General features: G+C 65.1%; 220 protein-coding genes, 6 tRNA genes and 3 pseudogenes (1 of these 229 only partly in view). 146 read left to right on the forward strand and 83 right to left on the reverse strand.

The annotated features are described in order from the left end of the window. Positions 1–125: 125 nt before the first annotated feature. Positions 126–425 carry a DUF2293 domain-containing protein gene (locus tag N5C88_RS06005; protein WP_001183923.1) on the reverse strand — a complete coding sequence of 100 codons (300 nt, stop codon included), beginning with the start codon at positions 423–425 and terminating at the stop codon, positions 126–128. A gap of 616 nt (positions 426–1,041) precedes the next feature. Between N5C88_RS06005 and N5C88_RS06010 the strand changes: the two are divergent. The 45 genes and pseudogenes from N5C88_RS06010 to N5C88_RS06230 all read left to right on the forward strand — a co-directional run. Continuing rightward, positions 1,042–1,593: pseudogene (locus tag N5C88_RS06010) on the forward strand (DNA cytosine methyltransferase); the annotation flags it as partial. Between the two features lie 243 nt (positions 1,594–1,836). After that, a complete protein-coding gene (locus N5C88_RS06015; protein WP_021264245.1) occupies positions 1,837–2,394 on the forward strand; it encodes a hypothetical protein in 558 nt (185 codons plus the stop codon). Between the two features lie 333 nt (positions 2,395–2,727). Beyond that, a complete protein-coding gene (locus N5C88_RS06020) occupies positions 2,728–2,952 on the forward strand; it encodes a hypothetical protein (RefSeq protein ID WP_021264244.1) in 225 nt (74 codons plus the stop codon). Positions 2,953–2,973: 21 nt separating this feature from the next. Further along, on the forward strand, positions 2,974–3,366 hold the full coding sequence (locus N5C88_RS06025) for a hypothetical protein (RefSeq protein ID WP_021264243.1): 393 nt from the start codon (positions 2,974–2,976) through the stop codon (positions 3,364–3,366). Positions 3,367–3,576: 210 nt separating this feature from the next. Continuing rightward, the gene (locus tag N5C88_RS06030; RefSeq protein ID WP_021264242.1) at positions 3,577–4,314 is read left to right on the forward strand and encodes a hypothetical protein; all 738 of its coding nucleotides are present in this window, start codon (positions 3,577–3,579) and stop codon (positions 4,312–4,314) included. Between the two features lie 93 nt (positions 4,315–4,407). After that, positions 4,408–4,686, forward strand: a complete 279-nt coding sequence (locus N5C88_RS06035) for a hypothetical protein (protein WP_021264241.1) — start codon at positions 4,408–4,410, stop codon at positions 4,684–4,686. A gap of 282 nt (positions 4,687–4,968) precedes the next feature. After that, positions 4,969–5,781, forward strand: a complete 813-nt coding sequence (locus N5C88_RS06040; protein WP_021264240.1) for a hypothetical protein — start codon at positions 4,969–4,971, stop codon at positions 5,779–5,781. Next, positions 5,778–5,996, forward strand: coding sequence for a hypothetical protein (locus N5C88_RS06045; RefSeq protein ID WP_021264239.1), 219 nt, complete (start codon positions 5,778–5,780; stop codon positions 5,994–5,996). The genes N5C88_RS06040 and N5C88_RS06045 overlap by 4 nt, the downstream gene beginning before the upstream one ends. A gap of 79 nt (positions 5,997–6,075) precedes the next feature. Further along, positions 6,076–6,429: a DUF3085 domain-containing protein gene (locus N5C88_RS06050; protein WP_021264238.1), complete on the forward strand. Its 354-nt coding sequence runs from the start codon at positions 6,076–6,078 to the stop codon at positions 6,427–6,429. Between the two features lie 147 nt (positions 6,430–6,576). After that, complete coding sequence (locus N5C88_RS06055; RefSeq protein ID WP_280014977.1) at positions 6,577–7,419, forward strand: phosphoadenosine phosphosulfate reductase family protein; 843 nt, start codon at positions 6,577–6,579, stop codon at positions 7,417–7,419. Next, positions 7,419–7,928: pseudogene (locus N5C88_RS06060) on the forward strand (XF1762 family protein). Before N5C88_RS06055 ends, N5C88_RS06060 begins: the two are co-directional and overlap by 1 nt. A 262-nt stretch (positions 7,929–8,190) precedes the next feature. After that, a complete protein-coding gene (locus N5C88_RS06065) occupies positions 8,191–9,108 on the forward strand; it encodes a DUF3577 domain-containing protein (protein WP_022580324.1) in 918 nt (305 codons plus the stop codon). Between the two features lie 56 nt (positions 9,109–9,164). Continuing rightward, positions 9,165–9,854 carry a DUF3275 family protein gene (locus tag N5C88_RS06070; protein ID WP_280014979.1) on the forward strand — a complete coding sequence of 230 codons (690 nt, stop codon included), beginning with the start codon at positions 9,165–9,167 and terminating at the stop codon, positions 9,852–9,854. Positions 9,855–9,948: 94 nt separating this feature from the next. Further along, on the forward strand, positions 9,949–10,272 hold the full coding sequence (locus N5C88_RS06075; RefSeq protein ID WP_021264234.1) for a hypothetical protein: 324 nt from the start codon (positions 9,949–9,951) through the stop codon (positions 10,270–10,272). Between the two features lie 99 nt (positions 10,273–10,371). Continuing rightward, positions 10,372–10,779, forward strand: coding sequence for a hypothetical protein (locus tag N5C88_RS06080; protein ID WP_021264233.1), 408 nt, complete (start codon positions 10,372–10,374; stop codon positions 10,777–10,779). Positions 10,780–10,855: 76 nt separating this feature from the next. Further along, a complete protein-coding gene (locus N5C88_RS06085; protein ID WP_021264232.1) occupies positions 10,856–11,197 on the forward strand; it encodes a hypothetical protein in 342 nt (113 codons plus the stop codon). A gap of 111 nt (positions 11,198–11,308) precedes the next feature. Next, entirely contained in the window at positions 11,309–11,959 is a 651-nt protein-coding gene (locus N5C88_RS06090; protein WP_021264231.1) for a hypothetical protein, read from the forward strand. 64 nt (positions 11,960–12,023) lie between these two features. Continuing rightward, positions 12,024–13,133: a DUF6094 domain-containing protein gene (locus N5C88_RS06095; protein ID WP_021264230.1), complete on the forward strand. Its 1,110-nt coding sequence runs from the start codon at positions 12,024–12,026 to the stop codon at positions 13,131–13,133. Positions 13,134–13,184: 51 nt separating this feature from the next. After that, positions 13,185–13,502, forward strand: coding sequence for a hypothetical protein (locus N5C88_RS06100; RefSeq protein ID WP_021264229.1), 318 nt, complete (start codon positions 13,185–13,187; stop codon positions 13,500–13,502). A gap of 99 nt (positions 13,503–13,601) precedes the next feature. Next, a complete protein-coding gene (locus tag N5C88_RS06105; RefSeq protein WP_021264228.1) occupies positions 13,602–13,901 on the forward strand; it encodes a hypothetical protein in 300 nt (99 codons plus the stop codon). A 116-nt stretch (positions 13,902–14,017) separates the two neighbouring features. Beyond that, on the forward strand, positions 14,018–16,300 hold the full coding sequence (locus N5C88_RS06110; RefSeq protein ID WP_021264227.1) for a helicase-related protein: 2,283 nt from the start codon (positions 14,018–14,020) through the stop codon (positions 16,298–16,300). Positions 16,301–16,413: 113 nt separating this feature from the next. Beyond that, positions 16,414–17,283: a hypothetical protein gene (locus N5C88_RS06115; RefSeq protein WP_021264226.1), complete on the forward strand. Its 870-nt coding sequence runs from the start codon at positions 16,414–16,416 to the stop codon at positions 17,281–17,283. A gap of 158 nt (positions 17,284–17,441) precedes the next feature. Next, a complete protein-coding gene (locus N5C88_RS06120) occupies positions 17,442–18,038 on the forward strand; it encodes a PilL N-terminal domain-containing protein (protein WP_021264225.1) in 597 nt (198 codons plus the stop codon). Continuing rightward, a complete protein-coding gene (locus tag N5C88_RS06125) occupies positions 18,035–18,676 on the forward strand; it encodes a hypothetical protein (protein WP_022580325.1) in 642 nt (213 codons plus the stop codon). Before N5C88_RS06120 ends, N5C88_RS06125 begins: the two co-directional genes overlap by 4 nt. Positions 18,677–18,690: 14 nt before the next feature. Then, positions 18,691–19,416, forward strand: a complete 726-nt coding sequence (locus tag N5C88_RS06130; RefSeq protein WP_022580326.1) for a TIGR03759 family integrating conjugative element protein — start codon at positions 18,691–18,693, stop codon at positions 19,414–19,416. After that, positions 19,398–19,988: a transglycosylase SLT domain-containing protein gene (locus N5C88_RS06135; protein ID WP_022580327.1), complete on the forward strand. Its 591-nt coding sequence runs from the start codon at positions 19,398–19,400 to the stop codon at positions 19,986–19,988. The genes N5C88_RS06130 and N5C88_RS06135 overlap by 19 nt, the downstream gene beginning before the upstream one ends. Continuing rightward, a complete protein-coding gene (locus N5C88_RS06140) occupies positions 19,985–20,524 on the forward strand; it encodes an integrating conjugative element protein (RefSeq protein ID WP_022580328.1) in 540 nt (179 codons plus the stop codon). The genes N5C88_RS06135 and N5C88_RS06140 overlap by 4 nt, the downstream gene beginning before the upstream one ends. A gap of 4 nt (positions 20,525–20,528) precedes the next feature. Further along, positions 20,529–22,721: a type IV conjugative transfer system coupling protein TraD gene (gene traD, locus N5C88_RS06145; RefSeq protein ID WP_023435213.1), complete on the forward strand. Its 2,193-nt coding sequence runs from the start codon at positions 20,529–20,531 to the stop codon at positions 22,719–22,721. Next, the gene (locus tag N5C88_RS06150; RefSeq protein WP_021264221.1) at positions 22,718–23,467 is read left to right on the forward strand and encodes a TIGR03747 family integrating conjugative element membrane protein; all 750 of its coding nucleotides are present in this window, start codon (positions 22,718–22,720) and stop codon (positions 23,465–23,467) included. Before traD ends, N5C88_RS06150 begins: the two co-directional genes overlap by 4 nt. Positions 23,468–23,565: 98 nt before the next feature. Continuing rightward, positions 23,566–23,946, forward strand: a complete 381-nt coding sequence (locus tag N5C88_RS06155) for an RAQPRD family integrative conjugative element protein (RefSeq protein ID WP_022580329.1) — start codon at positions 23,566–23,568, stop codon at positions 23,944–23,946. Then, a complete protein-coding gene (locus tag N5C88_RS06160; protein ID WP_021264220.1) occupies positions 23,943–24,176 on the forward strand; it encodes a TIGR03758 family integrating conjugative element protein in 234 nt (77 codons plus the stop codon). The genes N5C88_RS06155 and N5C88_RS06160 overlap by 4 nt, the downstream gene beginning before the upstream one ends. A gap of 16 nt (positions 24,177–24,192) precedes the next feature. Continuing rightward, positions 24,193–24,552, forward strand: a complete 360-nt coding sequence (locus N5C88_RS06165; protein ID WP_021264219.1) for a TIGR03745 family integrating conjugative element membrane protein — start codon at positions 24,193–24,195, stop codon at positions 24,550–24,552. A 12-nt stretch (positions 24,553–24,564) separates the two neighbouring features. Further along, positions 24,565–24,975 carry a TIGR03750 family conjugal transfer protein gene (locus N5C88_RS06170; RefSeq protein WP_021264218.1) on the forward strand — a complete coding sequence of 137 codons (411 nt, stop codon included), beginning with the start codon at positions 24,565–24,567 and terminating at the stop codon, positions 24,973–24,975. Further along, positions 24,972–25,664, forward strand: a complete 693-nt coding sequence (locus tag N5C88_RS06175; protein ID WP_021264217.1) for a PFL_4703 family integrating conjugative element protein — start codon at positions 24,972–24,974, stop codon at positions 25,662–25,664. Before N5C88_RS06170 ends, N5C88_RS06175 begins: the two co-directional genes overlap by 4 nt. Further along, positions 25,661–26,584: a TIGR03749 family integrating conjugative element protein gene (locus N5C88_RS06180; RefSeq protein WP_022580330.1), complete on the forward strand. Its 924-nt coding sequence runs from the start codon at positions 25,661–25,663 to the stop codon at positions 26,582–26,584. Before N5C88_RS06175 ends, N5C88_RS06180 begins: the two co-directional genes overlap by 4 nt. Further along, positions 26,574–27,992, forward strand: coding sequence for a TIGR03752 family integrating conjugative element protein (locus N5C88_RS06185; RefSeq protein ID WP_022580331.1), 1,419 nt, complete (start codon positions 26,574–26,576; stop codon positions 27,990–27,992). Before N5C88_RS06180 ends, N5C88_RS06185 begins: the two co-directional genes overlap by 11 nt. Continuing rightward, positions 27,973–28,413 (forward strand): TIGR03751 family conjugal transfer lipoprotein, encoded by a 441-nt coding sequence (locus N5C88_RS06190; protein WP_023435212.1) that lies wholly within the window; start codon positions 27,973–27,975, stop codon positions 28,411–28,413. Before N5C88_RS06185 ends, N5C88_RS06190 begins: the two co-directional genes overlap by 20 nt. Next, entirely contained in the window at positions 28,413–31,313 is a 2,901-nt protein-coding gene (locus N5C88_RS06195) for a conjugative transfer ATPase (protein WP_023435211.1), read from the forward strand. The genes N5C88_RS06190 and N5C88_RS06195 overlap by 1 nt, the downstream gene beginning before the upstream one ends. A gap of 13 nt (positions 31,314–31,326) precedes the next feature. Beyond that, positions 31,327–32,112 carry a DsbA family protein gene (locus tag N5C88_RS06200; RefSeq protein WP_022580333.1) on the forward strand — a complete coding sequence of 262 codons (786 nt, stop codon included), beginning with the start codon at positions 31,327–31,329 and terminating at the stop codon, positions 32,110–32,112. A 182-nt stretch (positions 32,113–32,294) separates the two neighbouring features. Beyond that, positions 32,295–32,789: a JAB domain-containing protein gene (locus N5C88_RS06205; RefSeq protein ID WP_023435210.1), complete on the forward strand. Its 495-nt coding sequence runs from the start codon at positions 32,295–32,297 to the stop codon at positions 32,787–32,789. 162 nt (positions 32,790–32,951) lie between these two features. Beyond that, the gene (locus N5C88_RS06210; protein ID WP_280014982.1) at positions 32,952–33,398 is read left to right on the forward strand and encodes a TIGR03757 family integrating conjugative element protein; all 447 of its coding nucleotides are present in this window, start codon (positions 32,952–32,954) and stop codon (positions 33,396–33,398) included. Continuing rightward, positions 33,395–34,342, forward strand: coding sequence for a TIGR03756 family integrating conjugative element protein (locus tag N5C88_RS06215; RefSeq protein ID WP_022581020.1), 948 nt, complete (start codon positions 33,395–33,397; stop codon positions 34,340–34,342). The genes N5C88_RS06210 and N5C88_RS06215 overlap by 4 nt, the downstream gene beginning before the upstream one ends. Positions 34,343–34,352: 10 nt before the next feature. Next, the gene (locus tag N5C88_RS06220) at positions 34,353–35,747 is read left to right on the forward strand and encodes an integrating conjugative element protein (RefSeq protein WP_022581021.1); all 1,395 of its coding nucleotides are present in this window, start codon (positions 34,353–34,355) and stop codon (positions 35,745–35,747) included. Next, complete coding sequence (locus N5C88_RS06225) at positions 35,744–36,115, forward strand: hypothetical protein (RefSeq protein WP_022581022.1); 372 nt, start codon at positions 35,744–35,746, stop codon at positions 36,113–36,115. The genes N5C88_RS06220 and N5C88_RS06225 overlap by 4 nt, the downstream gene beginning before the upstream one ends. 15 nt (positions 36,116–36,130) lie before the next feature. Beyond that, the gene (locus N5C88_RS06230; RefSeq protein ID WP_022581023.1) at positions 36,131–37,651 is read left to right on the forward strand and encodes a conjugal transfer protein TraG N-terminal domain-containing protein; all 1,521 of its coding nucleotides are present in this window, start codon (positions 36,131–36,133) and stop codon (positions 37,649–37,651) included. A gap of 17 nt (positions 37,652–37,668) precedes the next feature. Here N5C88_RS06230 and N5C88_RS06235 read toward each other — a convergent pair whose 3' ends face one another. From N5C88_RS06235 to N5C88_RS06245, 3 genes are all read right to left on the reverse strand, one after another. Beyond that, positions 37,669–38,040 carry a DUF3742 family protein gene (locus N5C88_RS06235; RefSeq protein WP_022581024.1) on the reverse strand — a complete coding sequence of 124 codons (372 nt, stop codon included), beginning with the start codon at positions 38,038–38,040 and terminating at the stop codon, positions 37,669–37,671. Between the two features lie 84 nt (positions 38,041–38,124). Next, on the reverse strand, positions 38,125–38,757 hold the full coding sequence (locus tag N5C88_RS06240; protein ID WP_022581025.1) for an RES family NAD+ phosphorylase: 633 nt from the start codon (positions 38,755–38,757) through the stop codon (positions 38,125–38,127). A 12-nt stretch (positions 38,758–38,769) separates the two neighbouring features. After that, positions 38,770–39,396, reverse strand: a complete 627-nt coding sequence (locus N5C88_RS06245) for an integrase (protein ID WP_022581026.1) — start codon at positions 39,394–39,396, stop codon at positions 38,770–38,772. A gap of 315 nt (positions 39,397–39,711) precedes the next feature. On the opposite strand from N5C88_RS06245, the gene mobH reads away from it, so the two are divergent. The 11 genes from mobH (at position 39,712) to N5C88_RS06300 (ending at position 49,988) form a co-directional block, all read left to right on the forward strand. Continuing rightward, entirely contained in the window at positions 39,712–41,571 is a 1,860-nt protein-coding gene (gene mobH / locus N5C88_RS06250; RefSeq protein WP_023912032.1) for a MobH family relaxase, read from the forward strand. Positions 41,572–41,784: 213 nt separating this feature from the next. Further along, complete coding sequence (locus tag N5C88_RS06255) at positions 41,785–42,126, forward strand: helix-turn-helix domain-containing protein (RefSeq protein WP_031275834.1); 342 nt, start codon at positions 41,785–41,787, stop codon at positions 42,124–42,126. A gap of 4 nt (positions 42,127–42,130) precedes the next feature. Beyond that, a complete protein-coding gene (locus tag N5C88_RS06260) occupies positions 42,131–42,625 on the forward strand; it encodes an arsenate reductase ArsC (protein ID WP_022580391.1) in 495 nt (164 codons plus the stop codon). A gap of 157 nt (positions 42,626–42,782) precedes the next feature. Further along, positions 42,783–43,880 carry an IS5-like element ISPa100 family transposase gene (locus tag N5C88_RS06265; protein WP_280014983.1) on the forward strand — a complete coding sequence of 366 codons (1,098 nt, stop codon included), beginning with the start codon at positions 42,783–42,785 and terminating at the stop codon, positions 43,878–43,880. A gap of 113 nt (positions 43,881–43,993) precedes the next feature. Then, on the forward strand, positions 43,994–44,311 hold the full coding sequence (arsD, locus tag N5C88_RS06270; protein ID WP_050597112.1) for an arsenite efflux transporter metallochaperone ArsD: 318 nt from the start codon (positions 43,994–43,996) through the stop codon (positions 44,309–44,311). A gap of 13 nt (positions 44,312–44,324) precedes the next feature. After that, positions 44,325–46,091, forward strand: a complete 1,767-nt coding sequence (gene arsA / locus N5C88_RS06275) for an arsenical pump-driving ATPase (RefSeq protein ID WP_023912030.1) — start codon at positions 44,325–44,327, stop codon at positions 46,089–46,091. Beyond that, the gene (gene arsB / locus N5C88_RS06280; RefSeq protein WP_023912029.1) at positions 46,088–47,200 is read left to right on the forward strand and encodes an ACR3 family arsenite efflux transporter; all 1,113 of its coding nucleotides are present in this window, start codon (positions 46,088–46,090) and stop codon (positions 47,198–47,200) included. The genes arsA and arsB overlap by 4 nt, the downstream gene beginning before the upstream one ends. 14 nt (positions 47,201–47,214) lie before the next feature. Continuing rightward, complete coding sequence (gene arsC / locus N5C88_RS06285) at positions 47,215–47,637, forward strand: arsenate reductase (glutaredoxin) (protein ID WP_022580387.1); 423 nt, start codon at positions 47,215–47,217, stop codon at positions 47,635–47,637. Continuing rightward, complete coding sequence (gene arsH, locus N5C88_RS06290) at positions 47,630–48,352, forward strand: arsenical resistance protein ArsH (protein WP_031275831.1); 723 nt, start codon at positions 47,630–47,632, stop codon at positions 48,350–48,352. The genes arsC and arsH overlap by 8 nt, the downstream gene beginning before the upstream one ends. Positions 48,353–48,462: 110 nt before the next feature. Beyond that, positions 48,463–49,044 (forward strand): sigma-70 family RNA polymerase sigma factor, encoded by a 582-nt coding sequence (locus tag N5C88_RS06295; protein WP_023912027.1) that lies wholly within the window; start codon positions 48,463–48,465, stop codon positions 49,042–49,044. Positions 49,045–49,127: 83 nt separating this feature from the next. Then, positions 49,128–49,988 carry a permease gene (locus N5C88_RS06300; RefSeq protein ID WP_023912026.1) on the forward strand — a complete coding sequence of 287 codons (861 nt, stop codon included), beginning with the start codon at positions 49,128–49,130 and terminating at the stop codon, positions 49,986–49,988. Between the two features lie 135 nt (positions 49,989–50,123). On the opposite strand, the gene N5C88_RS06305 is transcribed toward N5C88_RS06300, so the two are convergent. Further along, positions 50,124–51,095 (reverse strand): IS5 family transposase, encoded by a 972-nt coding sequence (locus N5C88_RS06305; RefSeq protein ID WP_022580383.1) that lies wholly within the window; start codon positions 51,093–51,095, stop codon positions 50,124–50,126. Here N5C88_RS06305 and N5C88_RS06310 point away from each other — a divergent pair. The 11 genes and pseudogenes from N5C88_RS06310 to N5C88_RS06360 all read left to right on the forward strand — a co-directional run bounded on the left by N5C88_RS06310 (position 51,054) and on the right by N5C88_RS06360 (position 57,184). Next, on the forward strand, positions 51,054–51,443 hold the full coding sequence (locus N5C88_RS06310) for a permease (RefSeq protein ID WP_071557724.1): 390 nt from the start codon (positions 51,054–51,056) through the stop codon (positions 51,441–51,443). The genes N5C88_RS06305 and N5C88_RS06310 overlap by 42 nt on opposite strands. Before the next feature lie 62 nt (positions 51,444–51,505). Continuing rightward, positions 51,506–51,739 (forward strand): thioredoxin family protein, encoded by a 234-nt coding sequence (locus tag N5C88_RS06315; protein WP_022580381.1) that lies wholly within the window; start codon positions 51,506–51,508, stop codon positions 51,737–51,739. Between the two features lie 180 nt (positions 51,740–51,919). After that, positions 51,920–52,244 (forward strand): annotated as a pseudogene (locus N5C88_RS06320) (Na+/H+ antiporter NhaA); the annotation flags it as partial. Between the two features lie 184 nt (positions 52,245–52,428). Beyond that, entirely contained in the window at positions 52,429–52,896 is a 468-nt protein-coding gene (locus tag N5C88_RS06325) for a DUF6789 family protein (RefSeq protein WP_022580379.1), read from the forward strand. Between the two features lie 32 nt (positions 52,897–52,928). Then, a complete protein-coding gene (locus tag N5C88_RS06330) occupies positions 52,929–53,057 on the forward strand; it encodes a hypothetical protein (RefSeq protein WP_022580378.1) in 129 nt (42 codons plus the stop codon). A 144-nt stretch (positions 53,058–53,201) separates the two neighbouring features. After that, a complete protein-coding gene (locus tag N5C88_RS06335) occupies positions 53,202–53,759 on the forward strand; it encodes an RNA polymerase sigma factor (RefSeq protein WP_022580377.1) in 558 nt (185 codons plus the stop codon). Between the two features lie 461 nt (positions 53,760–54,220). Then, positions 54,221–54,451: a DUF2282 domain-containing protein gene (locus N5C88_RS06340; protein WP_223865769.1), complete on the forward strand. Its 231-nt coding sequence runs from the start codon at positions 54,221–54,223 to the stop codon at positions 54,449–54,451. 69 nt (positions 54,452–54,520) lie between these two features. Further along, complete coding sequence (locus tag N5C88_RS06345) at positions 54,521–55,414, forward strand: DUF692 domain-containing protein (protein WP_022580375.1); 894 nt, start codon at positions 54,521–54,523, stop codon at positions 55,412–55,414. Next, positions 55,398–56,186: a DNA-binding domain-containing protein gene (locus N5C88_RS06350; protein ID WP_023912023.1), complete on the forward strand. Its 789-nt coding sequence runs from the start codon at positions 55,398–55,400 to the stop codon at positions 56,184–56,186. Before N5C88_RS06345 ends, N5C88_RS06350 begins: the two co-directional genes overlap by 17 nt. Beyond that, on the forward strand, positions 56,179–56,688 hold the full coding sequence (locus N5C88_RS06355) for a DoxX family protein (protein ID WP_022580372.1): 510 nt from the start codon (positions 56,179–56,181) through the stop codon (positions 56,686–56,688). The genes N5C88_RS06350 and N5C88_RS06355 overlap by 8 nt, the downstream gene beginning before the upstream one ends. Positions 56,689–56,701: 13 nt before the next feature. After that, on the forward strand, positions 56,702–57,184 hold the full coding sequence (locus N5C88_RS06360; RefSeq protein WP_280014984.1) for a DUF302 domain-containing protein: 483 nt from the start codon (positions 56,702–56,704) through the stop codon (positions 57,182–57,184). A 414-nt stretch (positions 57,185–57,598) separates the two neighbouring features. On the opposite strand, the gene N5C88_RS06365 is transcribed toward N5C88_RS06360, so the two are convergent. The 5 genes from N5C88_RS06365 to N5C88_RS06385 form a co-directional block, all read right to left on the reverse strand. Beyond that, positions 57,599–57,820 carry a GDCCVxC domain-containing (seleno)protein gene (locus N5C88_RS06365; RefSeq protein ID WP_071557723.1) on the reverse strand — a complete coding sequence of 74 codons (222 nt, stop codon included), beginning with the start codon at positions 57,818–57,820 and terminating at the stop codon, positions 57,599–57,601. Further along, complete coding sequence (locus N5C88_RS06370) at positions 57,817–58,272, reverse strand: carboxymuconolactone decarboxylase family protein (RefSeq protein ID WP_022580370.1); 456 nt, start codon at positions 58,270–58,272, stop codon at positions 57,817–57,819. Before N5C88_RS06370 ends, N5C88_RS06365 begins: the two co-directional genes overlap by 4 nt. A gap of 112 nt (positions 58,273–58,384) precedes the next feature. After that, the gene (locus N5C88_RS06375) at positions 58,385–59,149 is read right to left on the reverse strand and encodes a YiiX/YebB-like N1pC/P60 family cysteine hydrolase (protein ID WP_049928066.1); all 765 of its coding nucleotides are present in this window, start codon (positions 59,147–59,149) and stop codon (positions 58,385–58,387) included. Between the two features lie 46 nt (positions 59,150–59,195). Further along, a complete protein-coding gene (locus N5C88_RS06380; protein ID WP_023912021.1) occupies positions 59,196–59,924 on the reverse strand; it encodes a cytochrome c biogenesis CcdA family protein in 729 nt (242 codons plus the stop codon). After that, positions 59,924–60,310 carry a thioredoxin family protein gene (locus N5C88_RS06385; RefSeq protein WP_022580559.1) on the reverse strand — a complete coding sequence of 129 codons (387 nt, stop codon included), beginning with the start codon at positions 60,308–60,310 and terminating at the stop codon, positions 59,924–59,926. Before N5C88_RS06385 ends, N5C88_RS06380 begins: the two co-directional genes overlap by 1 nt. Positions 60,311–61,006: 696 nt before the next feature. On the opposite strand from N5C88_RS06385, the gene nhaA reads away from it, so the two are divergent. The 4 genes from nhaA to N5C88_RS06405 all read left to right on the forward strand — a co-directional run bounded on the left by nhaA (position 61,007) and on the right by N5C88_RS06405 (position 66,190). Further along, positions 61,007–62,338, forward strand: a complete 1,332-nt coding sequence (gene nhaA / locus N5C88_RS06390) for a Na+/H+ antiporter NhaA (RefSeq protein WP_280014985.1) — start codon at positions 61,007–61,009, stop codon at positions 62,336–62,338. 313 nt (positions 62,339–62,651) lie between these two features. Further along, complete coding sequence (locus N5C88_RS06395) at positions 62,652–64,130, forward strand: SulP family inorganic anion transporter (protein ID WP_022580561.1); 1,479 nt, start codon at positions 62,652–62,654, stop codon at positions 64,128–64,130. A gap of 14 nt (positions 64,131–64,144) precedes the next feature. After that, a complete protein-coding gene (locus tag N5C88_RS06400; protein ID WP_022580562.1) occupies positions 64,145–65,011 on the forward strand; it encodes a universal stress protein in 867 nt (288 codons plus the stop codon). A 288-nt stretch (positions 65,012–65,299) separates the two neighbouring features. Beyond that, complete coding sequence (locus tag N5C88_RS06405; protein ID WP_022580563.1) at positions 65,300–66,190, forward strand: LysR family transcriptional regulator; 891 nt, start codon at positions 65,300–65,302, stop codon at positions 66,188–66,190. A gap of 20 nt (positions 66,191–66,210) precedes the next feature. Here N5C88_RS06405 and N5C88_RS06410 read toward each other — a convergent pair whose 3' ends face one another. Continuing rightward, positions 66,211–66,501, reverse strand: a complete 291-nt coding sequence (locus N5C88_RS06410) for a helix-turn-helix transcriptional regulator (RefSeq protein ID WP_023912020.1) — start codon at positions 66,499–66,501, stop codon at positions 66,211–66,213. Between the two features lie 104 nt (positions 66,502–66,605). Here N5C88_RS06410 and N5C88_RS06415 point away from each other — a divergent pair, with 104 nt between their 5' ends. Further along, positions 66,606–67,247 carry a substrate-binding domain-containing protein gene (locus tag N5C88_RS06415; RefSeq protein ID WP_024008255.1) on the forward strand — a complete coding sequence of 214 codons (642 nt, stop codon included), beginning with the start codon at positions 66,606–66,608 and terminating at the stop codon, positions 67,245–67,247. Positions 67,248–67,297: 50 nt separating this feature from the next. Here N5C88_RS06415 and N5C88_RS06420 read toward each other — a convergent pair whose 3' ends face one another. The 14 genes from N5C88_RS06420 to N5C88_RS06485 all read right to left on the reverse strand — a co-directional run bounded on the left by N5C88_RS06420 (position 67,298) and on the right by N5C88_RS06485 (position 84,516). Continuing rightward, complete coding sequence (locus N5C88_RS06420; RefSeq protein ID WP_022580566.1) at positions 67,298–69,241, reverse strand: integrase arm-type DNA-binding domain-containing protein; 1,944 nt, start codon at positions 69,239–69,241, stop codon at positions 67,298–67,300. Positions 69,242–69,466: 225 nt separating this feature from the next. Then, positions 69,467–69,542: transfer RNA gene (locus N5C88_RS06425), tRNA-Gly, on the reverse strand. 151 nt (positions 69,543–69,693) lie between these two features. After that, the gene (locus N5C88_RS06430) at positions 69,694–70,332 is read right to left on the reverse strand and encodes a ProQ/FINO family protein (protein WP_280014986.1); all 639 of its coding nucleotides are present in this window, start codon (positions 70,330–70,332) and stop codon (positions 69,694–69,696) included. Between the two features lie 135 nt (positions 70,333–70,467). Further along, positions 70,468–71,121, reverse strand: coding sequence for a hypothetical protein (locus N5C88_RS06435; RefSeq protein WP_059373839.1), 654 nt, complete (start codon positions 71,119–71,121; stop codon positions 70,468–70,470). A 35-nt stretch (positions 71,122–71,156) separates the two neighbouring features. Next, positions 71,157–71,708: a hypothetical protein gene (locus N5C88_RS06440; RefSeq protein WP_280014987.1), complete on the reverse strand. Its 552-nt coding sequence runs from the start codon at positions 71,706–71,708 to the stop codon at positions 71,157–71,159. Between the two features lie 19 nt (positions 71,709–71,727). Further along, positions 71,728–72,228, reverse strand: coding sequence for a hypothetical protein (locus N5C88_RS06445; RefSeq protein ID WP_059373750.1), 501 nt, complete (start codon positions 72,226–72,228; stop codon positions 71,728–71,730). 8 nt (positions 72,229–72,236) lie between these two features. Then, positions 72,237–73,271 carry a hypothetical protein gene (locus tag N5C88_RS06450; RefSeq protein ID WP_280014988.1) on the reverse strand — a complete coding sequence of 345 codons (1,035 nt, stop codon included), beginning with the start codon at positions 73,269–73,271 and terminating at the stop codon, positions 72,237–72,239. A gap of 28 nt (positions 73,272–73,299) precedes the next feature. Next, positions 73,300–73,983 (reverse strand): hypothetical protein, encoded by a 684-nt coding sequence (locus N5C88_RS06455; protein WP_059373752.1) that lies wholly within the window; start codon positions 73,981–73,983, stop codon positions 73,300–73,302. Positions 73,984–74,007: 24 nt separating this feature from the next. Continuing rightward, complete coding sequence (locus N5C88_RS06460; RefSeq protein ID WP_280015037.1) at positions 74,008–76,140, reverse strand: TcfC E-set like domain-containing protein; 2,133 nt, start codon at positions 76,138–76,140, stop codon at positions 74,008–74,010. A 198-nt stretch (positions 76,141–76,338) separates the two neighbouring features. Further along, on the reverse strand, positions 76,339–76,860 hold the full coding sequence (locus N5C88_RS06465; protein ID WP_059373753.1) for a fimbrial assembly protein: 522 nt from the start codon (positions 76,858–76,860) through the stop codon (positions 76,339–76,341). Between the two features lie 172 nt (positions 76,861–77,032). After that, the gene (locus N5C88_RS06470) at positions 77,033–77,725 is read right to left on the reverse strand and encodes a hypothetical protein (protein ID WP_280014989.1); all 693 of its coding nucleotides are present in this window, start codon (positions 77,723–77,725) and stop codon (positions 77,033–77,035) included. Positions 77,726–78,036: 311 nt separating this feature from the next. Then, entirely contained in the window at positions 78,037–80,472 is a 2,436-nt protein-coding gene (locus N5C88_RS06475) for a hybrid sensor histidine kinase/response regulator (RefSeq protein ID WP_280014990.1), read from the reverse strand. A 29-nt stretch (positions 80,473–80,501) separates the two neighbouring features. Beyond that, the gene (locus N5C88_RS06480) at positions 80,502–81,734 is read right to left on the reverse strand and encodes an EAL domain-containing response regulator (protein ID WP_280014991.1); all 1,233 of its coding nucleotides are present in this window, start codon (positions 81,732–81,734) and stop codon (positions 80,502–80,504) included. A 7-nt stretch (positions 81,735–81,741) separates the two neighbouring features. Then, positions 81,742–84,516 carry an ATP-binding protein gene (locus N5C88_RS06485; protein WP_280014992.1) on the reverse strand — a complete coding sequence of 925 codons (2,775 nt, stop codon included), beginning with the start codon at positions 84,514–84,516 and terminating at the stop codon, positions 81,742–81,744. A gap of 514 nt (positions 84,517–85,030) precedes the next feature. Between N5C88_RS06485 and N5C88_RS06490 the strand changes: the two genes are divergently transcribed. Beyond that, positions 85,031–87,928 (forward strand): autotransporter outer membrane beta-barrel domain-containing protein, encoded by a 2,898-nt coding sequence (locus tag N5C88_RS06490; protein WP_280014993.1) that lies wholly within the window; start codon positions 85,031–85,033, stop codon positions 87,926–87,928. Positions 87,929–88,100: 172 nt separating this feature from the next. Here the strand turns inward: N5C88_RS06490 and N5C88_RS06495 are convergent, their stop codons facing one another. After that, positions 88,101–88,715 carry a hypothetical protein gene (locus N5C88_RS06495; protein WP_280014994.1) on the reverse strand — a complete coding sequence of 205 codons (615 nt, stop codon included), beginning with the start codon at positions 88,713–88,715 and terminating at the stop codon, positions 88,101–88,103. A gap of 111 nt (positions 88,716–88,826) precedes the next feature. Further along, a tRNA-Gly gene (locus tag N5C88_RS06500) sits at positions 88,827–88,902 on the reverse strand. 323 nt (positions 88,903–89,225) lie between these two features. Here N5C88_RS06500 and N5C88_RS06505 point away from each other — a divergent pair. From N5C88_RS06505 to N5C88_RS06550, 10 genes are all read left to right on the forward strand, one after another. After that, positions 89,226–89,960, forward strand: a complete 735-nt coding sequence (locus N5C88_RS06505; protein WP_059373760.1) for a 2Fe-2S iron-sulfur cluster-binding protein — start codon at positions 89,226–89,228, stop codon at positions 89,958–89,960. A 1-nt stretch (position 89,961) separates the two neighbouring features. After that, positions 89,962–90,297, forward strand: a complete 336-nt coding sequence (locus N5C88_RS06510) for a succinate dehydrogenase (protein ID WP_280014995.1) — start codon at positions 89,962–89,964, stop codon at positions 90,295–90,297. After that, the gene (locus N5C88_RS06515) at positions 90,294–90,638 is read left to right on the forward strand and encodes a succinate dehydrogenase (protein ID WP_251877703.1); all 345 of its coding nucleotides are present in this window, start codon (positions 90,294–90,296) and stop codon (positions 90,636–90,638) included. The genes N5C88_RS06510 and N5C88_RS06515 overlap by 4 nt, the downstream gene beginning before the upstream one ends. A 1-nt stretch (position 90,639) precedes the next feature. Then, positions 90,640–92,379, forward strand: coding sequence for an FAD-binding protein (locus tag N5C88_RS06520; protein ID WP_059373763.1), 1,740 nt, complete (start codon positions 90,640–90,642; stop codon positions 92,377–92,379). A gap of 12 nt (positions 92,380–92,391) precedes the next feature. Then, complete coding sequence (locus tag N5C88_RS06525) at positions 92,392–93,327, forward strand: fumarate hydratase (RefSeq protein ID WP_059373764.1); 936 nt, start codon at positions 92,392–92,394, stop codon at positions 93,325–93,327. Continuing rightward, a complete protein-coding gene (locus tag N5C88_RS06530) occupies positions 93,321–94,001 on the forward strand; it encodes a fumarate hydratase C-terminal domain-containing protein (RefSeq protein ID WP_280014996.1) in 681 nt (226 codons plus the stop codon). The genes N5C88_RS06525 and N5C88_RS06530 overlap by 7 nt, the downstream gene beginning before the upstream one ends. Before the next feature lie 49 nt (positions 94,002–94,050). Continuing rightward, positions 94,051–94,884 (forward strand): amidohydrolase family protein, encoded by an 834-nt coding sequence (locus tag N5C88_RS06535; protein WP_280014997.1) that lies wholly within the window; start codon positions 94,051–94,053, stop codon positions 94,882–94,884. 53 nt (positions 94,885–94,937) lie between these two features. Further along, positions 94,938–95,810, forward strand: coding sequence for a LysR substrate-binding domain-containing protein (locus tag N5C88_RS06540; protein ID WP_054450007.1), 873 nt, complete (start codon positions 94,938–94,940; stop codon positions 95,808–95,810). A gap of 169 nt (positions 95,811–95,979) precedes the next feature. Then, positions 95,980–96,981 (forward strand): tripartite tricarboxylate transporter substrate binding protein, encoded by a 1,002-nt coding sequence (locus N5C88_RS06545; protein ID WP_059373768.1) that lies wholly within the window; start codon positions 95,980–95,982, stop codon positions 96,979–96,981. Positions 96,982–96,987: 6 nt separating this feature from the next. Then, positions 96,988–97,740 carry a sulfite exporter TauE/SafE family protein gene (locus N5C88_RS06550; protein WP_347881384.1) on the forward strand — a complete coding sequence of 251 codons (753 nt, stop codon included), beginning with the start codon at positions 96,988–96,990 and terminating at the stop codon, positions 97,738–97,740. A gap of 12 nt (positions 97,741–97,752) precedes the next feature. Here the strand turns inward: N5C88_RS06550 and N5C88_RS06555 are convergent, their stop codons facing one another. Then, positions 97,753–99,282: a CoA-acylating methylmalonate-semialdehyde dehydrogenase gene (locus N5C88_RS06555; protein WP_118932873.1), complete on the reverse strand. Its 1,530-nt coding sequence runs from the start codon at positions 99,280–99,282 to the stop codon at positions 97,753–97,755. 119 nt (positions 99,283–99,401) lie between these two features. Between N5C88_RS06555 and N5C88_RS06560 the strand changes: the two genes are divergently transcribed. Then, complete coding sequence (locus tag N5C88_RS06560; RefSeq protein ID WP_280014998.1) at positions 99,402–100,367, forward strand: LysR family transcriptional regulator; 966 nt, start codon at positions 99,402–99,404, stop codon at positions 100,365–100,367. Here N5C88_RS06560 and N5C88_RS06565 read toward each other — a convergent pair. The 6 genes from N5C88_RS06565 to N5C88_RS06590 form a co-directional block, all read right to left on the reverse strand. Continuing rightward, a complete protein-coding gene (locus tag N5C88_RS06565; RefSeq protein ID WP_280014999.1) occupies positions 100,364–101,365 on the reverse strand; it encodes a tripartite tricarboxylate transporter substrate binding protein in 1,002 nt (333 codons plus the stop codon). The two genes, N5C88_RS06560 and N5C88_RS06565, sit on opposite strands and share 4 nt — an antisense overlap. Positions 101,366–101,426: 61 nt before the next feature. Continuing rightward, on the reverse strand, positions 101,427–103,058 hold the full coding sequence (locus N5C88_RS06570; protein WP_280015000.1) for a thiamine pyrophosphate-binding protein: 1,632 nt from the start codon (positions 103,056–103,058) through the stop codon (positions 101,427–101,429). A gap of 113 nt (positions 103,059–103,171) precedes the next feature. Beyond that, positions 103,172–104,629: a catalase gene (locus N5C88_RS06575; RefSeq protein ID WP_059373772.1), complete on the reverse strand. Its 1,458-nt coding sequence runs from the start codon at positions 104,627–104,629 to the stop codon at positions 103,172–103,174. An 84-nt stretch (positions 104,630–104,713) separates the two neighbouring features. After that, positions 104,714–104,947, reverse strand: coding sequence for a hypothetical protein (locus N5C88_RS06580; RefSeq protein ID WP_059373773.1), 234 nt, complete (start codon positions 104,945–104,947; stop codon positions 104,714–104,716). Positions 104,948–105,025: 78 nt separating this feature from the next. Further along, positions 105,026–105,099 (reverse strand) — tRNA-Cys (locus N5C88_RS06585). 285 nt (positions 105,100–105,384) lie between these two features. Further along, a tRNA-Gly gene (locus N5C88_RS06590) sits at positions 105,385–105,460 on the reverse strand. Between the two features lie 228 nt (positions 105,461–105,688). Here N5C88_RS06590 and murB point away from each other — a divergent pair. Continuing rightward, positions 105,689–106,735 (forward strand): UDP-N-acetylmuramate dehydrogenase, encoded by a 1,047-nt coding sequence (gene murB, locus N5C88_RS06595; RefSeq protein WP_059373774.1) that lies wholly within the window; start codon positions 105,689–105,691, stop codon positions 106,733–106,735. 62 nt (positions 106,736–106,797) lie between these two features. Here murB and dapB read toward each other — a convergent pair whose 3' ends face one another. Together dapB and N5C88_RS06605 are read right to left on the reverse strand one after the other, a co-directional pair. Beyond that, positions 106,798–107,589, reverse strand: a complete 792-nt coding sequence (dapB, locus tag N5C88_RS06600; protein ID WP_118932867.1) for a 4-hydroxy-tetrahydrodipicolinate reductase — start codon at positions 107,587–107,589, stop codon at positions 106,798–106,800. 15 nt (positions 107,590–107,604) lie between these two features. Continuing rightward, positions 107,605–108,141 (reverse strand): outer membrane protein assembly factor BamE, encoded by a 537-nt coding sequence (locus tag N5C88_RS06605; RefSeq protein ID WP_059373776.1) that lies wholly within the window; start codon positions 108,139–108,141, stop codon positions 107,605–107,607. 152 nt (positions 108,142–108,293) lie between these two features. Here N5C88_RS06605 and fur point away from each other — a divergent pair, with 152 nt between their 5' ends. Then, positions 108,294–108,713 carry a ferric iron uptake transcriptional regulator gene (gene fur, locus N5C88_RS06610; protein WP_013391855.1) on the forward strand — a complete coding sequence of 140 codons (420 nt, stop codon included), beginning with the start codon at positions 108,294–108,296 and terminating at the stop codon, positions 108,711–108,713. Positions 108,714–108,852: 139 nt separating this feature from the next. Here the strand turns inward: fur and recN are convergent, their stop codons facing one another. Together recN and N5C88_RS06620 are read right to left on the reverse strand one after the other, a co-directional pair. After that, positions 108,853–110,508, reverse strand: a complete 1,656-nt coding sequence (gene recN / locus N5C88_RS06615; protein ID WP_280015001.1) for a DNA repair protein RecN — start codon at positions 110,506–110,508, stop codon at positions 108,853–108,855. A 13-nt stretch (positions 110,509–110,521) separates the two neighbouring features. Further along, positions 110,522–111,421: an NAD kinase gene (locus N5C88_RS06620; protein WP_059373778.1), complete on the reverse strand. Its 900-nt coding sequence runs from the start codon at positions 111,419–111,421 to the stop codon at positions 110,522–110,524. A 141-nt stretch (positions 111,422–111,562) separates the two neighbouring features. On the opposite strand from N5C88_RS06620, the gene hrcA reads away from it, so the two are divergent. The 7 genes from hrcA to dnaJ all read left to right on the forward strand — a co-directional run bounded on the left by hrcA (position 111,563) and on the right by dnaJ (position 118,399). Beyond that, complete coding sequence (gene hrcA / locus N5C88_RS06625; protein ID WP_054450033.1) at positions 111,563–112,567, forward strand: heat-inducible transcriptional repressor HrcA; 1,005 nt, start codon at positions 111,563–111,565, stop codon at positions 112,565–112,567. A 45-nt stretch (positions 112,568–112,612) separates the two neighbouring features. Then, on the forward strand, positions 112,613–113,728 hold the full coding sequence (gene hemH, locus N5C88_RS06630; RefSeq protein ID WP_059373843.1) for a ferrochelatase: 1,116 nt from the start codon (positions 112,613–112,615) through the stop codon (positions 113,726–113,728). Then, on the forward strand, positions 113,718–113,951 hold the full coding sequence (locus N5C88_RS06635) for a hypothetical protein (protein ID WP_118932865.1): 234 nt from the start codon (positions 113,718–113,720) through the stop codon (positions 113,949–113,951). Before hemH ends, N5C88_RS06635 begins: the two co-directional genes overlap by 11 nt. Positions 113,952–114,179: 228 nt before the next feature. After that, complete coding sequence (gene grpE, locus N5C88_RS06640) at positions 114,180–114,737, forward strand: nucleotide exchange factor GrpE (RefSeq protein ID WP_059373780.1); 558 nt, start codon at positions 114,180–114,182, stop codon at positions 114,735–114,737. A gap of 14 nt (positions 114,738–114,751) precedes the next feature. Continuing rightward, positions 114,752–115,156, forward strand: coding sequence for a thioredoxin family protein (locus N5C88_RS06645; RefSeq protein WP_054450037.1), 405 nt, complete (start codon positions 114,752–114,754; stop codon positions 115,154–115,156). 80 nt (positions 115,157–115,236) lie between these two features. Next, entirely contained in the window at positions 115,237–117,162 is a 1,926-nt protein-coding gene (gene dnaK / locus N5C88_RS06650; RefSeq protein ID WP_054450039.1) for a molecular chaperone DnaK, read from the forward strand. 109 nt (positions 117,163–117,271) lie between these two features. Then, positions 117,272–118,399 (forward strand): molecular chaperone DnaJ, encoded by a 1,128-nt coding sequence (gene dnaJ / locus N5C88_RS06655; RefSeq protein WP_059373782.1) that lies wholly within the window; start codon positions 117,272–117,274, stop codon positions 118,397–118,399. Between the two features lie 291 nt (positions 118,400–118,690). Here dnaJ and N5C88_RS06660 read toward each other — a convergent pair whose 3' ends face one another. Further along, on the reverse strand, positions 118,691–119,080 hold the full coding sequence (locus N5C88_RS06660) for a DUF4148 domain-containing protein (protein WP_251877685.1): 390 nt from the start codon (positions 119,078–119,080) through the stop codon (positions 118,691–118,693). Positions 119,081–119,366: 286 nt separating this feature from the next. Then, complete coding sequence (locus N5C88_RS06665; protein WP_280015039.1) at positions 119,367–122,123, reverse strand: pitrilysin family protein; 2,757 nt, start codon at positions 122,121–122,123, stop codon at positions 119,367–119,369. Positions 122,124–122,244: 121 nt separating this feature from the next. Between N5C88_RS06665 and N5C88_RS06670 the strand changes: the two genes are divergently transcribed. The 3 genes from N5C88_RS06670 to N5C88_RS06680 all read left to right on the forward strand — a co-directional run bounded on the left by N5C88_RS06670 (position 122,245) and on the right by N5C88_RS06680 (position 124,144). Further along, complete coding sequence (locus N5C88_RS06670) at positions 122,245–122,844, forward strand: GNAT family N-acetyltransferase (RefSeq protein WP_280015002.1); 600 nt, start codon at positions 122,245–122,247, stop codon at positions 122,842–122,844. 249 nt (positions 122,845–123,093) lie between these two features. Then, positions 123,094–123,471: a hypothetical protein gene (locus N5C88_RS06675; RefSeq protein WP_054450052.1), complete on the forward strand. Its 378-nt coding sequence runs from the start codon at positions 123,094–123,096 to the stop codon at positions 123,469–123,471. 115 nt (positions 123,472–123,586) lie between these two features. Further along, positions 123,587–124,144, forward strand: coding sequence for a GNAT family N-acetyltransferase (locus N5C88_RS06680; RefSeq protein WP_118932862.1), 558 nt, complete (start codon positions 123,587–123,589; stop codon positions 124,142–124,144). A 110-nt stretch (positions 124,145–124,254) separates the two neighbouring features. Here the strand turns inward: N5C88_RS06680 and N5C88_RS06685 are convergent, their stop codons facing one another. Both N5C88_RS06685 and N5C88_RS06690 read right to left on the reverse strand, forming a co-directional pair. After that, a complete protein-coding gene (locus N5C88_RS06685; protein WP_059373788.1) occupies positions 124,255–125,427 on the reverse strand; it encodes a VWA domain-containing protein in 1,173 nt (390 codons plus the stop codon). A gap of 42 nt (positions 125,428–125,469) precedes the next feature. Continuing rightward, positions 125,470–126,351, reverse strand: a complete 882-nt coding sequence (locus N5C88_RS06690; protein ID WP_059373789.1) for a MoxR family ATPase — start codon at positions 126,349–126,351, stop codon at positions 125,470–125,472. Positions 126,352–126,527: 176 nt separating this feature from the next. Here N5C88_RS06690 and N5C88_RS06695 point away from each other — a divergent pair, with 176 nt between their 5' ends. Further along, positions 126,528–126,881 (forward strand): cytochrome c, encoded by a 354-nt coding sequence (locus N5C88_RS06695; RefSeq protein WP_013391872.1) that lies wholly within the window; start codon positions 126,528–126,530, stop codon positions 126,879–126,881. 12 nt (positions 126,882–126,893) lie between these two features. Further along, the gene (locus N5C88_RS06700; protein ID WP_054450058.1) at positions 126,894–127,256 is read left to right on the forward strand and encodes a cytochrome c; all 363 of its coding nucleotides are present in this window, start codon (positions 126,894–126,896) and stop codon (positions 127,254–127,256) included. 228 nt (positions 127,257–127,484) lie between these two features. Here N5C88_RS06700 and N5C88_RS06705 read toward each other — a convergent pair whose 3' ends face one another. Further along, positions 127,485–127,910, reverse strand: a complete 426-nt coding sequence (locus N5C88_RS06705) for a DUF1841 family protein (RefSeq protein ID WP_280015003.1) — start codon at positions 127,908–127,910, stop codon at positions 127,485–127,487. Positions 127,911–128,113: 203 nt separating this feature from the next. On the opposite strand from N5C88_RS06705, the gene icd reads away from it, so the two are divergent. Continuing rightward, complete coding sequence (gene icd, locus N5C88_RS06710) at positions 128,114–129,370, forward strand: NADP-dependent isocitrate dehydrogenase (protein WP_054450062.1); 1,257 nt, start codon at positions 128,114–128,116, stop codon at positions 129,368–129,370. 211 nt (positions 129,371–129,581) lie between these two features. Next, a complete protein-coding gene (locus N5C88_RS06715; RefSeq protein WP_280015004.1) occupies positions 129,582–131,123 on the forward strand; it encodes a methyl-accepting chemotaxis protein in 1,542 nt (513 codons plus the stop codon). Here the strand turns inward: N5C88_RS06715 and N5C88_RS06720 are convergent. The 9 genes from N5C88_RS06720 to kdpF form a co-directional block, all read right to left on the reverse strand. Next, positions 131,101–132,000: a 4-hydroxy-tetrahydrodipicolinate synthase gene (locus tag N5C88_RS06720; RefSeq protein ID WP_059373791.1), complete on the reverse strand. Its 900-nt coding sequence runs from the start codon at positions 131,998–132,000 to the stop codon at positions 131,101–131,103. The genes N5C88_RS06715 and N5C88_RS06720 overlap by 23 nt on opposite strands. A gap of 3 nt (positions 132,001–132,003) precedes the next feature. Then, complete coding sequence (locus tag N5C88_RS06725; protein ID WP_280015005.1) at positions 132,004–132,327, reverse strand: hypothetical protein; 324 nt, start codon at positions 132,325–132,327, stop codon at positions 132,004–132,006. Between the two features lie 145 nt (positions 132,328–132,472). After that, positions 132,473–133,249, reverse strand: coding sequence for a TorF family putative porin (locus tag N5C88_RS06730; protein ID WP_118932858.1), 777 nt, complete (start codon positions 133,247–133,249; stop codon positions 132,473–132,475). A gap of 116 nt (positions 133,250–133,365) precedes the next feature. Next, positions 133,366–134,058, reverse strand: a complete 693-nt coding sequence (gene kdpE / locus N5C88_RS06735) for a two-component system response regulator KdpE (protein ID WP_059373794.1) — start codon at positions 134,056–134,058, stop codon at positions 133,366–133,368. Positions 134,059–134,070: 12 nt separating this feature from the next. Further along, positions 134,071–136,857: a sensor histidine kinase KdpD gene (locus tag N5C88_RS06740; RefSeq protein WP_059373795.1), complete on the reverse strand. Its 2,787-nt coding sequence runs from the start codon at positions 136,855–136,857 to the stop codon at positions 134,071–134,073. 51 nt (positions 136,858–136,908) lie between these two features. Beyond that, a complete protein-coding gene (gene kdpC, locus N5C88_RS06745; protein ID WP_059373796.1) occupies positions 136,909–137,517 on the reverse strand; it encodes a potassium-transporting ATPase subunit KdpC in 609 nt (202 codons plus the stop codon). Positions 137,518–137,541: 24 nt separating this feature from the next. After that, positions 137,542–139,701, reverse strand: a complete 2,160-nt coding sequence (gene kdpB, locus N5C88_RS06750; protein ID WP_059373797.1) for a potassium-transporting ATPase subunit KdpB — start codon at positions 139,699–139,701, stop codon at positions 137,542–137,544. A gap of 8 nt (positions 139,702–139,709) precedes the next feature. Beyond that, positions 139,710–141,512, reverse strand: a complete 1,803-nt coding sequence (gene kdpA, locus N5C88_RS06755; protein ID WP_280015006.1) for a potassium-transporting ATPase subunit KdpA — start codon at positions 141,510–141,512, stop codon at positions 139,710–139,712. After that, positions 141,512–141,601 carry a K(+)-transporting ATPase subunit F gene (gene kdpF / locus N5C88_RS06760; protein ID WP_013391886.1) on the reverse strand — a complete coding sequence of 30 codons (90 nt, stop codon included), beginning with the start codon at positions 141,599–141,601 and terminating at the stop codon, positions 141,512–141,514. Before kdpF ends, kdpA begins: the two co-directional genes overlap by 1 nt. Positions 141,602–142,332: 731 nt before the next feature. On the opposite strand from kdpF, the gene N5C88_RS06765 reads away from it, so the two are divergent. Together N5C88_RS06765 and N5C88_RS06770 are read left to right on the forward strand one after the other, a co-directional pair. Continuing rightward, positions 142,333–142,611 carry a DUF4212 domain-containing protein gene (locus tag N5C88_RS06765; protein ID WP_059373799.1) on the forward strand — a complete coding sequence of 93 codons (279 nt, stop codon included), beginning with the start codon at positions 142,333–142,335 and terminating at the stop codon, positions 142,609–142,611. Then, on the forward strand, positions 142,611–144,701 hold the full coding sequence (locus N5C88_RS06770; protein WP_059373800.1) for a sodium:solute symporter family protein: 2,091 nt from the start codon (positions 142,611–142,613) through the stop codon (positions 144,699–144,701). Before N5C88_RS06765 ends, N5C88_RS06770 begins: the two co-directional genes overlap by 1 nt. Here N5C88_RS06770 and N5C88_RS06775 read toward each other — a convergent pair. From N5C88_RS06775 to trxB, 5 genes are read right to left on the reverse strand one after another with little or no spacing between them, the layout of a single operon-like run. Then, positions 144,698–145,840: a hypothetical protein gene (locus N5C88_RS06775; RefSeq protein WP_280015007.1), complete on the reverse strand. Its 1,143-nt coding sequence runs from the start codon at positions 145,838–145,840 to the stop codon at positions 144,698–144,700. The genes N5C88_RS06770 and N5C88_RS06775 overlap by 4 nt on opposite strands. Continuing rightward, entirely contained in the window at positions 145,827–146,474 is a 648-nt protein-coding gene (locus N5C88_RS06780) for a hypothetical protein (RefSeq protein WP_280015008.1), read from the reverse strand. Before N5C88_RS06780 ends, N5C88_RS06775 begins: the two co-directional genes overlap by 14 nt. Then, complete coding sequence (locus N5C88_RS06785) at positions 146,471–146,800, reverse strand: multidrug efflux SMR transporter (RefSeq protein ID WP_054450090.1); 330 nt, start codon at positions 146,798–146,800, stop codon at positions 146,471–146,473. Before N5C88_RS06785 ends, N5C88_RS06780 begins: the two co-directional genes overlap by 4 nt. Next, entirely contained in the window at positions 146,797–147,465 is a 669-nt protein-coding gene (locus N5C88_RS06790; protein WP_280015009.1) for a Smr/MutS family protein, read from the reverse strand. Before N5C88_RS06790 ends, N5C88_RS06785 begins: the two co-directional genes overlap by 4 nt. Continuing rightward, positions 147,452–148,411, reverse strand: coding sequence for a thioredoxin-disulfide reductase (gene trxB / locus N5C88_RS06795; protein ID WP_059373804.1), 960 nt, complete (start codon positions 148,409–148,411; stop codon positions 147,452–147,454). The genes N5C88_RS06790 and trxB overlap by 14 nt, the downstream gene beginning before the upstream one ends. 42 nt (positions 148,412–148,453) lie before the next feature. On the opposite strand from trxB, the gene N5C88_RS06800 reads away from it, so the two are divergent. Then, positions 148,454–150,838: a DNA translocase FtsK gene (locus N5C88_RS06800; RefSeq protein WP_118931698.1), complete on the forward strand. Its 2,385-nt coding sequence runs from the start codon at positions 148,454–148,456 to the stop codon at positions 150,836–150,838. Continuing rightward, positions 150,838–151,461: an outer membrane lipoprotein chaperone LolA gene (lolA, locus tag N5C88_RS06805; RefSeq protein WP_059373806.1), complete on the forward strand. Its 624-nt coding sequence runs from the start codon at positions 150,838–150,840 to the stop codon at positions 151,459–151,461. Before N5C88_RS06800 ends, lolA begins: the two co-directional genes overlap by 1 nt. A gap of 46 nt (positions 151,462–151,507) precedes the next feature. On the opposite strand, the gene N5C88_RS06810 is transcribed toward lolA, so the two are convergent. The 9 genes from N5C88_RS06810 to N5C88_RS06850 all read right to left on the reverse strand — a co-directional run bounded on the left by N5C88_RS06810 (position 151,508) and on the right by N5C88_RS06850 (position 161,378). Further along, complete coding sequence (locus N5C88_RS06810) at positions 151,508–151,921, reverse strand: RidA family protein (protein WP_118931699.1); 414 nt, start codon at positions 151,919–151,921, stop codon at positions 151,508–151,510. Positions 151,922–151,974: 53 nt separating this feature from the next. After that, a complete protein-coding gene (locus N5C88_RS06815; protein WP_280015010.1) occupies positions 151,975–153,429 on the reverse strand; it encodes a D-aminoacylase in 1,455 nt (484 codons plus the stop codon). Positions 153,430–153,442: 13 nt separating this feature from the next. Continuing rightward, complete coding sequence (locus N5C88_RS06820) at positions 153,443–154,315, reverse strand: MurR/RpiR family transcriptional regulator (protein WP_054450103.1); 873 nt, start codon at positions 154,313–154,315, stop codon at positions 153,443–153,445. A gap of 36 nt (positions 154,316–154,351) precedes the next feature. Further along, positions 154,352–155,353 (reverse strand): ABC transporter ATP-binding protein, encoded by a 1,002-nt coding sequence (locus N5C88_RS06825; protein ID WP_280015011.1) that lies wholly within the window; start codon positions 155,351–155,353, stop codon positions 154,352–154,354. After that, a complete protein-coding gene (locus tag N5C88_RS06830) occupies positions 155,350–156,357 on the reverse strand; it encodes an ABC transporter ATP-binding protein (RefSeq protein WP_280015012.1) in 1,008 nt (335 codons plus the stop codon). The genes N5C88_RS06825 and N5C88_RS06830 overlap by 4 nt, the downstream gene beginning before the upstream one ends. Positions 156,358–156,359: 2 nt before the next feature. Further along, positions 156,360–157,229 carry an ABC transporter permease gene (locus N5C88_RS06835; RefSeq protein WP_059373811.1) on the reverse strand — a complete coding sequence of 290 codons (870 nt, stop codon included), beginning with the start codon at positions 157,227–157,229 and terminating at the stop codon, positions 156,360–156,362. A gap of 120 nt (positions 157,230–157,349) precedes the next feature. Continuing rightward, complete coding sequence (locus N5C88_RS06840; protein WP_059373812.1) at positions 157,350–158,291, reverse strand: ABC transporter permease; 942 nt, start codon at positions 158,289–158,291, stop codon at positions 157,350–157,352. A 140-nt stretch (positions 158,292–158,431) separates the two neighbouring features. After that, the gene (locus tag N5C88_RS06845) at positions 158,432–159,988 is read right to left on the reverse strand and encodes an ABC transporter substrate-binding protein (protein ID WP_059373813.1); all 1,557 of its coding nucleotides are present in this window, start codon (positions 159,986–159,988) and stop codon (positions 158,432–158,434) included. A 118-nt stretch (positions 159,989–160,106) separates the two neighbouring features. Continuing rightward, positions 160,107–161,378 carry an amino acid deaminase gene (locus N5C88_RS06850; RefSeq protein ID WP_280015013.1) on the reverse strand — a complete coding sequence of 424 codons (1,272 nt, stop codon included), beginning with the start codon at positions 161,376–161,378 and terminating at the stop codon, positions 160,107–160,109. Between the two features lie 152 nt (positions 161,379–161,530). Here N5C88_RS06850 and N5C88_RS06855 point away from each other — a divergent pair, with 152 nt between their 5' ends. From N5C88_RS06855 to N5C88_RS06870, 4 genes are all read left to right on the forward strand, one after another. After that, on the forward strand, positions 161,531–162,322 hold the full coding sequence (locus N5C88_RS06855; protein ID WP_082400636.1) for a deaminated glutathione amidase: 792 nt from the start codon (positions 161,531–161,533) through the stop codon (positions 162,320–162,322). A 79-nt stretch (positions 162,323–162,401) separates the two neighbouring features. Continuing rightward, positions 162,402–163,742, forward strand: coding sequence for a replication-associated recombination protein A (locus N5C88_RS06860; protein ID WP_054450116.1), 1,341 nt, complete (start codon positions 162,402–162,404; stop codon positions 163,740–163,742). 42 nt (positions 163,743–163,784) lie between these two features. Continuing rightward, on the forward strand, positions 163,785–165,143 hold the full coding sequence (serS, locus tag N5C88_RS06865) for a serine--tRNA ligase (protein WP_054450118.1): 1,359 nt from the start codon (positions 163,785–163,787) through the stop codon (positions 165,141–165,143). A gap of 232 nt (positions 165,144–165,375) precedes the next feature. Continuing rightward, the gene (locus N5C88_RS06870; protein ID WP_082400638.1) at positions 165,376–165,624 is read left to right on the forward strand and encodes a hypothetical protein; all 249 of its coding nucleotides are present in this window, start codon (positions 165,376–165,378) and stop codon (positions 165,622–165,624) included. Between the two features lie 256 nt (positions 165,625–165,880). Here the strand turns inward: N5C88_RS06870 and N5C88_RS06875 are convergent, their stop codons facing one another. Beyond that, positions 165,881–166,219 carry a virulence factor gene (locus N5C88_RS06875; RefSeq protein ID WP_280015014.1) on the reverse strand — a complete coding sequence of 113 codons (339 nt, stop codon included), beginning with the start codon at positions 166,217–166,219 and terminating at the stop codon, positions 165,881–165,883. A gap of 306 nt (positions 166,220–166,525) precedes the next feature. Beyond that, the gene (locus N5C88_RS06880) at positions 166,526–167,038 is read right to left on the reverse strand and encodes a hypothetical protein (RefSeq protein WP_059373817.1); all 513 of its coding nucleotides are present in this window, start codon (positions 167,036–167,038) and stop codon (positions 166,526–166,528) included. Positions 167,039–167,229: 191 nt separating this feature from the next. On the opposite strand from N5C88_RS06880, the gene N5C88_RS06885 reads away from it, so the two are divergent. Continuing rightward, on the forward strand, positions 167,230–167,427 hold the full coding sequence (locus tag N5C88_RS06885; RefSeq protein WP_013391913.1) for a hypothetical protein: 198 nt from the start codon (positions 167,230–167,232) through the stop codon (positions 167,425–167,427). 67 nt (positions 167,428–167,494) lie between these two features. Then, entirely contained in the window at positions 167,495–168,691 is a 1,197-nt protein-coding gene (locus tag N5C88_RS06890; RefSeq protein WP_280015015.1) for an amidohydrolase family protein, read from the forward strand. Between the two features lie 10 nt (positions 168,692–168,701). Here the strand turns inward: N5C88_RS06890 and N5C88_RS06895 are convergent, their stop codons facing one another. After that, positions 168,702–169,580, reverse strand: a complete 879-nt coding sequence (locus N5C88_RS06895; RefSeq protein ID WP_059373819.1) for a LysR family transcriptional regulator — start codon at positions 169,578–169,580, stop codon at positions 168,702–168,704. Between the two features lie 158 nt (positions 169,581–169,738). Between N5C88_RS06895 and N5C88_RS06900 the strand changes: the two genes are divergently transcribed. From N5C88_RS06900 to N5C88_RS06915, 4 genes are all read left to right on the forward strand, one after another. Then, on the forward strand, positions 169,739–170,866 hold the full coding sequence (locus N5C88_RS06900; protein ID WP_054450128.1) for a mandelate racemase/muconate lactonizing enzyme family protein: 1,128 nt from the start codon (positions 169,739–169,741) through the stop codon (positions 170,864–170,866). Positions 170,867–171,010: 144 nt separating this feature from the next. Continuing rightward, the gene (locus N5C88_RS06905) at positions 171,011–171,991 is read left to right on the forward strand and encodes a tripartite tricarboxylate transporter substrate binding protein (RefSeq protein WP_059373820.1); all 981 of its coding nucleotides are present in this window, start codon (positions 171,011–171,013) and stop codon (positions 171,989–171,991) included. Between the two features lie 98 nt (positions 171,992–172,089). Continuing rightward, positions 172,090–173,676: an EAL domain-containing protein gene (locus N5C88_RS06910; RefSeq protein WP_280015016.1), complete on the forward strand. Its 1,587-nt coding sequence runs from the start codon at positions 172,090–172,092 to the stop codon at positions 173,674–173,676. A gap of 347 nt (positions 173,677–174,023) precedes the next feature. Next, positions 174,024–175,244, forward strand: coding sequence for a porin (locus N5C88_RS06915; RefSeq protein WP_280015017.1), 1,221 nt, complete (start codon positions 174,024–174,026; stop codon positions 175,242–175,244). Between the two features lie 56 nt (positions 175,245–175,300). Here N5C88_RS06915 and N5C88_RS06920 read toward each other — a convergent pair whose 3' ends face one another. Further along, on the reverse strand, positions 175,301–176,140 hold the full coding sequence (locus tag N5C88_RS06920) for an IclR family transcriptional regulator (protein WP_059373822.1): 840 nt from the start codon (positions 176,138–176,140) through the stop codon (positions 175,301–175,303). Between the two features lie 172 nt (positions 176,141–176,312). Between N5C88_RS06920 and N5C88_RS06925 the strand changes: the two genes are divergently transcribed. The 4 genes from N5C88_RS06925 (at position 176,313) to N5C88_RS06940 (ending at position 181,583) form a co-directional block, all read left to right on the forward strand. Then, positions 176,313–177,965, forward strand: coding sequence for an MFS transporter (locus N5C88_RS06925; protein ID WP_280015018.1), 1,653 nt, complete (start codon positions 176,313–176,315; stop codon positions 177,963–177,965). 15 nt (positions 177,966–177,980) lie between these two features. Next, positions 177,981–178,937, forward strand: a complete 957-nt coding sequence (locus N5C88_RS06930; RefSeq protein WP_280015019.1) for a carbon-nitrogen hydrolase family protein — start codon at positions 177,981–177,983, stop codon at positions 178,935–178,937. A gap of 3 nt (positions 178,938–178,940) precedes the next feature. After that, positions 178,941–179,558, forward strand: a complete 618-nt coding sequence (locus N5C88_RS06935) for a flavin reductase family protein (protein WP_059373825.1) — start codon at positions 178,941–178,943, stop codon at positions 179,556–179,558. 435 nt (positions 179,559–179,993) lie between these two features. Continuing rightward, positions 179,994–181,583, forward strand: coding sequence for a methyl-accepting chemotaxis protein (locus N5C88_RS06940; RefSeq protein ID WP_280015020.1), 1,590 nt, complete (start codon positions 179,994–179,996; stop codon positions 181,581–181,583). A gap of 110 nt (positions 181,584–181,693) precedes the next feature. On the opposite strand, the gene N5C88_RS06945 is transcribed toward N5C88_RS06940, so the two are convergent. Further along, positions 181,694–181,784 (reverse strand) — tRNA-Ser (locus N5C88_RS06945). A 277-nt stretch (positions 181,785–182,061) separates the two neighbouring features. Here N5C88_RS06945 and N5C88_RS06950 point away from each other — a divergent pair. The 3 genes from N5C88_RS06950 (at position 182,062) to yaaA (ending at position 184,949) form a co-directional block, all read left to right on the forward strand. Then, the gene (locus N5C88_RS06950; protein WP_280015021.1) at positions 182,062–183,279 is read left to right on the forward strand and encodes a cation:proton antiporter; all 1,218 of its coding nucleotides are present in this window, start codon (positions 182,062–182,064) and stop codon (positions 183,277–183,279) included. 102 nt (positions 183,280–183,381) lie between these two features. Continuing rightward, the gene (locus N5C88_RS06955; protein ID WP_059373828.1) at positions 183,382–184,164 is read left to right on the forward strand and encodes a 3-hydroxybutyrate dehydrogenase; all 783 of its coding nucleotides are present in this window, start codon (positions 183,382–183,384) and stop codon (positions 184,162–184,164) included. Between the two features lie 14 nt (positions 184,165–184,178). Beyond that, complete coding sequence (yaaA, locus tag N5C88_RS06960; RefSeq protein WP_280015022.1) at positions 184,179–184,949, forward strand: peroxide stress protein YaaA; 771 nt, start codon at positions 184,179–184,181, stop codon at positions 184,947–184,949. A 58-nt stretch (positions 184,950–185,007) separates the two neighbouring features. On the opposite strand, the gene N5C88_RS06965 is transcribed toward yaaA, so the two are convergent. Continuing rightward, positions 185,008–187,230, reverse strand: coding sequence for an FUSC family membrane protein (locus N5C88_RS06965; protein WP_251877646.1), 2,223 nt, complete (start codon positions 187,228–187,230; stop codon positions 185,008–185,010). A gap of 497 nt (positions 187,231–187,727) precedes the next feature. Here N5C88_RS06965 and N5C88_RS06970 point away from each other — a divergent pair, with 497 nt between their 5' ends. The 4 genes from N5C88_RS06970 (at position 187,728) to pssA (ending at position 192,045) form a co-directional block, all read left to right on the forward strand. Next, complete coding sequence (locus tag N5C88_RS06970; RefSeq protein WP_255423500.1) at positions 187,728–189,497, forward strand: acetolactate synthase 3 catalytic subunit; 1,770 nt, start codon at positions 187,728–187,730, stop codon at positions 189,495–189,497. An 11-nt stretch (positions 189,498–189,508) separates the two neighbouring features. Next, on the forward strand, positions 189,509–190,000 hold the full coding sequence (gene ilvN / locus N5C88_RS06975; RefSeq protein ID WP_054450173.1) for an acetolactate synthase small subunit: 492 nt from the start codon (positions 189,509–189,511) through the stop codon (positions 189,998–190,000). A 76-nt stretch (positions 190,001–190,076) separates the two neighbouring features. Further along, positions 190,077–191,093 (forward strand): ketol-acid reductoisomerase, encoded by a 1,017-nt coding sequence (gene ilvC, locus N5C88_RS06980; RefSeq protein WP_013391929.1) that lies wholly within the window; start codon positions 190,077–190,079, stop codon positions 191,091–191,093. A gap of 178 nt (positions 191,094–191,271) precedes the next feature. Next, positions 191,272–192,045 carry a CDP-diacylglycerol--serine O-phosphatidyltransferase gene (pssA, locus tag N5C88_RS06985; protein WP_059373830.1) on the forward strand — a complete coding sequence of 258 codons (774 nt, stop codon included), beginning with the start codon at positions 191,272–191,274 and terminating at the stop codon, positions 192,043–192,045. A gap of 65 nt (positions 192,046–192,110) precedes the next feature. Here the strand turns inward: pssA and N5C88_RS06990 are convergent, their stop codons facing one another. Continuing rightward, positions 192,111–192,629 carry a hypothetical protein gene (locus N5C88_RS06990; protein ID WP_059373831.1) on the reverse strand — a complete coding sequence of 173 codons (519 nt, stop codon included), beginning with the start codon at positions 192,627–192,629 and terminating at the stop codon, positions 192,111–192,113. Between the two features lie 312 nt (positions 192,630–192,941). Here N5C88_RS06990 and rpsO point away from each other — a divergent pair, with 312 nt between their 5' ends. The 4 genes from rpsO (at position 192,942) to N5C88_RS07010 (ending at position 197,646) form a co-directional block, all read left to right on the forward strand. Further along, a complete protein-coding gene (gene rpsO / locus N5C88_RS06995; protein ID WP_006223612.1) occupies positions 192,942–193,211 on the forward strand; it encodes a 30S ribosomal protein S15 in 270 nt (89 codons plus the stop codon). 90 nt (positions 193,212–193,301) lie between these two features. Beyond that, positions 193,302–195,464 carry a polyribonucleotide nucleotidyltransferase gene (gene pnp, locus N5C88_RS07000; protein WP_059373832.1) on the forward strand — a complete coding sequence of 721 codons (2,163 nt, stop codon included), beginning with the start codon at positions 193,302–193,304 and terminating at the stop codon, positions 195,462–195,464. A 225-nt stretch (positions 195,465–195,689) separates the two neighbouring features. Further along, positions 195,690–196,415: a hypothetical protein gene (locus N5C88_RS07005; RefSeq protein WP_059373833.1), complete on the forward strand. Its 726-nt coding sequence runs from the start codon at positions 195,690–195,692 to the stop codon at positions 196,413–196,415. A gap of 13 nt (positions 196,416–196,428) precedes the next feature. Continuing rightward, positions 196,429–197,646 carry a threonine ammonia-lyase gene (locus N5C88_RS07010; RefSeq protein ID WP_059373834.1) on the forward strand — a complete coding sequence of 406 codons (1,218 nt, stop codon included), beginning with the start codon at positions 196,429–196,431 and terminating at the stop codon, positions 197,644–197,646. Positions 197,647–197,661: 15 nt separating this feature from the next. On the opposite strand, the gene N5C88_RS07015 is transcribed toward N5C88_RS07010, so the two are convergent. The 3 genes from N5C88_RS07015 to N5C88_RS07025 all read right to left on the reverse strand — a co-directional run bounded on the left by N5C88_RS07015 (position 197,662) and on the right by N5C88_RS07025 (position 200,539). Continuing rightward, a complete protein-coding gene (locus N5C88_RS07015) occupies positions 197,662–198,279 on the reverse strand; it encodes a PIN domain-containing protein (protein ID WP_118931712.1) in 618 nt (205 codons plus the stop codon). Positions 198,280–198,402: 123 nt separating this feature from the next. Then, positions 198,403–199,092 (reverse strand): glutathione S-transferase family protein, encoded by a 690-nt coding sequence (locus N5C88_RS07020; RefSeq protein WP_059373836.1) that lies wholly within the window; start codon positions 199,090–199,092, stop codon positions 198,403–198,405. A 523-nt stretch (positions 199,093–199,615) separates the two neighbouring features. Beyond that, positions 199,616–200,539 (reverse strand): carbon-nitrogen hydrolase family protein, encoded by a 924-nt coding sequence (locus N5C88_RS07025; protein ID WP_280015023.1) that lies wholly within the window; start codon positions 200,537–200,539, stop codon positions 199,616–199,618. An 84-nt stretch (positions 200,540–200,623) separates the two neighbouring features. Here N5C88_RS07025 and N5C88_RS07030 point away from each other — a divergent pair, with 84 nt between their 5' ends. Then, positions 200,624–201,556 carry a LysR substrate-binding domain-containing protein gene (locus tag N5C88_RS07030; protein WP_280015024.1) on the forward strand — a complete coding sequence of 311 codons (933 nt, stop codon included), beginning with the start codon at positions 200,624–200,626 and terminating at the stop codon, positions 201,554–201,556. Between the two features lie 9 nt (positions 201,557–201,565). Here N5C88_RS07030 and N5C88_RS07035 read toward each other — a convergent pair whose 3' ends face one another. Next, on the reverse strand, positions 201,566–203,101 hold the full coding sequence (locus N5C88_RS07035) for a tetratricopeptide repeat protein (RefSeq protein WP_280015025.1): 1,536 nt from the start codon (positions 203,099–203,101) through the stop codon (positions 201,566–201,568). 23 nt (positions 203,102–203,124) lie between these two features. Next, positions 203,125–204,213: an RDD family protein gene (locus N5C88_RS07040; RefSeq protein WP_280015026.1), complete on the reverse strand. Its 1,089-nt coding sequence runs from the start codon at positions 204,211–204,213 to the stop codon at positions 203,125–203,127. 106 nt (positions 204,214–204,319) lie between these two features. Here N5C88_RS07040 and N5C88_RS07045 point away from each other — a divergent pair, with 106 nt between their 5' ends. From N5C88_RS07045 to N5C88_RS07060, 4 genes are all read left to right on the forward strand, one after another. Continuing rightward, positions 204,320–205,240 carry a LysR family transcriptional regulator gene (locus tag N5C88_RS07045; RefSeq protein ID WP_280015027.1) on the forward strand — a complete coding sequence of 307 codons (921 nt, stop codon included), beginning with the start codon at positions 204,320–204,322 and terminating at the stop codon, positions 205,238–205,240. A 170-nt stretch (positions 205,241–205,410) separates the two neighbouring features. Then, positions 205,411–206,619: a CaiB/BaiF CoA-transferase family protein gene (locus N5C88_RS07050; protein WP_280015028.1), complete on the forward strand. Its 1,209-nt coding sequence runs from the start codon at positions 205,411–205,413 to the stop codon at positions 206,617–206,619. A gap of 70 nt (positions 206,620–206,689) precedes the next feature. After that, positions 206,690–207,649 (forward strand): tripartite tricarboxylate transporter substrate binding protein, encoded by a 960-nt coding sequence (locus tag N5C88_RS07055; protein WP_059375549.1) that lies wholly within the window; start codon positions 206,690–206,692, stop codon positions 207,647–207,649. A 23-nt stretch (positions 207,650–207,672) separates the two neighbouring features. After that, positions 207,673–208,599: a hydroxymethylglutaryl-CoA lyase gene (locus N5C88_RS07060; RefSeq protein ID WP_280015029.1), complete on the forward strand. Its 927-nt coding sequence runs from the start codon at positions 207,673–207,675 to the stop codon at positions 208,597–208,599. A gap of 25 nt (positions 208,600–208,624) precedes the next feature. Here N5C88_RS07060 and N5C88_RS07065 read toward each other — a convergent pair whose 3' ends face one another. Next, positions 208,625–209,062 carry a universal stress protein gene (locus tag N5C88_RS07065; protein WP_059375544.1) on the reverse strand — a complete coding sequence of 146 codons (438 nt, stop codon included), beginning with the start codon at positions 209,060–209,062 and terminating at the stop codon, positions 208,625–208,627. Between the two features lie 238 nt (positions 209,063–209,300). Here N5C88_RS07065 and cobA point away from each other — a divergent pair, with 238 nt between their 5' ends. Genes cobA through N5C88_RS07105 form a run of 8 tightly spaced genes read left to right on the forward strand, consistent with a single transcriptional unit; the run spans position 209,301 to position 215,373 of the window. After that, a complete protein-coding gene (gene cobA, locus N5C88_RS07070; protein WP_118931719.1) occupies positions 209,301–210,092 on the forward strand; it encodes a uroporphyrinogen-III C-methyltransferase in 792 nt (263 codons plus the stop codon). Then, positions 210,071–210,418, forward strand: coding sequence for a cytochrome c (locus tag N5C88_RS07075; protein ID WP_280015030.1), 348 nt, complete (start codon positions 210,071–210,073; stop codon positions 210,416–210,418). The genes cobA and N5C88_RS07075 overlap by 22 nt, the downstream gene beginning before the upstream one ends. A gap of 7 nt (positions 210,419–210,425) precedes the next feature. Continuing rightward, complete coding sequence (locus tag N5C88_RS07080; RefSeq protein WP_280015031.1) at positions 210,426–211,595, forward strand: cytochrome D1 domain-containing protein; 1,170 nt, start codon at positions 210,426–210,428, stop codon at positions 211,593–211,595. Beyond that, positions 211,585–212,583 carry an AsnC family transcriptional regulator gene (locus N5C88_RS07085; protein ID WP_205736586.1) on the forward strand — a complete coding sequence of 333 codons (999 nt, stop codon included), beginning with the start codon at positions 211,585–211,587 and terminating at the stop codon, positions 212,581–212,583. Before N5C88_RS07080 ends, N5C88_RS07085 begins: the two co-directional genes overlap by 11 nt. Further along, positions 212,576–213,061 (forward strand): AsnC family transcriptional regulator, encoded by a 486-nt coding sequence (locus N5C88_RS07090; RefSeq protein WP_118931723.1) that lies wholly within the window; start codon positions 212,576–212,578, stop codon positions 213,059–213,061. The genes N5C88_RS07085 and N5C88_RS07090 overlap by 8 nt, the downstream gene beginning before the upstream one ends. A 1-nt stretch (position 213,062) precedes the next feature. Further along, entirely contained in the window at positions 213,063–213,581 is a 519-nt protein-coding gene (locus N5C88_RS07095; RefSeq protein ID WP_251877625.1) for an Lrp/AsnC family transcriptional regulator, read from the forward strand. A 13-nt stretch (positions 213,582–213,594) separates the two neighbouring features. Then, the gene (gene nirJ / locus N5C88_RS07100) at positions 213,595–214,734 is read left to right on the forward strand and encodes a heme d1 biosynthesis radical SAM protein NirJ (protein ID WP_251877623.1); all 1,140 of its coding nucleotides are present in this window, start codon (positions 213,595–213,597) and stop codon (positions 214,732–214,734) included. Beyond that, entirely contained in the window at positions 214,735–215,373 is a 639-nt protein-coding gene (locus N5C88_RS07105; RefSeq protein WP_280015032.1) for a DUF4202 domain-containing protein, read from the forward strand. A gap of 27 nt (positions 215,374–215,400) precedes the next feature. Here N5C88_RS07105 and N5C88_RS07110 read toward each other — a convergent pair whose 3' ends face one another. The 3 genes from N5C88_RS07110 to N5C88_RS07120 are packed head-to-tail and all read right to left on the reverse strand — an operon-like array spanning position 215,401 to position 218,331. Further along, positions 215,401–216,393, reverse strand: coding sequence for an NAD(P)-dependent oxidoreductase (locus N5C88_RS07110; RefSeq protein WP_280015033.1), 993 nt, complete (start codon positions 216,391–216,393; stop codon positions 215,401–215,403). 14 nt (positions 216,394–216,407) lie between these two features. Then, positions 216,408–216,755 (reverse strand): cytochrome c, encoded by a 348-nt coding sequence (locus tag N5C88_RS07115; protein WP_118931727.1) that lies wholly within the window; start codon positions 216,753–216,755, stop codon positions 216,408–216,410. A gap of 16 nt (positions 216,756–216,771) precedes the next feature. Beyond that, entirely contained in the window at positions 216,772–218,331 is a 1,560-nt protein-coding gene (locus tag N5C88_RS07120; RefSeq protein WP_118931818.1) for a nitrite reductase, read from the reverse strand. Between the two features lie 233 nt (positions 218,332–218,564). Here N5C88_RS07120 and N5C88_RS07125 point away from each other — a divergent pair, with 233 nt between their 5' ends. Both N5C88_RS07125 and ccsB read left to right on the forward strand, forming a co-directional pair. Further along, positions 218,565–220,091, forward strand: a complete 1,527-nt coding sequence (locus N5C88_RS07125; protein ID WP_280015034.1) for a PLP-dependent aminotransferase family protein — start codon at positions 218,565–218,567, stop codon at positions 220,089–220,091. A 167-nt stretch (positions 220,092–220,258) separates the two neighbouring features. Continuing rightward, entirely contained in the window at positions 220,259–221,620 is a 1,362-nt protein-coding gene (ccsB, locus tag N5C88_RS07130; protein ID WP_118931729.1) for a c-type cytochrome biogenesis protein CcsB, read from the forward strand. A gap of 47 nt (positions 221,621–221,667) precedes the next feature. On the opposite strand, the gene N5C88_RS07135 is transcribed toward ccsB, so the two are convergent. Continuing rightward, positions 221,668–221,755, reverse strand: a tRNA-Ser gene (locus tag N5C88_RS07135). Between the two features lie 115 nt (positions 221,756–221,870). On the opposite strand from N5C88_RS07135, the gene N5C88_RS07140 reads away from it, so the two are divergent. Further along, positions 221,871–222,848 (forward strand): NAD(P)H-quinone oxidoreductase, encoded by a 978-nt coding sequence (locus tag N5C88_RS07140; protein ID WP_251877609.1) that lies wholly within the window; start codon positions 221,871–221,873, stop codon positions 222,846–222,848. A gap of 140 nt (positions 222,849–222,988) precedes the next feature. Then, on the forward strand, positions 222,989–223,506 hold the 5' portion of the coding sequence (gene tpiA / locus N5C88_RS07145; protein WP_054450238.1) for a triose-phosphate isomerase. 229 nt of this gene lie beyond the right edge of the window; 518 of the gene's 747 nt are visible here — the first part of the coding sequence; it begins with the start codon at positions 222,989–222,991; its stop codon lies beyond the right edge, outside the window.

A 223,506-nucleotide genomic window follows, 5' to 3' on the forward strand; every position in this document is an offset into this window, starting at 1 on the left:
CATGTCTCGACGATGCCAGCGGAGTGCTTAAGCTACTCCTAGCGCATTGGGCGCTGGGACGGGGCGGGGGTGCATAGCCATGCACCGGCGGATAAGCGTGCGCGCGGCTCGCTCCACCGATTTGGCTAGGGGAGCGCGGTGCTGCGCCAGCTTTCTAGAATGTCGCTTACTTCGCGGCTGACAATTAACCGCGCCTCGGCGCGAGCCATACCGGAGATCGCCAAAAGTCGATCGTAGTCGGTAAGTTGGTGGCGGGCGAAGGTTGAGGCCACAATGCCGACGACCTTGCCTAGCGAGGCTTCTGTCCACCGTTTGGCCAGAATCCGTTCGATGAGGATCTCGCGGTATTCCGGCGGGCAGCGAGCTTGATGTTTGCGAAAATGTCGCTCGACCGTCCGCCGGGTGAATAATGTGCCTTGCTGCATGCGATGCCTCCAAGGAGACGCTCGCATCGGCCTACGCCAAAAGGGGTCGCATGAGGTGCTTGGGGGCCGCCAAAAGGGTAGCTCAGCGACATGCCTTCCGATGTTGCCGTCAGCTAATCGCCAACCTTGGGGGGCGGCAGTTCGTTCGGCGTTCCCCACGACAATAGCCAGGCTTTCACAGCCTCGTGGCTGATAGTCCGGCCTGCCTCAATGTCGGCAATGCCCTCGGCGGTCGCTTCCTGGTCGTCGTCAAAGTTGTCGGCTTGGGAGTTCACGCAGTCCAACTACCACAACACCCGACCGCCCGGCCACACCGGTCCGACGCCTACGCCTTTACGGCCACACGGTGTAATGGAGGAGAGAGAGCCAACACATGCGCCAGCGCGAATGGCTTGGCGGCGGTCCGCAGGATTTCAGTCGCCGCCTCGTAGGCTTCAGACGGGACCACTCGGTCCGGAGGCGTTGCGGCGGGACCCCTAGTGTGCGCCCTTCACAGACCCTGAGGAGCGCACCGCTCGCCTTCTTGCTGCCCATCGCGATAGCGGGGACATCACAACTGAGCAAACTCAGGGACGCCCAGTGTTGCGGCGGGACATCCACTTCTGCGTTTTTACAGCTGCGCGCCGGCGGGCATCGCAACAGCCATGCGAACGCCGGTGTCGTACCCGCCATCGCTTTCGCGCAGAACAACCGTGGTGAAGTGCGCTTCGAGTCGGGCCATGGCCAGGTGGCTTGCACCGTGCTGTCCAACGGCAAGCCGGGCTACGGCGTGCCGATGGTGGCCTGCGTGTCTCTGCGCGGCCGCGAGCAGGGCCTTGCAGCGGAGCTGGGCGGCAGCGTAGCGGCCACACTGCGTACCAGCGGCGGCGGCGCGGACAAGCCCCATGTGCTGGCCCCCGACTTCGAGGCGCATTTCCGCTACGACTGGAACGACCCCGGCCCCGGCGACTGGTCGCACTGGCGGGTGCGGCGGCTGATGCCGACGGAGTGCGAGCGGCTGCAAGGCATGCCCGATGACTACACGCTGATCCCCTACCGCGGCAAGCCCGCCGCGGATGCGCCGCGCTACAAAGCAATCGGCAACTCCATGGCCGTCCCGTGCATGGCATGGCTGGGCCAGCGCCTGGTGCAGTGCCTGCACAAGACGGGCTCGACCGCTTCGGATTGATCGGCGACGCAGCCTGCGGGCCGCGCCATTCTCCCTCCTGCATTGCCGACGTATCGGCAGCAGCCCGCAGCCAGGGTGTCAAGGCTGCCGTGGGTTCCCCCCGCGCCACCCGCCAGTTCGCCTCGGCATCTCACCGGCGAACGCTGCCCACCGGGGCATCGATGCCTCTTTTCTCCAACCCACGGGATGGCCGCCACGTCCCGTCAGGGGCATGTCGCCACCCGGTCGATTTCAGGACTTCCCATGGACAACATCACCAAGCAAGACCGCATCACGCTGAAGAACCTCAAGGTGGCAGATTTCGCCAGCGAGGAAACGATGTGCTTCAGCGCCACCGTCGTGTTCGACGGCACTCCCATCGCCGAGGCCCGCAACGACGGCCACGGCGGCTCGACGTTCCTGCGTGCGCTCAGCGGCAAGGTGGCGCTGCTGGCGCAGGCCGAAGCCTTCGCCAAGGGCCTGCCGCCTGCGCCGCTCCACCTCGGCCAGGAGGGCGAAGACCCTCACTACATCGACATGACGCTCGACTTCCTGGTCGATGAACTGGCCGATGCCATGCACGCGGAACGCAAGGTGCGAGCCGCGTTCAACCGCGACATCGCCAACAAGGTGCTTTTCATCAAGGACGGCAAACTGCTGTTCATCAAGGGCATCAAGCTCAAGGCCATCGCCGACCGCAAAGCGTACTTCGCTTCGCTGCGCGCCCGGCAGGCCCAGCCCATCGTCATCCTCGCCGAGCTTGCGCCCGAGCAGGCATTCGACCTGTGGAAGCAGCATGTGCTGGGCGACAAGGCCGACTGACCCAGCACCATCGCACCCTCCTGACAGCCCTGCACTCGTGCGGGGCTTTTTCTTTTCCCCGTGCCTATCAATCGGGGCTGGACCGGATGCCGTTTTCCAACTAACGCGACGCGGCCCGCGCACGAAGCTGCCCGCATGTTCGCTGATTCCGGTCAGCACATGCCAGCAGCCAGGGTTCCAGGCTGCCGCGGGTCTCTCCCGCGTTGCCCGCCAGTCCGCATCGCATCAATTCCGCGGACGCGCGTCCTCGTGACGCTGATGCTTTTTATCAACCGCGTGCGGGAGCTGCCATCCCGTGAGGGACGAGGCCCCGCTTTTCCAAGGAGCCCGTCCATGTCCCAGCAAGCCTCTTTCGGCCAAACCTTCGGGCAATTGGCCTCGACCTACTGCGGCAAGTTCCTGCCGCTCGAAGTCCTGCAAAGCGCCGCCGGCCACTACATCGGCACGCGCGATACCGAAGGTCCCGTTTCGCGGGAATCCCGCGAGTACTTCCGCAGCTACGCCGCGGCCCGGCGTGCCCTCGAAAGAGGCGGCTGGTCCCAGCTCGCCATTCCCTGATCCAACTGGAGGAATCACGTCATGAACCAGCTACTGCCGCGGGAAGTCGTCGATCAGATCATGCGGGAAGAACAGCATTTCGCTGCCGCGCCCCAAGCCTTCTTCGAGGCATGGAAGCGCGGCGTCGAGATCGCTGGCCCCGAGTGGTTCGGCGACGGCACCCGTGAAGGTCTGAACCAGGCCACGAGCAAGTGGGATCTGCGTCCCAACATGCTGCGGCTCAACGATGCCCTCGGCGTCCTGAGCAGCGGCGAACGCATGTTCCTGTCCGCTATGGTCAGCTTCTACAACGCGCGCGAGGGCGGTGCCATGCTCAAGCGCTGCCACTTCCACGGGCTGTCGGACTTCGACGGTCTCGACCTGCAACGCCGCAAGGTCCTCGCCGACCTGCTCGTGAACTACAACGGCTGGTGAGCCGGTCTCCGGCACACCACCACGTCTTCGTTCACTCCCCACGAGGGGCACGCGCCCACGAGGCCGTGCCCCTCATTTATTTCCCGTAGTCCAGCGCAGTGCTGACAACGCCATGGTCGGCACTTCCTGACGCTTTTTCCATTTTTCAACCCACCGGGTCCAATTCCCGGTGGCGGGGATTGGCTCCATTATTCAATCTGGAGAGATCCCATGTCCCAGAATCCTAATCCCTTCCTTCGCGGCTACTGGAATCTGAAAATCGTCCGCACGCTGTGCATCAGCTACGACGATGGAAGCCCGCATGTTTGGCGCAACATCCACGCGAGCCAGCAATTCCTTTCCGACGAAGAACTGGTTTCATCGTCCTGCATCGTCACCAACGATTTCGCCGTGATCAGCAATGGCCCTGAACCCTTGAGCGACGAAGTGCTGGCCGAATGCGATGCTGGTGAAGGCGTCAGCGGCGAAGGCGTGATTGGTGCCGTGGTCTATGCCATCCATGGCGAGGACTTCGACGGCCGCCCAGTCCACGTCGGCGATGCCTATTCGGCCGAGGCAGCGCGGGAAGTGGTGCAGCGCCTGAGTTTCGAGACCGGCTACTACAGCCGGTGCTGGGAGATCAGCCGTGAGCACATCACGGTCGATACCTGGCACTACCTCGCCGACCTGGCGGACATCGCTACGCCGGAGGCCATGCTGTTCATCGCCTTCCGTGTGCCGTACAGCCCGGCGATCGGCGTCAAGCTGATCTCCACGCCCTGGACGGATCAGAACCTGGAGCACGCCGAGGGCATCACCGCCGAGCAGCTTCGGCAGGAGCACCGGAACAAGGGCATGCCGGACGACCTGGCAAACATCCTTGAACTGGCCGGCCAAGCCGATGTGCGCATCCTCATCTTCGATGCCGACGCACCCGCGCTGCTGGGCCTGCCGCTGGCCGAGTCCTAGCAGCCGCGCGACACGCCGGCCTTCCTCATTGTTTCTCCATGCCAGCCCGTCTCCCCCAGGAGCCGGGCTGGTCCATTTCATAGGAGCAACCTCATGTTCCCCGACCTCATCTCGCGCGCACCCGACTTCGAGCACCAGCTCGGAGCCTGCGTCAACGCCATGAGCCAGGACGATGCCATCGGCCAGATCCTGGTATTCGAGCGCACGCACGGCACGCTGCACATGCGCCATATCGCCAGCGCCGACTTGGCAGACACCGACATCGACGACTACGAAATGGTCGTGTTCGACGGTGGTAACACCAGCGGCGACACGTGGAAGCATGTCTTCTTCCCGCGTCAGCGCGAGCACTACTTCGTGTACGAAGCCTGACCCAACCAGCCCCTTTCGAGGGGCTTTTTCTTGCCCGCAGCGCCAGAAACCGGGTGCGGCGCGGTGCCGTTTCATGCGGGCGGGTAGCCCGGTCCAGGGCCATCCTTGCCCCATGTTCGTCGGCGTTGCCGGCACATGCCCAGGCAGCCGAGACCTTCAAGGCTGCACGCGCGGGAAACCGTGCTGGTCGTTTCTTCCTACGGACGCGCCGCGTCCATCCACCCACAAGGGACCTCTCCCTTGCGGGCGGGGAATCCCTTGTTCTTCTTCAAGGAGATTCCCATGGATCGCTCTCTCGTCAAAACTCTGATGCCTTCGCTTGTCGCAGGCCATGTGCCCCGCAACGTGCGCACCTACAGCTACCGCGTGTACGACGGCTTGCCGCAACCCTCGTCACTGGGATTTGCGTTCGATCCCCAGCCCTTCGACGGCAAGGTGGTCGCGGCCAACGACGACGCCATCGTCGTCAAGCTCAAGCCCAGCGAGTTCGCGGTGCTCGATCCCCACCTGGTGACTACCGTTCCCAGCGAAGGCGCCAAGGTACATGTCCAACCGTATGCCCGCCGCCGCTTTGACGGCCTGCGCGCGGACACCCCGGAAGTAATCACCGAGAAGACCGCGGACGGTGTTCCCTACACCATCACCAGGCACATCCTCGGCTCCGCGCCCGCCAAGCTGCCCATTCCCGAGCCGCAGTGCATGGAACTGGGGCAGCTCATCCAGCAGTTGGAAGAAATGCCGGCACCCGACGGGTTCCGTCGCATCACCCACATGCTGGTCGATGCGGGCGCCCGCGACTTCACCTGCGTCGATCCCACGCCGTCCAAGATCATCGAAACGCCTCCGGCGATCAGCTTCACGGTCTCGACCGCGAAGTTCGAGGGCCGGGTGACGATCCTGTACGACCGCGCGGGCGACACCTACGTGGTGGAACTACATCACGACGGCGAACTGGTCGATCGGCACGACGAGGTGTATTTCGACATGCTCGGTGAAGTGTTGGAGCGGCTTATCGACGACGGGCGCTGGCGCCTGATCGACGTGAGCGTGATCGATGCCAAGGCTTCCCGGCGCCGTCAGGCAGTTGCAGCATGACGTCCGAGGCAAATGACTGCTGGGTGGTGTATTCGCCCAACGAGTCGGCCACCAGCGACAGCGCCGGTTTCTGGTCCAACGAGTTCGGCTGGGTCCAGTTCGACCAGGCAACGCACTTCTCGCTCGAAGAGGCCTTGGACGCAGAGCTTCCAGTCTCGGTCGGCCGGGATGCACGCTTCGTCACATGGCAGGACGCCCGGCAGCACTACGGCTGAGTCCGCAGCCTACCGGCGACTTGCCCCGCAGGCCTTCCATCCGTTCAGGTGGAGGGCCTTTTTCTTCAGGAGATCAACCATGTCACTGCGATTCAAAGGCTCCGACCTGCGCCCCGTGCTAGCCGAGGCCGTCGCCAACCAATGCCGCGTCGTCCTCGCCAAGGACCAGGGCGTGTACTTCCTCGCCGAGCAGGGAGAGCGCCGTCCAGATGGCCGCGTGAAGCTGCTGGCCTATGCCGTCGGCTGCAACCCGGATACCGACCCGTTCGATGACTGGTGGGAACTGGCGCGCGCCGAGCTGGGCGGCGACGACTTCGGCGAATTCTTCGACCCGAAGGAAGGCGTCTTCGCACGCATCCTGCACGGCACGGACGATCTGATGCTGTCCGCCACCACGACGCACCTGTCGCTGGAGGTGGTGCCATCGGCGTAGCGCGGCTACTCCCGTCCCCTCATGGCCCCCTTCATGGGGGCTTTCTTTTCTCCGCACCGCGGCCATTGCTGCGTGTGCGCGCTCGTCTCCGGCCGCCTTGGCCCGCCTCGTCGGCATGCCCGCCGACATTCCCACGGAGACGACCGCATGCACGACCCGTTCAAGATCACCCAGCCGACCTGCATCAGCTTCTCGGGCGGGCGCACCAGCGCCTACATGCTCTGGCGCGTGTTGCAGGCCAATGGCGGCCTGCCTGCCGACACCGTGGTCTGCTTCGCCAACACCGACAAGGAAGTGGAAGCGACCCTGCGCTTCGTGCGCGACTGCGCCGAGCACTGGCGGGTGCCGATCCACTGGCTGGAATACCTGTCCATCGAGCCGGGTTTCACGCTGGTGGACTTCGACCGGGCCAGCCGCCAGGGCGAGCCGTTCGAGGCGCTGGTCCGCAAGCGCCAGTACCTGCCCAATCCCGTCGCGCGCGGCTGCACGACCAGCCTGAAGATTCGCCCGATGCACCGCTACCTGCGGCATCTGGGCTGGACGGACTGGGACCAGATGATCGGCATCCGCGCCGACGAACAGCGCCGCGTCGCCAAGATTCGCGCGCGCGGACACTCCACCGAATCGACCCACGAGACCATGTGCATGCCGCTGGCGGACGCCGGCGTCACCGTGCGCGACGTGGGCGCCTTCTGGCAGGCGCAGCCGTTCGACCTCGACCTGCTGACGGTCAACGGGCGCACGCTCGAAGGCAACTGCGACCTGTGTTTCCTGAAGCCTCGCGGGCAGCGCCTGGCCCTCATTAAGGCGCGGCCCGAGGCCGCCGTGTGGTGGGTTCGCATGGAGTCACTGAACCTGGCGAGCAAGCCCAGCGGCGCCCGGTTCCGCGCCGATGGCCCGAGCTACGCCGACCTGGCGCGCTTCGCTGCCGATCAGGGCGACTTGTTCGATGCAGCCGAGGAGCCGATCGCCTGCTTCTGCGGCGACTGATGCGCATGGGCAAGCCACCGTCCTCGCCATCGCTGCACCTGCTGCCGGTGTCCTTGCGCTGTGCCAATGCCTTCGGAGCACCACCGCCACCACCGGTCGGTTCAAGGGGCGAAGTTCGCCATCGCGGTCGCGCTGCCCGGCAGCGACGGCATCTGCGGCGTGGCCATCGTCGGCCGCCCGGTCGCCCGTCACCTGGACGACGGCTGGACCCTCGAAGTCACCAGGCTCTGCACCAACGGCGCACCGAACGCCTGCAGCAAGCTCTACGGCGCCGCCTGGAAGGCGGCCAAGGCACTGGGCTACACGCGGCTGATCACCTACTCTTGCCCGAGGAAGGCGGTGCCAGCCTGCGCGCCGCCGGCTGGCGGCTGGTCGGCACGCGCGGCGGCGGCGCCTGGAGCCGCCCCAGCCGTCGCCGCGCTGACACCCCCGAGCACCTGCGCGGCCCCAAGTGCCTGTGGCAGGCGCCAGGCGGCGCGGACAAAGGGAAACGCCCGGATGCCGATTGATTGCTGCCGCGCGCGCGAACCCCGCCCATGCTGCCCCCATGCCTCGCTGACAGCCGTCAGCAGCATCCCAGGTAGCCACGATCTTCAAGGCTACGGCGCGGTTCCACCGCGTTGATCACCCAGCTCGCACCGCATCCGTCCGCGAGCGGCCACCAGTCTTGGTGGCGGATGCTTTCGCCTTATCAACCCACCGCGGGGTTACGCACCTTTCCCCGCATGCGTGGGCCGGTGTGTCTCCGCTTCATCCCAATGGAGATTCACCATGAACACCACGTCCAACGAGAAATCGTATTTCGACATCCATACCTCGGGCATCGGATATATCCAGCGTGCCCGCGAGGTTCCCGTTCGGGGCGGCCGCCGCGCACAGCCTTTCATCGCATGCACGATCGCCGCACTGGTCGGTTCCGCCAAGGACCCGACCTACCGCTACTTCGACGTCAAGGTGTCCGGTGCGGATGCCAAGAAGCTGGTCGAGCGCTACATCGGCGTTGACGATCCCAAGCAGCGCCCGCTGGTGCGCTTCCGCCTCGGAGACCTCTGGGGCGATGCGTACATTCGTGACAAGGGCCAGCACGCCGGCAAGCCGGGCGCCAGTCTCAAGGCGCGTCTGCTCAAGGCCGAGCCGCTTGACCGGGCCGAACTGGCTTCGATCAGGCAGCACGAGCTGATCACGCGCGGCATCGGCTACCTCAGCCGTCCGAAAGACATCACCCCCAAGGATGGCGATCCGTTCCTGTCGTGCTGCGTCGCGGCACTGGCCGGGCCTGTCGGTGAACCGGAATATCGGTACTTCGACACCATCGTCACCACCCCCGAGGCCGAGCACCTGGTACGCCGGTGCGTGCAGGCCATCGAAGGGGATCGCAAGGTGCTGATCGGCTTCAAGTTGAACGACATGAAGATCGATCCGTACATCCGCACCAAGGGCGAGCGCGCCGGGGAACCGGGAGCGAGCCTGGAATCGACGCTGATCCACATCGGTCTCATCAAGATCGACGGCAAGACGGTCTATTCGCCGAGCCAGGCGCAAGCCGAGGCGCCGCAGGCCGAGGACGCACCCGCGCCCGAAGCCGAGGTTGCCGCCGACACCGCTGCCGACCAACCTGTCGATCCCGCCGAGCGCGAGCCCGCAGAAGAAGTCGAGGAGCAGGAGCCGGCGATGGCCGAGTCGTTCTGATCCGGCATGGCCCCTCACGGGGCCTTGCTTTTTCCTATTTCCCAAGGAGAACCATCATGGCAGCCACATCGGCACCTGCGAGATCAGTCCTGCCCATCGTCGTCCCGGGTCAGCTCACATTGCGGACCATCCGCGGCAAGAACGGCCCGTTCACGGTCGGTCGCCTGACCACCCCCATCGGCGAGTTCGCCATCAAGGACGCGGAGCTGGAGCAGTACCCCGAAGGCAAGTACGACGGGGAGTTCGTCATCCGCTACATCTTCGCGAAGTCCTATCCGGTCGCGGGTGGCGCACGGTTTGAAGTCCGCGCCAACCTCGATGGCATGACGCTCAACGGCATCGAAAAACTGAGCCGTGACGAGGCCCGCAGCTTCGCCACCCAGGAAATCGATCCGCTCGATGAAGAGCTGGGAGCGAAGCCAGCGGCAACGCCGGCCAAGCCCGCCAGAACGTCCAAACCCGCCAAGCCCGCACCCGTGCAGGCATCCGCGGACCCGCTGGTCGATACCACGCCCTTCGGTGTGGATGCGCCGACGCCCGCTGCGGCTGCTGCCACCGGCAGCGCCGAAGATGGCGACGCCGCACTGTTCGGCATCCTGTGGCCACTGGGCGAATCCGTCCGACTGGATTCGACCATTGACCGGCGCACCTTGCGCGCGCAGGTCGCCCGCCTGGGCCAACTGGGCTACAAGCACCAGTACCAGACGCAGGAGTGGAGCCGTCAGGCCGCACTGGAACCTGCGTGATCGCAAACGCCGCATCTGCGGTGTTCTTCATCCGCCCGCCGGGGTTCCTTCCCCATGCGGGGGAGGCTCCGGCATTTTTCTGGAGGTCTCCATCATGTCCACCATCGCTTGCGATACCCCCCGTTCTACGCTGGACGAACCCGCGTGGCAGGCTGTCTGCAAGACGGCTGCCGAGCACGCCCAGCGTGGTTGCGGCTTGGCCTGGGAACACTGGGTCACGCTTTTCAGTTCCGAGATCGACGCGCAAGTCAGTCGGTTGCCGGAAAGCCAGCGCGCCCATGCCCTGGAAATCGCTACCGAGGAATGGGACTACGCAACACCTGCCGAACGGCAGGAAACCCAAGAGTGGCTCGCCGAAAACGGCTGCTGCTCGCACGGGATCACGCTGGGTTGTTGCCCAGCCGGTTGCGGTTCCTAGTCCGCACCGAAATCCATCGCCGCACGCGCGGCATTCCATCACCCGCTGGGTGTCTTCCCCACGGGGAGGCCTCCGGCTCCACTTTTCAGGAGGCCTCTCATGGGCTGGTATTTCTCTTCCCAATCGCGATCCGACCTGATCGCGGAACTGGTCGCACCCCAGGAGACCGAGCGCGTCAGCGCGAAGGTCATCGCCCACACCCTGCGCGGCAACGTGCTGTGGTCCGTGATCGAAATGACTGCCAAGGTCGAAGGCGTGCATCGTGATCTCTCGCAGGGCCAGTCCCTGCGCTACATCCGCTGCGACCTGCTCGAATGCAGCGGCGGCCAGTGGGGCTACAAGCCGCTGGACGAATCCATGCACCCGTACTACTACTCGTGCCCGCTGTCCTATCTGGATCTCGCACCGGAGCAGTCCGCCGACTGGCGTGCAGGCGTTCGCGCCTACCACGCACGACGGCGTACCCCGACCGCCGCCCTGGCATCCGCTACGGCGCTGACGGCCTGAATCTCTTCCTTCCACCCGCCAGGGCAGCACTTGCCCACGCGGGCGGTGCTGTTCCAGCTCATCCAAGGACACCACCATGAGCCAGCACTACTTCGAGACCCATCACAAGGGACTTCCCATCACGGTCATGCTCGGCTGGGATCGGCCACTGCGCTATTTCTTCATGACGATCCGCAAGCCTGCCGAGCTGATCGACAGCACCATGAAGGTCGAGGACGAGGATTTCCTGTACAGCAACCTGCACGAGGAAGACCCGTTCGGCCACGGCCTGGACTACTACCGTGCGGTCCTGGGCCATTTCCACATCGACGTGCCGAGCAGCATGTTCACCGAAGTCCAGAAGGACTACGCGGGGAACGTCAGCAATCGCGTCGTCAAGCATGAGGCCGATGGTTCGTTCACCGAACTGAGCGCCTGACGTCACCTGCGACGCAGCCGAGGCATTCGCCCTGGCGCTGCGCGTTTTCATCCCTAACGGGGCATTCACTGCCCCTGCGGGCGGTGCGCCCCTCACATCGAGGAAACCACCATGCCTGCAACTTCATCCGACCAGCCCCTGTACCGCATCGACGAATGCAGCGACCTCATGGCCGATGCCTGCGTTTGCGGGAACCAGGGCGACTTGATCTTTCTCTCGGTCTGGGCGCGCGACACCGCCATCCAGCAGTTCATCGGGCGGCTCACCCTGGGCCGCAGCGAGGACGGCCTGGACCAGTTCCACGTCGTCACCGACCAGGGCGGTTCGCTGCCCGTGTTCGTCGGCTCGGTCGAGCGCCTTGAAAAGCGCCTGACCCGCAGCTATCGCCGCACGCTGTTCGGCTCGATGGTCAATCTCTGGCTGTTCGACCGGCGCTGCATCCGGCCCGACAAGAGTTCGGCCAGCGCCTTGGCGCTGTTGCCGCGCTCCGCGGCCGATCCAACGTCACGCCTGTGGCACCTGGTCAAGGACACATGCCCGCTGCCGCTGCTGGACCACTGGCAAACGCCAGTCCTGGCGCTGCTGCGCGAGCGCGAAATGCTGTGCTCCCTGCGCATGGCCCTCGGGCCGCTGCAAGGGTTCCGGCTCGCCATCGACGTGCCCGCGCTCACCGAAGCGCTGGGCGACCTCATCCGCCAGGGCGTGCTCACCGCCTATCCCTATCCGGCCAGGATTTGGACGCCGGAAGTGGAATCGGTTTGACCCAACGCGGAGGCATGCCTTGGCGTGCTTCCGTCCTTCATCCCAACCAGACAGGAGACTTCCCATGGCACTCATGTTCCCCAGGCTCGCTCGGAATTTCGCCAAGAACGGGTACTACCCGACCGACGAAGCCACCCTTGAAAGAACCCTCGGCGCACTGGCATCCGGTGACGGGTCGATGTGCATTCTTGACCCCTGCGCAGGCGAAGGCGTTGCCATCGCCGAAGCCGCCCAGGCCCTCGGGCCTGAGCTGGCCAGCGCCTATGCCGTCGAGTTCGACCAGGAGCGGGCCACCCACGCCCGGCTGCTGGTCGATCACTGCATCCACGGTGACCTGATGGACACCATGATCTCGCGGCAGGCCTTCGGCCTCCTGTGGCTCAACCCGCCGTATGGCGATCTCGCAAGGGACACCAGCGGCAACCTGGGCTACGAAGGCAAGGGCCGCGCCCGGCTGGAAAAGCTCTTCTACCAGCGCACGCTGCCCCTGTTGCAGTACGGCGGCATCCTGGTCTTCATCCTGCCGTCCTACGTGCTGGATCAGGAGATGGTCGGCTGGCTGACACGCCATTTCACGGACCTGTCCGTGTTCCAGGCGGTGGACAAGCAGTTCAAGCAGGTCGTGGTGTTCGGGCGTCGTGTCCGGCAGCGCGACCAGGCGGGCGATGACGTGAAAGCGTCCCGCGCCCGGCTGCTGCAAATCGGCCTGGGCGAACAGGAGGCGGAAGAATTGCCGCCCGAATGGACGCTGCTGCCGTATGTGGTCCCCACGGCCCAGGCCGAGCCGGAGTATTTCTACCGGATCAGCATGGAACCGGAGCAGTTCGCCGACGAAGTGCGGCGCCTCAAAGGCCTGTGGCCTGCGTTCGAGACCCATCTGGGCGCGACCCAGCAGACCTTGCGTGCTCCGGCACGCGCCTTGTCCCAGTGGCACCTGGCACTGGCCCTCGCGGCCGGCGCGATCTCCGGTGTCGTGCAGTCGCCCACCGGCCGCACCCTGGCCGTCAAGGGCGACACGTTCAAGCAGAAGTCTTCCGCCGTGGAATACCGCGAGCGCGACGACGGCTCCTTGGCCGAGACCCGAATCCTGACGGACAAGTTCGTGCCGGTGATTCGGGCCTGGGACCTCACACCCAGCTCTTCCACGCTGGGACAGGTTCTCACCATCCACTGACCCCGCAGGCGGCTTGCCGCCTGTTGTTCATCACCTGTAAGGAGTATCCCCATGCTGTCCATCTTCCAGGGGCGCAAGCCCAAGGTTCCACCACTCTTCGCACCGGGCACGCTCAAGCTGAGTGAGAAGGTGCATTGGCTGGCAAGCAAGAGCCTCATCGACCCTTTGCCTTATGTGCAGCGCCATGTGCGCGGCGACTGGGGCGAGGCCAGTGAGGCCGAGTGCCAGTTGAACGACGTCGCGCTGGAGCAAAGCGCTCCCATGACGTCGCGCTTCCAGATCACACCGAAGCTGTTCCTGCTCGTCATCACCAGTGACGACCAGCGCACCACGGTCGTGCAACTGCCCGAAGAAGGGGCCGTGAACTGATCGTCCAGCGTCCGCAGCCGCGGCGCGTTTTCTTTCCACCCACCGGGGTTTCTCGCCCCGACGGGGCGAGGTGCCTCTTTTCCTGAAGGAGCCATCTCCATGTCCACCGTTGCCCAACACGCTTTTCCCAGGTTCAACCCCGGCCAGGTCGTCATGACCTCGGGCGTCGCCAGCCTGGTTCAACAAGGCCAGCTCAATCCCCGTCCGTACCTGTTGCGGCATCTGTCTGCCGACTGGGGCGACCTCGACGACAGCGACCGGCGCCAGAACGACGCCGCGCTGAAGTCGGGTGAGGCCCGCCTGTTCTCTGCCTATGAGGTCGGCCCGAGCCTGAAGGTCTGGGTCATCACCGAATGGGATCGCAGCGTCACCACGGTGCTGCTGCCCAGCGAGTACTGATCGTCGTCATCACCGGCCAGATCCCGAATCCGGCCGGTCTTTCCTTCCCACCCCTGGGGCATGTCACCGCCCCTTGGGGAGTGGTGCATGCCCCGTTCTTCTTTCGGAGCATCACCATGAACGCACAAGTCATCGACGCGGCCCCGGCCGCTGACCCCTCGTCCGAGATGGACGACCTGCTCGAACAGGAACCGTCCGAACTGTCCATGAGCCTTCAGGACTTCGTTTCCGAGTTCGGGGACGAGCTGCTGGAATCCCTCAATCGGGCGAACCCGCCCGTCTATAGCGGCACACCGCGCCCGCACCGGCAACTGGTGCTGGCCGGGCTGAAACGCCAGTTGTTCCCCGCCCAGGCCGAGGTCGTGCATGCGGCCTCGGAACTGCTCGTCAACCAGGGCGAGCGGGCCGTTTTCGTCAACGGCGAGATGGGCACCGGCAAGACCACGATCGGCATTGCGCTGGCCGCGGTCCTGCATGCCGAAGGCTATCGCCGCACACTCGTCCTGAGCCCGCCGCACCTCGTTTACAAGTGGCGCCGGGAAATCCTCGAAACCGTCGCGGGCGCAAAGGTCTGGGTGCTCAATGGCCCGGACACGCTGCTCAAACTGATCAAGTTGCGCGAGCAGCTTGGCGTGCCTTCGCCGGCGCAGGAGTTTTTCGTTCTCGGTCGTGTCCGCATGAGGATGGGCTTTCACTGGAAGCCCGCCTTCGCGCGCAAGCACACCCGTCACGGCGACGTAGGGGCGTGCCCGCACTGCGGGGAGGTCGTCACCAACCTCGACGGCGAGCCGATCAATGCTCAGGAGCTGGAGGCGGAAGAGTTCCGCCGCAAGTGCAATGGCTGCGGCGGCGCGCTGTGGACGCTGATGCGTCCGCGGTCACTGTCCGGCAGCGACCAGTCCTCGGCTGTGCTGCGTGCCTTGAAGCGTATTCCCACCATCGGCGAAGCCACCGCGCAGAAGCTGATGAAGACCTTCGGGGACAGCTTCCTGGCCTCGATGCTCGGCGACAACCTGCACAACTTCATCAACCTGATGGACGCGAGCGGGAAGTTGGTCTTCAGCGACCGCCAAGCGCACCGCATGGAGCGGGCCATGGCGAACATGGAGTTCGGCTTCGGTGAAGGCGGCTACCAACCCAGCGAATATGTGAAGCGGTATCTGCCGCGCAGCACGTTCGACTTGCTCATCGCAGACGAGGCCCACGAGTACAAGACGGGCGGTTCGGCGCAAGGCCAGGCCATGGGCGTCATCGCGTCCAAGGTCCGCAAGACGGTCTCGCTCACCGGCACGCTGATGGGCGGCTACGCCGACGATCTTTTCCACCTGCTGTTCCGCGCGCTTCCGGGCCGCATGATCGAGGACGGCTACATCCCCGGCCGCAACGGCAGCATGAACGCCGCCGCCATGGCCTTTATGAGGGATCACGGCGTCCTCAAGGACATCTACTCCGAGTCCGACGGTCCGGCGCACAAGACGGCCAAAGGCAGCAAGGTCACGGTCAGAACGGTCAAGGCCCCCGGCTTCGGCCCCAAGGGCGTGCTGCGGTGCATCCTGCCGTACACCATCTTCCTGAAGCTGCGAGACATCGGCGGTGTTCTGCCACCGTATGACGAGGAGTTCCGGGACGTGGCGATGAGCGCCGAGCAAGGCGAGGCGTATCAGAAGCTGGCTTCCAGCCTGACGCAACAGCTCAAGGAGGCCTTGCGCAAGCGGGACACCACTTTGCTGGGCGTGGTTCTCAACACGCTGCTGGCGTGGCCCGACTGCTGCTTCAGGGCAGAGACGGTCCGCCATCCGCGCACGCGCGAGGTGCTGGCATTCACACCGGCTCAGTTCAACGAGCTGGAGGTGATGCCCAAGGAACGCGAACTGATCAACATCTGCCGCGAGGAGAAGGAAGCGGGTCGCAAGACCCTGGTGTATTCGGTCTATACCGGCACGCGGGACACCACGAGCCGGCTGAAGATGCTGCTGGAGCAGGAAGGCTTCAAGGTGGCGGTGCTGCGCGCAAGCGTGGATGCCAGCCAGCGCGAGGACTGGATTGCCGAGCAGATCGACCGGGGCATCGACGTGCTCATCACGAACCCCGAACTCGTCAAGACCGGGTTGGACTTGCTCGAATTCCCCACGATCGTGTTCCTGCAATCGGGGTGGAACGTGTACACGCTGCAGCAGGCCGCGCGCCGCTCGTGGCGGATCGGCCAGAAGCTCGCCGTGAAGGTGATCTACCTGGGGTACGCCGCCTCTTCGCAGATGGCGTGCCTCGCGCTGATGGCCAAGAAGATCCTCGTGTCCCAAAGCACGTCCGGCGATGTACCCGAATCCGGGCTGGATGTGCTCAACCAGGACGGTGATTCCGTCGAGGTCGCACTGGCCCGGCAACTGGTCGCCGCCTGATCCCCACGCCAACGCCGGCCTCGCGCCGCCGGCTTTCCGTTGTTCCCACCTTGCAGCCACGTCCACGGGAACCGTGGGCGTAGCTGCTCTTTTTTCATCCCAAGGAGATTTCCATGAACGCTACTACCCAAGCCACGCCCGAAACCGTCAATGCGCGCCTGACGCTGGACGTGACCTATCTGCTCAACGGCGAGGCCGCGTCGGAATTGCTGGCACGGCTGGAACGCATGTGCGAACTCGCCATCGGCGAGGGTCTGCTGAGCGGCGATACCGCCGCGGAAGTGGACACCTGGTCGATCGATGTGTCCGAGGTGCCCTCGGCGGCCGACCACGAAACACTGGAAGCCGAGATCGCCGCCTTCATGCAGCAGCGCATCGAGGACGGCAACCTCAGTGCAGAGGACATCCCCGTGCGCCTGGCGCGCTATGGCCTGATGGCCCCCGAGGCATTCGCCGACGAAATGCGCGAGCGCATGGGCATGGACGACGACGCCCCCACGGGCCGAGCCGTCATCCCCTCGACCGAACCTGCCGACGGCAGCGAGATCGAGATGCAAATCGCGGTCGCCTGCGTCGATGCCTCCGGTGGTCCCGACATGCCGATCTTCAAGGTCAGGATCACCCAGGAGGAATACGACCTGGGTATCCACTACGACAAGGCCAGGGACTTGGCCGAGGAAGCCCGCTACGAAGGGCCGTTCGTCTGCTTCGACACTGCCGAATACGGCCCCATCCTGTCGGCCGCCCGCGAACTGGGCCTTGTCCCGCAGGTCGTCGTGATCGATATGACCGACGGCCAGATCCACTCCATCCGCTGCGACAGCGGCGAGATCAAGGTCATCTGCTACGACACCAGCGACACCGAAGAGTATTCGGCGGCGGTGGCGAACCGGCCGCTCGGTGAGAACGGCCAGTTCGTGCGCTGCTGGTCGCACACCCAACTGGCACAGGTCGATCCCGGCCTGAAGCTGGCTCGGGATTGATCGGGCGAAGCCCGATGCGTTTTCACTGGCCCCTTCGGGGGCCTTTTTCTTTGGAGGGAGGCTGTCGGGAAATCGGGCGCTGCCTGATTCGCATTGTTTGCTGCCGCTCTTGGCCCGAGGGACGAAGGTGATGGCTCGATGTTTCAGGACGACGCGCCATGTGCCCCTCTCCACCCTGGTTCCACCATCCCGAACGCCGCCTGCTGGCGGGATTTCTCGGCCTGCTTTGGTCGGTGCTGGCTGGCGGCTGCGCGACGACCGCGCCGGTCGCGCCCGACACCATCGAGGAAGTCTCGGCCGCGCCCGCACCCGAGGCGCCCGAGTACATCCCCGTCGTGCGCTACGGCCGCTACACCCTCGTGGAACTGGCACCCACGGCAGCGCAGCGCGACCTGCTGTTGCAGACCATCGATGTCGCCATGCCCGAGGATGCCCGCGCCACGGTCGGCGACGGGCTGCGGCATGTCCTCAAGCGCAGCGGCTACGGCCTGTGCCAGACGGCGCGCGCGGTGATCGAGCTGTACGCACTGCCGCTGCCGGCGGCGCACCTGCATCTCGGCCCCATGACCTTGCGCGATGCGCTGCTCACCTTGGCTGGCCCGGCCTGGGAACTGCACGCGGATGACCGCGCACGGCAAATCTGCTTCGAGCGGCCTGGCGACAGCATGGCCGCCGACAACGCACCCGCACCGCCCGCCACCGAGGCGGTGCAGACGTTCCCGCTGGCGCCCGCGGTATCGGGAGGCCAGCCATGAACGCCCCGCAACCCGCCCAGCGTTCAACCGCCGCCGTGGTGGTGCAGAGCCTGATGTGGCTCTGGCTGTTCGGCCTCAGTGTCTTCGTGGCCCTCGGCTACCAGGCCATGAACGACCAGGCCGACCAGGAGCGCCTCGATTCCCGCCTGCAACGCCTCGAAGCGCAGGCGACGGGCCTGGCCGAGACCGTCGAGGCCATCCAGCAGCGTCCGGCCGTCGCCACGGCGGCAGACCTCAAAGACACCCGTCAAATCCTGGAAGCACGCGCGGCCCAGGTCGAGAAATCGCTGAGCGCCTATGCCGCTGCCGACGACCTTCAGGCACTGCGCGCCGAAGTCGAGCAAGTCAAGGCGCGGCAGACCGCTGCGCGCGCCGCTGCACCCGCCCAGCCGCGCACCAGCAACAAGCCCGCCGCCAAGCCCGAACCGCCGCCGCTCCCGTTCCGCATCGTCGGTGCCGAACTGCGTGCCGGCGAGCGCAGCGTGTCCGTCGCGCCGAGCAGTGGCGACTTCACGCCCGACCAGCTTCAGGTGCTGCTACCCGGCGATGCGGTCGGCCCGTGGCACTTGCAGGCCGTCGAGGGCAACACCGCGGTGTTCCAGGCCGGCGACCAGACCCGCCGCGTGGCGATTCCCTGACCGGAGCAGATCGCATGAAGCCATCGATCATCCTTTCCGCGCTCCTGCTGGCGTCCACCCAGTGGCCCGCCTGGGCGCAGCAGCCCGCCACGGCTCCCGCCCGCAATGCGCAAAGCCAGGAGCGCCCGCTTGTCGCCCGCATTCTGGACGACCGGGTGGCGAGCGACTGGGGCCTGCAACCGCAGGAGTGGGCGCGCTACCGCGAACTGATGGACGGGCCGCTGGGCATCTACTCGCCCAACCTGGACCCGTTGTCGGCCCTGGGCATCGAGGCGCGCACCGACGAGGAACGGCGCCGTTACGCAGAGCTGCAGGTGCAGGTCGAAGCGCGCCGCGTCGAGAAGCTGCTCGCCTACCAGAAGGCATACGACGAGGCCTGGCAGCGTCTGAACCCCGGCATGCAGCGGGTGAACTTGCCCGACGACAAGCCGGTCGCGGGAGCCACGCGCGGCTCCGGCCGCACGGCGGTGTTCGTCAAGGACGGCTGCGAAGCCTGCGGCCAGCTCGTACAGCGCCTGCAATCCTCGGGAACCGAGTTCGACCTGTACATGGTCGGCAGCCGCCAGGACGATGCGCGCATCCGCGACTGGGCCAAACGCGCGAACGTCGATCCGGCGCGCGTGCGCCGCGGCACCATCACGCTCAACCACGACGGCGGCCGCTGGCTGTCGCTGGGCCTGCCCGGCGACTTGCCCGCGGTCGTGCGCGAGGTGAACGGCCAATGGCAGCGCCAGCCGTAGTCGCATCGCTGCGCGCACTGGTGCTTGCCGCTGGCCTGTACGCCGGCGCGGCCCATGCGCAAGAGGTTCCGCCACCGGCCTACCAGCTCGCCGCACAGCGCGCAGGCATCCCCTCGACGGTGCTCTATGCCGTGGCCTTGCAGGAGAGCGGCATCCGGCGCAACGGGCGCATCGTCCCGTGGCCGTGGTCGCTCAACGTCGCCGGCCAATCGCGCCGCTATGCGACCCGTGCCGACGCCTGCGCGAGCTTGCAGCGGGCGATGCGCTCCACGCCGCACACGCGCATCGACGCGGGCCTGGGCCAGATCAACCTCGGCTACCACCAACACCGCTACGCCAGCGCCTGCGACTTGCTCGACCCGTACCGGAACCTCGCCATCGCCGCCGAGATCCTGCGCGAGCAGCACACCCCGGGCGAAGACTGGTTGCTGGCGATCGGCCGCTACCACCGTCCTGCCGGGGGTGAGCCTGCCGCCCGCTACCGGCGCAGCGTATCCCGCCACCTTGCCCGCGTGCAGGGCGCGCGCCCAACCGCCGCGGTCCTCGCCGCGCGCCAGGAGACATCCCCATGACGACATTCCATCTGGCCTTACGGGGCCTGCTCGTGCTGCTGGCGGGTCTGCCGCTGGCCTCGCTTGCCGGCGAGCCACTGATCGTGGTCGAAGACCGTGGCGGCGCATCGGCACTGCCGTATTACGAGGCCCTGAATCTTCAGCCGCGCGCCAACGCGCCGGCCCGGCCGCCGATCCCGACGCCCCAGGTTCCCGCCACGCCGGCGGACGAGGCCGCGATGCTGCCGGTGCACAGCGCCAAGCTCACGCCCGGCACCGTCGCGCGGCGGGTGATCGAGGCTCCGGGCCTGCGGCCTTTCGTGGTCGTCGGTGACGACGAGGCGTCCCATGCCTGGCTTCGCCGCCAGGCGACCGCGCTGCGCGAGCGTGGCGCGGTCGGTCTGGTGGTCAACGTCGAGACCGTGCAGGGCCTGGCGCGGCTGCGCGCCCTGGTGCCCGGCGTACCCCTCGCGCACGTGTCCGGCGACGACCTAGCCGAGCGTCTGGGCCTGCGGCACTACCCGGCGCTGATCACGGCCACCGGCATCGAGCAATGAAGCCATGTCGGGGAAACAGCCGGTCGAGGTATTGCTACGCCCAGCGGTGGAGCTATACACCGTTGCCGCATGCGCGGGCGCCGCGTTTCTGTCCCTGGTGGCCCCATGGTCGCTCGCGCTGAGCCCGTCCATGGGCGTCGGCAGTGCCCTGGCGTTCGGGGCCTACGGCGCGATCCGCTACCGCGATGCCCGCGTCATCCTGCGCTACCGGCGCAACATCCGCCGCCTACCTCGGTACGTGATGACCAGCAAGGACGTGCCGGTCAGCCAGCAGCGGCTGTTCGTGGGGCGCGGCTTCCTGTGGGAGCAGAAGCACACCCATAGGCTGATGCAGACGTACCGGCCGGAGTTCCGCCGCTACGTCGAGCCGACGCCGGCCTACCGGCTGGCGCGTCGCCTGGAAGAGCGGCTGGAGTTCGCGCCGTTCCCGCTGTCCCGGCTGCCTGCGCTCACCGGCTGGGACGTGCCTTTCAACCCGGTGCGGCCGCTGCCGCCGGTTGGGGGCCTGCCGCGCTTGCACGGCATCGAACCCGAGGAGGTGGACGTCAGCCTGCCACTCGGCGAGCGCGTCGGGCACTCCCTGGTGCTGGGCACCACGCGCGTCGGCAAGACCCGCCTGGCCGAGTTGTTCGTGACCCAGGACATCCGGCGCGTGAACGCCGCTGGCGAGCACGAGGTCGTGATCGTCATCGACCCCAAGGGCGACGCCGATCTCCTGAAGCGGATGTACGTCGAGGCCAAGCGCGCGGGCCGCGAAGGCGAGTTCTACGTCTTTCATTTGGGCTGGCCGGACATTTCCGCGCGCTACAACGCCGTGGGCCGCTTCGGCCGGATCAGCGAGGTGGCCACCCGCGTCGCGGGGCAGCTTTCCGGCGAAGGCAACAGCGCGGCGTTCCGCGAGTTCGCCTGGCGCTTCGTCAACATCATTGCGCGCGCGTTGGTGGAACTGGGACAGCGCCCGGACTACATGCTGATCCAGCGGCACGTCATCAACATCGACGCGCTGTTCATCGAGTACGCCCAGCACTACTTCGCCAAGACGGAGCCCAAGGCCTGGGAGGTGATCGTCCAGATTGAGGCCAAGCTCAACGAGAAGAACATCCCGCGCAACATGATCGGGCGCGAGAAGCGCGTGGTGGCGCTGGAGCAGTACCTCTCGCAGGCGCGCAACTACGACCCGGTGCTGGACGGCCTGCGCTCTGCCGTCCGCTACGACAAGACGTACTTCGACAAGATCGTCGCATCGCTGCTGCCGCTGCTGGAGAAGCTCACCAGCGGCAAGATCGCGCAGCTTCTGGCCCCGAACTACTCCGACCTGGCCGACCCGCGCCCGATCTTTGATTGGATGCAGGTCATCCGTAAGAGGGCCATCGTCTATGTGGGCCTGGACGCGCTCTCCGATGCCGAGGTCGCCGCAGCGGTCGGCAACTCGATGTTCAGCGATCTCGTGTCGGTCGCCGGGCACATCTACAAGCACGGGATCGACGATGGACTGCCGGGCGCATCGGCCGGTGCGCGCGTGCCGATCAATGTCCATGCCGACGAATTCAACGAGTTGATGGGTGACGAGTTCATCCCGTTGATCAACAAGGGTGGCGGTGCCGGCCTGCAAGTCACTGCGTACACGCAGACCCTTTCGGACATCGAGGCCCGCATCGGCAACCGCGCGAAGGCGGGCCAGGTGATCGGCAACTTCAACAACTTGTTCATGCTGCGCGTGCGCGAGACAGCGACCGCCGAACTGCTGACCCGGCAATTGCCGAAGGTCGAGGTCTATACGACCACCATCGTCAGCGGTGCGACCGACAGCTCGGACATTCGCGGGGCGACGGATTTCACGTCGAACACGCAGGACCGCATCAGCATGTCCAGCGTGCCGATGATCGAGCCGTCACACGTCGTCGGCCTGCCGAAAGGCCAGTGCTTCGCGCTGCTGCAGGGCGGCCAGCTTTGGAAAGTGCGCATGCCGCTGCCGGCGCCGGACCCGGACGAAGTGATGCCGGCAGACTTGCAGCAACTGGCCGGGTACATGCGCCAGAGCTACAGCGAAGCGACGCAGTGGTGGGAGTTCACCAGTTCCCCCGCCTTGCAGGACACCGGCCTGCCCGACGACCTGCTGGATGACGCCACTGCGGCCGAACCTGCCGTGGTGGCTATTGCCACCGACGAGGACACCGGCAACGAGGCCTCGCCATGAAGGACGCCGCCTCGACTGCGCAACGGGAGCAGAACCAGCGTCAGGGCCTGATCGTCGGCACCATCACCTTGCCGTTCCGGCTGCTCGGGGTGCTGATCGGCTCGCTGCTGTTCTCGATCGTCGTGGAGTGCGTCGGCATGCACCTGTTCTGGAAGGACCAGGGCTGGCGGCACTCGCAGCAGATGTTGCAGTACGAACTGGGGCACCTGTCCAGCCACTTCACGCGCAGCGTGGTCGTGCAGGAGCCGGGGCGCACCGCGCACGAACTGGTGGATACCGGCTACGAATGGGTATTCGTTCGCTCCGGGCTGCTGGAGCGCATGAGCCAGACCGCCGAGCGCGCCCGCGCACCCAGCCACGGGCAGACGCGCAACTTCCGCTACTACATCAGCCAGGTCTATGTCTGGGCCGAGAACTACCTGATCGCTGCGGCCTTCACCACCCTCACGTTCCTGGTGCGCCTGCTGGTTCTGGTGCTCACGTTGCCGCTGATCTTCACTGCGGCATTCGTCGGCCTGATCGACGGTCTTGTGCGCCGGGACGTGCGCCGGTTCGGCGCAGGCCGGGAATCCGGCTTCATCTACCACCGCGCGAAGGCGAGCCTGATGCCGCTGGCCGTGCTGCCGTGGGTCACGTACCTGGCCTTGCCGATCTCGGTGCATCCACTGCTGATCCTGCTGCCCAGCGCCGCCTTGCTGGGACTGGCCGTGAGCCTGACCGCAGGCAGCTTCAAGAAGTACCTCTAGGCCATCAATCCGGGCATGCGCGAGTTCCTATTGTTTGCGGCCTAAAAGCCCCTCGCTGCCCACGATCAAGTCATTGCTGATCACACAGGAATGGCGCGATGTTGGCTCCGATCTGGCAGCGCGCCGCGCATCGCGGCGTGCCCATTTTTCTCGTGACGGCCCTGCTGCTGGGTCAGTCCCTGACGGCGTTGGCCGAGTCCCCGGCACAGCGCCAGGAGCTGGTCGCCGCGCTGCGCCAGCTCGACGCGCTGGAGCGCACCGTCGCCGACAGCGCCGCGCGTGCCCCCATCCAGCCGGGCGAGCGCTACCACTTCGATTACCCGCGGCTGCTGGCTGACCTGGCGCGCGTGCGCGCCGGCATCCAGGCCCATCTCACACCGTCGCGTGCCCAGCCGCGCGACCCCTCCGAGCTGGCCGGCGACTACCGCACCGAGCGATCCGCTTCGCCATCGCCGACGACTACGGAAGCCCAGCAATGAACGGCGCCCAGGTCTCGGCATTTCAAGCCAACAGCGGCATCGCGCCTTCGGCGATGGCGACCGTCCTGGTCGGCGTCGTGTTTGCGGTCCTGCTCGTCTGGGGTGTCTGGGCCATCCGAACGGCCTACGTGGGGTGGGCCGAGAGCCGCCTCAACCAGCGCCAGTTCCTCAGCGTCTGCATCCGCTTCGTCGCGATGTACCTCGTCCTGAGCTTCTTCCTCCTCTCCTGACCTGAAAGGCACGACCATGCAAAACCGCATCCTCCATTCCCGTCTTGCCCAGCGCGCCGCTGTGGCACTGGGCGCCGCTGCGCTGCCCGTGCTGTCGTTCGCACAAGGACTGCCGCAGTTGGAGAACCCGACCCGCGGCACCGGCAACGGCATCATGGAAACGATCAGGAACTACGGCTACGACATCATCATGCTCGTGGCCCTCCTGGTCGTGGCGTCGATGTTCATCGGCGTCTGCTACCACGCCTACGGGACCTACGCGGAAATCCACACCGGCCGCAAGACCTGGGGCCAGTTCGGCCTCACCGTCGCGATCGGTGCCGTGCTGCTCGTGATCGGCATCTGGCTGCTCACCGAAGCCACCGGCATCCTGTAAGGCGAGGCCGGTATGTCCGAGCAGCAGCACGTCCGTGCGGACGGGACGGTCACGTTCCTTCCGCACCGGCTCAACCGCCACCCCGTTGTCGTGCGCGGCCTCACCGCCGACGAGCTGTGGATCTGCTGCGGCCTGTCCGGCGCCGCCGGCCTGCTGGTCGGCGCGCCGCTGTCCTGGGTGTTCCGCACGATCGCCATCGCGCCGACGTTCGTCGTCCTGGGCGTGGCCCTGGGCGTCTTCATCGGCGGCGGCATCCTGCGCCGGCTCAAGCGCGGGCGTCCCGATACCTGGCTGTACAGGCAACTGCAATGGCGCATCGCCACGCGCCATCCGCTGATGGCGGGATGGGTAGGCGGCCACGTGCTGATCTCGCGCTCCGGCTTCTGGACCACCCGAAGGTCTGCCGCAAGGGGGGCACGATGAGCCGCTTCAAGAACGAGATCACCCACCTGCAGGCGCACATCAAGACGCTTCGCCTGGGTGCTGGCGCGCTGGTCATCGTCGCCCTGGTCATGGGCGGTGGCTGGTGGAGCGCGCCGCGCGACCTGACCATCCACGTCCCGCCCGACCTGCGCTCCGGCAGTACCCGCAAGTGGTGGGAAGTGCCGCCCGAATCGGTCTATGCGTTCACGTTCTACGTGTTCCAGACCCTCAACCGCTGGCCGACGAACGGCGAAGAGGACTACCCGCGCAACCTCCATACGCTCTCGCCGTATCTCACCCCGTCCTGCCAAGCCTTCCTGCGCGCGGACTACGACTACCGCCGCAACACGGGCGAACTGCGCCAGCGCGTGCGCGGCATCTACGAAATCCCCGGCCGCGGCTACGGCGACGACCCCACGGCGCGCGTGCGCGTGGTCTCCGACCGCGACTGGGTGGTGACGCTCGACATCACCGCCGACGAGTACTACGGCGCTGAGCAGGTCAAGCGCGCGCTCGTGCGCTACCCGGTGAAAGTCACGCGGGTGGACGTCGATCCCGCCCGCAACCCGTTCGGCCTGGCGCTGGACTGCTACGACGGTGCGCCCCAGCGCATCAGCGCCCCGGAGCCGACGCGCCCGGCGCCTGGCGGCCTGTCTCCGCAAGCGCCCCAAGGAGGAAACACCCCATGAAGCATCCTGTACTCGTGCTGCTGGGGCTGCTGGCCGCGGCCGCGGCACCCGTCTCCCATGCTGTGGAGATTCTGCGCTGGGAACGCATGCCGCTCGCGGTGCCGCTGAAGGTGGGCCAGGAGCGCATCGTGTTCATCGACCGGAACGTCCGCGTGGGCGTGCCTGCGGGCGTGGGCGAACGCCTGCGCGTGCAGAGCGCGGGTGGCGCGGTGTATCTGCGCGCCAACGAACCGATCGAGCCCACGCGGCTGCAACTGCAGGACGCCGATACCGGCGCGCTGATCCTGCTCGACATCGCGGCCGAGCCGCCCAAGGACGGCGAAGCCGAGCTGGAGCCGGTGCGCATCGTAGAGGGCAGCAGCACTCCGGCGCGCTACGGCGATCAGGCACGCGGTGCCGATGCGGCCCCGGCACGCGCCCAGGATCAGCAAGGCGCTCATGCGGCGCGGCGCGATACTCCAATCGCCGTCGTGCTGACGCGCTTCGCTGCGCAGAACCTCTACGCGCCCCTGCGCACCGTGGAGCCGCTGCCGGGCGTCATGCGGGTGAACCTGCGCCGCGACCTCGACCTCGGCACGCTGATGCCGACGCTGCCGGTGCGCGCGGTCGCGCTCGCGTCGTGGCGTCTGGAAGACCAGTGGGTCACTGCCGTACGCCTGACCAACAGCAGCAGCGGCTGGATCACCCTCGACCCGCGTGTGCTGCAAGGCGACTTCCTCACCGCCACCTTTCAGCACGAAGCGCTCGGCCCCCGCGGGATGCCCGAGGACACGACCGTCCTGTACCTGGTGACGCGCGGGCGCGGCCTCGCGCAATCGCTGCTGCCGGCGATCCACCGTTTCGACCCGGCAGTGCATCTGCCGCAGCCGGAAGCCGAAGCCGGCGACGGCGACGGCAAGGAGGCCCGCCATGCGCAGTAACGGCTTGCTCAAGTGGCTGATGATCCCGGTCGCCTTGCTGGTGCTGTTCGTTGCCATCCGGCTCTTCTCGGGTGGAAGCACGTCGGCACCGCCCGCGGCGGATGCCGGCTCCAAGCTCACGCCTGAGGAAATGAAGGCGCTGGGCATCGAGGGCGATACCCCCCGCGATACCGTGGCAACACTCGTCGCCCAGGTGAAGCAGTTGCGCACCGAGCTTCAGACCGCGCTGACCGACAACAAGTCGCAGCGCGAAGAAAACCAGCGCCTGCGCCAGCGCGAAAACTCCATCGACCAGCGCATCAACTCGGCCCTCGAATCCGAGCGCTCCAACCTGCGCCGCGACCAGGAACAGGCGGCCAGCGCGCGCCAGCAGACCGAAGGGCTGCTCGCCGACCTGCAGCGGCGCCTGGACAGCATTGGCGGGCGCGGCGGCAGCCATGCCGATCTGCCCGTGGGCCTGGGGCTGCGCGATGGCGACGAGGCCGGCATGGAAGGCGGCATGCGGTGGGTCGAGCCGGACGACGCGAAGAAGACCGAGGGCCGCAACGGCAGTCGTGGCACGGGCAACGGCATGAGCTTCCCGACGAGCTTCGGCCCCGCGCAAAGCACGCTGGAAACCGCCGCGAAAACCGTGGCGAACGCCGGCGCACGTGCGGCAGGCGTCAAGAGTGCCAAGCCGGTCTATACCGTGCCGACCAACTCGACGCTGATGGGCTCCGTGGCGATGACCGCGCTGATCGGTCGCGTGCCGATCGACGGAACCGTCAACGATCCGTATCCGTTCAAAGTCCTGGTCGGCCCGGACAACCTGACGGCCAATGGCATCGACATTCCCGACGTGGCCGGCGCCGTGTTCAGCGGCACCGCGTCGGGCGACTGGACACTTTCATGCGTGCGCGGCCAGGTGCGCAGCATCACGTTCGTCTTCAACGACGGCACGATTCGCACGATTCCCGAAGACCGCGAAGGCAACCAGCAGAACAACCAGCAGCGCGACGGCCTGGGCTGGATCAGCGATCCGTATGGCATCCCTTGCGTCAGCGGCGAGCGGCGCAGCAACGCCCAGCAATACCTCGGCTCGCAGGCCCTGATCACCGCGGCCGGTGCCGGCGTGGCCTCGCTGATCGACAGCGACAGCGGCCAGATGTCCTACGTCGGCGCCGACGGCTCCATCGGCAGCGTCGGCATCTCGGGCAACGAGGCCGTGGGCCGCATCCTGGCCGGTGGCGTGCGCGACATGGCGGACTGGGTGAACAAGCTGTACGGGCAGGCGTTCGCGGCCGTCTATGTCCAGCCCGGCGCGAAGGTCGCCGTCCACCTCGAAAAGCCGCTCGCCATCGACTTCGATCCCGAAGGCCGCAAGGTCGATCACCGCGCAGGAGAAAGCCATGCTCTCGAACTTGAATAGGGGCCTGGCGCTGGCCCTCGCCGTCGCGGTGCTCGGCGGCTGCGCCACCAGCAAGGAAAAGCTGCTGCCCCACGGCGACAGCACGATGATGGACATCTGGCAGCAGAACGCCGGCGACGGCGGCGGGAGCGCCGGCCAGGCGGCACGCCGGCAGTTGCTCGATGCCCGCCAGAGCCTGCGCCGGCCGCTGACCGAGGCCGACGTGCAGGCCGCGCCCGCCGAGCAGACGCGCTACACGCGCACCGCACGCAACGAGGTCTATCGCCAGTTCCACCGGCTGCCGAATCCCGATCTCGTCATGTACGTGTATCCACACTTGGCGGGCTCGGACCCTGTACCTGTGCCGGGCTACACGACGGTCTTCCCCCTCTATCAGCGCGTGCAGTACGCCATGCCGGGCGAGCGCGTGGAGGACTACTGATGCGCTGGAAACTTCCCTGGCCGAAGCTGGCCGCATCCGGCATCGGCGACGAAGAGAAGCCAGACGGCTGGCAGCTCCATGTCCAGGCCTTGCACCAGGCCGGCATCCCCGAACCCGGCGCAGCGGTCCAGGGCCGCAGGCCGGCGACGGTAGCCGACGAGCAGGCGCTGTACGACGTTGCGCCGTCGTTCGCGGAACTGCTGCCTTGGGTGGAGTTCCTGCCACAGTCAAAGTCCATGCTGCTGGAGGATGGGCAGTCGGTCGCTGCCTTCTACGAGCTGGTGCCGCTGGGCACCGAGGGCCGGGAACCCGGTTGGCTCGCGCATGCCCGCGATGCCTTGGAGAACGCGCTCCAGGACTCTTTCGATGAGCTGGACGAAAACCCCTGGGTACTCCAGCTCTACGCCCAGGACGAGCCCAGCTTCGACCAGTACATGCAGGCCCTGCGCGACTACGTGCAGCCGCGCGCCCGCGATACCGCGTTCACCGAGTTCTACCTGCGCTTCTTCGGCCACCACCTGCGCGCGGTGGCCAAGCCGGGCGGGCTGTTCGAGGACACGGTGGTCACGCGGCTGCGCTGGCGCGGCCAGACGCGGCGCGTGCGCATGGTGGTCTATCGCCGCGTGAGCGGACAAGGACAGGGGCAGGCAAGCCGCCGCGGCCAAACGCCCGAGCAGATGCTGAACATCGTCTGTGACCGCCTGTGCGGCGGCTTGGCCAACGCGGGCATCCAGGCGCGGCGCATGGTCGCGGCCGACGTCCACGACTGGCTGCTGCGGTGGTTCAATCCGCGCCCCGCGATGCTCGGGCCTGGCGCCGAGGATCGGGAGCGCTTCTACGCGCTGGCGCGCTACCCCGACAGCACCGAAGAAAGCGAGGCCGGCGAGATCGAGCTGGCGAGCGGGCGGGATTTCAGCCAGCGGTTGTTCTTCGGTCAGCCACGCTCCGACGTGGAGCACGGCACCTGGTACTTCGACGGCATGCCGCACCGCGTGCTGATCTCCGACCGGCTGCGCATGCCGCCCGGCACCGGACACCTGACCGGCGAGACCCGCAAAGGGGATGCCATCAACACGCTGTTCGACCAGATGCCGGAAGACACCTTGCTTTGTCTCACGATGGTCGCCACGCCGCAGGATGTCCTGGAAGCGGATCTCAACCACCTGGCGAAGAAGGCCGTGGGCGAGACGCTGGCGTCGGAGCAGACGTTGAAGGACGTGCAGGAAGCCCGCTCCCTCATCGGCAGCGCGCACAAGCTCTACCGGGGGACGCTGGCGTTCTACCTGCGCGGACGCGACGAAGCGGAACTGGACCGGCGCGGACTGGACCTGGCGAACGTGATGCTCAATGCCGGCTTGCAGCCGGTGCGCGAGGACGACGAGGTGGCACCCCTCAACAGCTACTTGCGCTGGCTGCCGTGCTGCTACAACCCTGGCCAGGATCGGCGCAAGTGGTACACCCAACTGATGTTCGCCCAGCACGCGGCGAACCTGGCGCCGGTGTGGGGTCGTGCCCAGGGCACGGGGCACCCTGGCATCACGATGTTCAACCGCGGTGGCGGCCCGATCACCTTCGACCCGCTCAACCGCCTGGATCGGCAGATGAATGCCCACCTGTTTCTGTTCGGCCCCACAGGCTCGGGCAAGTCCGCGACGCTCAACAACCTCTTGAACCAGGTCACGGCGATCTACCGGCCACGGTTGTTCATCGTGGAGGCTGGCAACAGCTTCGGTCTGTTCAGCGATTTCGCCAAGCGCCTGGGCCTGACCGTGAACCGGGTCAAGCTGGCCCCTGGCTCGGGCATCAGCCTCGCTCCATTCGCCGACGCGCGCCGGCTGATCGAGACGCCGAGCGACGTGCAGACACTCGATGCCGATGCGCTGGATGAAGACCTGCCCCCGGACGCCTCGGCCATGGAGTCGGACGAGCAGCGCGATGTGCTGGGCGAGTTGGAGATCACGGCCCGCCTGATGATCACGGGCGGCGAGGACAAGGAAGAAGCCCGGATGACGCGGGCCGACCGCTCGCTGATCCGCCAGTGCATCCTCGACGCCGCCGAGCACTGCCACGGCGGGGGTGGTAGCGAGAAGCGCACGGTGCTCACGCGCGACGTGCGCAACGCGCTGCGCACTCGCGGCCAGGACCCGACGCTGCCCGAGATGCGGCGCGTGCGGCTGCTGGAGATGGCGGACGCGATGGATATGTTCTGCCAAGGCACGGACGGCGAGATGTTCGACCGCGACGGCACGCCATGGCCCGAAGCCGACATCACCTTGGTCGATCTGGCGACCTATGCACGGGAGGGCTACAACGCCCAGCTCTCCATCGCCTACATCAGCCTGATCAGCACGGTGAACAACATCGCCGAACGCGACCAGTACCTGGGCCACCCGATCATCAACGTCACCGATGAAGGCCACATCATCACGAAGAACCCGCTGCTCGCGCCCTACGTCGTGAAAATTACAAAAATGTGGAGAAAGTTGGGGGCCTGGTTCTGGCTCGCGACGCAAAACATCGACGACTTGCCGCGCGCCGCGGAGCCCATGCTCAACATGATCGAGTGGTGGATCTGTCTCAGCATGCCGCCCGATGAAGTCGAGAAGATCGCGCGGTTCCGCGAACTCTCGCCCGCGCAGAAGGCGCTGATGCTGTCGGCCCGCAAGGAGGCGGGCAAGTTCACCGAGGGAGTCATCCTCTCCAAGAGCATGGAAGTGCTGTTCCGCGCCGTGCCGCCAAGCCTGTACCTCGCGCTTGCGCAGACCGAACCCGAAGAGAAGGCCGAGCGCTACCAGCTCATGCAGCAATACGGCTGCACCGAACTGGAAGCGGCCTTCAAGGTAGCCGAGAAGATCGACCAGGCCCGTGGCATCGAGTCGCCGGCCCTGGAACTGTCGTAAACCGGAGAACGCCATGGAACAGAAACGTCCTTCCATTCCGATGCAGGTCCAGGCGTTCCGCCGTCGCCGCTGGCGGCCTCGCTGGTCCTGGGTATTGGCTGCTGCGCTGGTCGCACTGGTCCTGATCTGGCGGGTGTCCCGGACGCCCGGTGATTCCTCGCCACAGCCGCCCGCGCCGGCCAGCATCATGCAGCCCTCCGGCCCTCCCTGGCAGATGGGCAACCCGGAGGGCCGCTTCACGCTGACGCTCTATGCCGACCTGGAATGCCCGTTCTGCCGGGAGTACTTCCCCCAGCTAAAGCACTGGGTCGGCAACAACACCGACGTGGCGCTGCAATGGCACCACCAGCCGCTGGCCGCGCACGAGCCGGCCGCGTCGGACGAGGCCCGCCTGGCCGAGTGCGCCGCCGAAGCAGGCGGGCATGCTGCGTTCTGGCAAGCCGTCGAATGGGTCTATGCCCATACGCGCAGCGACGGCCAAGGATTGCCCGACGGGCTTCAGTACCCCGAATCCACGCCAGCCATCAAGCAGTGCATGGCAAGCGAACGTCCCGGCGCCGCCATTCGCGTCCAGGCCTCAGAAGCCACCAAGAGCGGCGTGACCGCCACGCCGTCGCTGCGGCTGCTCGATCGCCAGACGGGCCAGGCCATCCTGCTGCAGGGGCCTATCGAGGGCGATGCCTTGCTGTCGGCCATGGACATGCTGGCGGCTGGGGACATGGCCAGCGACGCGGCGGCTTCGCCCGCCACCCCCACATCCGAAATGCCTGCCGACGTTGTCGGCGACATGCCCAGGTAGTCCTCGGTCTTGAAGGCTACGGCGCGGCTCGCCGCGCTGACCGCTACCCGTTCGCTTTCGCATCCTGGCCGCGAACAATCACCGCCGCGCGGTGATGGATGCACCTTGTTCCGCAGTTTCCATCCCCAGGAGGGCTTGCCCTCCCAGGGTGGCGCCCTCCGCTCACTTTCTGGAGGTCCGCCATGTCTCTCGTCGCCAACGACTCCTGCGTGGAGCCACGTTTTGCCCCCGCGTCCCAATCCGATGACTGGATCATCCGGCAAGGCATCGCGCTGCTGGAGCAGCGGGTCTTCAAGAAGGGGCCATCCCTGGAACGGCCCGCCGCCGTCAAGGACTACCTGCGCCTGAAACTGGCCGCCGAGCCCAATGAAATCTTCGCCATCGTGTTCCTCAACAGCATGCACGAGGTGCTGGCCTACGAGCCGATGTTCAGAGGCACGATCCATTCGACCTCGGTGCATGCGCGTCCGATCGTGCAGCGTGCCTTGGAACTGAATGCGGCAGCGGTCATTTTTTCTCACCAACACCCTTCGGGCTGCACGGAGCCGTCAAGCGCGGACCGCGCGTTGACCCAAACGCTGAGGGCGGCATTGTCGCTGATCGACGTGAAGGTGCTGGATCACCTCATCGTCGGCCAAGGCACGCCGTACTCGTTTGCGGAATCCGGCCTGCTATAGCGACGGCATCGGCTTGCTAATCCACGCGGAGGCTTCGGCCTCCGCTTTTTCATGGGCGCGAGACAAGCAGGTATGCGGGCAGTGCGCGATGCGCATTGTTTGTTGGGGCCGCTTCGGCTTCGCGTTTGACTACTGCTCTGATCAACTTCAAGGGCACGCGACATGCCAGCATCTCTTTCCAGGTTCGCGCCGGGCTGGCGAACCCTCGGCCTGGCCGTGGCGCTGCCGACAGCTCTGGCCGTTTTCAGCCCGGCCACCTTCGCCGCCGACGTGGTGGTCGTCACCGAGCGCCGCCACCCGGTCAAGACCATGGGCGGCGAGCGGCTGATCGAGCTGGACGAAGCTCACAGGATTGAAGCGGAGCTTTCAGCGGAACTGCCCACCGATCCCGAACAGGCGACGGCCATCGTCAAGCGTCGGCTCTCAAGCGGCGGCGCCGACCTCCAGCGCCGCATCGCCTCCGCATATCAGGGCGTCACCGACGCCTGGAGCCTGGGCGTCACCAGCCTCCCAGCGGTCGTGGTGGACCAGCGTTACGTGGTCTATGGCGAGCCGGACGTGGCTCGCGCCATCGCGCGCATCGAGCAGCACCGGAGGACCCAGCCGTGACCCGAGCATTCGACCTGATGCGCCGCCTGCGCGCTGGCGTGGCGTCCGTGCTGCTGCTCAGTGCCACCGGCAGCTACGCCCTCAACACCGCCACCATCGTCGGCTCGGTGGCTTCGCCCGATTGCCTCGAATACCGCGTCGTCGGCATCTGCTACTGGCTCTACTGCACCTGGACCGGCTGTACGGTTCGCACGTCGATCAAGGTGCGCCACTACATCCCCGATGCGGTGGTGTCGTCGTACTCGAATACCGGCGAAAACCCCTGGGTCGAAGTCCGGGCGATGAGCACGCCCAACCCGTCCGCCCAGGCGGGCGGCGACGGGACGACGAACGAGGACCACGAAAACAACCTCGCCAAATTCAAGAACGCGGACGTCATCGGCCACCCCGGCGCCGAGGTGTTCAACCAGTTCGTCTCGTCGTCGGGCTACTTCTGCGAGGGCGCGGGCACGGCGTTCATGCCGTACTTGCTCAGCACGCTGGATACGCTGGCCTGGCGCTACAACGTGCCCGAGATGGCCTACCCGGAAGCGCTGATTCCGGGCCGGCGCGAGGTCGGCGCACGCACCACGATGAACCTATGGGGCAACGTGTATCCGCGTGGCGGTTTTCTGCATCAGGCCGACGATCACAAGGCCGGCGCAGTCGTCGCCCAGCGTGCGGGCGATGTTGTCACGCGCCGCGGGCAGATCCACGTCTATCAGCCGCTGCTCGCCAACTCGCGGCCCGGCTACTGGCCCGCCGGTGCGCTGATGGAGGGCGATGCTTCCACCGGCAAGTGGCAGGAACTCACGCCCGTCCTGTCCTCGTCCTGCACGGTCTTCCCACGCAGCGGCTTCCTGACCCAGGCGCAGCAAGGTGATTACGCCTGGGCGTTGTGGCGGCCCTATGCGTGCTGCGAACGCCGGGGCCAGGTGTTCCTCGGCAGCGTCGATTTCTATTGAGGATACGGCGATGAAGCGTCCTGAACTGATGAACCTCTCCACCCAGGCGCGTCGCCTGCTGCGTCCCACGGCGCTGGCCGGGGCGCTCGCCCTGGGCTGCGGCCTCGCGTGGGCGCAGGCTGGATACCAGACCAGCGGCCCCATCCTCGGCGACGAGGTGATGTATTCGATCGGCGGCGGCAGCGCCGTGTCGATGGGCCGTGCGGCCGGCATGCGCTCGATCGGCGTGGGCGTGGGCTGGAACAGCAACCTGATCTGCGGCGACATGAGCATCCAGACCACGCTGCGCAACCAGCTCAACGGCATCACCAACGGCTTTCAGCAGATCATGAGCAATGTGATTCAGAGCGCCACGAGCGCCGTGGCGTCCCTGCCTGCGCTGATCATCCAACGCGCCGATCCCGGCCTCTACAACCTGCTCACCAATGGCGTGCTGCAGGCGCGGCTGGACTTTGATCGCTCCAAGCTGACGTGCCGTGCCATGGCCGAGAAGATGGCCGACATGGCGGGCGGTCAGCTCGGCTGGAGCCAAATGGCCGAAGGCATGGCGCTGCGCGATGCCGTGTCGAGCACCGATGCCGTTTCGGCGATCGAGCAGGCCGAGACGAGGCGCGGCAACGACGGCGTGCCCTGGGTGGGCGGCAGCAATGCCGGCGGCGCGGGCCAGCGTGCAATCCGGGTGGTCGGCGACGTGACCCGTGCGGGCTACAACCTGGTCAACGGCCGCGGCGTGACCGACACGTCGTCCATCGCGCCCGCGAGTTGCGCAAGCCTGTCCTGCCAGACCTGGACCTCGCCGCAGCAAGCGGTCGAATGGGCGACGCGGGTGCTCGGGGAGCAGGAGCAGCGCACTTGCGATTCCTGCACCAAGACCGAGACCGTGCCCGGCGTCGGGTTGACGCCGCTAATCCAGGAGGAATACGAGACGAAGCTGGAAGCCCTGCAGGAGCTGATCTCGGGGACGCGCAACACCACGTTCGAGAACCTGCGCGCGGCCGGCAGCACGTCGCTGCCCATCACGCGCGGCGTCATCGAGGCGCTGCGCGACGAACCTGATCAGGACCTGCTGGCACGCCGCCTGGCCTCGGAGGTCGCGCTGTCGTCCGTCTTGGAGAAGGCATTGCTGCTCCAGCGGACCCTGTTGACCGGGAAGAAAGAGCCCAACGTGGCGGCGAACCAGTTGGCGGTCGAGGCCGTGAACCACGAAAGCGACACGCTCGACCAGGAGATCCGCAATCTCAAGACCGAACTGGAGCTGCGTCGCGAGTTGGCCAACAACTCGCCCATGGCCATCATCCAGCGCCACGGCACGCGCGCGGCTGGCTCGCGTGGCATCTACGAGGGTGATCCTGTTCCCGATCGCCTCGACCGGCTCCAGAGGGGCACTCCGGGAGGCAACCCATGAACCCAATCCGCGCCGGATGGCTGCGCCCGCGCTGGCTGTTCAGCCGGCGCGCGGCGAAGGTGCTGCTGTGGACGGTGGTGCTCGTCGTCGCCGCCGTGGGTGCCAACATCCTCGGCATCTACCTCGTCGGCAGCGTGGCCGGCTGGGAGCGGTGGCTGGCGGCTGCTTCGGGCTACTTCCTGGTATGGCGGCTGTGCGTGTACGCGGCAACGGCCTATGGATGGTTCTGGATGCGCCGCCGGGTGCTGGCCCGCGAAGACCAAACCGGGACGGATGGGCAGGCGCGGCGCCGGCTGATCCGCACCGAGGTCGCCGGCGTCGTCGCCATCGTCGCGCTGGAAACCAGCCTGTTGATGCAGGCCGCTTGAGGGGAGATCGGGGCCATGACGCTCTTCACGACCGACTATCTGGAGTACTACCTCACCCTCGTGTCCTGGATCGTCAACAACGGCATCTGGGCGGTGCTGGTGTCCAGCGGGGTATTCGCGCTGCCTTTCGTCGCCATCATCGTGCAGGAGTGGCTGAAGGCCCGAGCGGAAGGCGCCGACGAGGGCAACAAAGGCCTGCTCTCGGCTGCACGCATCGAGAACCGGGTATTCGTCGCCATCGTGGTGGTGATGTTCGCGGGCATTCCGTTCATCGACGTGGACCTCAACACCATCCAGTACGACAGCTCGCGCTCGGCCCAGTGCCAAGTCAGCGTGCCTCAGCCCACGGATACCGGCTGGTCGCAGTCCTTCAGCACCATCAACAACCAGTCGGCGAAAGTGCCGGTCTGGTGGGCCTTCATGCACGCGCTCTCGCGCGCCGTGACGAGCGCCTCGGTGGCGGCGATCCCATGTGGCACGGACCTTCGGCAAATGCGCATGGAGATCGACGCCACGCGCATTGACGATCCCGTGCTGGCCCAGGAAGTGGCGGATTTCTCGCGGGACTGCTACGGGCCTGCACGGGCCAAATTGTTCATGCAGCGCCCTCAGCTCGATGAGCAGCAGATGCACGACGTGACCTGGATCGGATCGAGGTTCTTCACCGACACCAACGGCTACTACGACACGTACCGTTCAAGCACGCCGCGCGACGACTGGCCTTACGACAGCAACCGCGATGCCGGGCTTGCGCAGGTGGCCAGCGGCGGCGGCTATCCGACCTGCAGGCAGTGGTGGGCCGATGGCAGCAACAGCCTGCGGACACGCCTGCTGGGTCAGGTGGACCCGAGCCTGCTCAATCGCCTCGCAGGCTGGGCCGGGTTTCTGAGCAGGGCCGAGGTGGACGACTCGGTGATCCGCGCCATTGCCTCCCCGCGGCAGCAGAAGTTGAACCAGGGCAGTGTCTATACAGACTACGGCGGCCAGATCGACAAGACCCTGCCGAACATCGTGACGCGCGCCACGGGCGACGTCGGCATGGCAGTCGGCGCGATTGCCGCGTTTCCCGCCATGGACGTCGTGAGACAGTCTCTGCCCATGGTCCTCGCCTTGCTCAAGATGGCACTGGTCATCTGCATTCCGCTCGTGCTGGTCATCGGCACCTATGACCTGAAGACGGTCGTCACCGTCAGCGTCGTGCAGTTCGCGCTGTTCTTCGTGGACTTCTGGTTCCAGCTCGCCCGCTGGATCGACAGCACCATCCTCGATGCGCTTTACGGCTGGGGCTTCGGGTGGAATCGGCCGCACACAAACTTCGACCCGCTGGTGGGATTGAACAATGCCTTTGGAGACATGCTTCTGATGTTCATCATGGGCACCATGTTCATCGTCCTGCCTACGTTCTGGATTGGCGCACTCACCTGGGTCGGTGTACGTGCCGGTGCGATCGCCAACACGTTCGCCACTGCCACAAAGGATGCAGGAAGCGCTGGTGGCAAAGGAGCAGGTGCTGTCTCAGGCGGCAAGCTCAAATGATCGAATGACCTTCGGCGTCAGTCGTCTTGGTACATCTCGTGGGATGTATCGTTGTACAGGTTGGGATCGTAGCCGGGCGTGGCCCGCAGTTCCTCAATGGTTGGGTACTGCAGTTCAAACCCTTCTTCATCGGGATGGTGCTGATTCATAGCCCATCCTGCCACCACCACGCCCAGCAGCACGAGTGCGAACCAGAAAGCAACGTAGAGCAGCACCCCGAGCACAACCAGCTTGAAGACCCACACAAGTGCGGTAGCACCAGCTCGCGGCACCCCCCTGAATACCAGCCAATTCGACGCCCGCCGTTCGCCACGCGCATAGGCACGCCATCCGCGGCCAAAGGCGCGGCCGAGGCGTTCTGCGGTGCTGGTGCGGGTCGTCGTGTTCATGGTCGTCTCCTGCTGCTGAGGAATACCTATTTCAGTTTGCTCCAATTCATTCGGTTTGAGGCCTCAATGCGCTTTCTTGCTGCTTCAGGACGCTTCGTCCTCCGGCTCCACCGGGCCGGGATCGGGTTCCACGCCGATGCGGTAGGTGGCAACGAACCGCGGCCAGTCCACATGGTCAACCAGGTCGATGTCCTCGATGACGCTGACCTTCGCTCCGGCACGCTCGAACAGGGCGATGCTCGCGGCGGGATAGTTGTTGCGAGAGGGGTAGAGCACCCCGTCGAACAACGGCTCGCCGTCGTCCCCGAGCATTGCATGCACCTGTGCGGACACCTGCTGCGTGTGCATGTAGTCGCGGCTGGCCAACTGCTCCAGATTCAGGCCGAAGTAGCCCGCCATGACGCCCGGCGCCGTGAGGTCGGCCAGAAGAACGTCGTCCAGTACGCCTACTGCGCGAACCATCCGGGCCTGAACTTCCTTCAAGGCGATGGAGCGATTCGTGTCTTCAAGCCACTGGTGCTTGTGAAACACCGACTCCATCAGCGCTGTGGGTAGGTCGCGCCCCAGGTAGAGCACGCCGTAGGCCCCCGTCGGGCCATCGTAGCGATTCGTGCTGCTGCGGCCATAGTACAGCGGGCTGCCCCGATAGACGACGCGGCTCACGTGCTGGAGCAATTCACCGGCATCGATCAGAAACGAAGGCAGCTTGCGGCTCATGGTGGTCTCGCCTCAATGCACCTGCACGCCCAGCACGTTGAACACGGCCTCCGCCACGTCGTCGATCGTGCCATGCGTGACCGCATCCACCGGCGAGCGACCGCCCAGGCCTTCGAGCGGTTCGGACAGCGCGCGGTAGATCGTCCAGTGGTCGATGCCCTCGACCTCCTGAAGCACGGTTTGGGTCAACTGCTGCTTCACCGGGTCGAGCTGCCAGTCGGGCAGCTTCTGGCCGCGCGGCCCCACGTTCAGTGCCAGCAGCCGACGGGCGAGGATGTCCTTGTAGATTTGCTGGCGCGACTTGTCCGCCAGCTTGGCGAACTCGGCAGGCGGCAGATTGTCCGGCTGGTTGAAGGCTTCCAGCAGCACGGCGCGGCCTCGCTGGACATCGGTTTCATTCGGTGCCCAGCGCGTGTCGGAGCGCAACGCGGCCGCCTTGCGCTGCAAGGCCTGCACCACCGTTTCGCCTTCGAGGTTGGCGGGCAGCTTCACCGCTTCCACGCGCTCATGAATGAACGCCTGCAACTCGGCCGCGAAAGCCGGGGCATTGCGGATTTCGACGGTATCCGCGAAACGGCGCACATCCTCCACGGTGACGCGCGGCAGACGGTCGGCAATGAATTCGATCGCAGTGGGCATGGTCAGCTCCCAAGTAGGTTTGAGACAGGGTTCACTTTAGTCGCCTTTGTCGCATTTGTCAACTTAGTCGCCTGAGCGGAAGCCTACCTGGCGGTGTAGCGTCCCGGCAGCATAGGCCGGGGCCAGCGCCAGGTCGCCGTCCAATCCATTCGTGCGAGTTCCACATTGACGCTGGAGCCGCAGTCCAGGCCCCGCTATACCGAAACGGTTAAAGGCCAAAGGGTCGAAACGGCAAGGGAATGGGGTGCAAGGGGAAAGGCCCTACCTCGAAAAGGCAAAAAAGCCTCCCGCCCGGCCCGCCATCAGGACACCGACATGCTCTCCCTGTTCCAGCGAAAACGGCCCCCGGTCACTGCCGCGCCGTCGCCAGCCCCCGCCACCGACCTCCCGAAAGGGTTGATGCGGCCGGAATCGGCCGCATCGCTGCTGGCCACGCCGCGCCGGCAGAAGCTGCTGGAACACATCTGGCAGCGCACCTCGCTCTCGCGCAGGCAGTTCGCCACCCTGTACCGCACGCCACTGGAGCGCTACGCCGAGCTGGTCCAGGCTTTCCCGGCCTCCGAAGCACACCACCACGCATACCTCGGCGGCATGCTCGACCATGGTCTGGAAATCGTCGCCTACAGCCTGAAGCTGCGGCAGTCCCATCTGCTACCCATCGGTGCCAATCCCGAAGATCAGGCCGCACAGTCCGAAGCCTGGACCGCCGCCGTCGCTTACGCCGCGCTACTCCACGACGTCGGCAAGATCGCCGTTGATCTGCACATCGAGCTGGCCGACGGCAGTACCTGGCACCCGTGGCATGGCTCGCTGCGTCAGCCATACCGCTTCCGCTACCGCGACGATCGCGAGTACCGCCTGCACAGCGCCGCGACAGGCTTGCTCTACCGCCAGTTGCTCGACCGCGATGCCTTGGACTGGCTCAGTGGCTATCCGTCCTTGTGGGCATCCTTGCTTTACGTCCTGGCCGGGCAGTACGAGCACGCCGGGGTGCTGGGCGAACTGATCGTGCAGGCCGACCGCGCCTCAGTGGCCCAGGAACTCGGCGGTGATCCGGCGCGCGCGATGGCCGCGCCCAAGCACACACTACAACGCAAGCTGGTCAACGGGCTGCGCTACCTGCTCAAGGAGGACCTGAAACTGAACCAGCCCGAGGCCTCCGATGGCTGGCTCACCGACGACGCGCTCTGGCTGGTGAGCAAAACCGTTTCCGACAAGCTCCGCGCGCACCTGCTGTCCCAGGGCATCGATGGCATTCCCGCGAACAACACCGCAGTGTTCAACGTACTGCAAGACCACGGCATGTTGCAGCCGACGCCCGACGGCAAGGCGATCTGGCGGGCAATCGTGACCAGTTCGACCGGCTGGTCCCACTCGTTCACCCTGTTGCGGCTGGCACCTGCGCTGATTTGGGAGCCCGGCGAACGGCCAGCGCCGTTCGCGGGGACGGTGGCGATCGATACGACAGCGGCCGACAAAGATGCCGATGCCTCGGTGCAATCGGCGGCAATCGCGGCAACGCCTCCTGCCGAAGAGGAGCAGTCCGCTCCGTGGACGGACGCTGGCGGCGCCGCTGCCCCGGTTCACCCGTCCGCTGCCCGGGCCGTGCCCGATGTCATGGAAGACATGCTCGCGATGGTGGGAATGGGTGATTTGCCTGGCATCCGGCAGGATGCAGAAGCCGTCTCGGTCGAAGCGCCTGCCGCAGTCCCCGAAATGCCTGCATCGTCCGTGGCGAAGCCACTGCCTCCAGCGCCCGCGTCCACGGCCGCGCAGCCATCCGGCGAGCACTTCATGGCATGGCTGCAACAGGGCGTCGCCTCGCGGCGGCTCATCATCAACGACGCCAAGGCGCTCGTGCATACCGTGGGCGACACCGCCTACCTGGTCAGCCCCGGCGTCTTCCAGCGTTACGCGCAGGAGCACCCGCAAGTTGGCACGCTGGCGAAGCAGGAAAGCCAGCAGGATTGGCAATGGGTACAGAAGCGCTTCGAGCGGCTGCAATACCACCGCAAGCATCCCAACGGCCTGAATATTTGGACTTGTGAAGTAACCGGACCTCGCAAGTCTCGTCGGCTGCATGGCTATCTATTGATAGAACCTGCCCATGTGCTTGCCGAGTGTCCTCCAAATAATCCATATCTCTCGCTTTTGCGAGCAGATTCTGCCGTGTAAGCCATGTATTCGCCCGCCGACACGCCTCTTTGACCCATATCGGATCGATCCTGATCTTGCTGGTGCGCAGGCCCCCAAGGCCGAAGGCGTCAGGGGGCAAAGCCGGATGGCCGCAATTCGGCACGAAGCGCGGGGCCGTAGCCCGCGAACCCGACGGCGGCACGCCGGGACGCTATGCGGTTTCGCACTGACTCTTGCCAAACAATTCAATAAATGTTGTATTATCGAACAATGAACGAAGATCAAACTGTCTCTGCCCTGAGTGCTCTGGCTCACACGCAACGACTGCGCGTATTTCGTGCCTTGGTCGTTGCCGGCCCCGAAGGGCAAACCCCCAGCGTCTTGGCCGACCAGCTCGACGTCGCCCGTAACACCTTGTCCTTCCACCTGAAAGAGTTGGCCCACGCGGGTCTAGTCACGATCGAGCAAAAGGGCCGCAACCTGATCTACCGCGCCGACTTCGCCCATATGAACGGGCTACTCAGCTATCTGACCGAGCACTGCTGCCAGGGCAACGTGTGCGAAGTCACCAATCCCCCCCACTGTGACTGCTGATGCCATGACCGACACCACATACAACGCACTGTTCATCTGCACGGGTAACTCCGCACGCTCCATCCTCGCCGAAGGTATCCTCAACGAGTTGGGCAAGGGGCGCTTCCGAGCCTACTCAGCCGGCAGCCAGCCCAAGGGTGAAGTGCATCCGCTGGCACTTGCCACGCTGGAGCGGCTGCATATGCCGACGACCGGCTACCGCAGCAAAAGCTGGGACGAATTCGTGGCGCCAGGGGCACCAGTGTTCGACTTCATCTTCACCGTCTGCGACAACGCCGCCGGCGAGGCATGCCCGTTTTGGCCAGGGAAGCCGGTATCGGCGCACTGGGGCGTGCCCGATCCCGCAGCCATCGAAGGCAGCGAAGAACAACAACTCAAGGCATTCAAGGATGCCGCGCTGACCTTGCGCCGCCGCATCGAGTTGTTTCTGTCGCTGCCACTGCAACGCCTGGACGCGATGTCGCTGCAACGCGAGTTGCGAAACATCGGCCAAGAGTAAAGAGCGTTGCTTCGTTAACAACCAGATTTGAAAGGACACCCCATGCCAAACATCCAGATTTTCGACCCGGCGCTGTGTTGCAGCACCGGCGTATGGGCACCTCTAAAAACCCCCGTCCTACCCTGACCTACCGCCCAAACAGTTAGACAATCCTCCGATGAGCACACCTCCCGACCGCAGCGCCGTCAAGTTCGACCTGTTTGCCGATGCCGCGCGCAAGCGCAAGATCGAAGCGCTGGGCGATCCGCTGCAGCTCATTGCCCGGCACATTGACTTTGACCACCTCACGCAGGTCATCGATGACCTGCTGCCCCGGGGAGACGGACGCAAGGGCGGACGCCCGCCGTACCCCACATCCGTCATGGTGCGCATCCTGGTCTTGAAGTACCTGAACCAACTGAGCGACGAGCAGGTGGAATACCAACTACTCGACCGCATGAGCTACCAGCGCTTTTGCTTGCTGGAGGACAGCGCCACCATCCCCGACCGCAATACCGTCTGGCATTACCAGCAGCGCCTGGGCGCCGATGGTGTGACGGCCTTGTTCCAGGCGGTCGATGGCCAGTTGCTGGGCCACGGGTTCATTGCACGCTGCGGGCAGATCATCGACGCCACCCTGGTGCCCGCGCCCATCCAGCACTTCACCAAGGATGAGAAAGAGCAGTTGGCCCAGGTCAAGACCCCCGAGGACTGGAGCGATGCCAAGCGCCGGCAAAAAGACCTGGACGCCACCCATACCATGAAACACGGCAAGAGTTACCACGGCTACAAGCTGAGCATCAATGTAGACGTCAAGCACAAGTTCATCCGCAAGATCGCCACCGGCACGGCCAGCGAGCACGACAGCAGGCACTTCGATGAGGTGCTCGACGAGCACAACACCAGCCGGGATGTCTATGCCGACAAGGGCTACCCGAGCGCACGGCGCAGCGAAATGCTCCAGGTGCTGGGCTGGCGGGAGCATATCCAGCGCAAGGCCCAGAAGAGCAAGCCCCTGAGCGCATGCCAGAAGAAGCGCAACACGCGCATTGCCAGGATCCGTGCCCGAGTGGAGCACCCCTTTGCCCAAATGCGCCACATGGGCGGCAAGCTCATTCGCACCATCGGCCAGGTGCGCGCTGCGGTGGCCATGACCATGATGGCGGCCTGCTACAACCTCAAGCGCCTGGCCAGGTTCCTCGAAGATGGGGTGGATGCGTTCTACAAGGGCGGGCCATCAAAGAGCGAGGTGCGCCTGCAGGGGATCAATGCGTGAGAAATGGGGCGGAAAACGCCCTGGAACATGCCATATTTGCTTAAAAAATGGGCAGAACTGAAATGCTCGGTCTGCCTCAGTCGGCACGCTGCTGAAAACGGCGGTTTTTAGAGGTGCCCGTATGTGGCGTTGAAGTAGATCAAAACTTGGTGAATTTCGCTGCCGATGTGGATTGGGCCAAGCAAAACGGCGCCCAGGTCGAACGCTTCAACCTAGCTCAACAACCCCTTGCTTTCGCCGAAAACCCAACCGTGAAGGGCTTTTTGGAACGCTCAGGCCAAGAGTCGCTGCCCTTGATTCTGGTTGATGGAGAGGTGGCCTTGGCCGGCCGCTACCCCAGCCGAAGCGAATTGACCCGCTGGGCTGGCATCGAGTCGCTCGAAGCCTCTTCAGCAAAAGACACTTGTTGCTCTGGTGGCCGCTGCTGCTGAACAAGGAGATTCCATGCACTTTCTGACCCAGCCACCCCGTTTTCTTTTCTTTACCGGCAAGGGGGGCGTCGGCAAGACCTCCATCGCCTGTGCAGCGGCCGTGCAACTGGCAGCCCAGGGCAAGCGCGTGCTGCTCGTCAGCACCGACCCAGCGTCCAACGTGGGGCAGGTTTTCGGTGAGCGCATCGGCAACCGCATCACGGCGATTGCCGCCGTGCCGAACCTGTGGGCACTGGAAATCGACCCGCAGGCGGCCGCACAAGCGTACCGTGACCGCATTGTCGGCCCGGTGCGAGGCGTGTTGCCCGATACGGTCGTGGATGGCATCGAAGAATCCCTGTCGGGTGCCTGCACCACGGAAATTGCCGCCTTCGACGAGTTCACGGCCTTGCTGACCGATACGGCGTTAACGCAGGACTACGAACATGTCATCTTCGACACGGCTCCTACCGGGCACACCATCCGCCTGCTGCAACTGCCGGGCGCATGGAGCGGCTTTCTGGAAGCAGGCAAAGGCGATGCGTCGTGCCTGGGGCCGCTGGCGGGACTGGAAAAGCAGCGCAGCCAATACAAGGCAGCAGTAGAAGCGTTGGCCAACCCCTTACGCACCCGTCTGGTGCTGGTTGCTCGCGCGCAGCGCACCACGCTGCGCGAGGCGGCACGCACCCATGAAGAACTGGCCGCAATTGGCCTGTCGCAGCAACATCTGGTCATCAACGGCGTATTCCCTGCCAGCGAGGCCAAGAACGATACGCTTGCCGCTGCCATCCATGAAAGAGAGCGGGCTACGCTGGCCGCCATTCCGTCGGCACTCCAGGCGTTGCCTCGGGATCAGATCGCGCTCAAGCCGTTCAACCTCGTCGGCCTCGAAGCCCTGCGCCACCTGCTGGTTGATACCGACGCTACGCATAGTGCCGATGCCATCGAACTGCCCGAGCAGATCAATGCGCCGGACTTGTCTGCGCTGGTCGATGAGATCGCCGCTGATGGGCACGGACTGATCATGGTGATGGGCAAAGGCGGCGTGGGCAAGACCACGCTGGCCGCCGCCATCGCGGTGGAATTGGCGGGCCGGGGGCTGCCCGTGCAGCTGACCACCTCTGACCCGGCTGCGCATCTGGCCGATACGCTGGAAGGTTCGCTGCCCAGCCTGGCACTCAGCCGCATCGACCCCCAGGAGGCCACTGCGCGCTACCGCCAGCATGTGATGGACACCAAGGGCGCAGCGCTCGATGCGGAAGGCCGGGCGCTGCTGGAAGAAGATCTGCGTTCACCGTGCACCGAGGAGATCGCGGTGTTCCAGGCGTTCTCCCGCGCCATCCGCGAAGGGGGACGGAAGTTCGTGGTCATGGATACGGCCCCGACCGGCCATACCTTGTTGCTGCTGGATGCCACCGGCGCCTACCACCGCGACATCGTCCGGCAGATGGGCGAGACGGACGTTCACTTCACGACGCCGATGATGCAGTTGCAAGACCCGAAGCAGACCAAGGTACTCATCGTCACCCTGGCCGAAACCACACCCGTGCTGGAAGCGGCCAATCTGCAAGACGACCTGCGCCGCGCGGGCATAGAACCGTGGGCCTGGGTCGTCAACAACAGCGTTGCGGCCGCGCACCCGCATTCTCCGCTGCTGCGCCAGCGCGCACGCAACGAATTGCGGGAAATCGACGCTGTGGCCACGCGGCACGCTCAACGCTATGCCGTAGTGCCTCTTCTGACCGAGGAGCCGGTAGGGGTAGAGCGCCTACGGGCTTTGGCAAACTGGAAAATGTCATGAATCAAGGTAATTCTCAAAGCGGACATTCGCTGCCGAATCCTCCCGCTCGCCTGTCCTTCCTGGATCGCTACCTCACCGTCTGGATTTTCGCTGCAATGGCACTGGGCGTTGCCCTGGGCACGCTGTTCGACGGTTTGCCCGATGCGCTCAATGCACTCTCGGTCGGTACGACCAACGTCCCTATCGCCATCGGTCTGATCCTGATGATGTACCCGCCGCTGGCCAAGGTGCGCTACGAGACGCTGCATGAAGTCTTCGCCGACAGGCGCGTGCTCCTGCTGTCTCTGGTGCAGAACTGGATCATCGGGCCGGTGCTGATGTTCGTGCTGGCGGTGATCTTCCTGCGTGACCAGCCGGAATACATGACCGGCCTGATCCTGATCGGGCTGGCACGCTGCATCGCTATGGTGCTGGTGTGGAACCAGTTAGCGCGTGGCGACAACCAGTACGTCGCGGGGTTGGTCGCCTTCAACTCGATTTTCCAGATCCTGTTCTTCTCGACCTACGCCTGGTTCTTCCTGTCGGTGCTACCGCCTGTATTCGGCTTACAAGGCAGTGTCATCGACGTGGGCTTCTGGACGATCACCGAAGCGGTGCTGATCTACCTGGGCATCCCGTTCCTGGCCGGCTTCCTGACCCGGCGCACACTGATCCGGCGCAAGGGACAGGACTGGTACGAGCACACCTTCCTGCCCCGGATCAGCCCCATCACCCTGGTGGCGCTGCTGTTCACCATCGTGGCGATGTTCAGCCTCAAGGGCGCCGACGTGGTGCGCTTGCCGCTGGACGCGCTGAAGATCGCCGTGCCGCTGACGCTCTACTTCGTGATCCAGTTTCTCATCAGCTTCTTCATGGGCCGGCTGATCCAGGCCGACTATCCGCGCACCACCGCCATCGCTTTCACCGCCGCGGGCAACAACTTCGAGCTGGCCATTGCCGTGGCCATCGCAGCATTCGGCCTGGCCTCACCCGTCGCCTTCACCACTGTGATCGGGCCGCTGGTAGAGGTGCCGGTGCTCATCCTGTTAGTGCATGTTGCCTTGCGGCTGGGCCGCCGGTGGCGGTTCACTGGAGCCAGCATGTATTCCACCAACCCCACGAATCTCTGAATCGAAGCAAGGGTATGAGCCAAATTACCATCTATCACAACCCCGCCTGCGGCACATCGCGCAACACGCTGGGCCTGATCCGCAACAGTGGCGAAGAGCCGACGGTCATCGAATACCTCAAGACGCCGCCTTCACACGCAACGCTGGTCAAGCTGCTGGCCGATGCCGGCTTGAGCGTGCGCGACGTGCTGCGCGAAAAAGGCACGCCCTATGCAGAGTTGGGCCTGGCCGATCCGAAATGGACGGATGACCAGTTGCTCGATTTCATCGGGCAACATCCCATCCTGATGAACCGGCCCATCGTGGTCACACCGCTGGGCACGAAGCTGTGCCGCCCTTCGGAAACCGTGCTGGACATTCTGCCGCAGCCGCAGCGCGGCGCATTCAACAAGGAAGACGGCGAGCCAGTCATCAATGCGGAAGGTCGCCGTGTCTGAAGCGCGCCTTGACCTCCCCAATATCGACGCAGCGCTATTTCAGCCACCGGACGCGGCGCGATTGCTGGCGCCCGAACGTGCAGGCCACGCGCCGCGCTTTCTTCTGCTCTATGGCTCGCTGCGGGAGCGCTCGTACAGCCGTTTCGCCACCGAAGAGGCCGCACGCATCCTGCGTGCGCTCGGTGGCGAGACACGCATGTTCAATCCATCTGGCCTGCCGCTGGTGGACGATGCGCCTAGCGATCACCCGAAGGTGCAGGAGTTGCATGCGCTGACGCAATGGGCCGAAGCGATGGTTTGGTGCTCGCCCGAGCGCCACGGCGCGATGACCGGTCTCATGAAAACCCAGATCGACTGGATTCCGCTGTCGGTCGGCGCGGTGCGCCCGACCCAGGGCAAGACGCTGGCGGTGATGCAGGTATCGGGCGGCTCACAGTCGTTCAACGCGGTCAACCAGATGCGCGTGCTGGGCCGCTGGATGCGCATGCTGACTATCCCCAATCAGTCCTCGGTCGCCAAGGCGTATCAGGAGTTCGACGACGCTGGTCGCATGAAGCCTTCGGCCTACTACGACCGCATCGTGGACGTGATGGAAGAACTGATGAAGTTCACGCTGCTCACGCGCGACGCGGCGCCGTACCTGGTGGATCGCTACAGTGAACGCAGGGAATGTGCCGAGGCATTGAGCATTCGAGTTAAACAGGCTGCGATCTGATTCGTCTCAGAGACTCATGAGTACAGCTCAAGGCGCCGCAAAAGACAAACTACAAGGCAACGCGCCTGGGAGCGGTGTTCATTTCTGGCAAAGAGTAATGTCAAAGCATCATGAGTACGAGAAAAATCACACCAACCCTGTCTCTCAATAACACAGGTTTTGATTGTGTCTCGCGTGCATGGCGAGCACACGAAAAAGAGCTGCGTGCTTTTCTGATTCACCGTGCGGACGACCGGGATATGGCGGAAGACCTACTGCAGGAGGTCTTCCTGAAGTCGATGCGTCAGGGGCTGCGCTTTTGTGAGCTGACCAATCCGCGTGCCTGGTTGTTCGAGGTGGCGCGCAACGCATTGATTGATTCGGTAAGCTTAAACAAACCGTTTGAAGAGCTGCCCGAACATCTGGAGGCCGAGCTGGGAAGCGAGCGCGCGCCCATCGATGAATTAGATATTTGCATTGAGCGCATCTTGTCGGAACTGGCGGCAGAAGATCGTTCCATCATCCAGAGCTGCGATCTTCAGGGAAAAACTGTGCGTTCATACGCTCAAGACTACAGACTCACACTGGCTGCCGCCAAGTCTCGCATCCTCAGGGCCAGAAAGCGACTGCGTGACAGTCTTGTTGAGCGCTGCCAAGTGGGCTTTGATGAGACAGGGCGGGTTTGCTGTCATGTGCCACGCACGCTGAGCTGAATCCTTTTGCGTTCTTGTTCGTCTCCTCAATGAGCGTGTCGCATCGTGCGGCATGGCCAGATAAACATAGAGAGAGCAAGAACATGACTGTCCCGCCTAACGCCCAAGGGGGCTGCTGCAGCCAGCCAAGACCTGTTGCAGCAGCCCCAAGCCCTGATTCAAAATCGTGGAATCGCAGGTATTTTTTCAGCATCGCGGCTCTGGCAGCACTTTGGTGGGCGGCTTATTCCTACATCCTCCCTGCCTCAAACTGGATCGCATTTGATTTGCTTGGGGTTTCTGCTGATTCGCACGCAGGCGCTTCGCTGGAGTTCTTCATTTATGACACAGTGAAGATTCTTTTGCTTTTGACGATGCTGATTTACGTCATCGCCTGGCTTCGCGCTTCCATGAATACAGAGCGGGTGCGAGATTATCTCGTCGGTAAGCGGCGCGGACTTGGCTATCTTTTAGGGGCATCATTCGGCGCAGCAACGCCTTTTTGTTCCTGCTCCAGCATCCCGCTGTTTTTGGGGTTCACCACGGCTCGCATCCCCATTGGCATTACCATGTCGTTTTTGATCACCTCCCCGCTCATTAACGAAATTGCGGTTGTGTTGCTGTGGGGGTTGCTTGGCTGGAAATTCACGCTCATTTATCTGGCAGTTGGCATGGGGGCAGGCATCCTGGGCGGGTTCTTGATGGACAGTCTAAAAGCGGAGCGCTGGTTGCAACCATTTGTGATCGATGCTATGGGAAAATCGCCGAATGCCATGCAGCACACCAACGGCATGGGCAAGGCTGAAAAACTCTCGGTACGACAACGGCATGATTTTGCTTATGCGGAAATGATCTCCATTTTCAAGAAAGTCTGGAAGTGGGTCGTCATTGGCGTCGGTATCGGTGCCGCATTGCATGGTTTTGTGCCTGACAACTGGTTTGCTGACAACCTAGGGAAGGTCTGATCAAAAGCCGAGATTCACGGAAATCATGTATTTGAACCCAGCTTCAAATAGAATGAGTCTCAAATGGCCATCCAAACGGCCATTTATGCCTTGATTTGTGCCTGCAGCACGCCTTTTCGCGTGCTGCAGGCACACCTATCCTGCGGCAAGCAGTTGCTTTCTGGCCATCCACAGGTTGGCCAAGGCAAACAGCGTGACCATTTGCCCATGATTCTTGGCCAAGCCGCGGTAACGAGCCTTGGTGTGACCGAACTGTCGCTTGACTACCCGAAAGGGGTGTTCGACCGCGGCACGTATCGATGCTTTCAGATGCTCGATGCGCTCGGTGATCTCTCGCAACTTGGCATCGGCGATGGCTTTGACCTTGCTGCGCTGCTCGGCGATGTAGAAATGTCGGCCGCGTTTGGGTTTCACGCGCTTGGCGGCACCGCGATAGCCGGAGTCACCGTAGACCGCTTTTTCCCTGCCGTGCAGCAAGTTGGCGATTTCGGTGACATCGCCGACGTTGGCTGCCGTGGTGGTTACGGTGTGCACCAATCCGGTTCGTTCATCGACGCCGATGTGCGCCTTCATGCCGAAGTACCACTGGTTGCCCTTGCGGGTTTGGTGCATGTCCGGGTCGCGCTTGTGATCCTTGTTCTTCGTCGACGGTGCCGCATGAATGATCGTCGCGTCCACGATCGTGCCTTCGGAGAGCTTCATTCCGTGTTCGCCCAGGTACGTCGTGATCACGTCAAACAGCGGCTGTGCCAGCTGATGCTTTTCCAGCAGGTGCCGAAACTTGCAAATGGTGGTCTCGTCGGGTGCGCCTTCGCGCCCCAGGTCGATGCCGACAAATCGGCGCATGGCTTGCGAGTCGTACAGCGCCTCTTCGGCCGCCGGATCCGACAGTGCGTACCACTGCTGCAGCAGGTGAATCCGCAGCATCCGTTCCAACCCAATCGGTTGACGACCGCCGCGTTCGGGCGTCTTCGGATAGTGCGGTTCCACCACCGCGCACAACCGATCCCACGGCACCACCTTGTCCATTTCGGCCAGAAACACATCACGGCGAGTCGCCTTGCGATGGCGTTCGAAGCCGGCGTCCGATTCCGTGGCAAGCGTCATCTGTTTGGGTCGGGTCACAGTGTCGTTCCTGATGGGTTGAAGGTTCGACCGCAGAGCAAAATCAGAGTTTCCCTAGGCACCGGCCAATGGTGGACTGTGCCTTCAGCGGTATTGGTGGGCATACCCTTATATTCCAACGTCACTGGCATTATCCCGATCATGGAGAGCCTGCTTCTGAAAGGCCTGCCTATCGGCACCACACTGGCTTTCTGCATGAGTTCTGTGGCTGCCAGCATTCCTGAATTCATGATGCTGCGTCAGATCATGACCATCAAACTGCAAGCGACCTTTATTCTCTATCTATGGGTGGTCTTCACCCTGGTTGGGTGGCTACTCAATGCGATGTAGCTACTTATATTGTGAATTTCAATACTCAATCAAAACGCCAGTTTTTATCAAAGGAGAAAATCATGGATATCAAAGTGCTCGGCACAGGCTGTGCCAATTGCAAGGCCACCATCGCACTGATCATTCAGGTTACCCAAGACAAAGGCCTGCAAGCCGAAGTAAGCAAGGTTGAGGACCTACGTGAGATCATGTCTTACGGCGTGATGAGCACGCCAGGCGTTGTGATCAATGGGAAAGTCGTGCATGCCGGCGGCGTGCCACCACGCAACATGATTGAGCAGTGGCTGGGCGCATAGGTGTCGCACACCGGCACAAATCCACATCCGACGAATCGAATTTACTGGCCACGGCCTTCTGATCATCATTTTGTTACATCTCGCGGCTGACAGGTTTATACATCGGTCGGGCCGCCACGCGGAGTTATCACGACCATGAATCGCCATACCACGCGGCAGGATCTACCGCGTGCCTAGCTTCTGGCCGAACGCGCCTTCGCCACCCTCGAACGCTTCCTGCATATCGAAGCCGCCAAGCATCGTGCTGTTGATAGCCGCTGGCGTGGCGCTGATCTGGGCCAATTCTCCGATTGCCCCCGGCTATCACGCGCTCTGGCATCTGCCGGTGTCACTTGGCATCGGCAGCCTCACTGTCTCCCAGTCGCTGCACTTCGTGATCAACGACGGCCTGATGACTATCTTCTTCCTAGTCGTGAGCATGGAAATCCGCCGCGAAATCCATGAAGGTGCCTTGAGTAATCTGCGCCAGGCCAGCTTGCCGATCATCGCGTCGCTGGACGGCGTGACACGCTGCAGCGATGAGCGGCGGGAAGATGGCCGCAGATGGAGAAGACGACTCTCGGCCCAACAATTTAGCGAATCGACCGAATCGTTTTCCCAGTTCGGCGCCTCTATAGGACAAGTGGGGCGCCGTAGGGCCTCCATCAATTCCGGGATCAGCGATCCCCAGCCTTGAGGAGCTTGAAACCATGTCTTGTTACATTCGTTCGATGGTCGCTGGGTTTGCCGCCACTGTGGTGCTGTCGCTGCTGTTGCTGATGAAGGTGGCAATGGGATTGATGCCCGAGTTGAATCCCGTCGCCATGCTCACGGACATGGCACACGCAAACATGGGTATGCCGGCCTCCCCGATGGTCGGATGGGTGGCGCACTTCATGATCGGTACCGTCCTGTGGGGCATTCTGTTCAAGCTGCTGTATGGCCTTCTCCCCGGTGGAAATGCGTTTCTCAAAGGCATATCCCTCTCCGTGCTGGCTTGGCTGCTGATGATGATCCTGCCGATGCCGATGGTCGGCGCGGGTCTGTTCGGGATGAAGCTCGGCATGATGGCGCCGGTGATGACCCTGATGATGCACCTCATTTGGGGTGCGGTGCTGGGTTACACCTATGGTCGCCTGCAAGCCAATTCGAGTGCTACCAGGGCTGTTACGCCTTGATGAGCAGCAGCTACCGCAGTGAGGATACGAACATGATGAAGGAAACGGAGGTCACAACCGAAAGCGAGATGGCGCCGGATAACAGTACGCTGTATGTCGGGCTGGGCGGCTATGTGACAGCCACCAGCGTTTTAGCAGGTTTGTCTGCCCGGTTTGCGTGATAGCAGCTCCCGCTTTGCTTGCGACGGGTGTATATCAGAAGATCAGGAATCGAAGCCGCAAGCCCAAAAATGGGAGCGGCATAACGACGGGCGGAATAAAGGCTCACTGATTAACTGATCATTGAGCCGGAACAGGAGATCAGCATGCGTGCCTCTTTTAACGACCGAAACAATTTAATCATGGCGGCACAGACTGGAGACGCGGCCGCCCTTTCCCGTTTGCTGGCGGTGTGCCAAGCTGATGCGCGCCGCTATGCGTACAAGCACTGCCATGCGAGCGACGTTGATGATGCCGTTCAAGAATCGCTACTCATCATTTCTCGCAAGGTCAGCGGGCTAAAAGCGGCGGCGGCCTTTTCATCGTGGCTGTTCACGATCATCAAGCACGAATGCCGCAAGCTCGCGCGAATGATGTTCAAGCACGAGCCACTGCCTGATGAAGTAGCAGAGGAGCTGCTGCTTCATCGCCCCGACGATGAATTGAGAATCGACCTTGCCCATGCTCTGGAGTCGTTGCCTGCCCACTACCTCGAAGTGGTACTTCTGCGCGACTTCGAGGAGTTGACCATTGCCGAGATCGCCGCCAAGTTGGGTGAGCAACCTGGGGCGGTCAAGAGTCGTCTGCACCGCGCTCGTGAACTGGTGCGCGAATACATGCTTGGTTCAGAGCCATCCTCCGGTCACCGCGCCCCGATGAAGTAAAGGGTTTTAGGCTACTCCCGCGTGGGAAGAGTCCGCATTGATAAGCCGCAGAAGCCCAGAGCACATGCGACATGCGTTGCCCTCTGCGTGCGATTCCACTGGCATGGCGGTATGCCTTATCGAATTGGTACTGATCGCCTTCCTCGGGCTATCTAACCACAACCAGCCTTCGCCTGCGCTTGACGGCGAATCTCGCGCTCGCTTGCCAAGCGATGGGGCGACCAGCGATCGAGAACTTTTTTTCGCTGCCCGCGAACCGTTTTGCGTGACGGGCACCTCCTAGTAAATAAGGCTGGCAGTTGCTGGCCTATTACCCGCAGCTCACCCGGCTGCTTCTTTCCTTTCAGGAGATTGCAATGTCAAACCGTATGTTGTCCGCCGCTGTTGCTACGGCGTTTGTCGCCGCCTTCGCTGCTCCCGCTTTTTCTCAGGGCATGAGCCAGGCCGACATGCAGAAGAAGATGCAGGAGAACCAAGCCAAGAGCATGGAGATGATGAAGACCGGCAAGTTCGACAAGTGCTACGGCGTCGCCCTCAAGGGGCAGAACGACTGCTTCGCTGGCGCCGGCACGAGTTGCGCGGGCACCAGCACCACCGACTACCAGGGCAACGCCTGGAAGCTGGTCGCCAAGGGCACCTGCACCACGATCTCGACGCCCAACGGTCACGGCAGCCTCACCGCCAAGTCCTGACGCCAGCGTTCACCTTGGTGGGCGGTGGCCTGTCGCCCCGCCCATCAGCTTGCGATAACGAGGACCAACATGGGCATTCACCAAACCGGGCACGCCGCCGAGCGGGAAATCCCTGCGCGAGCGGGTGTCAGCCTCAAGCCCGATCACTACCACACGATCATCGAATCGTGGCCGGATATGGGCTTCTTTGAAGTCCATGCGGAAAACTACATGGGCGCCGGTGGTCCGCCCCATCGCTACCTGACCGCCATCCGCGAACACTATCCCCTGTCGTTGCACGGCGTGGGCCTGTCCATCGGGGCCGACAGACCGCTCGACCAGGCGCATTTGCAACGCCTAAAGGCGCTGGTCGAGCGGTACGAACCCGGCCTGGTGTCGGAGCACCTTGCATGGTCTTCGCACGGCACCAGCTACCTCGATGATCTGTTGCCGGTGCCCTACACCGACGAGACGCTGAACCGCATCTGCCAGCACATTGACGAGGTGCAAACGGCCCTGAGCCGGCAAATGCTGCTGGAGAACCCCGCGACCTATATCTGGTTCAAGGAGAGCACCTGGCGCGAGACGGATTTCATCCGTGAGATCGCCCGCAGAACCGGATGCGGTCTGCTGCTGGATGTGAACAACGTCCATGTGGCGAGCACGAATCAGCAATGGGACGCGCGCACCTATATCAACGACTTCCCCCTTGACCATGTGCAGCAAGTCCACCTGGCCGGCCACTCCCGCCAGACGGACGAGAAGGGACGCCCCTTGTTGATCGACTCACACGACCAAAGAGTGGATGAGCGGGTGTGGAACCTCTTTAGGCAGGTCATCCAACGCATCGGGTCAGTCCCTACGCTGATCGAGTGGGATTCCAACATTCCCGCATGGCCCGAACTGCAAGCGGAAGCCGTGATGGCCGATGTGCTGATGGGCATGTCCAACGTACAGGAGCGACGTCATGGCACGCTTGGCTGAACGCCTGGAGGAATTTGCCTCGGCGCTGCTCGACCCGGAACGCGCGGTGCCCGAGGGGCTGGTCGGCCCCGACAGCGAGCCGAGCGCACGGCGCTTTGCCGTCTATCGGAACAATGTGTTCGTTGGCCTGACGGACGCGCTGCGCGCGGGCTTTCCCTGCGTCGTCAAGCTGGTGGGCGACGAATACTTCGCGGCGATGGCTCGCGTCTTCGCGGCCGCCATGCCGCCCGGCTCGCCGGTGCTGCTGCACTATGGAGCCGAGTTCCCGGACTTCATCGCGTCCTTTCCCCCGGCGGAATCCTTGCCTTATCTCGCCGACGTGGCCCGCATCGAGCGCGCCGCGACCGAGGCTTACCACGAGCGCGAAGCAGAGCCGTTGGCACCCAGCGCGCTCGCCAGCGTATCGCCAGACCAAGCACCCATGCTGCGGTTTCGGCTTCACCCTTCCGTGCGCCTGGTGCGCTCGCCATTCCCAGCCTTCACGATCTGGCGGATGAACGCCCCCGATGGCACGCCGGCACCCGTTGATCTCTCCGAAGCGCAGGACACGATGGCGCTGCGCCCCGACGCCGAGGTGGATGTGCGCCAGGTGCTCCCCGCGAGTCATGACTTCGTGGTCGCGCTCGGCCAGGGCCTGACGCTATCGCAGGCGATGGAAACAGCCCTCGCCACCGACGGCGGTTTCGACCTGTCGGAGAACTTGCGGGAATTGATCCAGATGGGCGCTTTTGTCGGCTTCGAGTTGGAAGCCAGGGAGAACGATCATGAGTAACTTCCAAGTGCCGAAGGGTTGGCCCGGAATACTTGGCGCGGCGAACTGCGCATTGCACTGGCTAACAAAGATCGCCGGCATGGCGGCGCCGCTGTTCCTTCGCGTAGCACTGGCCTTGCCCTTCTTCAAGTCGGGCCTCACCAAATGGGACGGCTTCCTGTCGCTGGCGCCGACGGCGAGCTTTCTGTTTGAAGAGGAATTCAAGCTGCACATCCTGGGGAAGGTCTATGACCTGCCTGCGCCTGACGTGCTCGCCTTCGCCAGTGGATCGGCCGAGATCATCTTTCCGATCCTGCTGATTTTCGGACTTGGTACGCGCTTGAGTGCCCTGGGCTTGCTCGGCATGACGGCGGTGATCCAACTCATCGTGCCGGACGGGTGGGCGAACTTTCATCTGCCTTGGGCGACGATGGCGATTGCCTTGATCGCCATCGGGCCGGGACAACTATCGCTCGACCATTGGATTCGCGGACTCTTGAAGCGCCAACAGGCTTCGGCCTGACAAGGAGTTCTGCATGCTTGCATTGCGCGCCACATCCCTCGTGATGGCATGTTGTTTTGCTTCGGCGGCGGGAGCCGCCGATGGGCTGATCGCGGTACAAAGCCCTTACAGCGTCAAGGAGACCATCGACCGCTTCGAGACTGCCGCCAAGTCTCGGGGCATCAACGTCTTCTTGCGCCTCGATCACGCGCAGGGTGCCAAGAAGGTCGGCAAGGATTTGCGGCCGACCGAACTTCTGGTGTTCGGCAATCCCCAGGGCGGCACCCCCTTGATGGAATGCGCGCAGACTGCCGGTATCGACCTACCCCTGAAGGCGCTGGCCTGGCAGGACGCGGCCGGGCAAGTCTGGCTGGCCTACAACGATCCGAAGTATCTCGCGTCGCGCCACGGCGCCGACAACTGCGGCCCCGTCGCGGAAAACATGTCGAAGGCGTTGGGTGGCATAACGCAGCCATCCATAAATGAACGTACTCGACCGGCTCGGCCTCGCCGTTAAGACGGTGGGAGACGTGTTTTCTCAGCCTGCGCCATACTAGGAACAGCATGTTCAGAGACAAGGTGCCAATGCCCACAGCGACAGCGAATCGGCAGTCGACCACTGGAACAACGAACGGCAGCAGGCCCACGGCGAGCGCCGGTGGCACATGCAGATCGAATAGTCGCAAGATCAGGATGCCCAATCCGGTGAGAAGCGGTGTGAGAACGAGCATCCCCGGCGCTTTGGCCCAGGTGCCGTGCGGTCGCTTGATGACGTCATGGGCCAGAGCGCCCAGTCCGGGAAAAAGAATGTAGTCAACATGCATGGCTACCGCGATCCACGCGATCACGCCCATGTAGAGTGCGGTCAGCGACTCGCCAAAGAATCCCTACGGCGGCGGCGACCACCGGACGCCTAACAATCTCATGTCTTCTACTCACAACATCCTCCGGCAACACCTTCCTGCTTGGATGGACACCTGCTGGTGCCGTAAGAGCAGAACACGCAGCAGTCGCCCGGCTTCGGTTTTAACAATTCATGGCACACCGGGCACTCGTAGAAGAACTGGCACGAATCAACAGGCATGACTTCCGTTTTTTTGAAACCGCATTTCGGGCAAGTAATGGTTGACTCCAAAGTGTGCACTGTATTCATTTCGTCACCGCCGGCAGAGCGTAGGACGCAAAGGCTAGTTCCATAGGGGTGTCGAACAGGTGGTTGGTGTAGTTCGAGAGCGTCTTGATGGCGATAGCGAGCACCACTTGCAACGCCTGCGGCTCGCTGTAGCCTGCGCCGGTGAAGCTCTGCAAACTGGCCTGGGACGGATTGCCCCGCGATTCCACCATTTCTTTGACGAAGTCAGCCAGGGCGCGCAACTTCGGGTCATCAATCGCCGTGCCCTCACGGATCGCCTGGAGCGCCTGCGGCGGCACCTTCGATACCTTCTCGGCGATCATGCTGTGAGCGGCCACGCAGTAGTGGCAGTCGTTGATCCGGCTGATGACCAGCAACACGACTTCTTGCTCGGCCGGCGTGAAGCCCGATTCCTTGCGGAACCAGTCCATCCCGTGCAGGTAGGTCGAGAGTGCACCAGGGGCGTGGGCCATTTCCCCGTATATGCTGGGAATGAACCCCTGCTTATTGCGCGTGTTGCTCAGGAATTCGCGGCCCTTCTCGGGGCGGTTTCTTCGTTAATAAGTGGCAGTGTTAGCTTGGCGTTCATGGGTTGCTCCTAAGTGGAAGTAGTCCGGCTTCCAGGGTGGGTTTGATGATGGCGAAATTGGGCGAAACATCGAAGTCACGCGGAGCGAACAGGCTGTGGTGCCGCACATGGAGGATTTCCGCTACGCAGCCGGGGCACTGAGGTTCCGCGGATGGCGCGGCGTCAATGGGCGGAAGCACGGGATAGCGGATCGTTTCAAAGGCTTGGGCGATCAGCGTCGAGCAGATGGCACGGGTCGGGTCGCCGCTGCCCAGGGCGAGCATGCGGCGGCGCCAGCGCACGGGCACGGGCGGCGTGGGCAGCAGGTATCGGGCCAAGTCAATCACGTTCTTCAAGTCGTACTGATGGCCCAGCCGGGCCACCGCCGAGCCGATCAGGGTGTCGATCTCGGCAGCGGTCAAGCCCACTGGCCGACAGACCCGGGTGTGCAAATCGGCGAACTCGGCCACGCTGACCAGGCGCACTCCTTCGCGTAGATCGGCTTCGAGAAAGCAGCGAGGCCGCCCTTCGGCGTCGAGTGGCCTGCCGGCCGAGCCGACAAACAGCGCCGCGTGTGACCACGTGGATTGCGTCAGGTACTTGATGGCGACGCTGAACCGGCTCTGCCCTTCGACCAGCAGCACGTCGCCTGGCCGCAGACAGGCCATGAGAAGGCATGGATCGGTCGGCGGCGCTACGCTATGCACGTGGTGGGGCCGGCTGAGGTAGCGGCTCAGTCCTTCCCCACAGCGGCGCGCGATGCTGTCCAAGACGCTTCCCACGGCGTCACCCGGTCGAAACGAAAGTTAACTTCGGCCGGGGCATCGCTCAGAACCTCGTCGTCAGTTGCGTGAGCCAGGCCGGTGAATGTTCGACAAGCCATGCTTCCATCGGCTTGTCGGCACCCGTCAGGATCAGAATGGCCAGGGCAACCATGATCGCGCCCAACAGGACTTTCCCCGCCTTGCCGGCCTGCAGGAGCTTGGATCGCGTGCGGCCGATGGCGCTACGCGACACATAGGCCAGTACTACCAGAGGCAATGCTGCCCCAACGCCGAATACCGCCATCATCGAGCCCGCTTGTGCCAGGTTCGTGCCTTGGCTAGCGAGGACGATGGCCGCGCCGAGCGTCGGCCCCACGCAGGGACTCCAAACCAGTCCGAGCACCAGGCCCACCACGAACTGCCCCGTCAGACCGTCCAGTTGGACACGCGCAAGCAAGTTGTTCCCAGCATTGCCGATGCCTGCCGTCAGCGACGCAAACCGCTGCTGGAGAGCGCTGGACATGAGCACCACTCCTAACATTCCCAGGACGACCGCGCCCACGCCCCGGAAGATCGTTGTATCGATGCCGAGCGAGGCACCTGCCCAGGCCAGCGCCGTGCCGACAATGGCATAGGACAACGCAAGGCCGCCCGCCAGGGCCAGCGGTGCGTGCCGGTGGGCGTTGACTGCCGAGCCAATCAGGACCGGCACGATGGGCAGGACGCAGGGCGATAGCGTGGAGAGCACCCCGGCGAGCAAGCCGAGGCCGTAAGAACCAAGTCCGAGAGTCATCAGCGCGTGGTCTTCTGAATCAGGCTCTCGATGCCGGCCTCGGTGGTATCACCCACGGAGCGGGCCACTTCCTGGGCGCCCTTGAAGCCCACCAGCGTGCTTTGCATGCTGACCTTGAAGGCCCGGACGATGCTCTTTTCGCTGTCAAAGTCTACGGTCAGCACGGTCACGTCCTTATAGGCGGGCTGCTTCATCAGCTTTTCCAAGATCGGCTTCTGCGCCTTGCAAGTCGGGCACCACGTCGCGCTCACGTCCACCACCACGGGCTGATCGGCTTGTGTCAGCCGGTCGAACTCGGTCTGACTGAATGGTTTGATCTCGCCGGCGCTGGCGATGCTGGCGAGCGCGGAGAGTGCGAGAAAGGCGGCGGTCATGCGGAATTTCATAGGCGTAGTCCTTGAAGAAGGGGGAGAACCGCCCAAGGCGACGGCGCGCAGGGGCGAACTTGGCCGCGAAGAACGGTGGCTGTTCATTTAGAGGCTGGGAGTCGTTAAAGCGGTTCGCAACCGAACGGAAATATCTGCACGGCGGCGCTACTCCACCCGTCCGCGTTTTCACGAAGCCCGACTTTTTGAGCCTGCCGCGAACCGTTTTGGCGGCCGCGCCCCTCTTATTGGCGGGAAGGGGCAGAACGCTCGTCTAGGGCGGGCAACCTCGCCATCCCCCAGTTATTCCCATCGCACCGTTCTCTGGTGACAGGAGCGCATCATGTATTGCAGCACTTCCGTGACAGCGCAGTTGGTTCGCGGTGTTTTGGCCGTGGCATCTATGGCAGGTGGCATCGTGCTAACCCCTCACTTCTGGCCGGCAATGGGGCTGTTCGGCTTGGCCATCTACTTCATGCGGGGTTGTCCAGCCTGCTGGCTTGTGGGGTTGATGGAGGCGATTCGGGTTCGCAACAAGCGCAAACGGCAGCATGGACGGCCATGTTTCTTGCCCGGGGAACGAGTTCGATGAGCATCACTTCACGCTCGCTGATCTTCTAGCTACAACCCTGTAAAATGGCAGTTGGGTGTTAGTTGCATGTCGCAGCGGGACAGGTTCATGCGTCGGTCGGGCCGCCACGCGGAGTTTTGACGACCATGAATCGCCACACCACGCGGCAGGATCTACCGCGCGCCCAACTTCTGGCCGAGCGCGCTTTCGCCACCCTCGAACGTTTCCTGCACATAGAAGCCGCTAGCGGCATCGTGCTCTTGATAGCCGCCGCCGTGGCACTGATCTGGGCCAATTCTCCGTTTGCGCCCGGCTATCACGCGCTCTGGCATCTGCCGGTGTCACTTGGCATCGGCAGCCTCACTGTCTCCCAGTCGCTGCACTTCGTGATCAACGACGGCCTGATGACCATTTTCTTCCTGGTCGTGGGCATGGAAATCCGCCGCGAAATCCATGAAGGCGCCTTGAGCAATCTGCGCCAGGCCAGCCTGCCTATCATGGCGGCGCTGGGCGGCGTGGCCGTGCCCGCGCTGATCTATGTGGCCTTGAATACCGACCCATCTCGCTTGCAGGGTTGGGCCGTGCCCACGGCCACCGACATCGCCTTCGCCGTGGGCGTGCTCGCCCTGCTGGGCCGGAGCATTCCGGGCAACGTGCGCGTCTTTCTACTGGCGCTGGCGATCATCGACGACATCATCGCGCTGTTCTATTCGGGCGGCCTGGACCTGTCGGGATTTCTCGTCGCCGCGATGGGCATCCTCGTGGTGCTGGGATTTCAGCGCATGGGCGTCGGCTCGGCCTTCGCCTACGTGCTGCCTGGCGCCATCGTCTGGACCGGCCTGTTGATGACCGGGGCGCATCCAACATTGGCAGGTGTCGTTCTCGGTATGCTCACGCCGGTGCTTTCGCGGCCCACGCGTGAACACCCGCTGGACATGGTGGCGTACGCGGCGCAGAAGCTGCGCAACCACGATGACGCCAACGATACGCACCACCTTGCCATGCCGCTCAAGCAATTGCGGCTGGCCCAGCGCGAGCTGCTGCCCCCTGTGGTGCGCGTACAAACGGCGCTGCACCCTTGGGTGGCGTTTGGAATTATGCCGCTGTTCGCGCTAGCCAACGCAGGTGTGAGCATGGACGACATTGACCTGTCCGCCGCAGGCCCGCAGTGGGTGATGGCCGGCGTCGGCCTGGCACTGCTGCTGGGCAAGCCGTTGGGCGTGGTCGGCGTGAGCTGGCTGATGGTCCGCTTGGGCTGGTGCCGGCTACCACCCGGCGTGTCGTGGGGCGGTATCGTCCTCATTGGCCTGCTTGCGGGCGTGGGCTTCACGATGTCGATCTTCATTGCCATGCTCGCGTTCGACAATGAAACCCTGCTGGGCGCGGCCAAGTTGGGCGTGCTGGCAGGGTCGTTGCTGGCAGCCTTGCTGGGGTTGGCTTGGGGCGCGATGTATCGGCGCACCACAAAAGCCGCGTGATGATCGTGCACGGCACGAAGCAAGGATGGAAGCCAAGCCCGTTTTTGCCTTCATCAGGCGAAATGCTTTAAAATCACCGACTTTGCATTCATCCGCAGTCAATTGGAGTTTTTGCCGGTGTAAGTCTCATTCTCGCTGCGAGCCAGCTTCTCTCCCATTTCTTTCTTGCTCGCACGAGGCTGCGCGTCCGTTTGACTGCGTCTTGCCGCCCCCTTTTTTGCGTAGGGGTGGCTTTCTATTCCGGGTTCGGAAAGACGCTTTCGCGCCTGTGTCCGTTCCAGCCCGTGGCTGAGTCTTCTCTCGGAATAGAACAATGATCAAATCCTTTCGCCAGGACTGGCTGTCCAACGTCCGCAACGATCTGCTTGCAGGCATCGTCGTCGCGCTGGCATTGATTCCCGAAGCCATCGCTTTTTCCATCATCGCGGGCGTCGATCCCAAGGTCGGCCTCTACGCCTCCTTCAGCATCGCCACGATCATCGCCTTTGCCGGCGGGCGGCCCGGCATGATCTCAGCCGCCACGGGCGCCATGGCTCTGCTCATGGTCACTCTGGTCAAGGAGCACGGCCTGCAATACTTGCTGGCCGCCACCGTGCTGACCGGCGTGCTCCAGATCGTCGCGGGCTGGCTCAAGCTCGGTGCGCTGATGCGCTTCGTCTCGCGCTCGGTCATCACCGGCTTCGTCAATGCGCTGGCCATCCTGATTTTCATGGCCCAGTTGCCCGAACTGACCAATGTGACATGGCATGTCTATGCCATGACGGCGGCGGGCTTGGGCATCATCTACCTGTTTCCCTACATCACCAAGGCCGTGCCGTCCCCATTGGTAGCCATCGTGGTGCTGACCGCCGTGGCGATCTTCCTTGGCCTAGACATCCGCACCGTGGGCGACATGGGCCAGTTGCCTGACAGCCTGCCGGTGTTCCTGCTGCCCGATGTGCCGCTGAACCTGGAGACGCTCAAGATCATTTTCCCGGTGTCGGCCACCCTGGCAGTGGTGGGCCTGCTGGAATCCATGATGACGGCCTCCATCGTCGATGACCTGACCGATACGAACAGCAACAAGAACCGCGAATGCGTGGGCCAGGGCGTGGCGAACATCGCGACTGGCTTTCTCGGCGGCATGGCAGGCTGCGCCATGATCGGCCAGTCGGTCATCAACGTGAAATCGGGCGGCCGGGGTCGGTTGTCCACGCTCGCCGCCGGTGTGTTCCTGCTGCTGATGGTGGTGTTCATCGGCGACTGGGTGGCACGCATCCCGATGGCCGCGCTGGTCGCGGTGATGATCATGGTGTCCATCGGCACCTTCAACTGGGCCTCGATCCGAAATCTGCGAGAGCACCCCAAGAGTTCCAGTGTGGTGATGCTGGCCACTGTCGCCATGACGGTGGGCACCCACGACCTGGCTAAGGGCGTGCTGGTCGGCGTGCTGCTGTCTGGCTTCTTCTTCGCCCACAAGGTGGGGCGGATCTTCCATGCGTCCTCGCGCACGGAGGACGAAGGCCGCATGCGCACCTACACCATCACCGGCCAGGTGTTCTTCGCGTCGGCCGAGCGTTTCGTCAACACCTTCGATTACAAAGAGGTCATCGACAAGGTATGCATCGACGTCAGCCGTGCCCACTTCTGGGACATCACTGCCGTCAGTGCGCTGGACAAGGTGGTCATCAAGTTCCGGCGCGAAGGTACTGAAGTGGAGGTGATCGGCCTGAACGAGGCCAGCGCCACGATGGTGGACAAGTTTGCTGTCCACGACAAGGACGGCGCTGCCGACATGCTTGCGGGCCATTGAAAGGAGAACGAATCATGAAGAACGAGAACAAGGTGCTGGCCTGCGTCGATCAATCCAGGTATGCGGACTATGTGGCTGACTGCGCGGCATGGGCGGCACACCGTATGAATGCGCCCCTGGAGTTTTTGCATGTCATCGACAGCCACCCAGAGCGAGGAATGGGCGATGACCGCAGCGGTGCGATCGGTATCGACGCCCAGGAAAGTCTGCTGGCCAAACTGTCAGCAGAGGATGAAACCCGCGCCAAGAGCGCACGGGAACAAGGCCGCTTGTTCCTAAATCGGCTGCGTGAGCGGGCGATGGCCATCGGGGCCACCGATGTCGATGTGCGCCAGCGTCACGGCGATTTGGAAGAAACTGTCGTAGAGCAGGCGAAGGGCGTACGACTACTGGTACTGGGCCGGCGCGGCGCCGACGCGGCCACATCGCAGCGTAGTGAATTGGGGCACCATGTGGAGCACATGGTTCGCGCGCTGAATCGGCCTATCCTGACCGTGACCGAAGATTTCAAGGCACCCCAGCGAGTGATGATCGCTTTTGACGGCGGTGTCGTCACGCGGCGCGGAGTTGAAATGGTGGCGGGCAGTCCATTGTTTCGCGGCTTGCCCATTCTGTTGCTGATGTCAGGCACGCAACGCAAAGATGCATCCAAGTCACTGGAGTGGGCCAGGGGCGCCTTGGAGGTGGCGGGCTTCGAGGTGACGTCTTCTATGACGCCAGGTGAGGCGCAGGAAGTCATTGTTCGGACAATACAAGAGCAGGCCATTGATATGTTGATCATGGGGGCATTCGGGCATTCGCCACTGCGCAGTTTGGTGGTTGGCAGCAAGACAACCGAGCTTTTGAAAGCCTCAACAATTCCCACCTTATTGCTGAGATAGCACGGAACGCCAAATACGATGAATGCTGTGAGTGTGAAAGGCATTAAATCAACCCGCCGTTCCACCATTGGCTTAAAGCCAGCAATTACATAGTGAACGTCGGATGACCACGAGCCATTAGCGGATGTTGGAGTGTGAGTGTTTGACGGGTCGCGGTTGCGACGTTCATTCCAACTGCTGAAATGTTCTTTGGGCTCAAGCAGGATAGGGGAGGATTTTCACTTCTTTCGCCGCGCATTCCGAATGCGATGCGCCATGGAACCTGAATAGGATTGAGGAGAACTGCTCATGGAATTGCGGCACCTTCGCTGTTTTGTTGCATTAGCCGAAGAATTGCACTTCACACGCGCTGCAGAGCGATTACACATTGAACAGCCACCACTGTCCCGCACCATTAAGGAACTTGAAGACGAACTGGGAACATTGCTTTTTGATCGTGATCGGCGAGGAACGCGTCTGACTCCAGCGGGCACTGTGTTCTTGCAGGATGTTCGAAGGCTTTTCACTGTTCTGGATCAGGCCAGAGAAAACGTCAAAGCTGTCGCGGCGGGCCTCAATGGTAGTCTGCGGATTGCTATATCAGACGGCACCGTAGACCAGCGCCTGTCTGCGTTCCTCGCGGACTGCCGAGAGGAAGAGCCAGAGATTGAAATACGGCTTTCTGAGGTTCCATTGGCTGAACAGATACGCGGACTGCGGTCTGGCGATTTCACTATTGGATTTGCACATACAGCTGATGTCGAGAATGATATTGTTGCCGAACCCATCTGGCGAGACCCCTTGGTAATTGCTGTTCCGGCCAGGCACGAGTTGCTTGCCCACAAGGAGGTTCCACTTCAGGAGATCGGGGATCACCCCCTGGTCTTGTGTGACCCTCGGGTGTGTGAAGGTTACTGCCGCGAGCTATCAAGGTTGCTGCGACCACTGGAGAGAGAACCAAATATTGTCGGACACGCATCCTCGTTGGACATGATGCTCACACTGGTCGGGGCTGGATACGGTCTCGGCTTCACCACAGCCGCCAGACTTGCGGTCAGCCGGCGCGCCGATGTCGTTGCTCGTCCTTTGGCCGTAGATTCGGCCGTGATTACCACCTACCTACTCCGGCCTCGAAGAGACACGCCGAGCCCTCCGTTGGAGCGCTTCATTGCTCGCCTGCGCTCGCAGGTGGACGGATAGAAGCCCTTTCCGATGGGGCGTCAGCCTGCATCGGCATGCAGATTGCGTTCCGTTGCAGTCATCAGTTCGGTGCCGCTCATTTTGAGCGCTGCGGCAACTTTCAAGATTACGGCCAGCGAGGGCAAGTGTTCCCCTCGCTCGATCTTGCCCATATGTGAACGCTCAATCCCGGCCCGCGCGGCCAACTCCTCCTGCGCAATACCCTGATCCACACGAAACGTACGCACGGCCTTGCCGAAAGCCAGGGCTGGCTCGGCCTCAAATCTGGTTGTACCCGGAGGACGCCCTCGTTGAACAGTACGCTTCTGCATTAACAGAAGCGTCGATCAGGCACAAAAATTTAACCACGTTAAATTTAACTCATTAGTATCATGTCGCGTTGTCTTCGCAATCGACACTCTCCGTGGGGACTTTCATGCACGATGCCACCAGTCCGCCCCCCCGTCTCAGACTTGCCGTAGCACCGGGCGTACCGTCATCACACCTTTCGGCGCTTCTCGCGCGACAGCGCGCGGAAGAGCCAGACGTCACCCTCTCGTTCTTCGAGGTTGCAGGGGACGTCCTGCTTGATGGGCTTCTTGAAGGCCGCTACGACGTCGGAATGTCGCTTCAGGGGGATCGCGACCCGGCTCTCAAAACGCAGCTCTTGTGGACGGAGACTATGGCCGTCGCCATGCCGCCTCGGTCCCGCTTGGTCGACAAGGCGAAGCTCACCATCGCCGATCTCCAGGACTATCCCGTCTATCGCTGGCAGGCAGAGGCCTGTCCGCTTCTGAATGAGAGGCTGGCCTCCCTCATGCCAGCAGACCAGAAGAGCATCCGGCGGGTGGTTTCTTTCGAGATGCTGGCGCTATGGGTTGCAGCGGGCTACGGCATCGGGGTATCTGCGCGATCGCGCATCGAGCGTGCCCATGGATGGGGAATCACCATGCGACCGCTCGCCGACGGCCCCTATGAAATCGTGACCTATCTGCAGCGGCCCCACGCGCAAGCCGAACCCGTTGCGGAGCGGTTCGAGCGCAGAGCGATGCAAGTCACCGGGACTGGCGCCACGTAGTGGCGCCCCTATGGCCGAGGTCATGGCCCCGGCTATAGGTCGAAATGGGGTTAGGCCCCCTCAAGCACTACTGCGCTATCTACCAGCCGACGGACGCTCAGCCGCACATCTTCGGGGATGGGCCGCATGGCAATGGCCTCGGGCGCATCCTCATGGCGCTGGTAGCCGCCCATGATGACCCGGATGATCGCGGGCACGTTGGTCGGCGTGACCGCATCGATGGCCGCACGATCCCCCAGGTCGGGGTGTGGCTGGGTCAGCATGCGGTACAGGTCCCAGGAATCCGCGTGTGGGCACTGGTTCATGAGCACCTGGGCCAGCTTGTGCTTGAGCGGCACCAGTTGCCAGTCGGGAACCCTCTGCCCCCGGTTGCCCAGGCTGATCGACAGCAGCTTGCCGGCTTTCAGCTCGCGGTTGATCTGGTCCTTGGATTTCCCGGCCAGCTTGCCGAACAGCGGGACCGGCAGATTGTTCGGCGACTCGTAGATGGCAAGCATTTCTTCGCGCTCACGCTGGATCGCGGAGACTTCCGGCTCCGGGGCATGCATCGGAGGCGGCGGCACCTGTGACAGCCGCTGGAACGTGATTCCGCCGCTGTTGGGAGTCACGACGATGGGCGTGGCCACCACGGGTGGCACGCCGGTGACAGCGGGCTCGGCCGCCGTGGGGGCCGCACCCAGCGCTTCCTCCACTTCCGCCATCGCCGGCACCCCGTCGATGCGGATGGTCAGGTGCGCGCTCGCGGCTTCCACTTCACCCTGTTCGAGCAGGTCGAGACGGTCTGCCCAGTCCTGCATCATGCGGCGCCGCGGCTCCACGTACTTGGCGTGGTTGTAGGCCGAGCTGACCTTGTTCGGGTCGGAGTGCGAAAGCTGCGCGTCCACCCAAATCTTCGGGTAGCCGATCTCGTTGAGTGCCGTCGAGATGGTGCCGCGGATGCCGTGGCCGGTCAGGCGCCCCTCGTAGCCCATGAGCTGCACGGCCTTGTTGAGGGTGTTCTCGCTGATGCGCTTCTTGAGTTCGCTGCGATGCGACAGCAGGTACTTCTGCGCCGGCCGCATTACGCCCAGGAGATAGCGCACGATCTCGATGGCCTGCAGGGACAGGGGCACGATGTAGGGCGGCACGTCCTGCGGCCGCTTGCCGGCCTTGCGCATTTCGTCCTGAAGCTGCTTGACGACCTGCGGCGGGATGATCCACAAGCCGCGGTCGAGGTCGAATTGCTCAGGTTCGGCCAGCCGCAACTCGCCCGTGCGCACCCCCGTCAGGAACAGCAGCCGGACGCCAAGCTGGGTCTGCCAGCCGCGGGGGTTGTAGCGCCGGAGCTTCTGAAGGAACTCGGGCAGCTCGGGCAGGTGCAGATAGGGGTTGTGGGCCACCGGGGGCTTGGGCTCGGCCACCACATCCAGGTCCGCGGCCGGGTTGACTTCCAGCCCCTCGGCGATGACCAGGGCATAGCGGAACATCTGGTTGAACCAGGTGCGGACCTTCTCGGCGGTGGTGAACGCCTTGCGTTTCTCGATCGCCGCCACGACGCCCACGAGCTGGGGCCGACGAATGTCGTAGATCGACATCTTCCCCAGGGTAGGCAGCACGTCCTTGTTGAAGATGCGCAGGATCTGCGACAGCGTGCTCTGACGGCCTTCCTTGAGTTCCTTGCGGCGATGCTCGACCCAGGCGTCGAAGACGTTCTTGAAGGTGTATTCGCCCGCCAGCTTGGCCGCGTGCCGCCGCTGGTCGCGTTCGATTTGGGGATCAATGCCCTTGGCGAGCAGAACCTGGGCCTTGTCCCGCTCGGCGCGGGCCTCGCGCAGGCTGAGAGCGGGATAGCTGCCCAGAGACATGCGCTTTTGCTTGCCCAACCAGCAGTAACGGAAGATCCACGACTTGCCGCCTGCGGCAGAGACCATCAGGCTCAGGCAGTCGTTGTCGTAGAGGGTGTAGCGCTTGCCGGCGGTCTTGGCCTGCCGGACGATCAGATCAGAGAGTGCCATTTCGAGGCTCCTAAGTGATGACTTAGGCCTATGCTCGTCATGGTTCCCGCTCAGCCCCAGCAACTATCCGGAAGCCGTCTCACCCATATTCCTGTGCCTACATTGGCGCCTAAAAAAGGCTGGCTGTGGGTGGATTTCCGTGGCGCTCGCTGGAATGAAAAGAGGGGCCGAAGCCCCTCTTTTCAACGACTTACAGACGTCAGTAGAAGTCTGTAGATCATAACTTGGAGCGGGAGACGAGTCTCGAACTCGCGACCTCAACCTTGGCAAGGTTGCGCTCTACCAACTGAGCTACTCCCGCGGGGGGCACTGCGTTTTGGTGTAATTTCTGACTTGGTTTTCAGAAAGGCCGTGTCCACCAAAGACAGCGATTATACACAGAATTTCGGGCTTGTGTAGCCTGGCGGGGCGGGGATGCGAAAAATCCCCGCTCGCCGAGCCAAACAGTGTCCTCAGGGCGTATCGCTCGATGCCGGCGTTGTGACGGCCGCGGCTTCGGGGGCGGCTTCAGGCGCGGGGGTGTCAGCCGGGGTGTCAGCGGATGCGGCAGCCGGCGCGTCGGCCTTTTTCGCCGGACGAGCCTTGCCGGCCGGCCGGCGCGAAGCCTGGCGGCGCGCGTAGGCGGCTTGCTCCGCCGTCACCGTGCCCGCGGGCTGGCCTTGCAGGTCGACGCGGGTGGCGTCGGCGACCATGCTGCTCCAGTAGCGGCTGCCCTTGCACCAGGTGGCGATGGCTTGCTTGAGCTGTTCTTCCGTCATGCCCAGCTTTTCCAGATGCTGGGCCGCGTCGGCCAGGATGCCCTGCTTGAGCGGCAGCTTCGGCGCGGGATTCTTGGGGAAGGCCTGCGGGAAGTGCTTCTGCAGGCGCCAGATGGCCTCGACCACGGGGTCGACGGGCTCGCGCTTTTGCTGCGGGCGGGCGGCAGCCTTCGCTTGACCAGACTCGCGCTTTTGCTGCGGCCGCGCCGTAGCCTTGGCCTGATCAGGCTCCCGCTTCTTTGTCCGGCCTGCCGCCTTCGGTTGGACCGGCACCGCCTTTTGAGCCTGTGCCCGTAGCTGCTCGCGCAGGTCGGCAAGTTTTTCAAAACCCATTGTTATTTCCAACACCTCAGATTTGTTCAGGCTGAAGGTTACCGCAAGTGCGCGAATGCAGCACTGTCGAGGGGGGGCATGTGTGGTGGCGGCGCCATGGCCGCCGGCGTTGGGGGACGTGGATTTACCCCGGAATCAGCGTCCGGAGGGCGGGCAGGATGGCTGGCCGGGCACCTGTATTGCGCGGCCTTTCAGCAGGATGGGCGTGCTCGGATAGACGTTGAATGGTTCCACGGGCCGGCCATCGGCGACCGCATCCTTGACCTGATAGCGCACGTTGCCCGACGCAGCCAGCCAGGCGCCTTGCGGCGCGCAGCGCAGCGACAGCCCCGAGGTTTCGTTTTGCGGTAGCAGCCTGACCAGGGTGCTGAACGCAAGGGTGACGACCACATTGCCGGAGGTGCCTTGTCCCGCCCGATCCAGCAGATTGACGACCGGCCTGATATCCAGCCGGTACACCTGTTCCTGTTCCACATCGGCCAGCGGCTTGAGGGTGACGGTCTTGCTCTGCCCTGGTCCTAGCGAGAGCTTGAACGGGGAGACGTAGAGCGCAGGCCTCTCCGTCTGCGCGATGGGCTCCAGGTGTTCCTGGTCGGCCTCGACGCCGGGGTTGAGCAAGCGCGATAGGGTAATGGACACGTACTCCGCGCGATCGCCCTGGTTGATGATATGGACCGAGGCCGGTTTGCCTTGCACGACGGCGAGCTTGGGCATCACGTCGATATGTGCGAAGGCCGGTGTGGCAGGCCAGGACACCAGAAGCAACAGCAGACAGTCGAAGGGTTTCATCCACATTTCGGCGACATCCGGCCGCTTATAGCGGGTCAGGGGATCCGCACGGTCGGTTCAAAGACCAGCGACAGCTCGCCGACATAGCTGCCTGCGGTCTGCTTGAAATCGCCTTCCGGCGGGTAGGCCGCAATCGCCAGCCCGTAGTAGCCGATGGAGTCCTCGCCCGCAGCGGGCGCAGGCGGATTCTTGAATTTCACGTCCTGGCCTACTTCCAGGGTTTTCTGCTCCCCGTCTTCCGCGGCCAGGGAAACCTTGGGCCGACGGAACACCAGGGCCGCGTTGGCCGTATTGCGGATCTCCAGCGGTCGGTCCATGCGCACCTGAAACGCGCCGCTCGAGGACAGGATGCGCAAGCGTGCTTGCGCCTCATACGGCGATTCCCAGCCGCGTAGCTGCTGCATGGCCAAGCCCTGGTCGAACCAGCCACCCTTGTCGTCCGTGACCAGCAATCTGTTGGCGGCCTTGACCGTGGCGGTGATCCTGCTTGTGGTGTCGCCGGTCAGGACGATATCCCCGGCGGAGGCTGCGGCAGAGAGCGTTCCCAGGGCAAGCATCAGGCACGCGCGGATTGATATTCTGTTCATGTCCGGGTTCTCATGGGTTTCAAGGCTGAGCGTGCTCGGCGGTCTGATAGATCAGAACGCCGTACGCCATGTTGATGATCAGGGGCGCGCTGCCATCGGCCTCGCCGCCGTTCAGAATCACCCGCTCCCTAGGCCGGAAGGTGATGCGCCAGACTTGCGTGCGGGCAGGCGCATGCAAGACGCGCACGCTCATCCGGTACTTTTGTCCCGGCGCCAGAATCAGGCGCTTGGGGGTGACCAGCAAGCTGGGTCGCTCTGTTTCGCCAACTGGCGCCAGCACCTCCGGCATCGATCCGGGATTGAGGAGCAGATGTTGTTCCACATCCAGATACAGCGGGCTGTCGCCACGGTTTTCCGCCAGCAGTTCGCTCGGCGCTCGACCGGGTTCCAGGCGCAGTTCCGCTCTCGGCAGGTGCAGGATGCCGGCCCCCTGGCCGTGCTGGGGCCAGGGCAGGGCGAGTGCCGCGACGATAAACGCGGTGCGGCGGGCGAATCGCCGGGGAAGGACATGAACGCTCATGGCATGAGCTAAGGTCGTGCGACGACCGTGAAGGTGAGCACGTCGCTGTAGTCGCCTTCCTTCGCCGCCTTGGGCGTGTCGGCCGTGAACGTGGGGATGAAGCAATCGCGTCCGTTGTTGCCCAAGGCGGACACGACATTGCCGGTGTTGGGCAGCGCGACCTCGGTACTGGTCGTCGCGTTCCGCAGCACGACTCGGTATGGCACCGTGTCGGAAGGCGAGGTCAGGTGCTTGAGTTGGTACCAGCCATTGCCCGACAGGCCGTTCTGGTTGGTCGCGTTGATGGCGTAGCGCGATCCTGTCCATTTGAGGTGGTCATAGGTGAAGCACAACTCTTCGCCGGCGCCAGAAAATGGCCTTTCCGCAGGCGCTCCGGGCAGCAACTCTCCGAGGTTCCAGTCCGGCGCGGTCATGTGGATCTTGGGAGCCTCAGGTGGGGGCGGAATCTTCGGATCGGTGATGGTATTGCAGTTGCCCGTTGAGCTGTCTGCGCCGATATAGGCCAGTCCGGTTATTTCGACGATGTCGTTCTTTTGCGTGACGTTCGCTGCTCTTACCCCAATGGCAGGCCACGGTGCAAGGTGCTTGTTATCGATAACGACCGTTACCCGCACGACTCTCGCGGATGGATCGCGCCAGCTCGTGGCGTAACGGGAATCACTGTTATCGTAGGATGCGTAGTCAATGCCGCTTGTTCTACCCCAGTGCCGAACGCCATCCATGTAGACAGCACTGGCATAGTGACCAGACTGCCGCAGTTTGCCATCTTTCTCATAGGTGTATATAAGGATTCCTCGGCTCTGGAACCACCCGCTATGCCTGCCTAGGTGACCTTGAATGTTCTTATAGCTGATGGTCACGCCCAGCGTGCTGGTGCCATTGCCATTGTTTTGGTAGGTGCAATTGCTATAGCCGTTGCTCAGGTTGCTGTAGTAGATGCCCCGCCATGCCAAGGCGTCACTACTGGCGATCATCGCGCTTGTTGCCAGTACGGCAGCAACTGGTCGCGGCATCATCCATCCTTTGAAATTCGGCAATCTCATGCTTGGTCCCTCGTACATTGCGCCATGCTCATCCGCGGCAATCGAAACCCTGCGGCGCATCGCCGATCAGCATCGTGAGCTTCTTGCCCTCGAAGCGCCGCGACATGCCGGGAAACAACACCACCCGGTTCTGCTCCTGCTTGCGGTCCGGCGATGCGATATCCGCCAGGACCAGCGACACATTGCCGGTATTCTCCAGCCTCACACCCGCGTCTTCGCAGCGATGCGACCAGCCCGACCGTTGCTGACCCGGAGGAGGCATGTGCTGGACCAGCACGCCATAACCTATGGAAACTGACATGGGCGCGCTGATCTTGTCCTGGGGCGCCTCTTCGACCTGCATTGCCCTCACTGGCACGACGTACAGGCGGTACATCTCTTCCGCGGTGGGTACGGATAGCGACTTCAGGCTGATCGCGCGGCTTTGGCCCGGTCCCAGCGTCAATTTGTCCGGACTGGCGAGCAGGCCGGGATGCTCGAGTTGGCTCAGCGGCACCTGCTCCTCGGGGTCGAAGCCGGGATTCTTCACCTTCTGCAGCGTGGCCGACAGGTAGAGCGGCGCGTCGCCAACGTTCTTGACGGTGACGCCGTAGTCGTGGCCATTGAAGACCTTGATCCGGGCCGGCATCACCAGCAGCTCGCCTTCGGCTTGAGCCGACGGCGCGGCCAGCAGCATCGAAGCGAATAGCGTGAGCAGGGTCTTGCGTGGCATCGTGGTTCCTCTTCGGATATCAGGTTATCGGCAGCGGTAGTAGCTGCCATTGATGGCGTTGCCGAGGTCGCAGGTGTAGTTCCTGCCGGGTTGCCGCAGCGTGATCTTGGTAAGCACCGTCTTGCTGGCGATGGAGAACAGTCCGTTGGGGTACGCCGTGTCGCCAGTTTCCTGGATGGTTCCGCCCAGGGGCTTGTCGGACGGATCCATCAGGATGCCGCTGTAGACCATGTTGATCGCCACCTTGGCTTGCGCCGCGTACACCTGACCAGGATGGGCGCGCACGACGTTGGCAGGGACTTCGATGCTCATGTCCATGTGCTCGCTGTTGCTCAGGACGCGGGCGAAGGGAACGTCGCGGTATTGGCCTAGCGGTACGGCGTAGGTGCTGCCGCCGCCGACCGGATGGCCTTCCACGCTGAATCCGTAGGCGGTGCCGTCGATGGCGGGCGTGTCCAGCAACATGGCGCTGCCGCTGCTGCTGTAGCGTCCTACCGCTATGCCCGTGGCGCTGGCCGCCAGCATGCCGCGGTAGTTGAAATCCGCGTTGCTGCCGAAGTCGCTGTGGCCCAGGTTGAGGGAGGTATCGCCACGAGTGCCGGAGCGGCTGCCGTAAACATTGACGCTGTTGCTTGTGCTGCTCCGGTTGACCGTGACGCCAGCCGTCGAGGTGCCGTAGCTGTCCTCGAAATCCTTGCGATAGTCGCCGCTGAGTTGCGTTTCGCCGCCCTGGCGGGCCGCGCGGAAGCTGGCTTGCGTCTCGTCCAGGGTCCAGCTCATGTTGAAGTACACGGCGTAGCCGTCGTCGCCCCGGCCGTACCCGCCCTTTTGCACGCCCAGGGAAAAGGTCGACCACAGGCCGTTGGGGCGGTAGTTCCAGCGCGCTTCGGCTTGCTGTATTTCGCCGCGGCTGTGCTTGTTGTAGTTGTAGCCCAGCATGACATCGCCCACGCTTCTGCTGTATGAAAAGCTGGTGCTGGGCGCGCCCCAATAGAAGCGCGATACGTCTGAAATCTGATAGCGGCTGGCCGAGAGGCTGCCCAGCAAGGGATCGTTCATCGACAGGTTGAAATAGCCGCCCGCGCCGCGTTCGCCGCCTAGGACGCCCACTGTGGGAGTGAGGTCAGCCGTGCCGATGCGGGAGGGGCGCGTGATGTTCAGCTCGCCCGCCCAGCGGGACTGGTCGCCGCTGATGAACGAGGCGTTCAGGTAGAACTGGCTCAGGTTGCGGCTGACGGCAGCTTGAAGCAGCTGGCCGCCTGCGCCCATTTCCTTGCCCGCGGTCATGTGCCAGGAATTGCCGCCGCCGCCGTTGAAATTCAGGTTGTTGATGTCGCGCGTTTCGCGGTTGATCAGATTGCCGTTGCGGTCCACCAGCCGGATCTCCACCGGGTAGTAGCCGCCAGGCAGGTCGATGAAGCTGATTTCATTGCGGCCGAGTATGGCGGGCCGCTTCAGGATGAGACGCCCGTTGCGGTAGAACTCGTAGTTTCCTTCGGCGGTGGAATACAGCACCAGCGAACCCGTATCGCGGTCGGCCCGCAAATGGTTCTGGCTGCCGATGGTGACGAACTGATCGAAGCTGGGCGACAGCATGGTGCTGACCGAGCCCGAGGCGTAGTCGAGGCTGTTCTGCTTGCCTGCCCGCACGTAGGTGTCGTGAAAATTCTTCTGCAGGAAGTAAGAGGATATCCCTTGATCGCCATTGCTGCGGCCGCGCATGCGATTGCGGCTGCCGTACCAGCTCATGTAGCCGAAGCTGCGCAGCGGCAGGCCCAGCCATGTCGTGCCGCTGAGATTCATGGCGCGATAGCTGTCGGAGGATCCGCGCAGGTCCAGGGACTGATTGTTGATCAGCCCCCAGGTGGTCGCGGGAGATAGGTAGTCGTCGCGCGAGCTTCTGATCTGCAATGTGCGGCGGATCTTGTCGATGGTGACGTAGTGTTCCGCCACGCGCACGTCACAACCGTTGACGCATTGCTTGTAGTCGACCGCGGAAACTACCTGGCGGATGGTTTCTATTTCTTCCACCGTGATACCGTTTTCCGCATACTTGACCGGGTCGAACGCGAGCCGGTTCTGCTCCAGCGAATAGGCGATCAATCCGGGCAGCGTCCTGCCGTTGAAGCTGGAGACGTAGCTTGCGCTATTGTCCATTTCAACCGCGCTGAAGCCTTCGGGGATGCCGTAGGAAATCTTCACTTGCGCAAAGACCTGGGTGGAGGTAGCGGCAAGCACGCACGGCAGGATTTTTTTGAGGCAAAAGGAAACCCGATGAGCGCGCATGCCCTGCAATCCATAAGGGGGAAGGAAGAGCCCCGGACGGGGCTCTGGAGAACGATGGTCGAGCGAGGCTTAAGGGGCCGGCTCGAAGAGCATGACCAGATTGCCGCTGTAGCTGCCGTTGGTGGGCTGGCCGTTGGTTTGCTGGGGGCTGTCCACTGAGATTTCCAGATTGTGGATTTCGTCAAAGCCGCCGTTGCCCTGCACGACCTGGGTAATCTTGTTGGGTTTGTCGTATGCCAGGACTTGGTCGCCTGCGGCGTGGGTCAAGATCACCTGTGCGTTGGTCATCTCGAGGTGTCCGTTGGACATTTTCAGAGGTTGGGAGAGCTTGACGTTGATCCCAGCGGTCTTCGAAAATATGCGGATCGGCAGCGTCTTGGAGAATGTCAGCTGCCTGTAGTCTGCCGGTTCGAGCTCTTCGGTGCCGTACCAGGTGGAGCCGTCGGGCTTGGACACGAAAATCGCGTCGTTGATCTGAGCCGTCAGGGTGATGCTCTTTGTGACGGTTTTCTCTGCTGGGGTAGCGGCATGCGCCACGCCCGCAAACGCGCCAGCCAATCCCAGTGCGATCAGGATCTTGTTCAGTTTCATGGATGAAAACCTGGAGTTGAAGTTGAATGAATGCCTTCGAGAGTTGTTGAAGGCGGGGTTGTGTAGCGGACGCTTCGTGTGCGTCCGAACCCATGCATCATCCTTGTTCAACCTAAGTCCAGGTCTGAGAAATTTCTCGTTCTGATCCCGATGCTGGCGGAATGCCGCGAGGCTATCGAGTCTGGCCACCCACCTTGAAGTCCCGCCATCTGTCGCCGCCCATCGTCAGCAACAAGTCCAGGCTGTCCGCACCGATGCGCGGGGATAGCAGATCTCCCTGGAACATCAGGTTTGGAAACGACCGCAGCCAGTGAAAATCGATGGCATGGTTGATATCCGAGACCAGCACCGGCAGCTTGAATGCCTGGGCGCGTTGCAGCAGGGAAAAGAACTTGCCATTCAGCATGGGCTGTTCTGAGATGCGCTCCGGGATCTTCAGGTGCAGGCCCACGACGCGCAGCACGCCGTGCGTGTTTGGCCGGCCCTCCACCAGCGTGGGATTGATCCTTACTCGCAGGCCGGCATTGAAATCATGCCGGTTCTTGTGCAGTTCGGCGTCCGGCAGCAGATCCCACGTCATGGGTATGTTCAAGGTGAACAGCGATGCGGGATAGCTCGGGCCCGCCGCGACGCCATCGGCGGGAGCCGCGCCTAAGTGCAGGCGGCTTTGCTCCAGCGACAGGTCTAGCTCGGTGCATACGTTTCGCGCCGACCACTCGATGCGCGGGGCATCGAGCGCATAGCTGAATGACAGGGGAATGCCCTGATGTCCCTGCCGGAAGAGACGCAGCGTGTCGTGCAGTCTGTGAGCGGCGGGATCATCGATGAAATGTCGGGTCGCTTCGGCCGCGGGCAGGTCAGGCAATGCGTATTCGCATACTCGGCCATCGGCGGAGAAAACGGGTTGATAGCCGACTAGCGCCGAGGGCTGACGCGCGGGGCGTAAGCCGAAGCCACCGCAAGGGAGATATTCCATTTTCGGTAGTAGCGCATGCCTGCGCGTTGTCGGCCAGGATGGCGACGGCGCTTGCGCGCATGGCATGCATTCGTTTGCAGTGGTTGATTCTAGAAATCACCCACTGCATGGGCCATGGGAATATTCTCAATTGTTCCCAATGGCCTCGCGCCGAGTGAACGCGGCCTCTCAAAGAAGGGGGCGAGTCTGACTTCGCTGATTTACGCTTTCGCGATCTCGAGCATCTTGTCTCGCAACTGCGCGACAAAGGAGGCCACCTGCTGGGGCATGGCGCCGCCCAGGCCGTCCTTGCGGTGCAGGGCGGCAAGATCATCGGCCTGGGCCAGCAGAGGGGCCATGTGCACTGCGGCCAGGCCGCCGCGTATACGATGCAGCAAAGCGCGGATATCGGCGTTGTCGCCGCTCTTCATCGAGGCTTCCAGCCGAACCAGATCCTTGTCCATGGTTTCGAGAAAGACGGCCTTGTACTTGGCGGGAACCACCGGCTTGCCGGGCCGCGGCGGTTCGGCGGTGCTCTGTAGCGGGGCAGCCGGCCGGTCGGGCTTGCGGGGAGGTGCGGCGGCGTATGCCTGGAGCCGTTGCCTGAGCGTGCGCAGGCCTATCGGTTTGGCGAGCCAGCCGTTCATGTCGGCCGCTGCGCACCGCTGTTCCTCTGCGCGGGGCGTGCTTGTGACCAGGGCAAGGATGGGGACCGTCGCGCCCTGGGCGCGCAGGGCCGCGGCGAACGCGTAGCCGTTCATGCCGGGCATGTCGGCGTCCGCCATGACCAGGTCGTAGGGCTGTATGTTCCACAATGCCAGTCCTTCGGCCCCGTCCGAGGCGACCGTGGCGTGGCAGCCCAGGCGCGCGAGCTGATCCTGCAGCGTGGCCTGGTTGATGAGATCGCTCTCCACGACCAGGACGCGCAGGTTCAGGAGGCGGTGGGCAGGCAGCGCGGCATGCGGGGGCCGATCTGTTCCGCCTTGCATCAGGTGTTGTACCGCGTAGCCGATCTCGCGCGCGGAATGGCGGTCTACCAGGACCGTGCCGCCGCCGCTGCGTGCGCTTCCCGCCACGATGCGCGGCCCTCTCCAGGGCGCATGTTCGGCATTCTTGTGCAAGGCCAGGTCGACCAACATGCCAGCCTCGTTGCCGTTGGCGACGATGCCTGCGGGGACGGTTCGGGACTGGGCCCCCCATTGCCGCAGCCACTGGGCCACGCTCTCGCCCGCTTCCTTGCGGGCGCTGCGCACCAGCACGCTTAGACCCTGCAACAGCGGTGGCGTATAGGCCAACGCGTCCGCCCGGTCCACCATGAAGGAAATGGAGAAGCTGCTGCCCAGCCCAGGTTCGCTGATGACCTGGATACGGGTTCCCATGAGCGCCGCCAGGCGGGCGCAAAGAAACAGACCCAGACCCAGGCCCGCGCCGCGCGCGGCCTGCGTTCCGGCAGCGGCCTGATGGAAGGGTTCGAACAGTTTGGTCTGCTGGGCTGCGGCGATGCCAGTACCGCTATCGGCAACCTGCAGGTCCAGGCGGACTCTGGCGTCTGGCATGACCTGCGCGCGCAGCCTGGCGACGACGTGGCCGGAATCCGTGAACTTGATGGCGTTGCTCAGCAGGTTGTTCAGTATCTGCCGGATGCGTCCGGCGTCGCCGGTGACGCAGTTCGGTACCGAGGTGTCCAGGCAGCCATAGATGATCAACCCCTTGCGTTCTGCTATCGGAGCATGGGCCGCGACCGTGCTTTCGACCAGCTCGAGGGGATCGAATGCGCCGGTTTCCAGGGAGAACTGGCCTGATTCTATCCGGGCGATGTCGAGCAGATCGTCCGTAAGCTGCTGCAGCGCGAGGGATGCGTTCTGGACGCGGTCGACGTGTTGGCGCTGTTCTTCGTTCAGCGCCGTCATGCCCAACACCTCAAGGGTGCCCAATACCCCATGCAGCGGCGTGCGGATTTCGCGGTTGATGGCGGACAGGATGCCCGCCCCGGATTCGTAGAGCCTGTCTGCCTGAGCCTTTGCGCGTTTCAGGAGACGCTCCATGTCGGCGCGTGCGCTGATGTCGGCGAAGGCGCACAGCACTACATTCTGCCGGCGGTATCGAGTCGGGGCATAGGCTACCGTCAGCCTGCGGCCGTCATGGGTTTTGAATGCCTCGATGTTGCCGGGCTCCCGTGCGTGCAGGGCTTGCATCAAGAGGCGTCTGGCGTCGGGTGTGTCGGGCAAGACCTGGCCGGCGCCCGCGCCCAACCATTGCAGCGCCAAGGCGTTGCCGAAGACCAGCCGGCCGTTCTCGCGCGAGAGCGCACATAGCGCGCAAGGCGTCGTGGCGAGCATCGTTCGGCAGAGCGCCTCGCACTCGGCCAGCGCCTGCCGCGCCGCTCTCGCCGGCAGGATGATGCGGCGGCGGCACCAGAACCAGAGCAGCGCGCCGGCATAGAGTCCGGCGGCCAGCAACAGCAAGGTGCAGGCGAACAGCCAGATGTTGGTCTGCACGATGGTCGCGAAGTCCAGCCGCATCAGGTCGGCGTGGCGCCGTTGGATCTGTTGGCGCCCGCAGTAGAGCGCGGCGACGCAAAGCAGGACGGGCGGCATGGCGCGCAGGCACGCCATGCTCAGGTGGCGCAGGCTGCGGGCTATTCTGTTCGGCGGCATATCCGGTATCGGAGCGATGTCGGCATGCCCTAGTGGGGCGGAGACAGCGGGGCGAAATAGGAATTCGGTTCGTAGGCCAGCAACTCGCAGAAGGTCGCAACGTTGACGGCTGCGGAAATAAGGAATCCTTGTGCGACATCGCAGCCGATCCGTCGTAGCAATTCCAGGTCTTCCAGCGTTTCCACGCCTTCGGCGGTCACCTGCAGGCCCAGTTGCCGTCCCAGCTGGATCGACGCCACCAGCGCGGCCGCCAGCGACTCGTCGGCCGCGGCGCCGTTGACGAAGGCGCGATCGATCTTCACCTCGGTGTAAGGGGTGGAGATGAGGTTGTACATGGAGCTGTAACCCTTGCCGAAATCATCTTGCGACAGCCCGAACCCCTTCAGACGCAGGCGGCTGGCTCCCATGTGGAACTGCCCGGCGAGTGTCGGCATCGCGTCCTCGAGCAATTCGAAGGTTATGTCCGAGGCGGGTATGCCGAGTCCGGAGACCATGGCATGGAGTTCGTCGGGCAACTGCGGAAGATCCAGCAGGCTGGCCGAAAGATTGACCGAAATGGGAATGCGGTGCCCTTGATCGCGCCAGATGGAATAGGCTCTCAGGCCATCGTCCAACATGCGCAGCAGCAGTTCGTGGTCCAGATCGTAGGCGCGCAGCGATGCGAGGAACGAGGAGGGCAGCATCAGGCCCAGTTCTTTGTGCTGCCAGCGGACCAGCGCCTCGGCGCCGACGATGTTGCCGGAAACGAGTGATTTCTTCGGCTGAAACCAGGCCTGGATACTGCCGTCGCGCAGGGCGTTCTCGATCATGCGCCGGTCGAGCAGAGGTCGAGACTGATCGGCGCCGGCGGGAGCTCGCACTGGCGCCGGGGCGGTTTGCTTTCTCAGCAGGCCTGCCGCCAGGCTGCCGATCTGCTCGGTGGAAACCGGCTTGATGAAGCTTGCCATGACCGCGAATCCGCGCTCTTTTGCCATGAGTCCGATGCTGTTGCTCATCCGCCGGGAGCATCCCGTGACGATAGCCAGTATCGGATTCAGGCCGCGACAGGCGAGTTCATGAATGAACTGCGCGCCGTCCATGCCGGGCATGTCCACATCCATGAGCACCAGTTGATGTTTCTCTCTCCAGATCTGGTCCAGGGCGTCGTGCGCGTCGAGCGCCGTGTCGACGTGCGGGAAGCCTGCTTCCTCGAGCATGTCTTTCAGCAAGGCGCATTGGTAGGCGTGATCATCCAGTACCAGTACTTTGAGTTTGGACAGCATTTTTTCGTCAGCCTTCGGCGTATGCGTGCAAGGTTGCGGCCAGGGCCAGGATGGGCAGTGGCTTGATCAGCACCTGATTCATGCCGGCTTCCTGCGCCTTGGTTATGGTTTCGGGCGCCGCGCAGGCCGTCACGCCGAGTATGGTTCCCGGGTAGCCGAGTTTGCGCAGGGCTCTGGCCAGCTCGTAGCCATCCAGGACAGGCATATTGATGTCGGTGATGACGGCGTCGTACTTGTCGGGATCCCAGCGTTGCAGCGCTTCGCCGCCGTTGGAGGCTATGGTGGCTGAGCATCCCAAGTACTCGAGTTGCTCGCGCAGGATGATCTGGTTGATTGCGTTGTCCTCGACCACCAGGATCCGCAGCCCCAGCGACGGCCGTTGCGTGCCGGGAGAGGGCGGCAGGACTTGTTCGCGGCCGTGTTGGGCCATGCCTACGGCGGTTCCGATACTGAATGGATTGCCCTGACTGGTGACGCCGAGGCGGCCGCCGCGCGATGCGATCGAAGCATGGTCGGCGCCTGGGGCGAGCACGCGCACCCTGCTGCCGGCCCAAGACGCTTCTGTCAGTCCGGGCGGCCAGGTCTGCAGCAAGACCGCGTTGTCGGCATCTTGTCCATGGCTCTGCCCGCGATAGGGTATGGCGATGGCGCCCCAATTGTTCAGCCACGCGCATGCGTTCGCCACGACCTCCGGAATGGCGCCGCTGACGTAGACGGCGCTGCGTCGTAGCGCTATGGGCGATGCCGGTTCCATTTCGGTTACGTCGAGCGCGACGGTGAACGTTATGCTGGTACCCAGGCCGACCTCGCTGACCACGGTCAGGCTGCCTCCCATCAGGTCGACCAGGCGGCGGCTGATGGCCAGGCCCAGGCCAGTGCCGGTCGCGTCCCGGCCCAGCCCGGAATGCGCTCGAAAGTAGGGCTCGAATAGCTGGGCTTGCGATTCCGCGCGTATGCCGACGCCGGTATCGGCGACCTGGAAGCGCAGCGTCACCTTGCCAGGATCGACGACGCTCGCGGTTCCTCGCAGCACGACCCGGCCCGCCTCGGTGAACTTGACCGAGTTGCTCACCAGATTGTTGAGGATCTGCTGCAACCGGACCGGATCCCCCTTCACCATTGCCGGCATACCGGTGTCGGATAGGGAAAAAATCTGTAGCCCCTTGCCCTGGGCGCGAGCGGCATAGTTGGCCACGACTCTTTCCAGCATCTCCGCGGGCGAGAACTCCGAAAGGATCAGGTCCTCGTGGCCGGCCTCCATGCGGGACAGGTCCAGCGTGTCGTTGATGGTGCGCAGCAAGGTCGAGGAGGATTGCTGGACGGTTTGAAGGTATTGCTGCTGCTGGCTCGTCATGGGCGTGAGCGCAAGCAGCTCCAGCGTGCCCAGGATGCCGTACAGAGGGGTGCGTATTTCGTGGCTGATCGTGGCGAAGAACAGGGTTTTGGCGTCATTCGCCTGGTCGGCAGCCAGTTTGGCACTGCGCAAGGTGTGTTCAATTTCCTTCTGCGCGGAAATATCGCTGATGGCGCATATCACGACGTTCTCGGATTGGTAGCTGGTCGCGGCGTATGTCAGGCAGACGGTGCGTCCGTCGCCAAGCTGATACTCATGCCGGCCTGCCTGGTCTCCAGCGCTGCGCGTGTCCTCGCGCCACCTGTCGTGCGCGCCCAGCAGATGGCGTGCCGTCTCGTTCGATATGACCTGGGTGCCGTCGGCGGGGCGAACCAGGCTGAGCCCGATCGGCGCGACGTCAATGATCTTCCGGTTCAGGGCGAGGCTGTCGATGAGCGCGGTCTGATGCCGGATCGCGGGCGAAATCAGCGTCTCCCTGATGTGGCGTACGCCCAGCAGGACCACCGTGCTCAGGCAGGCCGCGATCGTGCCCACGGCCCAGAAGGCGGATGCGCCATGTTTCAGCACGTCCTGCGTCGGCACGTAGTAGATCAGTCGCCAGCCGGCTTCGCCGACCGCCTTGCTCAGCGCCAGGCTGTGGGGAAGCCAGCTGGCGCCTTGGAAGCTGAAGGAGTCGCGGGTCAATCTCGCCGACATCGAGCCGGTGGCGGAAGGCGAGGGGCCGCCGTGCAAGGCGACCCGGCTGTCGCTGTCGTAAAGCGCATAGCTTGCGCCGTCGCTGGCATGTTGCGCCGTGATGACGGAAGCGATGTCGTCGACTTCGAGCCCTACCCAGGTCTGCTCGCGGCCTGCCGTGTCCAGAGGCGTGTAGAGAAACAGATGATCGGTGGCGTCCGTCAGGGGCCTGATCCAGACGACCGGCGCGCGTCCGTCGTCCGGATCAGGCGTGGCGTGATGCGACGCCAGCGCGTCGTAGAGCCATTTTTCCGCTTCCCTGGAAATCTGGTGACCGTCCCGCCGCGTGTCGTCCACCGCCAGACGTGTCGCGCCGGAGTCTGCCAGCGTTGTGTAGACGATGCGCGCATTGGCGGCGGCTACGTCCGCCCGGTTGCGGCGGGTGAGAATCAGCGCCCATTCGTAGGCGTCCGCTCCGTTCGTCAGCGGGATCACGTTGATCTGTCCGGTCTGGCCGAAGGTCCTGGGCGTGTGCTGGGCCGGCGTGCGGTCGGTGTTGCGCACCGACGAGGCCGCCACGGCCCGCAGCAGCGTTTCGCGCTGGTCGAAGAATATCTGCGCCCGGTCGGCGGCGGCGTTCATGCGGCGGCGGTAACTGGACACCTCATCGCTGAACGACCAGTACATCAACAGCATCGTGCCGATGAGTATGCATGCCAGCAGCGCCATCGCGAGCAGGTGCAGCAGGATCATCGGCAATCTGGTGGTTGCCGGCATGTATCCGTCGGGGAGGCTGGGGGCGGCCATCATGCAAACGATGGTAGGGGCCGGGCCGGGCTTCACGGATAAGAAAATTCTGGAAGCGGGCCGGTGCCGCGCTTCGTTCCCGCGCTGGTTATGTCAATTTGTTTCCCGAACGGCTTTGAAGTCGGGAAATCGAACGCCAGTTGTATCGGTTTGGATGGTATCCAACAAGAAAAAATAAATAAATCGGATATTGGCCATTTTAATTATTTTTCGCCGATGGATGGTATCCATATTCGATTATTCAGGTTTTGGATGGTATCCAAGTTGCTGAATTAATTAATAAAGATGGTATCTATTCATTAATTTTTGGTATTGAAAGAAAAGGGGTATAAATTGCCTCCTTTTTTCGCGAAAACTTATTTCGGCCATTGGGTTTACCCGGTTACTTAATAATACTTTTATAGCGATCCGGTAATGCCCTGGATATCAAATTCATTAATCAAAACATGGAGGATTTACGTTGATACACGACACGAAGAAATGGCTGACGGCGACGCTCGCGCTGAGCGCGTCCTACTGCGGTGGCGTCGCGGCTGCGGACCTGACGGTTACGTCGGGCAATACGCAGGTGTTCGACGGCTCGGCCAATTTCCCCGGCGGGGTGGATGTCAACGGCGGCACGCTGGTGATCGGCGGCAATGGCGGCGGCTCTGGCGTTACGTTGGGCGGCAACGTCAATGCGAACTCGAACGGCACCGTCGCGGGCTTTGGCTCGATCAACGGCGATCTCAATGTGTCCGGCGCGCGCGTGGCGCCAGGCTATGAAGTCGGCACGCCTACTGGCGTCTCCAATGGCAACCTGGTCGTCAACGGCAATCTGTCGATGAACAACTCGGTGTTCAATTTCGAGACCGGCTACGCGGGGCTGCCCATTACGCAACCTGGCACCGGCGACAACATCACCGTGCGCGGCAATGCCGCCATCAACAACACCACGCTGAACGTCACGGTCAACACCCTGGGCGTCAACGCCGGCTACTACCGGATCCTGTCCTACGGCGGCAGCCTGAGCGGCAACGGCCTGACGCTGGGATCGGTCTCGGGCGATTCCGCGCCTGCCGCGACCATCCAGAACCTGACCGGCGACAAGCAGATCAATCTCATCCTGGGGCCGAGCACCACCAACCTGTGGAATGGCAACGGCGCGGCATCCGCGACCCGCTCGGGCGGCGGCAACGGCACCTGGAGCGCGGCCAGCGCCAACTGGAACAGTCCGAGCAATGCCACGGGCGCCCTGCCCGACGGCGGCTACGCGATCTTCACGGGCGCGGCCGGCACGGTGAACGTGGACGGCAGCGCCGGTCCGGTGCGCGTGTCGGGCATCCAGTTCGCCACCGATCGCTACCGCTTGCAAGGCGCTCCCATCACCCTGGTCGGCAGCGGCGGCAATCCCCCCGCGATCGTGGTCGGCGACGGCACCTATGCTTCGGGCCAATTCGTCGACACCATCGACAACCCCTTGCAGGGCACGCAGGGCTTCGTCAAGACCGGCCCGGGATCGGTCATCCTGACCGCGGACAGCAGCGGCCTCACGGGCCCCATCCTGATCGCTGACGGCGCCCTGGAGATCGACGGCAAGCTGAACGGCCCGATGGACATCGGCCGTGAAGTGGTGCTGGCAGGCGTGGGCCAGGTGGGCACCACCAACCTCTATCCCACCGCGGTCATCTCGCCCGGCAATGATGGCACGCCCATGGGCACGCTCACCGTCAACGGCAACCTGACCTTTGGCCAGAACACCATCTACCGCGTGCATGCCGATCCGGCCAGCAACCTCAGCGACCGCATCCACGTCACCGGCGTCGCCTACCTCGACGGCACCGTGGCGCACGTGGGTCCTGACGGCAATTACGCGCCGCGCACGACCTACAACATCCTGACGGCGGATGGCGGCATCCAGGGCCAGTTCACCGGCGCTTCGAGCAGCTATGCGTTCCTGACGCCGACGCTCAGCTACGACCCGAAGAATGCGTACATGACCCTGACGCGCAACGATGTGCCGATCGGCAGCATCGGCGGTTCGGGCAACGAGAGCAACGTGGGCGGCGCGCTGGACAAGGAAGAGCCGCCCGCGACGGGCAACGGTTCCTCCTCGAACGGCAACGGCTCGACGTCGACCGGCAATGGTTCGTCCTCGAACGGCAACGGCAACGGCTCGACGTCGACGGGCAGCGGTTCGTCCTCGAATGGCAACGGTTCGTCCACCGCCGGCAATGAAACGCCGTCCACCGGTAGCGGATCCTCCCTGGTCGACAGCGGCATCGCCGCTGGCAAGAACACCGGCGCCAGCCAGGTGGCGGCGGCCGTGCTCGCGATGACGCCGAACGAAGCGCGTTCGGCCTTGAGGATGCTGTCGGGCGAGGCTTACGCCAGCACCGCGAGCGTGCTGCTGAGCCAGGGCGACACCGTGCGCACGCTGCCGTTGTCCCATCTGCGCGGCAACCTCGATGCGCCGGTGGTCGCCGGCCGGCCCACGGCCCAGTTGGGCGCGCCCTCGTCCGACGCCATGCCGCAAAGCGGCGCGTCGCCGGTGTGGGCGCAAGCGTTCGGTAACTGGAGCAAGTTCGGCGGCGACGGCGACGCGTCCAGCCTGAGCCAATCGTCCGGCGGCCTCTTCGTCGGCGGCGATGGCGCGGTCGGCGGCGGCTGGCGCCTGGGCGGCGCGGTCGGCTACATCGGCAGCCACAACTCGATCGACGATACGTCTTCGCGCACCAATGTGGACAGCTATACGGCGACCCTGTTTGGCGGACGGAACTTCCAGGCCGGCCCCGGCCACATCCGCTTCATGGCCGGCGCAGCCTACACCTGGCATGACATCGACGCGAAGCGCGACGTGGCGGCCGGCAGCTTGAACCAGCGTCTCGAGTCGTCCTACCACGCCTCGTCGACGCAGGTGTTCACCGAACTCGGCTATAAGCTGCCGCTGGGCGATGCCTACACCATCGAACCCTTTGCCGGTCTGGCATGGAACCAGCTGCGCACGCGCGGCTTCGAGGAATCGGGCGGCACGGCGGCCCTGCACGGGTCCAGCAATTCCGATGACGTGACCAGCACCACGCTGGGGCTGCGAGGCGGCTGGGAGTTCGGCTCCGACCGCACGCCGGGGCGTTTGACGGCGTCGCTGGGCTGGCGCCATGCCATGGGCGATGTGAAGCCCAAGCAGCAGTTGGCCTTCGAAGGCGGCAGCACGTTCTCGGTGACGGGCGTGCCGATCGCGCGCGACGCCGCAGTGTTGGGCTTGGGCGCCGAGATGGCGATCACGCGCAACACGACGGCCGGCATTGCGTACGACGCGCAGTTCGGTGGCGGCAACCGCCAGCAGTCGGGCGTGCTCAAGCTGGCTGTGCGCTTCTGATCGGACGCAGCAAGGCACAACAGGCATCGCGATTGCGGCGCCCGTTGTGCCTGTGCGAGTTGGAATCCAGGCCAAATGAAAAAGGGGCGAATCGAAAGATTCGCCCCTTTTTCAATGACTTGCTTAAGAATGCGCGCTGAGCGGGGCCAGAGCGGACGAGACGCAGTTGGTCCTAGTGCTTATCGGCCCCTTGCCATCGCAGATAAGCCGAGCGGGTAACAGCAGACACTGAATCCAGGACTTTCCGGTGATCGACCTGATGCCGCAGCATCAGCCGTGCATCGGCCACGGCGCGGGATTTGCAGAACCAATGGCAACTGTGTTGCAGCAGATACAACTCTGCCGAGAGGTGGTATGCGCGTTCTCTTGCGTCCCAGTGGCTCTCGTTGTCCACGACATGGCGCAAGCCGGCTGCATGGATGTGCAGCAGTTCACGAAAATCCCGTGTCATTGCAGGAAGAAAGCGCTCGATGTATGGCACGCAGAACGAGAGCATGCTCACGCGGGTAGCCTGTGGACTTTCCTTTTGCATGGCGTCGGCCAGCGACTGCACTTGTGCCGCCACGGCGCGTTCGGTCTGAGCGAAGGTTTCCAGCACCTGTAGCTGGCGTGTTTCGGTGTCTTCGCGGATGGCGCGTGTGTAGCCTTGCGTCAGTGTTTCCATGTGGCGCTCAAGCTGCAAACCGCCCAGATGACGCCCCAGCAGCGCAATGCGGGCGCGCTGGTAGCGCACGCGCAGCACCTGCCATGCCGCGCCAAGCACCAGCAGGATCAATGCGGTATCCATTGCCCGTGTTCCCTCATTTTCCAAGCGGCGCAAACCGCAATGAAAAAAGGGCCCGTAGGCCCTTTCTCAACGATTTTCAGAATTCCGTGAAGGAAGCTGGAAATCAAAATTTGGAGCGGGAGACGAGTCTCGAACTCGCGACCTCAACCTTGGCAAGGTTGCGCTCTACCAACTGAGCTACTCCCGCATTTTCGTTGCCTGGCGCCATCCGTGATCGTTGCGATCCGGGGGCGGTTGCGGCAAGCGAGGCGGAAGTATACCTAATTTTCAAAAACGTGCCTGAGGGGGGCTGCGGCCCGGCCGGATCCCCGTCCGGCGGCGGCCTGGAGGCGGCCAGTGATCGCCATCCGTTGAAGATGTGGCGGCGCGGCAGGCGCCGGATCGTTCGGCGCCCCCTCTGGGCAGGCAAAAAATAACTTCAAAAAATATCAACCAAATCTATATTGCTTCACCGATACGCGAGATTCAGAATTCTGTTCATGGGCGCAGCCTGTCGTCCGAGGGCGGAAAATGGATACGAAGAACTCCACGAATCAACGACAACTCACGGTCCGCATCTCTCGGGGAACCGAAGACGGAAGCTATTCCACCTACTCGGTCCCGTGGCGGGAGAACCAGACGGTCCTGGATGTGGTGACCGAAGTGCAGCGCACGCAGGAACCGAGCCTCTCGTACCGCTATGCCTGTCGCGTCGGCGTGTGCGGGTCCTGTGCCATGACGGTCAATGGCAAGCCGCGCTGGACCTGCCGCACGCACGTGAGCCGGGTCGAGGAAGGCGGCGTGATCGTGATCGAGCCGATGCGCAACATGCCGCGGATCAAGGATCTCGTCGTGGACATGAGCGAGTTCTTCCAGAAGTGGGCGCGCGCAGGGAATACCTTCGTCGGCACGGCCACGCGCAACGATCCGCCGGCGCTGGTGTCGCCGCAAAGCAAGAAGCGCAAGCAGGCAGACGCGGCCATCGAATGCATCAATTGCGGCGTGTGCTACGCGGCCTGTGACGTGGTGTCCTGGGACAAGGACTATCTTGGCCCGGCCGCCCTGAACCGCGCGTGGACGCTGTTCAATGACGAACGCCACGCCGACCCCAAGGACGTGCTGCGCAAGGCCACCTCCGGCAGCGGCTGCAATTCCTGCCACACCCAGGGCAGTTGCATGAAGCACTGTCCGGTAAGCCTCAGCCCCACCGGCAGCATTGCGGGATTGAAGCGCAGCGCCATCTTCAGCCTGCTCAAGGGAGGCTGACATGGAAGCTCGTCTTTTCGCGCTCCAGCGTCTGACGGCGATGGTGATGGCGCCCTTTGTCCTGGTGCATGTGGGCCTGGTCATCTATGCCGTGCGCGGCGGCCTGACCGCGGGCGAGATTCTCTCGCGCACCCAGGGCAACTGGTTCTGGATCATTTTCTACGGCTTGTTCGTCGTGAGCGTGGCGGTCCACGTGCCGATCGGCGTGCGCAACATCCTGATCGAGTGGCTGCGGCTGGGCCGCGGCGCGGCGTCCGCGGTCGGACTGGCGTTCGGCTTGGGGCTGTTCATCCTGGGCGTGCGCGCCGTCGCGGCGGTGGGAGGGCTGATGTCATGAGATCGGCGCGCAACCATCAGGCGTACTGGGCCTTCCTGGGGCATCGCATCTCCGGCCTGGCGCTGGCGCTGTTCCTGCCGGCGCATTTCTATGTGCTGGCGATGGCGCTGGACGAAGCGCGGCTGGACGGATTCCTGAAGCTTGCCGACATGCCGGCCATGAAGGTCGGGGAGTGGGGGCTGGTGCTGCTGCTGACCTTGCACATGTTCTTCGGGCTGCGCCTGCTCGCGCTGGAGCTGCTGCCCTGGAGCTCGCCGCGGGACGCGCGCATCGCCTGGATCGGCTGGGGCTTCGTGGTCTCCATGGCGACGGGCCTGGTTTTCATCGCGGGAGTGATCTGAGATGCGGATCGAGAACATCAAGACGGACATTCTTGTGCTGGGTACCGGCGGCGCCGGCCTGTTCGCGGCGCTGCACGCGAAGAAGGCGAATCCGTCGTTGCGCGTGACGGTGACGGTGAAGGGGCTGCTGGGCAAGTGCGGCTGTACCCGCATGGTCCAGGGCGGCTACAACGTCGCGCTGGCCGCGGGCGACTCGGTGGAACGCCATTTCATGGACACCATCGAGGGCGGCAAATGGCTGCCGCGCCAGGACCTGGCGTGGCGGCTGGTCGAAGGCGCGGTCGAGCGGGTGCGCGAACTGGAAAACGAGATCGGCTGCTTCTTCGACCGCAATCCCGACGGCACCTTGCATTCCAAGGCGTTTGCCGGCCAGAGCTTCGACCGCACCGTGCACAAGGCCGATCTGACGGGTATCGAGATCATCAACCGGCTCATGGAGCAGGTGCGGGCGCTGGATGTCGACGAGCTGGAAGAGCACCGCGCCATCGAACTGATTCCCGCCGCCGACGGCTCGGGCATTGCGGGCGTGTTGTTCATCGATATGCGGACAGGCGCGTACCGCTTTATTCAGGCCAAGGCCGTGCTGTTGGCAACGGGGGCGGGCCCGACCATGTACCGCTACCACACGCCTTCGGGCGACAAGACCTGCGACGGCCTGGCCATGGCGCTGCGCTATGGCTTGAAGCTGCGGGACATGGAGATGGTGCAGTTTCACCCCACGGGCCTGCTCGGCGGGCCGGATACGCGCATGACCGGAACGGTGCTGGAGGAAGGGCTGCGCGGAGCGGGCGGCTATCTGCTCAACGGCGACGGCGAGCGTTTCATGGCCAATTACGACAAGCGCGGCGAACGGGCGACGCGCGATGTGGTCAGCCGCGGCATCTACGCCGAGATGCGTGCGGGACGCACGGGGCCGATGGGCGGGGTCTACATCCAGATGAGCCATCTGGGCCCGGACAAGGTGGCCAAGACCTTTCCCGGCATGGTCAACCGGTGCAAGGATTGCGGCTTCGACCTGGCAGGCGGCAAGGTGGAAGTGGTGCCGACGGCCCACTACCTGATGGGTGGGGTCGAATTCAATGTGGACGGTTCGACCGCGTCGCCGGGCTTGTATGCGGCCGGGGAGGACTGCGGCGGCGTGCATGGCGCCAACCGCCTGGGCGGCAACGGCGTCGCCAATTCCACGGTGTTCGGCGGCATCGCGGGCGATGCGATGGCGGCCTACGTCGCGAAGTCCGGCCAGTGGCGCGACCCCGACCAGCGCGTCATCGAGCGCGGCATCGAACGCGCCGAGTTCCCGTTTTCCCGGCCCGCGGGCCGCATCCACGAGCTGCGCGACGCGCTCTCGCAAACCATGTGGGACGACGTAGGCGTGTTGCGCCGCCAAGAGGCCATGGCGCATGGCCTGGATGCCATTGCCGGCCACCGCGCCGCCTTGCGCGACATCGGCGTGGCGGACGGCGACCGCCGCTACAACCTGACCTGGCATGACTGGCTCAACCTGGAGAGCCTGGTCGATATTTCCAAGGTCATCACGGTCTCGGCGCTGGCGCGCGAGAACAGCCGCGGCGCGCACTACCGCGAAGATTTCCCCGAGGCCGGCGACCTGCACACCAGCTGCTACACGCGCGTGAGCGCGCAGGACGGCGAGGTGGCGCTGGAGATGGTTCCGGTTTCCTTCGACATCGTAAAACCCGGCGAATCGCTCATCGAGGGCGAGGCGGGCATCCCCCAGAGCTGAGGCATCCCAATCATGAGCATCCCTGTCCAGAAAGTTGAAGAGGCGGCGCTGGAGATCATGCGCCGCGCGGCCATCGAAATCCCGGCCGACTACAAGCGCGGCATCCAGGAACTGCAGAAGAAGGAAACCGGCAAGCTGCCGCGTTTCGTCATCCACGCCATGATGGACAACTGGGAAGCGGCCGACCAGGACCGGCGTCCCATGTGCGCCGACACCGGCCTGCCGCGCTACTACGTCAAGGTGGGCAACCACGCCTCGGTCGACAGCGGCTTCGTCGCCGTGGAACGCGCACTGCGCCACGCCACGGCCGAGGCCACGGTCAGCGTGCCGCTGCGGCCCAACCGCGTGCATCCGCTCTGGCGCACCGATCACAACAACAACGTCGGCATCAACGCGCCCGAGATCGAATGGTCGTTCGAGCCGGACAGCGACTGGATAGACATCACCACCGTGCACAAGGGCGGGCTGTTCGGCACCGACTACCGCATGCTGTTTCCCGGCGACGGCATAGACGGCATCAAGCGCTTCGTGCTGGACACGCTGATCGCCTTCGGCAAGCGCGGGCTGGCCTGTCAGCCGGCCATCGTCGGCATCGGACTGGGCGGCTCCAAGGACACCTGCATGCAGCTGGGCAAGCAGGCCGCCTGTCTGCGCACGGTAGGGGACCGCAATCCGGACCCCAAGGTGGCGGAATTGGAACTGGAGCTGATGCGGCTGGGAAATTCCATCGGCATGGGCGCCATGGGTTTCGTTGGTTCCGGCATGGTGGTGGACTGCCATATCGAGTGCGGCTACACCCACACCGGTGGCATGCCCATCAGCCTGCACACCTTTTGCCTGTCTTCGCGCCGCGCCACCGCGCGGATCCATGCCAACGGGGAGATCGAGTACCGCACCGATCCCCAGTGGTTCACGCCCTACATGCGCCGGGAGACGGTCGAATGGTAAGCAACGACGACGACATCAAGGTCTTTCATCTGGACCTGCCCGCCAGGCGCGAAGACATCGCCAGGCTCGAACTCGGCTCGGCCGTGTACTTGAACGGCGTGGTCTACACGGCCCGCGAGGGTGTGTACAAGAAGGTGCTGGACCAGGGCTTGCCGCTGCCCGTGGACTTGCGCGCCATCAGCAACGTCAACTTCCATTGCTCGCCGGCGGCCGCGCCGGACGGCCGCGGCGGCTACAACGTGGGTGCGGTCACCGCCACCGCCTCGTTCCGATTTTCCAAGTGGATACCGCGCTGGCTGGAGGAGACCGGCTGCCGCATCCTGATCGGCAAGGGCGGCATGCCCGCGGACGACTACAAGCAGGTGTTGGCGCCCGGCGGCGCGATCTACCTGACCACCGTGGGCTACGGCACGGGCGCCTTGCTGGGGCGGGGCATCAAGCGCGTGCGCGAAGTGCACTGGCTGGACGAACTGGGCATTGCCCAGGCCATGTGGCTGTTCGAGGTCGAGAATTTCGGGCCTTTCATCGTCGAGAGCGACCTGGAAGGCAATTCGCTCTTCGCCCAGCACGCCGAGACCATCAACGCGGGCATCGAGAAGCTCTATGCCGGGCTGAAGCCGCCCGCCTTGCATCGCTACGGCGAGACGGACGACCGCAAGGACGAAGTGATGTAGGCGCGGCAGCACGGCTTGCGGCAACCCCATACCTGACAGAGATACTGCGATGATCATCGACTTTAGGCTGCGGCCGCCGGTAGGCGGCTTCCTGGACACGCTGATGTACTCGGCGGGAGAACGCCGCGACGGCTTTACGCGGACGGTGGGTTTCGAGCCCTCGGCAGCGGCGCAGCAGCAATCGATGGCGCTGCTGCTGAAAGAAATGGACGCCGCGCGGATAGACCGCGGCGTGGTCGTGGGCCGCCTGGCCGGCGTGCTGGGCAGCGTATCCAACGAGGACGTGCGCGGCATCGTCGCCGAGCATCCGGGCCGATTCATCGGCGCCGCCTCCATCGACCCCACCGACCGGCGCCGCGCGTGCCAGACCATCAGCCAGGCAGTCGAGGACGGTTTCAAGCTGATCAACATCGAGCCTGGCTCCTACCCGGTTCCCATGTGCGCCGACGACAGGCGCCTCTATCCGATCTACGGCCACTGCGAGGACCTGGGCGTGCCGGTGATCATGATGGTGGGAGGCACTGCGGGGCCGGACTTGAGCTATTCGGACCCGATACGGACCGACCGGGTGCTGGCGGACTTTCCCGGCCTGAACGTGGTGGTCGCCCATGGCGGCTGGCCCTGGGTCAACGAGATCCTGCACCTGGCCTTTCGGCGCCAGAACCTGTGGCTGTCGCCCGATATGTACTTCTCCCGCATGCCGGGCTGGGAGGAATACGTGAAGGCGGCCGACGGCTTTCTCTCGGACAGGATGCTTTACGCCAGCTCATTCCCGTTCTGCCCGGTGCAAGGGTACAAAGAGTGGTTCGAGACCTTGCCGATCCGGCAAGATAATCTAGGGAAAGTCATGGGAGGGAACGCGCGGCGGCTGCTCGGCCTCTAGCGCGGCATACTCCTCTTTTCCGCAACGCCGCTCTTCACCAGGAACCTTCTTGCATGGACATCCGGACGCTCTACACGCTGATCGCGATTGCAGACCACGGCAGTTTCGCCGAGGCTGGCAATACCATCGGCCTGTCGCTGTCGGCGGTGAGCATGCAGGTCCGCGCGCTCGAGGACGAACTGGGCATCACGATCTTCGACCGCAGCCGGCGTCCGCCGATACTCACGGACACGGGGTTGGCGCTGGTGCACCGGGCGCGCGACCTGATCGCGCATTGGGAAAGCATGAGCGCCGCCCTGAAGAAAGGCACCTCGTCGGGACTGCTCAGGCTCGGCAGCGTCCACACCTGTGTGTCCGGCGTGCTGCCGCTCGCGCTGCGGCACCTGCAGAAGCAGGGCCACGGCCTGGAGGTCCACGTCACCACGGGGCTCACGCACGACCTGGAGCGCGCCATTTATCACCGGCAGCTGGACGTGGCGATCGTGACCGAGCCCGACGCGCCGCGCTCGGGCCTGGATTTCCTGCCGTTCGTCGAGGAGCAACTGGTCGTCATCGCCCACCGCTCGGTCAAGGGCGCCAGCGATCAGGAGATCCTGGAGCAGAACCCTTATGTCCGCTTCAATCGTTCGGCGCGCGTGGGGCATCTGGTGCAGGAAGAGATGGTGCGCAGGCGCATCACCGTGCGTTCGACCATGGAGATCGACAACCTGGAAGGCGTGATCGCCATGGTGGCCAATGGCCTGGGCGCATCGGTGGTGCCGGCCTGCCGCGGCAGGAACGAGTTTCCGCCGGGTATCCGCGTCATTCCGTTCGGCTCGCCCACCGTCACGCGCCGTCTGGGCATCCTGGCGCCGAAAGAGAACCCGCGGGCCCATCTTACGCAGTTGTTGCTCGATGCATTGAAGTCAGTCTGTGCCGGCCAGTAGTTCTTAGTCCGGTAGTTCTGTAGTTCAGCAGCCTAGTAGTCCGCAGAAAAACACCGCAACGCCCCAAAAAATCGAGCCATCGGCCCGAGGGTCAGTTGCTGCCTGGCGAATCGTCAGCCGGCCGCGAGCCGGCGGGCTTCGCCGTCCCGCGAACTGAAGGAGACAATCCATGAAGAACGAAATCCGACCCAATGATGTACGCCGCCGCATCGTCAAGACGCTGGGCTGTGGCCTCGCGCTTACGCCGTTTATCGCCTTGCCGGCGCGGGCCGATTGGCCGGCGGACAAGGCCATACGCATGATCGTCCCGTTTTCGGCGGGCGGGGCCACCGACCTGCTGGGCCGCGCCTTGGCGGCCGAATTGGGCAAGGGCCTGAAGCAGAGCGTAATCGTCGAGAACCGCGCGGGCGCTGGCGGCAGCGTGGGCGCGCAGGCCGTCGCCAGCGCGCCGGCGGACGGCTATACGCTGTTGCTCGCGTCGGGCAGCATGTTCACGGTCAACCAGTTCATCTACAGCAAGCTGCCTTATTCGCTGACGGATTTCAGTCCCATCGGCAAGGTGGCCAACGGACCCATGGTCATCACCGTCAATGCCAACCTGCCGGTCAAGAACACGCGCGAACTGATCGAGTACGCGCGCGCCAGGCCGGGCAAGCTCAGCTTCTCGTCGGCGGGCGTGGGCAGCCAGACGCACATGGCGGGCGAAGCCTTCAGCGACGCGGCGGGGATCGAACTCATGCACGTCCCGTACAAGGGCGAGGGCCCGGCCTACACCGACCTCATGGCGGGCGTGATCGAGGTCGCCGTGGGCAATATCAACGCCATCGTGCCGCTGCTCAAGGGAGGACGCCTGCGGGCGCTGTCCGTGACGGGGAAGGAACGTTCGGCGTTGCTGCCGGACGTGCCGACCACGGCCGAGGACGGCGTGCCGGGGTTCGAGTTCACGGGCTGGTTCGCCTTGCTGGCGCCGGCGGGCACGCCCCAGGCCTCGGTCGACCGGCTGCTGGCCGATGCCAAGGCGGCGGTCGCGCAGCCCAACATGCAGCGCTATCTGGCTGACCAGGGGATGTCGGCGACCATCGTGCCTGCCGCCGCGCTCAAGGAGGAGATCGCCCGGGAGTCCGCCAAGTGGAAGGCGCTGGTGGAAAAGAAGAAGATCACCGCGAGCTGATTCCCCATGATGCCGTCCGATACGCTCGCCTGCGCCGCGCCCGTCGTCCTTGCCGCCTATGTCGTCTTCGGGATGACGGGGTTCGGCGCGGCCATGGTGGCTGTGCCGCTGCTGGTTCAGTTCATGCCCTTGCAGTTCGCGGTTCCGCTGGTGGTGCTGTTCGACCTGGCTTGTACCGCCCTGGTGGGTGGCAGCAATTGGCGGCGCGTTTCCCTGGTCGAACTCAAGCGCCTGTTTCCCTGGTTGCTGCTGGGGATAGGACTGGGTGTGACGCTGCTGCACAACGCCGGCGCCCGCTGGCCCCTGATCCTGCTGGGCAGCTTCGTGCTGGCCGTGTGCATCAAGGGGCTGCGAGGCGCGCGGGCCAAGCCGTCGGCGCCGCTGAACACCTTCTGGGCCTTGCCGTTCGGCGTGTTCGGCGGCATCTTCAGCGCGCTGTTCGGCACCGGCGGGCCGATCTACACCATCTATCTGTCGCGCCGGCTGGATGCGCTGGACCAGTTCCGCGCCACGATCTCGGTGGTCATCCTGGCCAGCGGCCTGATCCGGGCGGCGGCCTTCGGCGCCGCCGGACTGTATGCGCAGCCGGAAATCCTGTCCGCAGCCGCCGTGCTGCTGCCCGTGGCGCTGATCGGCCTGTACGGCGGATCCCGCCTCAGGGTCCGGGTGTCCCCGGAACTGCTGAAGCGGGCCATCCTCGTGCTGCTCGCGATAGCGGGCGCGGGCGCCATCTATCGCGGATGGGTCTCGCCTGCGTGAGACGGACTGCCGTTACTTGGCCGTCGGCATGGCGAACTCGGCGCCCTTGCCGATGCTTTCGGGCCAGCGCTGCATGATCGACTTCTGACGCGTGTAGAAGCGCACGCCTTCTTCGCCATAGGCGTGCATGTCGCCGAACAGGCTGCGCTTCCAGCCGCCGAAGCCATGCCAGGCCATGGGCACAGGGATGGGCACGTTGATGCCCACCATGCCCACCTCGATGCGGCGGCCGAACTCGCGCGCCACGTTGCCGTCGCGGGTAAAGCAGGCCACGCCGTTGCCGAATTCATGGGCATTGATGAGATCCACCGCCTCTTTCAGGTCCTTGACCCGCACGCAGCCCAGCACCGGGCCGAAGATCTCTTCCTTGTAGATGCGCATGTCCGGCGTGACGTGGTCGAACAGCGTGCCGCCCATCCAGAAGCCGTCGCCGCAGCCCGCGCCCGCCTGCGAGCCTTGGAAGCCGCGGCCGTCCACCAGCAGTTGCGCGCCTTCCTGCACGCCGAGATCGATGTAGCCGCTGATGCGCTCATGCGCGGCGCGGGTCACGATGGGACCCATCTCGGCTGCGGGATTCTCGCCGTCCAGCACCTTCAGCGTCTTGGTGCGTTCGATCAGCCTGGGCAGCAGCCGGTCGGCCACGTCGCCCACCAGCACCGCCACGCTGATCGCCATGCAGCGCTCGCCGGCCGAACCGTAGCCGGCGCCGATCAGGGCGTCGACCGCCTGGTCGATGTCGGCGTCCGGCATCACGACCATGTGGTTCTTGGCGCCGCCCAGGGCCTGCACGCGCTTGCCATGGCGCGCACCGGTCTCGTAGATGTAGTTGGCGATGGGCGTGGAGCCGACGAAGCTGATGGCCTTCACGTCCGGGTGTTCCAGCAGCGCATCCACCGCCACCTTGTCGCCCTGCACCACGTTGAACACGCCATCGGGCAGGCCGGCTTCGCGCAGCAGTTCGGCGATGCGCAGCGACGCGCTGGGGTCGGTGGGGCTGGGCTTGAGCACGAAGGTGTTGCCCGCCGCGATCGCCACCGGGAACATCCACATGGGCACCATCACCGGGAAGTTGAACGGCGTGATCCCCGCCACCACACCCAAGGGCTGGCGCAGCGTCCAGTTGTCGATGCCGGTGGATACCTGCTCGGTATGGGCGCCCTTCAGCAGCTGGGGGACGCCGCAGGCGAACTCGACGATGTCGATGCCGCGCGTGACTTCGCCTTGCGCATCGCTGAAAACCTTGCCATGCTCGGCAGTGATCAAGTGGGCAAGTTCGTCGCGATGCTTGTTCATCAGTTCAAGAAACCTGAACAGCACGCGTGCGCGGCGGATGGGAGGGGTGTCCGCCCATTGCGGAAACGCCGCCCTGGCGCTGGCCACGGCGCGGTTCACCTCGTCGGGCGTGGCCAGGGCCACCTGCCTGGCGACAACGCCCGTGGCCGGGTTGTAGACGGGCTGGCGGCTGCCTGTCCCGTCGACGAGGCTGCCGCCGATATAGTGTCCGGCATCGCGGGATTGGGCGCTGGCATTGCTTGCGGTCATGGCTGGCTCCTGGGCTCATGCATGGTGTTCTGGAGCTGGCAATGTCGCGCATTGCCGCCCGGCCGTCGAGATCAGAGGGCTGGAATCAGTGTTTGATGTTTCGAACAATGGAGCAGGGCATGACGAAAACCAGACGTCTGGAAGATCTGTGGTCGCATATCCATTGCCTTGGGGTGCTGGCCGATACCGGCAGCTATACGGCGGCCGCGCGCCGCCTGCAGATCAGCAAGGCGTCGGTGAGCCAGCGCATCGTGGAACTGGAGCAGGCGGCTGGCGTCCCTCTCGTGCGCCGCACCACCCGCAGCGTCGGCCTGACGGAGGCGGGGCAGAGCCTGGTCGACCAGACCGCGGCGGCCTTTCTGCGCATCGAAGAGGGCTTCTCGGCCGTGCGGGACCTGTCCGAGGGGCCGCGCGGCGTGCTGTCCGTGACCGCGCCCGTGGCCCTGGGACGTCAGGTCATTGCGCCGCTGATACCTGGATTCCTGAAGAATTTTCCCGATGTGCGGATCCAGCTCGAACTCAGCGACCATCTGGCGTCCCTGGCTACCGAAGGCTTCGACCTGGCCATCCGGCATGTGGCCGGCGTGCCGGACACGCACGTCGCCTCGGTCATCTGCGAGACGCGCTCCGTGCTTGTCGCTGCCCCGGAGTATCTGGCACAGCATGGCACGCCCAAGACGCCGATGGATCTGGCCGTCCACAATTGCCTGCACTACCTGCGGCGCAGCGGCAGCGCGACCTGGTCGTTCGAGTCGCGTGACGGAGACAAGCGCGTGGCGGTTCCGGTGCGCGGCAGCTTCACCGCGAACAACAGCGAAGTGCTGAGGGAGGTGGCTGTCGGATCCCTGGGGATCGCGCTGGTGCCGGATTTCAGCGCCAACCAGGCCCTGCGCAGCGGAGAGCTGGTCGAGGTCCTGCGCGGGTGGCGCGTGGTGGGCGAATATGCGGAACGGCTGTACGCAGTCAGGCCCTACACGCCGCGCGTGCCGCTGACCGTATCCTCATTCGTCGGCTACCTGCGCGAGGCGATCCCGGCGTCCGCCGGACTCGGCGGGCCGCCAGGAACGGGGGGTGGGGCTGGCTAGTTGACCTGCAGTCCGGCCTTGGCCACAAGGTCGGCGTAGATCGCGGCCCCCTGGCTGACGTATTTTTCCGTCTCCGCGGGGGGCAGGACGTGAGGGATGCCGCCGAAGTTGGCGTTGCCCGCGATCCACTTCGGATCCTGCGAGATCTGCTTGAGCACGGCGGCCCATTTGGCCACGGCTTCGGGACTCATGCCGGGCGGCCCGAACAGTCCGCTCCAGCCTATGACCGCCTCAAGTTGGGGCAGCCCCAGCTCGCGCGCGGTGGGTATGTCGGGGAACTGCGCCAGGCGTTCGGGCGTGGTCGTCAGCAGGGCGCGCAGCTTGCCGCTGGCGAGTATGCCCGTCATTGAACTCAGGTTGTTGCAGGCGAAGTCCGCATCCTTGCTGAGCACCGCCAGCGCGACCTCGTTGCCGCCCTTGTAGGGGACGTTGACCACGGCCTCGGGCTTCAGGCCGAGACTGCTGAGCAACAGCTGCGGTGCAAGGTTCTGCACCGTTGCCGGACCGGAGTGGCTGTAGTTGAGCTTGCCGGGGCGGTCCTTCAAGGCCTGCGCCAGATCGCCCATCGTTTTGTAGGGGCTGTCCGGATGCACCACGCAGACCACGGGGTTCAACTCCAGCAGTCCGATGTACGTGAAGTCCTTTGCGGTGTAAGGCGTGGTCTTGGGTTGCAGCGCGGGCAGCAGGACCTGGGAGCCGATCCGGCCGACCAGCAAGGTGTAGCCGTCGGGCGCGGCGTTCTTCACGGCGGCCGAGCCGATCGCGCCATTCGCCCCGGCCTTATTGACCACGACCAGCGGCTGGCCAAGCAAGCCTTGCGCGGCGGCAGCCAAGTTGCGGGCCGCCATGTCGGCGTCGCCGCCCGCGCTGAACGGCACGATGAGCTGGACGGGTTTGGCGGGATAGGATTGGGCGGTCGCCAGGCCCGGAAGCGTGGCAAGCATGCAAATCGCGGCGCGAGCGAACGCGCCCGGCCAGAGGCCGGTAGGTCTCATCATGAGGGTCTCCTGTCGTGCTAAGGGACGAAACCGGACTGCAGCTGGGCTCGATGCTTCGAGGTCAATGACCGGTTGCGGACTGCATTGATGCGCTGAAAACCGGAGCGGGTTCGCCCGCCAGGGATACGTTGATGCACGCGGGCAGCCCGCTGTCCGCCGCCGCGCGCAGCGCGGTGGCGAGGCTGTCGCGGTCCTGCGCGGCGTAGCCGGCTCCGCCGAGCGCCGCGGCGACTTCTTGATAGCGCGCGGTCGGCGCGAGTTGGCAGCCGATCAGCCTTTGCGGGCCGTAGGTACGCATCTGGATGAGATGTTCCGCGTTCCAGCGCAGGTCGTTGCCGATCACGGCGACGATCGCGGCCTGTTCGCGCGCCGCCGTGTCCAGCTCCATCAGGTGAAAGCCCGCCGTGCCATCGCCCATGAGCACGGCCACGGTGGCGTCGGGCTGTGCGATCTTGGCGGCGATGGCGTAGCAGATGCCCGCGCCGATCGCGCCGGACATGCCGTTGATGATGCGCACCGGCGCCTGGCAGTAAGCCTGCGCCCACTGGCCGAATTCGCCGCCGTCGCACACCAGGATCGGGTTGGGGGCGGAGGCGAGAAACGTCTGGACGGTCTCACATAGCGCGCGCGGCCCCAACGCACCCTCGGCGCAAGCCGTGGCGCCCAGCGTGTTCCGGTTGCGCAGCGCGTCGTCCACCCGCGCGCGCCACGAGGCGCGTTCGGCCGGGGCTGGCGCTGCCCGCAACGCGGGCAGCACGGCGTAGGGATCGCCCTGCAAGGCCAGGGCCAGGCGGTCGCCCAGCAAGCGGGCAGCGCGTTCCAGCATCGCGGGGTCGGGATCTATCGCCACGATCCGGGCCGTCTTGCCCAGCGCGCCGGCGCCGCCGAAGCCCAGCGTGAAGTCCAGGCACTTGCCCGCCAGCACGATGAGGTCCGCTTGCGGAATGAGTTCGGCCAGGGATCCCAGGGAAGGGTCCTTCAGGCCGCGAGGGCTTTCCATGGGAATGAGGCGCGCGCCTAGCACTGCTTCCAGCCTTTCGCGAACTGCGCGCATGTGCGGCCGTGCGCCGGTGGGGCCGGCCAGCACCAGGGGCCGCTGCGCCGGATTCACCAACGCGGCGAGCAGTTCCAGGCCGGCTGCGTCCACCGCGGCGGGCTCACGCTTGGGTGTAGTGGCGGGCAGTTCAGCCAAGCCCGTCTCCGCAGTCATCAGGTCGAAAGGCAGAGCCAGATGGACTGGACCGCGCCGGGGAGCAAGCGCTTGCGCGACCGCGCTGTCTAGCGCGGGATAGAGTTCCTGCACGGTCCGCGGACGCAGCGAAAGCTTGGTCAAGGAACGGGTGATGGAAACCTGGTCCAGTTCCTGGAACGCGCCCATGCCGTCTTCCCCTACCGGGGAGTCGCCGGAAATGAGAAGCACCGGGCTTTCGGCCTGTGCCGCCGAATAGAGCGGCGCCAGGCCATTGGTGATGCCCGGCGCTGCGGTCAGCATCGCGACGCCTAGTTCGCCGGTGATCTGGGACCACGCATCCGCCATGAAGACAGCGGCCGCCTCATGCCGCACGTGGATGATGCGGATGCCTGCGTCGATACAGGCATCGTAGAGCGGCATGATCTGATTGCCGGACAGACTGAAGATGGTCTTGACGCCCAGGCGATGCAGCGTACGGATAATCAACTGGGATCCAAGCACCTGTGTCTCCGCTGAGGCTGCGTCGGTTGTACGCCGCGCACCTGTTTTTTACCGGCTATGGGAGAGTTCAGTGTATCGGCTATCCGTGGCGGGTTGGTTGATGTTTTTTGAAGCTAGGGGGCGGCCCGCGGATGGTCTTGTTCCGTCTGCATGACCGCGTCGCGCACGCCTTGCCCGTAGGCCGGGTCTGCCCGTGTGCAGTTGGCGATGTGGCGCTCGATGACTTCCCTGGAGGCGCCGCGGATCGCGCGCGCGGTGTTTTGGAATAGCCTTTGCTTTTCGTCTGCCGCCATCAAGCGGAACAGGTTGCCGGGCTGGGAGTAGTAGTCGGCATCTTCCCTGTGGTCCCAGCGGGCCGCGGCGCCATTAAGGTCCAGCGGCGGTTCGGAGTAGTCCGGCTGCGCCTGCAGCGCGCCATGGCTGTTGGGCGTATACGCGGGCGTGCTGCCGCCGTTGCCATCCACGCGCATGGCCCCGTCGCGGTGATAACTGTGAAACGGGCAGCGCGGCGCGTTCACCGGTATCTGCGGATAGTTCACGCCCAGGCGATAGCGCTGCGTGTCCCCATACGAGAACAGGCGGCCCTGCAGCATCTTGTCGGGCGAGAAGCCGATGCCGGGCACGATTACCGCGGGGCTGAAGGCGGCCTGCTCGACCTCGGCGAAGAAATTCTCTGGGTTTCGATTGAGCTCCAGGACACCGACCTCGATCAACGGATAATCCCGGTGCGGCCAGACCTTGGTCAGATCGAAGGGATTGAGCGGGTAGGTATGGGCCTCGGCCTCGGGCATGATCTGCACGTACAGGGTCCAGCGCGGGAACTCGCCGCGTTCGATCGCTTCGTACAGGTCGCGCTGGTTGCTCTCGCGGTCTGCGGCGATGACCTGACCGGCCTCGGCGTCCGTCAGGTTCTGGATGCCCTGCTGGGTCTTGAAGGTGAACTTGACCCAGAACCGCTCGCGGGCGGCGTTGATGAAGCTATAGGTATGGCTGCCGAAGCCATGCATGTGGCGGTAACTCTTCGGAATGCCGCGGTCGCCCATGATGAGCGTCACCTGATGCAGGGTCTCGGGCAGCAGGGTCCAGTAGTCCCAGTTGTTCTGCGGGCTGCGCATGCCGGTGCGGGGATCGCGCTTGACGGCCCGGTTCAGGTCGGAGAACTTCAGCGGGTCGCGCACGAAGAAGACCGGCGTGTTGTTGCCGACCAGGTCCCAGTTGCCTTCCTCGGTATAGAACTTGAGCGCGAAGCCGCGGATGTCGCGTTCGGCGTCGGCTGCGCCGCGTTCGCCCGCCACGGTGGAGAAGCGGGCGAACATCTCGGTCCGCTTGCCTACCTGGCTGAAGATCCTGGCCTTGGTGTAGCGCGTGATGTCATGGGTGACGGTGAACGTGCCGAAGGCGCCGGCGCCCTTGGCGTGCATGCGCCGCTCGGGGATTACTTCGCGGTCGAAGTGAGCCATCTTTTCCAGGAACCAGACGTCCTGCAACAGCGCCGGTCCGCGCCGGCCGGCGGTCATGGTGTTGTCGTCGTCCGGAACGGGGGCGCCGAATGCGGTGGTGAGTTTGCTCATGATGGGCTCCTTGCATGGTTCAACGGGGCAGCGGCCTTCAAGAGCGGGTGCGTCGCAGCGGGCCCGGATCCGGCCACGCGGGGGTCAGGCGTAGTGCTCGATGGGGGAGTGATCCTCCAGGCGCAGCACGCGGCCATCGATGACGAGGGACGGCAGGCGGGTGATGCCGAGCGCCTTGGCCTGGGCGGCGGACTCGGGCTGCCGCGCGAGGTCGAATGATTCGTAGCGGTGCAGCGGCGTCGCGAAGGCGGCGGCCATGCTGCGGTCTATGCCCAGGCAGAGATTGCAGCCGTCGTGGAACAGGGTGACTTGAATCAAGGCGATCTCCTTGGCGTGCCGCCAGGGCGGCTGCGTCCGGGCACCCGTACCCTATGGGCCGACATGCCAGGCTGGTCTTGGAGGCGCGGGCTGGAATCGAACCAACCTCAGGAGATTTGCAATCTGCCGCATGACCACTCTGCCACCGCGCCGCTTTCTTTGTCCTAGGACGTAATGAATGGTACGCAAGCCGGGCAGGGCGTGGACTTCCTCGAATCCACGAAAATTGTCCTGGCGTCCAGGATGAATGGCGCAGGCCAAGGGGCGTGTATGTCATAGGCCGCGTGCGTGGCGGCTAGGGGATTCGTGCCGGAGAGGGGCGGGGCGATATGGCCGCAGGCAGCGTGGAGAAATGCCCGATTTTCGAGCAGAAATGAAAAAAGGGCCCGGAGGGCCCTTTCTCAAGGATTTCCAGAAAAGATCTGGAAATCAAAATTTGGAGCGGGAGACGAGTCTCGAACTCGCGACCTCAACCTTGGCAAGGTTGCGCTCTACCAACTGAGCTACTCCCGCATGGGTTCTGCACTTGAACAGCCAGAACCTGTTTTCTTATTCACTCTGATCAACTTGGTTATCGATCAGAAGGCGCGCATTCTACATGATTTTTTTGAGCTTGTCTTGGCCTGGACTTATTTGGATTTGTTCACTGCAAGCAGTTTTCGAACAAAGCCTGAAATTCAGGGCAAGCACTCAATCAAGTAATATGAGCGAAGACAGAAACTATAGCAATCCGCAGCACCCATGTCAAATTCTTCCGCCAAAGTCCTTCCGTCCCCCGACTTGTCTCCCGTCAGCCAGGATCTCACCCGGTTGAATACGCTGGGCCTGGCGTCGCGGGCCGGGGCCTTTGTGACCCTGGAGGATGCGGCGCAGCTGCCGGCGCTGTCGCAGCTGGCGCACGAGGCGTCCTCCCTGCTGGTGCTGGGCGGGGGCAGCAATCTGGTGTTGCCGAGCCAGGTGCCGGGACTGGTGGCGCGCGTCGCGTTCAAGGGCGTGCGCCTGCTGGAAGCCCGGCCGGATGCCTGGCTGATCGAGGCGGCGGGCGGTGAGACCTGGCACGGCTTTGTCGAAACCTGCGTGAACCAGGGCTGGGACGGGCTGGAAAACCTGGCGTTGATCCCGGGTACGGTGGGCGCGGCGCCGGTGCAGAATATCGGCGCCTACGGCGTCGAACTGCAGGAACGCTTCCACAGCCTGACCGCCTGGGACGTGCGCGCAGGCCGCCAGGTCGAAATGAGCGCGGCCGATTGCCGCTTTTCCTATCGCGACAGCGTGTTCAAGCACGACGAGCCCGGACGGTGGGTCATCGTGAGCGTGCGTTTCGCCTTGCCCCGGCCGTGGCGGCCGGTGCTGGGTTACCCCGACCTGCAGCGCCACGCGCGGCTGGCGGCGGGGCAGCCAGCCGCCCGAGACATCTTCGACGCGGTGTGTGAGATCCGCCGCGCCAAGCTGCCCGATCCGGCGGTGACGGGCAACGCAGGCAGCTTTTTCAAGAACCCCATCGTGTCGGCGCAAGTGCGGGACGGGCTGCTGGAGCGTTTTCCCGGCCTGGTGTCGTACGCCCAGCCCGATGGCGGCTACAAGCTCGCAGCCGGCTGGCTGATAGACCAATGCGGCTGGAAGGGCCGCTCGCTGGGGGCCGCAGGCGTGCATGAGCGCCAGGCCCTGGTGCTGGTCAACCGCGGCGGGGCCACGGCAGCCGACATCATGGGCTTGGCGCATGCCATCCAGGCGGCGGTGTCCGAGCGCTACGGCGTGCGGCTTGAACCGGAACCCGTGGTGGTGTGAGGCCGTTTGGGCCAGGCAAGAAAAAGGACCCCGCAGGGTCCTTTTTCTTGCAGGCGAGGGCTTCAGAGGCCCAGCACCGATTGCATGTCGTACAGGCCGTTGTGCTTGCCTTCCAGGAAACGGGCGGCGCGCAGGGCGCCTTCCGCGTAGGTGGCGCGGCTGGCCGAGCGGTGCGTGATCTCGATGCGTTCGCCGGTGCCGCAGAAGGACACGGTATGGTCGCCGACGATGTCGCCGCCGCGCAGCACGGAGAAGCCTATGGTGCCGGGCTTGCGCACGCCGGTATCGCCATGGCGGCTCCAGGTGGCGACGTCCGGCAGGGCCACGTTCCAGGCCGAAGCGATGGTTTCGCCCATTTTCAGCGCGGTGCCCGAAGGCGCGTCGACCTTGTTGCGGTGGTGCGCTTCGAAGACTTCGACGTCGTAGCCGGAGTTCAGGATGCGCGCGGCCATGTCCAGCAGCTTGAGCGTGGCGTTCACGCCCACGCTCATGTTGGGCGCGAAGACGATGCCGATCTTCTGGGCGGCGACTTCGATCGCGGCGCGGCCGTTGTCGTCGAAACCGGTGGTGCCGATGACGGCGTTCACGCCGTGCTTGACGCAGGCCTGCAGGTGTTCGAGCGTGCCTTCCGGACGGGTGAAGTCGATCAGGCAGTCGGCCAGGGCCAGAGCGTCGAGGTCATCGGTGATGGCCACGCCCGTCTGCTTGCCCAGCGGCGCGCCGGCGTCCTGGCCCAGCGCCGCCGAGCCCTGGCGGTCCAGCGCCACGGCAAGCTGCAGGCCGGAGGCGTTCAGGACGGCTTCGATCAGCATTTGGCCCATACGGCCGCTGGCGCCGGCAATTGCGATACGCATAGATAGTCCTTGGTGTTACTTGAGCGGCTCGGGGGCGTTGCCGGGCTGGCCAGGGTACTGGTTGAGGGGGCTGACCGGGGCGGCGGAGTCGCGCTTGCGCTGGTCTTCCTCTTCCTTCTGGCGGGTTTCGTCTTCGATGAGGCGCTTGTCCGCCTTTTCGTCGGCGACGGCGTCGGGCGTATTGATCTGGTAAGGCTGCAGCTCAGGCTGCTTGTCGCCTTCCCAGCGGGTCAGCCGGTCGTTTTCGAACCAGACGGTGAATTTGCGTTCCTGGGCGTCGCCGTAGCCAGGCTTGTAGTAGTAGGGGTAGTCCCAGCGGTTGGCGTGCAGCACGCTGGTCAGCGTCGGGCTGCCGAGGGCGAAGCGCACCTGTTCGCGCGTCATGCCAGGCTGCAGCAGGGCGACCTGTTCCTGGGTGATCCAGTTTCCTTGCTGGACGCCGGCCTTGTAGGGGAAGCCCCACTTGTCCCCCGAGCATCCAGCCAGGGCGACGGCCAGAGCGGCCACTGCCAGGCCGGTCTTCAGCGAGCGGGAGGGAATTCGTGCAATCATGGACACTACGCGCCCCTATTATTTGGAAGCAGACAAAACCGTTATCATAAAGGTTTCATAAGGATAGTTCCGCGTGGCGGCATGATTTCGGTGAGCCGGCTCGCGGTGAACCTATCCTGCCCATGCCAACGCGGACGGAGAGCGATTACACCATGAGCGACCAAAGCGAACTGAAGAACATGGGTTTGAAGGCGACGTTTCCCCGCCTGAAAATTCTTGATATTTTCCGGAAATCGGACCAACGGCACCTGAGCGCCGAAGACGTCTATCGTGCCCTGATCGGCGAAAACGTCGAAATCGGGCTGGCAACCGTCTACCGCGTCCTGACCCAGTTCGAACAGGCCGGCATCCTTGCCCGCAGCCAGTTCGACAGCGGCAAGGCGGTGTTCGAGCTCAACGACGGCGATCACCATGATCACCTGATTTGCACGAATTGCGGCAAGGTGGTCGAGTTTTCGGATCCCGAGATCGAGAAGCGCCAACAAAAGATTGCCAAGGACAACGCCTTCGCGCTGGAAAGCCACGCCATGGTGTTGTACGGCATTTGCGGCAGCTGCATGAAGGGCCGCTGACCCGGCCCTGCATACGACCCGCGGCTACGCTCGCGGCGGGTCCGTAAGATCCAAATCCCCTTCAATATGAAGGGGATTTTTTTATGGCGCGAATCGGCCCTTTTTTCTGTGCCCCGCCGTAACAAGGCCGGCCAGCGCTTCAGTTCTGCCCGAAACCTTCCAGCATCTCGCGGGCGTGTTCGCGGGTGGTCGCGGTGAGCTTGATTCCGCCCAGCATGCGCGCGATTTCCTCCACGCGGGAGGGCGCGTCCAGTTCTTCGATGCTGGAGCGGGTGGCGCCGCGCGATTCCGCCTTGCTGACCAGGAACTGGTTGTTGGCGCAGGCCGCGACCTGGGGCAGGTGGGTCACGCACAGCACCTGATGGCGTTCGCCGAGTTCGCGCAGCAGCTTGCCGACGGCCTCGGCCACCGCGCCGCCCACGCCGCTGTCGACTTCGTCGAAGATCAGTGTGGGCACGCGCGCGGCGCGGCTGGCGATGACGGACAGCGCCAGCGAAATCCGCGACAGTTCGCCACCCGATGCCACCTTGGCCAGCGGCCGCGGCGTGGTGCCGGCATGGCCGGCCACCAGGAATTCGACCTGTTCGTTGCCATGCGCGGAGGGCGCCGATTCGGCCAGTGTGGGTTCGAACTTGCCGCCCTGCATGGCCAGCGTCTGCATGGCCCGCGTGACCTGCTTGCCCAGGTCCTTGGCGATCTTGCGGCGTGCGGTCGTCAGCTTGGCCGCCGCGGCGTCGTATTGCGCCTGTGCGGCCTGCGCCTGGGCGCGCAGGGCGTCGATGTCGCCTGCGGCCTGCAGCGCCGCAAGCTGGGTGTGCAGCGTGTCGCGCAGCTCGCAAAGCGCGTCGGGCTCGACGCGGAATTTGCGAGCGGTTTCGAATACCAGGCCCAGGCGCGCCTCGACCGCCACCAGCCGCTGCGGATCGAGATCGACGCGGCTGACGTAGTTGTTCAGGTCGGAGACGGCCTCGCTGATCGCGATGCGGGCCGATTCCAGTTCGTCGTAGACGCCTTGCAGGCCGGGATCGTGGCGCAGCATCTGCTGGATGCGGTGGTTGGCCGAGGTGAGCCGGTGGTGCGCGGAATCGCCTTCGCCGTCCAGCCCTTCGAGGATCTGGTTGGCGCCGTCCAGCAGGGATTGCGCGTGCGACAGGCGCGTGTGCTCGGACTGCAGCGCATCCCATTCGTCGGGGCCGAGATTCAGCTGGTCGAGCTCGTCGACCTGCCATTGCAGGCGGTCGCGTTCGGTAGCCAGGCTTGCGGCGTCCTTTTCGGCGGATTCCAGCTGGCGCGCCAGCGCGCGCCATTGCTTCCAGGCCTGGCCGACCGCGGTGCGCAATTCGCCGTGGCCGCCGTGGGCGTCCAGCAGATCGCGCTGGGCGTCGGCGCGCATCAGGCTCTGGTGCGCGTGCTGGCCGTGGATATCGACCAGGCTGTCGCCCAGTTCGCGCAATTGCGCCACGGTCGCGGGCGTGCCGTTGATGTAGGCGCGGCTGCGGCCCTGGGCATCGATGACGCGGCGCAAGGACAGTTCCGTGTCGGCGTCGATCTCGCGTTCTTGCAGCCAGGCGATCAGGCCCTTGGGGGTATCGAAGACCGCGGTGATGTCGGCGCGCGGCGCGCCCTCGCGCAGCATGCTGGCGTCGCCGCGTTCGCCCAGCGCGAGCGCCAGCGCGTCCACCAGGATGGATTTGCCCGCGCCGGTCTCGCCGGAAAAGACGGTGAAGCCGGGGCCGAAATGGATCTCGGTCTGTTCGACGATGACGAAGTCGCGGATATGCAGGGTGCGCAGCATGTCGGGGCGCTTACTACTCTACGTTGTCGGAGGCTTCGGGCATCAGGTTCCAGTGCAGCTTGCGGCGCAGGGTGGAGAAGAAACTGTAGCCTTCGGGATGCACGAAGCGGATGGTATAGGGCGCGCGCTGTACGACGATGCGGTCGCCCGGCTGCAGGTCGGACCAGGTCTGCATGTCGAAATGCACGCTGGCGCCGACTTCCACGCGGCCCATGGCCGTGAGCGTCATGTTCAGCACGCCGCTGTCGGGAATGACGATGGGGCGGTTGGACAGCGTCTGCGGCGCCACGGGCACCAGCACCATGGCGTTCATGCCCGGATGCAGGATGGGGCCGTTGGCCGACAGCGCGTACGCGGTGGAGCCCGTGGGGGTGGCGATGATCAGGCCGTCGGCGCGCTGCGTGTACATGAACGCGCCGTCCAGCTCGACCCGCACTTCGATCATGCCGCCGCGTCCCGCGCGGTTCAGCACCACGTCGTTCAGCGCGGACGCGGAGTACATCTTCTGGTCGCCGCGCCACACGCTGCCTTCGAGCAGCATGCGTTCCTCGATCTGGAAGCTGCCTTCGAGCACGCGCGCCAGGGCGCTGTGCGCGTCCTGCAACGCGATGTCGGTGATGAAGCCCAGGCGTCCGTGGTTGATGCCAACCAGCGGCATGCCATAAGGAGCGAGGTGGCGGCTGGCGCCCAGCACGGTGCCGTCGCCGCCCATGACGACGGCCAGCGACGCGGTCTTGCCGATTTCCTCGAGCGTGGCGACGGGGTATTCGGTCAGCCCGGTGTTGCGCGCCGTGTCCGCATCGATGAGCACCTGCCGGCCCGCTTGCGTCAGCGCGTGGGCGAGTGCTCTCAGCGGTGTGTCCAGGCCGGTGTCCTGGTATCTGCCGATCAGGGCTACGGTAGGAAAATGCATGGCTGCTTGCGTATCAAAAAAGGCCGGACCAGAAGCCGAAACCTGCCCGGAATGGGCGGTTTAGCCGATTATATGGGGCCGCATATGTGCTTGCGGGACAAAAATCGCCTCAATTGAAAAAGATTCCCTAAAATACTTGTTATGGATGACCGCGCACGCGCACTACTGAAAGCGTTGATCGAACGCTATATCGCCGATGGGCAGCCAGTCGGCTCGCGGACGCTATCGAAAGTATTCGACTTGTCCCCGGCCACGATCCGCAATGTGATGGCGGATCTCGAAGAACTGGGACTGATCCACAGCCCGCACACCTCCGCCGGCCGCGTGCCCACGCCGCGGGGATACCGCATGTTCGTCGATTCGTTGCTGGCGGTGCAGTCCTACCAGCTCGAACCGCACAACATGGGCGAGATGCTGGCGGCCGCCGAACCCACGCGCGCCGTCAACGCCGCAGCGGCCCTGCTGTCCAACCTGACCCAGTTCGCGGGCGTGGTGCTCACGCCCAAGCGCGCCCAGGTTTTCCGCCAGATCGAATTCATTCGCCTGTCCGACAAGCGCGTGCTGCTCATCATCGTCACGCCCGACGGCGATGTCCAGAACCGAATTCTTTTCGTGCAGCGCGACTATGCCGAAGCGGAACTGCTGGAAGCCGGCAATTTCTTCAACATGCATTTCGCCGGCAAGTCTTTCAATGTCGTGCGGCAAACCCTGTCGACCGAACTGGCGCAATTGCGCGAGGATATCTCGCGCCTGATGCAGGCCGCGGTCGAAGCCAGCGCGGAAGCCGCTGAAGACGGCGACGCCATGGTCATCTCCGGAGAGCGCAAGCTGCTGGACGTGACCGACATCGCCTCCGACATGGACCGCCTGCGCAAGATGTTTTCGCTGTTCGAGAAAAAAACCGACCTGCTGCAGCTCCTGGACGTGTCCACCCGGGCCCAGGGCGTGCAGATCTACATCGGCGGCGATTCGCAGCTGGTGCCGATGGAAGAGGTCTCGGTCATCACCGCGCCTTACGGCGTGGACGGCAAGGTCGTGGGTACCCTGGGCGTGATCGGTCCCACGCGCATGGCCTACGAACGCGTCATTCCCATCGTGGATATCACGGCGCGCTTGCTGTCCAACGCCCTCAGCCACAACCAGTAGGTCCATCCGAAGCTACGTCCTCCTTGCGGAGGAAGGGGAGTGTTTGTGTTTCTTCGCCTGTTCAAGTACCTGTGGCCTGAGCGCTATCTGCCGGAACCCGAGCAGGAGGACCCCTTCAACGAAGACCCCGCGCCGCGCGGGCCGGCCAAGGTCGGCGTGCTGCTGGTGAACCTGGGCACCCCGGACACCCCGGGTAAGCAGGACATACGCAAATACCTTGGCGAGTTCCTGTCCGACCCGCGCGTGATCGAGATCCCGCGCTATCTGTGGAAGCCCATCCTGCATTGCCTCGTGCTGACGATGCGGCCCAAGAAGCTGGAGCCGCGCTACGCCGGCGTCTGGATGAAGGAAGGCTCGCCCCTGATGGTGTACAGCCAGCGCCAGGCCGATGGCGTGCGCGCAGCCCTGGCCGAGGCTGGAATCGACGCCGTGGTGGAGCTGGGCATGCGCTACGGCAACCCCTCGATCCCCGACGCCATTTCTCGGCTGCGCCGGCAGGGCTGTGAACGCATACTCACCGTGCCGCTCTATCCGCAGTACGCCGCCAGCACCACCGCCACGGTCGTCGATGCGGTCACCCGCCACGCAGGCCGCCTGCGCGACCAGCCCGAGCTGCGCTTCATCAAGCGTTTCCATGAAGAGCCGGCCTATCTGGACGCGCTGGCCGGCCGCATCGAGCGCTACTGGCAGGAGCACGGCAAACCGCAGAAGCTGGTCATGAGCTTTCACGGCCTGCCGCGCTATTCGATCGAACTGGGCGATCCGTACTACCGCGATTGCATGGAAACGGCGCGCCTGCTGGGCCAGCGTCTGTCGCTGCCGCGCGAACAGATAGAAGTGACCTTCCAGAGCCGTTTCGGCACCGCCCGCTGGCTGGAACCCTATACCGAACCCACCCTGAAGGCGCTGGCCGCCGCCGGCGTGACCGAGGTCGATGTGGTGTGCCCGGGTTTTGTGGCAGACTGTCTGGAAACCCTGGAAGAGATCAGTCTGGAATGCCGCGACGCCTTTATCGAGGCCGGCGGCAAGCGTTTCCGCTACATTCCGGCGATCAACGACGATCCGGCCTGGATCGCAGGGCTGGCCGACCTGGTGGCACGCCACTTGCAGGGGTGGCCTACGCAAATCACGGACTTGAAGGAGAAGGCGCATGCAGCATGATCCCAAGACTGGAAAGGTCGTCAAAAAGGGGCGGGTCAGTACCCCGGTGGACGAAGATCAGGTGGAACACGAGCTGGATGAGGCGCTTGCCGAGACCTTCCCCGCCAGCGACCCCATCGCAATCAGCCCGGAGCCGGACGAGGATCGCGACGTGGACCGCGCCCTGAAGGACAGTTTTCCCGCCAGCGATCCCGCCGCGCCCGCGCAGCCCCACAAGAAGTAGCCTGCCGGAGGGCGTCCGCCATTTGCCGGATGGCGTCGGGAAGTGCTGAATTTATGCTTGCAGTCTGATATTTGACGGCAATTGGCAGAAATTGGGCGGATTTTTGACTACATTCCGCCTGCCTCTCTTACCCGGCGCCGTCAGGGAATATTTGCTTTCCCGGGCTTGAAATAGGGGTATTGGCCCCCATTCATGTCTGCGAAAGCCATACTTTTTGGAGGATTCCCCATGACGGCACCCAACGAGCCTGTAGATCAGACGCCCGAAGTCGGCCAGAACGCCGATGCGGCCTCCGCCGCCGAGGACGCCGTGCAGGCCGAGCTGAACGAGTTGCGCGCCCAGCTGGACGCGGCCCAGGCTACCGTCAATGAGCAGCAGGACCAGCTTCTGCGCATTCGGGCCGAAGCCGAAAACGTGCGCCGCCGCGCCCAGGAAGATGTGTCCAAGGCGCGCAAGTTCGGTATCGAGTCGTTCGCGGAAAGCCTGGTCCCGGTCAAGGACAGCCTGGAAGCTGCCCTGGCCCAGCCCGAGCAAACCGTTGAAACCCTGAGCGAAGGCGTCCAAGTGACCCTGAAGCAGCTGACGGCCGCCTTCGAGCGCAATCTGCTCAAGGAAATCGCGCCGGCGCAGGGCGACAAGTTCGATCCGCACCAGCACCAAGCCATTTCGTCCATCCCCGCAGAGCAGCCCGCCAATACGGTGGTCCAACTGCTGCAAAAGGGCTATGCCATCGCCGACCGGACCCTGCGTCCCGCGCTGGTCGTGGTGTCCGCCGGCCAGGGCTGAACAGGCGGCGCGCCATGACGGATCCCCGGTTCGACCCCGCCCAGATATTCCAGGTGTTCGGCATGCGCCATGTCGACACCGAGGGATTCGACGCGGCGGTGGTGCAGGCGCCGGGGACGGATCTGCGCTGCGTGTTCCTCTGGGGACAGGATTGCTATAACTGCAATATTTTCAAGCAGACCGCCTTGCTGCACCGGGACGCGCTGCTGGAACTGGGCTTGACCTGGTTCGAAGCCGACGTCTACGCGGACGAAGCGCTGGGAAGGCGCTTCTCGCTGCATGGCGTCCCCACTTTTGTGCTGTACCGCGCCGGCAAGCGGCTGGGCCGCGTCACCGGCTGGCCCGGCCTGCCGCAGTTCACCGCGGCCATGCGCCGCCTGCAGGAAACGGCTGTAGAAAATTCCGGCCAGGCGTCTTGAAAAACCCTGCGGGCAGCCCCAGTTATGTGGGGACAAGAAGTTTCTCCCTATTTTCATAGATTCAATCAAGGTAACCGACCATGAGCAAGATTATTGGCATTGACCTGGGCACGACCAACAGCTGCGTGGCTGTCATGGACGGCGGGCAGGTCAAAATCATTGAAAACGCGGAAGGCGCTCGCACCACCCCCTCCATCGTCGCCTACATGGACGATGGCGAAACCCTGGTCGGCGCGCCGGCCAAGCGCCAGGCCGTGACCAACCCGCGCAACACCCTGTATGCGGTGAAGCGCCTGATCGGCCGCAAGTTCGAAGAGAAGGCGGTGCAAAAGGACATCAACCTGATGCCCTATGCCATCGTCAAGGCCGACAACGGCGACGCCTGGGTGGAAGTGCGCGGCAAGAAGATGGCGCCTCCCCAAGTGTCGGCCGACGTGCTGCGCAAGATGAAGAAGACCGCCGAGGACTACCTGGGCGAAGAAGTGACCGAGGCCGTCATCACCGTGCCCGCCTACTTCAACGACAGCCAGCGCCAGGCCACCAAGGACGCCGGCCGCATCGCCGGTCTGGAAGTCAAGCGCATCATCAACGAACCCACCGCTGCGGCGCTGGCGTTCGGCCTGGACAAGACCGAAAAGGGCGACCGCAAGATCGCCGTCTATGACCTGGGCGGCGGCACGTTCGACGTGTCCATCATCGAAATCGCCGACGTGGACGGCGAAAAGCAGTTCGAAGTGCTGTCGACCAACGGCGACACCTTCCTGGGCGGCGAAGACTTCGACCAGCGCATCATCGACTACATCATTGCCGAGTTCAAGAAGGAACAGGGCGTTGATCTGTCCAAGGACGTGCTGGCCCTGCAACGCCTGAAGGAAGCCGCTGAAAAGGCCAAGATCGAGCTGTCCTCGGCGCAACAGACCGAAATCAACCTGCCGTACATCACGGCGGATGCCTCGGGTCCGAAGCACCTGAACCTGAAGATCACCCGCGCCAAGCTGGAAGCGCTGGTCGAAGAACTGATCGAACGCACGATCGAGCCCTGCCGCGTGGCCATCAAGGACGCCGGCGTGAAGGTTTCCGACATCGACGACGTGATCCTGGTCGGCGGCATGACCCGCATGCCCAAGGTCCAGGAAAAGGTGAAGGAATTCTTCGGCAAGGATCCGCGCAAGGACGTGAACCCCGATGAAGCCGTCGCCGCTGGCGCCGCCATCCAGGGCTCCGTGCTGTCGGGCGACCGCAAGGACGTGCTGCTGCTGGACGTCACCCCCCTGTCCCTGGGCATCGAAACCCTGGGCGGCGTGATGACCAAGATGATCCAGAAGAACACGACCATCCCGACCCGGTTCTCGCAGACCTTCTCGACCGCTGACGACAACCAGCCGGCCGTGACGATCAAGGTGTTCCAGGGCGAGCGCGAAATCGCTGCGGGCAACAAGGCCCTGGGCGAGTTCAACCTCGAAGGGATCCCGCCGTCGCCCCGCGGCATGCCGCAGATCGAAGTCACCTTCGACATCGACGCCAACGGCATCCTGCACGTGTCCGCCAAGGACAAGGGCACCGGCAAGGAAAACAAGATCACCATCAAGGCCAACTCGGGTCTGTCGGAAGACGAGATCCAGCGCATGGTCAAGGATGCCGAGGCCAACGCCGAGGAAGATCACCGCGTCGCCGAACTGGCTCAGTCGCGCAACCAGGCCGATGCGCTGGTGCATGCCACCCGCAAGTCGTTGACCGAGTATGGCGACAAGCTCGAGGCTTCCGAAAAGGAAGGCATCGAAGCCGCCATCAAGGAACTGGAAGACACGCTGAAGGACGGCGACAAGGCTGCGATCGACGCCAAGGTGGAAGCCCTGTCGACGGTTTCGCAGAAGCTGGGCGAAAAGATGTACGCCGACATGCAGGCGCAGCAAGCCGCCGGCCAGCAGCAAGCGGCCGACAACGCGAAGCCGGTGGACGACAATGTCGTCGACGCCGACTTCAAGGAAGTCAAGCGCGACCAATAATGGCCGGGCGCTGACCTGCCTCTGCCGCCCGGTAGCCGGAGAAATCCGCCTACCGGGCGTACTCATTCTGTAGCACTGAAAAGAAGGCTCGTTTTCGAGCCCACGGATCATGGCAAAACGTGACTATTACGAAGTCCTGGGCGTTGCGAAGAACGCCTCGGACGACGACCTCAAGAAGGCCTATCGAAAGCTGGCCATGAAGTACCATCCGGACCGCAATCCGGACAGCAAAGAAGCCGAAGAGAAGTTCAAGGAAGCCAAGGAAGCCTACGAGGTCCTGGGTGACGATCAGAAGCGCGCCGCGTACGACCGCTACGGCCACGCGGGCGTGGACCCCAATTCCGCCGGCATGGGCGGCGGCATGGGTGGCGGTTTCGCCGACGCCTTTGGCGACATCTTCGGCGAAATCTTCGGCGGCGGCGGCGGTGGCCGTCGCGGCGGCGGCCCGCAGGTCTACCGCGGCGCCGACCTGAAGTACGCGCTGGAAATCACGCTGGAGCAGGCCGCGGCCGGCTTCGACACCGAGATCCGCGTGCCCAGTTGGGAAAACTGCGACACCTGCCACGGTTCCGGCGCCAAGGCCGGCACCTCGCCCAAGACCTGCCGCACCTGCGGCGGCTCGGGCGCCGTGCGCATGCAGCAGGGTTTCTTCAGCGTGCAGCAGACCTGCCCGACCTGCCATGGCAACGGCAAGGAAATCACCGATCCCTGCCCCGCTTGCGACGGCGTGGGCCGCATCCGCCGCAACAAGACGCTGCAGGTCAAGATTCCGGCCGGCATCGACGACGGCATGCGCATCCGCTCCAGCGGCAACGGCGAGCCGGGCATCAACGGCGGCCCTCCGGGCGACCTGTATGTGGAAATCCACATCAAGCAGCACAAGATCTTCCAGCGCGACGGCGACGACCTCCATTGCGAACTGACCATCCCGTTCACCTCGGCGGCGCTGGGCGGCGAGCTTCAGGTGCCGACGTTGGGCGGCAAGGCCGAGATCTCGATCCCCGAGGGCACGCAGTCCGGCAAGACCTTCCGCCTGCGCGGCAAGGGCATCCGCGGTGTGCGCGGCAGCTATCCGGGCGACCTCTACTGCCACGTGGTGGTGGAAACGCCGGTGCGCCTGAGCGACGACCAGAAGAACATCCTGCGCCAGTTCGAGGCTTCGCTGAATGATGGCGGCGACCGTCATTCGCCGCAAAGCAAGTCCTGGACCGACCGGGTGAAGGAATTCTTCAGCTGAACTGGCTGAAGCATGCAAAAAGCCGCGATCATGATCGCGGCTTTTTTTTTGCCTGAAGAGGACGTCGAGGCACGGGCGGTGCGCATATGAGAAGACCGCGGCTTGCGCCGCGGTCCATTGCTACTGCTACTGCTACTGCGAGTACTGCAACTTCAACTTCAAACTTCAGCTACTACTGCTACTTTCACAGCTACCACTGCTTCTACTGCTACTTCTACCGCCGCTGTCGCCGATAAAAACCGGCCTCAAACCATGATGCCGTCCGAGGCCGGCCGGGCCACAGCAAGCAGCTCACCGGGTGATCGGCGGGTACTCGAGTTCGCCGAACGTATATTGGCCGCTGGCCTTGGCTTGCGCCAGTTCCTGCTGGACTTCAGCGCGGCTCTTGGCGCTGGCGGGGGCGGATACGGCCGCCGGGTATTCCAGTTCGCCGAAGGTGTATTGACCGCTGATCTTGGCTTGTTGCAGCTGGGCTTGCACTTCCTGCGAGCTCAGGCTGGTGGTCTGGGGCAGGGCGGGCGGGTAGTCCAGCTCGCCGAAGGTGTACTGGCCGCTGATCTTGGCTTGCTGCAGTTCAGTGGCGACCTGAGCGCTGCTCTTGGTTTGTTCAACGCCGGCGGCTTGGGCGCCAACGCCAACCAGGGCCAGGGATAGCAGCAGGGTGGTGGTTAGGGTTTTCATGGTAGACCTCCAATTCGTCTTGGTTGGGGACCGAATCCGGCGGCCCTCCGTCGTGGTTCGTTGTGTGTTCCCGATGACTGAATTGTGATCGCTATCCCACCTGGGATAAACCCGTATTCCTTGAAAACATCTTTCCAAATAATCGAGTAATCATGTTCGCTTTTATGATTTCATCCATTTTTGGCATAGTCAGGGGGCGTTCCAGTGAATTTTGGTGAGCTGCCCCAGATCGGAAAGCCAAAAAAAACCCCGCCGCAGCGGGGCTTTCCAGAGGGGACAGGCTTGCTCAGGGCGCCGCCTTCTTCTTGAAGTCGCCGGCAACCGCCGTGCTGAAGCCGTCCGCACGCAGGGTCTTGCGCATAGCGGCATTGACCGAATCGGCCGTCAGCGCAGAGATCTTCTTGTCCATGTCGGCCGACCAGGCGAAGGTGCGGCCGCGCTGCATGTAATCCAGCCAGGTGCTGGCCAGGACGTCGTCCTGGGCGCGGGCCAGGTTGCGGTAGTTCAGCAGGGCCGTGATGCCGTCCGAGATTTCCTTGTCCGTGAAGCCATCCTTCAGCACGCGCGCCAGTTCTTCGCCGATGGCCTTTTCCAGGCGCTCGCGGTTTTGCGGCGCATAGATGGCGTACATGGTCCAGCTGGCGGAGGGCTCGAACGACGAGACCGACAGCGAGCTGCGCACGTTGTATGAGAGGCCTTCGGTTTCGCGTACGCGGTTCCACAGGCGCGAGGTTTCGGAGGCGCCGAACAGGTAGTTGGCCAGGTACAGCGCGGCATAGTCCGCGTCCGTGTCCTGCAGCTTCAGCGGCATGCGCGAGATGTAGAACGCATTGGCCTTGTCCGGCGTGTCGATGTCGAACTGCTTGGCGGGAATGTCACGGTACGGGTTGGGCACGCGGGTGTAGGCGGGCGCCTTCTTCCAGCCGGCCAGTCCGGTCTTGAGCGCCTTTTCTACAGCTGCGGGCTCGAATTCGCCAACCGCCGAGTACTCGATGTTGCCGGCGCCGTAGAACTTGGAATGGAACTTGACCAGGGCGTCGCGGTTCAGGGCGCGCACGCCGGCCAGCGATTCCTCGAAGGTCGGCACGTAGCGCAGGTCATTGGCGGGCCACGGGTTGTCCTGGCGGGCCAGCGCGCGTCCGGCCAGCGCCGACGGTTCGGTCATGGCGTTCTGGATCGAGGTTTCGAGCTGGCGCTGATATTCCTCCAGTTGCTCCTTGGGGAAGTTGGCGTTGCGGACGATGTCCAATGCCAGCGCGGTGAGTTCGGGCAGGTTTTCGCCCTTGGTCGACATGGCGATCTTGAGCGTGGTGCCGCCGCCGCTGAAGCCGAGTTCGGCCTGCAGCTTGTCCAGGCGGTCCTGGATGTCCTGGCGCGACAGCTTGGCCGTGCCGCGGGTCAGCAGGTCGGCCACGGCGCTGGAATTCACGCGTTGGCCGAGCAGGTCCTTTTCATTGCCGAACTGGATCAGCATCTGCGCCTGCACCCGGTTGCCGCGCGTGGCCTTGGGCAGCAGCGCCAACTGCACGGGGCCGTTGGGCAGGTCCAGCTTCTTGCGCTGCGTCAGCTTATCGATGTTCTCGGGCGTGGGGTCGAAGGCCGAGGCGGCCTTGAAGTCCGGATCGCCCTTGTAGTCCTTGAAGACGGCCGTGAGGTCCACGCGTTGCTCCTGCGGCGCGCGCACGGGTTTCTCGGTGGGGATGTAGCGGCCTTCGATGCTGTTGCTTTGGACCAGGTAGGTAGTTGCGGCGCGCTGCACCTCGGCCAGCGTGGCCTTGCGGGCGCGGTCGCGCTGCAGGAAGAACAGGCGCCAGTCGCCGGCGGCGATGGCTTCGGACAGCGCCACGCCGACCTGTTCGGGATCACTATAGGTCTGTTCCCAGGCAGTCAGCCATTTGCTGCGGGCGCGGTCCAGCTCCTGCTGCGTGAAGGGCTTCTTGTCCAGGGTCTGCAGCGTGCCGGTCAGCGCCTTCATGGCGGCGTCCAGGCTCTTGCCCGGCGTCAGCTGGGCGGCGAACATCGCCAGGCCCGGGTCCAGGTTTTCCATGGTGAAGCCGAACACGCCCGAGGCCAGCTTGGTCGGAACCAGGGCATGGTAGAGACGGCCCGAGGGCGTGTCGGCCAGGATGGTGGCGGCCAGGTCCAGCGGCACGAAGTCGGCGCTGCCGGCGGCAGGGATGTGGTACATGGCCGCGACCAGCGGCGTGCCGCCCGTGCGGCGCAGGGTCACGGAACGTTCGCCGTCCTGCGCGGGTTCAACCGTGTACTCGGGCGGGAGCTTGCGCTCGGGCTTGGGCAGCTTGCCCAGCGTTTCCTCGATGTCGGCCAGGGTCGCTTGCGGGTCGAACTTGCCCGCTACGATCAGCACGGCGTTATCGGGCTGGTAGTACTCGTGATAGAAGGCGCGCAACTGGCCGATGTCCACGTTCTCGACGTCGGAACGGGCGCCGATGGTGTTCTTGCCGTAGCTGTGCCACTGGAAGGCCGCGGCCTGCATCTTCTGCATCAGGATGCGGAAGGGGCTGTTTTCGCCGCTTTCCATTTCGTTGCGGACCACGGTCATTTCCGAGTCCAGGTCTTCCTTGGCGATGAGGGAATTGACCATGGCGTCGGCCTGCCAGCCCAGGTACCACTTGAGCGTGTCGGGGTTGGCGGCGAAGCTGGCGAAATAATTGGTGCGGTCGCTGGAGGTCGAACCATTCGCCTGCAAGCCGCGGCGCGAGAACTCGCCCATGGCGTTGCGGGTGGTCGAGGTGCCCTTGAACAGCATGTGCTCCAGCAGGTGCGCCATGCCCGTCTGGCCGTAGTTCTCGTTGCGCGAGCCCACCAGGTAGGTCATGTTGACGGTGGTGGACGGCTTGGATTCATCGGGAACCAGCAGCACTCTCAGGCCGTTGGCCAGGCGGTATTCGGTGATGCCTTCGATCGAGGCGGCCTCCGAGACGCCCGCCGGCAGGCTGGCGGCGCCGGCCTGAAAGGCCAGGAAGGAGGAAAACAGCAGCACGCTCAGCGGGCGCGGCAGCTTCGACAGGGACAGGCGCATGGCAGACAATTCCTTTGGCATGGCAGAATCCGTTGGAGTGTATACGTTGGCAATGGTTCAGGGGCGCGGCGCGGTGTTGTCCGCGGCGCGCGGCCCCGGACCGCAAGCAAGGAAGTCCGTCATGTCTCTATCCCTGGAAGTCGAAACGCCGCGCCTGGTGCTGCGCCAATGGCGCGCCGCCGACCGTGAACCTTTCGCGGCGCTGAACCAGGACCCCCGCGTCGCCGAGTACCTGCTGCCGCTGAATGCACAGGAAAGCGATGCGCTTGCCGACCGGCTGGCCGCCGGCATCGACGAGCATGGCTGGGGCTTCTGGGCCGTGGAAGCGCCGGGCGTGGCGCCTTTCATCGGTTTTGTCGGCATCAAGCCTCTGGCGCCCTCCCTGCCGTTCGCGCCAGGCGTGGAGATAGGCTGGCGCCTGGCGCAGCGGCACTGGGGCAAGGGCTATGCCAGCGAAGCGGCCGAGGCGGCCTTGCGCGCGGGGTTCGAGCAGGTGGGACTGGATGAGATCGTGGCCTTCACGGCCACGGGCAACCTGCGCTCGCGCGCGGTGATGGACCGCTTGGGCATGAAGGAGGATCCGGAAGGCTTCGACCATCCCGCCGTGCCGCTGGGGCATCCTTTGCGCCGGCATGTGCTGTACCGGATCGGGCGCGAGGCCTGGCGCGGACGCGAAAATGGTGACGCAGAAGCAGGCTCCACGCCGGTTGCGGCGGCATAAGGCGCCAGGAGCGCCGCCAATCCCGGATGCTGCAATGCGGAATGGCGAATTTCCGGGCTGATTTGAGGTATCCCGGCCTGCGGGTGTAAGCTTTTCAGGACGCAGTACCAGTTGCTGACGGGATGCGCGACAGCCCGCCCACAGGCTTCCCGTCCAACGCCAGACGCCGCTTTTTGTGCGGCGCCGGTGCTTGTCGTTCGCGCCTTCGCCGCCGGCATCCTGCCGGCGCACTTACCGGAGGAACGACCCATGCTGACCGAGATCGTCACGCGTGCCTTGTCCCAATTGACCGGCAGCCCATTGAGCGGCGACGGGATCAAAGGACAGTTTCAGTACGCCTATGCCAGTGATGACGGCCAATTCGTGGCCATATTGACCCATGACATGACCACCTATGTGGTGGACTTGAGCACACAACGATATTTCGCGGAGTGCGGCGGCTCGCCACGGGGCTTCGCCGGGCACGTGCTGGAAATGGAAGGCGCGGCGGCGCGCAGCCATCCCTGGCCCGCCGCCAACGATCTGTTCGACCTGGATATGGATGCGGATGAGCTTGCATGGCGCAACTGCCCCGGCTTGCGTGGCGAGCCGCCCGCCGCCCGATCTGCTGAGAGCCGCGCCGCCTGAGAGTGGCCAGAAGCGGCAAGATCCAATTGAACCGGCGGCTCCGCCGGTTTTTTTTGTCCGTAGCGGCCGCGGACCCAATAGCCGCAAGGCTGCGCGGGTCGCTACAATTTGCGCCATGACTACGCACGCCGAAACCCGCGCGCCGGATGGCGCAACCCTGGTCGATTGCACGCATGAGCGTCATGCCGACCAGATACTGGCCATATTCAACGACGCCATCGTCAATTCCACCGCGCTGTACGACTACAAGCCGAGGCCGCGCGAGGCGATGCAGGGCTGGTTCCAGACCAAGCGGCAGGGTGGTTTTCCGGTGCTGGGGTACGAGAACGCGGCCGGCGAGCTGATGGCCTTCGCCAGCTACGGCACCTTCCGCGCCTGGCCGGCCTTCAAGTATTCGGTGGAGCATTCCGTGTACGTGGACGGCCGTTTTCGCGGACTGGGGTTGGGCGAGGCGCTGATGCGCGAGCTGATCCAGCGGGCGCGCGTCAATCAGGTGCACGTGCTGGTCGGCGGCATCGACGCGAGCAACCAGGGCAGCATCCGCCTGCACGAGAAGCTGGGCTTCAAGCATGCGGGCACCATCCGCGAGGCAGGCTTCAAGTTCGGACGCTGGCTGGATCTGGCGTTCTACCAGCTGACGCTGGATACGCCGGAACAACCTGTGGATGGATGAACACCCGTTTACCCATCATCGCTGTCGGGAACGGGTCTTGCCATCGCGTGATGGGTTGCGTGCGACGGGCTTCGGAGTTCTTGCCTGGGGACTGTCGCGCTACACCCATCCTACTTCGATAGCACGCGCATGGCCTGTTCCAGACCGGCGACCGTGACGGGGTACATGCGGCCCTGCATGATGTCGCGCATCAGCGCGATGGACTGGCGGTATTGCCAGGACGCGGTGGGCTCGGGATTGAGCCAGACCGATTTGGGCCAGGCGTCCAGCAGGCGGCGCATCCATTCGGCGCCCGGCTCCTTGTTGTAGTGTTCGACCGAGCCGCCCGGCTGCAGGATTTCGTAGGGGCTCATGGTGGCGTCGCCGACGATGATCAGGCGCCAATCCGGGTTGTACTTGCGCAGCACGTCCCAGGTGTCGAAGCGTTCATTCTGGCGCCGGCGGTTGCTTTGCCACAGGCTTTCGTACGGGCAGTTGTGGAAGTAGTAAACCTCCAGGTTGCGGAACTCGCTGCGCGCCGCCGAGAACAGTTCTTCGACGCGTCCGATGTGGTCGTCCATGCTGCCGCCCACGTCCAGCAGCATCAGCACCTTCACGGTGTTGTGGCGTTCGGGGACCATGCGCAGGTCCAGGTGCCCGGCATTGCGCGCGGTGCTGGCGATGGTGTCGTCCAGGTCCAGTTCCATCTCGGCGCCTTGCCTTGCGAAGCGCCGCAGGCGGCGCAGCGCCACCTTGAAGTTGCGCGTGCCCAGCTCGACCTGATCGTCGTAGTCCTTGAACTGGCGCATGTCCCAGACCTTGACCGCGCTGCGGTTGCCGGCCGAGTCGCCGCCCACGCGTATGCCCTCGGGGTGGTAGCCGCCATTGCCGAAGGGCGAGGTGCCGCCGGTGCCGATCCATTTGCTGCCGCCGGCATGGCGTTCCTTCTGTTCCTCCAGGCGCTCCTTGAAGAGCTCCATCAGCTTGTCCCAGCCGTGCTTTTCGATCGCGGCTTTTTCTTCCGGGCTCAGGCTTTTTTCGAACTGCTTGATGAGCCAGTCCAGCGGAATTTCCTTGCCTGGGGGCAGGGCGGCCGCGATGCCCTTGTAGTAGGCGCCGAAAGCCTTGTCGTAGCGGTCGTAGAGCGCCTCGTCCTTGACCAGCGTGGCGCGCGCCAGGAAGTAGAACTGGTCCAGCGTGGGCGCCATGAGATCCTGGCGCAGGGCGTCCACCAGGGTCAGGTATTCCTTGACCGAGACGGGCAGCTTGTGCGCCCGGAGATGGTAGAAGAAGTCGATCAGCATTTGCGGGCTGCCGGTAGTTGCTGGCGGAACGTTGCTGGCGGATCAGCGGCGCTGGCCGCCGCGCGTCATGGCTGCCAGGCGTTCCAGCAGGTGCACGTCCTGTTCGTTCTTGAGCAGCGCGCCGGCCATCAGCGGCACGGCCGTGGCCGTGTGCGCATCGATCTCGGCTGCGGTCGAGCCTTCGGCCAGCAGCAGGCGCAGCCAATCCAGCAGTTCGGATGTGGACGGCTTTTTCTTCAGGCCCGGCGCGTCGCGCAGCGAGAAGAAAGTGTCCAGCGCCGCGCGCAGCACATCCTGCTTCAGGTGCGGATAGTGCACGGCCACGATGTCGCGCATGGTCTCGCGGTCGGGGAAGCGGATGTAGTGGAAGAAGCAGCGGCGCAGGAAAGCGTCGGGCAGGTCCTTTTCGTTGTTGGACGTGATGATGACCAGCGGACGATGCCGCGCCGAGATGGTCTCGCGCGTTTCGTACACGTGGAATTCCATGCGGTCCAGTTCGCGCAGCAGGTCGTTGGGGAATTCGATGTCGGCCTTGTCGATCTCGTCGATCAGCAGGACCACCGGCTCGGCCGACTGGAAGGCCTGCCACAGCGTGCCTTGCACGATGTAGTTGCGGATGTCGCGGACCTTTTCGTCGCCCAGCTGCGAGTCGCGCAGGCGCGACACCGCGTCGTATTCATACAGGCCCTGGTGGGCCTTGGTGGTGGACTTGATGTGCCACTGCAGCAGCGGCCGCCCCAGCGCGCGCGCCACTTCCTCGGCCAGCATGGTCTTGCCGGTGCCGGGTTCGCCCTTGATCAGCAGCGGACGCTGCAAGGTGAGGGCGGCATTGACGGCGAGTTTCAGGTCATCGGTGGCGACATAGTTGTCGGTCCCGTCGAAGCGGTCTGGCGAGGCGGAAGTAGCGGACTGGGCTGCGGACATGGTCTGATGGCTTCTGAGATTTGACGGTGATCAATACCATGGTAAAGGTATTAATCCTGAGCAATTATCGTACAATCAGGCGGTTTTGCTTTGGGTTCGACCCGCAACGTGTTTGCCGAGGGCCTTTTCGTGTGAGCAGGCCCTAGTCCTTAGCCATACCAAGAAGAGCCATTCCAATGAAGTTGCGAACCTCTCTGAAGTACACGGTATCCGTGTTGGCCGCGATGGCATCCTGTGCGATCGCCGGCCAGTCTGTTGCTGCAGACGCAGCAGTGGTCGGTAATGTCCAGAACGCCCGCGACAAGGTTTCCATGTGCATCGGTTGCCACGGCATCGAAGGCTACAAGGCAACGTTTCCCGAGCTGTACCACGTGCCGATGATCGCTGGGCAGAACGCCAAGTACATCGAAACCGCCCTCAACGAGTACAAGAAAGGCGCGCGCAGCCATCCCACGATGGACGCCATTGCCGGCAGCCTGTCCGACCAGGACATCGCCGATCTGGCCGCGTACTACTCGAATCTCAAGTAAGGGGGCAAACACATGAATCGCTACATGCTTGCCCTTGCGGGCGCGACCCTGGCCATGACGGGCGTTGCCGCCCAGGCGCAGGACCTGGCGGCCGGCAAGGCCGTCTTCGACAAATTCAACTGCGCTTCCTGCCACGGCGCCGACGCCAAGACGGCCGTGGATCCGGCCTATCCGACGCTGGCCGGCCAGCACGCGGACTACCTGGTCCACGCCCTGAAGGCCTACAAGCGAGGCGCCTCCGGCAGCGCGGCCACGGCCAACGTGCGCAAGAACCCCATCATGGGCGCGTTCGCGACCCAGCTGTCCGACCAGGACATCTCCAATGTGGCGGCCTGGCTGTCGGCGCAGCCGAGCGACCTGGGCGTGCGCAGGTAAGCCGGCCGGAACCGTTCCGCAAACAAGAAAGCCCTCAGTCGAGGGCTTTTCTTTTTCCGCCGGGCCGTCCCAAGGAAAAAAAGCCCCCTCGGGGGGCAGCAAGCCGAAGGCGCAGCGTGGGGGCTTTTCTTTTTCCGCCGGGCCGTCCCAAGGAAAAAAAGCCCCCTCGGGGGGCAGCAAGCCGAAGGCGCAGCGTGGGGGCTTTTCTTTTGGACGCGGGGGCGGCGCTCAGCGGCTGGCGCGTTGGCGGATCAGGTCGATGTAGGTGTCGCTGTCCAGCGGGGTGCCCAGGCGCTGCGCTTCCCAGACCACCTGGCCCAGGCATTCCATGATTTCATGCGCGGCCTGGTGCGCGTCGCTGCGCGTCACCAGCTGCTGGTAGGCCTGCCGGATTCCCGGAGGATGGTCGATGGACAACTGCTCTGCAATGGCCAGATGCATGGACAGGTGCAGAAAGGGATTGGTGCGGCCCTTTTCCACCGAGTATTCAGCGGTCATGGCCTCGGGGTTTTCGAGGTCGCCGTGGTACTCGGGATGTTCGATGATCCAGTCCAGCGCGATGGCCTCGAGCGGCGTCAGCACTTCGGAGGCGCGATGCTTGCGCCAGGTTTCGATAAAGAATTCGCGGACTTGGTCGCGTGAGGGATTGAACATCTGAAGGGGCTGAAAAGCGGGCTGGTGATGCATTATTTTACCGCCGCGCGCGGGCCGTCAGGCCTGCTGGCCTCTTTGCGATATAGAATTGGTTGCTATCGGCCATCCAGTGCGTGGTTCCTGAGGGCGATCTTCCCCGCTGGAACGGACGCTTCCCGATGCCGGCGCGTGCAGAAAAACCACTCGGAGCAAATGGAGCATTCATGTCCTACCAACATATCAAGGTTCCCGCTGGCGGCCAGAAGATCACGGTCAACGCCGATTTCTCGCTGAATGTGCCCGATCAGCCCATCGTCCCCTACATCGAAGGCGACGGCACGGGCGCTGACATCACCCCGGTGATGATCAAGGTCGTCGACGCGGCGGTGCAGAAGGCCTATGGCGGCAAGCGCAAGATCCACTGGATGGAAGTCTATGCCGGCGAAAAGGCCACCAAGGTCTACGGCCCGGACGTGTGGCTGCCTGACGAGACCCTGGACGTCGTCAAGGATTACGTGGTGTCCATCAAGGGCCCGCTGACCACGCCGGTGGGCGGTGGCATCCGTTCGCTGAACGTGGCCCTGCGCCAACAGCTGGACCTGTACGTCTGCTTGCGTCCGGTGGCGTACTTCAAGGGCGTGCCTTCGCCGGTGCGCGAACCCGAAAAGACCAACATGGTGATCTTCCGCGAGAACTCGGAAGACATCTACGCCGGCATCGAATACATGGCCGAAAGCGAACAGGCCAAGGAGCTGATCCAGTTCCTGCAGACCAAGCTCGGCGTGAAGAAGATCCGCTTCCCGAACACTTCGTCCATCGGCATCAAGCCGGTGTCGCGCGAAGGCACCGAGCGCCTGGTGCGCAAGGCCGCGCAGTACGTCATCGACAATGACCGTACGTCGCTGACCCTGGTGCACAAGGGCAACATCATGAAGTTCACGGAAGGCGGCTTCCGCGACTGGGGTTACGCGCTGCTGCAGAAGGAATTCGGCGCCACCCTGATCGACGGCGGCCCGTGGTGCAAGTTCAAGAACCCGAAGACGGGCCGCGAGGTCATCGTCAAGGACGTGATCGCTGACGCCTTCCTGCAGCAGATCCTGCTGCGTCCGGCCGAATACGACGTGATCGCCACCCTGAACCTGAACGGCGACTACATCTCGGACGCGCTGGCCGCGCAAGTGGGCGGCATCGGCATCGCCCCGGGCGCCAACCTGTCTGATTCGGTCGCCATGTTCGAAGCCACCCACGGCACCGCGCCCAAGTACGCGGGCAAGGACTACGTGAACCCCGGTTCCGAAATCCTGTCGGCCGAAATGATGCTGCGCCACATGGGCTGGACCGAAGCCGCGGACCTGATCATCTCCAGCATGGAAAAATCCATCCTGTCCAAGAAGGTCACGTACGACTTCGCGCGCCTGCTCGAAGGCGCGACCCAGGTGTCGTGCTCGGGCTTCGGCCAGGTGATGATCGAAAACATGTAATCGACAGCGCGGCTCAAAAGCCGCCACGACGAAAGAACGCAAGGCAAGCGCGCCTTGCGTTTTTTTTATGGGCCTTGCGTTAGATCAAGCGCCCCGCGCAGTCTTGGTGAAAACCCTGGTGCTGTCCCTTATTCTGACGGAACACATACATAAACCGTCACATTCTGCCTTGATTGGTTTCATTGGCCGGGTGAAGAAGGATGAGAGGACTATGAAGAATTCCAGCTTGCGCAGGGAACTGCTGTGGTTTGTGTTCGCAGTCGGCGCCGCCGTGCTGGCTTTGGGCTCCTGGGACGCCTGGGAGCGGCGCGCCGAGATGGTGGCCGAGCGCAAGACCGAGCTGCGCCACGTCCTCGATCTGGCCTCCAGCATCGTGCGCAACGGCAAGCAAAGCGTAGGCGAGGGCATGCCCCTGGACGAGGCCAAGCGCAATGTGGCGCGCCGGCTGGCGCAGCTGCGCTATGGCGAGGACGGCTACGTGGGCGCCTTCGGCGACGGCTACGACCTGCTGGTGCACCCTGATCCCAAGCTGGTCGGCACCAACGTCCGGGCCGTCAAGGACAGCGCAGGGCAGCCGATCTTCGAAAACCTCTATGCCCAGGGCAAGGCCGGCGGCGGCTATACGCGCTACCAGTTCCCGCGGCCGGGAACGGATCAGGCGCTGCCCAAGATCAGCTACGCCGCCTATGACGCCGATTGGGGCTGGTTGTTGTTCACGGGCTTGTACGTGGATGACGTCGACCAGGCGTTCTACGCCACCTTATGGCGCCAGGGCGGCGTGACGCTCGGCCTTCTGGTGTTGCTATTGGCGGCGGCGCTGCGCTTTTTCCGCAGGCACATCCTGGGTCCGCTGGACCAGGCGGTGGCGGTGTGCGAGCGCGTGGCCAACGGCGACCTGTCGGGCAGCGTGCCGCGCAATCAGCGCGGCGAGATCGGCCGCCTGTTCGACGCCTTGGCGCGGATGCAGCAACGCCTGGACGGGGCGGTGCGCAGCATCGTGCATTCCACGGCATCCATTGCCGCGGCCTCGCGGCAGATCGCGGCGGGCAGCATGGACCTGTCGGACCGCACCGAGAAGCAGGCCGCCGCGCTGGAGCAGACGGCCGCCAGCGTGGAGCAGATCACCGCGACCGCGCAGCAGAGCGCGCAACACGTGCGCGAGGTCAGCGCGCTGGCCGGCCAGGCAGCGCAACTGGCCCGGCAGGGCAGCGATGAAACGCAGCACGCCATCGACGCCATGCGCGAGATTTCGCATAGCTCGCAGCGCATCGACGAGATCATCCGGCTGATCGACGAGATCGCGTTCCAGACCAACATCCTGGCGCTGAACGCCGCAGTGGAAGCGGCGCGGGCCGGAGAACAGGGCCGGGGCTTTGCCGTAGTGGCGGGCGAGGTGCGCGCGCTGGCTCAGCGCTCGGCCACCGCCGCCAAGGAGATCAAGACGCTGATCGAAGCGTCGGCGGATTCGGTGGCACGTGGCAGCCAGCGCGTCGAGCAGGCCAGCGCGACGATGGGCAACGTGCTGGAATCGGCCGCCACCAGTGCGCCGCTGATGGGGGAGATCGCTACGGCCTCGGCCGAGCAGAGCGTGGGCATCGAACAGATCAACCAGGCCGTGACGCATCTGGACGGCGTGACGCAGCAGAACGCCGCGCTGGTGGAAGAGTTCGCCGCGTCGGCTGGCGCCCTGCGCGATCAGGCGGGCGAGCTGGCGAACGCGGTGTCCGTCTTCAAGCTGTCTGCAGCCGGCTAGGCGAGCCCTGCACCACGCTCATGGCCCGCTGCAGGCGCTGCCCGAGTTCACGGCTGGCGCTGGTCATGGGCATGCGCAACTCGTCGGTGATCAGGCCCTGCATCGAGAGGGCGCGCTTGATCGGCGCGGGATTGGGTTCGGCAAACAGCAGGCGGATCAGGCCGCGCAGAGGCTCAAAGAGTTCGCGCGCGGCCTCCGCGTGACCGTCGCGGGCCAATTGCATGACCTCGACATAGCGCTCGGGATAGATATGCGCGGCGGCGGGGATGGCGCCGAGGCCGCCGGCCAGGAAGTGGTCCAGCAGGGCCAGGTCCTCGCCGCATAGCGGGGTCAGCGTGCCGCGCCGGTTCAACGCCGCCAGCACCGCGGGATTGCATTCCTTGACAGCGCTGAAGTTGGGCAGCGCGGCCAGCGCCTCCATGGTTTCGACCGTCATGGTCACGCCAGTGCGCTTGGGGATGTTGTACAGGATGATGGGCCGCTGCGTGGCCCAGGCGATCTGGCGGTAGTGCCACAGTATGCCGGCCTGCGACGGGCCCAGGTAGTAGGGCGGCGGCACCAGGTAGCCGGCCGGCTGGTACTTGTCCAGGCGCCGGATCGCGGTCGCGACGCCGCGCGTGTCCACGCCGCCGGCGCCGAACACCAGCGGCAGCGCGTGCGGGTCGCTCGATACGGCTTCTATCATGTCGATCTTCTCCGGCACGCTCAGCAGATTGCCTTCGCCCGTGGAACCGAACAGCACCAGGCCCGCGATGCCGGCGTTGCGGTAGTAGCGGGCCAGCGCCTGTGCGGCGTCCAGGTCCACATAGCCGCCGCGCATCGGCGTGACCATGGGCAGCCAGATGCCTTCAAATGCGGTCTTGCGTGGCGCGTCCATGGCTTACTGCCCCATCATCGCGTACGCGGGAAGCACCGGGCCGAACTCGGCGCGGGGCAGGCCCGACATCACCGCGTGCATCAGCGCATCCAGTTGTTCGCGTTCGCATTGCAGTTGCAGCACGCTTTGCGCATGGGCATGGTCCACCGACAGCATGTAGACGCCGATGCGCTCGCCCAACGCGCGGTGCAGCGCCAGGCGCACGTTCAGCGCGTCCAGCGTGTCTATCCTGATGGTCAGCGCGACCCGTTCGGTGCGGGCGTGCGTAGGCTGCGCGGGCAGGAAGTCGGGCATGGGGGCGTGGCAGGCTTGCAGTCGGGGGATCATGACGGGTAGCGGGGCCGGAGGCGCCGCTTGCGGCGTTCCGGGGATCCGGTTGGTTGATGACGGTTCCACTATAGGAAGCGCGCCGTAAATCCTGCCGATAAAAGCGGACGCGGCGCGTAAAAAACGCGTCAACGCCCGGGCGCTCTCAGAACGTCTTGGTCAGCGACAGCAGGCCCGTCGCGCGGCCCATGTCGCGGCCGCGCGTATTGGTGTAGACGGCGCGGTCGGCGTTGGTGTCCAGGTAGGCCAGCGACACCGACAGGCCTTGGCCGAAGTCCTTCGTCAGCCCCAGCTTCCAGTCCGTGTAGTTGCCGTTGTCGACGTTGCGCACCAGTTGCCGGCCCACGTGCGCGTTCACGGTCAGCCCCCAGACGCCGGTGTCGAAGTTGCCGGACAGGTCGAAGTATTGGCTGTGCTTGCTGTCGGCGAAGCCGAACAGGTTGGTCAGAGAAATGGAGTACTTGAACATCAGCGGCCCGTAGCCGATGCCGGCGTACAGCTCGGTGGTGTCCGGGCTGGTGTAGCCGGAGGGGTAGTCGCCAGGGTAGTAGTACTGCAGGACGCCCAGGTCGACGGGCACGTCCTGCGCGAGATTGCCCTTGTAGCCGCCGTAGAAGTCCATTTCGACGGGCGCGGACACCTCGCTGTTGCTGTCGTTGAGCCAGCTGATGCTGGAGTTCCAGTTGCCCAGGTAAAAGCCGCTGGAGTGGGCCAGGTCGAATCCGCCCTGGATGGCTGGCTTGTTATTGCTTTGCATCAGGCCGCGGTAGCGGTACTGGCTGGCCAGGGTGAGGTTGGCCGTCAGCGTGAAATCGGAAGCGGCGGGCGCTGCGTCGGCGGGCGCATCGGCGGCCAGCGCGTTGCCGGCTTGCGCGGCGGTCAGGGTCAGCAGCGCGAGCGCGGCCAAGGTGCGGCGGGGCATGAGGGGCTCCTAATGTTGGATCGGACCGCAACAATAGGAGGAACGGCATAAAGGCCGAGACAAGACTTGCGGGCTGCGCATAAACGCGGCGTCAATGCGCGCCCGCTACGCGCGCTTCAGCCGGCGAAGCGATAGCCCACGCCGATCTCGGTCAGCAGGTAGACGGGCTGGGCCGGGTCCGCTTCCAGCTTCTGGCGCAGGTGGCCCATGTAGATGCGCAGGTAGTGGTTGCTTTCCACGTGCGACGGCCCCCACACCTCGCGCAGCAGTTCGCGGTGCGTCATGACCTTGCCGCGATGCGCCAGCAGCGCCGCCAGCAGCCGGTATTCCATCGCGGTCAGGTGCACGTGTTGGCCGCCGCGTTCCACCACGCGTTTGGCGAAATCCACGCGCACGTCGCCGAAACTGATCTCGGAAGCATTGCCCGCGCCGCCCCTGGCGTGCCGCCGCAGCAGTACGCGCAGGCGCGCCAGCAATTCGCTGACGCCGAAAGGCTTGGTCAGGTAGTCGTCCGCGCCGGCGTCCAGCGCGGCGACTTTGTCGGCTTCGGCGCTGCGCGCGGACAGCACGAGCACCGGCACCTCGGTCCAGCCGCGCAGCTCGCGGATCAGGGTCATGCCGTCTTCGTCGGGCAGGCCCAGGTCCAGCACCACCGCGTCGGGCTGCCGGGTGCCGGCTTCGATCAGGCCGCGTTTGACGGTTTCGGCTTCGTGCACGACGCAGCCCTCGCTTTCCAGGGCCTGGCGCACGAAGCGCCGGATGTTGGCGTCGTCTTCAATGATCAGGACGGTAGGCTGGTAGTCGAACATGCGTTGCGGCGTTCAAGGGGTTTCGGATTGGATCGGGGGTGGCGCGCCCAGGGGCAGCGTGAAGACGAACTGGGCGCCGGATTCCTGGCCCGGCGCGTGTTCGACCCAGATTTTCCCATGGTGCGCGGCGATGATGGCCTCGCATACGGCCAGGCCCAGGCCGACGCCTGGCGTGGCGGACTCGCGGTCGCCGCGCGTGAATTTTTCGAAGATGCGGCGCTCCGCGCCCGGCGGCACGCCCGGCCCGTTGTCGCTGACTGCCACGCGCAGTTCGCCCTCGTGTACGTCCGCGTGCAGGCGCAGGGTGCTGCCGGCAGGCGTGTACTTGGCCGCGTTCTCCAGCAGATTGCACAGCACGCGCTCGATCAGCACGCCGTCGCATTCCACCAGCGGCAGCTGCGACAGGCTGTCCACGGTGACGCGGTGCGCGGCCAGCGGTTCGCGCATGGCGGCAAGCGAGGCGCCGACCAGCTCCTCGATGGATTGCCATTCCAGCCGCAGCGGCGTGTCGCGGTTCTGCAGCCGCGCCATGTCCAGCAGATTGACCACCAGCGCGTGCATGCGCTGGGCCTGGTCGCGCATGGCGCGGACGGTGTCGTGGATGTCGGGCGGCAGCGTCGCCTGCTGGCGCATCAGCGTGTCCGTCATGCCTACCAGGCTGGTCAGCGGGGTGCGCAGATCGTGCGAGACGGCCGCCAGCAGCGAGTTGCGCAGCTTCTCGGATTCCATGCTGACCAGCGCCTGCTGCGCCACTTCCACGTAGTGCAGGCGTTCCAGCGCGATGGCGATCAGGGTGGCGTAGGCCTCGATCTGGCGGCGCGAGTCGGGATTCAGGAACAGGCTGCGGCGCGGGGCGGCCAGCGCCAGCACGCCGCGGGTGCGCATCGGCGCCTTCAGGGGCAGGTACAGCAGTTCGCTGTTGGACAGGGTGGAGGTGCCTGCGCCGGCGGGTTGTCCGTGGTCGTAGACCCATTGGGCCAGCGCGGATTCCAGCGGCGGCATGTCGTCCGCCGCGGGAGACGCCAGCTTCAGGCGGTCGTCCATGCCCAGGATGTACAGCGCGCAGCGCGAGCCGAAGGTGGCATGCACGAAGGCGCTGGCCAGGGTGACGATCTGCTCGGGCAGCAGCGCGGACGACAGTTCGCGCGCAAACTCGTAGAGGCTGCGGGCATCGGCCTCGCGCTTGACCGAGGCCTGCGCCTGCAAGCGCAGGCCGGCCGTCAACTGGCCGATCAGCAGGCCCACCGACAGCAGCACGCCGAACGTCAGCAGGTACTGCACGTCCGATACGGCGAAGGACGCCAGCGGCTGCACGAAGAAGAAATCGAACAGCCCTACGCTGATGACCGAGGCCAGCGCCGCCGGTCCGCGCCCGTGACGCAGCGCCACGGCCACCACCGCCAGCAGGAACAGCATGACGATATTGGTCTGGTGCAGCGCCGGGAAGGCCAGCATGGACAGCGCGGTGGCGGCGGCGCAATAGCACAGCGCCCAGGCATAGCCCGCCAGCGGCCGGGCATTGCGCTCGTCGGCGGCCTGGCGCGTCCGCCGGCCCAGCGTGAGCGGGTCGCGTCCCGGCGCGGACGCGGCCGGCAGCGGCGGCGCGCCCAGGCGGATGATGTCGATTTCGGGGCAGCCCGCGGCCAGCATGTCGGCAAAGCTGTGGCGCCGCCATAGCCAGCCCGGCGAGATGGCCGCGGTCAACACGGCGGACAGCGACAGTCGCAGGCGCTGCAGGCCGCTGGCGCGGGTGCGGCCGATGATGGCCTTGGTGATGTTGTGGCGGCGCACGTAGCGCACCACGGCGTCGACCATGTCGCCGCCGGCCAGGGTTTCGCTGCGCGCGCCGAGTGAATCCGCCAGGGCCAGGCTGCGCTGGATGCGTTCCTGTTCGGCCTGGGGCGGCGGGGCCGCGCGCGGCGTGTCGATGGTGACCACGTGCAGATCGCATTCCAGCTGCTGGCTCAGGCGGTGCGCGCTGCGGATGACGTACTCGGCGTCCACGTCCGGACCGATGCAGGCGACCACTGCTTCGCGCGTACGCCACACGGGTTCGATGGCGCGGTCGCGGCGATAGGCCTGGACGTCGTCGTCGACGTGGTCGGCGGTGCGGCGCAGCGCCAGCTCGCGCAGCGCGATCAGGTTGCCCTTGCGAAAGAAATTGCGGCTGGCGTGGCGGGCCTGTTCCGGCAGATAGACCTTGCCTTCCTTCAGTCGGCGCAGCAGCTCGTCGGCCGACAGGTCCACCAGAATGACTTCATCGGCCGCGTCGAAGACCTCGTCGGGCACGGTCTCCCAGACGCGCACGCCGGTGATGCTGCCCACCGCTTCGTTCAGGCTGTCCAGATGCTGTACGTTCAGCGTGGTCCAGACGTCGATGCCGGCCGTCAGCAGTTCGTGGATGTCCTGCCAGCGCTTGGCATGGCGTGAACCTGGCGCGTTCGAGTGCGCCAGCTCGTCCACCAGTACCAGGTCGGGATGGCGGGCCAGCGTGCCGTCCAGGTCGAATTCCTTCAGCACGTGGCCGCGGTACGGCACGTCCTTGAGCGGCAGGACGGGCAGGCCTTCCAGCAGCGTGGCGGTTTCGCGCCGGCCGTGGGTCTCGACGATGCCGGCCAGCACGTCGGCGCCCTGGGCGGCCTGCGCGCGCGCCGCCACCAGCATGGCGTAGGTCTTGCCCACGCCGGCCGATGATCCGAAGTAGACGCGCAGCTTGCCGCGCACCGCCTGGCGCGCGGCGTCGTCCAGGGTCTTCAAGAGCGCGTCGGGGTCGGGACGCTCGCCAGCGATATCAGCCATGAACGCGCAGTAGGTGTGAGGGAACGGCTGGCAATACTATACGCCGCGGCATCAGCGCGCCGGACGCAATTGGTCCAGCGCCAGGTTCAGCGTCAACACGTTGACCGCGGGGTCGCCCAGCACGCCCAGCCAGGGCTTTTCGGTATGGGCCTGGATCAGGGCATCGACCTGCGCTTGCGGCAGGCCGCGGGCGCGCGCCACGCGCGCTGCCTGGTAAGCCGCCGCGGCCGGGCTGATGTGCGGATCCAGGCCGCTGCCGGACGCGGTGACCAGGTCCACCGGCACCGGGACGGGGTTGTCCGGGTCGGCCGCCTTCAGGGCGGCGATGCGGGCCTGGATGGCATCGGCCAGCGCGGGATTGCGCGGTCCCAGGTTCGAGCCGCCGGAGCCGGCGCCGTTGTACGGCATGGGCGCGGTGGCCGACGGGCGGCCCCAGAAGTAGCCGGGCGAACTGAACGACTGGCCGATCAGCTCCGAGCCTACGACCTGGTCGCCTTGCTTGATCAGCGAGCCGGCCGCTTCGTGCGGAAAGACGGCTGCGGCGATGCCCGTGGTCAGGAAGGGATAGGCCAGGCCGGTCACCAGCGACAGCGCGGCGAAGACGACCAGCGCGGGGCGCAGGATGCCGCCTTGGCGCGGCAGGGTGGCGGAATTTTTCATGATGGGTTCCTTGCAGTTTGAGGCTCAGGCCCAGCCCAGGGCGGCCAGCACCATGTCGACCAGCTTGATGCCGGCAAACGGCACCAGCAGGCCGCCCAGGCCATAGATGAGCAGATTGCGGCGCAACAGCACGGCGGCGCCCAGCGCGCGATAGCGCACGCCCTTGAGCGCCAGCGGGATCAGCACCACGATGATCAGCGCGTTGAAGATCACGGCCGACAGAATGGCCGAGGCCGGCGTGGCCAGGCCCATGATGTTCAGCACGTTCAACTGCGGATAGACGGTGGCGAAGGCGGCCGGAATGATGGCGAAATACTTGGCGACGTCGTTGGCCACGCTGAAGGTCGTCAGCGCGCCGCGGGTCATCAGCATCTGCTTGCCGATCTCGACGATCTCGATGAGCTTGGTGGGGTTGGAATCCAGGTCCACCATGTTGCCCGCCTCCTTGGCGGCCTGGGTGCCCGAATTCATCGCCACCGCGACGTCGGCCTGCGCCAGCGCGGGCGCATCGTTGGTGCCGTCGCCCGTCATCGCCACCAGCCGGCCTTCCGCCTGGTAGGCGCGGATCAGCTTGAGCTTGGCTTCGGGCGTGGCTTCGGCCAGGAAGTCGTCCACGCCGGCCTCGGCGGCGATGGACGCGGCCGTGAGCTTGTTGTCGCCGGTGATCATTACGGTCTTGATGCCCATGCGGCGCAATTCCGCGAAGCGCGACTGGATGTCGGGCTTGACGATGTCCTTCAGCTCGACCACGCCCAGCGCGCGGTTGCCGTCGCTGACCATCAGCGGCGTGCTGCCGCGGCGCGCCACGTCTTCGGCCAGGCGCAACGCCTGCTCCGGCACCGTCGAGTCCTGCTCGGCCAGCCACGCCTGCACGGCGTCGACCGCGCCCTTGCGGATCATGCGGCCGTTCAGGTTCACGCCGCTCATGCGCGATTGCGCGGTGAAGGGCACGAATTCGGCGTGCGGGGTGGGGGCGGCGGGCGCGTGGATGGACTTGTCGGCCAGCGCCACGATGCTGCGTCCTTCCGGCGTTTCATCGGCCAGCGAGGCCAGGCGCGCGGCCTCGGCCAGTTCGCGCGCGGACACGCCGGGGGCAGGCAGAAAGGTCGAGGCCTGGCGGTTGCCGAAAGTGATGGTGCCGGTCTTGTCCAGCAGCAGCACGTCCACGTCGCCGGCGGCTTCGACGGCGCGGCCGGACGTCGCGATGACGTTGGCGCCCATCATGCGGCTCATGCCGGCCACGCCGATGGCCGACAGCAGGCCGCCGATGGTGGTGGGGATCAGGCAGACCAGCAGCGCGACCAGCACCGTGACTGTCACGACCGAACCGCCGCCGGCGGCGCTGACCGCATAGATCGAGAACGGCATCAGGGTCACGACCACCAGCAGGAAGACCACGGTCAGGCCCACCAGCAGGATGGTAAGGGCCAGCTCGTTGGGCGTCTTCTGGCGCTTGGCGCCTTCGACCATGGTGATCATGCGGTCCAGGAAACTCTCGCCGGGATCGGCGGCGATGCGCACGAAGATCCAGTCCGACAGCACGCGGGTGCCGCCGGTAACGGACGAGAAGTCGCCGCCGGATTCGCGGATCACGGGCGCGGATTCGCCGGTGATGGCGCTTTCGTCCACAGACGCCACGCCGGCGATGACCTGGCCGTCGCCAGGGATGATGTCCCCCGCTTCGACCAGCACCACGTCGCCCCGGCGCAGCAGGCCCGAGGGTTGGCTGACGGCCTGGCTGCGCCAGGCGCCGGGTTGCGCCGTGCTGGCGTCGGCATCGCGAAAGCCCTTCAGGAGCCGGGCGTCGATGGTGGTGCGCAGGCCGCGCAGGGTGGCCGCCTGCTGCTTGCCGCGACCTTCGGCCAGGGCTTCGGCGAAGTTCGCGAACAGCACGGTGAACCACAGCCACACGGCGATCGCCAGGATGAAGCCGGCGGGCGCTTCGGCCTGGCCGCGCAGGGCCATGACCCACAGCACCGTGGTCAGGATGCTGCCGACGTAGACGACGAACATCACGGGGTTCTTCAGCTGCGCGGCAGGCGAGAGCTTGCGCAGGCTGTCCAGCACCGCAGGGCCGACCAGGGCGCGCGACCACATGCCGAACTGGCGTTCATGCGCGGCGTGCGATGCGGCGCGGGCGGCACCGCCTCCGGCGCCGGTAGTAGAGGTTTCAATCTTGGCCATTTTCATTCCTAGCCTTTCACTTGCAGATGTTCTGCGACAGGACCCAATGCCAGCGCGGGCACATACGTCAAAGCGCCCACCAGCAGTACCGCGCCGATCAGCAGCACCACGAACAGCGGGCCGGTGGTGGGCATGCTGCCGGGGCCGGCGGGCAGGCGGCGCTTGGCGGCCAGCGAGCCGGCCATCGCCAGGATGGCGACGATGATGGCGAAGCGGCCAAACCACATGGCGATGCCCAGCAGCACGTTGTAGAAGGGCGTGTTGGCGGACAGCCCGGCGAAGGCGCTGCCGTTGTTGTTGGCGGCCGACGTCAGGCCATAGAGGATTTCGGAGAAACCGTGGATGCCTGGATTGAGCACACCAGCCTGGCCGGCCGGCACCGAGACCGCCAGCGCCGTGCCGACCAGCACCAGCAGCGGGGTCGCCAGGATGACGATGGAGACCATCTTCATGTCATAGGCTTCGATCTTCTTGCCCAGGTATTCCGGGGTGCGGCCTATCATCAGCCCGGCAATGAAGACGCCCAGGATGGCAAAGGCCAGCATGCCGTACAGGCCCGAACCCACGCCGCCGAAGACCACCTCGCCCAATTGCATCAACAGCATCGGCGTCAGGCCGCCCATGGCGTTGAGCGAATCGTGCATGCCGTTGACCGCGCCGCAGGACGCTGCCGTGGTGACGGTGGCGAACAGCGAGGTGGCGGCGATGCCGAAGCGGGTTTCCTTGCCTTCCATGTTGCCGCCCGGCGAGAACGCGCTGAGCGCGCTGTCGGCGCCGGCCTGGGCCGCCATGGGATTGGGCTGCTGTTCGAAGTAGGCGGCGGACAGGGCGAACACCGCGAACAGCACGGTCATGGCCGCCAGGATCGCGATGCCCTGGCGCCGGCTGCCCACCATCTCGCCAAACGAAAAGCACAGCGCGGCGGGAATCGCCAGGATGGCCAGCATCTCCAGGAAGTTGGCCAGCGGCGTGGGGTTCTCAAACGGATGCGCGGAGTTGGCGTTGAAGAAGCCGCCGCCGTTGGTACCCAGCAGCTTGATCGATTCCTGCGAAGCGACCGGACCCATCGCCAGGGTCTGGGTCTTGCTGACGGCGGGATCGGTCACTGCCTGTCCCTGGGCGTCCAGCACGGGCTGGCCCTGCGCGTCCACGCGAGGCTGGTCGTAGTGCACGGCTTCGACCGTCTGGACTTCCTGGTAGGGGCTGAAATTCTGGATCACGCCCTGGCTGACGAGCGCCAGTGCCAGGACCAGGGACAGCGGCAGCAGCACGTACAGCGTGCTGCGCACCATGTCGGTCCAGAAGTTGCCCACGGTGGCCGAGCAATGGCGCGACAGGCCGCGGATCAGCGCGAACAGCACGGCGATGCCGGTGGCGGCCGAGACGAAGTTCTGCACCGTCAGCGCCAGCATCTGCGTCAGGTAGCTCATCGTCGATTCGCCGCCATAGCCTTGCCAGTTGGTATTGGCCACGAAGCTGATGGCGGTGTTCAGGGCAGAGTCCGGCGACACCGCACCCATGCCGGCAGGATTGAGCGGCAGCACGCCCTGCAGGCGCTGCAGGGCGTAGACGGCCGCGATGCCGATGATGTTGAAGGTCAGCACCGCCACGGCGTAGCGCTTCCAGCCCATCTCGGCCTGCGGGTCTATGCCCGCCAGCCGGTAGACGCCGCGCTCGATGGGGCGGCCCCAGGCGGTCAGCCGGGACTGCCCGTTTTCCATGGCGATACGGATGTAGCGCCCGAGCAGGGGCGCGATCGCGAGCAGGACTGCCAGGTATACGACCAGCAATCCGACGAATTCGGCGGTCATCAGAATTTCTCCGGTTTGAACAGCGCGACCAGCAGGTACACGAACAACAGGGCGGCCGTCAGGCCGCTCAGCCAATAGAGCCAGTTCATGGCTGCTCTCCCGCAGACAAGGTTTCGCAGAACCGCAGCAGGGCGAAGGTCAGCCCGGCCATGACGGCAAAGATGGCGATATACAAGGCATCCACGTTTTTCCTCCCGGGAGCGGCGCTCCCTTCGAACGACGGGCCTGCACGGCAAATAGGGATGCGCGCCGGGCAGGCGTAGTGACCAATCAGGACACCGGCAGGTTACGGAGCGGGGGGTAAAAACGGGGTATACGTTTGAGAGGAGGGTGTAAATGAAACGTAAATGGGGCCAGGTTCTCGCAGCCGCCCAAAGACGGGCATGGCGCGCGCACGGTCGCGGGCCCAAGCCGGAGCTGCCAAGCGGAGGGAAGCGGGGGCCAGGCAGGCGGGGTCCGGAATGGCCGCAAGACGGCCGAAAAATCCCAATATTTAGAACCCGAAACCCGCATTGCACCAATATGGTGCGGGAAATATGTAAATGAATGCTCCTTCTTAGGGCATTCCCCTAGTGTGACAATCCCGCATCTGGTGCAGAATCTCTTCCCATGCAGGTGAGGAGACAAAGCCCTGCATGGGCAAATACCGGCGGCACCGGTACATAAAAAAAGTAAAGCAGTACCCAAAAAAAGCAAAACGCACAACGGCTGGCACCAGGTAGTGCCAGCCGTTGTCGCATAAAAAGCCGGCATTTCAAGCGCAAAGGCTTTTCAAGCGCCGCGTTTCGCGATAATCAGACAGGGTTCGCTCATCCCAGCTATGTCGGAATCGCGCCTTTCATCCTCGACACCCGCCACGACTCCCTATTGGCGCCGCAACTTGTGGCTGATCCTGGTGTTGCTCGTCGTATGGGCCGCACTGACCTTCATTCCCGCTTTTTTTGCCCGCAGCCTGAATTTCGATTTCATCGGCTGGCCGTTCGCGTTCTGGATGGCCGCTTATGGCGCGCCGCTGGCCTACCTGGTCATCATCGGCATCTACGCCCGGATCATGAATCGCGCCGATGAGCGCTCCGAAGACGTGGGAGGGCACCGCTGATGCCGTTTTTCAGCGGAGACACGCCCCAGCAATTCAGAGTCCGGTTGCGCCGCATCTACGTGCTGTACACGGCGGGATTCGCGTTGATGATCCTGTTGATGGCGCTGGCCGAGATCCTGGGCATGCCGCGCAACTGGATCGGCTATGTGTTCCTGCTGGTCACGGTCAGCCTGTACGCCGGCATCGGCATCGTCTGCCGGACCTCGGATCAGGTGGAGTACTACGTGGCGGGTCGGCGGGTGCCCGCGATCTACAACGGCATGGCCACGGCCGCCGACTGGATGTCGGTGGCCTCCTTCATCGGCGTGGCCGGCACGCTCTACCTGACGGGCTATGGCGGGCTGGCCTACATCATGGGCTGGACCGGCGGCTATGTGCTGGTGGCGATGCTGCTGGCGCCTTATCTGCGCCGCTTCGGCCAATACACCATTCCCGACTTCATGGGCGCGCGCTATGGCGGCAATATGCCGCGCCTGGCGGGCGTGGCCTGCGCCATACTCTGTTCCTTCACCTACCTGGTGGCGCAGATCTACGGCGTGGGCATCATCACCACGCGCATGACCGGCATCTCCTTCGAGCTCGGCATCTTCGTGGCGCTGGGCGGCATGCTGGTCTGTTCGTTCCTGGGCGGCATGCGCGCAGTCACCTGGACGCAGGTGGGGCAGTACATCATCCTGGTCATCGCCTATCTGGTGCCGGTGGTCTGGCTGTCCATCAAGCACACCAACATGCCCGTGCCGCAGCTGTCGGCCGGCGTGGTGCTGCAGCAGGTGACCGAAAAAGAGGTCTACCTGCAGAACGACCCGTCCGAAATCGAGGTGCGCAGGCTGTGGCAGGAGCGCGCCGACGAAATGGGCCGCCGGATGGCGGCATTGCCCGAATCCTGGACGCTGGAAAAGGACAAGCTGCGCAGCCGGCTGGCGCAGTTGACTGCGAACGATGCGCCCATGGTCGAGATCCGCTCGGCAGAGCGCGAGCTGGCCGGCTATCCCGCCGGCGTGGAAGAGGCGCGTATCGCCTGGGCGCAGGCCAAGGCCGCGTTCGAGGCGCGAGCGGCGCCGGCCACGCCGCATGCGGAACCGTTTCCGTCCAAGGATCCAGAAGAGCAGCGCAACATGCGCGTCAATTTCCTGGCGCTGGTGCTTTGCCTGATGCTGGGCACTGCGGGCATGCCGCACATCCTGATGCGTTCATACACGACGCCCTCGGTCATCGAGGCGCGCAAATCGGTGTGCTGGTCGCTGCTGTTCATCCTGCTGCTGTATTTCATGGCGCCGGCGCTGGCGCTGCTGGTGAAGTACGAGGTCTATACCCAGGTGGTGGGGTCCAGCTTTCTCAGCCTGCCCAACTGGGTGCATGCCTGGAGCGCCGTCGACAGCAATCTGCTGGACGTGACCGACGTCAACCGCGACGGCATCGTGCAGTTGAGCGAGATCAGCATGGGCGCCGACGTGGTGGTGCTGGCCATGCCGGAAATCGGCGGACTGCCCTACGTGATATCGGCCCTGGTGGCGGCGGGCGGGCTGGCCGCGGCGCTGTCCACCGCCGACGGCCTGTTGCTGACCCTCTCCAACTCCCTGTCGCACGACATGTGGTATCGCATGGTGTCGCCGCGCATGTCGGCGGCGCGCCGCGTGATGGTGTCCAAGATTCTGCTGCTGCTGGTGGCCTTCGGCGCCGCCTGGGTGGCGGCGCGCAAGCCCGCGGACATTCTCTTCATGGTGTCGGCCGCGTTTTCCTTTGCGGCGTCATCCTTTTTCCCGGCGTTGGTCATGGGCGTGTTCTGGCGCCGCGCCAACAAATGGGGCGCGACGCTGGGCATGGCGGCCGGGCTGGCGGCGACGTTCGCCTACATGACGCACACGCATCCCTGGTTGCGCGAATGGGTGCTGGGCATTTCGCGCACCCAGCCCGTGGACCTGTGGTGGGGCATCCAGCCGATCGCGGCGGGCGTGTTCGGCGCGCCGGTGGCTTTCCTGACGATCATCGTGGTGTCGCTGCTGACGCCGCCGCCGGACCGCGCCACGCTGGCGCTGGTGGACTACCTGCGCCATCCGGGCGCGCCCAAGCCGCAGGGCGAACGCGGCTAAGGCGTTCCGCAGGCGTTGGCGTTCCGGTTTTCCGGATCGACGCAGGATGCCCATGCCGCCGCGGGCATGGCTTGCAGCAAGGTATAGGTCTGGCCGGGCGCCCATAGCCATTGCACGCCGCCCGGCGTCTTGCCGGCCGCTTCCCAGATTCGCTTGCGTTGCGCGGCGGTCATGATGAATCGCCGCTGGTCGCCGCTGTTGCCTTGCGCCAATATCTGCGAGGGATCCCGCTTGGCGGCATAGATGCTGGCAACCCCCTCGGCCGTCTTCTTGGGCTGCACGATGGCCCAGTCGTAGTTGTACGAGTCCAGCTCGGGCGCTTCCCAGGCGGGGCCGGGCAGCACCAGGGAGGCGTAGGGATCCGCGCTTGCGCGGTAGGGCAGTCCCAGAACGGCAGGTTCGTCCGCCCACGCCGTCCGCTGGCGCAAGTAGCGCTGCGCCCTGCGGCCCTGAGCGTCATGCGTCACGACTTCGAACGCATCTTCGGATTTGTCTTGATAGGAAATCGTGCGCAACAACCGGCCCGCGGCGTCATGCACGTAGCGGGTCACGGGCCGGGAAGGCGCCGCGCAATCGTTGGCGCCCAGCTCGGCCAGCCAACCGTGGGTGTCGTAGCGCAGGCAATAGCGCGCCGGCCGGTTGCGGCGGCCGTCCCAGGCGCGCGAACGTTCCTCGTAGCCAGTCAACCGACCGGCGGCGTCATAGTAGAAGCGCGTTTCGGCGTCTGGCGGGGGCAGCGCGGCCTTGCCCGACGCGCGGGCTTCGTGCACGGCGCCGGCGCTGTAACGGGCGATGCCGCACAAATGTTGGCGGCCGTCGGGGGCGCTTTCCCAGCGCAGCATGGTGACGCCGATGCGGGCGTCCGGCGCGGCGGCGTAGACGGACCAGTCCACCCGTTCTGCCCATATGGTGGCCAAGGCGCGCTCGCCGGTGTCGATGGTGACGCCAGGCAACCATGAGCGGATGCGCGAGCCGTCCAGCGCCAGCAAGGTATTGGTGTCGTCCAGGGAAATGTCCATTACCCCGGTGTGGCGCTGCGCGGACGCGGCCAGCGGTTCGCACAGCGCACTGGCCAGCCCCGGCGCAAGGGAAAGCGCGGTCAGCGCAAGCAGACGCCGTGCGGAATCAGAGTGCCGCATTGTGCAGGTAGGCGATCAGCCCCCAGAGTTCGCTGCTGATCCCGCCCAGGCGCAAGGCGTCATCGCGCGTGTCCATCAGCAGGAAGGGGTAGGCGTTGCGTTCCAGCTTGCCTGGAGGCGGCAGTCTGTAGGGTGTGAAGTGTTCGCCCGACAGCAGGTAGGTATTGGTCATGTCGCCGACATCCACATGCAGGTACCAGACGGTCAGGTCCGCGACGTTCAGGGCCGCATCCGTTTCCGGATACAAGCCGCCCTGGCCGGCCGGGATGGCGCTGTCCAGCACGGCCATGAGCACGGCGCGCGGGCCGGATTTCGGAAAGTAGGCGCCTTCACTGCCACGCTGCGTGAACGCTTGGCGGATGAACCCCGCGCCGCGCGAGCCGGGCACCACCGTGCGGGCGAACATCGCTTCCAGCTGGGCTTGCGACAAGGGGCCGGGCATGGCGGACAACTGGTCCAGGTCCTGCTTGAAAGCGCTCAGCCAGGTCCGGTAGCGCGCGAGCTCGGCCGCGCGGTTGAACTCCTGGGCCAGGGCTTGGCCGGTCGGCAGCAGGCCCAGGCAGCCCAGGCACAGCCAGGCCGCCAGCCAGCGGCGGATCCGGGTACTCGCCGTTGACCCGTCGCGGGGCTTCAATGCGAAACGGATTTCGAGAAGACGTTCATCACCACCACGCCGGCGATGATGAGGCCGATGCCGATGAGCGCCGGCGTGTCCAGGTGCTGTTTGAACAGCACCGCGCCGACGATGGAAATCAGCACGATGCCCACGCCGGACCAGATGGCGTAGGCGATGCCCACCGGGATCTCGCGCAGCGTCAGCGACAGGAAATAGAACGAAATCAGGTAGCCGAACACCGTCACGATGGACGGCGCCAGGCGGGTGAAGCCTTCGGACCCCTTGAGCGCGCTGGTGGCGAAGATCTCGGCGATGATGGCTATGCCCAGGTAGAGCCACTTCATTTGCGTGTTCCCTCGGATTGCCGCAGCAGCACCAGCAGGGCGCCCGCGCCGCCTTCGCGCTCGGGTGCTTCGGAAAACGCCAGGACTTCGCTCTTCTGCACCAGCCAGGTGCGGGCCTTGTCCTTGAGCACCGGCTCCAGCCCCTGCGAGCCATAGCCCTTGCCGTGGACGATGCGCACGCAGCGGATGCCGTGCTCCTGGCATTCGTCCAGGAACGACAGCAGGGCGTGGCGGGCCTGTTCCACCCGCAGGCCATGCAGGTCCAGTTCGGCGCCGGCGCGCCATTGGCCGCGGCGCAGGTTGCGCGCGGTGTCGGGCGCGGCGTCGCTGCGTACGAAGGCGGTGCCGCCTTCGGACAGCAGATGCGTGATTTCGCCGCCGTCGGAGACGCCGGCATCGGCGCGCGTGGGGGTTTCGCCCAGCGCGTTGGCGCGGCGCAGCGCGGGCGCGGGCTGCGCCACGGGCTTGTGCTCCACCCGGGCGGCCTGCTTGATCGGCGTGACTGACTGCATGGTGCGCTTGAACGCCGCCATGTCGTCAACGGGGGCGGTATCCGGTTTTTTCAGCATCGCCACCCGCTGGGCCAGGGCGGCGCGTTCGCGCTCGGCCTGCAGGTCTTTCTTCAGGCGTTTCAGGTCGGCCAGGCCGACCTTACTGCCCCGCATTCTCCAGCCACCGTTGTGCGTCCAGCGCGGCCATGCAGCCGGTGCCGGCGCTGGTGATGGCCTGGCGGTAGACGTGGTCCTGCACGTCGCCGGCGGCGAAGACGCCGGGGACCGAGGTCATCGTGGCCATGCCGGACAGGCCGCTCTTGGTGACGATGTAGCCGTCCTTCATTTCCAGCTGGCCCTGGAAGATCTCGGTGTTGGGCTGGTGGCCGATGGCAATGAACGCGCCGGTGGCCGCCATGTCCTCGGTGACGCCGGTGTCGACGTGGCGCACGCGCACGCCGGTGACGCCGCTGTCGTCGCCCAGCACTTCTTCCAGCGTATGGAACAGCTTGAGCTCCATGTTGCCGTTCTCGACCTTGCTCATGAGCTTGTCGACCAGGATGGGCTCGGCGCGGAACTTGTCGCGGCGGTGGATCAGGGTGACCTTGCGGCAGATGTTCGACAGGTACAGCGCTTCTTCCACGGCGGTATTGCCGCCGCCGACCACGACCACGTCCTGGTTGCGGTAGAAGAAGCCGTCGCAGGTGGCGCAGCCGGACACGCCGCGGCCCATGAAGGTCTCTTCAGACGGCAGGCCGAGGTACTTGGCCGAGGCGCCGGTGGCGATGATGAGCGCGTCGCAGGTGTAGATCTTGCCGGTGTCGCCCGTGAGGGTGAACGGGCGCTTGGACACATCGACCTTGGCAATGTGGTCGAAGATCATTTCGGTGTTGAAACGTTCGGCGTGCTTCTGGAAGCGCTGCATCAGGTCCGGACCCTGCACGCCCTCCGCGTCCGCCGGCCAGTTGTCGACGTCCGTGGTGGTCATGAGCTGGCCGCCTTGGGCCAGACCTGTAACAAGAACAGGGCTCAGATTGGCGCGTGCCGCATAGACGGCCGCCGTGTAACCGGCAGGGCCGGAACCGAGTATCAAAACTTTAGCGTGCTTGGGCGTGGACATGGGCGGGTATCTTTAGGTTAACGCCCAATTATAATGAGCCGCATGCCGCGTATCTCGACTGCTTCTCCGCGCGCCTCGCGCAACACCCGTAACGGGCCTTCCCCCCTGCAGACGCGCTTGTCCGCGTTGCTGCGCGAAGCCCGCTGGATCCTCTTCGCCGCCCTGGCGGCCTGGCTGACGCTGGTGCTGGCCACCTGGAACGCGGCCGACCCCGGCTGGTCGCATTCCGTCCCCGCCGGCGCCATCCACAACAAGGGCGGGACCCTGGGCGCCTATCTGGCGGACATCCTGCTCTATCTGTTCGGCTTTTCCGCCTGGTGGTGGGTGATCCTGCTGCTGCACCGGGTGCGCGCGGGCTACCGCCGCCTGGCCAGCCATCTTCGCGTTACCAATAGTAAGCAGCCGGAAGTGTTGCCCCGTGTCCACTGGGAAGAGGGCATCGGTTTCTTCCTGTTGCTGGTGGGGTCGCTGGGCATGGAAGCCCTGCGCCTGGCCAGCCGCGGCACGCATCTGCCCGGCGCCTCCGAGAACACCAGCGGCGCGGGCGGCGTGATCGGCCAGACGCTGGCCGACCTGATCGGCCGCAGTATCGGCTTCACCGGCAGCACGCTGGCTTTCCTGGTCATGCTGGCCATCGGCCTGAGCCTGTTCTTCTCGTTTTCCTGGCTGTCCATCGCCGAACGCGTGGGCTCGTGGCTGGAAGGCCTGGTGCGCCGCGTGCGCGATTCCTACGCCGCCCGCGAAGACCGCAAGGTCGGCGAGGTCGCCAAGGCCGTGCGCACCGAACAGGTCGTGGCCAAGCAGGAAAAGCTGGTCCACGAGCAGCCGGTGCGGATCGAACCCGCGATTACCGTGGTACCCAAGTCCGAACGGGTCGAAAAGGAAAAGCAGCAATCGCTGTTCTTCGCGCCCTCGGGCGGCGCCGAAGGCGACCTGCCGGCGATCAGCCTGCTGGATCCGCCCCTGACCAACCAGGAAACGGTGTCGGCCGAAACCATCGAATTCACCTCGCGCCTGATCGAAAAGAAGCTGGCCGACTTCGGCGTGTCGGTCACCGTGGTGGCGGCGCAGGCCGGCCCGGTCATTACGCGCTACGAGATCGAGCCCGCCACGGGCGTGAAGGGCAGCCAGATCGTCAACCTGGCCAAGGACCTGGCGCGCGCGCTCAGCCTGGTCAGCATCCGGGTGGTGGAAACCATTCCGGGCAAGAACCTGATGGGCCTGGAATTGCCCAACCCGCGCCGCCAGATGGTGCGCCTGTCCGAGATCCTGGGCTCGCAAACCTATCACGCCAGCCATTCCGTCGTGACGATGGCGCTGGGCAAGGACATCGCCGGCAACCCGGTGGTGGCCGACCTGGCCAAGATGCCCCACCTGCTGGTGGCGGGCACCACCGGTTCGGGCAAGTCCGTGGGGATCAACGCCATGATCCTGTCGCTGCTGTACAAGGCGGACGCGTCCCACACCCGGCTGATCCTGATCGATCCGAAGATGCTCGAAATGAGCGTCTACGAAGGCATTCCGCACCTGCTGGCGCCGGTGGTCACGGACATGCGCCAGGCCTCCAACGCGCTGAACTGGTGCGTGGGCGAAATGGAAAAACGCTACCGCCTGATGAGCAAGATGGGCGTGCGCAACCTGGCGGGCTACAACACCAAGATCCGCGACGCCATCAAGCGCGAGGAACCCATTCCGAATCCGTTCTCGCTGACCCCGGACGCGCCGGAGCCGCTGTCGCCGCTGCCCACCATCGTGGTGGTCATCGACGAACTTGCCGACCTGATGATGGTGGTGGGCAAGAAGATCGAAGAGCTGATCGCCCGCCTGGCGCAGAAGGCGCGCGCCGCCGGCATCCACCTCATCCTGGCCACGCAGCGTCCCAGCGTGGACGTCATCACCGGCCTGATCAAGGCCAACATCCCGACGCGCATCGCCTTCCAGGTGTCGTCCAAGATCGACTCGCGCACCATTTTGGATCAGATGGGCGCCGAAACCCTGCTGGGCCAGGGCGACATGCTTTACATGCCGCCAGGCACCGGCCTGCCGGTGCGTGTGCACGGCGCGTTCTGCAGTGATGACGAAGTGCATCGCGTGGTGGAAAGCCTCAAGGCGCAGGGCGAACCCAACTACATCGAAGGCCTGCTGGAAGGCGGCCTGGATGGGGACGCGGGCGAAGGCGCCAGCAGCGTCACCGGCATCGGCGGCGACGCCGAATCCGACCCGATGTACGACCAGGCTTGCGAGGTGGTGCTCAAGCACCGCCGCGCGTCCATCTCGCTGGTGCAGCGCCACCTGCGCATTGGTTACAACCGTGCGGCCCGGTTACTGGAGCAGATGGAGCAATCGGGTATGGTGTCGGCGATGCAGTCCAATGGCAACCGCGAGATCCTTGTTCCCGCGGCCGCTGCCGCCCGAGAGGAAGCTTGATGAAGATGTTCCGTCGACTGGCCGCCGTGGCGGCCCTGAGCCTGGCGCCCGCCATGGTGTTCGCCGCCAGCGCGCAGGAGCAGCTGCGCGCTTTCGTGGCTACCGTGACCGCGGCCACGGGCTCGTTTTCGCAATACACGGTGAACAACCAGGGCCGCACGCAGCCCGCCCAGACCGGCGTGTTCTCGTTCCAGCGTCCCGGCAAGTTCAAGTGGGCGGTGCAGAAGCCTTATGAACAGCTGGTGGTGTCGGACGGCCGCCAGGTGTTCCAGTTCGATCCGGACCTGGCCCAGGTGACCGAGCGCAAGGTCGATGCCGCCATCGGCACCTCGCCCGCCGCCATCCTGTTCGGCTCGGGTTCGCTGGAGCAGTCGTTCGACGTTTCGGCCCTGCCGTCCAAGGACGGGATCGATTGGCTGCGCGCCAAGCCGCGCACCGCCGATGCGGGTTTCTCGCGCGTGGACATCGGCATGAAGGACAATCTGCCGGTGCGCGTGGAGCTGCTGGATTCGTTCGGGCAAACCACCCGCGTGGACCTGTCCGGCATTGCCGCCAACCCGCAGCTGCCGGCCAAGGAATTCCAGTTCGTCGCGCCGAAGGGTGTGGATGTAGTGAAGATGTGATGGAAAAAGCCTGGCAACGCCAGGCTTTTTCTTATGTGGCGTCCGCTTAAGGACGTTTGTACGCGATGCAGTCGACCTCGACTTTTGCGTCCACCACCAACGACGACTGCACGCAGGCCCGGGCCGGCGGATTCTCGCCGAAGTATTCCTTGAACACCTTGTTGAACGACGCGAAATCGCGCGCGTCGTCCAGCCATACGCCGCAACGCACGACGTGTTCGGGGCCGTAGCCGGCTTCCTTCAGGATGGCGAGCACCTGCTGGATGGCCTTGTGCGACTGGGTCACGATGCCGCCTTCGACGACTTCGCCGTTGTCCATCGGCACCTGGCCGGACACGTGCAGCCAGCCATCGGCCGCGACCGCGCGGGCGAAGGGCATGTGCGAGCCGCCCTGGCCCGTACCGCCGGCGACGCCGTAGCGGGTGATGCCGTTGCTGTCGGCGGTGGGAGCATTGCTCATGGTTCTCTCCTTGAAATGAATGGCCGGTTTTGCGCCGGGTTTTCGCCCGTTGCTTACTGGAAGTTCTTGCGCAGGTCGCCGCTGCGCGGCAGCCAGCGGCCGGCGCGGTCGCCGGTGGCCTCGCCCTGGCGGTAGGACAGGGCGCCATTGACCCAGACCGCCTCGATGCCGGCGGCGGTCTGCACCGGCGCGGCGAAGGTGGCGCGGTCGATGACCGTGGCCGGATCGAACAGCACCAGGTCCGCGTGGTAGCCCTCGCGCACCAGGCCGCGCTCGGCCAGGCCGAAGCGGGCGGCGGACAGGCCCGTCATCTTGTGCACGGCCTCGGTCAGCGGGAACAGCCCCACATCGCGGCTGTAGTGGCCCAGCACGCGCGGGAACGCGCCCCAGAGCCGCGGGTGCGGCATGGGGTCGTTGGGCAGGCCGTCGGAACCCACCATGGTGAGCCGGTGCGACAGCACGCGGCGCACGTCGTCTTCATGCATGTTGTGGTACACGGCGCCGGCTGGCTGCAGGCGCGCGGCCGCTTCCAGCAAAGTCACGCCCCAGTCGGCGGCGATGTCGGCCAGCTTGCGGCGAGCCTGCTCCGGATGCGGCACCGACCAGGTGATGTCGATGTCGAACTCGTCCGTGACCTGCTTCAGGTCCAGGGTCGACGAACTGGCGGAATAGGGATAGCAGTCGCAACCCACGTGCTGCAGGCGGCCGGCGGTTTCCAGCGCTGACAGCACTTCTTTCGTGCGGCCCCAGTTGCCGGCGCCGGCGCATTTCAGGTGCGACACCACCACCGGCACGCGGGCATGCTGGCCGATGTCGAAGGCTTCCTGCATGGCCTCCAGGATGGCGGCGAACTCGGAGCGCAGGTGGGTGGTGTAGAGCGCGCCGAATTCATCCAGCGCCTCGGCCAGCAGCTTGACCTCTTCGGTGTCCGCGTCGAAGGCGGAGGCATAGGCCAGGCCGGTGCTCAGGCCGATGGCGCCATGGGCCAGCGCGTCGCGCAGCTGCTCGCGCATGGCCAGCACTTCCTCGCGCGTGGCGGCGCGGTCCAGTCGGTCCATGTGGTTGCTGCGCAGCGCGGTATGGCCGACCAGCGCTGCCACGTTCACGGCGGGCCGCGCGGCTTCGATGGCGCGGGTGTAGTCCGCGAAGGTGGGGTAGCTGAAGTCGGCGCGGGCGCCCAGCAGGTTCATCGGGTCCGGCGGTTCGCCGCGCAGGGCCACGGGCGAGGCGCTGATGCCGCAATTGCCCACCACCACGGTGGTCACGCCCTGGGAAAGCTTGGGCAGCATGTCTGGCGTGCGGATGACGTTGGTGTCGTCATGGGTGTGCACGTCGATGAAACCCGGGGCCAGCGCCAGGCGGGTGCCATCGATGATCTGGCGCGCCGCCGCGCCCGGCAGGTCGCCGATGGCGGCGATGCGGCCGTCGGCCAGCGCCACGTTGGCGCGGTAGGCGGGTTCGCCGGTGCCGTCCAGGACCAGCACATTGCCTATGAGGGTGTCGTACATCTTGTGTTCCAGTTCAATCGCCCAGCGGCAGGCGGTTCGGGCCGCCGCGGTGTTCGTCCAGCGCCAGCTTGATGCGGCGCAGGCGCTCCCGGTTTTCTTCCTGGTTCAGCATGGCCAGTTCGGTCGAGAGCAGGTCTATGGCCAGCATCATCGCGTAGCGCGATGCCGAGGGCTTGTAGATGAAGTCGGTTTCGTCGGTGCGGATGGGCAGCACCACGTCGGCCAGTTCGGCCAGGGCGGAGGTCGCGTCGGTGATGGCGACGATGCGCGCCTGGTACTGCTTGACGATGCGGGCCGCGCCCACGATTTCCGGTGTGAGGCCCGAGGCCGACAGGATCAGCACCGCGTCGCGCTCGTCCAGGGTGGCCGCGACCATGCGCAGCAGCACCGCGTCGCTGTACACGGCGATGGGGTAGCCCAGGCGCACCAGGCGCGACTGCACTTCCTGCGCCAGCACGGCCGACGCGCCGCCCATGCCGAAGACGTAGATCATGCGCGCGCCGTCGACGATGCCGGCGGCCGCTTCGAACAGCTGCTCGGTGAAGTTGGGCAGGTGGGCGCGCAGCGTGCTTTCGATGTCGGCGTAGATGCGGGCGTAGAAGGTGCTTTCCTCGGTCGGCGCGCTGGGATCGAGGAAGCGGCTGCCCACCGTGCTGGCCTGGGCCAGCTTGAGCTTCAGGTCGCGGGTGTCGTCGCAGCCGACCGTGCGCGCGAAGCGCGAGATGGTGGCGATGCTGACGCCGGCCTTGGCCGCCAGCTGGTCGACGGTGGCGCTGGCGCCCCAGATGATGTCGTCCAGGATGGCGTCGGCGACCTTGCGTTCGGTCACGCTTAGCGAGTCCCGCCGACTGCGTATCTGGAAGACGATGTCGCGGATGATGTTCATGTGGGCTTCCTGGGTCTGTTCTGGACTGGGCGGCGATCAGGCGGCCAGCTCGGCGTCGCCGATGCGCGAACACGCCACATAGTGGCCCGGGCCGACGTTGGCGGCCTGCGCCTCGGTGGTCGCGCAGCTTTCGATGGCGTAGGGGCAGCGGGTGCGGAACACGCAGCCGGAAGGCGGATTGACCGGGCTGGGGATGTCGCCCTTCAACAGGATACGCGAGCGCGGCGCGCGCGGGTCCGGCACCGGCGCGGCGGACAGCAGCGCGCGGGTATAGGGATGGCGGGGGCGCGCATAGACCTCGCTGGTCGGGCCGCGCTCCATGACGCGGCCCAGGTACATCACCACGACCTCGTCGCACAGGTAGTCCACCACCGCCAGGTCGTGGGCCACGAACAGCATGGTCAGGCCCAGGTCGCGCTGCAAGTCCTGCAGCAGGTTCAGCACCTGCGCCTGCACCGACACGTCCAGCGCGGACACCGGCTCGTCGGCCACGATGAAATCGGGCTCGACCGCCAGCGCGCGGGCGATGCCGATGCGCTGGCGCTGGCCGCCGGAGAACTCGTGCGGATAGCGGCGGCTGTGGTCGGCGTTCAGGCCCACGCGTTCCAGCAGCTCGCCGATGCGGGCTATGCGGCGGTTCTGGGCGAGCTGGTGGGTGTCCAGCGCCTCGCCCAGGATCTCGGCCACCGTCATGCGGGGGTTGAGGCTGGCGTAGGGGTCCTGGAACACGATCTGCATGCGGCGGCGCCAGGGCAGCATCTGCTTTTCGGACAGCGTGGTGATGTCCTGGCCGTCGAACAGGATGCGGCCGGCGGTGGGCGCGAACAGCCGCAGCAGGGCGCGGCCGGTGGTGGTCTTGCCGGAGCCGGATTCACCGACCAGGCCGACGATGGTGTTGCGCGGCACGTCGAAGCTGACGCCGTCCACGGCCTTCACCATCGGGGCGTTGCGCGCCTGCGAAGTGGGGAAGTGGACCTTCAGGTCCTGGATCCGCACCAGCGGCTCTTCGGCGCGGATGGGAATGGGGCTACTCGTCATATCGGATTCACCTTGATGCAGCGCGCGCGGTGGTCGGTCTGCACCGGCAGGAGTTCGGGCACGGCGGCGCGGCAGTCGTCGGCGGCCAGGGGGCAGCGCGGCGCGAAAGTACAGCCGGCCGGCAGCGACAGCACGCTGGGCACGTTGCCCGGAATGGCGCGCAGCCGTTCGCCGGAGGCCAGCAGGGCGGCCGTGGGGATGCAGGACAGCAGGCCGCGGGTGTAGGGGTGCGTGGGCTTTTCGAACAGGTCGTAGACGCCGGCGTCCTCGACCACGCGGCCCGCGTACATGACCGCCACGCGATGCGCGATCTCGGCCACCACGCCCAGGTTGTGCGTGATGAACAGGATGCTCATGTTCATCTCGGCTTGCAACCGCCGCAACAGGTCCAGGATCTGCGCCTGCACGGTCACGTCCAGCGCGGTGGTGGGCTCGTCGGCGATCAGCACGGCGGGGTTGCAGGCCAGGGCCAGCGCGATCATCACGCGCTGGCGCATGCCGCCCGACATCTGGTGCGGGTACTCGTTGATGCGCCGCTCGGCCGCCGGGATCTCCACGCGCTCCAGCATTTCACGGGCGCGCCGCATGGCCGCGTCGTGGGAGCCGCCCTCGTGCTGCAGCACGGCTTCGGCGATCTGGTCGCCCACCGTGTACAGCGGATTCAGGCTGGTCATGGGCTCCTGGAAGATCATGGCGATTTCGGCGCCGCGGATCTTGCGCAGGGTGGCGGGCGCGGCCTGGGCCAGGTCGTGCTGGACGCCTTGGCGGTCGCGGAACAGGATCTTGCCGGCCTCGATGCGGCCCGCCGGCTTGGGCAGCAGGCCCATGATGGACAGGCTGGTCACGGACTTGCCGGAGCCGGACTCGCCGACGATGGCCAGCGTTTCGCCGCGGGCCAGATCGAAGGTCACGCCGTCCACGGATTTGGCGATGCCGTCGCGGCTGTGGAACCAGGTCTTCAACCCTTCCACGGAAAGCACGGCGTCTCGGGTGCTTGCGGTCATGATTACAGCTCCTTGCGCAGGCGCGGATCGAGGACGTCGCGCAGGCCGTCGCCGACCAGTTGCAGCGACAGCACGGACAGGACGATGGCGATGCCGGGGAAGATCATGATCCAGTCGGCCGAGCCCATGTACTGCTGGCCGGCGTTGATCATGGTGCCCCAGGTGGGGATGTCGGGCGACACGCCCACGCCCAGGAACGACAGGCCGGCTTCGGCCAGGATCGCGTAGGCGAAGATGAACGTGCCCTGCACCAGGATGGGCGACACCAGGTTGCGCAGCACGTGCACGGTGACGATGCGCCAGGTGGGCACGCCCAGCGCGCGGGCGGCTTCGACGAAGGGCAGTTCGCGGATCACCAGGGTCGAGGCGCGCACGATGCGCGCCAGGCGCGGCGTGTAGACGATGCCCAGCGCGATCACCACGTTGACCAGCGACGGGCCCAGCGCGGCCACCAGCGAGATCGCCAGCAGGATGTCGGGAAAGGCCATCATGGCGTCGATCAAGCGCGACACGAACTTGTCCGCCGTGCGGAAGAAGCCCGCGATCAGACCCAGCGCGATGCCCAGGATGCTGGACACGATCACCACGGAAAAGCCCACCATCAGCGACAGGCGGCCGCCGTGGATGACGCGGCTGAACACGTCGCGGCCGAAGTCATCGGTGCCGAACCAGTGCGCGGCGCCCGGCGCCTTCAGCCGGTTCATGATGGACAGCTTGAACGGATCGTAGGGGCTGATCCAGGGCGCCAGCAGCGCGGCCAGGACCAGCACGACGATCACGATCAGGCTGATCAGCACGGTCTTGCGCGACACCAGCAGGCGCAGGACCTGCCAGCGGTCGGTTCCGGAATTCACGGTAGTCCCGGTTGTCATTTCAATTGCTCCACTTGCGGTGCATCGAATCGGGGCCGCGCGGAGCCGGCTTTGCCGGGCCGCAGGCGGCGCCCCCTTGAGGGGGAAGCGCCACAGGCGCTTCGGGGGTGGGCTTAATCATCAATAACGAACCCGGGGGTCGACCAGCAGGTACAGCAGATCGATGATGAGATTGATCAGGACATAGATGGCCGCGATGATCAGCAGCGCGCCCTGGATGACGGGGTAGTCGCGGCGCAGCACGGCCGACACCACCAGGCTGCCCACGCCGGGCAGGCCGAACACGGTTTCGGTCACGACCGCGCCGCTGATCAGCAGCGCGGTGGTCAGGCCCAGCACCGTCAGGATGGGGATCAGCGCATTGCGCACGGCGTGCTTCAGGATCACCTTGCTTTCCGGCAGGCCCTTGGCGCGCGCGGTGCGCACATAGTCGTCGCGCAGCACGTCCAGCATGCTGGCGCGGATGAAGCGCGTGATCAGCGCCGAGTTCACCAGGCCCAGCACCACGGCGGGCAGGATCAGGTGCGACAGGCGGGTCATGAGGGAGGCGTCGGGGCCGCCATAGCCGGCCACGGGCAGCCATCCCAGCTTGACCGAGAACACCTGCATCAGCAGCAGCCCCAGCCAGAAGCTGGGCACGCTGGAGGTGAACATCGAGAACGACAGCACCGACTGGTCCAGCGTGGTGCCGCGCTTGACCGCGGACAGGATCCCCACCGGTAGCGCGATGGCGCTGGCGATCAGCAGCGACATGAGCGTCAGCAGGATGGTGGGTTCGGCGCGGTCGGCCAAGGCCGACAGCACCGGCTTGTTCATGAAGATGGATTGGCCGAGGTCGCCCTGGGCCAGCTTGCCCAGCCACGACACATACTGCACGGCCATCGGCTGGTCCAGCCCGAGCTGGGTGCGCAGGGCGGCGATGTCCTGCTGGCTGGCCTGCGGACCCAGCATCACGGCGGCGGGGTCGCCCGGCGTGACGCGGATGATCACGAAGACGATGGTCGCGACGATGAACATCACGGCCACCAGCCCGACCAGCCGGTTTAAGAGATAACGCAACACGATGGATGTCCTAAAAAAGCGTCGTATCGTGGGGAGAGGCGGCGCGCTTGTTGGAAGGGCGCGCTCTGCGGGTCATGCGTTGATGCGTGGAACGCGGCAGGAGGTCTTGTGTGGCGCCTTTGTCCTGCCGCGCTACGCCATTACTTGGACTTCCAGGCGTTCCAGAAGTAGGGCCACGGCACGGCCTTGGTGCCTTGCAGCGACGGCGAGCGGGCGGCCTGGGCGTTGAAGTCGCCGACCTTGATGAAGGGCACTTCGTCGTAGACGGCCTGCTGCACGTCAGCCCAGCGCTTGATGCGTTCTTCCTGGTTGCCAGCCTGGTTGAAGGCGTCCAGCGCCTGGTTGCGGCGCGGGGTGTCCCACCAGCCCGGCGCGTCCTTGGACGGGAAGTCGATCAGGGCAGGCTCCGGCAGGAAGGGGCTGTGCGTAATGAAGATGTCCCACAGCGCCGGGTCCTGGCGGCGCTGCGTCAGCGTGGCCCAGTCCACCACCTGCATGTCCACGGTGAAGCCCGCGGCCTTCAGGTATTCGGCGGCCACCAGGGCCATCTTGTAGTGGAACTCGTACTGCTGGCTGGTCAGGATGCGGATCTTGCGGTCCTGCACGTTGGCGCCATCCACCAGCTTCTTGGCGCCGGCGGCGTCGCCCTTGTTGTAGACCTTGCCGCCCAGGGACGTGGCCCAGGGATAGCCCTCGGGATACAGGTCGCCGTTGAGCTTGTAGAAGTTCTTGTCGCCGAAGGCGGCGTACAGCATGTCTTCTTCGTTCAGCGCCAGCTGCACGGCCTGGCGGACGGCCAGGTTCGACATGATGCCCTGCTTGGTGTTGAGCACCAGGCGCGGCCAGCCGAAGGGCTTGAGCATGACGGGGTCGGAGCGGCCGTTCTTGAGCTTGGGCAGCGATTCCACCGGCAGCGAGTCGACGTAGTCGAACTGGCCGGCCACCGCGCTTTCGACGCGGGTGTTGGCGTTGCTGACCGGCACGAAGCGGATCTCGTCCAGGTACTGCTTGCGAGCGCCGCCGAAGCCGTCGGGCTCGCCTTCGCGCTGCTTGTAGCCTTCGAAGCGGACCAGCTGGATGTACTGGTCAGGCACGCGCGCCTTCAGCTGGTAAGGGCCGGTGCCGACGAATTCGGTCAGGGCCGGAGCGATCTTGCCCTTGGGCATGATGACGGCGGCGCTGTTGTTCATGGCCAGCAGCGCGGTCAGGGGCGCATAGGGCTGCTTGAGCGTGATGCGGATGGTGTTGGCGTCCGGCGCTTCGATGCCGGTGATGATCTTGGCGGCCATCTTGCCGCGCGTGGCGGTCTCGGTCCAGCGCTTGAGCGAGGCCAGCACGTCCGACGAGTCCATCTTGGAGCCGTCGTGGAAGGTGATGCCCTGGCGCAGCGGGATCGTGTAGGTCAGCCCGTCGGCCGAGACTTCCGGCAGCTTGTCGGCCAACAGCGGGGTCAGGTTCCACTTGCCGTCGAAGGTGTACAGCGTTTCGAAGAAGTGCTGGGTCAGGATGCCCACCAGGTCGGCCGTGCTGGTCATCGGATCCAGCGTGGGCGGCTCGCCTATGGTGGCAACCGAGATCGTGCCTCCCTTGATCGGCGTGGCACAGAGGGCGGGGGTCGACAATGCGGTCAAGCCAATTGCGCCGGCCAGCAGCAGGCTATTGAGCCCACCGCCTCGCCGGGAGGTACGGAAGTTCATGATTCTCTCTCCAGAGGGTCAAAAACGGGTTTTGCTTGTAGTAATTAGAGGTTTGCGCCGGAATCCCGCGATTCCTCCTGCCCGCCGGGTACCGGCGCGGTGCGGCGGACAGGGCCGTTCAGAAGAAGGTTTCGGCCACGTCGGTGACGCGGTATTGCTCGTCCACCAGCAGCACCTGACGCCACTTGTCGAAGGTCAGGCAGGGGTGGGAGATATCGAAGGCGATCATGTCGCCGACCTGGATGTCGTCGCCTTCGCCGATCTGCATGAAGGCGTGCTGGTCCATCATCGCGCTCAGCTTCCAGTGGGCAGGAGCCTGGCCCGGCGCGGCGTCGCGGCCGGGGCGGTACAGCGCGGCGGGCGTGGGCAGGCCGGCGTCGAAGGCGGCGTCGCGCTTGCCCATGGCGACGATGGCGCGGCCCGGTTCGGGCAGCGACTGCACGTAGGCCCAGACCTGCAAGGCCGGCTGCAGGCCGGGTTCCATCTTTTGCGCGACCGGATTGTGGGCGTTGATGCGCTCGGCGGCCGAGCGGTAGATGCCGACGTCGTGCGACAGGTAGCAGCCGGGGCGCAGCACGATTTCCAGCGGCGCGCCAATGTCCAGCTGCGAGAATTCCTCGGCCACCACGTCGAACCAGGCGGAGCCGGCGCCGGAGATCAGCGCCGGGCCGTTCTTGCGCAGGCGGCCGGCGGCGGCCAGGCCGCGCAGGGCGTCGGCGGCGCGGCGCAGGAAGGCGCGGATGGCGCTTTCTTCCTGCAGCACGCCTTCGTAGACTTCGATGCCGGCCAGGGCCAGGCCGGGCCATTTGCCGATTTCGTCGACCAGCGCCCGCAACTGGGCGTCGTCGCGCACGCCGGTGCGGCCGCCCTGGGGGCCCAGTTCGATCAGCACCGGCAGGGTCAGGCCCTGTTCGCCGAAGTAGGCGCCCAGCTGCGCCGCGTTGGCGGGGGAGTCCACGATGCAGAAAAAGGTGAAGGCCGGGTCGCGCAGCAGGCGCGCGATGATGGCCATGTTGGCGCGGCCCACCAACTGGTTGGCCATCAGTATCCGGCGTACGCCATGCTGGTAGGCGGCCCGGACCTGCGGCGCGGTCGCCAGCGTGATGCCCCAGGCGCCGCCCGCGATCTGGCGTTGGAACAGCGCCGGGCTCATGGTGGTCTTGCCGTGGGGCGCCAGCTTGACCTTGTACGCTTCCATGAAGCGCTGCATCCATTGCAGGTTGTGGCGCACGCGGGCTTCGTACAGCACCGCCACGGGCAGGCTGACGTCCTCATTGAGCAGGTTCCAGTTCAGCGCCGCCACGCCGGCGGTGGTACAGGATTCCGGAAAGGCGCCCAGGCCTTTGCCGTTCATGTCCAGGGGGGCTGCGGGGAAGGAGGAGTTCGTCATGGGGCGCCTGCTGTGGAAAATATTTACGTCAAACCTGGTTTTTTTCATTATCCTGAAAAGAATTTACAAGCGGGAGTTAGGAGTTTCCCGTAGTCGGCGCTGGCCGGCGGTTGGCGCGACAATAGGAAAAACCTCCGACACAAGGAAGCGTCATGCTGAAAGTTGCTTTGGGCCAGTTCGCCGTCAGCCGCGTCTGGGAAGAAAACGCCCAGGTCTGCATCGACCTGATGGAACGCGCCCGCGCCGGCGGCGCCGGCCTGCTGGTCTTGCCCGAAGGCATCCTGGCCCGCGACATCACCGATCCGCAGATCGTCCTGAAGGCCGCCCAGCCGCTGGACGGCCCCTTCATGAGCCGCCTGCTGGAAGCCAGCCGCGGTTCGCAACTGGCGACCATGATGTGCGTGCACGTGCCGACCGGGGAAGGGCGGGTCTGGAACACCCTGGTGACGCTGCAAGATGGCAAGATCCTGTCGCAATACCGCAAGCTGCACCTGTACGACGCCTTCAACATGAAGGAATCCACCAACGTCACGCCCGGCGTCGACATCCCGCCGCTGCTGGACATCGGCGGCCTGCGCGTGGGCCTCATGACCTGTTACGACGTGCGCTTCCCCGAACTGGCGCGGCGCCTGGCGCTGGACGGCGCGGACCTGCTGGTGCTGCCGGCCGCCTGGGTGCGCGGTCCGTTGAAGGAAATGCACTGGGAAGTGCTGGTCACGGCGCGCGCGCTGGAGAACACCTGCTATGTGGCGGCCACGGGCGAATGCGGCGAACGCAACATCGGCTGCAGCATGGTGGTGGATCCGCTGGGCGTGGTGACGGCGCGGGCGGGCGAAGCCCCGGCGCTGGTGTTCGCCGATATCGACCCCGAACGCCTGGCGCATGCCCGCAAGGTATTGCCGGTGCTGGCGAACCGGCGCTTCGCGCCGCCGGGACTGGCCTAGGGCCGTGCGGGGGAGGCAGGCCCGCGCCATGGTGTAATGCTGGCTTGAATTACTTGCTGTCTCCCCTCATCTTCTGCCAATGAGCAACGATCTCTTCGCGGCCGATCCTGCGCATCGGCCCTATGTGCCCCTGGCCGAGCGGCTGCGCCCGCGGACGCTGTCCGACGTGGTCGGGCAGTCGCATCTGCTGGGGCCGGACAAGCCCCTGCGCGTCGCCTTCGACTCGGGCCGGCCGCACTCCATGATCTTCTGGGGGCCGCCAGGCGTGGGCAAGACCACGCTGGCGCGCCTGATGGCGGACGGCTTCGACGCGCAGTTCATCGCCATCTCGGCGGTGCTGGGCGGGGTCAAGGACATCCGCGATGCCGTCACGGTGGCGCAGGTGGCGCAGGGCCAGGGACGCCGCACCATCCTCTTCGTCGACGAGGTGCACCGCTTCAACAAGGCGCAGCAGGATGCCTTCCTGCCCTATGTGGAAAGCGGGCTGTTCACCTTCATCGGCGCCACCACCGAAAACCCCTCGTTCGAGGTCAATTCGGCGTTGTTGTCGCGGGCGCGGGTGTACGTGCTGCAATCGCTTACCGCCGAGGAACTGCAGCAACTGGTCGACCGCGCCGTGCAGGCCCTGAACGACGGGCTGGAAGAGGGCGAACGCATCCATGTCGAGGCCGACGCGCGTGAACAACTGGCGGCCTGGGCCGACGGCGACGCGCGCCGCCTGATCAGCGCGGTCGAAGTGGTGGCCGAGTCGGCGCAAGCCGCCGGCCGCGACACGGTGGACGCGGCCTGGCTGGAGATCTCGCTGTCGCAGAACCTGCGCCGCTTCGACAAGGGCGGCGACGCGTTCTACGACCAGATCAGCGCCCTGCACAAGTCGGTGCGCGGCTCCAACCCCGACGCCGCGCTGTACTGGTTCTGCCGCATGATCGACGGCGGTGCCGATCCCAAGTACCTCTCGCGCCGCCTGGTGCGCATGGCGGTGGAGGACATCGGCCTGGCCGATCCCCGCGCCACGGACCTGGCCGTGAACGGCGCCGATATCTATGAACGCCTGGGTTCGCCGGAAGGCGAGCTGGCGCTGGCGCAGGCAGTGGTCTACATGGCCTGCGCGGCCAAGTCGAACGCCGTCTACAACGCCTACAACCAGGCGCGCAAGTTCGCGGCCGAGCACGGCAGCGCGCCGGTGCCGATCCATCTGCGCAACGCGCCTACCAAATTGATGAAGCAGCTGGGCCATGGCAAGGCCTACCGCTACGCGCACGACGAGCCGCACGGCTACGCCGCCGCCGAGCAATATTTCCCCGATGGACTCAATCCCTCCTTCTATCGGCCGACCGATCGCGGCCTGGAGGCTAAAATCCAGCAAAAGCTGGCATTCCTGCGCGAGCTGGACGCGCAGGAACGCGCCAAGAAACGGTAACGGGCGCCGCCCGTTGCTTCACGCAACCTCACCGATATCACCATGCTAGACCCGATACTGCTGCGCAAAGACCTGCAAACCGTCGTAGACCGCCTCAAGAGCCGTGGCGTGTCCTTCGACACGGAACGGTTCAATGAGCTGGAATCCCGCCGCAAGGCCGTCCAGACCGAAACCGAGTCCCTGCAAGCCCGCCGCAACGCGCTGGCCAAGCAGATCGGCCAGCTCAAGGCCAAGGGCGAGGACGCCAGCGCCGTCATGGCCGAATCGCAGGCCGTGCCTGTGCGCCTGAAGCAGCTGGAAGAAGAGCTGGCCGCCTTGCAGCAGCCGCTCAACGAACTGCTGATGTCGGTGCCCAACCTGCCGCACGCCAGCGTGCCGCTGGGCGAATCCGCCGACGACAACGTCGAAGTGCGCCGCTGGCTGCCGGGCGCGGCTGGCGCCGACGGCAATCCGCCGGCCCTGGCCTTCGAGGCCCGCGACCACGTCGCCATCGGCGAACCGCTGGGCCTGGATTTCGACATGGCCGCCAAGCTGTCCGGCGCCCGCTTCTCGTTCATGCGCGGCCCCATCGCCCGCCTGCACCGCGCGCTGTCGCAGTTCATGCTGGACCTGCAGACGGGCACGCACGGTTATACCGAGTGCTACACCCCCTACATCGTCAACGCCTCGACGCTGTACGGTACGGGCCAGCTGCCGAAGTTCAAGGACGACATGTTCGCCGTGTCCAAGGGCGGCGGCGACGACGATCCCAAGGTCGACGATCAGGGCAAGCCGTACGTGCGTGAAGACCAGTACCTGATCTCCACCTCGGAAATCACCTTGACCAGCGTGGCGCGCGACACCATCCAGGCTGCCGCCGACCTGCCGCTCAAGCTTACGGCGCACACGCCGTGCTTCCGCTCGGAAGCCGGCAGCGGCGGCCGCGATACCCGCGGCATGATCCGCCAACACCAGTTCGACAAGGTCGAAATGGTGCAGATCACCCAGCCGGATCAGTCCTACGAGGCGCTGGAAGACATGGTGGGCCACGCCGAGCGCGTGCTGCAGCTGCTGGGCCTGCCGTACCGCGTGGTGCTGCTGTGCACGGGCGACATGGGCTTTGGTTCGGCCAAGACCTATGACCTGGAAGTGTGGCTGCCGGCGCAGAACACCTGGCGCGAGATTTCCTCGGTGTCGAACTGCGAAACCTTCCAGGCCCGCCGCATGCAGGCGCGCTTCCGCAATGCCCAGGGCAAGCCGGAATACGTGCACACGCTCAACGGTTCCGGTCTGGCTGTGGGCCGCGCGCTGGTCGCCGTGCTGGAAAACCACCAGCAAGCCGACGGCAGCGTGCTGATTCCGGAGGCGCTGCAGCCTTACATGGGCGGCCTGACGGTGCTGAATCCGGCGCCGAAAGCCTGACGTTTTTCAGCTGTCCATCCGCCATTTGGCGGAGTAAAAGACGGAGCCTTCGGGCTCCGTTTTTTTTTATTATCTGTACATATTCCTGTCGCCTCACGCCATTAAGCTGGCCGCGCGAGTGTTTGATTATGATGTGAGCAATTGTGTATTCCAATAAAAGGGCCGGATAGTTACGGCACAATATGCCCCGTGTGCTACACGCTTCATTCACTTAAATAACAAGGAGTTGCCCATGACTTCAAGAATGATTGGAGATTTTCGTGTGAGATGCTCCGTGGCTCAGGAAGACGAGCAGGGCTACCGCGTGCAGATATGGACCCGCCGTGTTGGCGGCACCGCGCCGGAAAAATGCTGGACCGTGCCCGGACAGGCGCCGTTTTCGAGCCTGCACGAAGCCGAGCAGGAAAGCCTGCAACTGTTCCAAGGCATCAACGGCGTGCGTTTCAACGGTGAACCGGAGTTTGCCCATGCGTCCGCATAATGGTTGGTGGCGGTCGTCGAGCGAGCCCCGCCGTTGGATCGATCTCGTTCAGGAAACGCCGCGGTGGAGCGATGGCAAGGCCAGCAAAACCCCGCAGCAACCGGCCGTGCTGGCTGGCAAACCCGTGCAGGCGCCCGCAGCCTGAGGGGTATTTCACCGGGCACCGGACATTGCCCGCAGAAAAAAAGGCCACTCTTGCGAGTGGCCTTTGTCGTTTCCGGGGCAACCGGCCTGCGCTTGACGCGCGGCCCGCAGCTTAATCGTCGTGGTCGTGTCCGCGGCCCCGGCCGCGGTAATAATCGTGTCCATGTCCGCGCCCGCGGCCATAGTAGTAGCCGCGGTCATAGTAGCAGCCGCCGCCGCGGTAATACACCGGCGCCGGATAGACCACCGGCGGTGCGACGTACACCGGCGCGGGGCGGTAATAGACGGGCGGCGGGGGCGGCACGTATACCGGCTGCGGCGCGACGTAGACCGGCGCGGGGTACACGACCCCCGGTATGCCGATCGAGATGCCGACGTCCACCCGAGCCAGGGCGACGCTGGAGATCAGCAGACCAGCGGCACCAGCACCAGCGATAAGCCATTTTTTCATCTTGCACCTGCCTGCCGCGTGACGCAGCAAAGTTGAGTATTCGTTGAGCTTATTTTCGGGCTTTTTGCGCTGGCAGAAGTAAGCGGGCCGGCCTCAATCGCGACAATCCGCAACCGTCCCCGTCCAGGTGGCATGGGGCTTGCTGCCACGCAGCAGCGCAGGTCCGCTCTGACGCGGCCGCGATTGAAATGGATTGAAATCGCCTGGAATCAGGTGAAGCCGGATGGCCAGGTTACAGGCAGTCACCATCCGCCCCTGTTTCCGCGTAACGACGTTGCGCGGGCGCACCAGTTTTTGGGGGCGGGGCTAGGCGTCCTGTTCCCCGTCGACCTGTTGGCGGCGGAATTCGACCACCCAGACCCAGGGGTTCGCAGCCCAGGCATGCGAGCCGTAACGCTCGCACCAGGTCAAGGCGAAGGCGGTTTGCAGCGGCACGCCCGGCAGCAGGGCGGAGCTTTGGTACAGGGCTTGCGTGCCTTCGGCGCGGGCATCGGCTTCGGACAGCGTTTGCAGGCGCTGGACGCGCACCCCCACGATAACGGCGGTGGCGAAGGTATTGCCGGCTTCGTCGGTCAATTCGATGCTGTCGCCGGATTTTCCAAATGGACACCTGACCCAGCTGGAGGTTTTGCGCAATTCGGATGGATGATCCAGCGACGGGCCCATGGCTACCCATCTGCCGGAATCCGCAGCGTCCGCATACCAGACCGTGGTCAGTTTGGTCGGTTGCGGCTTGAGGATGCGCCGGCTCTGCACTTTACGGCCGTCCAAAACAGCTTGTTTAAGCGGCTCGCTGAATTGAAGAGACTGCCTTTTCATACGCTCGCGGTTCCTCCAACGATCAAAGCATATGCGCCAATGCGGCGACAGCCTGGTCGACGCATGCCTACTGTGCGGGCGGTTTGGGCCTGGAATCGGGAAGTATGCCGCCTCAACGCCATCATGTCAGGCATGACCTGGATTTATGTGTCTTTTTGAATACGGCGCGGGGATGTTTGTATACTCGAAACATGACTACGAACCTGCATGATCTCAAGCCGGGTTACTACTGGTACACCATGGCAAACGACCCGCTCGCCATTATTCATATCCACGAGGATGGCGGCGCCACGCTGATGGGTACGGATTACCGCATCGGCGCCGAAGGCGTGGCCGACATGGTCCGCCAGGGTGAACGCTTCTTCTGGATAGAACCGCCCCAAGCCTGAGCTTGATGGCGCGTGCCGCCTGGTCTGCGCAAGGCCGGCCGCCACGCGCGGCGCCTGGAATCCTGCCATGACCGATCTGTTTTTGAAGAATGTCCGCGCCCCGCAAGGCGGCGCGGTGGACGTGCTGGTGCTCGACGGACGTATCCAGAGCATCGGGTCCGGCCTCGCCGCCGCGCCCGGCGTGCCTGTCGAGGACGGCGCCGGCGCCTTGCTGCTGCCCGGCCTGGTCGAAGGCCATACGCACCTGGACAAGACCACCTGGGATTCGCCCTGGTACGTGAACGAAGTGGGCCCGGCGCTGACCGACCGCATCGAGAACGAACGCGTCTGGCGCGCCCGCAACGGTCATGACGCGGCCAGCCATTCGCGCGCCCTGGCGCTGGCCTTCCTGCGCGAAGGCGCGACCCGCATCCGTACGCACGTGGATATCGATACCGATGCCGGGCTGCGCCACCTGGAGGGCGTGCATGCCACGCGCCAGGAGCTGGCCGGACGTGTCGAGATCCAGACCGTGGCCTTTCCCCAGTCGGGCCTGCTGATCCGGCCCGGTACGGCCGAACTGCTGGACCAGGCGCTGGCGCAGGGCGCGGACGTGCTGGGCGGGTTGGATCCCTCGGCCATAGACCGCGATCCGGCGAGGTCGCTCGACGTGCTGTTCGGCCTGGCGGACAAGCATCACAAGCCTGTCGATATCCATCTGCACGAGCCGGGCGAATTGGGCGCCTTTACCCTGGACCTGATCCTGGACCGCGTCCAGGCGCTGGGCATGCAGGGCAAGGTCGTCATCAGCCACGCCTTCTGTCTGGGCGGCGTGGACGCCAAGCGGCTGGACGGCCTGCTGCGGCGGCTGGCTGCGCTGGATGTGGCCTTGCTGACGACGGCGCCGCCGTCGCGGCCCGTGCCGGCCGTGCGCGCCTGCCGCGAGGCGGGGGTGACGATCTTCGGTGGCAACGACGGCATCCGCGATACCTGGACTCCCTACGGCAGCCCCGACATGCTGGCGCGCGCCATGCTGATCGGCCTGCGCAACGACCTGCGGCGCGACGACGAGGTCGAATGGGCGTTCGATTGCGTGACCGCGGCGGCGGCCCGCGCCTGCGGTTTCGCGGACTATGGCCTGGCGCCGGGTTCGCGCGCGGATCTGGTGCTGGTCGACGCCAGCTGTATTGCGCAAGCCGTGGCGACGCGCGCGCCGCGCCGCCTGGTGGTGTCGGGCGGCGTGGTCGTGGCCCGCGACGGCCGCGACGCAAACGCACAGGACTGATCTTCCGGGCTCAGTCCAGGCCGAGCTGAGTCTCGGCCATTTCCACGAAGGCCTGCATCAGCGCCGAACGCACGCCGGAGCGCAGCCAGATCGCGCCCACGGTGCGCACCGGGCAGGGCGGCGGCAGAGGCCAGCGCCTGACGCGGGCTGACGGTTCTCCGATGGTCGCCCAATCCGGCAGCAGCGCCACGCCCAATCCTTCCGACACCAGCTTGGCAATGGAATCGATTCCATCCAGCTCGAAGCGTACGTGCGGCCGCAGGCTGCGCGCGCGCAGGTAGTCGTCGGCCATCTTGCCGCCCACCACGCTGCGGTCATAGCAGATGTAGGGTTCGCGCGCGATGACTTCCAGCGGGTCGCGCACCTTCATATCGGCCGGCGTGACCAGCACCAGCGGCTCTTGCCGCAGGTCGCGCCAGGCGCAGGTCTTGGGGATTGCGAACAAGGGATGCACCAGCAGCGCGCCGTCCAGTTCGCCGGACAGCACCTTGCCGTAGAGCAGGGTGGTGGGCGCCGGTTCTATGTAGATTTCAATATGGGGATGGCGCGCAGTCCAGGCGCGCAGCACGGGCGGCATGATGCCGGTCAGCGCGGTGGGCGTGGCGCCCAGGCGCAGCGGACCGGCCGGCAGTTCGGTGTCGGACGCAGCCGAACGCAGGTCGCGCACGTCGCGCAGGACGGCGCGGGCACGCTCCAGGATCCGCACGCCGGCCTGCGTGGGCTTCACCGTGCGGCCGGAGCGCGCGATCAAGGCGCTGCCCATGTCCGCTTCCAGCGCGCGCAGGCGCTGCTGCACCGTGGCGGGCGTCAGCCCCTGGTGGCGCGCGGCCTGGGCGATGGAGCCCAGTTCCACCACGTGCACATAGGTTTGCAGAAAGCGCGAATCCACGGGCCGGACCCTCCTGAAAAGATGCTTTTTCCATATTCTAAAGATGGATGAAGATAATTGTTGTTTTCTTTGGCCACGGCAAGAATACGGTCAGAGCGTTGAGGCCCCGCATGCCGCGCCGGCCCCGCCCGACCATCCCGATTACCAAGGAGCCAGTTGTGCCCATCATTGAATCCATAGACGTGTGCGCCGCCGCGGTGCCCCTGGACAAGGTCACCTCGTTTTCGAATCGCACCGTGTCGACGCGGCACTACGGCCTGGTGAAGGTCCGTTCCTCCGACGGCGTGGAAGGCATCGGCTTCTGCTACGTGGGCAGCGCCGGCGGCGCCATCTTTGAGGCCGCGGTGCAGAACCTGCTGGGTCCGGTGCTGCTGGGCAAGGATTCGCTCGCCGTCGAAGGCCTGTGGCAGGCGATGTACCAGGAAGCCCTGCTGCAAGGCCGGCAAGGCACGGTGATGCGCGCATTGAGCGCCCTGGATATCGCGCTGTGGGACCTGAACGCCAAGACCGTCGGCCTGCCGCTGCACAAGTATCTGGGCGCGGTCGAACTCGAAACCGTGCCGGCCTATGCCAGCGGCGGCTACTACCTCGACGGCAAGACGCCCCAGCACCTGGGCGAAGAAATGGCGAGCTACGTGGATAAGGGCTTTCGCGCCGTCAAGATGAAGACGGGCCGCCTGTCCCCGGCCGAGGAAGAGGCGCGCCTGAAGGCGGCGCGCGAGGCCATCGGCCCCGACGTCGAGTTGATGATGGACTGCAACAACGCCTGGCAGGACGTGACGCAGGCCATGCAGTACATCCGCCGCTTCGAACAGTACGATCCGTACTTCATCGAAGAACCCTTCGGCCCCGACGACATCGACAGCCACGCCAAGCTGGCGCGCCTGACGCGCCTGCCCATCGCCACCGCCGAGATCGGCTATGGCCGCTGGTATCACAAGGAGTTGCTGGACAAGGGCGCCGCAGGCATCCTGCAGACCGATGCCGCCGTCTGCGGCGGCATCACCGAATGGAAGCGCATCGCCGCCACCGCCGCCAGCTACGGCGTCGTGGTTTGCCCGCACTGGTTCCATGACGTGCATGCGCCGCTGGTCGCCGCGACGCCGAATGCGCGCTACGTCGAATTCTTCTGGGACGATCAGGTCCTGAACTTCCGCAGGCTGGTCGACCGCCAGTTGACGCACAAGCAGGGACGCGTGGTGCTGCATCAGGAGCCCGGCCTGGGTTTCGGTTTCGACGAGCGCATGGTCGAGCGCTACGGCAAGTGGAGCCGGGTCGCTGGCTGAGGGTAGGGGGCGCGGCCTGCCGGCCGCGCGCCGCAGCGCAGGAACATCGCAGCCAGGCCGCGCCAGACGGCCGGCAGCGGTGAGCAGTGACAGTATTCCAAGAACCAGTCGCCGGCCATCGGACCGGCGCGCGAGGAGACAGCAATGCAACGTAGGCAATTCATGACCGGCGCCGCGGCGCTGGGGGCCGCGCTGGTCCTGCCGGCGACGGCGCGGGCGCAAGACCTGCCGCAGGGGCCGGTGAAGATCGTGGTGGGCTTTCCCGCCGGCGGCGGCACCGACGTGCTGGCGCGCCTGCTGGGGCAGAAGCTGGGCGTGATGTGGAATATTCCCGTCATCGTCGAAAACCGCGCGGGCGCGGCCGGCATCATCGCCGCCGAACAGGTGGCGCGCCAGCCCAACGACGGCAATACGCTGTTGATGGCGCACGTCAACAGCCATGGGATCGCGCCGGGCCTGCAGCCCAAGCTGGCCTATTCGGTGGAGCGCGACTTCACGCCGATCGCCCTGGTCGGCAAGACGCCCACCATCTTGCTTGGCGGCGCCTCGCAACCCGCCAAGACGCTGCCCGAGCTGGTTGCGCTGTGCAAGGCGCAGCCGGGCAAGATCGTGTTCGGTTCGGCCGGCAGCGGTTCGGCGCAGCACCTGGCGCTGGAGATCTTCAAGGCCCGCGCGGGGATCGACGTGCTGCACGTGCCCTACAAGGGCTCGGCTCCCTTGATGAATGACCTGCTGGGCGGCCACGTGCAGTACTGCTTCGAAGGCATGACCACCGCCACGCCGCTGGTGCAGTCCGGCAAGGTGATCGCGCTGGCGCAGACCTTGCAGCAGCGCTCCAAGAGCCACCCCAACGTGCCGACCGTGGCCGAACAGGGCTATCCCGGATTCGAGGCCAGCATCTGGTTCGGCATGGTCGGTCCGGGCAAGATGCCCGCCGCCATGGTCCAGCGCATGAACCAGGACATCGACCGGGTGTTGGCGATGCCGGACGTGCAGGAAAAGCTGGCGCAGGTGGGGGCGGAGGACGGCGGCGGCAGCGTCCAGCGCTTTGCCGACTTCATGAAGCAGGAGCAGCAGAAGTACGCCCAGACCATACGCGACGCGAAGATCGTGGCGGAGGGCTGAGGCGGCGCCAGTGAGCGGAAATTGATGGAGACATTGGCCTCCCAAAAAGTGTAAAAAGATATAACCTCGCCAGCCGGCGATCCCAGGGGACGGCCTCGATGCCGCGCAAGCTTGTAATCGGCATCGCCATCGCTCTCGCCGCCGCCGCGGCCCTGTTGCCCATCGGCTTCGCGCTGCACATGTCCTGGTCCCGCGCCGTCGCGGGCGAGCAGCGCTATCTGGACGACCAGGCTCAGCGCATCCTGAGGGACACCCAGGAGCTGCTGGACCAGACCGTGGCCACGCTACGCGATCTGGACGAGCTGGCATTCGAGCCCTGTTCGCCCCAGCACATCCGCCATATGCGGGCGCTGGCCCTGCGGGACCGGGCCGTGGACGATCTGGCCTATGTGGCGGGCGGGATCGTCCAGTGCACCACCTGGGGCGTGCCCAGCTACGAAGAGCCGCTGATTCCGGCCCAGGTCGAACTGGCCAACGGCGGACGCCTGTTGCTGGATGCGGTGCCCGTCTTGAGTCCCGGCATCAGGATGGTGGCGGTGCGCCACGGCGATTACAGCGCCTTGTTCGAACCCGGCCGGTTCACTGAAAAGGCGCTCACGGACGGCGCGCAACTCGCCGTGGTCCTGCCGGGCGTGGGCATGCTGGGAACCCGCAACGACCCTGATCTCGTGCTGGTGTCGCAGGCGCTGAATGGCGGCAAGCTGGACATCGACGAGGCCTACCTCAGCGCCGTCGCGCGCAATGCGGACCTGGCCGTCGTCCTGCTCGAACCGCAGACCGAAGCGCTGGACATGCTGCCGCGCGAGCGCCTGTTCTGGCTGCCCATGGGGACGCTGGTCGCGGCCGCCATGATCGCGCTGGTCGTCTGGCTATCGCGCCGGCGCCTGTCGATCGCGGGCGAACTGGCCGCCGGCATCAGGCGGCGGGAATTCGTCGTCCACTACCAGCCCATCATCGACCTGCGCACAGGCCGCTGCATCGGCGCCGAGGCGCTGGTGCGCTGGATCCGGCGCGGCGGCAAGACCCTGAGACCCGACCTGTTCATCTCGATCGCCGAAGACAACGGCCTGATGGCCCGCATCACCGAAGAGGTGTTTCGCCTGGTGATCCGGGATATGGAGGAGCTGCTGGGCGAGGACCGGGGAGCGCACATCTCCGTCAACCTGAGCGCCAGCGATCTCAAGGATGGCGGGGCATTGCGGGTGTTGCAGCGCATGCTGGAAGGCACGGTCATCGATCCGCGGCAGATCTGGCTGGAAGCCACCGAGCGCGGCTTCATGGACGTGGACAAGGCCTGCAGCGTCATCGAACAGGCCCGTGCGCAAGGCCATGCCGTGGCCATCGATGACTTCGGCACGGGCTACTCCAGCCTGTCCTATCTGCAGCGGCTGCCGCTCGACTCGCTGAAGATCGACAAGTCCTTCGTCGACACCATCGGCACCGATTCCGCGACCCACAAGGTCACGGACCACATCATCGACATGGCCAAGTCGCTGAACCTGCTGACCGTGGCCGAAGGCATCGAGCGCCAGGAACAGGAAGACCACCTGAAAGCGCGCGAGGTGGATTTCGGCCAGGGTTGGCTGTACGGCAAGCCCATGCCGGCGCCGGAGTTCATCGCGTACTACAAGAAAAACGTGGCCAGCACGCCGCCGCCCAGCCGGCTGCCCGACGCGCGGAGGTGAGGCCGGGGGGCGCGGCTTTGTCCTGATCGGTCGCCTGGATCCGTGCCGTGCCGTTTTCATCGCTTCGGGAAATCCCGCATTGTTCTCACGTCTGCCAAATCGGAATAATAGAATCAGAATTCACATTCTGAAATGGCGGGCCACGACAGCTTGATGGGCGGCGAAGGTGGAGGAGGGCCGTTGCTGGCGTTGTCGATATGGCTGACCACAACAAATCTCGGGAGACATGCGTGCGCCAAGATGTAGCCATTCGTCAGTGGGGGCAGTTGCCCCGGTCAGGTTTGCCAACGCAACAGGATTGCGCCGGCTGTAGGTTGCCGCTGCTTGTGCATGCTGGGTTCGAACCCATGCTTGTCGCCGGCGTTGGCGTCATGGTTTGCCGGATAGCTGCTTTTGCTGCGCTGGTAATGGCGATTGCCGACGCAATAGGCCGTTGCGCCATTGATGTTCGAACGGGCGGCATCAGGCCTCGGCGCCTGTTACTGCAATTGCTTCTGTGCGGAATCCCGGTCCTGTCGTGCGCGCCTTGGGCGGATTCGAGGGCGGCCACGGTGCAGCTGTATGGCGTTGTCGATACCTTCATGATGCACGGACGCAATGGCGGAACGGGGACCGTCCGGATGGGCTCTGGCGGCGTCTCTGATTCGTTCTGGGGCATTCGGACCGTCGAAGACCTGGGCAACGGGGTGCGTGTCAGTTTTCGTCTGGAAGGCGACGTCGATACGACGAACGGCAGGCAATTGCATCCCACCAGTACGTACAACCGCGAGGCAAACATAGCGGTCAGTTCGGATGCCTGGGGCACGCTCAGGCTGGGCAGGCAATATCCCGCCGCGCTACCCGTGTCGGTGGACCCGTTCTTCTTCGTTCAACGGTTCTCGCCAGTGGCGTTCTTCCCCCAGCTCGTGACAGATCTTGGGGCAGGCATCGCCCCGCTGCCGCAGCGGATCGACAATGCGATTTCCTACCAGACTCCATCGATGGACGGGGTAGTCATATATGCGGTGTATGCCCCGCGGTACTCCGGGAATGTAGGCACAGGCGAAATCAGCCGCAATAGCGACAAGTTCGTCAATGGCTATGCGGGCATCCAGACGAACTACTCGCGCGGTCCGTGGTCGCTTGGCGCATCCTACGGTGCGATAAGGCCGGCGAATCCTGTGGGGCGTAACAAGGTTCCGCTGGATTCGTCCCGTACCGATGTGATCGCCATCAGCGCCGCCCATACGACGGGCGCGCTGCAGACATCCATTGGATACGGCAGGATCAGTTCCAACGTGCCCGGCACATACGGCGCTCAGATGATGTCGGTCGGCTCCTTGCTGCTGCAAGGCCCGCACGTGTTTCGAGCGTTGCTTTTGTACCGGACCATCAATGGCCGATCAGATCGCACCTTTGGCGGGGTGCTCGGCTACGACTATCAGCTGTCCAAGCGGGTTAGCGTTTACACGCGGATGGCGGGCTTCTTGAATAGCTCAGGGTCCGCTTTTGGCATCGCCGCCAACGTTCCGCGGGAGATGGGCGCCACGACCACGACGCTCGCCTTTGGCATCTCGCAACGATTTTGAGCCCTTGTTTTTGAGCCCTTGTGTCAGGTGCGGCGGCGACACCTGCCGCACGCCGCTCAGCGCGCCTGCGGCTCCACCCAGCCCGCCGTCGCCGAGATCGAGCGCGCCTTCTCGCTGAGCAGTCGCGCGGTATCGGATTGCAGGTCGTCGTCGATGGCGCCCACCGGCCCCATCAGCGTAATGGCGGCCTTCATCTCGCCCAGCATGTCGAATATGGGCGCGGACAGCGACGTGAAGTGCGGCAGCAGCGCGTCGCGGCAACGGCTGAGGTGGTGCTCCAGCACTTCCTCGCGGATGGCCTGCACGTCCTTTTGCGTATAGGACTTGCCGCCGTATCCGTCCGAGCCGGCTGAGGCCATTTCCTGTTCCAGCAGTTCGCGCGTGCTGGCTTCCGGCAGGTGCGCCAGGAAGTTGCGGCCCAGCGCCGAGGACAGCAGCGGCAGCACGCTGCCCACGCGCAGTTCCAGTAGGGGGCGGCTGCGGGCGCCTTCGACGCGGTAGACGATGGTCGGGCCCTTGTTGCCCCACACGCCCAGGAACACGGTGTGGCCGGTGATCGCGGCCACTTCGGCCATGATGGGCCGGGCGGTGGTGAATACGTCGAACTGTTCCAGGGCCGCCAGGCCCAGCCGCAGGGCATAGGGCCCCAGGCCGTAGTGGCCGGTATCCGCGTGCTGCTGCACCACGCCCACCTTCTGGAAGCTGACCAGGTAGTAGTGGACGTTGGGCACCGTCAATTCACAGGCGTCCGCGATTTCCTTCAGGGGCAGGGGACGGCCGGCCTTGCGGATGACGTCCAGGATCCGGAACCCCACTTCGATCGACTGGATGCCCCTGCGCGCGGCGGCAGGCGCCTGTTCCGCGTTCTTTTCCATCTTGCCGGCGGGCCTTGCCATTGCTGCCTCCACTGTTTTTCTGGCGCGAGTGTAGCAGCGGGGCGTCGCGCTTCCGGCCAGGAGGCGCGACCGTCGCGCCGGGTTTTCCCTAGCTTTTTCAGGCCTTGGTTTAAGTTTGATAATAGTTAATGACTACAGCATTATCAATCTAAAGCGATTGGGGAAAGCAGGCATGGAAGCGAATGTGGCAATGCAGCGGATCGACGCCGGTCCGACGCTCAGCAGGAAGGAGGAACGCCAGGTGGTGGTGGCCTCGACCCTGGGCACCTTGTTCGAGTGGTACGACTTTTTCATCTACGGGACCCTGGCCGTCTTCATGAGCCAGGTGCTGTTCCCGCAGGACAACCCCACCGTGGCGCTGCTGGCCGCGCTGGGCGCGCTGGCGGTGGGCTTCATCATCCGGCCCCTGGGCGCGGTGATGTTCGGCTACCTGGGCGACAAGCTGGGCCGCAAGTACACCTTCCTCATCACCGTGGTGATGATGGGCGGCGCGACCGTCCTGATCGGCTGCCTGCCCACCTATGAATCAGCCGGCCACCTGTCGTGGATCCTGCTGCTGACCCTGCGCGTGGTGCAGGGGCTGGCGGTGGGCGGCGAGTACGGCGGCGCGGTCATCTACGTGGCCGAACACTGCGAACCCAAGCGCCGCGGGCTGCTGACGGGCTGGATCCAGATCACCTCGTCGGCGGGCCTGATCCTGTCCTTGATCGTGATCCTGTGCACCCAGGCGTCCATGAGCGCCGAGGATTTCCGCCAGTGGGGCTGGCGCCTGCCGTTCATCCTGTCGATCGTGATGCTGGCGATTTCGATCTACGTGCGCGCCAAGCTGCACGAGTCGCCCGTGTTCACCCGCATGAAGCAGCAGAACCGCCTGTCCAAGAATCCGGTCAAGGAGACCTTCGGCCAATGGTCCAGCCTGCGGCTGGTGCTGCTGGCGCTGATCGGCGTCACCGCCGGCCAGGGCGCCACCTACTTCACCGGCCAGTTCTACGTCATGATCTTCATGCAGCAGGCCGTGCAGCTGGACCAGACCAGCGTCTACACGCTGATCCTGCTCGGCTTCATCATCGGCGCGCCGACCTTTGTGCTGTTCGGCTGGTTGTCGGACCGCATCGGCCGCAAGTGGATCATGATGGTCGGCCTGTTCGTTGCCGCCATCGGCTACCACTCCATGTTCGACGTGCTGCTCAAGGCGGGCAACCCGGCCCTGGCGCAAGCCATGCAGAGCACGCCGGTGCGCGTGCATGCCGATACCAGCGGCGGCGCCTGCGACTTCGGGCTGCAGGCCGCCATGATCGGCAGCCATGCCGACCACAAGAAGGTCTGCGTGCAGGCCAAGAAATTCCTGGTGGGCAAGGGCATCAACTTTGAATACGCCGCGCCGCTGCCCGGCCAGAGCATCGCCATGAGCGTGGGCGGCACGACCGTCAACGGCTTTGACCGCGCCGCCTACACCAGCGCGCTGACGGCCGCCGGTTATCCGGAGCGCGCCGATCCCGCGCGCGTCGACCGCACGACCATCATCCTGATCCTGGTGCTGATGACGGCCGTGGTCGCCATGGTCTACGGCCCGGTGGCGTCCTATCTGGTCGAACTGTTCCCGGCCCGCATCCGCTATACGGCGCTATCCTTCCCGTACCACATCGGCGCCGGCATCTTCGGCGGCATCGTGCCCTTTACCGCCACCTATCTGGCCCAGGCCAGCGGCAATATCTTTGGCGGCCTGATGTATCCGGTCGTGGTGACCGCGGTGGTCGGCGTCATCGGCAGCCTGTTCCTGCCGAACACCCGTGCCCGCGCCATCGACGAAGACGCTGCACACTGAGAAAAAAGGAGAGACATGTCCACGCAACAGAGCTTCAAGGCTGCCGTCATCCAGGCGGCGTCCATTCCCACCGACAGCGTCGCCTGCGCCCAGAAAGCGGCATCCCTGATCCGGCAGGCGGCGGAGCAGGGCGCCCGCGTGCTGGTTTTCCCCGAGGCGTTCCTGGGCGGCTACCCCAAGGGCAACTCCTTCGGCGCGCCCATCGGCATGCGCAAGCCTGAAGGCCGGGACGCCTTCGCCAGCTATCACAACCAGGCCATCCGGCTGGACGGCGAGGAAGTCGCGTTGGTGGCCCAGGCCGCGGCCGACACCGACAGCTTCGTGGTCATGGGCTGCATCGAAGCCGACGGCGGCACGCTGTACTGCACCGTGCTGTACTTCAATGGCCGCGAAGGGCTGGCGGGCAAGCACCGCAAGCTCATGCCCACCGCCGGCGAACGCCTGATCTGGGGTTTCGGCGACGGCTCCACCATGCCCGTCTTCGACACCCCCTATGGCAAGATCGGCGCCGTCATCTGCTGGGAAAACTACATGCCCATGCTGCGCATGTACATGTACAGCCAGGGCGTGGCGCTGTATTGCGCGCCGACCGCCGATGACCGCGATTCCTGGATTCCCAGCATGCGCCACATCGCGCTGGAAGGCCGCTGCTACGTCCTCACGGCCTGCCAGCACCTGCGCCGCGATGCCTATCCCGACGATTTCGAATGCGCCTTGGGCGATGCGCCCGATACCGTGCTGATGCGCGGCGGCAGCGCCATCATCGATCCGCTGGGCGAAGTGCTGGCGGGTCCGGATTTTTCCGCCGAAACCATCCTGTACGCCGACATCAATCCCAACCAGATCCTGCGCGGCAAGTATGACTTCGACGTTTCCGGCCACTATGCCCGTCCGGACGTGTTCCAGCTGCAGGTCGACACGCGCGAGAAGCGCGCCGTGTCGGCGCCGAATGCCGGGCAGCAGGAGGCCTGATCCATGCATTTCGATTTCAGCGCCTTGCCGGCGCAGACGGTCTACAACGTGCTGACCTCGACCGTCACCCCGCGCCCGATCGCATGGCTCACCACGGTTTCCGGCAAAGGCGTTGTCAACGCGGCTCCGTTCAGCTTCTTCAACGTCATGGGGCATCAGCCGCCGACGGTCGCCATCGGCCTGATGCGCCATGCCAGCGGAGAACTGAAGGACTCCGGCGCCAACATCATCGAGAACGGCGAGTTCGTGGTGAACCTGGTGCCGGAGTCGCTGGTCGCGCAGATGAACCAGACCTGCGCCGATTACCCGGCGGACGTGGACGAGATGGCCGCGGCCGGCCTGACCGCGCTGCCGGCGTCCCATGTGCGTCCTCCGCTGATCAAGGGCTCCCCTGTGTCGCTGGAATGCGTCAGCCAGGCGACCATCGTGACCGGCCCGCGCCAGCTCGTGGTGATCGGGCGGGTGCTGGGCGCGCATGTCGACGATGCCTATGTGCTGGACGCCGAACGCGGCTACATGGACACGCCGGCCATGGGGCTGATCGCGCGCATGCACGGCGGCGGCTGGTACGCGCGCAGCACGGACCTGTTCCAGCTGGCGCGGCCGACGGCGCCGTTGTGACACGCCAGGATTGCTGAGGAAAATGGCGGCTCGTTTGAGCCGCCTTTTTTTATGGACGACGAGCTGAAAGAGACAGGCTTCCCGGCGGTCCGTTTGCGTGGCGTCAAGGCCGCGCACCGCTAAGGATGCGAGATTGATGGCGGGCAGCCTGGCGCCGGCGACGCAAAGGGAAGAGCTTGCGTCAATTCGCTCTTCATTTCTCCCGATGCGGGCCAAATCCGCGCTGTTAGCATTCCGCCGGCTGTCTCGTCTGCCCTCGCAACAGAGGCTTTCGGCGGCATTTTTCATATACAACGGACATAAATTTGGGGGCGGATATCCAGGGGCTTACGGGCATCTGGCTTGCATTGGCGGCGGGGACTGCCCGGCGCCGAGCTTCTGCCTGGGTGCGTATCCGTGCTTGCCCCGGGAGTAGCCGGGAGCAATATGAACAACATGAAGCTTGGAACCCGTCTTGCGGGTGGATTCGCCATCCTGCTGGCCATGATCATCGTCATGTGCGTGGTGGGTCTGGTCAGTCTGGCCAACATCAACGAATCGGTCGAGACCGTCACGCAGCGTTCCCTGATCAAGGAACGCCTGATCAACGATTGGGCCCGCAACATCCAGTCCGGGGTGACCCGCACCACTGCGATCGCCAAGAGCGCCGATGCGAGTCTGGCCGGCTTCTTCGCGGAAGAAGCGGCGACCTCCACCCGTAATTCCTCGGCGCTGCAGCAGCAGATCGAGCCGCTGATCCAGAGCGATCAGGAAAAGGAGCTGTGGGAAGGCATCCGGAAATCCCGGGCGGACTACCTGCGCACCCGCGACGGCATATTCAAGGCCAAGCAGGAAGGCAATGTGCAGGCGGCCGACACGATTTTCAATCGGGAGTTCCTGCCGGCCACGCGCCAGTTCATCGATCAGATCACGCGTCTGTCCAGTCTGCAGCGCGCGGAAATCGACGCCCGCGCGGCCGACATAGCAGGCGCCTACGGCACGGCCAATCTCTGGATGATCATCATCGGCTCCGTTGCGGTAATCAGCGGGCTGTTGCTGGCAGTCCTGCTGACGCGCAGCATCACGCGCCCGCTGTCCGAGGCGGTGCGCGTGGCGCGCACGGTAGCCGCCAGCGACCTCACCAGTGCCATAAGCGTGACTTCGCGCGACGAGATCGGGCAATTGATGCGGGCGCTGGAATCCATGAACGCCAATCTGGCCGGCACCGTCGCCAGGATACGGGCGGGCGTGGACAGCATTGCGTCCGCTTCAGGCGAGATCGCCGCGGGCAACACCGACCTGTCTTCCCGGACCGAGCAGCAGGCTGCGTCCCTGGAGGAAACCGCCGCGTCCATGGAGCAGCTGTCTTCCACCGTGAAGCTGAACGCCGACCGCGCCGTGCAGGCGAACCAGCTGGCTTCGGCTGCGTCTGAAACCGCGGCGCTGGGCGGCTCGACGGTCACCGAAGTCGTCAGCACCATGAGCGCGATTTCGGCCAGTTCCGTCAAGATCGCCGACATCGTCTCCGTGATCGAGGGCATCGCCTTCCAGACCAACATCCTGGCCCTGAACGCGGCCGTGGAGGCGGCGCGCGCGGGCGAACAGGGCAAGGGCTTCGCCGTGGTCGCCGCCGAGGTGCGCACCCTGGCGCAACGCAGCGCCCAGGCCGCCAAGGAGATCAAGACCCTGATCGAAGACACCGTGCAGAAGATCGAGCAGGGCTCCGGCAGCGCGGAGCGCGCTGGCTCGACGATGCAGGAGATCGTCGGCGCGGTGCGGCGCGTGACGGACATCATGGGTGAGATTGCCGCGGCCTCCGCCGAGCAGGCCGATGGCATCGGGCACGTCAATCTGGCCGTGTCGCAGATGGACGAGGTGACGCAGCAGAACGCTGCCCTGGTGGAAGAAGCCGCCGCTGCCGCAGGGTCCATGCAGGATCAGACGGCGGAACTGACCCGGGCGGTCAGTGCGTTCAAGTTGCCGGGGAGTAGCCGGGCGGGCGTCGCCGTTGCGGCGCCGGCGGCCTTGCAGCTCGCGGCCTACTAGCCGGGAAACGCGAAAAAAGCCCCTCTCAAGGGGCTGGCGCAGAAAAACAAAAGCCCCTCGAAAGGGGCTTTTGAGTCGCACTTTTGAGTTCATCATCAGTGCTTGAATACTGGCGGAGAGGGTGGGATTCGAACCCACGGTACGGGGATACCGTACGCCTGATTTCGAGTCAGGTACATTCGACCACTCTGCCACCTCTCCTTGCTGGGTTTCGTAACGGCGGTTGTCCTGGCCGGGTTGCCCCAGAGCCGGGTCTTCCACTAAAGACCCCTGGTCGGAAGGATCTCGTTGTCGAAGCAGCGAAGCCCGCAATTCTACAGGATTTTTTTTGTTTGTGTAAAGGGGGTAGTTGAAAGTCCCCCACAGCGGGTTTCAACTGGCTTTCAGTGGCTGCGATCTTTGCCCAGAATTCCACTTGCCCGGCGTCCCTGCCCGGCACTCTTCTCGTCTCGGCGCTCATCCCGGAACCGCTAGTCCCATGGATCTCATCCTTATCCTTCTGCTTGCGGCCGTGCTGTGCGTGCCCTTGACCCAGCTGCTGGGCCTGGGCGCCATTCCGGGATACCTGCTGGCCGGCGTGCTGGTGGGGCCGTCCTGCCTCAGGCTCGTCACCAATGTGGACACCATGATCAATGTGTCCCAGTGGGGCGTGGTGATGATGTTGTTCATCATCGGGCTGGAGCTTTCGCCCAAACGCCTGTGGGCCATGCGCAACGAAGTCTTCGTGCTGGGTTCCTTGCAGATGCTGGCTTGCGGGCTGCTGCTGGCGGTGGTGTTCGGCGCGGCGCTGCGGCACCTGGCCGGCATGGAGTGGCAGGCGGCGATCCTTTGCGGCCTGTCGCTGGCCCTGTCGTCCACGGCGGTGGCCTTGCGGCTGCTGGACGAACGCGTGCTGACGCGCACGCCGCTGGGCAGGTCGGCGCTGGGAATACTGCTGTTCCAGGACATGGCGGCGATCCCCATGCTGGTGGCGGCGGGCTTGCTGGGCTCCGACGGCACCTCGGCGCCGTCCTTCAAGGAGGCGCTGATCGCCGTGCTGGTGGTCGCCGCCGCTTACCGTCTGCGCCTGCTGGGCTGGGCAGCCAAGGCGCAACTGAACGAATTGTTTACTGCCGCCGCCTTGTTGATGGTGGTGGGCGCTGCCCAATTGTTCGACTTCGCCGGCCTGTCCGCGGGCCTGGGGGGATTCCTGGTGGGCGTGCTGATGGCCGAATCGCGCTACCGGCACGATCTGGAAAAGGCGATCGACCCCTTCAAGGGCTTGTTGCTGGGCCTGTTCTTCGTGGCCATCGGCATGTCCGTGAACTTAAAGGTGGTGGCCAACCACTGGCCGGTCATCGCCGCGGGCGTACTCGCGCTGCTACTGGTCAAGGCCTTGATTCTTTATGGATTTTCCCGCTTTCTCGGGTTGCCGCGCTATCACCGGCTGCTGTTTGCGCTGGCGTTGGCGCAGGGCGGCGAGTTCAGCTTTGCCATCTTCAATGAAGCCTGGGACAACAATCTGGTGAACCTGGAACAGCGCGACGTGCTGTCCGTCATCGTGGCGATTTCGATGGGCGTGGTGCCGATGCTGATCAAGCTGCTGGAACGCATTCCCGAAAACCGGGGCGGCATGGCCGATCTGCCAACGGCGGAATCGGCCCAGGACGAGGCGCCGAAACCTCCTGCGCCGCGCGACACTCCGCCCGCTGCTTGACCCTGCGGGCCGTGCGGGCATGGCATGATTGCCGTCATGCCGGGCAGCTACACTTGACCCTTGCTTGGCCCGTCCAATGTGCCCGACCACAGGAGAATGCTCATGCTTAAAGGAAAAGTCGCCCTTGTCACCGGTTCCACCAGCGGCATCGGCCTGGGTATCGCCACTGCCTTTGCCCAGCAAGGCGCCGATATCGTCTTGAACGGCTTCGGCGATGCCGCCGAAATCGAAAAGCTCCGCGCCAGCCTGGCTGACAAGCATGGCGTGAAGGTCATCTACGACGGCGCCGACCTGTCCAAGGGCGCGGCCGTGCGCGAGCTGGTCGAGAACGCCGTGCGCCAATTGGGCCGCATCGACATCCTGGTCAACAACGCCGGCATCCAGCACACCGCCTTGATCGAAGATTTCCCCGCCGAAAAATGGGACGCGATCCTGGCGCTGAACCTGTCGGCCGTGTTCCACGGCACCGCAGCAGCCTTGCCGCACATGAAGAAGCAGGGCTTCGGCCGCATCATCAACATCGCCTCGGCCCATGGCCTGGTGGCTTCGGCCAACAAGTCGGCCTACGTGGCCGCCAAGCATGGCGTGGTCGGCTTCACCAAGGTGACCGCGCTGGAAACGGCCGGCCAGGGCATCACCGCCAACGCCATCTGCCCGGGCTGGGTGCGCACGCCGTTGGTTGAAAAGCAGATCACCGCGCTGGCGGAAAAGGATGGCGTCGATCAGGAAACCGCCGCACGCGAACTGCTGAGCGAAAAGCAGCCGTCGCTGCAATTCGTGACGCCGGAGCAACTGGGAGGCACCGCCGTGTTCCTGGCTTCGGATGCCGCCGCGCAAATCACAGGTACGTCCGTCTCGGTCGATGGCGGCTGGACGGCACGCTAAAAAGGAATTCCGGAATGCTGTTTTTGCTTTCTCCCGCCAAGAAGCTGGATTACGACTCGCCGCTGCACATCGAGACGCATACCCAGCCGCTGTTCGTGGACCAGGCCGCCGGCCTCATCAAGGTGCTGAAAACCAAGTCGGCCGAGGATATCTCCGAGCTCATGAGCCTGAGCCCGGCGCTGTCCGAACTCAACGTGCAGCGCTACGCCCACTGGAAGCGCAGCTTCACGCAGGCCAACTCGCGCCAGGCGGTGCTGGCCTTCAACGGCGACGTCTACGAAGGGCTGGAGGCCGCCACCCTGTCGGCCAAGCAGCTGGACTGGGCGCAGGAGCACGTGGCCATCCTGAGCGGCCTGTATGGCGTGCTGCGTCCGCTGGACCTGATGCAGCCGTACCGCCTGGAAATGGGCACGCGCCTGGCCACGTCCAAGGGCAAGAACCTGTACGAGTACTGGGGCCCGGCCATCGCCGACTATCTCAACGAACGGCAGGCCGGCCAGAAGGCGCCCGTGATCGTCAACCTGGCGTCCGAGGAATACTTCAAGTCGGTCGACCTGAAGACGCTGAAGGCGCGCGTCGTGCAATGCGTGTTCCAGGACTGGAAGAACGGCGCCTGGAAGGTCATCAGCTTCCACGCCAAGCGCGCGCGCGGCCTGATGGCGCGCTACGCGATCCTGCACAAGGTGTCCAAGCCCGAAGGCCTGCAGGGGTTTGACCTCGAAGGCTACAAGTTCGACGCCTCCGCCTCGTCGGAAGACAAGCTGGTGTTCCGCCGCAAGGTCTGATCCGGTCCCGGGCCTCGCGCCCGGGTTCTTCCCATTCCGCCAGATCAAGCGGCGGCAGTCACGCAGCCGCCGCCACCGGCGGCGCGTGCGTGGGATCGGCCAGAGCGTGCAGTTCCTGGCGGATCATGTGCGTCGCCTTCAGCATCTGCTTGACCGGATAGACCAGCGCGGCCTGTTCGCCTTCGGTGTCGAACTGGGTCGGCAGACCGGTGGGCGCCTGCACCCGATTCTCGTCCAGCAGGTCCACCATGCCGGTCAGCGCCCGCTGCACGGCTTCGGGCGTGGCCGGCAGACCGGCCAGAATGGGGATGGCCGCCGTGATCTGCGAGGCCAGGATGTGGTTCTGGATCAGCAGGTTGTTGAGCTCCGGCACGCTTACCTGATGCGAGGTGGGCTCGCTCATCATGCGGTAGAACGCCTCGGCGAAATTGCTGAAGGAGATGTGCACGTTCTTGCGCGCCAGCCGCCAGGCCAGGTCGGCGTCCGTGACCGCCGGAGTCTCGCCGGCGGCGGCGCCCACGGGCGCGCCGTGGGCTTGCATGGCCTCGACGTAGCGCAGACCGGCGATCAGGTATTCGCGGTTGGCGCGCGTGGCCGCGGCCGCCAGCGGCTTCAGGTAGCGGGCTTCCCACCAGGGCAGGATGTAGCTGCAGATCAGCGCCAGCGCGCAGCCGATCAGCGTGTCGATGGCGCGTTCGCCGATCACCGACATGGACACCGTGCCCGGCGACACGAAGTGGAACACCAGCACCACGAACAGCGTGTTGAAGGTGGCGCTGGCCATGTAGTTCAGCTGCACCAGGCTGTTGCCCATGATGCAGGCCCCCAGCAGCGCGGCGAACAGCAGTTCGGGCCGGTCGGTCAGGTTGAACAGCAGCAAGGCCAGGATGCAGCCGATCAGCGTGCCCGTCAGGCGCCAGCTATTGCGCTGTCGCGTCAACGCGAAGCCCGGCTTCATGATGATGACGATCGTCAGCATGATCCAGTAGTTGTGCGCGGAGAACGCCGGCGACAGCCACTGGCTGGCCAGCGTCATCGCGATGGCCGCGGCCGCCGTGACGCGCAGCGCGTAGCGGAAGTGCGGCGAGTCCAGGCGCAGGTTGCTGGTCAGAAGCCCCACGCGGAATTCCTGGCGCGAAATGAAGCGTGTCAGCGACTTGTTGATGCGCAGCACGTCGGTGGGCTTGGCGTCGGGCGAGGCGGCGGTGTGGTCGGCCAGGCGGTCGACGATGCGCGCCGAATTGCGCAGCCGGCGCAGCACCTGGACGATCAGCGCCAGCATCTCGGGCTCGCGTTCGCCCAGGCCCTGCTGCTTGAGCTGTTCGATCTCGTATTCGATGGCGCGCAGTTCGGCCTTGGCGCTGCTGCGGTACTGCACCTTGCGCCCGCGCGACACGTCCAGTGCGATGCGGTTGAGCTCCAGCGACATCTTCACCAGCGCGTCGCGCATGAACATCAGGCAGTCGCTGCCGGCCAGCGCGCGGCGCAGCGCCGCGTAGTCGGTGTGCGTGGCCACCAGCGTGTCGAGCAGCTGCAGCATGTCGACGAACATGTTCCAGATCATCACGCGCTGGCGGTCGCCCAGGCCCTTGCCGCGGGGCAGGGCGCGCAGCACCATGTCGCGCGCCGCCTGGTGCTTTTCCGTCATGACGGATTGGCGCTGGATCAGCTCGCGATAGGCGTCGTCCAGGTCGGCGGTTTCATCGTAGAAAGTGGCGCGCGCCGCCACGTAGTCGGCGGTGGCGAAGAGCGCCACCGACATGGCCTGCTGCTCTTCGCGCAGCCAGAACAGGCGCGAGAAACCCAGGCTGAACGCGACATAGAACAGCGCCCCGCCCAGGGTGGCCGCGGCGTGCGCCAACACCTCGTGCGGCGCCAGCGGGGAGTGCATGGTCAGGGTCATCAGCAGCAGGCCGGCAAAGCCGATCAGCCCGCCGCGCTTGCCGAACACCGTGAACATCGAATAGACGAAACACTGCGCGATGACCGCCAGCCAGATCAGCACGGGGTGCGAGGATGCGAAGCCGGTGATGACGACCGTCAGCGTGCCCAGCGCCGCGCCGCCCAGCATCTCGTTGGTGCGGTGGCGCTGCGGCCCGCCCGGCTGGTCGATGATGGCCAGGCATTGCGCGCCGAAGGTCGCGACCAGTCCGGTGGTGTAGTTGCCGAAGAGGCCGCCCAGCACCAGCACGGGCAACAGCATTCCCACTCCCTGACGCACCCCTCCGAAGAAGTAGTGGCTGTAGAGGAAGCGGCGGATGCTGGCAATGCGCAAATCCATGGGCAGGGGCTCGGTTCAGGACGACGAAACAAGTATAGAGAGACTGTCCCATATTTTTTGCCGCCGGGCCGCCCCAAGGCAAAAAACGCCCCCTTGGGGGGCAGCAAGCGCGTAGCGCGCAGCGTGGGGGTTTTTCCGGGGCCAGATGGTTACCGAACCTTCCGCGCAACGCTGCGGGAAAGGTCGATTTGCTACCTTTGACGCAACGCGGTAAATTGCTCCACTTGCATCGGTCTGCCTATCCGAAACCGGTGCGTTGAGGCGGATTGCCAGGGTCACCTCCCAGGCATCCCGCAGCAGTTACACCTGCCGTTGGCCGCGCCACAAGCGTGTGTTGCCAAGGCTTCCATTTCGACCTCCAGCGTCCCCAAGGGGCGTTTGCACTGCGTTCTGTCGAGCGTGTGCCGGGTCGGCAAGGTGTCCGGGTGGCGTGGCTCCGTGAGCCGCAAAGCGCCGGATCATGTTGTCGGGGCCGGTATGGGTTCAGTTGCCGCCGTATCCGGGCGAGCAGCAGTCAGGGTTGCAGGGCCGGTACTGAAAGGAATGACAACATGGAACTGAATGGCGCCGATATCGTCGTGCGCTGCCTGGCCGATGAAGGCGTGGAACACGTTTTCGGCTACCCCGGCGGCGCGGTGCTTTACATCTACGACGCGATTTTCAAGCAAGACAAATTCCAGCATATCCTGGTTCGTCACGAGCAGGCCGCCGTGCACGCCGCCGATGCCTATTCGCGCTCGTCGCAAAAGGTCGGCGTCTGCCTCGTGACCAGCGGACCGGGCGTGACCAATGCCGTCACCGGCATCGCCACCGCCTACATGGATTCCATCCCCATGGTCATCATCAGCGGGCAGGTGCCCACTGCGGCCATCGGCGAGGACGCCTTCCAGGAATGCGACACCGTCGGCATCACGCGTCCCTGCGTCAAGCACAACTTCCTTGTGCGCGACGTCAAGGACCTGGCCGAAACCATGCGCCGCGCGTTCTACATCGCGCGCACCGGCCGTCCCGGCCCGGTGCTGGTGGATATCCCCAAGGACATCACCATCGCGCAGTGCAAGTACACGCCGCCCAAGGGCGAGATCTCGATGCGCTCCTACGCGCCCGTCAACAAGGGCCACCAGGGGCAGATCAAGAAAGCCGTGCAGATGCTGCTGGCCGCCGAGCGGCCCATGATCTACACGGGCGGCGGGGTCATTCTGTCGAACGCCGCGCCCGAGCTGAACAAGCTCGTGTCGCAACTGGGCGCGCCTTGCACCAGCACCCTGATGGGTCTGGGCGGCTACCCGGCCAGCAGCGGCCAGTTCGTCGGCATGCCCGGCATGCACGGCACGTACGAGGCCAATATGGCGATGCAGCACTGCGACGTGCTGCTGGCCATCGGCGCCCGTTTCGATGACCGCGTGATCGGCAACCCCAAGCACTTCGCCCAGAACGCGCGCAAGATCATCCATATCGATATCGATCCCTCGTCGATCTCCAAGCGCGTGCGCGTGGATGTCCCGATCGTCGGTAACGTCAAGGACGTCCTGGCCGACCTCAGCGCGCAGTACGACATTGCTGCAGCCGAGCACAAGCCCGCCCCGATCGCCAAGTGGTGGGAGCAGGTCGAGTCCTGGCGCGGCAAGGAATGCCTGAAGTTCGCCAACTCGGACGAAGTCATCAAGCCGCAGTTCGTGGTGGAAAAGCTCTGGGAAGTGACTGGCGGCGACGCCTTCGTGACTTCCGACGTGGGCCAGCACCAGATGTGGGCCGCGCAGTACTACAAGTTCGACAAGCCGCGCCGCTGGATCAACTCCGGCGGCCTGGGCACCATGGGCGTGGGCCTGCCGTACGCCATGGGCGTGCAGATGGCCAATCCTGGACACGACGTCGCCGTCATCACCGGCGAAGGCTCCATCCAGATGAACATCCAGGAACTGTCGACCTGCCATCAGTACCGCCTGACGCCGAAGATCATCTGCCTGAACAACCGCTTCCTGGGCATGGTCCGGCAGTGGCAGCAGATCGACTACGGTTCGCGCTACTCCGAGTCCTACATGGATTCGCTGCCCGATTTCGTCAAGGTGGCCGAGGCCTATGGCCACGTGGGTCTGCGCATCGAACGCCCGGCGGACGTCGAGCCGGCGCTGCGCGAAGCGTTCAAGAAGCACAAGGATCGCCTGGTGTTCCTGGACTTCATCACCGACCGCACCGAAAACGTGTGGCCGATGGTCAAGGCCGGCCGCGGGCTGACCGAAATGCTGCTTGGCTCTGAAGACCTGTAAGGAGGCCACCCATGAAGCACGTGATTTCCGTCCTCCTCGAAAACGAACCCGGCGCGCTGTCGCGCGTGGTGGGCCTGTTTTCCGCGCGGGGCTACAACATCGAGACCCTGACCGTGGCGCCCACCGAGGACTCCACGCTGTCGCGCATGACCATCGTGACCACCGGTTCCGATGAAATCATCGAGCAGATCACCAAGCACCTGAACCGCCTGGTGGATGTGGTCAAGGTCGTCGACCTGACCGAAGGCGCGCACATCGAGCGCGAGCTGATGCTCGTGAAGGTGCGCGCGGTCGGCAAGGAGCGCGAGGAAATGAAGCGCATGGCGGATATCTTCCGCGGCCGCATCATCGACGTGACCGACAAGTCCTACACCATCGAATTGACCGGGGTGCAGGAAAAAGTACAGGCCTTCCTGGAGGCCCTGGACCGCAGTGCAATCCTTGAAACCGTGCGCACCGGCGTGTCCGGCATCGGACGCGGTGAACGGATTTTGAAGATTTGACCGGCCTTCCAGGCCAAGCCGCACCCTACATCTGAATTAAACAAATATCCAAAATACTGGAATCTGGAGCACAACCATGAAAGTTTTCTACGACAAAGACTGCGATCTCTCCCTGGTCAAGGGCAAGACTGTTGCCATCATCGGCTACGGCTCGCAAGGCCACGCGCACGCGCAGAACCTGCATGAGTCCGGCGTGAAGGTCGTGGTCGGCCTGCGCAAGGGCGGCGCCTCGTGGAACAAGGCCGCCAACGCCGGCCTGGAAGTCAAGGAAGTCGCCGACGCCGTCAAGTCCGCCGACATCGTCATGATGTTGCTGCCCGACGAGAACATCGCCTCGGTCTACAACAAGGAAGTGCACGCCAACATCAAGCCCGGCGCCGCCCTGGCGTTTGCCCACGGCTTCAACGTGCACTACGGCCAAGTCGTGCCGCGTGAAGATATCGACGTCATCATGATCGCCCCGAAGGCCCCGGGCCACACCGTGCGCAACACCTACAAGCAAGGCGGCGGCGTGCCCCATCTGGTGGCCGTGTACCAGGACAAGTCGGGCGCCGCGCGTGACGTGGCCCTGTCGTACGCCAGCGCCAACGGCGGCGGCCGTGCCGGCATCATCGAAACCAACTTCCGCGAAGAAACCGAAACCGACCTGTTCGGCGAACAGGCCGTGCTGTGCGGCGGTACCGTCGAACTGATCAAGGCTGGTTTCGACACGCTGGTGGAAGCCGGCTACGCGCCCGAAATGGCGTACTTCGAGTGCCTGCACGAACTGAAGCTGATCGTCGACCTGATCTATGAAGGCGGCATCGCCAACATGAACTACTCGATCTCGAACAACGCCGAGTTCGGCGAGTACGAAACGGGTCCGAAGATCGTCACCGACGAAACCCGCAAGGCCATGCGCCAGTGCCTGACGGACATCCAGACCGGCGAATACGCCAAGAAGTTCATCCTGGAAAACACCGCCGGCGCTCCGACGCTGACCTCGCGCCGCCGCATCAACGCGGAATCGCAGATCGAGCAAGTGGGCGGCAAGCTGCGCGCCATGATGCCCTGGATCGCCGCCAACAAGCTGGTGGACAAGTCCAAGAACTGATCCATGCCACTGCGCGGGGCTTGCCCCGGGCAATCAGGGTCGAAGCGGCATGCCTGCGAGGGCATGCCGCTTTTTTTTGCAGGCTTCCCGTCGATCGGCCGGGCACGCGGCTTGCTTCGCCCCGCAAGCGGGGCCAGATGGGTTAACCTTTCAGTGTTCGTTGTAAGTTATTGAGACCATGCCCAATTTTTCCATGCGCGATTCCGAGAACCGCCACCGCGGCATTTACCTGCTGCCCAACGCGTTCACCACCGCCGCACTGTTCGCGGGGTTCTATGCCGTCGTGCAGGCCATGAACGACCGCTTCGAAGTGGCCGCCATCGCCATTTTCGCGGCCATGGTGCTGGACGGCATGGACGGCCGGGTCGCCCGCCTGACCAACACCCAGTCCGCGTTTGGCGAGCAATACGACTCCCTGTCCGACATGACCTCCTTCGGCGTCGCGCCCGCGCTGGTCATGTACGAATGGATCCTGAACGATCTGGGCCGCTGGGGCTGGCTGGCCGCGTTCGTCTATGTCGCCGGCGCCGCGCTGCGTCTGGCGCGCTTCAACACCAACATCGCCGTGGTCGACAAGCGCTACTTCCAGGGCTTGCCCAGCCCGGCGGCCGGTGCGCTGGTGGCGGGCTTCGTCTGGCTGGCCGTGGACAACAAGCTGCCCATCCATGACAGCCTGATGGCCTGGGCGGCGTTCACGCTGACCATGTACGCGGGCATTTCCATGGTGTCGAACGCGCCGTTCTTCAGCGGCAAGAGCTTCGCCCTGGGCCGCAGCGTGCCGTTCTGGGGCATCCTGCTGGTAGTGGCCGTATTCGTTTTCGTGTCCAGCGATCCTCCGGTCGTGCTGTTCGGCCTGTTCGTGCTGTACGGCCTGTCGGGCTGGATCATGTGGGCCTGGCGCTGGAACCGCGCGCGCCGCCTGACGCAGGAACGCCGCAACCAATCTTCGTGATTGGCGGCAATCTTGAAAAACAAAACCCGCCGGATGGCGGGTTTTGTCTTTCAAGGGCGGGGGAATCAGCGCCACATGAACCGGTCGTCGTCGTACATGGGATCCGGGCCGGGATGGAAGTGCGTCAGCCTGTTGCCGTCGCGGCTCATGTACACGTACATCAGCGAGTTCCAGACCCCGTTTTCCTTGTAACGGTACGACCAGACCACCTCGCGCTTCTCGCCCAGGCCGGCTTCCTCGATGCGCGCGGGCGGGCCGAATTCGCAGCGCACGCGGTCGGGACCCCATTCGCCTTCGCTCAGCACCTTGAAATGCGCATCGGTCAGCAGCGGCACCACCTGGCCCACTCGCCCATCGGTGCCGACATTGGTACCCCAGGCATATTGGCCCATGGGCTGCTGCGTCCAGATCACGCGCCGTCCGCCATTGGCTTGCGGGCATTCGAAGTTGGGTTGGCCGAACTGGGTCAGCACGTCGGCGTAGGGCGTGCCGGGAGGAATCTGGGCCATGTTCGCGCAGGCGGCCAGCCCGGCCAACGCGGCGGCGGCCAGCGCCAGGCGGGCGCCTTTGTAATATTTAGACATGTCTTGCTCCTTACGTGGCATCGCGGCCTGCGGCGGGGCAGGCGGCCCTCATTGGGGTAATTCTAGCGAATCAGCTATAATCATCGAGCTTTATCAAGTGTATTGATCTTGCAACATCCTTTGCGCTGGCCGCAGAGCTGGTCCAGGTGCCAGGCCCCGGTGTCGAAACACCGCGTCCACACCCGGGTTCCAGGCTTCTGTTTGAGTCATCAATGGCAGCAGTGAGAAAGCGAATTCCGCCAGGTTCGCGCAAAATTTTTCCAAACCACGTCAGGGCGCCTCGGCCCTGTCGCATGTCCGAAGAGGTCATAAATGTCTGTAGCTGACATCAAGAAATCCGATATCGTCGCGCAATTCCAACGCGCTCAAGGCGATACCGGCTCCCCCGAAGTTCAGGTGGCTCTGCTCACCGCCCGCATCAACGAACTGACCGGTCACTTCAAAGAACACATGAAGGACCATCACTCGCGCCGCGGTCTGCTCCGTATGGTCAGCCGTCGCCGCAAGCTGCTCGACTATCTCAAGGGCCGCAATCCCGATTCGTACCGCGCACTGATCGAAAAACTCGGTCTGCGCAAGTGATCGACGGGGCTGGCTCCCCATGACGCAACCGTGGTCGGTGCGACGTATGTCGCGACGGCCACGGTTTTTCATTTGTAAGGAATAATCGTCATGTTCAACAAAGTGACAAAATCGTTCCAGTACGGCCAGCACACGGTCGTCCTGGAAACTGGCGAGATCGCTCGCCAGGCCTCCGGCGCCGTTGTGGTGTCGATCGAGGACACCGTCGTCCTGGCCACCGTCGTGGCTTCCAAGAAGGCCAAGCCGGGTCAAACGTTTTTCCCGCTGACCGTTGACTACATCGAGAAGACCTACGCCGCCGGCCGCATCCCGGGTGGCTTCTTCAAGCGCGAAGGCAAGCCCTCCGAGAAGGAAACGCTGACCTCGCGCCTGATCGACCGTCCCCTGCGTCCGCTGTTCCCCGAAGACTTCTACAACGAAGTCCAGGTGGTCATCCATACGCTGTCGGTCAATCCTGAAATCGATCCCGACATCCCCGCCATGATCGGCGCCTCGGCCGCGCTGGCCATCTCGGGCATCCCGTTCAACGGCCCGATCGGCGCCGCGCGCGTGGGCTACATCGATGGCCAGTACGCCATCAACCCGACCGCCTCGCAGCTGAAGTCGTCCAAGCTGGACCTGGTCGTCGCCGGCACCGAAAACGCCGTGCTGATGGTGGAATCCGAAGCCGACCAGCTGTCCGAAGAAATCATGCTGGGCGGCGTGGTCTACGGCCACCAGCAAATGCAGGCCGTCATCAACGCCATTCACGAACTGGTGAAGGACGCCGGCAAGCCCGATTGGGACTGGCAAGCGCCCGCCAAGGACGAAGCCCTGATCGCCGCGGTCACCGCCGCTGCCCAGGAAGGCCTGAACGCCGCCTACCAGATCCGCGAAAAGCAGGCTCGTACCACCAAGCTGCGCGAAGTGTCGGCTGACGTGTCGGCCAAGCTGGCCGCCGCCGCCGCCGAAAAGGGCGAAGCGGCGCCGGACGCGGTCGCTGTCGACAACATCATGTTCTCGCTGGAATCCGCCATCGTGCGCGGCCAGATCCTGAACGGCGAGCCCCGCATCGACGGCCGCGACACCCGCACCGTGCGTCCCATCAGCGTGCGTCTGGGCGTGCTGCCCCGCGCACACGGCAGCGCGCTGTTCACCCGTGGTGAAACCCAGGCGCTGGTCGTGGCCACGCTGGGCACCAAGCAGGATGAGCAGATCATCGACGCGCTCATGGGCGAGTACCGCGACCGCTTCATGCTGCACTACAACATGCCTCCGTTCGCCACCGGCGAAACGGGCCGCATCGGTGTGCCCAAGCGCCGCGAAATCGGCCACGGCCGCCTGGCCAAGCGCGCGCTGATCCCGCTGCTGCCGGCTCCGGAAGACTTCCAGTACACCATCCGCATCGTCTCGGAAATCACCGAGTCCAACGGCTCGTCGTCGATGGCTTCGGTCTGCGGCGGCTCGCTGGCCATGATGGACGCCGGCGTGCCGGTCAAGGATCACGTGGCCGGCGTGGCCATGGGCCTGATCCTGGATGGCGGCAAGTTCGCCGTGCTGACGGACATTCTGGGCGACGAAGATCACCTGGGCGACATGGACTTCAAGGTTGCGGGCACCGAGAACGGCGTCACCGCACTGCAGATGGACATCAAGATCCAGGGCATCACCAAGGAAATCATGCAAGTGGCGCTGGCTCAGGCCCGCGAAGGCCGCCTGCACATCCTGGGCAAGATGAAGGAAGCGCTGGACGGTTCGCGCGGCGAGCTCTCGGCTTTCGCTCCGCGCATGCTGACCATCAAGATCAACCCCGAGAAGATCCGCGACGTGATCGGCAAGGGCGGCGCCACCATCCGCGCGCTGACCGAAGAAACCGGCACGCAGATCGACATCTCCGACGACGGCACGATCGTGATCGCCAGCGTCGACGAAGCGCAGGCCAAGGAAGCCCAGCGCCGCATCGTCGAACTGACCGCCGACGTCGAAGTGGGCCAGATCTACGAAGGCGCCGTGCTGCGCCTGCTGGATTTCGGCGCCATCGTGCAAGTGCTGCCGGGCCGCGACGGCCTGCTGCACATCTCGGAAATCGCCAACTACCGCATCGCCAACATCAACGATGTGCTGAAGGTCGGCCAGCAAGTCCGCGTCAAGGTCATCGAGGCCGACGACAAGGGCCGCCTGCGCCTGTCCATCAAGGCCATCGGCGGCATCGAGCAGCAGCAATCCGCTGCGGCCCCCGAAGCCGCCCCGCAATCGGAACCGCAAGCTGAATAAGCCTGCTTGACCGGTAGTATGAAACGGCGCCTTCGGGCGCCGTTTTTCATGCGCCGGCCTGGGCCGCGACGGCCGGTCCTGATTCATCTTCTTGCTTCTTCAGACCCCGGACATCTCCCAACTGCGCTTACCTTCCTGTAAAGTCTTGCGCGAGAGCGAGGCCCCCCGACCACGGAGGATGGCCCGCGCGACGTGGCAAAGAAGGGGGAAACGGATGGGCAAGGCATGACGGCGTGGGCCAGATCCGCCAGTGCCGCGGCGCTGCTTGCGGCCTTGCTGAGCGGCTGCATGAGCAGCCCCGCGCCGGGCAAGGGCGGTCCCAAGAGCGAAGACATGTCCGCCGACCAGTTCGGCCAGACCGACTTCAACCGCACCGTCACGCTGGAGGTGCGCGACAACCTGGCCAGCCTGTATGTCCTGCTGGACAAGCTCTACCGCCGCAATCCGCGCGAGTGGCGCAAGTCCGGCGCGCCCGATCTGGCCAAGGCGGTGTCGCTGGTCAAGCATTCCATCGAGGTCCGCGTCCCGCCCAAGGACCTGGCGGGGCTGCGCGATATCCAGATCCTGGCCGTGTCCCTGGACCCCAACTATTCGGGCGACCGGGTCGGCGCTTTCATCTACGGCCTGGCCGACACCATCATCGCGGCCCACAACGGCAAAACCCGCCTGTACGCCACCGACGCGCTGGACGGGCAGCGGGTCTACAATGCCGCACGGAACGTCGAGGCAGCCGCCTGGCTGCTGGCGTCGCGCCGCAATACCCAGGGCGAACCCTTGCTGCTGGCCAACGAAATGTCCCAGAACGCCACCAACCTCAGCTTTGAACGCGAATTCGGCGCCATCATCGGCCGCCTGGATCTGATCGCGAATCTGCTGGGCGAGAACACGCGGCGCATCGGGATCAACTACGCGCAGGGCCTGCTGCTGTTCAATTTCCTGCCGGTGCGCTAACAGGATTTCCATCGTGATCGATATCGCCTCCATTCAGACCGCCCGCGAGAACCTGCGCGGCCAGGTGCTGAAGACCCCGTTTACCCTGTCCCGCACGCTGTCCGACATCTTCGGCGCGGAGATCTGGCTGAAGTTCGAGAACCTGCAGTTCACGGCTTCGTTCAAGGAGCGCGGCGCGCTCAACCGCATGCTGACGCTGTCGGAAGAAGAACGCGCCAAGGGCGTGATCGCAGTGTCCGCCGGCAACCACGCGCAGGGCGTGGCCTACCATGCCCAGCGCATGGGCGTGCCGGCCGTGATCGTGATGCCGCGCTTCACCCCCACCGTCAAGATCGCCAACACGCGCCGCTTCGGCGCCGAGGTGGTGCTGGCCGGCGATACCTTCGACGACGCCAAGGCGCGCGGCTACGAGCTGGCGCAGGAGCGCGGCCTGATCATGATCCACCCGTACGACGACGAGGCGGTCATATCCGGGCAGGGCACGGTGGCGCTGGAAATGCTGGAAGACCAACCGCAGCTGGACACCCTGGTCGTCGCCATCGGCGGCGGCGGCCTGATCTCCGGCATCGCCACCGCGGCCAAGGCGCTCAAGCCCGGCATCGAGATCATCGGTGTGCAGACCGAGCGCTTCCCGTCCATGTACGCGGCCGTCAAGGGCGTGTCCATGCCGCAGGGCGCGTACACCATTGCCGAAGGCATCGCGGTGAAGTCGCCGGGCGCGCTGACCCAGCCCATCGTGACGCAATTGGTCGATCGCCTGGAGCTGGTCAGCGAAAGCGATATCGAACACGCCATCGTGGTGCTGCTGGAAATCGAGAAATCGGTGGTCGAAGGCGCAGGCGCCGCAGGCCTGGCCGCGCTGCTGCGCGCGCAGGAAGAGGGCAGCGACCGCTACAAGGGCAAGCGCATCGGCCTGGTGCTGACGGGCGGCAACATCGACCCGCTGATGCTGGGCGAACTGATCGAACGCGGCATGGTGCGAGCAGGCCGCCTGGCGCGTATCCGCGTGGACCTGCGCGACCTGCCGGGCGCGCTGGCACACGCCACCAAGCTCATCGCCGACGCGCAGGCCAACATCACCGAAGTGCACCACCAGCGCGCGTTCACGTCATTGCCGGTGCGCAATGTCGAGGTGGATTTCGTGCTGCAGACGCGCGGCCACGAGCACATCCAGGAAGTGATCGACATACTGAACGCGGCGGGCTTTGCTGCCAGCAACCACGACCACTGAGCGCGCCGGCGCGGTTCAGGCGGCGCCGTTCTGCGCGGCGTCGCGCGCCAGCAGGTTCTTCAGGCCGTACAGGCGCTCGCGGTGCAGCGTCGCCGACAGCGGCTCGGGCTCGCGCCCCAGCGCCACATAGTCCGCGGGCACCTGTGCCGCCGCCGCGCGGATGGCATCGGGCGCGGCCTGCCACCACTGCGTCAGCATGCGGTCGGGGTTGTAGACGTCCAGCCCCTGGCGCCGCAGTTCGGAACGATTGAAATCCTTCAGATTCCAGGTCAGCACCTGCACCACAGGCGGCTGCTGCAGGCCGCAGCGCGCGCGCCGCGCCAGGCCGGCCGCGATCACGTGGAAGTCCTTGGGATCGCTGTAGCGCAAGGACGCCTCGTAGACCTGGGTGTCCGTTTCGCGGGCGCCGGGAAAGCGCGCGTTCATGTCGTCCCAGAGTTCCATCATCACCTCCGGCGGGATCTCCCAGATGCGCGAGGCGTTGCGGCGCCATTCCTCGCCGATGCGGTCGGTCCAGACCGGCGTGTACACGCCGGCCTCGGCCAGCCTGAGCAGCAGGCGGCGCAGGATGCCGGACATGAGGACGCAGGCGTCGAGGACGATGAAGGGCGGGGGGGAGGAAGCGGCGGTCAAGTGAGGTCTGAAGCCCCGCCGGCGCATGGCGGGCAGGGCGGAAACGTGGAAAACGAGGCGCAAGAATAACGTTTTTGGAAGCGGCCCGGGGCCGGCTGCCGTGTGCAAGAGGGGCGGCAGGCTTTAACCGAGTTCGGCGCGCACTGCATTGCACAGGCTCACCAGGTTGCGCCGCGACACCAGGCACTGCTTGAGCGGGGTATCGATGGCGTAGAAATAGATATTGGCGAGAAAGCCATAGAGCCCCGCGTCCACGCTGCCCGGATTGGGGCCGAACATGAAGCCGTTGTCGCCCAGCAGGCTGGAGATAGCCTCCAGGTCGGCGATCCCGCGCGCATAGGCGTCTTCGGGGGCATAACGGCCTATGCCTTGGTAGTGATAGCGCTGGAAGTTGTACTGGCGGGCGGCTTCCAGCTGCTCGGGTTTGACGTCCGGATGGGCGTCCAGCAGCGCCTTGCGGAAGATTGGCCAATAGCGGTCGTCGCGCCAGCGCGAATAGGACATGACCCAGTACAGATCGTCCAGCGCGCGGCGCACCAGCAGGTCCTGCCGCTGCTGCTCGGGCGTGAGGGAATCGTCGATGGTCAGTTCGTACTGGCGCTTCAGGTGGGCGATGATGGCGTCGCTGTCGCCGATGCGCAGATCGCCGTCGGCGATATAGGGCAGCTGGCCGCGCGGCGCGGACTGCACGTCCAGCGTATGCCGATGGTCGAACGGCAAGCGGCACAGCTTCAGGAAGGCGTAGATCTTCAGGCCGTAGGGGTTGTTGTCTTCCAGCCCATAGAGTCCGGGGTACGAATAGAGGGTGATCATGGCGCGCTCCCTGATTACCGGACTAGATTAGATCGGCGGGACGAATTTTGCGCGCTTCAGTTTGACGAGGCAGGCGTTCGCCGGTTTGCGACGAAGGGGGGACGCCTGTCCTGTGGCGGGGTGGTGCCCGAGACCGGAATCGAACCGGTACGGCCGCGAGGCCGAGGGATTTTCTTACCACTTCGGCTTTCGCCGCCAGCGCGGATGCGCTGTTCGTGGTCTGGAGCACGCCTTCACCATAGCCTTGCGGCCTTAGGTGCCCGCCGTCTGCTCTCTACACCTTCCCCGGCCATGCGGCCTGGGCTTGGCTCGGCGTTGGCTCGGAACGGGTCCAGGGCATTCGCCGAGTTTGACGGGCTACACCTTTGGAGTTTCCCCCAAAGGGCTCAAATTAGTTCAAGTCCCTTGTGTCTACCAATTTCACCACTCGGGCGTTGCACGGCCCCGGAAGGGCCGGCAGCGGGCGAGACTATACCATCCCGGCGCCAGAGGCCTGGATTACGGACTCCTGGCGACGGGGCGTTCAGGAGACGAAGCGCACGGCGGGGCGCGGGCGTTCGTCCACGGTCAGGGAAAAGACGTCGGGGCGCGAATAGTGGCCCACCACGTCGAAGTCGTAGCGGGCGCGCACCAGTTCCGCCGTGTCGACCTGGGCGGTCAGCAGGCCGGCCTTGCCGCGCAGCGGACCCGCCAGCACGTCGCCCAGCGGGCCGACGATGACCGAACCGCCGTTGATGAGCGGACGGTTGGCGTCCCAGCCAGGCACGTCCTGGCCCAGCTCGGCGGGCGAGGGCTGCACCTGGCAGGCGCTGACCACGAAGCAGCGGCCCTCATGCGCGATGTGGCGCATCGAGCACTGCCAGATGTCGCGTTCGTCCACGGTGGGCGCGCACCAGATCTCCACGCCCTTGGCGTACATGGCGGTGCGCAGCAGCGGCATGTGGTTTTCCCAGCAGATGGCGCCGCCGATGCGGCCGGCTTCGGTGTCGACGACCGGCAGCGTCGAGCCGTCGCCCTGGCCCCATATCAGGCGTTCGGTGCCGGTGGGCATGAGCTTGCGGTGCTTGGCGACGAGGCCGGCCGCAGGTTCGAAGAACAGGGCGGTGCAATACAGCGTGTTGCCGCCCCGTTCGATCACGCCGACCACCAGGCTGGCGCCGGTGCGCTGCGACAGGGCGGCGAGCGCCTCGGTTTCGGGACCGGGCACGTCGATGGCGTTGTCGTAATAGCGGGCGTAGGCCTCGCGGCCTTCGGGCAGGCGGTAGCCCAGGCGGGTGCCGAAGATCTCGCCCTTGGGATAGCCGCCCAGCAGCGCTTCGGGCATGACCACGAGCGAGGCGCCAGAGGCGGCGATCTCGCCTTCGTAGGCGAGGATGTCTTCCAGGGTGCGAGCTTTGCCTTCGGGGGAGGAGCCGATCTGCAGGGCGGCGACGGTTTTCGTGGTCATGGCGAGGGTCTCAGGAACGTGGCAACGGGGCTTCAGTGTCCGGCCGGCCCTAAAATCAATCAATCCTGGTCAGAGATAAATGATATGAACCAGATTGATATCGAGTCGGCCGACCTGAACTTGCTCAAGGTCTTCGAGGCCATCTATGACGAGGGCGGCGCGGGGCGTGCGGCGCTACGCCTGGGCGTAACGCAGTCGGCGGTCAGCGCGGCGCTGGGCCGTCTGCGCGCGCTTTACGGCGATCCGCTGTTCACGCGCACCGGCAGAGGGCTGACGCCCAGTCTGCGGGCGCGCGAACTGCGGCCTGTCATCGGCGAAGCCCTGGACAAGTGCCGTCAGAGCCTGTCGCTGGCGTGGCCGGGCGCGGCGGGCTTCGTCGGCCGCTCGGTCACGCTGGGCCTGTCGGACGATTTTGAGATCGCGCTAGGGAGGGACGCGATCCGCGCCCTGGCGGACAGCGCGCCGGGCCTGCGCATCATTTTCCGGCAGACCCACAGCCGCCTGGCCGCCGACATGCTGATGGCGCGCGAGGCCGATCTGGTGATCGCCTCGGGCGGATTGACCACGCAGGCCTTGCAGCGCGTGACGGTCGGACAGGGCGGCTATGCCTGCCTGCTGGACCCCGCCAGCCTGGCGCCGGGCCAGACCTCGCTGTCGCTGGAGGAATTCGTCCGCCGCCAGCACATTCTGGTGTCGTCCGGCGGCTTCATCGGCGTGGTGGATGAAGTACTGCATGGGCTGGGACTGACGCGCCAGGTGCAGGCATCGACCACGCATTTTTCGGCGCTGGCGTTTCTGCTGCCAGGCAGCGATGCCCTGTCGACCTTGCCCGCGCACGCGGCGCGCGGCCTGGCCGCGGCCTCCGGCCTGCGCATGCTGCCGTGCCCGGTGGCGATGCCGGGCTATGCCATCGAAATGGGTTGGCGCGCCGACGCCTTGCGGGATGAGGCGGTGGCCGTGGTCAGGCGCGGTTTGCTGGACTTGCTGAATGGCTATGAATGGGAGCGCGCCGCCTAGGCGCGCGGCCTAATTGCGCCGGAACAACCGGCTCAGCAGGCCGCGCGGCGCGGCGGCGGCCTGCTCCGCGGCCAGGGCGTTGTTCAAGGACAGTTCCTGGTACTGGGGCTTGCCGTTCTGTTGATAGGAGGCGGCAGCCTGGCGATAGGCCATGGCGGATTCCGCGTGGCGCTTCATTTCACTGTAGGTTTGGCCGCGCGAAAATAGCGCCCAGCTGCGATAGTCTGGATCGATCGCGATCAGCCGGTCGCAGGCAGTCAGCGCCTCTTCGTGGCGCTTGGCGGCGATCAGCGCGTTGATGCGCTCGGCGTGCAGGGCGCCGTCATCCGGCCAGCGCGCCATGGCGCGGTCGGCGTCGGCCACAGCCTCGTCCGCGCGGCCCAGATGGATCAGCGCCTCGATGCGGGCGCGGCGCCACTTCAGCCAGTCCGGATCCAGCGAGATCGCCACTTCGGACAGCGGCAGGGCTTCCTCATGGCGCTCCAGCCGGTTCAGCATGTCGGCCGCGTTGCCGGGCAGGAAGTCGCTGTCGGGCGCCAGCTCGTAGCCCTGCAGGTAGTACGCCAGCGCCTCATCCCAGTTGCGCTGGTCGCGTTGCGCGTTGCCGGCCACGAACAGCAGTTGGGCGTCGCCGCTGGTCATGGGGTCCAGCTCCCGGAGCGCCTGCTCGGCCAGCTCCGGATCGCCGCTGCGCACGTACTCGCGGGCCTGTTCCCTGCGGCCTTCCCAGCCGCTGTCAGACAGCGCGTCCAGATGATGCCACAACGGCGCGGCTTCGTCTGCGCGGCCCAAGCGGTGCAGGGACCGCGCCTTGCCTTCCAGGGGCCAGTCCCAGTCGGGCTCGCGCCGTAGCAGGCTGGTCCATTCCTCGACGGCATCCGCGTGGCGTTCCAGCGCCTGCAGGCACGAGGCGCGGTTGTGCTGGATGGCGTTCTGCTCGCCCAGGATGGCGCGGGCGCGGTCGAACATTGCGATGGCGTTGTGCAGGTCGCCCAGGCTGCGGTAAGTGTTGCCGGCGTCGTACAGGAACATGCCGTTGCCCGGCGCCAGCGAGGTCGCGCGCCGGAAATGCGGCTCGGCTTCGGCGTGTCGCCCGGCGTTGGCCAGGTTGGACGCGATATAGCAATGCGGCGCGCCGGCGGATGGGCGCAACTGCGCGGCGCGGGTCCAACACTGGATGGCCTGGTCCAGCTGGCGGTCGTTGATCAGCAGATAGGCCTGCGCCATCAGCAGCCCGAAGTGCGAAGGCGTGCGTTGCAGGGCATCGCGCAGGACGCGCCAGGCTTCCTGCCGCTCGCCGGCGTTGTAGCGCGCGGTGGCCTGGACGCGGATGGCGTCGGCGCAATGCGGGTCCAGGGTCAGCGCCCGGTCCAGGTCGGCCTGGCGCGCAGCGTGGGCGCCGCGCTTGTCGTGATAACGGGCGCGCAGCGCCCACAGGAGGGCCGAGGCGGGCTGTTCGCGCAACCCTTGTTCACACAGCGCCAGCATTTGCGCGTGCTCGTCGCCGTCGTCGGCGCGATGGATGGATTCGATCAGGGCGGACATGCGCGGGATTCCGTGGGGTAGCGCTAGGGCGCCGAGGCGCCGGCTTCGTGGCGGCAGCTGTAGGGACGGTCGGCGCGCGGGATGTCGTCGCTGCCGCACTGCCACCGGCGGATGCCGCCGCCTTTCTTTTCGGAACGCAGTTCGGGTAGGTAGACGAGATGCTTGCCGCCGAGCGTGGGCGCGTCCGCGGCGCTGGGGGCGCCAGCGATGGTGAAGCGCAGCACGCCGTTGACCGGATTCAGGCTCAGCGCGCTGAAGCCGCTGCTGTTCAACGATTCCGCGGTGACGCCGAGCGCCGCCATGTCCGGCGCGTAGGTTCCCGTGCGTTGGTAATGGTTTTCGGCCAGCATGCGCACGGGTTGCGACACCAGGTCCAGGCGGATCACCTCGGCGCGCAGGGGATTGTCTTCCTGCTTGGGCTCCATGACGATGGCGCCGATGATCATGCCGCCCGCGACCAGCAACAGCACGCCGAGCACGATGAAGATGAACTTGCCCGCGCCCGTGATGGAGCGGGTCTTGGCGATGGCGGGCCGGATGGCGCGCGGGTCCGCCTGGCTGGAGACCACGTAGGTGCCGGAGATCCAGTTGTGCATGGCGCGTTCGCCGAAGATGGTCCTCTGGATGCGGTAGAAGATGCCGGGCAGCGCGATGTTCAGCACGTACTTCATCAGGTGCCGCCAACTGGCGCGCAGGACGCCAGGGTGATCGCCATTGCGGTTCACGACGCGCAGCTTCAGCACCCGCTTGCCTGGGGATCCGCCGGCCCAGGCGTCCATCAGGGCCGGCAGCATCAGGCCGATGAAACCGGCGGCCATGGCCAGCAGGACGGGGCGCGCAGCGCCGGCCAGGGATTCGTAGGTCAGATTGGCGGCGGTGCTGAATCCGATCATGGCCGCGACCATCACGGCGGCGTCGATCGCGGTGGCGCCAAGCCGCGGCCAGATGCCGGGGAAGACCGGGGCATTGCCGGCGCGGGCCGGGGCGGCCTTGGCGGTCTTCGCAGCCTTCGCGGCAGGCGCGGCCGCTGTGGGGGCGGCCAGCGGCGCATTGCAGCTGAAGCACTGGGTGTTGGAGGCCGGATTCTGCCAGTTGCAGCGGGGGCATTGCATGGGCGGCGGTGGCGGCCTGGAAATGCCGCAAGAGCGTGGGGAGTGCGGATGTTACCGGGAAAACCCCGATCCCAGGACGCTGCCACTAAGCACGACACTTCCCGCCATGAAGCCCGTCCAGCCCCTTTCGCCGCATCCTCGCGATATCGATCCCGTCTCCCTGCGCCTGTTCCTCGCGGCGCTGGAGGAGGGCAGCCTGGCGCGCGCCGCCGCCCGCGAGAACATCGTCCCTTCCGCCGTCAGCAAACGCATGTCGGAAATGGAGGAAGCCTTCGGCGTGCCACTGCTGGAGCGTGGGGTCAAAGGCGTGCAGCCCACGCCCGCGGGCAATGCCCTGGCCACGCACGTGCGCATGGTGCTGCAGAGCATGGACCGCATGCGCCGCGAAATGGCGGGCTTTGCGACCGGCGTGCGCGGCAGCATCCGGCTGGCGGTCAGCGTGGCGGCGCTGTCCGGCGAACTGCCGGCGCAGATCCAGTCCTTTCGCCGCGCCTATCCCCAGATCGATATCTCGCTGGAAGAAGGCACCACGCAGGAGGTGTTCCGCGCGGTGCTGGACGGTCAGGCCGACGTGGCGGTGGGTTCCGATTTCGGCCATGACGGTTTGCAGGTCTTTAATTGCGGCCGCTGCGATCTGGCGGCGGTGGTGCCTGGCCAGCATCTGCTGGCCGATCGCGACACGCTGGACTACGCGCAGCTGCTGCCCTTCGAGCAGATCGAACTGAACCGCGACAACGGCATCAGCGCGGTGTTCGAGCAGGCGGCGCAGGATGCGGGCGTGGCGCGGCGCATCAGCGCGCGGGTCAGCTCGCACGAAACCATCTGCATGCTGGTGGCGCGCGGCATGGGCGTGGCCGTGGTGCCCATGTACCTCAAGGCGCGCCACGCCAACCTGGACATCCGCTTCATTCCGCTTTCTGGAGCCTGGTCCAGCACTTCCTTGTGCATCGCCGTGCTGGGGTTGGACGCCTTGCCGCCCGCGGCCCGCGTGCTGTTGGCCCATCTGGGCGTGGCGGACGCCGCCTGAAACGACAGGGCTCAGGGCTTTCCCGGACGTTCCCAAACGAGAATGCCCCCGTGCTGAAAGAGCGCTACCCGCTGATCCGGCTTGCCGCCGATGATGGGGGCATGGGGCGGCGGCATGCATCGATCTTGCCACCGCCTGTTTTTCAGCGCATCAGGCCCGAGGATATGCAGATGGCAGCAACACCGGCTTCACCCTTCATGGACCACTCCGAGTTGCCGCTGCGCGGCATCAAGGTGCTGGAGCTGTCCCACATGATCATGGGCCCGGCGGCCGGCCTGGCGCTGGCGGACCTGGGAGCCGAAGTCATCAAGGTGGAGCCGATCGAAGGCGACCGCACCCGGCGCCTGAAAGGCTCGGGCAGCGGCTACTTCCCGGTCTTCAACCGCAACAAGCAAAGCCTGGCGATCGACCTGAAGGCAAGCGCAGGGCAGGCCGTGGTGCGCCAGCTGGCCTTGCAGGCGGACATGGTGGTGGAGAATTTTCGCGACGGCAGCCTGGCCCAGTACGGGCTGGACTATGAGTCGCTGTCGGCCGAGAACCCCGGGCTGATCTACGTATCGCTCAAGGGCTTTCTGTCCGGCCCCTACAAGCAGCGCACCGCGCTCGACGAAGTGGTGCAGATGATGGGCGGGCTGGCCTACATCAACGGCGGCGCGGACTCGCCCCAGCGCGTGGCGGCCTCGGTCAACGACATCCTGGGCGGCACCTTCGGCGTGGTGGGCGCGCTGGCGGCGCTGCACGACCGCCACGCCACGGGGCGCGGCAGGCACGTGCGCTCCGGCCTGTTCGAGAACAATCTGCTGCTGGTCGCGCAGTTCATCGCGCAGTACCAGCTGACGGGCGCCGCGCCCAAGCCCATGGGGGCGGAACGCCGGCCGCCCTGGGGCGTGTACGACGTGTTCGAGACCGCCGACGGCCGCGTGTTCGTCGCCGTGGTGGGCGATGCGCAATGGCGCAACTTCGCGCAGAAATTCCTGCCGCCCGAATGGGCCGCCGATCCGCGCCTGGCCACCGCCGTCGACCGCGAGGCGGCGCGGCCCTGGCTGGTGCCGGGCGTGGGCGAGATCCTGAAGACCTGGAAGACCGACGAACTCTGCGCGGCCTTGGAAGCCGCCGGTCTGTCGTACGGCCCGATACGCCAGCCGCACGACTTGCTGGACGACGCGCATCTGAACGCCGGCGGCGCGCTGTTGAAGACCCGGCTGCCGGACGGCGGGGAGATATCCGCGGCGGCGTTGCCTATCGAGTTCGACGGCCTGAAGGCCGGCAAGCGTTCCGATCCGCCGCGGCAGGGCGGCGACACGCAGGCCATCCTGCAGGGTCTGGGCTGGGATGCCGCGCGCATCGAGGCCCTGCGCAGCGCAGGCGTCATTGCATGAACGGGCGGTAGCGCCCGATATCGGTCGAGGCGGCGCAGACCGCCAAGACTTCCATCGAAGAGGAGACAAGATGATCCGCAAACTGTTCGCGGTGGCCGCGCTGGCCGCCGCCTGTGCCGCACACGCCCAGGACTACCCCAGCAAGCCCATCCGCATCATCATCCCGTCCACGCCGGGCGGGGGCACCGACTACATCGGTCGCCTGATGAGCACCAAGTTGCATGAACTCAACGGCTGGTCCGTCATCCCCGAGAACAAGCCGGGCGCGGGCACGGCGCTGGGCCTGGCCGAAGCGGCGCGTTCGCCTGCCCAGGGTTACGACCTGGTGATCGGCCAGTCCGACAACGTCACCCTGATTCCGCTGCTGATGAAGGTGTCGTACGACCCGGTCAAGGACCTGGCCCCGGTGGCGTTGGTGGCCACCACGCCGATGGTGCTGCTGGTGTCGGACAGCTCGCCCTACAAGACGCTGCCCGAAGTGATCGACGCCGCCAAGAAAGATCCGAACAAGATCTCCTATGGCACCTCGGGCACGGGCGGCGGCGTGCACATCGCCATCGAAATGCTGCAGCACGCAGCCGGCTTCAAGATGCAGCACGTGCCGTACAAGGGCTCGGCGCCGGCGCTGGCGGACCTGATGGGCGGGCATCTGCAGTTCGCGGGCTCTTCGATCTCGTCGGCGGCCACGCTGATCAAGTCCGGCAAGGTGCGCGCGCTGGCGGTCACCTCGCCCAAGCGCAATCCGGCGCTGCCGGAGGTGCCCACGGTCGCGGAGCTGGGCTACAAGGATTTCAGCGTGGTGACCTACTACGGCGTGCTGGCTCCGGCCAAGACGCCGCCCGCCATCGTGTCGCGCCTGAACAGCGACTTCAACAAGCTGCTGGCGCGCAAGGACGTGCAGGAGGCGCTGGCCGCGCAAGGCCTGGAAACCGATCCGGTGTCCACCGAACGGTTTGCCGCGCTGATCAATTCGGATATCGCCAAGGCGCGCCAGACCATCGAAAGCGCGGGCATCGTGGTGCAGCAGTAGGCGGGTCGGGAAAAGGACAGCACATGAACCAGGAAATCAGGCTTTGCGAAGTGGGTCCGCGCGACGGGCTGCAGATGGCCAAGGGCATGATGTCCGCGGCCGATAAGCTGCGCTGGATCCGGCAACTGGCCGATGCCGGCCTGCGCGAGATCGAGGCGGGCAGCTTCGTGTCGCCGCGGTTGGTGCCGCAGATGGCCGATACGGGCGCCGTCCTGCCCGAGGTCCTGAAGATCGACGGGCTGACCGTCGTCGCTCTGGTCTGCAACCTCAAGGGCGCCATTGCCGCCTACGAGGCAGGCGCGCACGCGCTGTCGTTTCCCGTCTCGGTCAGCGACACGCATAGCCGCGCCAACATGGGCAAGGGCACCGACGCGCAGGTGGAGGTGCTGGCCGCCATTGTCGATTGGGCGCGGGCACAGCCGCGGCCCATGCGCATCGATGCGGCGGTCGCCACCGCCTTCGGCTGTTCGCTCGAAGGCGCGGTGCCGGTGCGCCGTGTCGCGCAGGTGGCCGCCGCCGCCGCGTTGGCAGGCGCAGACGAGATCGCGCTGGCAGACACCGTGGGCTATGCCCATCCGGCGCTGGTGCGCGATGCGGTGCGCGCCGCGCAGGACGCCGTGGGCGCGCGGCTGGTCAAGCTGCATCTGCACGACACGATGGGGCTGGGCCTGGCCAATGCGCTGGCCGGGCTGGACGAGGGCATCCGCGCCTTCGATTCCTGCCTGGGCGGCTTGGGCGGCTGCCCCTTCGCGCCTGGCGCGTCGGGCAACATCGTTACCGAAGACCTGGTCTTCATGCTGGAAAGCATGGGCTACCGCACGGGCGTGGATCTGTCGCGGCTGTTGCAGGCGCGGCCCTTGCTGGCCCAGGCGCTGCCGCAGGAAAGCCTGCGCAGCGGCGTGGCCGCCGCTGGCATACCGAAGACCTACCGGGCGCGCGTCCCGGTCTAGCGCAAGTCCGGGAAAGGCGGCGGCGCTAGCGGTAGACGATCACCGGCAGCGTCGAATGCGCCATCACCTTCTGCGTCTGGCTGCCCAGCAGCACGGCCGCCAGCCCGCCATGGCCGCGCGAGGCCATGGCGATCAGGTCGCAGCCTTGCGTCATGGCGATATCGATGATGGTCTGCGCCGGGTTATTGCTTTCGCGCATTTCGGTGGTGCAGGACACGCCCGCGGCGGTGGCCTGCGCGGCCGCTTGCGACAGGTACGACCTGGCGAGCTCCTTGGCCTCGCGCTCATACTCCGTATGCACCCCTTCCAGATGCACCGTTTCCATGGAAGTGGGGCGGTAGGCGCTGTACACCGTCAGCACCGTGACGCTTGCGCCCAGGGCGCTGGCCAGGCCCAGTCCTTGCGCCAGGCCGGCATATGAGCGTTCGGATCCGTCGATGGGGATGAGTATGTGCTTGTACATGACTACCTCCTGAGGGTGGGGAGGGCGGCGCGAGTGCGCGCGGCCCTAGGAGCGTGAACAGCGGCTGTCCTCATACTACGCCTTGTGGCGGCTCTCGGCGAATCGCGAGGAAAATACGCTGGGCGCGGCCGGCGCACCCATGGCGGCGGCACGGACCGTACCTACTGCGTCGCCATCCCGCTACCTACACTTCCTCCTGAAGCCTTATTTGCGCAGCGCGGCTGCAAGGGAGGGAGTAGTGAGCGGAACGGTTTACCTGGTTGGCGCCGGTCCGGGCGATCCCGAGCTGCTGACGGTGCGCGCCTTGCGGCTGTTGCAGCAGGCCGATGCCGTGGTCTGTGACCGGCTGGTGGGCGCCGGCATCCTGCCCCTCATCAATCCCGCCGCGCAATTCCATGACGTCGGCAAGATGGTGGGCGACTGCCGGCATCGGCAGGAAGACATCCATCAGTTGCTGTTGGCGCTGGCGGGGTCTTGCTCCCGCGTCGTGCGCTTGAAGGGCGGTGATCCGTTCATTTTCGGCCGGGGCGGCGAAGAACTGCTGTTTCTGTCCCGGCATGGCGTACCGGTTGAGGTCGTGCCGGGCATCAGCGCCGCCAATGGCTGCGCGGCAGCGTTGGGCATTCCTTTGACGCATCGGGGCGTGGCGGCCAGCGTGCGTTTCATCACGGGCCATCTGCGGGACGATGCTGGTCTTGAACTGGACTGGAGTTCGCTGGTCGATCCCACCTGTACCCTGGTGTTCTACATGGGGGTTGCCAACGCCGCCGAGATCGTCGCGTCCTTGCAGCGGCATGGGCGTGGCGGCGATACGCCGGCCGCGCTGGTTCATTCCGGCACCACCGAAGCCCAGGACTGGACGGTGGCCCCCTTGCGCCAGATTCCGCAGCTGGTGGCCGGCTTCAAGCCGCCCACGCTGCTGGTGGTCGGCGACGTGGTACGTCTGGCGCAGCGGGCATGGTCCGCCGCCGCGGCGGGACAGCTGCTGTTGCGTGACACGGCCGAGCCATGCGCGCCGGTCGCGGCCTGACATGCCTGGCGCTGGCCTGTTGCACGGGGCTGGGCGCGGCGGCGGGCCAGGTGCAGGCGGCGCCGGACCTCGATCCCGCCGATCGGCAGCGGCTCATCCACCTGGTGCGGCAGGACTGCGGCTCCTGCCATGGATTGCGCCTGAGTGGCGGCCTGGGGCCGGCGCTGACGCCGCAAGCGCTTGCCGGCAAGCCGCCGGCCTATCTCGAACAGGCGATTCTGCGGGGCCTGCCGGGGACCGCCATGCCAGGGTGGCGCGGCGTGCTTGCGCCCGATGAAGCCACCTGGATCGCCGCGCGCCTGCTCCAAGGCTTTCCTGAGGAATAGAAGGTTCATGAAACTGCGACTCCTGCTTGTCCTGGCCGCCGTTGCGCTGGCCGGCTGCGCAGCGGCTACCGACCCGCGCGGCACCAACGACCTGGGCATGGTGATCGAGCGTGCCGATGGCGCCGTCTCCATCGTCGAAACCAGCGGACAGACCCGGCTGGCGCGGGTCGAAGGGCTGGGCGATCTTTCCCACGCGCACATCGCCTATTCCCGCGATGGCCGTTACGGCTACGTCTTCGGCCGCGACGGCGGGCTGAGCAAGGTGGATCTGCTGCGGAGGCGCGTGGACCGCCGCATCATCCAGTCCGGCAATGCAATCGGCGGCGCCATTTCGCAGGACGGCCGGCTGATCGTGGTGCAGAACTACACGCCTGGCGGCATCAAGGTATTCGATGCCCAGACCTTGCGCCAGATCAGCGAAGTGCCGGCCGAGTATGCGCCGGGCAAGCGTTCCAAAGTGGTCGGCCTGGCGGACCTGCCCGGACAGAAGTTCGCCTACGCGCTGTTCGACGCGGGCGAGATCTGGATCACCGATCTGTCGGACCCCGCCCGCCCGGCCACGCAGCGCTATGAGGCCGGCCGTCAACCCTATGATGCGCTCGTCACCCCTGACGGCCGCTATTACATCGCCGGGCTGTTTGGCGAGGATGCGCTGGCCATGATGGACCTCTGGCATCCGGAGGCTGGCGTGCGCAAGATCCTGCAGGGCTATGGGCGCGGCGAGGAAGCGCTGCCGGTCTACAAGATGCCCCATCTGCGAGGCTGGAGCGCGGCGGGCGGCCGGCTGTTCCTGCCCGCCATCGGCAGGCACGAGGTGCTGGTGGTGGATACCGCCACCTGGCAGGAAACCGGCCGCATCGCCACGTTGGGCCAGCCGGTGTTCGTCATGGCGCAGCCCGATGGCCGCCGTGTCTGGGTCAACTTCGCGGTGCCCGACAACGGCCAGGTGCAGGTCATCGACACCGACACCCTGGCCGTGGTCCGGACGCTGGCGCCGGGCCGCGGCGTGCTGCACATGGAGTTCACGCCGCGCGGAGAGGCGGTATGGCTGTCGGCACGCGACGATGACCGGGTCGTGGTGTACGACACCCGGACGCTGCAACGCGGCGCCACGCTCGACATTCCCAAGCCCAGCGGCATTTTCTTCACCAACAGGAGCGGCCGCATTGGATTCTGAGCTGTCCGCTACAGATTTGCGTCTGCTCGATGGCTGGCAGCGCGACTTCCCGCTGGTCTCGCGCCCCTACGCCTTGCTGGCCGAGCGCGTCGGCCTGGATGAAGACACGGTGCTGGCGCGCTTTCGCCTGTGGCAGCGAGCGGGCGTGGTGAGCCGGATCGGCCCGGTGCTGCACCAGTCCTGTTTCGCCAGCGCGCTGGTCGGCATGCGGGTGCCGGCCGGCCGCGTGGATCAGGTCGCCGCCTACGTCAGCAGTCTGCCGCAGGTCAATCACAACTACGAGCGCGAGCATGCGCTGAACCTGTGGTTTGTGGCCGCCAGCCGCACGCCTGGCGCGTTGGCGCGCTTGCTGGCGCGGATCGGGCAAGACACCGGCTGCGAGCCGCTGGCCTTGCCCATGGAGGCCGAGTACCACATCGACTTGGGTTTCAGCCTGAGTACGCCACAACAACGCGCAGCGCCGCAGCGCGGCGGCAGTCCAGCCGCGCTGCCGCCCGCCGGCAGCGCGCAAGAGGTCTTGCTCCACGCCGTGCAGAATGGGTTGGACCTTTGCGCGCAACCCTATCGCCGGTTGGGGCTGCCGACGGGGCTGGATGAAGACGAGACGCTGCGCCTGCTGGAGCGCTGGCTGCGTGCAGGCCTGTTCCGTCGCTTCGGCGTGGTGCTCAGGCATCGCCAGCTGGGTTTTCGCGCCAATGCGATGTGCGTCTGGAACGTGGACGACGCGCGGGTGGATGCGCTGGGGGAGCGGCTGGGTGCCGAGCCCGGCGTCACACTCTGCTACCGGCGCACGCGGCGCTTGCCGCAGTGGCCCTACAACCTCTTCTGCATGATCCACGGCAAGGAGCGGGAAGCGGTGCGGGCGCTGCGCGATGCCATCGCCGGCCGGCTCGGATTGGATGCCTGGCCGCATGCGGTGCTGTTTTCGACCAGGTGCTTCAAGCAGCGCGGCGCGAGGTTCGTGCCGGAAGAGGCGGCGCATGGTTAGGCCCAAGAACATTGCCGCGAGCGTGCCGCTGGCGCTGGACGCTGCCGACCGCAAGCTGATCAACCGCCTGCAGGGCGGCTTTCCCATCAGCCCGCGTCCGTTCGCGGACGTCGCGCGGGCGCTGGGGCTGGACGAAGACGCCGTGATCGCGCGCGTGGCCCGCTTGCGCGAGTGCGGCGCGTTGAGCCGTTTCGGTCCGCTGTTCCAGATCGAGCGCGCTGGCGGTGCCTACTGCCTGGCGGCGATGGCCGTACCGCAGGCGCAATGGGAGCGGGTCGTGGCCCTGGTCAACCGCCGGATCGAGGTTGCGCACAACTACCGCCGCGAGCATGCGCTGAACATGTGGTTCGTGCTGGCGGCGGCTGATCCCGCCGATGTGGCTGCCTGTTTGCGCGCCATCGAACAGGAGACGGGCCTGCCCGTGCTGGCGTTTCCGAAGGAACGAGAGTACTTCCTTGAAATGAAGCTGGAGGTCTGAGATGGACGCAGCCGGCCTGACTCCGTTCGAACTGTCCCTGGTCCACGCCACGCAGGACGGGCTGCCGATCCGGCGGGATCCGTACCGGGCCGTGGCCGAGCGGCTGGGCGTCACCGAAGCCGAGGTGATGGCGCATTTGCGCGACATGCTCGCGCGCGGCGTGATACGGCGCATCGGCGTGGTGCCCAACCACTACGCGCTGGGATTCGTGGCCAACGGCATGACGGTCTGGGATGTGGACGACGGCCAGATCGACGCCGTGGGAGCCTGGCTGGGCCAGCGTGCGGAAGTGAGCCATTGCTACCGGCGTCCCCGGCATCCGCCGCTGTGGCGCTACAACCTCTACGCCATGCTGCACGGCGCCGACCGCGCGGCGGTGCTGGCGCGCATCGATGAAGTCGCCGAGGCCTTGGAAGCGCGCTTTCCGGACGCCCTGCGTGCGCGCGACGTGCTGTTTTCCTCGGCCATCCTGAAAAAGACCGGCCTGCGCCTGAAAGACGGCCGTGGGCCGGACGCATAGCGAGGAATTCCGCATGTTCCGCATCTCTGCCTTCGTCTCCGAACTGCTGCGCCCCACGCCGCTCGCGCCTCGCCGGGGGGCGGCCGGACCCGTGGTGATCTGGAACCTGATCCGGCGCTGCAATCTGCATTGCCGGCATTGCTACTCCGCTTCGGTCGACAGGGACTTTGCCGGCGAACTGGACTACGCCGAGGTCTGCGCGGTCATGGACGATCTGCATGCCCACGGCGTCAGGGCGCTGATCCTGTCTGGCGGCGAACCGCTGCTGCGGCCGGACATTTTCGAGATTGCGCGCCGGGCCAAGGCCATGGGCTTTTACGTAGGCCTGTCGTCCAACGGCACCCTGATAGACCGGCGCAACATCGAGTCCATCGCCGGCTGCGGCTTCGACTACGTGGGCATTTCACTGGACGGCCTGGGCGCGACGCACGACCGCTTCCGGGGCGAGGCGGGTGCGTTCGATGCCTCGCTGGCAGGCATCCGGCTGTGCCGGGACCGCGGTCTGAAGGTCGGCATCCGCTACACCATGACCCAGGGCAACGCCGACGATCTTCCTGGGCTGCTGGCATTGCTGGACGCCGAGAATGTCGACCGCTTCTACTTTTCACACCTGAACTACGCGGGCCGCGGCGGCCGCAACCGGGGCGAGGACAGTCACCACCGCATGACGCGGGCGGCCATGGAGCGGATCTTCGAGACCTGCCTGGAACATGCCGTGGCCGGCAAACCCCGTGAGTTCACGTCCGGCAACAACGATGCCGACGGCGTGTTCTTCCTGCACTGGGTGCGTCGACGGTTCCCGCAGCGCGCGCCGCATATCGAGGCCAGGCTGCGCCTGTGGGGCGGCAACGCCAGCGGCATGAACGTCGCCAACATCGACAACCGGGGCAATGTCCACGCCGACACCATGTGGTGGCACTACACTCTGGGAAACGTGCGCCTGCGGCCCTTCTCGGAGATCTGGTCGGATCCCGCCGAACCCTTGCTCAAGCTGCTGCGGCTGCGGCCGCGGCCCGTCAAGGGACGCTGCGCCGGCTGCGCCTACCTGGACATCTGCAACGGCAACACCCGTATCCGTGCGCAGAAGCAGTCGGGCGACCTCTGGGCCGAGGATCCCGGCTGTTATCTGACCGAAGACGAGACAGGAGTGTGAATGGAATTCCCGCCCAACCCGGTGAATGCGGAAGACGCATCGCTGCAACGCGCCTGGCAATTGTTCGATGGGTACAACCGGCGCGATCCCAATCTGGTCGCCTGGAATGGCGCGATGCAGCCGCGCGAATGGCTGCACGCCCAATTCCTCCAGGGCTGGGTGGCGAAGCTGGCCCCGCGGGCCGGCGCTGCCTTGCGCCTGGCCGCCCGCTGCCAGCACATCGGCCGCTGGGAGGTCCCGCGCGAGGCCTGTCCGGCCGGCAGGACAGGCTATCTGCAATGGCGCAATGCGCTCAAGGAACATCACGCGGACGTCGCTGCCAGGCTGCTTGCCAGCGCCGGCCATGACGCGCAAACCATACAGGCGGTGCTGAAGATCATCCGCAAGCAGGGCATCAAGCGCGATGCCGACGTGCAATGCATGGAGAACGCGCTGTGCCTGGTGTTTTTGGAGCACCAGTACGAGGAATTCTGCGAGCGTTATCCGGACAAGGTCGTCGCGGTGCTGCAGAAGACCTGGCACAAGATGGACCAAGCCGGCCGGCAGGCGGCCGCGTCGCTGTCCTTCAGCGAGCGGGGCCAGGCTTATCTGGCGGCTGCGCTGGCGGGCGGCGAGGAGGCCGGGAACGCAAGTTCCTGATCGCGGCGCTGGTCTGGGGCCGGATGGCTACAGTACGCTGCATGCCACGCCGCAAGCCAGCATTCGTCGCACCAGCAGCTTCGGGTCATGCGCGGTTCCCAGCAGCAGGACGGTGCGTTGGCCCGCCCGCACCTGACGGGCCAGCCAGTCCAGTCCCGTGCCCGTGGCTACGGTCGCGTCGGGCTGCAGGCCCGGACCTTTCAACTCGATCCTCGTCGCGTCCCGCCGCGCCTTGTCCAGGATGGCCGGATTGACCGCCGGCACGTGCGCAACCAGGTCGGCCTGGTTCAACAGGCGCAAGGCGCGCAGGGTCAACAGGTCGGCGGGGCCGTCGGCGGCCGCCAGTATCGTCGCGCTGCCTGCGCGGGGCAGGGTATCGGCCTGCATCGCGGCTTCCAGGGCCAGACCGGCCTGCCTGCCGTCTCCCGCCGCCAGCAACGAGGGCAGCGGACCGTCCAGCATCCAATCGTAGAAGTCGCGGCGTTGGTCCAGGTTGCGGAAGCGCGCAACGATGCGGTTGCGGTAGCGCGCCGCAAGCCGGGCCAGATCTCCAGTGCTTTCGTCGAGCAAGGCTTCCAGCCGTTCGCGGATGCGCCGCGCCAGCACGGGCGCACAGCCCCCTGACGAAATCGCCACCACCAGCGGGGAGCGGTCCAGGATGGCGGGCACTTGTATCGTCGACAGAACGGGGTCGTCGACCACGTTGCAGGGAATGCGGCGCGCAACCGCCGCCGCGGCAACCGCCTGGTTCGTGCCGCCGTGATCGGTCGCGGCCACCGCCAGCCAGGCGCCGTCCAGGCAGGCCGGCGAGAAGACCTCCGGCACATGCTGGAACTGGTCCTGGTCCGCGGCTGCACGCAGCCAGGACGTCAGGGCCGGCGCCGCCACGGCAACGGCGGCGCCGGCCCTGAGCAGCAGCCTGATCTTGCGTTCGGCCACCGCCCCGCCGCCCACCACGACCACCCGCCGGCCGGCCAGGTTGAAGTACACCGGGAAGAGCATCGCGGATGGCGTATTCATGGCGCTCTGCTCCCTTACTTGCGGCTGGAGAAGTACTGGGCCAGCTCCTGGATGGCTTCGGGACTCAAGGGCTCTGCCATGGAACTCATGACCGGGTCATTACGTTCCCGGGTCTTGAAGGCATTGAGCTGTTTAACCAGATACTCGGTTTTCTGCCCCGCAAGATTGGGGTACAGGCCGACGGCGCTGATGCCGTCCGCGCCATGGCAGGAGGCGCATAACGGCAGCATGGCGGAGACGCGGGGCGAGAGCGTGTCAGGATTGCCGCCGGCGACCAGGGCGGGCTGCCCGTCGGCGGCCAGCGCGTGCGCGGCGGCCTGGGACAGCAGCAGCGCCGTGAGTATGCGGAATAGCGTTTTCATGTGTCGGTTCCTCGGCTCAGAATTTGCGCGTTTCGGACAGGCCGATGGTCAGCCAGCGGGTGCGGGCGCGGGAGAAAATGCCCGAGGGGCTTTCCATCTTGTGCTCTGCCACCAGTTCCAGGGTCTTGCTGTCGTAGATCTTGATGCGGTCGCCCCAGTAGCCCGAGCTGACATAGAGGTAATTGCCGGTGCGGTTGTAGTCCGGGAAGAAGGCATGTCCGCCCACGTCCAGGGTCTTGGCCACTTCCAGCGTGTTCTTGTCGATCAGCTGGATCCAGGCCGCGCGCTTGTCCTTGTCGACGATGTCCACCGCCACGTAGGGCGCGTTTGGATGGGCGGCGGGCGATTCGGTGGCCCCCGCCACCGGGATCTGCTTGACCACGGAAAAGTCCTTGGTGTCCCACACGGTGACCACGGAGCCCTTGTCGCAGGTGCCGATGTTGGTGCCGAAGGCCAGGAAGCGTCCGTTGACTTCGGTCACCGCGCCCGAGCCGACGTGAGGTTGGCAGCCGGCGGGTATGTCGCGCACCACCTTGTCGTCCTTGAAGTCGATCGCGACGATCTTGTTGTCGTCATAGGACGCGACCATGGAGTAGCGCCCGTCGGGCGTGAGGAAGGTGTCATGCAGCATGCGGCCGACCTTGGTCAGCTTGGTCACGGGCATGTCGGGCTTGTCGGGGTCGATGATCCAGATCTGGCCCGCCTGGCGCAGCGTCAGGGCGAACTTGTTGTTGATCCGGCTGCCGATGACGGGCCCGCCGGCCGATTTGACGAATTTGCCGTCCGGATCCTCGCCCTCCAGATCCATGTACTTGACCGGTTCCAGCGTGTCCGCCTTCAGGATGGCGACGCTCTTGGGCACGAACGAACTGATGGCCAGCCACTTGCCGTCGTTGGACAGGGCGATGCCGGGTCCGGTCAGGCCGACCTTGGCCTTACGCACGATCTGCAGCGAGTACAGGTCGATCTTGTAGACCATGCCGTCGTCGCTCTTGAGCCAGGCCCAGCGTTCCGCCACGGGGCTGAAATCCATGATGTGCGGCGCCACCGGCGTGGCGATCTCGCCCACCACCTTGTTGGTCTTGCCGTCCAGGAACACGGTGCGCGCATTGTTGCCCGTATCGCCCCGCCCATAGCGCCCGCGCGCCATGACCACCATCAGGTCGTAGACGGTGTCGATGGCGTAGTTCGGCTTGGCGGGCAGGGTGGCTTCATCGACCACCACCTGCACGCTGGCGCGGATCTGGTCCAGCCCCCATTTTGGATCGTCTGCCGTCTGCGTTTTGATGAGGCGGGCCAACGCACGGATCTCTTCGTCGGACAGGCGGCCCACGAAGGGCGGCATCAGCGTGTCGGGGATGCCGGTCATGATGGTGCCGCGCAGCGCCGCCTCGCTTTGGACCAGGCGGTCGCTGGTCAGGCCCGGCGCGATGTAGCCGCCGCGGTCGGCGCCATGACAGACGGCGCAGTTCTGCTGGAACAGCTGATTCGCCTTGAGGTACTCCTCGGTCGGCGCACTCCAGGCGGCGCCGGCCGAGACGAACAGCAAGGCCGCGCTCAATAGCTTGGTGTGCATGTCGATCTCTCCCGTAAGGTTCTGCCGAAACTGCGGCACATGCACTGTGTCATCGTGGCGCCGGGCCGATAAGGCACGGCTCACGCCTGTGCGATGGTTACGGTCCAAATCTCTTTTTGACATAGGACAAAGTCAGGGGGCGGCCAAAGCACTACCGTGATAGCAAACGGAGCGCGGCCGGCCCGCGCCGCTTCGAAAGGCCGGCGCCATTTTTTGTCCTGTGGTTGTCCGCCATGTTTTCACTCCCGCTTTCCCTATCCCGCCAGGATGCAAAACCCTACAAGCAGCAGATCGCCGACCAGATCGAGGCGCTGATACGCGCCGGACGGCTGCAGGAAGGAGACAGATTGCCGGCGATCAACCGCATGTCATCGCTGCTGCAGGTATCGAAGAACACCGTGCTGGGCGCGTATGAACTGCTGATCGATTCCAGCCTGATCCAGAGCAAGCCCAGCCGCGGTTATTTCGTGACGTTGAACCGCAGCCTGGTCATCAATCCGCGCTGTCCCGATTTCGTCCAGGACCGTCCGCCGGTCTACGCCGACGCCGTCAGCCAGGCCCTCTCCAGCGGCGTCTGCGGCCAGTCGCCGCCCATGCCGCCGCGCTATGACTTCAAGGTCGGCCGTCCCTCGGTCCACGCCTTTCCGTTGCGCCAGTTCATCATGCTGTCGAACCAGCTGCTACGGCATGCGGGCTGCGCCATGGCCGAATATGCGCCGCCCGCCGGCCTGTGGGGCTTGCGCGTGCAGATTGCCGATTACCTGTCGGCCGCCAAGGCGCTGAAGGTCGAGCCCGAACAGGTGCTGATCACCGCCGGCAGCCAGGAGGCTTTGAGCCTGATCGCCTCGCATTTCCTGGACCGCCACGGCAGGGCGGTGTTCGAGTCGCCCTGTTATGCGGGGTTCAGGAATCTGGTGCGGCGGCATGGCGCGCAGGAGGTGCCGGTTCCGGTGGACGGGCAGGGACTGCGCACCGACCTGTTGCCGGAAGGCCCGGCCAGGTTGGCCTATGTGACGCCCTCGCACCAGTACCCCCTGGGCTACGCCATGTCCCTGTCCCGGCGCCGGCAATTGCTCGAATGGGCGGCCCGCAGCGGCGCGCTGATCATCGAGGACGACTACGACGGCGACTTTTGCTATGAGTCCGTGCTGCCCATGCCGCTGGCCGCGATGAGTCCGCGGCAGGTCGTGTACCTGGGGACGTTCTCCAAGACGCTGGGGCCCGGCTTGAGGCTGGGATACATGGTCTGCCCGCTTGAGCTGGTCGACGATTTTGCCGAACGCAAGGCCTTGCTCAACAACGGCAGTCCATGGCTGACGCAGGCGGTGCTAGCGCGCTACTTCGATGAGAACTGTTTCGCGCGCCACCTGCAGACCTTGCGGCGGCGCTACCAGGCGCAGCGCGACGAACTGCTGCGCGGCATCCGCAAGATCTGGGGCGGACGCGGCCGGATCAGCGGACAGAATTCGGGGATGCACCTGGCCTTTGAACTGCCGGTGGACAGCCCCGGCGCCGACGCGGTCGCCGCGGCCGCACTGGCGCAGGGCGTGAGGCTGTATCCGCTGGCCCAGGCCGCCGCCAGCGCGGGTGAGGGCGTCGAGTCCCGGCATCTGCTGTTCGGCTACGCCGGCCTGGAAACCGGAGAAATCGCCCTGGCCATGGCGCGCGTGCACGCGGCCTGCAGGCAATTGCAGGAATCCTGTCCGGAGCGGACAGCGTCCCGCCTGTCCCTGGACGAAGCGCGCTGCGCGGGCGTCTAGCACGGTTGCCGCGTTTCCGGTAGGGATGGCGGCGCAGCGTGGGGGCTGGCGCCGTCGCTATGCAGCGCGGACGCGTCGTTCTTAGAATGAATTTGTCCTATGACAAAATCCGATTCGTTCGGCCTGCGGGCAACCTGGGCCGCACGGTTACGCATGGAGATGCTGCGATGCCGCTTACCGCCACCGGGTCCGTCCCGCCGACTTGCCGCCGGTCCGTGTCGGACGTTTCGAATGCCGCTGCCCGGACCGGCAGGCGCTTGAATCCGACCGACGCCGGGTTCCTGCTGATCTGCCTTGCCGGCTGCGCCTATGCACTGGGGGAGTTCGGCCAGTTCCTGAACGGCTACGAGCAAGCGATGCTGATCGGCGCGGTGCCTGCCCTGGCCTGGCTGGGATGGCTGTGGCGCCCCTTGCGGCCTCTGTTCTTGGCCAGCGGCGCCAGCGCGCTGCTGGCCGCGTGGTTGTACGCGGGCGGGGCAGGGCTGCTGCAGGGCAACCTGGGGCGCGCCGAAAACGTCTTCCTGCTCAAGTACCTGCTGTCGTCGCAGTCGGCCATACTCTGGATGAGCTGCCTGTTCGTGCTGGGCACGCTTTGCTATTGGGCGGGGCTGGCCCGGCCCGCGATCGCCTGGCTGGGCACGGTCCTGACCTGGGGCGGGGTATGGGCGGGGCTGACCGGCCTGCTGGTGCGCTGGCGCGAAGGACATTTGCTGGGACCGGATGTCGGACACATTCCGGTCAGCAACCTGTACGAGGTGTTCGTTTTTTTTGCACTGGTCACGGCGCTGTTCTACCTCTACTACGAGGCCCGCTACGCCACGCGAGCGCTGGGCGGCTTCGTCATGCTGGTGGTTGCCTCGATGGTCCTGTTCCTGTCCTGGTATTCGCTCACGCGCGGCGCCCATCAGATCCAGCCGCTGGTTCCCGCACTGCAAAGCTGGTGGATGAAGCTGCACGTGCCGGCCAATTTCGTGGGCTATGGCACGTTCTCGCTGGCGGGTGCGGTGGGCTTCGCCTACCTGGTCAAGCTGCACGGGCAGAGCGCAGCGGGCAAGCGCCTGATTCCAGTTTTCCTGCTGGGCGCGCTGCTATGCGCCGAGCCGATGATCTTCGGCTCGCGGCGGCTGTCGCCTGTGTGGATGCTGTATTTCGGCGGGGGCGCCATGGTCGTGGGCGCGGTGCTGGCGCTGCGCCGTCCCATTGCCCGCCGGCTGCCGTCCCTGGAGGTGCTGGAGGACATCATGTACCGGGCCATCGCGCTGGGTTTCGCCTTTTTCACCGTGGCCACCGTGCTGGGCGCGTTGTGGGCCGCCGACGCCTGGGGCGCGTATTGGCAATGGGATCCCAAGGAGACCTGGGCGCTGATCGTATGGCTGAACTATGCCGCCTGGCTGCACATGCGGCTGCTCAAGGGGCTGCGAGGAGAGGTGGCGGCCTACTGGGCGCTCGCCGGGTTGGTGGTGACGAGCTTCGCCTTTCTGGGGGTGAACATGTTTCTGTCGGGGCTGCATTCGTACGGCAGCCTGTAGCCCCATGCCGCCTTGCGGGCGGCGATGCGCGCTGGCATCGGGTGTCTTGGCGGAAGCGGTGAGATTCGAACTCACGAACGGTTGCCCGTTGCCGGTTTTCAAGACCGGTGCAATCGACCACTCTGCCACGCTTCCTGGTATTGCGTATATTCCGGCGATCCGGCCATCAGGCAAACAATCTGCCGGGCCGGGAACACGATACGCCGTAAAGGGCGCAATAATAATCCATTTGCTGCAAAGGAGGCACGCGATGCACGCCGTAGAAATCTCTCGCCCTGGTGGCCCCGAGGTCCTGGTCCCCGTGGAGCGCCCCACGCCGGAAGCCGGCGCGGGTGAAGTCCTGATCAAAGTGAGCGCCGCGGGCGTCAACCGTCCCGACGTGTTCCAGCGCAAGGGCAACTACGCGCCGCCGCGCGGCGCCTCGGACCTGCCGGGCCTGGAAGTGGCCGGCGAGATCGTCGGCGGCGACCTGGCCGGCAGCGGTTTTGCTTTGGGCGACAAAGTCTGCGCCCTGGTGGCGGGCGGCGGCTACGCGGAATACTGCGTAGCGCCCGCGGCGCAATGCCTGCCGATTCCCAAGGGCCTGTCCGACATCGAGGCCGCCGGCCTGCCGGAAACCTATTTCACGGTCTGGAGCAACGTATTCGACCGCGGCCGCCTGTCCGAAGGCGAGGCGCTGCTGGTGCATGGCGGCGCCAGCGGCATCGGCACCACGGCCATCCAGCTGGCCCGCGCCATGGGCCACAAGGTCTATGCCACCGTCGGTAGCGACGACCGGGCCCGCGCCGTGGAAGCGCTGGGCGCCGAGCGCGGCATCAACTACAAGACCCAGGATTTCGTGAAGGAAGTGCTGGACGCCACCGGCGGACGCGGCGTGGACGTGATCCTGGACATGGTGGCCGGTGACTACATCGGCCGCGACATGCAGTGCCTGGCCGACGACGGCCGCATCGTCATCATCGCCCAGCTGGGCGGTTCCCACGCCAATGTGGATACGGCCCAGGTCATGCGCCGCCGCCTGACCATCACCGGCTCGACCTTGCGTCCCCGTCCGGTCGCCTTCAAGGGCGCCATCGCGCGCGCCCTGCGCGAGCAGGCCTGGCCTCTGCTGGAAAAAGGGGCCATCAAGCCCATCGTGCACGCCACCTTCCCGCTGGCCGAGGCCTCGCGCGCCCATGCCATGATGGAAAGCGGTGAAAACATCGGCAAAATCATCCTGACCATGTAAGAAATGGGGGGCGCTCGGCGTAGCGTCCCGCAACAGGATACAATCACGGGTTTCGCCTGGAATTTTTTCCAGGCAGGCCCGTGGGCGGTTGCTACGCAGCCCTTGGCTCGCCCCAGTCCAACCGATACAGATACCTCGCCATGACTTCAGTCGAAAACCGCGCCCGCCTCGTGCTGGGCAACTGGAAGATGCACGGCAACCTGGCCGAGAACGCCGCGTTGCTGACCGAGCTGCGCGCCGCGGATGCTGCGAGCCACTGCGAAATCGGCATCTGTGTGCCGTTCCCCTACCTCGCGCAAGCGGCGTCGGCCCTGACCGGCAGCAGCGTGTCCTGGGGTGCGCAAGACGTCAGCGCCCATGAAAAGGGCGCCTACACCGGGGAAGTCTCCGGCGCCATGCTGAAGGAATTCGGCTGCCGCTGGGCCCTGGCCGGCCACTCCGAGCGCCGCGTGCTGCACGGCGAGACCGACGAGGCCGTGGCCGCCAAGGCCCAGGCCGCGCTGGCTGCCGGCCTGACCCCGGTGGTGTGCGTGGGCGAATCCCTGGCCGACCGCGAAGCCGGCAACACGCTGGCCGTGATCGAACGCCAATTGAAGCCCGTGCTGGCGCTGGGCGCCGAGGCGGTTTCGCGCATGGTCCTGGCCTATGAGCCCGTCTG

This window comes from Achromobacter sp. GD03932 (genome assembly GCF_029839485.1).
Lineage (GTDB): Bacteria > Pseudomonadota > Gammaproteobacteria > Burkholderiales > Burkholderiaceae_B > Achromobacter > Achromobacter bronchisepticus_A.

Excerpts from the sequence above, each read along its gene's own strand:
- N5C88_RS06395 (WP_022580561.1), top strand. The coding sequence starts at position 62,652 with ATGATCAAATCCTTTCGCCAGGACTGGCTGTCCAACGTCCGCAACGAT.
- dnaJ (WP_059373782.1), top strand. The coding sequence starts at position 117,272 with ATGGCAAAACGTGACTATTACGAAGTCCTGGGCGTTGCGAAGAACGCC.
- kdpB (WP_059373797.1), bottom strand. The coding sequence starts at position 139,701 with ATGGCCAAGATTGAAACCTCTACTACCGGCGCCGGAGGCGGTGCCGCC.
- N5C88_RS06110 (WP_021264227.1), top strand. The coding sequence starts at position 14,018 with ATGAACGCACAAGTCATCGACGCGGCCCCGGCCGCTGACCCCTCGTCC.
- N5C88_RS06825 (WP_280015011.1), bottom strand. The coding sequence starts at position 155,353 with ATGACGAGTAGCCCCATTCCCATCCGCGCCGAAGAGCCGCTGGTGCGG.
- N5C88_RS07005 (WP_059373833.1), top strand. The coding sequence starts at position 195,690 with ATGACGGCGTGGGCCAGATCCGCCAGTGCCGCGGCGCTGCTTGCGGCC.
- N5C88_RS06135 (WP_022580327.1), top strand. The coding sequence starts at position 19,398 with ATGGCAGCGCCAGCCGTAGTCGCATCGCTGCGCGCACTGGTGCTTGCC.
- pssA (WP_059373830.1), top strand. The coding sequence starts at position 191,272 with ATGCCCAATTTTTCCATGCGCGATTCCGAGAACCGCCACCGCGGCATT.
- N5C88_RS06885 (WP_013391913.1), top strand. The coding sequence starts at position 167,230 with ATGACTACGAACCTGCATGATCTCAAGCCGGGTTACTACTGGTACACC.
- N5C88_RS06645 (WP_054450037.1), top strand. The coding sequence starts at position 114,752 with ATGACGGATCCCCGGTTCGACCCCGCCCAGATATTCCAGGTGTTCGGC.
- N5C88_RS06880 (WP_059373817.1), bottom strand. The coding sequence starts at position 167,038 with ATGAAAAGGCAGTCTCTTCAATTCAGCGAGCCGCTTAAACAAGCTGTT.
- N5C88_RS06085 (WP_021264232.1), top strand. The coding sequence starts at position 10,856 with ATGAGCCAGCACTACTTCGAGACCCATCACAAGGGACTTCCCATCACG.
- N5C88_RS06560 (WP_280014998.1), top strand. The coding sequence starts at position 99,402 with ATGACGAAAACCAGACGTCTGGAAGATCTGTGGTCGCATATCCATTGC.
- N5C88_RS06940 (WP_280015020.1), top strand. The coding sequence starts at position 179,994 with ATGAAGCTTGGAACCCGTCTTGCGGGTGGATTCGCCATCCTGCTGGCC.
- N5C88_RS06035 (WP_021264241.1), top strand. The coding sequence starts at position 4,408 with ATGTTCCCCGACCTCATCTCGCGCGCACCCGACTTCGAGCACCAGCTC.
- N5C88_RS06360 (WP_280014984.1), top strand. The coding sequence starts at position 56,702 with ATGCTTGCATTGCGCGCCACATCCCTCGTGATGGCATGTTGTTTTGCT.
- N5C88_RS07025 (WP_280015023.1), bottom strand. The coding sequence starts at position 200,539 with ATGACCACGAAAACCGTCGCCGCCCTGCAGATCGGCTCCTCCCCCGAA.
- N5C88_RS06815 (WP_280015010.1), bottom strand. The coding sequence starts at position 153,429 with ATGTACGACACCCTCATAGGCAATGTGCTGGTCCTGGACGGCACCGGC.
- N5C88_RS06620 (WP_059373778.1), bottom strand. The coding sequence starts at position 111,421 with ATGCATTTTCCTACCGTAGCCCTGATCGGCAGATACCAGGACACCGGC.
- N5C88_RS06835 (WP_059373811.1), bottom strand. The coding sequence starts at position 157,229 with ATGACAACCGGGACTACCGTGAATTCCGGAACCGACCGCTGGCAGGTC.
- mobH (WP_023912032.1), top strand. The coding sequence starts at position 39,712 with ATGCTCTCCCTGTTCCAGCGAAAACGGCCCCCGGTCACTGCCGCGCCG.
- N5C88_RS06415 (WP_024008255.1), top strand. The coding sequence starts at position 66,606 with ATGCACGATGCCACCAGTCCGCCCCCCCGTCTCAGACTTGCCGTAGCA.
- N5C88_RS06230 (WP_022581023.1), top strand. The coding sequence starts at position 36,131 with ATGACGCTCTTCACGACCGACTATCTGGAGTACTACCTCACCCTCGTG.
- dapB (WP_118932867.1), bottom strand. The coding sequence starts at position 107,589 with ATGCGTATCGCAATTGCCGGCGCCAGCGGCCGTATGGGCCAAATGCTG.
- N5C88_RS06565 (WP_280014999.1), bottom strand. The coding sequence starts at position 101,365 with ATGATGAGACCTACCGGCCTCTGGCCGGGCGCGTTCGCTCGCGCCGCG.
- N5C88_RS06255 (WP_031275834.1), top strand. The coding sequence starts at position 41,785 with ATGTTGTATTATCGAACAATGAACGAAGATCAAACTGTCTCTGCCCTG.
- N5C88_RS06260 (WP_022580391.1), top strand. The coding sequence starts at position 42,131 with ATGACCGACACCACATACAACGCACTGTTCATCTGCACGGGTAACTCC.
- N5C88_RS06535 (WP_280014997.1), top strand. The coding sequence starts at position 94,051 with ATGATCATCGACTTTAGGCTGCGGCCGCCGGTAGGCGGCTTCCTGGAC.
- N5C88_RS06130 (WP_022580326.1), top strand. The coding sequence starts at position 18,691 with ATGAAGCCATCGATCATCCTTTCCGCGCTCCTGCTGGCGTCCACCCAG.
- N5C88_RS06190 (WP_023435212.1), top strand. The coding sequence starts at position 27,973 with ATGCTCTCGAACTTGAATAGGGGCCTGGCGCTGGCCCTCGCCGTCGCG.
- icd (WP_054450062.1), top strand. The coding sequence starts at position 128,114 with ATGTCCTACCAACATATCAAGGTTCCCGCTGGCGGCCAGAAGATCACG.
- N5C88_RS06775 (WP_280015007.1), bottom strand. The coding sequence starts at position 145,840 with ATGCGGCACTCTGATTCCGCACGGCGTCTGCTTGCGCTGACCGCGCTT.
- N5C88_RS06465 (WP_059373753.1), bottom strand. The coding sequence starts at position 76,860 with ATGAAACTGAACAAGATCCTGATCGCACTGGGATTGGCTGGCGCGTTT.
- lolA (WP_059373806.1), top strand. The coding sequence starts at position 150,838 with ATGAAGATGTTCCGTCGACTGGCCGCCGTGGCGGCCCTGAGCCTGGCG.
- N5C88_RS06005 (WP_001183923.1), bottom strand. The coding sequence starts at position 425 with ATGCAGCAAGGCACATTATTCACCCGGCGGACGGTCGAGCGACATTTT.
- N5C88_RS06905 (WP_059373820.1), top strand. The coding sequence starts at position 171,011 with ATGCAACGTAGGCAATTCATGACCGGCGCCGCGGCGCTGGGGGCCGCG.
- N5C88_RS06310 (WP_071557724.1), top strand. The coding sequence starts at position 51,054 with ATGGCGTTCGAAGCCGGCGTCCGATTCCGTGGCAAGCGTCATCTGTTT.
- N5C88_RS07055 (WP_059375549.1), top strand. The coding sequence starts at position 206,690 with ATGATCCGCAAACTGTTCGCGGTGGCCGCGCTGGCCGCCGCCTGTGCC.
- N5C88_RS06910 (WP_280015016.1), top strand. The coding sequence starts at position 172,090 with ATGCCGCGCAAGCTTGTAATCGGCATCGCCATCGCTCTCGCCGCCGCC.
- N5C88_RS06870 (WP_082400638.1), top strand. The coding sequence starts at position 165,376 with ATGACTTCAAGAATGATTGGAGATTTTCGTGTGAGATGCTCCGTGGCT.
- N5C88_RS06210 (WP_280014982.1), top strand. The coding sequence starts at position 32,952 with ATGCCAGCATCTCTTTCCAGGTTCGCGCCGGGCTGGCGAACCCTCGGC.
- arsC (WP_022580387.1), top strand. The coding sequence starts at position 47,215 with ATGAGCCAAATTACCATCTATCACAACCCCGCCTGCGGCACATCGCGC.
- N5C88_RS06700 (WP_054450058.1), top strand. The coding sequence starts at position 126,894 with ATGAATCGCTACATGCTTGCCCTTGCGGGCGCGACCCTGGCCATGACG.
- kdpF (WP_013391886.1), bottom strand. The coding sequence starts at position 141,601 with ATGAACTGGCTCTATTGGCTGAGCGGCCTGACGGCCGCCCTGTTGTTC.
- N5C88_RS06225 (WP_022581022.1), top strand. The coding sequence starts at position 35,744 with ATGAACCCAATCCGCGCCGGATGGCTGCGCCCGCGCTGGCTGTTCAGC.
- N5C88_RS07060 (WP_280015029.1), top strand. The coding sequence starts at position 207,673 with ATGAACCAGGAAATCAGGCTTTGCGAAGTGGGTCCGCGCGACGGGCTG.
- N5C88_RS06930 (WP_280015019.1), top strand. The coding sequence starts at position 177,981 with ATGTCCACGCAACAGAGCTTCAAGGCTGCCGTCATCCAGGCGGCGTCC.
- N5C88_RS06355 (WP_022580372.1), top strand. The coding sequence starts at position 56,179 with ATGAGTAACTTCCAAGTGCCGAAGGGTTGGCCCGGAATACTTGGCGCG.
- N5C88_RS07050 (WP_280015028.1), top strand. The coding sequence starts at position 205,411 with ATGGCAGCAACACCGGCTTCACCCTTCATGGACCACTCCGAGTTGCCG.
- N5C88_RS06220 (WP_022581021.1), top strand. The coding sequence starts at position 34,353 with ATGAAGCGTCCTGAACTGATGAACCTCTCCACCCAGGCGCGTCGCCTG.
- N5C88_RS06300 (WP_023912026.1), top strand. The coding sequence starts at position 49,128 with ATGACTGTCCCGCCTAACGCCCAAGGGGGCTGCTGCAGCCAGCCAAGA.
- N5C88_RS06185 (WP_022580331.1), top strand. The coding sequence starts at position 26,574 with ATGCGCAGTAACGGCTTGCTCAAGTGGCTGATGATCCCGGTCGCCTTG.
- N5C88_RS07115 (WP_118931727.1), bottom strand. The coding sequence starts at position 216,755 with ATGAAAACGCTATTCCGCATACTCACGGCGCTGCTGCTGTCCCAGGCC.
- N5C88_RS06480 (WP_280014991.1), bottom strand. The coding sequence starts at position 81,734 with ATGCTGTCCAAACTCAAAGTACTGGTACTGGATGATCACGCCTACCAA.
- N5C88_RS07140 (WP_251877609.1), top strand. The coding sequence starts at position 221,871 with ATGCACGCCGTAGAAATCTCTCGCCCTGGTGGCCCCGAGGTCCTGGTC.
- N5C88_RS06555 (WP_118932873.1), bottom strand. The coding sequence starts at position 99,282 with ATGACCGCAAGCAATGCCAGCGCCCAATCCCGCGATGCCGGACACTAT.
- N5C88_RS06435 (WP_059373839.1), bottom strand. The coding sequence starts at position 71,121 with ATGAAACCCTTCGACTGTCTGCTGTTGCTTCTGGTGTCCTGGCCTGCC.
- kdpA (WP_280015006.1), bottom strand. The coding sequence starts at position 141,512 with ATGACCGCCGAATTCGTCGGATTGCTGGTCGTATACCTGGCAGTCCTG.
- N5C88_RS06705 (WP_280015003.1), bottom strand. The coding sequence starts at position 127,910 with ATGTTCAATCCCTCACGCGACCAAGTCCGCGAATTCTTTATCGAAACC.
- N5C88_RS06235 (WP_022581024.1), bottom strand. The coding sequence starts at position 38,040 with ATGAACACGACGACCCGCACCAGCACCGCAGAACGCCTCGGCCGCGCC.
- N5C88_RS06525 (WP_059373764.1), top strand. The coding sequence starts at position 92,392 with ATGAGCATCCCTGTCCAGAAAGTTGAAGAGGCGGCGCTGGAGATCATG.
- N5C88_RS06165 (WP_021264219.1), top strand. The coding sequence starts at position 24,193 with ATGCAAAACCGCATCCTCCATTCCCGTCTTGCCCAGCGCGCCGCTGTG.
- N5C88_RS06305 (WP_022580383.1), bottom strand. The coding sequence starts at position 51,095 with ATGACGCTTGCCACGGAATCGGACGCCGGCTTCGAACGCCATCGCAAG.
- N5C88_RS06730 (WP_118932858.1), bottom strand. The coding sequence starts at position 133,249 with ATGCCCCGCCGCACCTTGGCCGCGCTCGCGCTGCTGACCCTGACCGCC.
- N5C88_RS06785 (WP_054450090.1), bottom strand. The coding sequence starts at position 146,800 with ATGAAGTGGCTCTACCTGGGCATAGCCATCATCGCCGAGATCTTCGCC.
- N5C88_RS06810 (WP_118931699.1), bottom strand. The coding sequence starts at position 151,921 with ATGAGCAATGCTCCCACCGCCGACAGCAACGGCATCACCCGCTACGGC.
- N5C88_RS06160 (WP_021264220.1), top strand. The coding sequence starts at position 23,943 with ATGAACGGCGCCCAGGTCTCGGCATTTCAAGCCAACAGCGGCATCGCG.
- N5C88_RS06245 (WP_022581026.1), bottom strand. The coding sequence starts at position 39,396 with ATGCCCACTGCGATCGAATTCATTGCCGACCGTCTGCCGCGCGTCACC.
- N5C88_RS06120 (WP_021264225.1), top strand. The coding sequence starts at position 17,442 with ATGTGCCCCTCTCCACCCTGGTTCCACCATCCCGAACGCCGCCTGCTG.
- N5C88_RS07090 (WP_118931723.1), top strand. The coding sequence starts at position 212,576 with ATGGTTAGGCCCAAGAACATTGCCGCGAGCGTGCCGCTGGCGCTGGAC.
- N5C88_RS06070 (WP_280014979.1), top strand. The coding sequence starts at position 9,165 with ATGGCAGCCACATCGGCACCTGCGAGATCAGTCCTGCCCATCGTCGTC.
- N5C88_RS06345 (WP_022580375.1), top strand. The coding sequence starts at position 54,521 with ATGGGCATTCACCAAACCGGGCACGCCGCCGAGCGGGAAATCCCTGCG.
- pnp (WP_059373832.1), top strand. The coding sequence starts at position 193,302 with ATGTTCAACAAAGTGACAAAATCGTTCCAGTACGGCCAGCACACGGTC.
- N5C88_RS06350 (WP_023912023.1), top strand. The coding sequence starts at position 55,398 with ATGGCACGCTTGGCTGAACGCCTGGAGGAATTTGCCTCGGCGCTGCTC.
- nhaA (WP_280014985.1), top strand. The coding sequence starts at position 61,007 with ATGAATCGCCACACCACGCGGCAGGATCTACCGCGCGCCCAACTTCTG.
- arsB (WP_023912029.1), top strand. The coding sequence starts at position 46,088 with ATGAATCAAGGTAATTCTCAAAGCGGACATTCGCTGCCGAATCCTCCC.
- N5C88_RS06685 (WP_059373788.1), bottom strand. The coding sequence starts at position 125,427 with ATGCTGATCGACTTCTTCTACCATCTCCGGGCGCACAAGCTGCCCGTC.
- yaaA (WP_280015022.1), top strand. The coding sequence starts at position 184,179 with ATGCTGTTTTTGCTTTCTCCCGCCAAGAAGCTGGATTACGACTCGCCG.
- N5C88_RS06665 (WP_280015039.1), bottom strand. The coding sequence starts at position 122,123 with ATGCGCCTGTCCCTGTCGAAGCTGCCGCGCCCGCTGAGCGTGCTGCTG.
- N5C88_RS06690 (WP_059373789.1), bottom strand. The coding sequence starts at position 126,351 with ATGTCCGCAGCCCAGTCCGCTACTTCCGCCTCGCCAGACCGCTTCGAC.
- N5C88_RS06635 (WP_118932865.1), top strand. The coding sequence starts at position 113,718 with ATGCAGCATGATCCCAAGACTGGAAAGGTCGTCAAAAAGGGGCGGGTC.
- nirJ (WP_251877623.1), top strand. The coding sequence starts at position 213,595 with ATGTTCCGCATCTCTGCCTTCGTCTCCGAACTGCTGCGCCCCACGCCG.
- trxB (WP_059373804.1), bottom strand. The coding sequence starts at position 148,411 with ATGTCCACGCCCAAGCACGCTAAAGTTTTGATACTCGGTTCCGGCCCT.
- N5C88_RS06335 (WP_022580377.1), top strand. The coding sequence starts at position 53,202 with ATGCGTGCCTCTTTTAACGACCGAAACAATTTAATCATGGCGGCACAG.
- N5C88_RS06065 (WP_022580324.1), top strand. The coding sequence starts at position 8,191 with ATGAACACCACGTCCAACGAGAAATCGTATTTCGACATCCATACCTCG.
- N5C88_RS06200 (WP_022580333.1), top strand. The coding sequence starts at position 31,327 with ATGGAACAGAAACGTCCTTCCATTCCGATGCAGGTCCAGGCGTTCCGC.
- N5C88_RS07065 (WP_059375544.1), bottom strand. The coding sequence starts at position 209,062 with ATGTACAAGCACATACTCATCCCCATCGACGGATCCGAACGCTCATAT.
- N5C88_RS06240 (WP_022581025.1), bottom strand. The coding sequence starts at position 38,757 with ATGAGCCGCAAGCTGCCTTCGTTTCTGATCGATGCCGGTGAATTGCTC.
- N5C88_RS06720 (WP_059373791.1), bottom strand. The coding sequence starts at position 132,000 with ATGGACGCGCCACGCAAGACCGCATTTGAAGGCATCTGGCTGCCCATG.
- N5C88_RS06715 (WP_280015004.1), top strand. The coding sequence starts at position 129,582 with ATGAAGAATTCCAGCTTGCGCAGGGAACTGCTGTGGTTTGTGTTCGCA.
- N5C88_RS06155 (WP_022580329.1), top strand. The coding sequence starts at position 23,566 with ATGTTGGCTCCGATCTGGCAGCGCGCCGCGCATCGCGGCGTGCCCATT.
- N5C88_RS06125 (WP_022580325.1), top strand. The coding sequence starts at position 18,035 with ATGAACGCCCCGCAACCCGCCCAGCGTTCAACCGCCGCCGTGGTGGTG.
- N5C88_RS06020 (WP_021264244.1), top strand. The coding sequence starts at position 2,728 with ATGTCCCAGCAAGCCTCTTTCGGCCAAACCTTCGGGCAATTGGCCTCG.
- N5C88_RS06575 (WP_059373772.1), bottom strand. The coding sequence starts at position 104,629 with ATGAGCAAACTCACCACCGCATTCGGCGCCCCCGTTCCGGACGACGAC.
- N5C88_RS06955 (WP_059373828.1), top strand. The coding sequence starts at position 183,382 with ATGCTTAAAGGAAAAGTCGCCCTTGTCACCGGTTCCACCAGCGGCATC.
- N5C88_RS06025 (WP_021264243.1), top strand. The coding sequence starts at position 2,974 with ATGAACCAGCTACTGCCGCGGGAAGTCGTCGATCAGATCATGCGGGAA.
- N5C88_RS06510 (WP_280014995.1), top strand. The coding sequence starts at position 89,962 with ATGGAAGCTCGTCTTTTCGCGCTCCAGCGTCTGACGGCGATGGTGATG.
- N5C88_RS06740 (WP_059373795.1), bottom strand. The coding sequence starts at position 136,857 with ATGGCTGATATCGCTGGCGAGCGTCCCGACCCCGACGCGCTCTTGAAG.
- N5C88_RS06765 (WP_059373799.1), top strand. The coding sequence starts at position 142,333 with ATGTCGGAATCGCGCCTTTCATCCTCGACACCCGCCACGACTCCCTAT.
- recN (WP_280015001.1), bottom strand. The coding sequence starts at position 110,508 with ATGCTGCGCACCCTGCATATCCGCGACTTCGTCATCGTCGAACAGACC.
- N5C88_RS06915 (WP_280015017.1), top strand. The coding sequence starts at position 174,024 with ATGCTTGTCGCCGGCGTTGGCGTCATGGTTTGCCGGATAGCTGCTTTT.
- N5C88_RS07045 (WP_280015027.1), top strand. The coding sequence starts at position 204,320 with ATGAAGCCCGTCCAGCCCCTTTCGCCGCATCCTCGCGATATCGATCCC.
- N5C88_RS06180 (WP_022580330.1), top strand. The coding sequence starts at position 25,661 with ATGAAGCATCCTGTACTCGTGCTGCTGGGGCTGCTGGCCGCGGCCGCG.
- arsA (WP_023912030.1), top strand. The coding sequence starts at position 44,325 with ATGCACTTTCTGACCCAGCCACCCCGTTTTCTTTTCTTTACCGGCAAG.
- N5C88_RS06695 (WP_013391872.1), top strand. The coding sequence starts at position 126,528 with ATGAAGTTGCGAACCTCTCTGAAGTACACGGTATCCGTGTTGGCCGCG.
- N5C88_RS06485 (WP_280014992.1), bottom strand. The coding sequence starts at position 84,516 with ATGATCCTGCTGCACCTGCTCGCGATGGCGCTGCTGGCATGCATACTC.
- N5C88_RS06075 (WP_021264234.1), top strand. The coding sequence starts at position 9,949 with ATGTCCACCATCGCTTGCGATACCCCCCGTTCTACGCTGGACGAACCC.
- N5C88_RS06680 (WP_118932862.1), top strand. The coding sequence starts at position 123,587 with ATGACTACGCACGCCGAAACCCGCGCGCCGGATGGCGCAACCCTGGTC.
- N5C88_RS06845 (WP_059373813.1), bottom strand. The coding sequence starts at position 159,988 with ATGAACTTCCGTACCTCCCGGCGAGGCGGTGGGCTCAATAGCCTGCTG.
- N5C88_RS06430 (WP_280014986.1), bottom strand. The coding sequence starts at position 70,332 with ATGGGTTTTGAAAAACTTGCCGACCTGCGCGAGCAGCTACGGGCACAG.
- N5C88_RS06400 (WP_022580562.1), top strand. The coding sequence starts at position 64,145 with ATGAAGAACGAGAACAAGGTGCTGGCCTGCGTCGATCAATCCAGGTAT.
- kdpE (WP_059373794.1), bottom strand. The coding sequence starts at position 134,058 with ATGTTCGACTACCAGCCTACCGTCCTGATCATTGAAGACGACGCCAAC.
- N5C88_RS06505 (WP_059373760.1), top strand. The coding sequence starts at position 89,226 with ATGGATACGAAGAACTCCACGAATCAACGACAACTCACGGTCCGCATC.
- N5C88_RS06175 (WP_021264217.1), top strand. The coding sequence starts at position 24,972 with ATGAGCCGCTTCAAGAACGAGATCACCCACCTGCAGGCGCACATCAAG.
- ccsB (WP_118931729.1), top strand. The coding sequence starts at position 220,259 with ATGCCGCTTACCGCCACCGGGTCCGTCCCGCCGACTTGCCGCCGGTCC.
- N5C88_RS06365 (WP_071557723.1), bottom strand. The coding sequence starts at position 57,820 with ATGAATACAGTGCACACTTTGGAGTCAACCATTACTTGCCCGAAATGC.
- N5C88_RS06990 (WP_059373831.1), bottom strand. The coding sequence starts at position 192,629 with ATGTCTAAATATTACAAAGGCGCCCGCCTGGCGCTGGCCGCCGCCGCG.
- N5C88_RS06440 (WP_280014987.1), bottom strand. The coding sequence starts at position 71,708 with ATGAACAGAATATCAATCCGCGCGTGCCTGATGCTTGCCCTGGGAACG.
- N5C88_RS06090 (WP_021264231.1), top strand. The coding sequence starts at position 11,309 with ATGCCTGCAACTTCATCCGACCAGCCCCTGTACCGCATCGACGAATGC.
- N5C88_RS06150 (WP_021264221.1), top strand. The coding sequence starts at position 22,718 with ATGAAGGACGCCGCCTCGACTGCGCAACGGGAGCAGAACCAGCGTCAG.
- N5C88_RS06040 (WP_021264240.1), top strand. The coding sequence starts at position 4,969 with ATGGATCGCTCTCTCGTCAAAACTCTGATGCCTTCGCTTGTCGCAGGC.
- N5C88_RS07125 (WP_280015034.1), top strand. The coding sequence starts at position 218,565 with ATGTTTTCACTCCCGCTTTCCCTATCCCGCCAGGATGCAAAACCCTAC.
- N5C88_RS06265 (WP_280014983.1), top strand. The coding sequence starts at position 42,783 with ATGAGCACACCTCCCGACCGCAGCGCCGTCAAGTTCGACCTGTTTGCC.
- ilvN (WP_054450173.1), top strand. The coding sequence starts at position 189,509 with ATGAAGCACGTGATTTCCGTCCTCCTCGAAAACGAACCCGGCGCGCTG.
- N5C88_RS06015 (WP_021264245.1), top strand. The coding sequence starts at position 1,837 with ATGGACAACATCACCAAGCAAGACCGCATCACGCTGAAGAACCTCAAG.
- N5C88_RS07040 (WP_280015026.1), bottom strand. The coding sequence starts at position 204,213 with ATGCAATGCCCCCGCTGCAACTGGCAGAATCCGGCCTCCAACACCCAG.
- fur (WP_013391855.1), top strand. The coding sequence starts at position 108,294 with ATGAGCGACCAAAGCGAACTGAAGAACATGGGTTTGAAGGCGACGTTT.
- hrcA (WP_054450033.1), top strand. The coding sequence starts at position 111,563 with ATGGATGACCGCGCACGCGCACTACTGAAAGCGTTGATCGAACGCTAT.
- N5C88_RS06850 (WP_280015013.1), bottom strand. The coding sequence starts at position 161,378 with ATGACGAACTCCTCCTTCCCCGCAGCCCCCCTGGACATGAACGGCAAA.
- N5C88_RS06205 (WP_023435210.1), top strand. The coding sequence starts at position 32,295 with ATGTCTCTCGTCGCCAACGACTCCTGCGTGGAGCCACGTTTTGCCCCC.
- N5C88_RS07030 (WP_280015024.1), top strand. The coding sequence starts at position 200,624 with ATGAACCAGATTGATATCGAGTCGGCCGACCTGAACTTGCTCAAGGTC.
- N5C88_RS06670 (WP_280015002.1), top strand. The coding sequence starts at position 122,245 with ATGTCTCTATCCCTGGAAGTCGAAACGCCGCGCCTGGTGCTGCGCCAA.
- N5C88_RS06800 (WP_118931698.1), top strand. The coding sequence starts at position 148,454 with ATGCCGCGTATCTCGACTGCTTCTCCGCGCGCCTCGCGCAACACCCGT.
- kdpC (WP_059373796.1), bottom strand. The coding sequence starts at position 137,517 with ATGAAAAATTCCGCCACCCTGCCGCGCCAAGGCGGCATCCTGCGCCCC.
- N5C88_RS06890 (WP_280015015.1), top strand. The coding sequence starts at position 167,495 with ATGACCGATCTGTTTTTGAAGAATGTCCGCGCCCCGCAAGGCGGCGCG.
- N5C88_RS06340 (WP_223865769.1), top strand. The coding sequence starts at position 54,221 with ATGCAGGAGAACCAAGCCAAGAGCATGGAGATGATGAAGACCGGCAAG.
- N5C88_RS06530 (WP_280014996.1), top strand. The coding sequence starts at position 93,321 with ATGGTAAGCAACGACGACGACATCAAGGTCTTTCATCTGGACCTGCCC.
- N5C88_RS06140 (WP_022580328.1), top strand. The coding sequence starts at position 19,985 with ATGACGACATTCCATCTGGCCTTACGGGGCCTGCTCGTGCTGCTGGCG.
- N5C88_RS06445 (WP_059373750.1), bottom strand. The coding sequence starts at position 72,228 with ATGAGCGTTCATGTCCTTCCCCGGCGATTCGCCCGCCGCACCGCGTTT.
- N5C88_RS07020 (WP_059373836.1), bottom strand. The coding sequence starts at position 199,092 with ATGATCACCCTCTATTCGTACCCCGGACTCTATGGGCTGGAAGACAAC.
- N5C88_RS07105 (WP_280015032.1), top strand. The coding sequence starts at position 214,735 with ATGGAATTCCCGCCCAACCCGGTGAATGCGGAAGACGCATCGCTGCAA.
- N5C88_RS06860 (WP_054450116.1), top strand. The coding sequence starts at position 162,402 with ATGAGCAACGATCTCTTCGCGGCCGATCCTGCGCATCGGCCCTATGTG.
- N5C88_RS06820 (WP_054450103.1), bottom strand. The coding sequence starts at position 154,315 with ATGAACATCATCCGCGACATCGTCTTCCAGATACGCAGTCGGCGGGAC.
- N5C88_RS06380 (WP_023912021.1), bottom strand. The coding sequence starts at position 59,924 with ATGACTCTCGGACTTGGTTCTTACGGCCTCGGCTTGCTCGCCGGGGTG.
- N5C88_RS06315 (WP_022580381.1), top strand. The coding sequence starts at position 51,506 with ATGGATATCAAAGTGCTCGGCACAGGCTGTGCCAATTGCAAGGCCACC.
- ilvC (WP_013391929.1), top strand. The coding sequence starts at position 190,077 with ATGAAAGTTTTCTACGACAAAGACTGCGATCTCTCCCTGGTCAAGGGC.
- N5C88_RS06420 (WP_022580566.1), bottom strand. The coding sequence starts at position 69,241 with ATGGCACTCTCTGATCTGATCGTCCGGCAGGCCAAGACCGCCGGCAAG.
- N5C88_RS07075 (WP_280015030.1), top strand. The coding sequence starts at position 210,071 with ATGCGCGCCGGTCGCGGCCTGACATGCCTGGCGCTGGCCTGTTGCACG.
- rpsO (WP_006223612.1), top strand. The coding sequence starts at position 192,942 with ATGTCTGTAGCTGACATCAAGAAATCCGATATCGTCGCGCAATTCCAA.
- N5C88_RS06080 (WP_021264233.1), top strand. The coding sequence starts at position 10,372 with ATGGGCTGGTATTTCTCTTCCCAATCGCGATCCGACCTGATCGCGGAA.
- N5C88_RS06455 (WP_059373752.1), bottom strand. The coding sequence starts at position 73,983 with ATGCCACGCAAGACCCTGCTCACGCTATTCGCTTCGATGCTGCTGGCC.
- N5C88_RS06920 (WP_059373822.1), bottom strand. The coding sequence starts at position 176,140 with ATGGCAAGGCCCGCCGGCAAGATGGAAAAGAACGCGGAACAGGCGCCT.
- N5C88_RS07080 (WP_280015031.1), top strand. The coding sequence starts at position 210,426 with ATGAAACTGCGACTCCTGCTTGTCCTGGCCGCCGTTGCGCTGGCCGGC.
- N5C88_RS06855 (WP_082400636.1), top strand. The coding sequence starts at position 161,531 with ATGCTGAAAGTTGCTTTGGGCCAGTTCGCCGTCAGCCGCGTCTGGGAA.
- N5C88_RS06115 (WP_021264226.1), top strand. The coding sequence starts at position 16,414 with ATGAACGCTACTACCCAAGCCACGCCCGAAACCGTCAATGCGCGCCTG.
- serS (WP_054450118.1), top strand. The coding sequence starts at position 163,785 with ATGCTAGACCCGATACTGCTGCGCAAAGACCTGCAAACCGTCGTAGAC.
- N5C88_RS06830 (WP_280015012.1), bottom strand. The coding sequence starts at position 156,357 with ATGACCGCAAGCACCCGAGACGCCGTGCTTTCCGTGGAAGGGTTGAAG.
- N5C88_RS06030 (WP_021264242.1), top strand. The coding sequence starts at position 3,577 with ATGTCCCAGAATCCTAATCCCTTCCTTCGCGGCTACTGGAATCTGAAA.
- N5C88_RS07120 (WP_118931818.1), bottom strand. The coding sequence starts at position 218,331 with ATGCACACCAAGCTATTGAGCGCGGCCTTGCTGTTCGTCTCGGCCGGC.
- N5C88_RS06370 (WP_022580370.1), bottom strand. The coding sequence starts at position 58,272 with ATGGCCCACGCCCCTGGTGCACTCTCGACCTACCTGCACGGGATGGAC.
- N5C88_RS06170 (WP_021264218.1), top strand. The coding sequence starts at position 24,565 with ATGTCCGAGCAGCAGCACGTCCGTGCGGACGGGACGGTCACGTTCCTT.
- N5C88_RS06935 (WP_059373825.1), top strand. The coding sequence starts at position 178,941 with ATGCATTTCGATTTCAGCGCCTTGCCGGCGCAGACGGTCTACAACGTG.
- N5C88_RS07095 (WP_251877625.1), top strand. The coding sequence starts at position 213,063 with ATGGACGCAGCCGGCCTGACTCCGTTCGAACTGTCCCTGGTCCACGCC.
- traD (WP_023435213.1), top strand. The coding sequence starts at position 20,529 with ATGTCGGGGAAACAGCCGGTCGAGGTATTGCTACGCCCAGCGGTGGAG.
- N5C88_RS06495 (WP_280014994.1), bottom strand. The coding sequence starts at position 88,715 with ATGGATACCGCATTGATCCTGCTGGTGCTTGGCGCGGCATGGCAGGTG.
- N5C88_RS06105 (WP_021264228.1), top strand. The coding sequence starts at position 13,602 with ATGTCCACCGTTGCCCAACACGCTTTTCCCAGGTTCAACCCCGGCCAG.
- N5C88_RS06925 (WP_280015018.1), top strand. The coding sequence starts at position 176,313 with ATGGAAGCGAATGTGGCAATGCAGCGGATCGACGCCGGTCCGACGCTC.
- grpE (WP_059373780.1), top strand. The coding sequence starts at position 114,180 with ATGACGGCACCCAACGAGCCTGTAGATCAGACGCCCGAAGTCGGCCAG.
- N5C88_RS06325 (WP_022580379.1), top strand. The coding sequence starts at position 52,429 with ATGTCTTGTTACATTCGTTCGATGGTCGCTGGGTTTGCCGCCACTGTG.
- N5C88_RS06515 (WP_251877703.1), top strand. The coding sequence starts at position 90,294 with ATGAGATCGGCGCGCAACCATCAGGCGTACTGGGCCTTCCTGGGGCAT.
- N5C88_RS06545 (WP_059373768.1), top strand. The coding sequence starts at position 95,980 with ATGAAGAACGAAATCCGACCCAATGATGTACGCCGCCGCATCGTCAAG.
- N5C88_RS06045 (WP_021264239.1), top strand. The coding sequence starts at position 5,778 with ATGACGTCCGAGGCAAATGACTGCTGGGTGGTGTATTCGCCCAACGAG.
- N5C88_RS06950 (WP_280015021.1), top strand. The coding sequence starts at position 182,062 with ATGGATCTCATCCTTATCCTTCTGCTTGCGGCCGTGCTGTGCGTGCCC.
- N5C88_RS06405 (WP_022580563.1), top strand. The coding sequence starts at position 65,300 with ATGGAATTGCGGCACCTTCGCTGTTTTGTTGCATTAGCCGAAGAATTG.
- N5C88_RS06095 (WP_021264230.1), top strand. The coding sequence starts at position 12,024 with ATGGCACTCATGTTCCCCAGGCTCGCTCGGAATTTCGCCAAGAACGGG.
- N5C88_RS06195 (WP_023435211.1), top strand. The coding sequence starts at position 28,413 with ATGCGCTGGAAACTTCCCTGGCCGAAGCTGGCCGCATCCGGCATCGGC.
- N5C88_RS06965 (WP_251877646.1), bottom strand. The coding sequence starts at position 187,230 with ATGGATTTGCGCATTGCCAGCATCCGCCGCTTCCTCTACAGCCACTAC.
- N5C88_RS06385 (WP_022580559.1), bottom strand. The coding sequence starts at position 60,310 with ATGAAATTCCGCATGACCGCCGCCTTTCTCGCACTCTCCGCGCTCGCC.
- N5C88_RS06050 (WP_021264238.1), top strand. The coding sequence starts at position 6,076 with ATGTCACTGCGATTCAAAGGCTCCGACCTGCGCCCCGTGCTAGCCGAG.
- N5C88_RS06725 (WP_280015005.1), bottom strand. The coding sequence starts at position 132,327 with ATGATCCCCCGACTGCAAGCCTGCCACGCCCCCATGCCCGACTTCCTG.
- N5C88_RS06520 (WP_059373763.1), top strand. The coding sequence starts at position 90,640 with ATGCGGATCGAGAACATCAAGACGGACATTCTTGTGCTGGGTACCGGC.
- murB (WP_059373774.1), top strand. The coding sequence starts at position 105,689 with ATGTCAAATTCTTCCGCCAAAGTCCTTCCGTCCCCCGACTTGTCTCCC.
- N5C88_RS06675 (WP_054450052.1), top strand. The coding sequence starts at position 123,094 with ATGCTGACCGAGATCGTCACGCGTGCCTTGTCCCAATTGACCGGCAGC.
- N5C88_RS06540 (WP_054450007.1), top strand. The coding sequence starts at position 94,938 with ATGGACATCCGGACGCTCTACACGCTGATCGCGATTGCAGACCACGGC.
- N5C88_RS06330 (WP_022580378.1), top strand. The coding sequence starts at position 52,929 with ATGATGAAGGAAACGGAGGTCACAACCGAAAGCGAGATGGCGCCGGAT.
- N5C88_RS07035 (WP_280015025.1), bottom strand. The coding sequence starts at position 203,101 with ATGTCCGCCCTGATCGAATCCATCCATCGCGCCGACGACGGCGACGAG.
- N5C88_RS06410 (WP_023912020.1), bottom strand. The coding sequence starts at position 66,501 with ATGCAGAAGCGTACTGTTCAACGAGGGCGTCCTCCGGGTACAACCAGA.
- dnaK (WP_054450039.1), top strand. The coding sequence starts at position 115,237 with ATGAGCAAGATTATTGGCATTGACCTGGGCACGACCAACAGCTGCGTG.
- N5C88_RS06770 (WP_059373800.1), top strand. The coding sequence starts at position 142,611 with ATGCCGTTTTTCAGCGGAGACACGCCCCAGCAATTCAGAGTCCGGTTG.
- N5C88_RS06460 (WP_280015037.1), bottom strand. The coding sequence starts at position 76,140 with ATGGACAATAGCGCAAGCTACGTCTCCAGCTTCAACGGCAGGACGCTG.
- N5C88_RS06100 (WP_021264229.1), top strand. The coding sequence starts at position 13,185 with ATGCTGTCCATCTTCCAGGGGCGCAAGCCCAAGGTTCCACCACTCTTC.
- N5C88_RS06475 (WP_280014990.1), bottom strand. The coding sequence starts at position 80,472 with ATGCCGCCGAACAGAATAGCCCGCAGCCTGCGCCACCTGAGCATGGCG.
- N5C88_RS06055 (WP_280014977.1), top strand. The coding sequence starts at position 6,577 with ATGCACGACCCGTTCAAGATCACCCAGCCGACCTGCATCAGCTTCTCG.
- N5C88_RS07110 (WP_280015033.1), bottom strand. The coding sequence starts at position 216,393 with ATGAATACGCCATCCGCGATGCTCTTCCCGGTGTACTTCAACCTGGCC.
- N5C88_RS06295 (WP_023912027.1), top strand. The coding sequence starts at position 48,463 with ATGAGTACGAGAAAAATCACACCAACCCTGTCTCTCAATAACACAGGT.
- N5C88_RS06450 (WP_280014988.1), bottom strand. The coding sequence starts at position 73,271 with ATGAGATTGCCGAATTTCAAAGGATGGATGATGCCGCGACCAGTTGCT.
- N5C88_RS06660 (WP_251877685.1), bottom strand. The coding sequence starts at position 119,080 with ATGAAAACCCTAACCACCACCCTGCTGCTATCCCTGGCCCTGGTTGGC.
- N5C88_RS06875 (WP_280015014.1), bottom strand. The coding sequence starts at position 166,219 with ATGAAAAAATGGCTTATCGCTGGTGCTGGTGCCGCTGGTCTGCTGATC.
- N5C88_RS06605 (WP_059373776.1), bottom strand. The coding sequence starts at position 108,141 with ATGATTGCACGAATTCCCTCCCGCTCGCTGAAGACCGGCCTGGCAGTG.
- N5C88_RS06550 (WP_347881384.1), top strand. The coding sequence starts at position 96,988 with ATGATGCCGTCCGATACGCTCGCCTGCGCCGCGCCCGTCGTCCTTGCC.
- N5C88_RS06790 (WP_280015009.1), bottom strand. The coding sequence starts at position 147,465 with ATGCGGGGCAGTAAGGTCGGCCTGGCCGACCTGAAACGCCTGAAGAAA.